This window comes from Pelomonas aquatica (assembly GCF_026712205.1).
GTDB lineage: Bacteria > Pseudomonadota > Gammaproteobacteria > Burkholderiales > Burkholderiaceae_C > Pelomonas > Pelomonas aquatica.
Window position 1 is genome coordinate 1 of sequence record NZ_JAPPUW010000006.1, and the last position, 227,702, is coordinate 227,702.

Genomic DNA, 227,702 nt, shown 5'->3' on the forward strand with positions numbered 1-227,702 from the left:
GACTACCGGGCCAAGCTCAAGGCAAGGGGCATCCAGGTGTCGATGAGCCGCAAGGGCGACTGCTGGGACAACGCCCCCATGGAGTCCGTCAACGGCACGCTGAAGGTCGAATGCGTGAACGACGCGCACTTCCAGACCCGCGAGCAGGCGCGGCTCGCGATCGTCGAATTCATCGGCTACTACAACACCGAAAGGCGTCACTCCTCGCTGGGCAACATGGCCCCGGCGGAGTTCGAGCGGCGTTGGCGCGACAAGCGCATAGTTGGCGAGGCGCGTCCCTCGCGTTCGAAGCCCCGCGTTACCCTCCGGCGACCGCTGCCCGGTTCGTCGCAAGCGACCGAGCCGGCTGCCCATGGATAACGCTTCTCGTGGCTTCGTGGCGTCCACCAAACGGGGACCGGTTCAACTATGTGATCGTGGGAATCCGAGCCTTTCAGCGTTGCCTAAGCTCGGGAATCACGAAAGCACCGCACCTCTGACTTCACTCCTTCCAGAGCCAGCACAGGCTCTCCGCCAGCATTGCTCCGCCATGCGCTAGCGAATGGCCGCCGGGGCCGACCACCAGCTTGTGCGCGTAACCGCGATACGCAAGTGCTGACGCCAGTTCGCGATTGGCGAGCGGCCAGTTGCCGAAGACGATGTCGAGGTCTCGCTCTCCCGTCTGCAGCCACACGCGCAGATCCTTGTTCTCGTCGCTCATGCGCACCGCCGAAGCGAGCAGATGGCCGCCCCGCAGGTTGACGAAGCTGCCGCAGTGGCTGAGCACCTTGCTGAAGAAATCAGGACGCTCCCAGGCCGCATTGAAGGCGCAATGACCACCCGAGCTTAGGCCGACAATGGCGCGCTGCTGTCGGTCCTGCTTGAGCTTCAAGCCCTCGCACGCAACGGGGATCAGCTCCTCGATCAGGAAGCGCGCATAGGTCGGCCCGATGCTGTCGTACTCGACGCTGCGATTGCCCGGCCCGCCGTAGATTGGCAGGCCGGGACCTTCTTCGCCAGGCTCGACGAACAGGGCGACCGTGGGTGGGAGCGCGCCCAGATTGATAAGGTTGTCAAGCACGGTCGCGGCCTGCGCCTCCGGACCGAGGTAGCGTGCACCGTCCTGGAAGACGATCAGCGCATAAGGCCCGCTCTTGTCTGCAGGTTCGTAGACGCGCAGCGTGCGGCTCACACCAGGATAGGTGGCTGAGCTCGTCTGGCGCAGCTCGCGCAGGCTGCCGCGCGGAACGCCGTCCTGCGCCTGTGCTTCGGTCGGCAGTTCGAAGGTCGGGCCCGCCAGGGCCGCACAGGCGAAGCGCAGTGATTCGGCGTCCGACAAGCCCGGCAGCACCGCGCGCAGCTGCGAGGCCAGGGCGTCCACGCTCATGATGCCGCCACCTCGCTGGCGAACTTGTCGAGCTCGGCCGCGAAGCCTTCACTCTTCCACAGGCTCACGCCATGCTCGCAATCGAAGTGCAGTGCCCGGCCCTGCTTCGCCGCAGCGACGAAGGCCGCCTCCTGCCGCATCGGACCTTCGTCCAGCGTGCCATTGACGAAGACCAGTGGCTGCTCAATGGCGCGTACCAGCGGAAATACGTCGGCCGTAGCCACAGCAGCCACGGCCTCGGGGAAAGCGCGCAGGCGCAGCCGAGCGGCAATCATGGCCTCGATGTCCTCCCGGCTCTGGCCGGCCTGAGTCATCAGCTTTTCAGCGCTCTTGCGCGCCAGCCACTGCTCGCCGAACAGCGGGATCAGGACCTTCATCAGCGCCGCCCGCAGGTAGAGGCTGCGGCGGTGCTTGCCGGCGAAGTTCTGACTGCAGCCGCCCAGGAAGTACCCCGCTACCTGGGCGGGATCCAGCAGCCTTGATGCCGCCAGCGCCGAATAGCCGCCGAGCGAATCGCCGACAAGCAGCGCCCGCGCCGGCGCCAGGCCGCGAACAGTTTCGGCCACGAGCTTCGCGGCAGCGTCCAGCGTGTAGGGGCCGGCATCGCCACGTGCGCCATGCCCCGGCAGGTCGATCGCCACGCTGCGCCATCGGCCGTTCAGCGGACGCCTCACCGGGTCCCACATCGCCTGGTTGAGGCCGGCGCCATGGAGAAAGAGAAGCACCAGGTCATTGCGCATGCAAGTCTCCAACGTATCTGACAGGATTGCCTTGTTCGACGCCATTGAACGGCGATTTTTCCGCATCGCGCTCTGGTGTTTGCCCGAATCCGTGCGCAAAACCTATACAACCTGTTTGACATGTTTGGTTTCGAGGACTAATGTTCGAGCCATACAACAAGGAGACAAACGCATGAGCAATGTGACGGCGTTGTCCGCCGTGCACGGCCCGCAACTCTCGGCCCAGGTGGCGCGCAACCTGCTGGCCCTGGTGAGCCGCGAGCACCTGCGCCCCGGCGACGCGGTGCCCAGCGAACTCCAGATCGGCAAGGAACTGGGCATCAGCCGCGGCAGCGTGCGCGAAGCGTATCGCTCGCTCGCAGCACTGGGCATCCTGGAGATTGGCAGCGGCCGGCGCCCGCGCTTGAAGGCCATCGACGCCCAGGTGCTGATCCAGTTCTTTGACTACGCGCTCAACACCGCGCAAGTGACCCTGGCACATGTCTTGGAGACGCGCCGCGCGCTCGAGATCCAGGCGGCCCAGCTGGCCGCCCGCTATGCCACTGAGGCCCAGCGCCTGACGCTGCGCCAGTTGGCCGCGCAGATGCGCTCCGCCGGTGCCGACCATGCGCGCCGCGTCGCCAGCGACATGGCCATCCATGCCGTCATTGCCGAGGCCAGCGGCAACCCGCTGAACTGCCTGCTGCTCGGCGCGCTTCAGTCGCCGCTGGAAGAGTCCTCGCGCATGCACCTGCACGACAGCCGCTCAGCCATGGAGATCACCCGCGTGGTCGACGCGCACGACGCCGTGGTGGAGCGCATCTGCGCGGCGGACCCCATGGGCGCGGCCTCGGCCATGTCCTATCACTTCGACCTCGCGCTCGTGCATGTGGAGCGCCAGGATCAGGCCGTGGCGGCTGGCGCCACTCCGACTCACAGCAGCGCGCAAATGCGCGGCATCGGCACCTAGCCACCCAGACCCCAAAACCCTCGATCTCTGCGCAGGCTCTCTGGCATGCGCAGCGGACAAACTCACTCGCAAAAATTCATGAGTCCACCGAATTTTGCCAACGCCCTGCCCGAGCTGCAGGCCCTGCTCGGCGAGCGGCTGAGCCTGGCCCAAGCTGTGCGCGACCAACATGCTGCCGGCGAAGGACTGTCACCCGACCTGCCACCGGACGCCGTGGCCTGGCCGACGGACAAGGCCGAGGTCTGCGCCCTCCTGAAGATCTGCCACGCGCACGGCGTGCCGGCCATCGCCTATGGCGCGGGCTCCTCGCTCGAAGGCCATATCAGCGCGCCGCGCGGCGGCGTCACGCTGGACCTCTCGCGCATGGACGCGGTGCTCGACGTCCACGCCGACGATGCCGACTGCGTGGTCCAGCCCGGCGTGACGCGCGAGGCGCTCAATGCCTTCCTCCAGGACACGGGCCTGTTCTTCCCCGTCGACCCGGGTGCCAACGCCACATTGGGCGGCATGGCTTCCACCCGCGCCTCGGGTACGACGACTATGCGATATGGCTCCATGTGGCACAACGTGCTGGCGATGGAGGTGGCCCTGGCCGATGGCCGCCTCGTGCGCTTCGGCTCGCGGGCCCGCAAGAGCTCGGCCGGCCTCGATCTCGTGCGCCTGATGATCGGTGCCGAAGGGACACTCGGCGTCATCACCGAGCTGACCTTGCGCCTGCATCCGCAGCCGACCGAGGTGGCTGCCGCTTCCTGCGCCTTCCCCACTTTGGCCGACGCGGTGAACGCGGTGACCGAAATCGTCATGAGCGGCGTGCCCTGCGCCCGCGTGGAGTTCCTCGACGAGCACCAGGTCAAGGCCTGCAACGCGCATTCCAACCTCGCCTTGCCTGAGTTGCCCACACTCTTCCTCGAATTCCATGGCACTGCGGCCGGCGTGAATGAACAGGCCGAGATGGCGCAGGGCATCGCTGCCGAACACGGCAGCGTGGCCTTCGAGTGGGCGCGCCGGCCCGAAGACCGAAGCCGCCTCTGGCGCGCCCGCCACATGGCCTATTTCGCGGCGCTCGCACTGCGTCCGGGCTGCGCGCACATAGTGGCCGACGTCTGCGTGCCGATCTCAGCCCTGGCCGACGCGGTGGCTCAGGCACGCGCGGACATCGATGCCGAAGGGCTAGTCGCCACCGTGCTCGGCCATGTCGGTGACGGCAACTTCCACGTGATCTTCATGCCCATGCCAGGTGATGTGGCCGAGCAGGCGGCGGTCGATCGCGTCTATGCCGCCATGGTCGCGCGCGCTCACACCGCGGGAGGGACCTGCACCGGTGAGCACGGCATTGGGATGGGCAAGAAGGCCAAGCTGCTCGACGAGCTCGGCCCCGACACCGTTCAGCTGATGCGGCTCATCAAGAACGCCTGGGATCCGCGCGGGATCCTCAACCCAGAAAAGATTTTCTGAACACCCAAGACAACGGAGACAAGCCATCGTGAAGAAGACCCTGATCGCCACCGCCTGCCTGCTGCTCGCCGCGGGATCCCATGCTCAGCAGTCCGAGGAGAAGAACAATTCCGAGCAGCCCCAGACCCTGGACAAGGTCATCGTTACCGCCCAAAAGCGCGAGCAGGCGCTGATCGACGTGCCGTCCTCCGTCACGGCCGTGCGCGCTGAGAGTCTCGCGAGCGCTGGCCTCGTCCGGCTCGAGGACTACGCGGCCGAAGTGCCGGGCATGTCGATCACGGCGCTGTCGCGTGGCTTCACCTCGGTCGTGCTGCGCGGCATCAGCACCGGCATTTCGCAGGCCACACCGGCAACGGCCTTCTATGTGGACGAGGCGCCGGTCGGCTCGATCACGGCCTATGCCACGGGCAGCACGGTCACACCCGACCTCGACCCGTACGACCTGCGCCGCGTCGAGGTGCTCAAAGGCCCGCAGGGCACGATGTACGGTGCCGGCGCGGTAGGCGGCCTGGTCCGCTACGTCACGGCAGCGCCCGACCCCGAGCGCTTCGGTGGCCAGATCTCGCTCGGGGCCAACAAGGTGACGGATGGCGGCGACGGCTACGAGGGCCGCGTCTCGCTGAACGTTCCGCTCGTCTCCAAGACGCTGGCGATGCGCGTGAGCCTCATGGAGCGCAACGACGCCGGCTATATCGACAACCCGGCCAAAAACCAGACCGATGTCAACAAGGCCAAGACACGCGCCGGCCGCCTGGCCTTGGGCTGGGCAATCGACAAGGACTGGATGCTGCAGACCTCGGTCATGACGCAGCGCTTCAAGGCCGACGGCATCGGAATGGAGGATGTGGTCGGCACTGACATGCACCCGCTCACGGGCAAGCTCCAGCATGCGAGCTACATCCCCGAGACCCAGTCGGTCGACTTCACCGTGGGCAATGCCACGCTCAAGGGCCGCATCGGCGAGTTTTCAGTCGTCTCTTCGACCACCTATCAAAAGATCAGCTCCGAGGTCAATGTCGACCAGACGGCCAGCTTCGGCCCGGTGTTCAACCTGCTACTTGGCATTCCCGGCCTCGGTGCGCAGACGCGTCAGCAGGTCCAGACCAAGCGCTGGGCTCAAGAGCTGCGCGCCGGCTCGACCGCACTCTCGGACAAGCTCGACTACGAAGGAGGCCTCTTCTTCACCCAGGAGGAAAGCAGCAACGCCTTGCCGCCGCTAAGCCCCTTCATCGCCGCAACAGGGACGCCCTTCACCGTGCTGCCGGCGCTGTTCGACGCGCGGATTGACTCCAAATACAAGGAAGTCTCGCTGTTCGGCAATGCGACCTATGCCGTCACACCGCAGTTCGACCTCCTCGGCGGCCTGCGCGTCTCGCAGACGAAGCAGAACTACCACCAAGACTACAAGGCCTCGCTGCTCAACCCGCTGGCAGTGCTGCTCGACCAGGACGTATCGAGCAACAAAACCAACTTCCTGGTCGGCGCGCGCTACAAGCCTGATGCCAACACGGCCGTGTACGTGCGCGTGGCCACCGGCAACCGCCCGGGCGGTGCGAGCGCCCTGCCGCCCGGCGTTGTGACGGGTGGCAAGCAGAGCTTCGATGCCGACACCGTGACGAGCTACGAGCTCGGCTTCAAGTCCAACCTGGCCGGCGGCAAGGCTTCAATCGAAGCCGCCGTTTTCACCACCGACTGGAAGGACGTGCAGGCCCAGACCTCGGCCACCAAGTCCGGCGCCACTTATCAGTACTTCGTCAATGGCGGCACGGCCCGATCCAGAGGCGCCGAAACGACGCTGCTCGTGTTCCCGGTCAAGGACCTGACGCTGCGCCTCACGGCGGCCTACACCGACGCCAGGCTGACCGAGGACGCACCGGCCCTACAGGGCATGAACGGCGACCGCATGCCCTTTGTCCCTCGCGTGACGGCCTCGTTCGGCACCGACTACCGCTTCGAAATCGGCTCGTATCCAGCCTGGATCGGCGGCTCGGCCAACTACATCGGCAGCCGCGTCTCCACCTTCGGCGGCAAGGGTCCGCTGAACGTGCCGGCCTACACCACGGTCAACCTGAACACGGGCGCGGACATCGGCGCCTGGCGCGTCACGCTGTACGGCAAGAACCTGAACAACGCGCACGGCATCAACTTCGCCAACAACACGGCCGTGGCTGCCGTGCCCTTCAACGCCGGCATCATCCAGCCGCGCACGATCGGCGGCGACGTCTCGTACCGCTTCTGAGCATGGCGATGCCCTTGGAGCAGTTCGTCGAGCACGACGTCGCCTTGCAGCGCGGCGGCCGCCTGGCCGAATGCGTGACGGCCTACGCCACGCTGGGCAGGCTCAACGCCGCACGCGACAACGCGGTGCTCGTACTGCATGGCTACACGACCGGGCCCGACATGCTGAGCCCCGACTCCACGGCGGCCGAAGGTTCCTGGGCCGGTCTCGTCGGACCCGGGCTTGCTGTCGATACCGACCGCTGCTTCGTCCTTTGCCCCAACCTGCTCGGCTCCTCCTACGGCTCGACCGGGCCGCGCAGCATCGACCCGGCGACCGGGCGCGTCTATGGGCCTGATTTCCCGGCGCTGGCAGTTGCCGACAGCGTGGACGCCCAGGCCCGCCTGTGCAGCCATCTCGGCATCGAGAAGCTGCACGCCGCGATCGGCCCCTCGCTCGGCGCAATGCAGGCCTTCAGCTGGGGCGTGCGGCATCCCGCCCGCGTGGCTCGCGTGGTCGCCGCGGTTGGCTCGCCCTACCGACCGGCTGGCGTGGTGCCTGCCGACAAACTACGGCCGATGTTCGATGCGCGCCCCTACGACGCCGAGGCATTGCGCCCCTGGCTACTGCAGCAGCGCATCCAGACCCTACGCGCTTACGGTATGGCAGGCACGGATGGCGAGGTCGAGGCCCGTGCCGCGCTCTGGGCGCGTGAATTCGACGCCGCAGCCCTGCTTGTGCTGGCCGAGGCCGTGTCCGATTTTGACGTTCGCGCCGAACTCCACCGCATGACGGCGCCGCTGCTCTTCGTGCTCTCGCGCAGCGACACGCTGTTCCCGCCGAGCTTGCGCCACGAGCTCGCACCGCTGTTCAATGCCGCACTGCAATCCTGGCGCTTTGTCGAGATCGACAGCGATCAGGGCCATCTCGCCTCTGGTGCCGATGCCGCCCTGTGGGCCGCTGAGTTGGCGGCGTTCATCGAGATGAAGGAACCGGCGCCATGAAGCGCTGGCTGCTTCGCATCGTCCTCGGCCTGATCAGCCTGGCCGTGCTCGCCTACGCCTTCGCCGCCGCGCAGATCGAATGGCAGGTCCGCGCCGCCGCCCGTGAGGGCGCTTCGCAGCTGGCCAGCGAGCTGGCCCTGCCTCGCGCTGAACTGGCCGCGCCGGCTGCCGATGCCAAGCCCGTGCTGATCCTATTGCACGGCGCGGGGCTCAACGGCCAGATGTGGAACCCAGTGCGCCGTCACCTCGACCCGCGCCTGCGCGTGATTGCGCTCGACCTGCCGGGTCACGGCGCCCACAGCAACGGCACTTACTCGGTCGACGGCGCCGTCGCCACCGTCCTCGCGGCAGCGCGTTCGTTGGCACCGGCCCGCGTCGTGCTCGTCGGCGATTCGCTGGGCGGCTACACGGCCATGGCGGCGGCTGTAGCCCTGCCGCGCGGCCAGCTTGCCGGCATCGTGATGGCCGGCTCCAGCGGCGACATCAACCTGAAGGGTATGGCGAGTGGCATCGCGCAGTCGCTGTTCGTTCGCAGCCTGCTGCTGTTTGGCAGCGAAGACGCTCTCGCCACGCGCGCCCTCGGCCTGTTTGGCATCGCTCAGGCAGACACGCCGCCCATCGTTGCAGCCGGTGTCCACCTGAACGCGGTCGTGCCCGCCGCGCGCGCGCTGATGGGCATCGATTTCCGTAGGAAGCTGGCTGCGCTGGACGTGCCCCTGCTGATCGCCAACGGCTCGCTCGATCATGGCGCCGTCGAGCACGAGGACAGCTACGTTGCCGCCGCGAGGCGCGTTACGCGACTGCACTTCGAGAACTGCGAGCACGGCGTCAGCATGCGCCGCCCGGCCGAGTTCGCGGCCGCCGTCAACGCCTTCGTGACCTGCCTTGGCAACCAAGAGTCTCCATGCAAGCTGAAATGAGTCTACCCACCAACGAGGCACCCGTCGCCGCACTGCGCGGCAGCAAGGCCTACCGCACGTACGTGCTTTTCGCTCTCTCGGTCGTGGGCTTTCTGTGCGCGGTCGACAAGATCGTGATCACGATGTTCATGGAGCCGATGAAGAAGGAGTTCGGCCTCACCGACACCCAGTTGGGCCTGCTCACCGGCGTGGCCTTCTCGGTGCTCGGCGGTCTTGCGGCCATCCCGCTGGCACGCTGGGCTGATCGCGGCAGCCGCAAATGGATCATCAACGCCAGCCTGCTGGCCTGGACCGTGATGACCGCCGCCTCCGGCATGGCGGTGAACTTCACCCAGCTCCTGATCGCGCGCATCGGCGTGGGCATCGGCGAGGCCGGCTGCATCCCGGCCACGCACTCGATGCTCGGCGACTACTACCCGCGGGGCGAACGCGCCCGTGCCCTCGGTATCCAGAGCGGTGTGTTCTTTCTCGGCTCGCTGGGCGGACTCGTCGGCGGCGGCGTGCTGGTGCAGACGGTCGGCTGGCGCTACGGCTTCATGATCCTCGGCGTGATCGGGCTCGTCGTCAGCCTGATCTTCCAGCTGACCGTGCGCGAGCCCACGCGCGTGGACGAGCAGGCCGTGCCGGCCGCGGCCGGCGAGAGCGTCTGGTCGCAGCTGGGTGACCGCCGCGCCTTCTGCTATCTCGTAGGGGCCTTCGCCACCACGTCGCTGGCCGGCTCCTCCGTCGGCACCTGGCTGCCCAGCTACTACGAGCGCGCCTTCGCGCTCACGCCCATGCAAATCGGCCTCGGCCTGGGCCTGTGCCTCGGCCTGGCGACGACGATCGGTGCCGTCGTCGGCGGCCAGCTGGCGGCGCGCTTCGGTGCGGGATCCAAGTCCTGGGGCGCGGGCTTCTCGGCGGTCGATACCGTGTTGGTCATGCCCTTCTACCTGGCCAGCTTCCACGCCCCGAATCCGGTGCTGTCCTTCGCCCTGCTGTTCTGCGCCTTCCTGCTGGCCGGTGGCATTCTCGGGCCGGTGTTCTCGACGCTTCAGGACCTCGTCAAGCCCAGCGTGCGCGCCACGGCCGTGGCCATCGTCAGCGTGGCCGGTGTGATTCTTGGCCAAGGCTGCGGGCCGCTGGTTGTCGGCGCCATTAGCGACGTGATCGGTACGAGCGGCAATGGCGCCGAAGGTCTGCGCTGGGCCATGACGGCGCTCGCGCTAGTCAACTGGCTGACCGTTGTCTGGTTCTGGCTGCTTCGACAGCGCATCAAGGCAATTGAATCCGCGTCATGCCCGTGATCGTCCACCTCGGCCTGGGCGCCTTCCACCGTGCCCACCAGGCTGCCTACCTGCAGGACCTGATCGACCTTGGCGATCACAGCTGGCGGCTCGTGGCCGGCAATATCGTGCCCGGCCCGGCGCCAGCGAGCGGCCCCTACACGCTGGAACTCGTCGCCCCCGATGGCCACCGCGAGTTGCGGCGCATCGAGGCCATCGACGCGGTGCTGGCTCTGCCTGGGCTGATCGCCATCGCCGCCGATCCAGCCACCGCCATTGTCTCCTTCACCGTCACCGAGGCCGGCTATGCGCCCGACGGAGCCCTCTACCGCGTGCTGGCCGAGATCCTCGCGCTGCGCCGGAGCAACTCGGCAGGCCCGCTAACCCTGCTGTGCTGCGACAACCTGCGCCACAACGGCAACAGCACGCGCCGCGGCCTGCTGCGCCACCTCGAGCGGCGCGGCGACAGCGGGCTGCTTGCCTGGACGCGGGCGAACGTCAGCCTTCCCAACGCTATGGTCGATCGCATCACGCCACGGCCGGCTCCCGGGCAGGTCCACCTGACGGCCGAGGCCTACCGACAATGGGTGATCGAGGACCGCTTCCTTGCCGGCCGACCCGACTGGACGCGCGTCGGCGTGCAAATGGTCGAGTCGGTGCAAGGCTTCGAGGAAGCCAAGATCCGCATGCTCAATGCTGGCCACAGCTGCATCGCCTGGGCCGGCGCGCTGCGCGGCCTGCGCTTCATCCATGAGGCCGTGCGCGACGAACAGATCCTGGGTCTGGCCCATGACTTTCTCAGCAATGAAGTGATGCCCGTGCTGGCCGTGCGCGCGGCCGCCATCGGTCTGAACCTGCCCGCATACCGCGACACCGTGCTTGCCCGTTTTTCCAACACGGCCCTGGCCGACACCGTGGAGCGTGTCGCGAGCGACAGCTTCGCCAAACTGCCGGGCTTCATCGTGCCGACGCTCGCCGAGCGCCTGGCGCAGGGGGCAAACATCGCCAGTGCGGCCGTGCCGCCGGCGCTCTTCCTCGCCATGCTGCGGCGTTGGCATGCCGGCGACCTGCCCTTTGAATACCGGGATGCGGCGATGGAGCCGGCACAGGCCCGCTCCATTTGCGATGCCGCCGATCCAGTAGCCGCCTTCTGCGCCGATGGACAGCTGTGGGGATCACTGGCGGGCGATGCGCGCCTGCTGGAGGCGGTGCGCCTTGCCGCACGGCGCATCGACGAATCCCAGTTGGCCCGATCATGAAGAAACTGCTTAAGCTCCTCGGCGGATTGGTCGCGCTGCTGGTGCTGGTGGCAGTTGCCCTCCTCGCCTGGCTCTATGCCCAGGGGCGCCAGCCACTGAAAACGGGCGCGGAGTACGTGGCCATGGGCAGCTCCTTTGCGGCCGGTCCCGGGCTCGGCGACAACGAGCCCGGCAGCCCGGCTTTCTGCAGCCGTTCAACGCGGAACTATGCGCACCGCGTGGCGGCCAGCCTTGGCCTGAGCCTCAGCGATGTCAGCTGCGGCGGCGCCACCACGTCCCACATCCTGCGCGGTGGCCAACTCTTCCAGGGCTCGCAGATCGATGCCGTCGGGCCGGCCACCAAGCTGGTGACCGTCACCATCGGCGGCAATGACATCAACTACATCGGCGGCCTCGGCTCGTGGGCCTGCCAGACTGGGCCGGACCATGTCTTCCCTCTGTGGCGTCCCTTGGCCTGCATGAAGTTCAAGGTCGGTTCGCCGGAAGACCTGCAGAAGACCCGTGCGGCGCTCATCGAGATTGCCGCCCTCGTCCACCAACGTGCGCCGCAAGCCCAGCTCATTTTCGTGGACTATGCAACAGTGCTGCCTCCAGCAGGCAGCTGCCCCGAGCGCTTACCGCTCTCCGAAGCACAGATGGCCGAGGGCCGATCCGTGGCGATGGCTTTGAACCGGATCACGGCCGAAGCCGCTGATTCTGGAGGGGCCCTGCTGGTCAAGGCTTCCGAGCTGACGGCCGCCCACGACATCTGCGCGGCCGACAGCTGGATCGTGCCCTTCCGCATTTCCGTCAATCCCTTCGCCACCCCCGCGCTGCATCCGACTGAGGCCTCGATGCGGGCGGTGGCCGAAGAAATTATCGCGCGTGTGCGAAGAGGCGTTGCTCAGTAGCGACCTCGAATTCGTCTGCTTCGTTGACCGTCTTCACGACATGGGCGACTCGGTCGGCGGGGAACGGTGCTGCTGGTGGAGCCCATCGCCACCGATGCGCAGGACGAAGATCTCGGTCCGGTCGGCCGCATGTCCTCGCTGACTCGGAGCAGGCGGGCGCAGCCTAATTTTTGGAAGGCCACCTCTGGTCTCCCGAGGGGACTTTCGGGATTTCATGCGCCCACGGAAGGTTGGATGCAGCGCAACCCCCCTCAGAAGGAATAATTCGATATTAAGCCATCTGACAAATTGGCCGATTTCTACGCCTTGACGCCTGTATCGTGGTACGTAATACTTGCATTACGTAATACATACGAAATTGGTGGCGACATGGCACGAGCAGGCGTGACGAAGGGCGAGGTCCAACGGGCCAGGCTGGCGCTGATCAAGGCGGGCAAGCACCCGTCGATCGACGCCATCCGCATCGAACTCGGCAACACCGGGTCGAAGGCGACGATTTTTCGCCATCTGAAGGACATCGAAGCCGACGAGGGTGGCGCCGGCGTGCCGCAGGGATCGGTCAGCGAGGAGCTGCTGGCCTTCGTCACCAACCTGGCGGGACGCTTGGAATTCGAGGCGCAGGAGCGCTTCGCCGCGCTCAAGGCTGGGCACGCCGAGGAAGTGCGCGGCCTGAAGGAACAGCTGGAGAAGGCCCGTGGCGAAGCGCGCTCTGGCCGGACCGAAGCGGAGCGCAGCCAAGTCGAGCTTTCAACCGAGCGCGCCGCGCGCCAGCGGGTGGAGGCCGAACTGACTGCGCTGCGCCTGGAGCATGGCCAACTGACCTCGCAGCTCACTGCCCAGCTCGAAGGCGCCCAGGAGCAGATCCACGCCGCCCATGCCCAGGTGGCTTCGCTGGAAGAGAAGCACACCCACGCACGCGAGGCCCTTGAACACTTCCGCAACGCGTCCCGCGAGCAGCGTGACCGGGAAGCCCGGCAGCACGAACAGCAACTGCATTACCTGCAGCGCGAAGTGGCCACCGCCTCCGAAGCGCTGACCGCCAAGCAGACCGAACTGCGCGCGGCGCTGCAGGAAAAGGCGGACGCCTTGGCGTTGCTCACTGTCGCCCGAGCTGAGCGGCGGCAGGTGGATGAGCAACTGCGCGAACTCAAGCCCGCGGCCGAGCGACTGGCGGTACAGAATCAACTGGTGGAAGATCTGCGTGAGCAAGCGAAACAGGCAGCTCAACAGTACGAAACCCTTCGGGTACGCACTGGCGAACTGGAACTGCGCAACGGGGACCTGGAGCGCCAGCTGGCGGCCGCCCACGCCTCTGCGGAGTCACAGGAACATTTGGTGCGGGAAGTCCTGGACCGCATTAGCCAGGCCGGCAATGGTGCGGAATCGGGCAAGAAGCGCACGAAAGCCGCCGCGGCGGGCTAGCCCTATGGAAGCAGAACTGGGCGACATCGCGGCGACGACGGCGGCCAATCAAGAGGCTCCGCCCGCACTGGTCACCGTCGCCAAGGGGATGGGTGACCTTGACGACTTGGTGCGCCTGCTCGCAAAGGGCCTTTCGCGAGCGAAGCCTTGGCAGTTGCACCTTGCGGCACATCTGGCCGAAGCCGACCGACTGATGCAGGTCTTGCGGCTCACGGTCGCCTTGGATCGGTCGCATACCGAGATCGTCGAGGCTGCAGTGGATCTACATCTGGCTTGCCGGCGGGCGAGGCAGTCTCTGGCCGGCACGCGGGCGGACCGAACCACCGTGGCCGCCATGCAGCTGTCCGCCGATTTGGCGGCGTCAATCGTCCACGCCTTGCAGCGATTCACGTCGACGCGTTGACGGGGTCGTCATGGGGGTGGTCGGGGTCGGCATCGCAAGCAGGCGCCTCCGTCGCGGGTGTGCGGATGGGCGAAATTTCTGGGGCGTCCGACGTATATCAAGACAGCAAGAAGATCCAAAATACCATACCTGCATATTCCAGAAAACCTCAAAAGCCCGCGACGACTGGCTGATGCCTCCTCGACTCAGGCGGGAGCTGATGCCTTCAGGTCGCCGGAAATTTTCAATTTCCGCCACACCGACAACGACTTAAGCTCGTTTTGGCGTGAAATCACATGAATCCCGGCTGACCCTCAGGATAGGGTATGCTGCAATCTGACATCTCAACGCTTAAATGCGAGTAACAGAACGCCACCAGCCACCATCGCGATACCAGACCACTCCCGGAGCGACGGACGTTCGCCCAAAAATGTGAACGCGAACACCGCCACCAGTACGAGACTGAGTTTGTCTACCGGCGCGACCTTGGATGCATCGCCGATCTTGAGCGCACGGAAGTAGCACACCCACGACGCGCCTGTAGCCAAGCCGGACAGTCCGAGGAAAGCCCATGTCTTGGGTGACAACTCCAAGGGGTTGGCCCATTTTCCCGTGTAGGCGACAAACGCCGACAGGACGACGATGATGATTGCCGTTCGGATTAATGTGGCCAGATCGGAATCGACTCCCTGAATGCCAACCTTGGCAAAAATGGCCGTGAGCGCCGCAAAGACAGCGGACAGCAGCGCCCAATAAAACCACCCCATTGAAGTCACCATTTTTCTCTCTCCTGTTACCTCATGGGAGCGACAACAGTAGCGATTAAGCCGGTTTGCTGAGCTTTGTCTCTGAAGTCGAGGCGAATTTCGGCACCGATGCGATGAGTAATCGTTTGAACAATGGAAAGCCCCAAGCCAGAGCCAATCTGCTCACTGCCCAGCGTGCGGTAGAAGGGATCAAAAACTCTGTCCCGCTCGGCCAATGGAATACCTGGCCCGTTGTCCTGGATGCGCAGCTTGGCTTTCCCGTCCGACACATCCACCGAAAGATCAACCTGCCCGCCCTCCGGCGTGTAGCGGATGGCGTTATCGACCAGGTTCTTGACCACGGTGATCATGTCCAACTCGCTCGCCCACACTTCGGCGTCCTGCGTGCCTTCGACACCGATGTCGATGTGCTTGGCGTCGGCCAGCGGCATGAGGTCTTCCAGCACCCGGCGGTAGATGCTCTGGACGGATACCGGCGACTTCGGCAGGTCGGTGGCCGACTGCGCCTTGGCCAATGTCAAAAGTTGATCCAGCAGGCTCCGGCCACGTTCGATCCCTTGGCGCAGTACTGTCAGCCGTTCGCGTGCCAGCTCGGACATTTCCGCGTCTGCCAGCCGCTCCGCTTGCAGCGATAGGGCGGTCAGCGGCGAACGCAGCTCGTGCGCAGCATCAGCCACAAAGCGGCGCTGAGATTCCATCGACTGCCCGACACGGGCGAGCAGGCGATTGATCGCCACGGCGAACGGGCGAACCTCGACCGGAAGGTGGCGGTCCTCAACAGGATGCAGTTCCTGCTCGGCGCGCTGGTCGATCTCTTTGGAGAGTGCGGCAATGGGCCGGAACATCTTGCGCACCAAGTCAGCGACAATCAGCAGCAGCACCGGCACGAGAATCAGAAAAGGCATCACCGTGCGCAGCGCCCCGTCGCGGGCAATTTCATTGCGGAAACCGGATTCCTGAGCCACAGCGATGCGTTCGCCGGCAGCCGTTGTCTTGACCAACACGCGGAAGGCCTCGCCGCCGACATCCAGCGTGTGCAACCCATCGGCCAAGGTTATTGGGAGTGGGAGTGTTCCACCCGCATCCACGCCTGCCGCAGAGGGATTGGCCTCGCCCAAGTGCTGGACAATCACGCGCGATTCTTCGTCGACATCCTTGAGTCGGGTATCGGTGGTCGGCGTGGCTGGCGACAAGCGCTGTCGATCCACGAGCTGCGCCACCTGGCGCAGTACATCATCCTGTAGTTCGTGTGCCTCATCAAAGGCGGACAGGAACGAAAAGACGCCCGCGACAATGGCCACAACAAGTATGGCCAAGGACAGAGTGAAGGACAGCTTGAGTTGAACCGACTCGTTCAAGCGCCTTTTGAGACCATCCATCCGACCCCCCTGACGTTCTTGATGACCTCGCTGCCGAGCTTGCGCCGCAGGGCATGGATCAGATATTCGACGGCATTGCTTTCGACCTCTTCCCCCCAGCCGTAGATGCGATCCTCCAGCTCGCTGCGCGAGAGGATGGCCCCAGGTCGCACCAGCAGGGCTTGCAGCAGCGAGAACTCGCGGTTGGACAGTTGCAAAGGGAAACCACCGTTGACGCAGGCCTCCTTGGTGGCCGGATCGAGCGATAGCACCCCATTGCTGAGCACAGGTGTTGCTGTGCCACCCTTGCGCCTTAGAACGGCGCGCATCCGGGCCAGCAGCTCCGCCATCTGAAAGGGCTTCGGCACGTAGTCGTCGGCCCCTCCATCCAGGCCGCGCAGACGGTCGTCTAGGCCATCGCGTGCTGTAATGATGAGCAGAGGGATCGGGTTGTCTTTGGCGCGGATGCTGGCCAGCACCTCCAGTCCGTCCTTGCCGGGCAGGCCCAGATCGAGCAGCACCAAGTCATAGTGCTGACAGCCCAGCGTCGTGAGCGCCGTCTGCCCGTCCTTCACCCAATCGGTAGCGTAGGACGCATCCTTCAATGCGCCCTGGATCGCGTCACCGATCATGGGATCGTCTTCGACCAGCAATACGCGCATTCCCCCTCCGTTCAATTGTTATTCAATGCGCCGTTCTGGCCGCCCGCTGCCTGAACAGCAGGATCGCGGTCAGCATGAAGGCCAGCAACGCGGCCGATGCCGAATAGCGACTCAGTGCCAGACCGCCCGCGCTCAGCGGCTTGTCCAGAAAGTCCCCGACCACGGCACCCAGCGGGCGCGTCAAAATGAACGCCGCCCAGAACAGCAGCGTGCGTGACACACTCGTCCAGTAGTAGGCCGCCACGACCAGAGCGAGTAGCCCTCCGAACACGACGGCCGCGCCGGTGTAACCCAGGCCCGCCGTGTCGGCCGTCCAGTCACCCAGCGCCGTGCCCAGCGTTTGGGAAAACATGATCGTCAGCCAGTAGAAGGCTTCCGCCTTTGGCGAGCTAACCGTGCTCACCGACACGGAGCCGAGGGTGCGGTGCCAGACGAAGAGCGAGCCGAGCAGCAAGGCCAGCAGCAAACTCGAACCGCCAGCGTACCCGATTCCGAGCGAACGATCCGCAAAGTCGGCCAGCGTCGTACCGACCGTGGTGGTGGCGATGATGGTGGTCCAGTACAGGAGTGGATGGAAGCCTTTGGCCTTGACCTGTGCGACAACAGCGGCCAGGAAGATCGCCGCAAAGATGCCCGTGCCGACCAGGTAGCCCAGGTTCATAGACATCGAGACGGCATCGCCGCCGGTTTCGCCGAGCGTTGTGGCGGCAATCTTGATGAGCCAGAAGCCCAGTGTGACTTCGGGCACCTTGGCCAAGGCGTGTTCAGTGGCTTTTTTCATGGAGCACGCTCACTTTCCTTCGAGCGTGTCGAAGGTTTTCAGCAGGCCGGCCATCGCCGCCTTGCAGTCGGCCTGGCTTGGCGTGTCGGCGCGCAGCGCCGACAGCGACGTGTCGATGGCCTTGTCGAGCACATGCCAGTCATCGGCGGCGCGCGGTTTCAGTCCTGCTTCGGCTGAGTCCCACGCGACCTCCAAATCCTTGATGCGGGCTTTGGCAGCGGGCAAGTCGCCTTTGTCCACGATGGTGGCGACATCGGTGGCGATGCTGTGGAACGCCGACAGATCGCCCAGCTTGGAAGCGGCTTTGCCCTGCATTGGCATGGCAGTCTGCGCCGTTGGAGCAGATGCTGCGCTTGCACTGTTCTGATCGGCGGGCTTCGAGCAACCAGCCGCCAAGGCCAAAAGCACGACTACCGACACGGTAGCCACAGGACGAACGATTGAGTGCTGTATGGGCATGATTTTCCTTGAGAGTAAAAAGAAGGTTATTCGGCGGCTTGGGCAGAGCGGCTTCCGTTCATGCCGATTTGCGCAACGGCCACCAACATGACGATCACCGAGAGAAACAGGGCGCTTGTCCACATGGCACCCATGCCAAGGCCGCCATAGGTCTTGGCCTGTGTCAGCAAGTCGCCGAGCGCAGCGCCGAAGGGTCGGGTCAGGATGTAGCCGATCCAGAAGGTCAGCACGGCGTTGCCACCCATGCGCCAGGCTGCATAGGTGATACCGATCAGCGCACCGAAGGCGAGCGCACCCCAAGTGAAGCCCAGACCCAATGCCTCAGTCGCCAGGTCGCCAGCGGCGGTGCCCAGGGCGAACGTGCACAGGATGGCCGCCCAATAGAACAGCTCTCGGCTGCGCGTCACGATGTCGTGGATGGACAGCGTGCGTTCGACCCGATACCAGACGAAGAAAATCGCAGCGAGCGCCACGGCGAATACCGAGGTGCTGATGTACAGGCTGACGCCCAGGCCATCGGTCAGCAGGTCGGTGATCTGGGTGCCGACCACGCTGACCAGTACCACCGTCAGCCAGTAAATCCAAGGGGTGTATCGGCGGGTGCGCAACTGTACAAACAGGGCTGCCGCCAGCAAGACGGCCATGACCGTGCGGGTCACGCCTTGGCCCAAGCCCGCGTTGACCGCCAGATAATCGGCCCCCGTTTCACCCACCGTGGTGGACATGATCTTGATGATCCAGAACGACAGCGCGACTTCCGGGACTTTGTTGAGCCAGCCTCTGGAGCTGACCGTAGGCAATTTGTTCATGGTGTTTTCCTGCCGAGGTGAAATGGTTGGCACCAGTCTGGCTGGGCAAACTTAGCCCGCCCATAGGCTCACTCGCGCACCCATCCCAGCGCGATCAGCCTTCCAAAGATTCGGTGATGGATGCCTGAGGCAAGCCGGTAACTCGGCTCCAGATACCACCGCACTTCGCGCAACGTCAGCCACGAAGAGATTGCTGCGACGGCAGCGGCCCCGAACATATCGAGCGGGAAGTGAACCCCCAGGTAGACGCGTGCCCAGGCAATGGGAATACCCAACAAGGCCAAGCCGATGCCTGCGATTCGTGGGCCTCGTTGCAGCATGAGACTGAACGCAACCGCCCACCACAGCGTCAGGTGATCGCTTGGAAATGAGGAATCGGCGACATGGGGAATGAGGGTGTGGCCTAGGCCGATCATGAAAGGCCGGGGATGCGACCAAGCCAGGCCGATGACTTGGTTGATGAGTAGGCCCAGCAATCCCGACGCGGTTGCGACGAGCATCGTCTTGCGGGTGTTCTCGCTGCCGCGCAGCCAGCCAATGCCGATCAGGAGTGGCACCGTCCAAATGAACCACTCGGCAAGGGAAATGGCCACCATCAATGTCAGCGCGCCGGGATGCTCGGGCGCATTGAGCCAGAGAAAAAGAGTTTGGTTGAGCGATTCCATGAGGTCTCCGGGCCGGATCGCCTCGCAGTGGGACGATCCGGCCATGCTGGCGGGGTGTCAGTCCTGCTTGTCGTGGTCGTCATCGTGATCCGCCTTGTCCTCGGCAGACGAGATGACCGTGCCTTTGTCGGCATCGACCCGAACGTCGAAGACCTTGGCCCCACTGACGACTTCCACGTCATAGACCCAGCCTTGCTTCGAGTTCTCGTACTCGGCACGCGACGCTTTGCCGTTGGCGTGCTGCTCGGCGACGGTGACGGCCTGAGTGAGCGGAATCTTGGCCTTGCTGATCGCCAAGGCGTCGTTTTCCATGCCGCCTTTGGCGGCGTAGGCCACGGCCCCCGTCGCAGCAATGGCGATGGCCAGGAGGGAAAGTTTGGTGTAGCGGTACATGATGTTTCTCCAGAAGAGTGCAGGATTTGCACAGTGGAGAACGTACGCAGGCAGACTTAGCTGCCACTGAGCTACCCCGTAGCCCCTGTGAATGTCATGCAAGGGCTTAACGTGCTTTATTTTCCGTTTTCTGAGACGACCCCGGTTTCCTACAATCTGGCTGACCGCGCTGACAGCTGGCAGTTTCTGCTGGCGGCGCCTAGATTGGGCAGGCTTGGGCTTTGGATCAACCCTTGGACGCAACTCGCGCGGATCTTTCCCCGCACATGGCGGACTTCATCCTGGAACTGGGGCAGCTCGGGCCAGAACTCGATGGCTACCCGGTCAGGCAGTTGCTTGGCTTCCTGGGCAATCCCTCAGGTGACGCGCAAGCTGGCCACTGCCTCGTCGATCAGTGCCTTTCCAGCTGGATCACGGCTTTGGAATCGGCCCTGGACGCGATGCCATCCGAACTCGACGATTCGCTCACCCGACTCGCTCATCGCCAGCGTGGTGCCTGAAACGCCTTGATGCGCCTGAAGTCAACGCTACCGGCACTGGAGTTTGTTCGCCCGAATGGTGGGCAACTCTGTTGATAACCGCTCGCGGGCCACGTTAACCCGTTGTCAGCCGCCGACTTGGCCCTCCCTGCCTGCAAATGAGGCATTTTCTTCGGCGGCAGGCAGGCTCGGGACCTTCAGGACGTCAGGGCAAGCTGACGTGGTCGCCATTCTTGAGGGAGCGGGGTAGGCACCGAGCGTCACAGTGGAGCCGCCAGGCCGGTACCGCAAGCAGGGGGCATTCGTCGCGAGCGTGCGGATGGGCGAAATTTCTGGGGCGCCCGATGTACTTAAAGACGGCCAAAATCCCAAAATCCCGGCAGACTTTTTCATGCGCCACAATCACTTACGACAATTTTCGCGTTTTCGGGGGTTGGGCAAAAATAGCCGACGAAGATCCGCTCGATCAGCGCGCGGCGGATGTCGGTGCGGACGTTGTTCTCGCCGACGCTACGGGTCAGCTTCTGCCGGTCCTTGGCCTCGCGCTTACGGCCCTCAATGTGATCGCGCAGGTCCTCCATCAGCTTCTTGATGCTTTCCGTCGAGATGACCTCTGCCTTGATCGTGAAACGGGCTTTGGGGTTGCGCGCCATCACGGCATTCATGGTCACCAGGTTGCCCTTGCAGCTCTCGACCAGCCGCGTCAGCGTATCGATGCTCGCCGACTCGATCACTTGGGTCGACTGCTGCAGCTGCTCGAGGTCCGCCTTCTCTGCCTTCAGCTGATCTTGCAGGCGTTCACTGATCTTGGCCAGGTCCGAGAGCTCCGCGGTCGTGTTGGCGGTCTGGATGGCCTCGATCTCGCCTTCTGAGAAGCCACCGCTGGTTGACGCGCGCGCCTTGGTGCAAAACTCGCCGCGGACCCGCTCGAAGTCTGACCTGGCGCGCGTGGCGTGCTTGCGGGCGTCGCCGACCTCCTTGCCGGTCCGAGCGATATCCATGGACTCGACCTCGCCACGAACCACGCTGATGGAGGCGCGGTCGAACCGACCGTGCGCGGGGCGCCAGTCCCGCAACTGCCACCGCAGCGCTTCTGTCGCCTGGTAGGCCTCATGGGCTTCCGCGGGTGAGCTGCCGATTTCGCGGCTGCTCAGATCCTCTTCGAACGGCGCCGCGGCATTCCTGCGGTTGCGCAGGAAGAAGGCGAGCTCGTGCAGCGCGTCCGAGGCCAACTGCGTTTCTGCGATGTCGCCCTCCAAGGCTTCTACCTCGCCGCCCAGACGGATCGCTTTGTTGACCGCCTCCGTGCGGCGCGCCTTCGCCTCACCGATCAGGCGCTGCAGAGCCGCCTCGTCCTGCCCCTGGTGCTGCTTGAAGTCGTGCGCGCGCTGATAGTTGAGCTTCTTCAGCGGATCGAGCGCATCGCGGAGTTCCTCGAGTCCGACCAGGACGCGGGCCTGGGTTTCCATGAAGGCCCCATGACCGTCCGCTTCGAACTTCTGTGCCCGCACCAGCCGATCCAGCGTGGTCTGGAACGTCGACATGAAGGCGAGCTCACGAGCGCTGGCCACGCTGAAATCAGACTGGCACTTCGCCAACCTGGTCGCGCGCGCCGGCATCTCGGCGTCAATCGCCCCGACCTGCTGTTCAAGCAACAACCGCTTGTCGCTCAGCGCCTGGAACGTCTCGTGCCCGCCCGCCAGCACGAACCTGCGCGCGCCATCGTGCGCGACGATCGCCTCCCTCGTGATCAAGGGAGTGATCTCCGCCACCCGCTCCTCCAACTTGACGAGCTGCCCGGCGAGTTCTTCGATGTCCAGGGTCACCGCGGCCAGCGCTTCATCGCCGCCGGCCTGCACGAACTTCCGGGCGTCCTGGAGAAGTGCCAGGGCTTCGGTGGACACGAGGCGCTTGGATGCTTCGAGCGCCGTCTCCAAAGCCCCGAGCTCGGCCTTGGCTGCACCGGCCTTGGCGACCGAGCCACGCTTCTGGGCGTCCTGGGCGCGCACGGCTTGGCGGTAGGCGTCGGTGTGCGGGGTGAGCGACTCGGCTGCCGCCATGGCGGCTTGTCGGTGCCCCTCCTGCTCCTGCCGCTTCTGGGCAAGCGCCTCGCGCTCTTCGGCCAACGCCTGCGGATCGACGATGGCGCGCATGCGCCGGGACTTGGCGCCCGCAAAGAATCCCAGGGATGCGGATGTCGCTGTGTGATGACCCGGCCCTTGCTTGAGCCGCTCGACCAGCGGATCGAGCAGCAGCACCGGCACGTCGTGATCGCCGCGTTGCAGGACCGAGAGCGCCGCTTCAGCCTGGTCCATGTCGACAGCCACCGGCGCATCCAGCAACGGCCCCAGCGCGGCCAGGAGCGGCAACGCATCATCCTTCGGCAGGCTGAGACCGAGGATCACATCCAGGACGCGGCCGACGCCAACGCTCGCCGCCTCAAGGGCGCCGTGGGCTGAGGCGTAGTCCGCGTTGCCGACCTGGTCGAGGTTGTCGAGCGCCGCCAGTTCGAGGTCCAGCTCTGCGACCAATGCCCGAGCCTGCCGCGCCCGCTCCAGCGCGGCGGCGTGAGCGGCGTCCGTGTCCCGCAGCCAAGCGCTGGGATCCTGTCCCGTTCGCTCCAGGTGCTCCTCCAGGCTCTCCGCCAACGGCTGGTGCTGGCCGTACTCCGCCTGAGCAGCGCTCTGCGCTTCCAACAGGGTTTCATGGCGTCGCTGTGGCGATGCAGTCAGCGGGTCGACATCGCCGAAGAGCCGCTTGAAGTCGCGCGTGGCGCCTGCCAGGCGCTGCAGCGACTCCTGTGTCTGCATCTTCGTGCGGCGCTGCCCTTCCCACTGCTGGCGCTTCTGGCCCAGCTGCCGGTGTTCATCCACTGGCGGAGCAACCTTTTGCGGGTCCACGTTGCCGAAGATGCCGACAAACGCTTCAAACGCCGCGCGGTGTTCCGACAGCGTACTGAGCTGCGCCACTGCGCTGGCGATGTCGCGACGCAGGTCGGCAGCAGCCTTTGCGCCGTCGTCGCACGCGGCCTGCGCGGTCCGCAAATCAGCCGATCGGGCCGCCTTGGTGCTTTCGACGGCGGTGTGCTCGGCTTGCAACTCCTCGATGCGGTCTTCGATGCCGATCAGGCCCAGGTCATTGCGGACTTCGTTGCGCTCTACCCAGCCGCCGGACAGTTCGCCGACCCGCCTGATGTGCTGGTTGACTGCATCGGTGCGCACCTTCGTCTGCGTTTCCAGCCAGGCCGGGACAAGAGCCGGAGCATCGTGGAAGTCCTGGGGCAGCAAGTGAAGTCGTTCGCAGAACTCCTGGTACGCCCCCTGGTTCTCGCGCCACTCGGTGACCTGCCGCTCCAGGCCTTCCTTCTCGGCATCCGCGGCCCGTCCGGCGCGCTCTGCTTCGGCGATGCCCTCCTTCAGCGTGGCCTTGCTGCGCGTCAGGCGCCGCACTTCATGGCGGAAGACATTCGTGTCCAGCATGGTCCGGGCGAACTCGAACGCCTCGTCCAGCACGCCGAGCAGGTCGGAGGCGGCTTCCGGACGGCGCGACACGAGCTCGCGCGCCGACGCCGAGTCGTAGTACCGAAGCGCCTTGCGCTGGCCTCCGCGCCCCTCGGAATCTTTGATATCACAATACAAATCAATAACTTGCGAGCTGACCGAGTGGCTCGCAACGGCGCCCTTGGTGGCTGTGACGCGACCGGCGAGCTGGTTCAGGTGACCGGTCGTTTGTTCCAAAAGGTCGGCAAGGCCGGAGCTTTCGATCAGCACGCTGCCATCCTTGTCCAACACCATGGCCTTCAGGCATTGCCTCACCTTGGCACCCAGGGAAAACTCTCCCAGGGCGTTGGGTACGCCTGGCACCCTGGAATCCTTCTTGTCGACGAAGCGTGTCAGGAAGGCCGCATCGACGGCCAGCGTCTGCAGCTGCGTCTGGTACGCATTCCAGGCGTCCTCGATCTTGCCGGCGGCGTCCAGAACCGGCCGAAGCTCGGCCTCCAGCGCCTCACGGCCCTCGAGGTAGGCCTCCTTGCTTTCCACCTGCAGCTTGGCGTCGATGAAGCTGCTCATCGACCTCATGATGGTGTCTTCGACGTTGCGTTCGTCCTCCTCGGCCGACTCTCCCATGACATTCATCAAAAGCTGCGGCGCGACCACCTGTCGGAAATAGGCTTCGTCGAACCGCTCTCCCGGACCGGACGTGACCTTGGAGAAGGCGGCCGACGCGTCGCCGGCGCCTTCACGGTGGAACATGACGTTCTGCCGGACCACGTCCGGGCTCATGAACATCCCCACCACCTTGCTCCACTCGGCGGCGGTGTTCCAGATATTCCACTGGCCTCGGATGTTCTTGACCGCGGCCTGAAGTGCGGACGCGGTGGTGAACTCGATGGCGGTGCCATCCATGCGGCAGGCCGGGACGTCCTCCAACGCGCCGGAGTAGCGATAGAAGCGCGGACTGTCGTCATCTCGGTTGGCACAGACGCCGATCACGAAGGTTTCTGCCGGCGAGTTTTCCGGGTCCGGCGTCATCAGGTCGCGCTGGGTCAGGCCTTGATCGTGGAGGATCGCGAACTCGATGCGGATGTGGGTGGCCACCATGCCGGCCGGAGAGCACCTCTCAAGAAAGCGCGGCTTGAGCACGCGATCCTGGCTCAGCAGGTAGAGAACCGCGTTGGTCAGCGACGTTTTCCCTCCGCCATTGGGGACCTGCACTGCCGTGGACGCGCCACAAAGGTTGATGACGTTGGCTGGCCAGAGCGGACGCCAATTCGCAACACCCATGCTGGGCACCCAGCCCTCGCAGAGGTAGTTGACGATCTCGATGCGGTTGATGAGCGCCATGGCGTTCTTAGCCTTCGGAAGAATCGGAGGGGCGGACAAGCAACTCACGTCCCGCTTCAAGCGGGCCAGTGGCCTGGATCCAAGGTTCGAGTCCCTGGAGATGGTTGTTCTTCATCTCCAGCGCGCCAAGCAGCGACTGGCGGTAGCGGTCTGCCCCGAGGTCGTCCACTTGCGCGCCGTCCACCATCAGCTCGATGAACCGTCCCGCGTACTTGTCCACCTGGGCGCCGCTTTCCGAGATCAGGCAGTTGTAGACCACGTCACCTTTCAGCGCGTCCTGGCCGAGCTTGCGAACCATGTCGTTGATGTACTCATGCATGGCCTGCACGAGGTCGGCGCGCGTGAAGGTCGTCTCGACATAACGCGTCACTTCCGTCGCGACGCGGTTGCGATGGGTGTAGAAAAGTGCGAGCAGCACGAACCAGAGCTGGGTGAACCAGATGCGCCGCGTCGTGATGGTCTCGTTCTTGAGCTGCATGCGTTCGTCGATCCAGCGCTCGCTGAACAACGCGCTCACCTGATCCAGGCGACGCGGCAACAGGAAGACCTTGCCTCCGTGAGCAAGACCCTGAGTCTGGAAGTCGTCCAGCGCCACCAGGTCGAAACCAAACCCCTGCAGGAGGCCTTCGAGCTCGGTGCGCGCCTCCAGGTCGGCGTCGTTCAGCAGCCGGGCGAGCTCCCGCTCGTCGACGCGCCCCTTCCCTCGCGGGATGGTCTCCATGCGGCGATGCTGAAGCAGGAAGGCCTGGACGCGGCCCATCTCGATTCGGTTCATGCTGATGCGCCCCTCTCGACCCTGGCCAACTCCAGGTCGGAATAAATCAACTCGCCAACCACGCCATCGGATCGGGTCGCCACCTCGCGCGGGATCCGAAGTTCAATGGGTTCGCCCTCGGTCAGCGCCCAGGGCGCGACATAGACGCCCAGCAGTTCCGCCAGTTCGAGCGTGCCGTCCAGGACGCACCACCCACGTTCGAGCGCTTCGGAAAGCGGCAGCGGCCCAGACGCCAGGCGAGCCCGGATGACGTCGCCGTATTCGCCAAGAAACCTCAAGCGGGTGTCGGCCACCTCGACTGCGCCCACAGCGGTCTCAAAGCGCGGCGCCATCTCCGCCTTGGTCAGCGAGACACGCACCCTGCCCCGGACGTCTGCCGGCGAGGGAAAGATGCCATCGAGACGAAGCGGACCGAACCGGCGAAACAGCGACTCAAGCTGGCGGTCGGAGGGCGGGCGCTTGACCAGGTTCAGCGCCACCTCCAGGAAATCAGTGGCGCTGACCGCCGACGTGCGGCGCTTGGCGGCGATCTTCGTCAACTCCGCCAGGTCGCGCCCGAACGATTCCAGCGCCTGGTAAACGCGCAGGACCTGGTGCTCAAGGTCGTACACATCGACGGCCAGCGTGTCGTCGAGTTCGTCGCTGTCCGTCGCGCGCCAGGACTTCAGCCGAGCCTCGGCCTGGCGCAGGAGTTCGGACGTTTTCTCGATGACATCGCGGAATCGCGGCATCTTGACCTTGAACACCTCCGAGTCCTTGTCCACCTGGCCGCGCTCGATCTCCTGGCGCAGTTCCACGCTGGCGAACCTGATCGTGTCCAGCAGACCGTCGGAGAAGGAAGGCACCACGTCGAAATCACCGGACTCGATAGCGCGCAGCAACTTGAGGGCATCACCTTCCGCATAGGCGAAATCACTGATGTTGGAAGAGACGCTGATCGCATCCCGGCCGATAGACGTCAGCCGGTAGTCATCGGCGTAGTGCGTGCGCTCCACCAGGTGCGTCTGCTTGTCGCTGACCAGATCGGCCCTCCCGTCGGAGCGGTCGATCGCCCACAGTTCCGTCGGCCGCGCGAGCACGTTGAGGACGTACCGAAGATCCTCTGAATCGACTTGCGGCTCCACCTCACGGACAGAGATCAGCAATGCGTCAAACCCGATGAACTCATTGCCGGACTCGTGCGCCAGCCCCCTCAGCACGTCGAGCACGATGCAAGCCAGGTCCAGATAGCGACCATCCCCGCGTCCAGCGCGCTCCTCCTGCGTGTACACAGGCGAATTGCCTGGCTCCCGCTGCGCGTCATGCAGGTCCAGCAGACGCGCGCTGAGTCGGAGCAACGGGAGGCACTTCATTGAAGGATTAGCGTCTTCTCAATAACAGTTAGCCTTAAAGATAACATATCTCGCCTGATAACTGTAACCTGCTTGACTCTAGGCCATACCCGCGCTGTATACTTTCACAGTTATCACTTGTGAATAATCACCCGCGTGCCACCTTCGAACGTCATAAGCCCCGGAAGCGGTCAGGAAGATGGGTCCGGGCGCATCAGAGACATGGACGTCCTGGTGCGCTGGGAAGGCGAGCTTTCGAACGCGCGCATCCGTGAGGTGTTCGGCGTCCAGGCAGTCCAATCTAGCCGGCTGCTGGCCGCTTACATGGCGGAGCGTGGCGAGGCGCTGTCCCGCGCGACCCCACGCGCACCGGTCAAGCCATCTCCAAGGTTCGACGACGTGGTCCCTCCGACCTCCGCCGACGACTACGTGCGGCTGCTGTCCGGGGCATCGACCAGTCTGCCCGGCTCCGACCTCCTCGTCGATGCGCGCCCTTCCCTGTTGAGCGAGAACCCGCGGCTGTTTGCGGATCTGTTGACCGCGTGCCGCGCCGGTACCGGCCTCTGGATTGCCTACGGATCGATGCAGAACCCTGGCGGGATTGAGCGATCCATCTTTCCTCACAGCCTGGTTCGCGCGCCGCGGCGTTGGCACATGCGTGCGTGGTGCGACCTGCGCAAGGAGTTCCGCGATTTCGCCCTTGGACGGGTGCTCTCGTACACGATGCTGGATCAGGCCGCGCCAAAACTACGCCGTCAAGATGTCGACTGGAACAAGTTCGTCAACTTAAAGGTCGTGGCGCATCCTGAATTCGGCGAGGAGCATCAACGCTTGTTGCGCAGAGAGTACTTCGCCGGAAAGGCGTCCTTGAACCTGAGAGTGCGCAAGGCCCTTGCTAGCTACGTCGTGCAGGATCTCCGCCTTGCGACCGATCTGAAGCGAGATCGGCCACCGCAGTTCCAGCTCTATCTCGAGAATTCCGAGAGTCTGGGAGACCTGTTCAGCGTCGGTAGCGTTCCCTCGTGAGGTCACCACCAAGCTGCAATCCGAGTTTGAAAGCTGCGTCTACTTTGATCGCCAGACCAACTCAGTAGTCAGGGCCCTGGCGCCTTGCGTTGCCACAGGTGCGAGGAGGACTGTTTTCTCGCAAGAGGCCCACTGCGCCGCACCGGAATAGCCTCCCCGTCAGCGTTCAAGAGCTGGTGTTGGTCTTGTGCCGGCCGACATGGGCGACCACCGCCTTGCCGGTCGATTCGTCCCAGGCCCAGTGGATCGACAGACAGGAGTCAGCCTGCTTGGCGCCGATGGTGATGTGCGGGGAAATGTCGTAGGTCCGGCCGCCGTCTTTGGCCTCGTACTCGTCGCCATAGCGGTTGCCAGAGGTCTGCGAGACGTCGTCGGCATAGGTGAAGCCCAGCTTCTTGAAGTGGTCCTTCAGAGATCCGACCGACTTCTTGGACTTGAGGCTGTTCTGCCAGACGCCCGCCACTTCATTGATCGCCTGCAGCGCCTGCAACGCACGCTCCGGATGGCGGAAGGGCGAGTCTTCGGCCGAACTGAACGCGCTTTGCAGGAACGTCAGGTGGTCGTTTTCTTCCGCGGCGCGGCGGACCGCGGCTGCGACTGTGACGACCGGCTCGCCCTCTTCAACTGCTTCTGGCCCTGGAGCCGGCTCATCCACCGCCGGCGCTGCATCCCACATGCCAGGCGACGTGAGTGCCGCGATGTTCTCCTCGTGCCGCTTCACCTGCTCGCGCAACGCGTCGTTGTCCGCCTGCGCTGTCTTGAGCCGCTCCTCCATGTCATAGAGGTCGTGAAGCAGCTTGTCGACGTCGGCCGCATCGGCGGCGGGCTGACGCGCCGATTGGCGTTCTTCGCGGTCAGCGAGGCGCCTGAAATCCGTGATTTCCTGCGGTTCTGAGAAGCGAAATGACGCCGCGTTGAAGACTGCGGTGCACAGCTGCCGCTGGGACCGCGCGGCCATCTCGTCCGTCGAAAGCGACTTGGCAAGCCAAAGCGGATGCGCGTAGGGCTTCGCGGTCAGCGTGAACCCTGGCCAGTAGATCCGAATCGCCCCGTCAAAGCAGGCCAGTTCGCGGCCCACGAGCTCGTCCAGCTTGTAGGCCGCCCACTTGTCGGCCAGTTCATAGACCTTGGCGACGCCGGCGAGGCTCTCTGCCAACGCGCTGCTGTCGATCAGCGGAGCGTCCTGGCGCGTCCTCCGTGAGACCACAACCACTGGGTGCGCCCGCTGCGGGAGCATGAGCTCGGTGACCAAATCGTCAACTTCCGGCGCCTGGATCACTTCGGGCGTCTTGTTGTACGCGCGGCCGGCGAGGTAGACAGACCGCAGCCGGCTGATGTCTCTCACCAACCGCGGCGAACCCAGCTTGATGTTGGCTGGTGCAACCTTGAAGCTCAGGCCTGTCACGCACACCTCCAACGCCAAGTCCAGCCGGTCCGCTGTTCGGTACAGCGTCAGGTTGGTGTGCCAGCCCAAGCTCTTGTCGTACTGGTCCGGATAGCTCCAGCGCAGGTCGATGACGCGTTCGTTCGGCCGCTCGGTCGTTTGCAGGCTGCGAATGACGAGCCGGTGACCGGTCATAGGCGTTGCGTCGATGTCACCTTCGCCGATCGCTGCGACGACGTCATCGACATTGACGCGAAACCGCGCGTACCAGTCGGTGATCCACCGGCCCACCAAATCCAGCGCCGCGTGGACGTCGTTGGCGTCGTGCATAGACAGCACCGTCGCGTAAACCGTTCTCATGGGCCCCTCCCCTCGCCTGCAGATCGACCTAATTTCGCCGTGTGGTGAGTATCTGGGCCGAGACCGTGAAAGCGCATTGGGTGGCTACCCTCCCCTGGCACCTGTGACGGCGCGCCGTGCAGGGGATACCGCCTAGTTTGGCCGGCAGAGACCCCTTCAACAATCGAATGCAGGGAGGGCAAATAGGCCGTTTAAGGACCTGGATGACGGGCTCTACCTGATCAAGCAACGTCCGAGGCCAAGGAACTTGGCGTGCTCGAATTCCATGTCCGGCTCTATCAGAGGTCCAGAGCTTCAGGGTCGTCGTTGGGCAAGTCCATCCATGGATCACCAATGGCTGCCACGCTGAGCTCGTGCCTGCGGCTTGACCACGCGTAAAACACCCCTGCCAGAACGACAGCCAGCCGACCGCTTTTCCGTTCGTGCACGAAGCGTAGGCACGGTGAGCCGCTCATCCCAGCCAGTGCCGGCGGGTTTGTCACCGCCGGGTTCCATTTTTCGGGCGTCGCCTTGCCTCTGTACTCGAAGGTGCGGACACCCGTTTGCGCGTCAAGGACTGACCCGTGCAGTGCCAACGCCAAGATAGCCCGGTCGGGTCGCTGGCCTTCTCTGAAATCCAAGGAGGCGTTTTTGGATCCTGGATAGCCGAGCAGCATGAAAGAGTCGGTTGGCTCGAATGCATCGCGCGCCATCTCACGCGGGAAGATCGGCAGACCCGGAACGTGCGTGATGCCTTGCTCGATCAGGGCGTTTGAAGGGATGTCCCAGCGCGCCAAGTCCAACGTCGGATGCAAACTGCGCAGTCCGATGTCACCCAGTTTCACGCCGGTGGTGTCGACCGTGATGCGACCGTGGGTGTGATCGAATTCTTCAAGCACGTGCCTGGCTGTGTAGAGCCTTGCCAGGGTGGCGTCGGGTGTAGCCACGAAGAAGCCAGTGCCGAGAAGTCGCTCTCTTCCTTCATGATGTTCTTTGGGAAGCAGAAAAGACGCCAGGCAGTCCTTGTGAAGCTCCGACAAGCTGCGAGCCAAGTTTTGGTCCAGAGCAGTTGGATGAAGATCTAACAGCGTTTTCATGCGTGCTTGCGGAGGCGTGCGTCATTGGATGGCCGCCACGAATGTATTGGCGGCCGAATCGCCCACTCATGGTGAAAACTCACCAAGTACCCAGCCCCAACCGGGTCTGTGAACTATGCCGCGCGCCGTACTGCGCCTTGCGCATCGGCCTGTCGCGCCAGTCCTTGCACGACGGCTAACGGTGGGTGCACGAGCCATTGAGACTCACGGTGGTCATTGATGCAGGGCGGCGGCTCGCTGACCCCGCAATCGGAAATCCTTCGCTACGCGAGTGCCTGGATCGGGACCCTCACCGGTAGGTCATGGCGTACCCAATTGGTTGCCGCTAGGACCCGCATGCCCTGAGCGTGGATTTCCGTATCGCCGTCAAGTGATCGCAGCGTGCAGAGGATGTAAACGGTCAAGCCCTCTGCCATTGCGGGCTCGAACTCCCGCAAGAACATCCGTGCCTGCAACGCCCACGTATCGCCGGATACGCCATTGGGGAACGACTTCCGGTGCACCTTCACAGGTGCCCACTTGCCGCCATGCTCGACCTGCGCAGCTTCGTAGCCATCGGTGCCATCCTCGCCCTTGAGCGGCACCTTGCTGTGGATGCTGTCGCCGTCCAAGGTGCCAAAGCTCAGCTCCACGTTGGCGCGGACATATTCGGCGCCCGTGTTGCCGTCCAGGGGAGGCGCGTACACCGCCGTGATGATGACCTCGCCCCGGAACTTTCCGTCGCGCAGCAGGCCAGATGGGATGGGATACGGTGCCTTGCGCCAGCGTATTGACGGAACCACGCGCGACTCGAAGATCAGCGTGAAGCTGTCCGCCCGGTCGTACAGGGCGGAGGTCACGTCCCGCGGAAGGCCCGTGCCGTAGTAGCGCCGCTCCCAGGGCGTGTACGCAGGTGACGACAGCTGCGCAGCGTGGATCATGAGAGCTTTGACCAGCGCCGGACTTGCGGTCAAGCCCGTGCCGCCGTCGATGGCTTGCCAGGCATGTGCAGCCATGCTCGCTGCGATCGGCGCTGCAAAGCTGGTTCCGAAGTTACGGGTCTGCGTGTTGCCTGCGGTCAGCACAGCGACGCTTGAAGCCCCCGTTGCCCAGGGAGCATGCACCCCGCCACCGACGTGAACGATGTCGGGCTTGGGCGTGAAAACCGGCCCTGGCCCTCGCCGGCTGTAGGCCGCCGGTTCACCGGGCTCATTCAACGCGTCGATGGCTCCCGCGTGACAGACCGATCCCACCGTGAGCGCGCGCACCGACTCCCCGGGACAAGACACCTGGTCTTGGAGCGTCGCCAGGCTGGGCCACGTGCGGCGCGGCTCTACGACATAGTTTCCGGCGGCCACGACGAAGAGCACGTTGAACTGGTCGCTCAGCTGATCAAGCGCCTGTGCGAACTCGCTGAAGGTCTGTTCGTCGCACCCATGCGGCGAACCTAGAGACAGATTCCATACCCGCACGTCTGGCTTGCCTCGCACCGCCTCTTCGAGGCGTGTGATCAGGTCGCTAACGAAGCTGCCGTTCGGGCCGGACTCCAGGCCGCACGCGTCGTACACCAAGGCGCCGACGGGTGGCAGGTCCAGGTGACCGCCGTTCATGCGATGAGCACCGGCGACCAGCGATGCCACGTGGGTGCCGTGCTCGTGATCAGTGTCCGGCGGGAGGACGAAGGTCGTCCTGCCCACGAGCCAAGGCGCCAGGTCAACTGCAGCAGGCCCGGTCCCCGTGTCGAACACGCCGACAGTCGGTAGCCCCGCGAGCGGTGGATCCAAGTGAGGCCCCGCCGCGACTGCAATTGCGCTGCCGCCGGTAGCTGCCGGCTGCAACTGCGGTTCCGGCATCAGGCGCCGTAGGCCAGGGAAACTCAGCAGCGCATCGAACTTGTCCTCGCTGAGATTGCTGACGTCCATGAGGCTGGCGTAAAACCAGCCATGACGTGACTGCCTGAAGAAGCGGTACTTCAATCCGAGATGACTCAGCAGGTGGCGAATCGCCTGGAACAACTGAGCGTTGGCGGCGTCGTTGCCGTAGCGGAAGAAGCGCAGCAGTGCGCGGCCGCGTTGCTGAACGGCCAACGTCCCCTCAGGATTGCGCTGGGCCCGCCCCCAGGATTCGATGCGCTGGATAGCACTCAGGTTGGCGCGAATCTCCTTGATGTCGCGATCAAGAATCACGCTACGCAGCGCGGTGATGCTGCCGCTGTGCGCGCCGACCAGCATCTCTTCGACACGCTCATGCCCAGCGGGCATCAGCCCTGCTTCTTCAACCACCTTGAGCGGGCGGTGGGACTTCGCAATGGCTTCATGCCGCAAGCGAAAGATCAACGGGGCGAGCGAATGCGGGTGTGCCTGCATTTGTGTCGCCAAGCCCTCCGTCGCGCCGTCCAGCGTCGCGGCGAGCGCTTGACGATAGGCGGTGTCAACCGGCACGAACTCTTTCTTGGGCCCACCGCCGGGCTGCATTCCTTGCAAATCCTGTCGATCAAACATGATCTGCTGGAATGGATTGTCCGGGCTCGGTTGCGGCACCGGTCGTTGCGGTTCAGCCGGACTGTTTGTCGTCCTCCTCGTGGCCATCTGTACCTCCCTCCTGAGTGATGTTGGTGACGTGACGCGTCGACACACCGTAGAGCTTGGCCAGCACGCGCAACGAGAAGATCTTGCGATCCCAGCGCCGCAGCCAAGCCATCTCGGCATCCTGCGTGCTCAGCGGCACGCGTTCTATCAGCGCCAGCGTCAGCCCTAGGCGCCGAAACACTTCGTCTTCATCGACCTGGGCCTGACCAGCCAGCACGGCGCTGCGCTTGGAATCCAGACAGACCTGTTCGATGACCGCGCCCGTCAGCCCCTCGGAGCGCGCGACCAAGGTCTTGAAATTGATGTTCGCTGGCGCGTAGGTGTCCAGGAACCGCTGCCAAAGCGTCTCCCGCACCAGTTCGTCGGGAAGGGGCATCGGCAGCCTGAAGCTGAACCGGCGCCAAACCGCGAGATCCAGGAGTTGGTCATGATTGGTCGCTGCCAGCAGGATGGTGCTGTCCGGCAAAGCGTCCATGTTCTGCAGCAGCGCGATGACCACTCGCTGCAACTCGCCCACGTCGCGCTCGTTGCCACGCGCGCCAGCCAGCGCATCGAACTCGTCGAGAAACAGGACACAAGGCCGCTGCTCCGCATACTCGAAAACACGCCTCAGATTCCGGCTGGTCTGCCCGAGCAGACTGCTGACCAGCGTGTCGCAGCGTACGGTCAGCAGTTGCAGGCCCAGCTGCGCGGCGACCCAGCGTGCCAGCTGGGTCTTGCCGGTCCCTGGCGGACCATGCATCAGCAGTCGATTCGGCAATGCCGCATTGGCGCGCACCAACGCGTCATGGTGGCGCACGCTGGACAGAAACTCCTGGACTCGCGACTCGATGGCACTAGGCAGGACCAACCCCACGTCCCGCACTTCGGGCTGACTCACGTCGACCGTGTGCAGCCGGCTTTCGCCGTCGACCGGGAGGTTGTTCAACGTGATGCCGTTTTCGGCACTCTGAGCTGTTGCGAGGGCGGTTGGCGCCCGCGACAGACGCTCGCGAATCTGACGCGCCTGCTGCCGATTGCCAGTCTCTTCAAGCTTGTCCGCTAAGAGGCCGGCGTAGTTCGCAGCCATACTCGCGTTGGCACGCAATGCGCCGTCGAGTATCTTGAGAACTTCAGACAGGTGGTCCACTGCGATCCGGTTTTCTGGGCTGGCGTCACAGTTTAGGCGCCCATCGATCCGTTTTTCACAGTGTTTGTGCCGATTTTTTAGGGAGGCGTATCGGTCGGCGCGCCGATGCCGGCCTTCTAGAACCATCTGCGAGGCACCAGCCACCGTGGAAGCGGGGAGCAGCTCTCACCCCTCGGCATAGATGCTGATCGTGCTCAATTAATGATTGCGCGATTTCCGACATCCGCACTGCTCAATGACTGCATTTCCAGCCATTGAAGGCAGTTTTTGCTATCTACGACTGCGTTTCTAGTCGTTGTCGCCGTGCGAGAAACACCACCGCTCACCTCCCGGCAGAAACGTTTGCGCGGGCCGTCGTGGGCCCGTGGCTTTACGCCGCCCTACCCGGCTCATTGCCGATGCGCGCCAGCACGGGTGAGCTCACCCAGTTGAGGTTGACACGGCGCGAGCTAGACCGCACACGCCGCCGCCTGAGTGCCGCCGGCAGAAAGCCGTAACCGATGCGTCACCCAACGGTTGAAAATGGGCACTCGATCAAGTCTGGCTTGTCACGTATCGGGTGGAATAAAACGCACCCATGCGCTCGATAGGCGCGCTGTTGACCGTCAAGCGGTTCGCTGCAACGTTGAGGCCGGCCGTGCCGCGACTGCCGTCCTCTAAGGCAATCCGCTTCGAATCGAAGATCGAATCAGCGTCTCGGAACATCTCGCGGAAATAGAGCTTCTCCGAGAGCTGGTCGGCAACCTTCGAAAAATCGTAGGTCTCCATGCGGCGCGTCAGGTAGTTGTAGTCGACGTGCGCCGGGGTTTGCTCCGTCGTTTCCAGCGCTGCGACGGCTGTGGTGATGAAGGACTTTGCGGCATCGACGAGCTTGTCGTTCGCGTTCAGCTTGCCCTCCAACCACTTGGCATCGTCTTCATCAAGGCCAGAGACCTTGAACTTGCCGGCGACGAGCTTGAAGTCCCATTGAGAGCCGGCAATGTCGGGGCGGCGCTTGGCGATCATGGCGCTGATCTTGCCCAGCTCTTTCTCCATGATGTTCATGCTTCGCCCGGCATCTTTGTTGTAGCCGATCTGCCTTTCCACGAACGCGCGCTGCGTAATCAGCGGCTCGGGGATTTCGGTGATCGTGACGCTGCCAAGCGCCGGGTCTTCGTAGGTGCCGCCGTTCGCGACGGCTTTCGCGACACGTGCCGCTATCACCTCCGGTGAATCAATGGTCGGGCCTTGCTGGCTTGCAGTTCGCGCCATTGGCGCTTGGGAAATCGAGCTGATCACATCACCTCCGCCTGATGGTGCGTTTAGGTGGTCAGCCGAACGCAGCTAAGTTTCCCGGTCTCTTCGGCAAACAGTGTTGAACCTTGAGACCAGGGTTTGCTCGCCCCAACCTCCGCGGCTTCTTGGCTGCGCCATCGATGGCCTTGCCAATAATCGGCTCGACGATGCAATAGACGTGGTCAGCCGGCCGCGGCAGCCTTGCCTTTGGCTTTGCCAGCCGGCGCAGGCTGACTGATTCGCGCCAGGAGCTCCTTGACCATGTCGCCCTGCAACTGCGCGGTGGCGGTGGCGCCCGCCAATAACCGCTCAAGTTCCCCGTTGCGTTGCTCGAGGTCGCTGGCCCGGACGCGCAGGATTTCGTACTGCTGGGCCGCCTGCTGGGCCTGATCACGCAGGTTCGCGACGAGCTGGTTCTGGACGGCCAGGCGCTCAGCGGCCGACTTGAGCTCACGCAACTGATCGTCAACCTGACGCCGTTCAGCCCGGGCCGCGAAAAGATGCGCCAAGGCATCCGCCTTCTCTTGCAGCGCTGAGCGCAGTTCGGTCTGCTTGGCGGTCAGGGCTTCGGCCGCGTTGGCAACCTCGCGCTGCAGGTACTGCAGTTGCTGTTCGTGCTGGCGGGCTTCGCGGTCGCGCTGCTCGCGGGATGCATTGCGGAAGTGCTCCAGGGCCTCCCGGGCATGGATGTGCTTCTCCTCCAACGACGCCACCTGGGCTTGGGTGGCCTTGAGCTGCTCTTGGACGCCTTCCAACTGCGCGGTGAGCTGGGTGGTCACCTGGCCATGTTCCAGGCGTAGCGCGGCCAGTTCAGCCTCCACGCGTTGCCGAGCGGTTCGCTCGGTCGACAGCTCGATCTGGCTGCGCTCAGCCTCGGATCGGCCCGAGCGAGCTTCGCCCCGGGCCTTTTCCAGCTGTTCCTTGAGGCCGCGGACCTCTTCGGCGTGGCCGGCCTTCAGCGCGTCGAAGCGCTCCTGCGCCTCGAATTCCAGGCGTCCGGCCAGGTTGGTGACGAAGGCCATCAGCTCTTCGCTGACCGATCCCTGGGGCACGCCGGCGCCACCTTCGTCGGCCTCGATTTCCTTCAGATGGCGAAAGATCGTCGCCTTCGACCCGGTGTTTCCCAGTTCGATGCGGATGGCGTCGATCGACGGGTGCCTGCCCGCCTTGATCAGCGCAAGCCTGGCCCGTTGGACCTCGCCCTTCGTCACGCCTGCTCGTGCCATGTCAGCCGCCAATTTCGTATGTATTACGTATTGTCAGTATTACGTACCGCGATAGATGCGTCAAGGCTGCAAGAGCAGCCAATTCCTGAGAAGTCTTAATAGGCTGTTATTGCATGTGATCGCAAATTTTGGCTGGGTCGACGGCGTCGAACCCAAGAAGTGGGTCTGATTCCCAGCTTTTGCGAGCGTGGCCGCCAGGGCCGAGACCGCGCCAAATTCCCGCCCGGGCGGTGCCGCACGTCCCAAAAAAGATGGGCAACGCCCTTGCGATTTCCTTCGACGCTTGCAGGACGCTGACCTTCATCTAAAGCCTGGCGCGCAGGACTACCCCCTCGTCGTCCGCAACAGTTGCTCCGTCGGGTCCCGCCGGGTGTGGTCAAACCCTGCGTCGAGGTCCGGCCTCGGACGCACGCAAGGTCCTATTCGCTGATCAACACCGAAACACCCGTCAACGAGCCACGGTGGCTTTCAACACGCGGGGAAGCGTCGTCGTGACCGTACAGGTGATTTTCTGACCCTCTTGCAGTGTGGCCAGGTCAACGCCCTCCGTTCGTCTCGACAGGGCGTACTCATGGCCAAGGGCATCTCTGACTCGTACTTGTCGGAACTCAGGTACGAGCGCAACCACGACCGTCTCGACGGTGCGCGACTCACCAACATCATCGGCGTCGTGCATAGAACACGGCGCGTCAGCGGTCTTGCGGCGCGGGAAGCCTGGGGCAGTCGAGGAGATCTTCCCAACAGCCGTCGCCACAGGGGTTTTCGGTCGGGTGAGGGCCAGCGGCTTGGCTGAACCAACCATCAGGCCCGTTGCGCATCGCGGCTCACTGGCCTTGAGGTCGCGCACCTGGTTGCGCGTGAGCCCTGTCGCAAACACGCGCACCGCCTTTTCCGCCAGCTCGGTGGAGATTGTGACGAACTTGCCTGGGGCGACTCGGACTCGCTTCATGTGCGGACTTTCATTAACTGCAACTTAAGCCACATGGTGTGCTCGATGTTGCCGGTGGACTCGCTGCTCAGGATCTCCCCGAACGAATGATTAATGGCGTCCGTCACCTGCACGCGTTGGGATCGGTCGGGTAGCCGAGACGCAACCGCGCTCCGACCCACCTCGCAATGCATGAACAGGCCTCGGGGACCATATATCTCCAGCGATGCGTATTCCAGTGGTCGTCAGCATCCAGGCCAGCGCGATGAGCATGCAATCCAGTCACCATGAGCACCGGCTGAGTTTTGGCGTTGTTGGACGATTCGAGGAGTGCATGAAAGGTCTGCCTGGCCGCCCAAATTTCCGGGCTCAGCAAGGCTGCAACACCTCTGCTGATGATCGCCAGGAGGTGACGCTATCGCCTCAGCGCCTCCCATAGGAAAGTCTGCCTCGGCGGGCTTCGGTCTGTACTGGTAATTGCTGGTAATTCTCGATAATTGGGCGCGAAGAGCCGGTTGGGCTCCTCGGGGCCAGCGCCAAATTACAGCGCTATCAGATTAGGCCCTGCCTGGGCACCGCATTTGCTGCGCTCTTCGCTGGACCGGGTGGTGGCCAAGTTGCCAGACACGCTCCTCTGAACGACACCTCCGGACAAGGTGCTCATCAGTCGCCGGATTGGGTGCACACAAGACGCTGGACTGGGTGCTGGGCTCGCGTCGGAATATGCAAGCGAGGCCCGGGGATCAAGTGGTCGCAGTCTTGGCGGCTACCCGGCCCATCATGGATCCTGCCGCGCGGGGGGGGGCACCATTAGTCCTTCTGTACTTGTCGAAAGATGCGGAAGGGGTCCAAGAACATAGGCGCCCATTTTTCGGAGCCCGCGCGCCCGTCGGGAAGCCATATCGCCTCAGGAAAATGTCGCTCCGCGAAATCTGCCCACCTCCGCAGTGAGTCGTCGACAGGGAGCGTGCGTTGCAGCACCTCTAGCACCAGCCTCCCGGCGGCAAATGCGACGCCCCACGAACCGGTCGGAGTATGAGTTGTGCCTTCCAGCCAACCAGCGATGTCCACGTCGTGTGGAAAACCATTGAGCGCAGCCTGCGCACCGCGCCTCAGATCCATGGACAGACGCTGCTCTTGCGCCACGACCATAAGTAGCTCGCGCGCTTCCCGCAGCGAGCGCAGACGTTCTTCTTGCGTGGACATGCCCCATTCTTCGCGAGCCAAATGGTCCCCTGCTTCCGAACACGGCGTTTCCCGATCTCGCCGCCGAAGTTTGAATTCCGATTTGGCATGCCAGCAGAACCGTGCTGCCTCGTAGCGACCCACACGCAGCGTGGAGCTTTACCCGACAAGCTAGCGCAGATCAGGCGGTATTCCGAATCTGAATTCTTGCCTGATCGCACTACGGTGGCACTGCACACCAGTCCTTGGTGTTTCAAGGGTGGTGTCAGAACATTTGGGCATCGCTACCAACCTCGCAGCGCCTACCCACCGCCTCGGCGCACGAGCTTCCATGTTCACGACCTATCCGCCCTATGAGTTCCCCATCCCACCAGGCCTGGCCCATCCCGACGCGCGCTATTGGCGCGTCGTGGAGCTGTCTCTGCACGCCCCGTGGTTCCTACTATCGGTTGAGGTCCCTGATGGCGAAGCCGGGATGAGCTTCGTGCGCACCATGATCTTCGGCTGGGAGAGCGACCTCATTAGCTTCATACCCACCGTGGACGCTGGGGAGATCAAAGGGTTGGTGTGCATGGTTCCCGGCTGGAAGGCGCCATGTGGCCAATGGACGTCTCGAGAAGTTCACGAGGTCTGGCTCGCCAGCGATGCGGGTGGACAGCAGTTCCTGCAACTGATCGACGCGGATGGTCAAGCGCTAGATGTGGGCCTGCCGACTGAACCGGATGCCGCAGTCTCTGATCGTGAGCTGCTGCTGAAGTTCAAGCCACGCCGCCGGCGGCAGGCCGCTGCCCGCCGGCTCAGGAACTCCGGGCGAGCAGGCCCCAAGCATGCATCGGCAACTGGTCTCTGACAGCATGATCTTCTTCGCGAATGAGCGTGATGCACCGCCTGTCGAAGAACAGGCGACAGTTGAGGCTCTGTCGTGGCGCCTCTTTCTGGCATCCACAGGAGCTCTTCACTTGATGACATACCGCGACGGGCAAACCGTTCGGGTCACGTCGCCCGTCAGCGCCGTGGACCGAAAGCGCCGTACTGTGACCACCTCGTCGGGCCGCGTTTACAACCTCCGTGCTGCGCCCGAAGAGGATCGCATGGCCGTCGCGCTGCTGCGCGCCAACGCCATCCGAGTAGGACTCCTGGGGGCCATTGACGTGAGCGACGACGCCTGGACAGAGCTTCTAGGCCATGCCGTCGGTCGTTCGCTGTTCCGCAGCAGGCCGTGACTTCAGTAGCTACTTTCTCGTGTAGTAGCTACTTCACCGCCGCGCAGGCCGCTTGGCAAGGCCCGCCCTCCTGAGGGCCACACCGCCCAGTAACGGTTCTTGCCTGAACGGCTGATGCGAACTCCAGGCTAGGTTCACCGCCTGACTGATCGAGCCAGCACTCCGATTCGACGAGGAACGGACACCCGCCATGGCCGCTGAGTCTGCGGCCTCTCACCGCAGGCACGAACGTACACTCAATCGCACTCACACCAATTCATACATTGTAGCTGATGGATGGACCCATGCCACAGGCGGCCAAAACGCCTCCCAACCAGCGGCGCAGATCGCCGAGCACGGCGTCGGGAGATGAATTCCCTTTCCGAATATTGCTGACCGTCGCGTAGCGTGTCGCCTGAAAGGTTCTCATGGGTAAGACTCTCCACAGCCGACACAACACCATCTTCCTGGACATGCTCAGGGGCCTGCGCGAGCGGAAGCGGTTGCGGCAGACCGACCTTGCCGTCCTGCTCGGCAAGAGTCAGGCAACGGTTAGCAAGGTCGAGCGAGGCGAGCGGCGCCTGGACGTCATTCAGTTGAGGGATTGGATCGCTGCGCTGGACATCAGCTTCTTGAGATTTGTTCGTACGCTGGACGCAGAGCTTCGCACCCACGGCATCACGGATCCGCGCATACGCCAAAGAACTCGTCGACGCCAACTTCGAGCCGGCGCAACTCGACGGCGGCCACGGTGCGATGAGTAGCCAATCCGTCGATGACACTGAGCTGACTCGGCTGGGCGCCTCCGTCTTCACGGTAGAAAGTGACCCGTGCGCTGCTGGCTGCATTCAGAGCGCCGGGATCCACTTCACCACTGGAGGCGACCGCAGCACAATGCCATATGAGCTTTGCGTTCCACCGGATGAGGGCGCGGGCAGTGGCCTGTGGAGCCTTCCTCGTGCTCTCGATGACCGCAACGGCGCAGGATTCCTTGGAGATCGCCACGCTCGACAATTCGGCGATGGGCCCCTTAGCGATTTCGGTATTGCGCCAGGCCTACGGCAAGCTGGGCGTCGACCTCAAGACCAGAGTTTTGCCGTTGCGCCGCGGCGTCCAGATGGCAGACCGAGGCGAAATCGACGGCGACCTCCTCCACAGCCTGCCTTCGTTGAAGGAGTGGGACAACCTGATTGTCGTCAGGGTGCCGCTCGCGCGCGCCGTGTTCGTCGCTTATATGGTCGGCGACACCTGTCCTCTCGCCATCGCTCGTTCCGAACTCGCGACGGCGCGCGTCGCCTATATGCGCGGTACTCGAGCTGTTGAAGATGTTGTCCCGACTCAAGCCCTGCTTGCCACCACCAACAATCTTGACGCACTGCGGCATGTCCAGCGAGGAATCGCGCAGTACGCCGTGATTGGACAGTTGGAAGGTGACGCGCTGGTGGCCAAGCATCAGTGGCGACATCTCTGCAAGGTCTCCGAGCCAGTTGCGTCGGCTGATTTGTTCCACTCGCTGAACAAGCGCCATGGGCAACTTGCTGAACGCCTCGAACTGGTACTCCAAGAGATGTCCGACTCCGGCGAGATACGCCGCATCTGGTCACGTGAGATTCAACGCGTGCGAGCCGGCTTGCAGCAAGCGGGGGAGTGAAGATCAGATGTCCTCAGTGAGCAGGCATCGGGCGCCACTCGATTGAGGCAGAAGCCCATGTACTGTAATTTAGTACAGTACATGCGGTGTGCGGTTCGGCCTAGCCGCGATGAGAGGCCCGAACCTTGCAAACCGCTACGGGCCGGGCGACTCAGGCCTTTGGTTCTGGAACTGCATCAGACGCCCTGCGTACGCAGGAGCACCATCAGACAGAATTCCGATCTATGCCCGCGAAGGTCGAAGACTATGTGCTCGCCGCTGACCGTGAGAACACGGTTCGCAGCTATGCCAGCGCCCTCAAAAACTTCGAGGAGGTCTGGAAGGGCCTGCTGCCCAGCACGAGCGACACCGTAGCCCGCTACCTGGCCGAGCACGCGACCACCTACCGACTCAGCACGTTACGGCTACACATCGCCGCACTGTCCCGCTGGCATGCGGACAACGGCTTTCCCGACCCAACCCGCGCGCCGCTCGTCCACAAGGTGCTCCGCGGCATCCGTGCAAAGCATGCAACTGCTCAGCGTCGGGCGCGCCCGCTGCAGCTGGATGTCCTTGAAGATGTCTCCACCCGGTTGCTGGCTGCCCAGGAAGCAACGCGTGAGCAAGGGAACCGCACCAAGGAGCTGCGCTTGAGCCGGGACCGCGCGCTGGTGCTGCTCGGCTTCTGGCGAGCCTTTCGGTCCGACGAGCTTGCCAGCATGCGGATCTCGGAAGTGCACGCCGTGCGGGGTCAAGGACTGACTTGCCGGCCAGGTCGTACCAAGACGACCGACGAGGACGAAGACCGGAGCTTTTACTGCCCTGCCCTTTCGAGGCTGTGCCCGGTCGACGCCTACATCGATTGGATCGAGCTCAGTGGCCGCACGTCCGGGCCGGTGTTCCCCGGCATCGACCGCTGGGGCAACATCTCCGACGCTCACATGGCCAGCCCGGCGATCCTCCCGTTACTTCGTCGCATCCTCGCTGAGGCCGGGACTGCCGAGGCCGCCACCTATTCGAGCCATTCCCTGCGGCGAGGTTTTGCGGGCTGGGCCAGCGCCAATGGATGGGAGTTGAAGGAGCTGATGGAGCACGTAGGGTGGCGCGACGCCAGTTCGGCGCTGCGCTACATCGACGTGCCTCGTGACGCCGTGAAGGCGAAGTTCGAGCGCGGCCTTGCCAACAGCAGCCCAGGGCCTGCCGGCACGCAGGACTAACAGCTCCCAGAAAACCATCGCACCCACAGAGCTTTCTGCAGCAGATGCCGCAACTGACCCTCCCTCGAAAGCTCTGGCATGAGTCCACTGATGGGGCGGTGACCGTTGAGCAAGCCGCTTTGCCTTCCCGAACAGACTCGTTCGTCGTTCTTGGCGAGGCAGGCATGGGCAAGACCGAGCTGCTCAGCTGGCTGGGACAGCAGCCGGGCCACGTCTACTGCACCGCACGAAAGCTGAACAACACCCGGCTGGATTCGGCTCGATTGCTTGGCGACGCCACGACGGTGGTCATCGATGCCCTCGACGAGCTCAGCGTCCAGGGAGACGGTGACGCCGTCGACCTCGTCCTTCAGCGGCTCGGTGACTTGGGATACCCACGGTTCGTGCTGTCGTGCCGCGTGGCGGACTGGCGCAACGCAACCGCCGTTGCCGCGATCCATGAGGTCTACGCAGAGCCCGAACTGTCGGTGATGCACCTGTGCGCCTTCGACGATGACGAGGTCCTTGCCATCTTGACCGGCAAGCTCGGCACCGAAGCCGCCGCGGTCGCTGTCGTCGAGCACTTCGAAGGCGTCGGACTGGGCGGGCTCCTGGCCAACCCTCAAACGCTGGAGATGATTGCCAGCGTCGCCAAGGCGGGGCCTCTTCCGAACACCAAGGAGGCCCTCTTCCGGCGCGCCGCGGATGTGCTGCGCCTTGAACACCGCAAAGAAAAGATCGAACGCCAGCCGAGCCTGGAGGCAGCGTTGGATGCCGCCGGCGCTGCATTCGCGGCCTTGATCCTGACCGGCGGCGACGCTGTGACGGTGGCCACGGCCAACTCGGAGGATGGAGAAATCGCGTTTGCGGAAGCGGCGGCGCTCCCCATGGCCTCGGAGCTGCGGGCGGTCTTGGGCACCCGGCTTTTTGCCACGGTCGGCGCGGCGAGTCGTTTCAGCTACTGCCACCGGCGCATCGGGGAATATCTCGGCGCACGGTGGCTGGCGAAGCAATGCTCCACGGTGCTGAAGCGCAAGCGCTTGCTGGCCCTTTTCCACTCGCATGACGTCGTACCGTCGTCGCTTCGAGGCCTTCACGCCTGGCTGGCCACCCATCACGGTGACCTCGCCGCTGATGTCATCGGCAAAGATCCCATGGGCGTCATCGAGTACGGCGACGCTGATTCCCTGGATCGAGCCCAGGCCGGTCTGCTGCTGGATGCGTTGGAAAAGGCAGCCCTGGAAGACCCCAACTTCCTCAAAGGGCCTTGGCAACGTTTCACGATGTCCGGCGTGGCGCAGCCGTTCCATCTCGATCGGGTGCTTGGCCTGGTCAGCCAGAGGAGCGCGCCGCTGCGGTTGCGCATGCTGCTGCTCGGCGCCGTCCGGGGCTCTGCTATTGCCGATCCGCTGTTCGATGCCTGCATGCACATGGCACTCGACCCGCAGGAGGCGTTCTCCGTCCGATCTCGCGCCTGCGACGTGCTGATCGACTCCTCGCGCACGAACCTCCCTGATCTTGTTCAAGCGCTGCGAAGTGCCGGAGATGACGGCGTGCGGCTGGCTCTGGACGTCGTCGAGGAAAAGGGCTTCGGGCCGTTCAGTGATGCAGACATCGCGCAATTGGTCGTCAGCCACGCACAGCGCAACGACAGGACCATCGGCTTGTTTTCGAAGATGGTCCGGATCGCGCCCGACGCACGCGTCGGCGGCATCCTAGATGAACTTGCCAAGCTGCTGGCACCTCCGAGCAGCCGGTTTGAGCGAGCTGGGAATCACGAGCTGACCGATCTTGCGTACGGCCTCATCGCCAGGCGGCTTTCGTGGCAGCCGGTTGAGGCGCTTGATTTGTGGAAGTGGCTCAAGCCCTTCCACACCGACACGTACTACGGCGGTTCAACACGGGCAAAGGTGCATGAATTCATCAAGAACCGCCCTGACCTGCGCCGCCCCATCCAGCGCCTTGTGCTGCTCGAAGAGCCAGGTCCGAAGACGATCTACCAGCGAGGGTGGCGCCTCGAAAGCCGCTCCAGCGGCTACGGCTACAGCGACGAAGACATCGTGGCTCTTTTGGAGACCTTGGACCCGACAAACCGGTCCGACAAGCGCTGGCGCGATCTGCTGACGCTGGTGCGCCACTCCGACACCGCGGGCAAGGGCCCGCGTGACGCGGCCAAACGCTTCGTGCAGAACCGGCCTGACATGCAGGCTTGGATCGACCGGTTGGCTGAACCCCGGACGCCTGAATGGGAGATCAAGCAAGAGCAAGAGAAGCGCAGGCGCGCCGCAAAACAGGCCGTTCAATGGCAGCAGCACCGAGCAACTTTCGGCAAAAAGCTGACCGCCATCGCAAGCGGTCAACTCCAACCCATGATCGACCTTTCGAGCGCCTACCTCGACAAGTTCCATGATCTGAATCATGACGCGACGCCAGTCGAGCGCCTCACCCAGTGGCTGGGCCCCCAAATCACCGCGGCCGCTTTGCAGGGATTTGAGGCGTTCCTTCACAACGGTGCCGCCCTCAGTCCGGCCACCATGGCCGCCAGCCACGTCGAGTCGAAGCGCTGGCAAACGGGCGCCATCATCGTCGCGGCCATCGCCGAGCGGCTGCGCACCGGACGCGGGTTCGATGGGATCAGCGATGAGAGGATTGCCGCTTGCTTCCTGGAATTGCGGGACACGCGAATCGACGACCACGCCAAGCTGCCGACGCTGCAAGACGCCGTCGAAGCCGAGGCGAAGTCACGAGGTCTCGTCGCGCCGACGTTGGCGATATGGATCCGCCCGCAGCTGGAGGCACGGCGCAGCTACGTGTCTGAACTCCACGCCATGGTCTGGGACGACCTGTCCGACCAGCAGGCGGCTGATCAGTCCCTTCAGTGGCTGCAAGAGATACCTGACATGGCCGGGGAGCCCGAGGCCACGCTCATCGACCGTCTCATCGCATCCCGAAGGTTCACAGCGCTGATCTCGCTAGCCGAAGCGCGGCTGAAACAGCAGTTGAGCGATGAGCGTCGACGGAACTGGCAGGCCGTGCAGTTCGTCGCCAACTTTGATCCGTACCAGTCCCAGCTGTCAGGCTGGGCCAAAGCGGACGCCGAACTGATCATGGCCATTCGCAGCCGATCTGCCAGCAGCCGAAACCGCCGGTTCAGCGTTGCGCTTTCGCCCGCTCAGCTCACGTGGCTGCTCGCCACCTTCCGGGGTGTCTTCCCCTATGGGCGTAAGGTGTCCGGGAGCGACAGCAGCGACGACACCCGCGCGCCGGCGTCCGAATTCCTGTCCGACGTGGCGGACCGGTTGGCAGAGATGACATCTGACGACGCGATAGCCGGATTGACCGCCCTTCGCAACGCGCCCGAGGACAGCCACACGGAATACCTCAAGGTCCTGGCGGCAGAGCAGCGGAGGAAGGCCACTGAAGAGCGGTACCGCCCACCCACGCTCGCCAGCGTGGGCGCCATCATGCACGCCCAGCCGCCGTCGACGGTGGCAGACCTTCAATCGACGGTGCTCTGTCTTCTGGATGAAGTGCAAGCGCGGGTCCGTTCGGACCCGGCCGATTCATGGCGGGGTTTCTACGGTCCGACGGGTCCGCACGACGAAGAAGTCTGTCGCGACTACTTGTTGGTCATGCTGGGACCCCGGCCCGAGTCTATTCAAATGCTGCCGGAGGGGCACCTGGCGAACGACAAGCGTGCCGACATCATCGGGATCCTTGCCGGAATGCGGCTTCCGGTCGAGATCAAGGGCCAGTGGCATGCCGACGTCTGGACCGCCGCCGACTCCCAGCTCGACAGGCTCTACACCGCTGACTACGCGGCGGAGCGCCGCGGCATATACCTGGTCCTCTGGTTCGGCCGTCAGGTCCCGAAATCCAAGTTGCCGAGATCATCGGGACGCGGCAAGAGAGCCCCCACCAGCCCCGAAGAGCTCCGTACGAAGCTCATCGCGTCCAGTCGAGCTGCACAGGAAGGACGCGTGGCCGTCGTCGTGCTGGACCTCGAGCGCAAGTAGACGATCCCCCGCTTGCTGCCAATTGGCCAGGCCGCAAGGACGCAGCCCTGATCCCAGGTCTCGACCCTCAGCAGTTTGAAGGTTGTAGACCCCACTTATGCGTAGCAAGCTTTGTCGCTAACCTATCTACGACAAGACCATCCAGGGGAGCCATCATGCCTTCACGCTTCGACGTGTTCATCGCCGGGGGATTCCCCACGCATACCTACGTCCATCGTCGGTTCACCGACCCGGTGTCAAAGCGCATGCGGGACCCCGAGAACGAGATCACCGAGGCCTTCAACAGGCCCGGCATGATCGTCCAGGTGTCGGGCCCCTCCAAGTCGGGCAAGACCGTTGCCTTGCACCGCATGATCCCCGAGGCCCAGTTCGTGAAGGTGCCCGGGTCCTCGCTATACAGCGAGGAGTCGTTGTGGCGGATCGTTTCCGCAAAGCTGGAAGTTCGGGTAGACCGAAAGGCCACCACCCAGACGACGATGGAAAAAGGCACCGAGGTCGAAGGAGAAGTCGGTCTTGAACTCGGTGTCGTGAGCCTGGGCGGCAAGATCGGCGGCTCCGGAAAGACCTCCCAAGAGCGATCGTTTGAGCACGCCATCGAAGACGACCTGTTCGGTGCGGCGACCGACGAGTTGCTGCGCAAGGGGCGGTTCTTGTTCATCGACGACTTCCACACCATCCCTTCGACCATGAAGCGGTATGTGGCGGCTCAGCTCAAGGCCGCGGCGGAAAAGAACGTCAAGATCGTGCTGGCCGAGGTGCCGCACATGGCCGACGACCCCATCGCCAACCTGCCTGACCTGTCCGGCCGCATCGAGCGCATCGAGTTCAGCTACTGGTCCGCCGAGGACCTGGTATCGATTGCCATGAAGGGGTTCGAGAAGCTAAACGTGATCATCAACGAGTCCGCGTTGCTGGCGATTGCAGACGAGTCAGCCGGCAGTCCCCAGCTCATGCAGCGTCTTTGCCTGGATTTGTGCAAGGAGCTGGAGATCAGCGAGGCTCGACCCGCGCCTGAGCGCTTCCAGGTTCGGTTGGACCAGCTCAATGCGGTGTTCGGCACGACGATACGGTCCGTGGATTACAGCGCCAGCATTTACCTGCTGGAGAACACGCCCAAGCCGGCAGCACCCAGGGTCTTCCGCGCCAAGGGCGAGGGAACCCTGACGATGAACGAGCTGGCCGTTGCCACCCTGTCGTTGAGCCCGCCCAAGATCAACATCCCCTTCGTGGCTCAACGCGACTCCCTTGAGGAGCGCGCCGCGCGGCTCGTTGCGGACGACAAAGGACCAGACCGTGAGCTGCTGGCAGAGACATTCAGCCAGATGACTGAGGTCGCCCAGAACAAGTCCTTCAAGATTCCCACGCTGGACTTCAAGCCCCATCGCGGCGTGACCATCCTGGACCCGTATTTCTTGTACTCGTTGCGGTGGAGCGGCCGGTACTACGACTTGCGGATGATCGTCGACCAGAGCCGGTGAAACGATAGTTAGGTCACACCTGCGCCAGCTGCGAACGCACTTATGTAACAGCGGCTTCACCTTCCCCACGGGTCCGCCTATGCTGGGTCTGACCCGGGAGGCTTCATGACACCCAGTCCGTTGCTGCAAGCGAACCGTCGCGTCTTGTCTGCACAGCGCATCTACAGCGCGGCCCTGGCACGAGTCCGCCCTGGTGACGCCGCCTCGATGTCACGCCTCAGCAAGGCCTCCTTTGTCCTGGGCTTGGCACATGAGCGCTATGTGCAACTCGCCAAACGAAGATCGCTGCCGGCCTGAGACGCACGCTACCACTCCCCTACCCTTTCGTCTGGGCGGCATCAAACCGCATCTGACGACGGAGCCGCGCCGAGCACGAACTTCCATGCATCAGACCGCTGCAGCGCTTGGTTGAAAACGTCGATCTGGGCCGGAATGTGGAGGCCGGTCTCGGCCACCTTGAGCGCGCACTCCATCTCGATCATCAGGATCACGATCTGACGCATGAAGGTGTCGATCTCGGCACGGGCGTCGACCCGCATCCACAGCTCGCCACAACCGTCGTCACTGGTGATCAGGTCGATCCGGTTTCCCCCAGGTCCTCCGTAAACCCGAAAGTCCTTGAACATTTCCGACGGTTGGCCGTAATGCTCGGCCAGCAGTTTCTCCGCCCGACGGCGGAGCGGTGGCGGCAGCGAGGTGCTGCCGTCAAAGACTGCCAAAACATCGAACTGCCAGGCGGCCATGGGCATGCTCCCAATGCCAGAGCGTGCATTGTGGTCTTGCCTGACGGCCCAGCGCCTGCTTTGTTAGGGATAAGCCTCCGTCAACGCGACGGTCGCTCCGGTCGCCTTGATCCCATTGACGATGTCGTTGATCGTCCGCGGAATGAACTGGCTCGAGTCACCAGTGACAGTCCGCGCCAGCGTGGCGCCCAGGGTCGCCGCGCTGAACGCTCCTGACGCCTTGGTGAAGGTCGAATAGATGTTGACCGAGTACCCGCCCTCGTAGGGCATCACGCAGGCAAAAAACGTCGTTCCCTCGCCGTACTTGGACATGGACGTGTCGCGGCCGTTGGCCGTCATGATCGCGCCTTCACAGGTGGGCACCTGCAGGGACTGGCCGGAAGCTGCGGCAAGCGCGGCGAGACCGGTGCCCTTGAGCGGCGACGCCAGCTGAAACCTTGGTGCCCGTTGAGGCAGCGGCGATGGCGGGATGCCGTTGTTGATCTGCACCGCGCTCATATTCTTTTGCAGGCCCACTTTGACCGCTTCCACAAGGCGTGCAGGCGCCACGTCCGGGGCCTTCACGTCATAGATTGCATAGGCTTGGCTCGTCTCCCGCGTGGGCGTGGTGCTTGCGCATCCCGCTAGGCCTGAGCCCACCAGAAAAAGCCCTGCAGCGCTGGCGAGCGCTTGCAAAACTCGAGCAGACACCGATGACGTAGAAGCGTGATGTGGAACGGTCATGGATCCTCCTTGATGTATGACCTGACGAAAACATCCGAACGGGAACATCGGCCAAAACAGCGCGCGCCGAAATGTACGAATTAGTGTGTGTATGAATGAGTGTACTTTCTGGAAAGTGCGCGCGTGTCCACACGTGCAATTGCTCCCCAGAAGGCTTTCGGCTCCCGCATCAAGGAGCTGCGTCTGCTTGCCGGCATGACCCAGGAAGACCTGGCCGAGCGCTGTGGGCTGTTCCGGACCTACATGAGCCGCATCGAGACGGGCCAGGCCAACCCGACGCTGACGATGATTCACGCGCTGGCAACCAGCCTTGCCGTGACACCGGGCTCCCTTTTTGATCCAGCGGGCGATCCGCCGGAGGAAGCGGTGCCGGCGCCGCGCAAGCCCCGCCCCTCCCGTGGCCGCGTTCGCTAAGCGTCAGTCATCAACCCGAGCGGATCGGGTACCGAACGAAGACCGCGTCCGCTACCTCTTTGCCGTCCTGAGGGTGGTGGCGGACATCCAGCCGCATGAAATCGGTGCCGGCCTCGAACAACATGCAATTGATCGCGGACCTGGGTGGAAGCGGCAGTTCAAGGCGCGCCTCGACGAATACGAGCAGCTGCACAGGCTGAACCTGGACCAGAAGAGCCATCTCATGCGACGCATGCGCATGTGCGAGGAGTCTCCCAACCTGATGCGAGCTGGCTTGCTGCTGGCGGCTTGGTCCTTGGTGCTGGCGACTCTATGCAACCTGAGCTGGCTTCTCGCCCCGCAGCCAGTGCTCTATCTCGTGACCCTGGGACTGACTGGCTTGCTCGGCTACGCGACCGCGGCGACCTTGAGCATCTTTGATCACGAGGTCTCGACGGCCGCCCGCTGGCAGCGGCGGGTGCTCTGCTCAACAGCAGGCGCTTTTGCCGTCGCTGTTTCCATGCTGGTGCCCGATTCGGCCATGCTGATCACCCAGTCCGCTTCCAAGCGCTCGTTCCAGCTCGAGCGCGAAGCCTATGCCGCTGATCCACGAGGTTTCGAAGCGATCCGGAAGCTTGCAAGCGACACCTTTGGCGTCAACGTGGTCCTCGGTGGCGTCGATCAGAGCTGGTCTCTGACCAGTGTGCGCGTGCCAGAGGCTTCGGTTGCGTCGATGGGGCTGGGGTCAGGCTTTTGTACCCTCAACTTTTCACCGAACCGAATTCACGCCGGTTTCGGGGGCGGCTCCGGTGTGGATCCAGCTTTGTGGGTCCGGGGCGTTGCTATCCATGAGCTTGGCCATTGCGTCGACACGTGGCGCGACCTGGCTCTCGCGGCCAGCCGCAAAGTCGCCACGCATTCCATTGCGCCGGTCCAAGCGACCAAGGTGTCCGACATCAACGGCTACTTGGCCGCCACTGAAGAGCCGGCAACACAGCAATGGCGCGAGGTGTTCTCCGACATTTTTCTCGTTGGCTACTGGCGACTGAGCGCGCCTGACCAGGCGCCCGCGTTGATCGATGCGCTGGTGGCTCATCGAGATGCCAATGCGCAAAACGATCGCGTCCACTACACCACCTGCTGGGTCAATCTTGCAAGGCGGTCGCCCCTACCCGACGACCTTAAAGGCCTGCTGGCCTGGACCGACAGCCTGCGTGACGATGCTTCCTGCCAGCTGACTGCTAAACCGGCCCACCGGGCCGGCATCAAGGCTCGCCTGAGAGATCTCCTCGGTCTGGATTGACGCGACGGCCGTCAAACCTCGCCCACCACCAAGGTGAAGGTCTGCAGGAAGTGGAAGTCCGGGCGCCGCAGCGCAAACTCCGGATGCTGAGGATCGCAAAGTCGGGATAGTTCTTCGTAGTCGGCTGGCGCGAGATAGGGCTTCAACCGTGCTCCCCACGTCTTCTGGAAGATGGCCTCGAGCAGGTAGTCCTCGTCCTCGGGACGCAACGGCAACACGCGCTCGATCACAAAGGTGCGCGCCGTGACGCGGGAAAGGCCGGCCGATCGAAGAAGGCCCACGATGGCCCGAATGTCCGCCAGGTCGCGTTCTTCGAGGCTATAGCGATCCCGGTAGTAGCGCCGCACTGCTTCGTTCGTCAGCCGCTCCAGCCGCGAATCCCAGGCGAAGACCATGTCCGGCAGGAAGGCGCTCTGCGCGAATGCGATGCGCCCACCTGGTCGAAGTAGGCCCGACACCGCCTTCACGGCCTCCAGGCGGTCTCGGAAGTGGTTGAAGGTGTTGGATGACCAGATGACGTCGAAGCTCGCGGCGGCCAGTGGTGCACGCTGCAGGTCACCCTGGATGACTAGGGAGCCTTCGGGCGCCTTCGTGCGTGCCGCGGTCACGTGTGCTGTCGACAGGTCGATGCCGACGACCGTGCCTCCAGGTTGCACCGCTGCAGACAGCCAGCCGAGCGCCTCGCCCGTGCCACACCCCGCATCGAGGACGCGCATGCCGGGCTCAAGAGCCAGACTCGCGATCGCCAGGCGGATCTCCGGCGCGGCGAACGCGTTGAAGAGCGTCAACTTGCGCGCGTAGTCGCGCGCCGAGGTGTCGCCTAGAAGCCCTGGAGCAGCGGTCGCGGCGTTCATTCCAGGGCGTGGTCCAACGCCCGCCTCGCGATACGCGAAGCATGTTCGTTCTCGATGACGGTCTCACACACCTGCACTCTTCCTTTGAACGGGTGGCAACAAGGTTAGCGGCAACTCGGCGACTTGCCGATGTCGAGCGGTGGCGCACGCGGGCAGCTTTTAAGCTGAGCAGATTGAGGATCGGCGTATCCCGGACGGTTCGTGTTCGGGGCCAATCTCCTGGAGTTTCTGCAAGGAGGGGTCTCGGACGCGACCGGGCCGCAGCGAATTGTCGATCGCGCGCTCTGCAATGGGGCTTGACCTTCCCACTATGGGAAGGTCTACAGTGGAAGAACTGGCGCTTCAGGCTTGGCCTGGCAGGCTGAAAACGTAAGGAAAAGCCGGTAGCCACGACCTAATCTATGACTATGAGACCGTCCCGCAATCACCGCATCCTGACCGCGCTCATCGCGCTGTTCAGCATGCTGTTCATGCAGGCGGCCGTGGCGTCATATTCCTGTCCGGACCTTCAAAGCGAGGGCGCTCCCGACAGTTGGGTTGCTAACCAGGCATCGGCTTCGAAGATGCCTGGCTGCGATCAGCCGGACGCTGCCAGCCCCAGTCTTTGCCACGCGCATTGCCTTGACGGCAAGTCGTCGCTGGACAAGCCAGAAGTGCCGACTGTCACACCGGCTGTCGCCATCGTCTCGACCATCCTTCTCCCGCTGCAACCCCTTCTCGCCTTGCCACTACCGGCGTCCGAGCAGGCGTCGTTCCTGCAGCGCACCACGGCGCCGCCCATCGCGATTCGGCACTGCTGCTTCCGACTTTGATCCCTTGCCGCAGCGCGCGCTGAGCTGACTCCGTTGGCCAGCCGCGCAGATACGCGCGCTGGGTCACGTCATCCCCACTACGCCAACACACGGCGAGCGTCTGCGCACGTTCGTACTGAGGCGAGCTGGGCCGCGCGAACTCACCGTTTCATCAGTTCTACGCCGGTCGCTGAGCGACACCGGTTCATCAATGCGCGTGCTGGCAGTCCACCCGCCAGCCCATGAAGGAGTTCATCATGAAGAAGTTACTCATCATCCTCATCGGCTCATTCACCCTCTCAGCCGCTGCACCAGCGCTGGCAGGCCCTGATTGGCAGATCATCGAGAAGGCTCGGAAGGACAAGCAGGCCGCTGTCCAACCTGCCCAACATGCCAGTTCCTTGCCCCCATCAGGTGCACAAGGCGAATGTCGTGTGGACCCGCTGGTGCTGCAACTCGACCACGGACCACGGGCGGATACGAGCCCCTACATCAATCAATTGCGCAGAGAGCGCCACGAAGCACAGTTGAAGGCCTGCGCGTCAAAGACCAAGTGAGCAGGCGGTGGCCTCAGGCATAGCCACCGCTCCTAGGCGACGGCGGCTGCGGCCTTGCGGCCAAAAGTCACGCCAAGGCGGCGGGGAACTCCCTAGCTAGACAGGCAAGCGACGGCTTGGTGCAATGCAACACATTCACCTGCCGCCGCATGAAGCTGCTCGCCTTTTGGCTCCTCGTCTTGTTCGCCGTTTTGATACCGGCAACAGCGGTCATTGCTTCGGCAACGACCGCGCCGACGGCTGCTGAACTGCGCCGGGATGCGACGCAGGGCGCGAGCATCTCCAAGCACGCGGCAGTGTCGGGTACTCATGCCAAACAGGCCAAAGCCAAGGCGAAGCGGACCTCGAAGACTGTTTCTGCAGATCAGCAAGCCGACCACTGCTGCGATCTGACGCCCTGCAGTCAATGCTCTGGCTGCGGCACCTGCCCGGCCATGGCCATGAACGCGAATGTCGGGACCGATGCGCTCCCGCTTCCGCTCACCCTCCTCCCCGAGTCCCTCGGACCGAGAGCGGAATTCCTGCTGTCAGGGCAGGAGCGCCCACCCAGAGCCAGCTGACTCAGCACCGCCGCCGGCAGGCTGCGAGCGCGATGGCGCACGCACTTACTGCTGGCACAAGGTTTGGCTGAGTCGCATGCGTCGATAGACGGCCGGCTCTCTCATCGCGCCCCGTTTCGAGCCCAATTCCTTCCGGCTCGTCCTTCGCCATGTGCTCGCCAACGAACAACTGTTCGCAGGTGCCATGAACCGCGTCCGGCCACTGAATCGGCGACGCCAGGCACCCAACTGGATGTACATGATGCCCATCAGACTTACCCAAACGGCGGTCGCTGCTGCCGTCCTCTTTCTCGTCAACAGCGCCATGGCCCAAGCTCCTGCTGCTGACGCTGGCGCTGCACCTACTTCACTGGACAAGGTGCAAATCACTGGCAGCCGCATCAACCTGAAGCAGGCCCAGATCTCCGGCGTCGGCCCGGTCACCATGATCGACGCCGAGACCATCCAGCGCACCGGCGCCATCTCCGCCGAAACCCTCTTGCAACGCCTTCCGGCCTCTGCAGGCACCGCCGGCAACCAGACCAGCGCCTACTGGACTGGCAACGGCTACGGCACGACCCAGGTCAATCTGCGCGGTCTGGGCATCAACCGCACCCTGGTGCTGCTCAACGGCCGCCGCGTCGTCAACGGCGGTACCGGCGCCAACAGCTCCGTCGACCTGAACATGATCCCGGTCGCCATGATCGAGCGCATCGAGGTGCTCAAGGACGGCGCGTCGGCCATCTACGGCGCGGACGCGGTCGCCGGCGTGGTCAACATCATCACCAAGACCGGTCTGAAGGGCGTGGAGGCCTCTGCGCGCTACGGCGAGACCACGCGAGGCGACGGCGACGAGAAGGCCATCGATCTGTCATGGGGGCTGCAGGCGGCCGGCGGCTCGCTCGTCACCGGCATCAACTACTCGGAGAGCGGCGCCATCAACATGGCCACCCGCGCGCCATGCGGCCTCGGCGAAGTCAACGGCAAGCTCGAATGTGTCGGCAGTTCCGCCACCATCGGCGGGCGGGCCCGCCTGGCCGACGGCACCCGTGTCAACTTCAACCAGACGCCGGGGGGCAATCCGAGTGCGTATGAGCCCTACTCTGCCGCCAAGCACAACTACAACAGCAACCCGGCGCTGAACGCGGTCAACCCGATCAAGCGCCTGGGTCTGAGCGCCTTCGGCACCGTGAAGCTGACCGAAGACACCCAGCTGTTCACCGAGATGCTGTTTTCGCATCGCGAGTCCAACCAGTTGGCCACGCCTGGATCGCTGGGTGTCTACCGACCCATCAACATCGCGGCCAACCATCCCACCAACCCCACCGGCCAGAGCCTCGTTCTCGAACGTCGACGCTTGGAGGAAGCCGGCACCCGCACCTTCTCCCAGGAGTCGAACATCTTCCGCGTCGTGGCCGGCGTGAAGGGCAGCATCGGCGACAACTGGGACTGGTCCGCGGCAGTCAACTGGGGACGCAACACCGGTGTGGATGGCACGACCAACGTAGCCAACCTGGACCGGGTCGACCAGACGCTGGACCGCACCAAGTGCAGCACGGCACCTGGCGCTGCAATTCCCTGCGGCAACTACCTCGGCTACGGCAACCTGACACCCGAGGTGCTGCGCTACATCCTCGCGACGACGCGCGACACCGGCGGCAATGACCAGAAGAGCATCAGCGCCAACATCAGCGGCGAGCTGTTCACGCTGCCTGCCGGACCGGTGGGATTTGCAGCAGGTGCAGAAGTTCGCAAGGAAAGCGGCTGGCGCAACCCCGACAACCTGACTGTCATCGGCGTGGCCAACACCAACCGGCAAGATCCGATCTCTGGCACGTACACGGCGCGCGAGGTCTATGCGGAACTGGCCGTGCCGCTGCTCAAGCGCCTGCCCTTCGTCGAGTCGCTGCAGTTCAACACCGCGGCGCGCTTCTCTGACTACAGCTTGTTCGGCTCCAAGAGCACCTACAAGGCCGGTCTGGACTGGCAGGTGGTCCCGAGCCTGAAGTTCCGGAGCAACGTGTCCTCGGCGTTCCGTGTCCCGAACATCCCCGAGCTCTACGGCGGCGTGTCGGAAGGCAACCTGACGACGACCGACCCCTGCAGCAACTGGAGCACCCTACCCGCCTCGTCCGTCGTGTCGCAGAACTGCAAGGCGGCTGGCGTTCCCGCAGGCTTCAAGCAGCTGGGCAACACCATCCTCACGACGGTGGGCGGCAATCCCAAGCTCGAGCCTGAAGACGCCAAGACCATGACCGCAGGTGTGGTCTGGGCTCCGATGAAGACCCTCACCCTGACGCTGGACTACTACAACATCAAGGTGACCAACGCGATCCAGAGCGTGGCCGGATCGACGAAGCTGGCGACTTGCTACAACACGCCGGGCCTCACGCACATCTTCTGCAGCTCTTCCAGCTTCACGCGCAACAAGACCACTGGAGAGATCGACTTCCTGTCCTCGCAACCGGTCAACGCCGCTGACGAGAAGATATCCGGCTTCGACGTGGGCGGCCTGTACGAGTTCAGCCTCGGCGGTTTCACGAGCACGATCAATGCAGAGGTGTCGCACCTGAAGAACTACCAGGTCCGTCCGTTCCCAGGCGCCGCTGCCATCGACTACACCAACAAGACAACCGGCGGCCGAGGCAGCTACACGCAGTGGCGTTCGCTGACCTCGTTGACGGTGGCCAAGGGGGCATGGTCGGGGGCCTACACCCTGCAGTACATCGGCTCGGCCGACGACATCAATGCCGCACCGACGGACATCGGGGCCAAGGCACCGGCGATCACCTACCACTCGGCGCAGCTGAAGTACGCCTACAGCAAGCAGCTGGACTTCGCTGTCGGTGTCGACAATCTGCTCGACAAGAAGGCGCCGTTCGTCAAGTCCTATACCGATGCGAACACCGACACGATGACCTATGACCTCCAAGGTCGTCGCTGGCACGTTCGCGCCGGCTATCGCTGGTAAGTCCAGCGGGGCGCCGCGGTTTGCCCCGCGGTGCCCCGTGACGTATCAAATGCAGTGAGACATCTCCTATGAACCTACCCTTCTGGGTGCGCCGAGCCCACAAATGGATTGGCCTTGTCATTGGCGTCCAGGCCTTGCTCTGGATGGTCAGTGGCCTGTACATGACCGCAATCTCGCTCGAGGTGATCCATGGCGACCACCTCGCCCATGTCTTCGATGGCCCTCTCGACCAGGTCAGCGAGCGGCTGGACATCGAGCAACTCGCCAAGATCCGCCCCGGCTTCGAGTCGATGAAGCTCAAGAAGTTCTTGGGCAAGGAGGTCTACGAGCTGCGGGCCGGCGGCAAGGCAACGCTTGTTGACGCGCGAACAGGCAATGTGCTGAGCCCGTTGGCAAGGGAGCAAATCGTTGCGCGCGCCAAGGACATCTACCAGGGTGAGGCTGAAATCCGCGAGGTGACCTGGATCACGCAGGCACCCCAGGAGGTGGCGAAGCGGCCGGTGCCGATGTGGGCCGTCCGCTTCGATGACCGATCCAACACGACGCTGTACTTCTCGCCGGACACGGGCGACCTGCTGGCCCGCCGTCACGATCTCTGGCGCTGGTTCGACTTTCTGTGGATGTTCCACATCATGGACTACGACACCCGCGACGACGTCAACAACAACCTGCTGCGCGTCGCGGCCGGCACCGGGCTGGTGTTTGCTCTGAGCGGCGCCTGGCTCGTGTTCTACAGCTTCCGTCGGAGGGCACAGCCATGACCCCCTGGATGCGCAAGATCCACAAGTGGATCGGTTTGCTGATCGGCCTGCAGCTCGTGCTGTGGATGTGCAGCGGGCTGGTGATGAGTCTTCTCGACGCCGAGAAGGTACGCGGGCGGGAGTTCCGAGCGCCGGCGGCCGCCAAGAAGGCCTGGCCTCAGGACGTTCAACCGGTGAGTAGCCTTCTGACGCAGGAACGCACCCTGACCCAGGTGGCCTCCACAGGCTGGTTGATGGACCGCCCCGTCTATCGGCTGGTCAGCGAGAAGTCGACCCAGTTGATCGACGCTCACAGCGGCCAGCGGGTCGAGCTCGATGCCGCCCTGGCTCAGCGCCTCGCGCAGGCCTCGTACCGCGGCCCGGGCGCGGTGAAGTCAGCGGAGCTCGTCGACAAGTCCCTGGAGACTCGTGCTCACGACGGCAAGGTATGGCGCGTCGCCTTCGCGGACGCAGAAGACACCACCGTCTACCTGACCTTGCAGGGCGACGTGCTGGAGCACCGCAACAAGACCTGGCGGCTGTTCGACTTCTTCTGGATGCTCCACATCATGGACTACAGCGGACGCCAGGACTTCAACAATCCGCTCGTGGTCAGTGCGGCCGTCGGTGGATTCTGGCTGGCGCTGAGCGGTATCTGGTTGCTGTTCACGAGCTTCAGCCTGGCCGACTTCATCCCGAAGCGGTGGCGCGGCACCCGGGCGCTGATGATCCATGCGCCGGATGGCAGTCGCCTGCGCAGCGTGCGTGCCCACGCCGGCGACACCGTGTTCTCCGCGCTGGCCCAGCAAGGGCTGCAGCTGCCGTCCAACTGCGGTGGTGGCCAGACCTGCGGTCTGTGCGAGGTGCGCGTGCGCGGAGCAGCTCCCGACGCAACCAGCGCTGACCGCGCGCTCCTTTCGCCGTCGAGGATAGAAGCCGGCGGCCGTCTGGCCTGCAATCTCAAGATCGACCGCAACCTGGACATCGAAGTCCGCGGTGGTGCCGAACTCGGGGCCGTGCACGATGCCGAAGTCGAAAGTGTCCGTGCGCTGTCGCCTTTCTTGCGGGAGGTCGTGCTGCTGCCCAAGGACAAGCTCGGCCCTGACTACCGGCCCGGTTCGTTCATCCAGATCCATGTGCCGGCCTACAAGATGGGCAAGCACCAGATCGAATCGCCGGACGAGCACCGCCCAGCGTGGGCCGGCCTGCATCTGCCGACGCAATGGACCAGCGGCAGCTTGTTGCGCAGGTCCTACTCGTTGTCGGCACCCGTCCACCAGACGAACGGGCGGCTGTTTTTGCTCGTGCGCTTCTGCCACGGCAAGCAGGGTGGCAAGAACCATCCGCCAGGCAAAGGATCGTCCTATGTCTTTGGCCTCAAGGCGGGTGACAAGCTGAAGTACAGCGGGCCCTTCGGGGACTTCGCCATTCGCCACGGCGAGAGGGAGAAGATCTTCATCGGCGGCGGCGCAGGGATGGCGCCATTGCGCGCCATGGTGAGGGATCTGCTGGAGTCCGGTGCCGAAGAGCCCATCCATTTCTGGTACGGCGCTCGCGCGGTTGCCGATGCTCCCTACGTCGACGAGATGCAAGCCCTGGCGGCGCGCTATCCCAATTTCAGTTGGCAGTTGGTCCTGTCGGACGAGCGAGGCACGGAGCATCCCTCCGGCATGGTTCACGAGGTGGTGAAGGAACGACTGCTGCAGTCACACCCTGACCTGCAGGCCTGCGATTTCTACTTGTGTGGTCCGCCAGCGATGCTGGCCGCGATGCTTGCGCTGCTGAAGAAACTCGGTGTGAAGGACGACCGGGTGGCCTTCGACGACTTCAAGATCTGATCGTTCCTCGGCTATCGCGCCGCGAACTTGCCCCCAGAAATGTAGAAAGCCCCGCAAGCGTCCAGCGAGCCCGTCTTGAGAAGCGCTTTGGGAGTGCTATCGATCTTGTCCAGCCGGCAATTGGCTGGACAAGATGGAAGCTAAGAACGGCGTCGAAGATCAGACGCGACCGATCGCGCTGGGCCGTTGGAACTGGCTGTTCGCAGGCTCACTGCATACGGGCAAGCGCGCTGCCGCGGTGATGAGCCGCTGCAGCTGCTGCCGCACCGTTGGCGCCCATCAGGCGCCGCAACTCGAGCAGCCCCGCTGCGTTTGCACCGGCGGGCACTTGACCGAGCCGTACGAACAGAACACGCAGCAGTCACCGGCCTTCGGCCGCAACACGGTCTTGCAGTGCTCGCACTCGTAGAAGAACTGGCAGGCGTCAGTCGGCATGACCTCGCGCTTGGCGTGGCTGCACTCCGGGCATGTCAGCATCGACTCCAATTGAGGTGCGGTCGTTATCACTTGTGAGCCGTCGAGGGGTAGCCCGCGTTGGTCGTGGCCTTGGTCAATGCCGTCGCATTGGTCTTGTCAGCGTCGAACGTCACGGTGGCCGTCTTTTTCGCGAAGTCGATCCGCACCTGAGTCACGCCGGCCACTTGCTCCAGCGACTTTTTCACCGTCACCGGGCACAGCCCGCAGGTCATGTTCTGGACGTCGAGAACGGCGGTCTGCGCCGTGGCGGCGAGCGCGGCCAACGGCATCACTGCGACAAGCACCGCGGCAAACAAGCTACGCATGGGTAATCCCTTCAGAGGAAAAGCGGTGCCAACCAAGGCACAGACAACAACGAGAGGAGTGCCAGTGCAACAACCCAGAAGATCAGCCGCTGGCGCTTGAGGACGATTGGCTCAACGCACATAGCACCTGGTTCGCAGGCCTGCGGCCGCAGGTACAGGTGCCGGAACGCCAGGCCCAGGAAAAGCAACGTCGTGGCCAGGAACCAGGGCCTCAGCGGCTCCAGCGCAGTCACGTTGGAGACCCATGCGCCACCTATGCCCAGCGTCAGCAGTACCAGCGGCCCGACGCAACATACCGACGCGCCGACCGCCGCCAGCACGCTAGCAATCAGCGAACCCTTGATCCTCAACATTGCCATCACCGGGGTTAACTTGTTCGATGGCGCACAGTCTAGAGTCCGTACCATGGTACGGAGTCAAGGGGATTCAGATGACAACCGAGCTGACGATAGGGCGACTGGCCAACGAGGCCGGCGTGAACGTCGAGACGATCCGCTACTACCAGCGCCGCGGCTTGATGGCTGAACCCGACAAGCCGACGAGCGGGCATCGCCGCTACGCCTCGGATGCAATCAAGCGTGTGCGCTTCATCAAGCGAGCACAGGTGCTGGGCTTCACCTTGGACGAAGTGGGCAGCTTGCTCGACCTCGACGAGGCCTGCGCCTGCGTCGAAACACGCGAACTGGCAGCCCACAAGCTACAGGTCATCGAGGAGAAGTTAGCCGACCTGAAAGCGATGCGCAAAGCGCTGACGGCGCTGCTGCATCAATGCGACACGGGGGTAACCAAGGCCGGCTGCCCGATCATCCACGCACTTGCCGCCGACTGATCCTGAGCCAAGAAGGGATCGCTGGAAGCTTGCGAAGTCTTCCATCGAAGGGCTCTTTTTCTCGCGAGGCTGGCAAGCCGGATCATCCTGCAAGCGCTTTTTGCGCTCACTTCACTTGTTGGCGGCCAGCCACTTGTCGAACTGCGCGATCTCTTTCTTCTGCGCGGTGATGATCATCTGCGCCATGTCGCGCATCTCTTGCGACTTGCCATTGCGCAGTTCGATCTCGGCCATGTCCAGCGCTTGTTGGTGGTGCATCTTCATCATCATCGCGAAGTCCTTGTCGACGTTGCCAGTGGGCTTCATCGCCTGCATGCTTTCCATGCCGCTTCTCATCTTTTGATGCAGCTGCTGTGAGCCTTGATCAGCTTGCCCCTTCATACCCATCGAGTCAGTCTGAGCGAAGCTCACTGCCGGCACAGCGATGATGAAGGAAACCACGATAGGTAGGGCGAAACGGGTGCGCATGTGTGCTCCTGAAAGTTGAGCCTCACGTCGGCAATCTGCGTGCCCGTCTCAGCTGGGGCGACCTGAACTTGACGTCAGCCGCCGTGACCCTCGCGCAACAGGGAATCCAGGCGTGCAACTTCGTTGCCAACGGCCTTGATCTCTCGGCCGTCCTTGGCCTTCAGCGTCTCGCCGGCCTTGAGGAAGACGGCGCGGCCGAAGGAGTCTTCCTTGGCCATCCTGCCGTCCTTGAAGACATACAGCGTCGAGCCGTCCTGCAGCTCGATCGTCGTCTTGACGGCGTTTTCGAGCGCGTCACGCGCCTGCGCCGGCGCGGCGATGCCTGCGAGTGTGGCGACCAGCGTGGTGGTGATGATGAGCGTCTTCATGTGCGTTCCTTTCGTTGGTTGAGTGCCCGATGCACGCTTGAACTCTAGGAACTGGGCACCGACGCCAGCCCAACGCGCGGATTACGATTTCGTCATGGGTCTCCATGCGGCTCGATGCCGCCATCGCCAGGCAATAGGCTGGTTTCCCGGCTGCGAAGCGTAAAGCCGACCTTTGTGATGCCGTCTGCGCTCGTGGCAAAGGCGTCCCCGCCATGCATGCGCGCGATCGCGCGGACGATGGCCAGACCCAGCCCGTGGTGTTCGGCAGACCCTTGGCGCGAGGTGTCAGCACGGAAGAACCTCTCAAACAGCCGTGGCAGTACCGCCGGGTCGATGCCTTCACCAGGATTGACCACGGTGATGGCAACTCGTTCGTCGGTCGATGCCGGTGACACCGTGCTCAGCTGGATAGAGATGGCCCTGCCGGCCGGCGTGTACCGGCTCGCATTGCTCAGCAGGTTGGCCAGCGCGCGACGTACGAGAGCAGCATTCACAGGCGCTTGGGCCTCGCCGACGATATCGACCCGTTGAAGCCGCTCGTCGAGCACCGCGTCGAAGTACTCGACGACCTGCCCTGCGACCAATCGCAAATCCGTGACTGCCAAGGTCTGCGCCGTGCCACCCTGGTCAGCGCGCGCAAGGAACAGCATGTCGTTGACCATCGTCGTCAACTGGTGCAGAGACTCGAGGTTTCCAGACAGCGTGTCGCGCAGTTCGGCGACCGTGCGCTCTCGGGCAAGCTCGACCTCTGTGGCGCTGATCATCGTGGTCAGCGGCGTTCTCAGCTCATGCGCGACGTCGGCACTGAACGCTTCCAGGTGCTCGTAGGCGGACTGCACCCGGTCTAGCGCACGGTTGAAGCTGTCGACCAGGTCCTCGAGTTCGGCGCTCACCCCCTGAGACGACAGTCGCAACGATAGCGCTCGAGGCGAAATCGCGGCTGCTTCCATGGACAGTTCGCGGACGGGGCGCAGTTCACGCCGCGCTACCCACGCGCCCAGTGCCGACAGCGCAGCCACACCCAGCCCGCAGACGAACACAAGAGCGCCCAAGTAGGCGCTGAGCAAGCGCTGGTCCCCACGCGTGTCCACGCCGATAAGCGCCACGCCATCGGGTACGGGACCGTGGGCTTTGACGCGGAACGACCGACCTGTCAGCGCCACGCCGTCCTCTCGCCAGATCGTCAGTTTTCCCACCGCGGCGGTGGTATCTGCAGGCTGAGTTGTAGGTCGAATCTTGCCGCCGTAGACCACGGCGCCCGAGTCCGCGATCAACCAGATGCGCAGCTGTCCATCTCCGATCAGCACGTCGTCCAGGTGATGCCGCAGTTCGGAAAGGTCGTCCCCCGCCTCGACCTCGTCCAAAAAATGTGCGACGACGTCCGCCCGGCCATCGAGATCGCGCTCGCGCATGCGCTCCAGCTCACGCCGCAGAGCCCACTGGAGCAGCGATCCCACCACGACGAAGACCGCCAAGCCTACGATGGCAACTGCCAACGTCAAGCGACCCGAGATGGAACGCATGGACAGCGACATGCGCTCGCGCAAGGAGAGGGACGGCTCCGGCGAAGAGTCGCAGCACCCACCCATCAGCGCTCTTCCAGGACGTAGCCCATGCCACGGACGGTGTGCAACAGCGGCTGATCGAACGGATCATCCAGCTTTGATCGCAGACGCCGCACAGCCACGTCCACGACATTCGTTTCGCTGTCGAAATTCATGTCCCAGACCTGCTCGGCGAGGACCGTCCTGGACAGCACCTCTCCCTGCCGCCGCAGCATCAGCGTGAGCAGGTTGAATTCCTTGGGCGTGAGATCCAAGCGCAGGCCCCCCCGTGTGGCCTTGCGCCGCGCCAAATCCAGCTCAAGGTCGCCCAGTCGCATCGACGTCAGCGGCTGGGTCGTCACGGCGCCGCCTCGTCGCAGCAGCGCCTCCACGCGCGCCAGGAGTTCGCTGAACGCGAATGGCTTGACGAGATAGTCGTCCGCGCCGCCCTTGAGTCCCTGGACGCGATCCTCGACCTTGTCCCGGGCAGTCAGCATCAGCACCGGCGTGTTGCGCGTTTCGCGCAGCTTCCTGAGGACCCCGAAGCCGTCGATGCCGGGCAACATGACGTCCAGCACGATGAGGTCGTAGTCGCCCTCCGTTGCCAGGTGGCTGCCGTCGACGCCGTTGTTCGCCACGTCCACGACGTAGCCGGCTTCGGTCAGGCCCTTCTTGAGGTAGTCCGCGAGCCGAGGCTCGTCTTCGGTGACGAGGATGCGCATCGTCGAAGTGTCGCTGTGGCTCGCCTGGCTTTCATTACGAATTCGTAATGTTGCAGTCACCCTCAAGTGCCAGCCAAGTCCCTAAAGTGGCGACCAGAGGAACAAGCACCCGCGGGTTCCTAGCAACAGCCAAGCTTTCCAGGAGTTATCCATGTCCATCCGAATGATCTTCTCCGTCCTGACGATTGCCTCCCTCGGTGCGATCGCCCCGTGGGCGCTGGCCGCAGGCGACGCCGCATCGGCACCGATGCAGGCGACCGCGCCGGCAGCCAAGGGCGCCAGCTTCGCTGAGGGCGAGATCAAGAAAATCGATGTCGAGCAGAGCAAGGTCACCATCAAGCATGGTCCGATCGACAACCTCGGCATGCCCGGCATGACCATGGTGTTCCGCGCCGACGCTGCCACGCTTTCCGGTTTCAAGGTGGGTGACGCCGTGAAGTTCAAGGCCGACCGCGTCGACGGCGCCATCAAGGTGACGGAGCTGGTGGCACGCTGAACCAGCCTGGGCTTATGACCGTGGGCTGCGTGGTGCAAGTCAGGCAGCCCGGACAGATGCCTCTTCCGAGACGCTCTACTAGACTTTGCGAATGCGGTCCTGGCTCAGATCAGCGCTGATGTGGCTCCTTGCCCTCGCACTTCCCATGCAGGGATGGGCGTCTGCATCGATGCTGTGCTGCGGCCCAGACCATCACCACGTGTCGATCGGCGCTGCCTCAGTCGTGCAGTCGACCGCGGCACCCTCTGGCTCGCTACCCGACAGCCTGTCCCCTGCGGGCGGCGAAGGCCACGAAGCGCGTGGCCACCACCATGCCGGCCACGACCATCCCGCCGACGATCACGCCGCTAACGGCGGTTCAAGCAGCCAGCCGAACGATGAGCACGGTGGCGGGCATCATGACCTGAGCAAGCCAGGAAAGACAAAGTGCAGCGTCTGCGCAAGCTGCTGCACGATCGCCGCCCTGCCATCGCGCACCCTGATCATCGATGAGGCGGTGCCCATCCAGGGCGTGATGGCTTGGACTTCGCAGGCGCCCATTGCCTTCTTGACGAGCGGGCCCGAGCGGCCGCCACGAACGTCGCGCTCCTGAAGCGCCGGTTGGGCCGGCGCGGCGCCGCCATGCCTGCACAGGCCGTGCACGAGCTGGATGAGCCCCGACCGACCCAGTCGTAGCGCCGCCAGATCCGGCGCGCCAAAGCGATCTCCCATTCCCTGGCAAGCGTGTGTCCATCCTCGGCGCGCCTTGCTCGCACAAGCAGGAATTTCATGTCACCTCACCACACTGTGCTGATCGCTGCAGCATTGGCCAGTTCGGCACTGGCCGGCCCTGCCAGCGCGCAGAGCACCACCCCGCCGGCGGTCAAGCAAAGCTCAACCGCCGCCCAGACCAACAGCACCGCGCCTTCCAAGGCTGCGTCTGGCGCCTTGGCCACCTATCGGTCGGCCTTCGAGGGCTACCGCGCCTTCACCGAGCAGCCGGTCACCAACTGGCGACAGTCCAACGATCTGGTTCGCCAGATCGGCGGCTGGCAGGCGTATGCGCAGGAAGCCCAGGGGGGTGATCCTGCGCCGGCATCAGCGAACGACGCGATGCCCGCGAACCATGGTGGGATGAAGATGCCGGCAGAAGGTGGCCCCTCCGCTGCTGGGCAAGTCGTACCCCTTGCCCCGGCTGCGAGCACGCCGAGCAGCGCGTCGACGCCAGGCAAGGCATCACCGCATCAAGGCCATGTGATGCCCATGCAAGGTCAACCGGCTTCGCCCATGCCCAAACCCCCGCCTGGCGGGGCTGCGAAATCCCCTGCCATGCCCGCGGCTCAAGCCGCGTCCGTCCCCGCATCGGGCTCCCACTCCGGCCACCACTGAGCATGACCACATCAACCACGTCATATTCGGGCGCTGAACAGCGCACGTCACGACTGCGTCGTAGCCCCAAGCTTGCAGTCGCAGCCCTGGCCGCCATCCTGGTCCTCAGTGGCTGCGCGAGCACCTCGATCAATCAGAATTTCGAGGCGGCCCGCGACTTGGGACGCCAGCAATCTGGTGCCGTGGCCCGCTGGCTCACGACGGACGAAGCACGTCAGCAGGCTCAGTCCGACCTCGATGCTCGCCTGGCCCGGCCGCTGGGCGCAGACGACGCCGTGCAGATCGCGCTGGCCTACAGCCCATCGCTGCAAGCGATGCTGTACGAAGCGGCTGCCGACTCAGCCGCGGCCACGCAAAGCGCCCGGCTGCCGAATCCGGTGTTCGCGTTCGAGCGGCTGGTGCGCAATGAGGGCGGCACGCGGGACCTCGAAATCAATCGTGTTCTGAGCTTCTCGGTGCTCGACCTGCTCCTGCTGCCAGCCCACCTGCGCATGGCGAGCTACCAGCAGGAGATGACCCGCCTGTCGCTGGCCGGCAGCGTCGTGCAGGCCGCCAATGAGGCGCGGGGCGCCTGGGTCAACGCCGTCGCAGCCCAGCAATCCCTCCTGTATGCACAGCAGATCAAGGCGACTGCGGACGCCAGCGCCGAACTGGCCCGCCGCATGCAGGCTGTGGGCAACTACAGCAAGCTGCAGCGCGCCCGCGAGCAGGCTTTTGCGGCGGATGCCGTGGCGCAGCTGGCCCGCGCCCAGCACGCCGAGCGCAGTGCCCGCGAAACCCTCATCCGCGTGCTCGGCCTGAACGACGCGCAGGCGGCGCAGCTGAAGCTGCCTGATCGGCTGCCAGAACTGCCGAAGACGCCGCGCGACGAGGCCAGTGTGGCCCGTACCGCCCTGGACCAACGGCTGGATGTGCAGCTCGCACGTTCGCGCCTGAACTTCCTCGCCCGGGAGCAAGGTCTCACCCGGGTCACCAGCGTCGTCAACGCGCTGGAGATCGGGGTGTCGCGGAACAGCGCGACCGGAGCCGCGCCGCAGAAGGGCTATGACGTCAGCCTGCCGCTGCCGATCTTCGACTTCGGTGATGTCCGCCGAGCCGGCGCACAGGCCGCCTACATGGCTGCCGTGAACCGGACGGCCCAGATCGCTGTGCAGGCGAACTCCCGCGTGCGCGAGCAGTACAGCGCCTACCGGACCGCGTACGACCTGGCGCGCCACTACCGCGACGAAATCGTGCCGCTGCGCAAGACCATCGCCGAGGAGAACGTCCTTCGCTACAACGGCATGCTCATCGGCGTGTTCGAGCTTCTGGCCGATGCGCGCGAGCAGATCACCAGCGTGTCGCAAGCCATCGATGCCCAGCGCGACTTCTGGCTGGCCGACGCAGGTCTGCAGGCCGAACTCCTCGGAACGCCCGGCGCCGACATGAGCCGCATGACCGAGGCTGCACCCAGCCGCTCAGGCGCCGCTGCGCACTGATCAGTCACTGAACCCAACACCCCACCATGACATCCAATCGACGCAACTTCCTGATCGGTAGCGCCAGTGCCGGCGTGGCCGTGACCGCGGCCAGCGTGAGCCGCGTGGCCATGGCCGCACTTCCTGAGCCGGTCCTGCAAGACAAACCCGACACCATGCCGCCGCTGGTGCCCAATACCGGCCGTCCCTACAACCCGGTGGTCACGCTCAACGGCTGGACCCTCCCCTGGCGCATGAACAACGGCGTCAAGGAGTTCCACCTGGTGGCAGAGCCCGTGGTGCGCGAGATGGCGCCGGGCTTCAAGGCACACCTGTGGGGCTACAACGGCCAATCGCCCGGCCCGACCATCGAGGTTGTCGAAGGCGATCGCGTCCGCGTCTTTGTGACCAACAAGCTTCCCGAGCGCACCTCCATCCACTGGCATGGCCAGCGCCTTCCTAACGGCATGGACGGTGTGGTGGGCCTCACGCAGATGCCCATCGAGCCCGGGAAGACCTTTGTCTACGAGTTCGTGGCCAGGCGGCCGGGCACTTTCATGTACCACCCGCACGCCGACGAGATGACGCAGATGGCGATGGGAATGATGGGCTTCTGGGTGACGCACCCCAAGGCCAAGAACCCGCTGATCGAAGAAGTCGACCGCGACTTCGTCTTCCTGCTCAACGCCTACGACATCGAGCCGGGTGCCTACACGCCCAAGATCATGACGATGCTCGACTTCAACCTGTGGTCGTGGAACAGCCGCATCTTCCCGGGCATCGATTCGCTGAACGTGCGTAAGGGCGACAAGGTGCGCATCCGCATGGGCAACCTGACGATGACCAACCACCCGATCCACCTGCACGGCCACGAATTCCTGGTGACAGGCACCGACGGCGGCCCGACGCCCAGGTCCACGCGGTGGTACGAGGTCACCACGGACGTTGCGGTAGGCCAGATGCGCCAGATCGAGTTCCTGGCCGACGAGGAAGGTGACTGGGCCTTCCACTGCCACAAGAGCCACCACACGATGAACGCGATGGGCCACGACGTGCCCACCATGATCGGCGTGGAGCACCGCGGCGTGGTCAAGGAGATCAACAAGCTGATCCCCGACTACATGGTGATGGGTGAGCGCGGCATGGGAGACATGTCCGAGATGGAGATGCCCATCCCCGACAACACGGCCCGGATGATGGGCGGCGAAGGCCCCTTCGGCTCCGTCGAGATGGGCGGCATGTTCAGCGTGGTGAAGGTGCGCGCCGACCAAAAGGCCGGTGACTACAAAGACCCGGGCTGGTTCAAGCACCCCAAGGGCACCAACGCCTTCGAATGGACCGGCGCCATGCCGGAGCCCGCCCGCTTTGCGAGCGAGGGCGGCCAGTCCATGCCGCCGTCCAAGCGCAACAAGCCGGGTGAGATCGAGGTCCAGATCCGCAAGCCCACAGGCGGCTCCGGTCACAACCACTGAAAACAGCTTGCGTCGTAGAGGCCCGGCCGCACCACTTCCCCTTCCACTCATCAGTTCAGAAGAGAGTTCCCATGAAAAAGTCGTTCATCGCCATCGCAGCCGCGCTTGTCGCGCTCGCCCCCCTCGCCAGCCAGGCCCATGACGGCGTAGACCATGCCGCTTCCGCGCCCGCCGCCAAAGCTGCCGACGGCCACGCTCACAGCCACGGCGACAGCGACGCCATCGGCGTGGCCGGCAAAGCCGCCAAGGTCACGCGCACGGTCAACGTTGACATGACCGACAACATGCGCTTCACGCCGTCCAGCCTGGACGTCAAGCAGGGCGAAACGGTCCGCTTCGTGGTCAAGAACTCCGGTGGGGTCAAGCACGAGTTCGTGCTGGGCACTCAAGCCGAGCTGAAGGAGCACTACGAGCTCATGAAGAAGTTCCCGGAGATGGAGCACTCGGACCCCAACCAGGTCACCGTCGCACCGGGCAAGACCGGTGAGGTCATCTGGCAATTCACCAAGGCCGGCAAGGTCGACTTCGCCTGCCTGCAGCCCGGGCACTACGACGCCGGGATGAAGGGTGCCGTCACCGTCGCCGCTGCAAAGGGTTCGACCAAGCCCACCGCCGCCAAGTCGGATGGCCACGCCGACCACAAGCACTGAGGCCGGCATGTCCTCGCAGATGCATCAGGGTACAGAGGCATCGCGCCGCGCGTTCCTGCAACTGAGCATGCAGGCGGCGCTGGGCGTGGCGATCTTTGGCGGCGTGTCGTCTCGATCCTTTGCGGTCACTCCCCAACCCAGCATCGAGGTGTGGCGCACCCGCGATTGCTCCTGCTGCGGCAAGTGGATCAAGCATCTGCAGGATCACGGCTTCGCTGTGCAGGCGCGCGTCGTGGCGGACGTCGCGCCCTTCCGGAAGACCTTCGGCATGCCGGAATCGCTGAGCTCCTGCCACACCGCAAGGATCGACGGCTACGTCGTCGAAGGGCATGTGCCTGCCGCGGACATCCTGCGCCTCACTCGCGAGCGCCCCGCCGCGCTGGGTCTGAGCGTCCCTGAGATGCCTCTGGGTTCACCCGGCATGGAAAGCGGTGGAGTCAAGGCGGCCTACGACGTGCTGCTCGTGGCGAAGGACGGCGGCACCCGTGTCTTCAACTCCTATCGATGACCTTTTGAGCCAGAAAGGACCCTCGATGAAATCCAGCATCAACGCCCCAGGCAGCGATACAGCGATAGGCAAGGGAGATCGTGTACGGGCTCCCGCCATCGACCCTGGTCAATAGCAAACCATCAGTCGCAGCCGTGCATCCGGTAGACGACATGACCTACGAACTGGAAGCCGTCGTGCTGCTTCTGGCTCTTGTCGGCGCGGTGGCCGTGTGCTCTTTCGCCGGCTGGCTCGAATGGCGGCACCGCCACGGCCACCACATGCATGACGAAGCGCCCCCAACCACGCCGCCCTCACCTCCAACCACTCCCAGGCCACCTCCATGAACTCCAAGCGCCGTCCGTTCTACTTCCTCGCCACCGCAGCGTTGATCGTTGCCGCACCGAGGGCGAAAGCCGAACTCATCCAGGTCACCTGGGACTCGAACGGGCGCTACGAGCACCAGTTGACCGTAGCGCCTGCCAAGTTCGCTGAGGTGTGCGACCGGCTCAAACCGGGCGCGCAGGTGCAATGGACCTTTGAGGGCAGCGCACCGATGAACTTCAACATCCACTACCACGAGGACAAGGCCGTGCGCTTCCCCGCCAAGGAGGATGGAAGCACCTCGTCCAAAGGCACCTTGAACGTGACGAGCGAGCAGGTTTACTGCTGGACCTGGAGCAACAAGGGCCAAGCCGACGTGCGGTTGAAGCTCGAGCTGCTCAAGCAGCCCTGAGACGAGCACACAGCTGGCCGTCGTGACGATGTCCCGGCGCTGTGAACTCAGAGGAGAACTTCCAAGAACCGGGAAAACTCGCCGCATCAGATCCAGCACGCCATACGTGTCTCGGTCCTGACCGATGGCAGGAGGAGACGCGCCGCTGAATCGGCGCGTTTTCGGGCTGCACAAACCACGGGACGGAGCCTCGAGCAGGCGTGCGAATTGCAGCTGCAGCGCATCAGGTCTGGACGCAGGCCTGAACCTCAAGCCCAGGAGCCAGCATGGATCTCACTTCGGAACAAGTTCACTGGATCGGAGGTGCTGCCTTCGTAGTGGTCTCGCTGCTGATGCTTGTCCGAGCGAGCGGCCTTTGGCGCTGGCAGTGGATCCCGTGGCTGCTACCAGCACTGTTCGTCGGCTACGGCCTGGAATCCGTGGCCGATGTTTGGATCCATGGCGATGCCGTACCCGTGAACTACGCAGCAGAGACGCGGCAACACCTTCTGCAGGGCGGCAGCCTGTTCGTCGCCGGCGTAGTGGAGGCGTTGGTGCTGAGTGGCCGGCTGTCGACCCCCATCTGGCGGCTCGCAGTTCCGATGGCCCTCGCGGTGACGGCAACTGTCTTTGCTGCCCATGCGCAACACGGTGGATCAGCTGATGCTGCCGCGATGGCGCTAATGCAAGTCCAACACCGCGGTTTTGCTATCGCCCTGTTCACGGCCGCGGCGGCACGCGGTGCGGAGGTCCTCATGACGAGATCCGCCGCGTCTCGCCACGCCCCCGGCGCAACAGCTTCTCAGGACTCTCCGGCCAGGCTGAGGGACGCCTGGCTGCTACCGTTGTTGATCTTCGGCTTGCTGATGCTGACCTACACGGAGCCGGCAATGCGCCACTCTTGACCTGCGCCAGCGCGGACGCGATCCAGCGCCACACACGGCGCGACGACGCTCCGCATTCCTCCTTTCACCTCTCGACGCTGACCCGCATGGTTCTTCCCCGCCACATTGGCTTCATCCCCGACGGCAACCGCCGCTGGGCCGTTGGAAACGAACTGCCGAAGGAGGCTGGCTACGCGCATGGCATCGAGCCCGGTCTATCGCTTTTCGAGCAATGCCAACGCCTCGGCATCGAAGAGGTGTCGGTCTACGGATTTACCCAGGACAACACCCGCCGGCCCACCGCACAGACGGAACACTTTCGGTCGGCCTGCGTGGCCTTTGCGCAAGAGATCGTCCGCCGTGGTGCTGCCCTTCTCGTTGTCGGCGATGAGCGGTCATCCCAGTTCCCCGCCGAACTGGCCGGCTACCGGCAGCGGTGCGCAGGCGGCATCAAGGTCAATTTCCTCGTTAACTACGGCTGGGAGTGGGACCTGGATGGCCTGCGCACCGGTCAGCTGCATTCCGAGCAGGTGTCGCGCATGGAGCTGATCGTGCGTTGGGGCGGCGGTCGTCGCCTCAGCGGTTTTTTGCCCGTGCAATCGGTCTATGCCGACATCTATGTCGTGGACGAACTCTGGCCAGACTTTGACCCATCGCATCTCGACAGCGCTCTCGCCTGGTTCCAGAAGCAGGACCGCACCCTGGGCGGCTGAACGCTGTGGAGTCTTACCGCCGTGAATCGCGGTCTTCAGTCGATCAGCAGCTCCGTCCTGTCAAGCTGCAGGTGATGCATGGAAATCTTGACCTTCAGCTCGCCGCCGGATCGCGGCACCGGTGAGGTGACGGCGCATTCCAGCGTCACTTCGCCATCCTCAAAGCGCGACTCTGTCTTGCTCCCCTCCTTGCAGGTGACAGGGGCGCCACTGAGCGTGACCACACGAAGCGACACCACGCTGTCGTCGTGGCTGCCAAGGAAACGCGCCTGAAAGCGGACTGCCCTGTCGGTCTGAAACGTCGGCAGCGCGCATACCGCCTCCGCTTCCTCGTCGTTCAAAACGGTGCTCCGACACTCAGACGCGGCACGAGACTCCGCCGCGCCGGCAACCGGAGCCATCAGAGCGGTGAGCAGCACCGGTGCCGCACATGCGAAAAAGCGCGAGGCGAGGTTGTCAAGCATGGCCGGATGGTGACGCCGGACGGTGACACCGCCGTGGCACCACCCACAGAGACCTACCTGCCCATGCGCAGCCTGACGCTGCACGCGCGCCCTGCCCTACTTCCCAGATGCGTCCGCTGAGCCCAAGGCGTTGTGGATCGACGCGGCGGCGATGGCGGCATGGCCCACGGCAACGCTGATCTGGTCCAGCGCGCTCACCACGTCTCCCGCGGCATACACATTGGGCACGTTCGTTCGGCAATGGTGGTCGACGACGATGCATTGCCGATCATCGAGCTTGACGCCCAGCGACAAGGCCAGTGACGCGCGGGGATCTACTCCAAGCGCCGAGTACAGGACGTCGACGCTTTGCTGATGGCTTCGCCCCACCTGGACGATCACGCTGCCTGACGGATCCACAGACAGTTCAGTGGCAAGGCCGGCAAGACATTCCAGCCCCAACTCGGCTGCCTGGGCCCCGATGGATTCCACACAACCCTCCACTGGGATGACCTTCACCGAATCACTGAAGTTCTTCAGGAACTTGGCCTCGGCCAGGCTGTGGGCAGAGTTGGCCAGCACGCCGATGCGCTTGCCCGTGTGCTCATAGCCGTCACAAACGGGGCAGTAGCGCATCAGGTCGGCATGCTCAACCAAGTCAGCGCCCGGTATGGAAGCCGGCCGGTCGACGACGCCGGTGCAGAGAAGCACAAAGCGACATCGCAGAGTCGACTCTTCCAGCCCCACTTCGAACAAACCCTCTTCGACCCGAATCACGGATTGCACCTCGCCTCGGGTGACGACGCCGCCCATGCGTTCGAGGTGAACCGCCATCCGGAGCAGCAGTTCGTGGCCCGCGATCCCATCGGGAAACCCTGGAACGTTGTGAGACCGGGAAATCTTCCCGGCGCGCGGCTCGCCCGCATCGATCACCCGAACGTCCCGGTGAAATCGTCGGAGGTAGATGGCGGCGGTGAGTCCCGCCGGCCCAGCCCCGATGACGACGCAGTCGACGATATCGGTGACGCGAGGTCTGGCTTGAGCGTTGGGCAAAGCCTGGGTGGGGATGTCCTGCACCTGCTGTCTCCGATCAGTCTCGGACATTCAACACCATCATCAGCCCGCCGCCTCCGTGGTGCTCGACGTTGTTGTTGGTCGTGTGATGGGGGATGTGGCAATGCACCAGCCACGCCCCGGGGCGGCGCGCCGTCCAGAGCACGTCGTAGCGCTGGCCAGGGCCCACATTGACAGTGTCCGCCTCGAATCGCGCGCTTGGTTTGAGGTCGTAGCCATCGCGGGCGACGACGGTGAACGGCCCGCCGTGCACGTGCATGGGGTGAACGAAATTGTTGTTGGTGCCGATGAAGCGCAACTTGATCGTCTGCCCTACCTTCATCGTGACGGTATCCGTCGACGGGAAGGCCTTGCCGTTGATGGTGAAGTAGTTCGGCAACCCGCCCTCCATCAGCATGGCCGGGTACGTCAGGCCTTCCCGCTGCAGCCACTCCTGCAGCTGGATGACGTATTCCTTGTCGGCGCGCAGCTCGGTTGCAGCCGGTGATCCCGGCTTGGGATCGATGATCAGCGCGCCATAGAGTCCCAGCGCCTGTTGACGGTCTGCGTGATCGTGCGTGTGATAGAAAAATGTGCCCGCCTGCTCCGTCGTGAACTCGTAGGTGAAGCTGCCACCTGGGGGGATCGGTTGCTGAGTGATGTTGGCGGGTCCATCCATGCCGTTGGGCAAGATGAGCCCATGCCAGTGCACCGTTGTCGACTCGGGCAGCCGGTTGGTCACCTTGATGCGCACCCGGTCGCCCTCGGTGACGCGGATGCGTGGGCCGGGGATTTGCTGGTTGAAGGCGTAGCCCTCGACCTTGACGTCGGGCAGCACGTTCCAGCGCACGACCCCGGTCTCGAGCTCAAACACTTTGACGCCGTCTTCATTGCGTTCGAACAGGGGGCGGTCTCCACGCGCGTCGGCAGGCGGCTCGTGCTGGACCAGACGCGGATGGACTGCCGCCATGTCGCGCATGGCCTCGCCTGGCGTGTCCCAGAAGGACTTCATCCCCGGCGGCATGATCGACGCCTGGACGTCACGCGCTGAGAGTCGCATGTTCACGAAGATCGCCGGGAAGGTCATGCCGCCGGCCAGCATCAACGTAGTGAACAGACTGACCGTCACCAGTTGCGGCCGCGTCACCTGAGGCTGCATGGCATGAGCGCCATGTTGTCCGCCATGCGAGGCGCCTTGTGATGCACCGCTTTGACCGGTTTCGGAACCCTCCGACTTCGCGTGTTCTCCATGGTTAGAAGAACGACTGGCCGGGGCCATGGCCTTCTCGTGTCCAGCGCTTTCGGCCACATGCTTCCCGTGGCCCGCGTGGTCCTGGTGTGCCATCGAGGCCGGCGTGTTCTCGGCGCTTTGCTTCGTGGGCGCGTTCGGCGCCTTTTCGTCATGAGCCTTGTCGCGCTGCGTCATCAGGCCGTGCTTCATCTGCCGGGACACCATCCAGACGTTGACGGGGTAGGCGATCGCAAAGCCGGCGATGACGCCCACCGACATCACACCCCAAAAGAGCATCTCGGTCGGCTCCATGGCGCGCATGTCCCGACCCATCATCAGCAAGGTCATCACCGGCGCCATCCCAGCCATCATGGCGTTCATGCTGATGAACTCGGGCATGAACGACTTGCGCACGTTCTCCCAGTAGCTGCCGCCCATCATGTTTTTCATGAACAGCGACTGGAAGATGAACAGGCCGAAAGCGAAGCCCGCCACGTACTCCACGATCAAGTCGACCCACATCGGCAGCCCGAGCGATGCCGTCACGACCGCGGCCAGGATGATCCCGGTCGCGTCGCCTGCGACACAGTGGATCGTCGAGCCCACGCCCTGCTTCCAAAGCGGCTTGATGAAGACCTCGTGCTCGCCCGGCGCAGGCTCCTTGTCCGCCATCACGTACAGCAGCAGCCCGATCGGCCCCATGTAGAGGGTCACCAGCACGAACCCCCACTTCATCACCACGGGCTCGGGGTTGTGGCGAAACTGGTCCCATGCCACGTAGGCCGCACTCAGGCCGGCGAGCGCGAACCAGACGATCAGGAAATAGTCGATGGGCTGGACGATCATGGGTTCTCCGAGAGCTGAGACATAGGCGGTGCGGGCGCAGCGGAACACGGCGACAGGGGGCTGGCCGCCGGCACGCTGAAGGTCGCGCGGTGGCAATACGCGTTCCTCTGCATGTCCACTGGGCATGGCCACCGCCACAATCCACCTTGATCTGGGAGGATTGAATGCACGACAGCCTTGCCTTGCTGATTGACCACTGGAAGGCCGATCCGCACAGCACCTACAACAGCTGGTTCCTGTGGGAAGAGCGGCTGAAGAATTTCCGGTCGATCCGCCGAGGCATCGGCGAGGTGGTGAAGGACATCGAGGCCGGAACCTTCGGCAACGCGTACCGTGGTTCGACGTTGGAGACGGTGGTGGGCTCGGTTGCCGAGCAGCGGCAGATCTTCAAGGGTGCGGACCACGCCTTCTTGTGGAAGCCCAAGCTCCGCATCCCCGACATCTACGAAAACGCCGACAACCAACGGGCGTTTGCGCGGCTGCTGCACGCGTGTGACTGCTGCGATACCGCGGAGGCGGTCATCGACGCGATCCAGCGCATCGACGCGCAGCAGATCAAGGGGCTGGGCCCAGCGGTCGCAAACCTGCTGTACTTCATCCACCCCACGCTGGTCCTGCCGTTCAACACCGCCATCGTCAAGGGCTACAACGCGGTGACGGGCAGCAATGTGAAGCTTGGTCGCTGGGACCACTACCTGTCCATGCGCGAGGGGGCGATCCGGCTGAATACTCAACACCGCACGCGCCTGTCCAACGACCTTGGCGCGCTGGCTGGTTTGCTGTTCGAAATCGGCTCGGGTCGCTACCAGGCGCCTCCGTTGGCCACTGACAGTGCACGCCTTCAGGCCTGGGAAGCCGACCTGGCGCAGGTGCGCGCCGAGTCTGCGGCCCTGCAGAAGCAGTGGGCGGCTGAACGGGAGAGCGACACCACGCACACGCAGATTCAAGGCTGGCTGAGGGACCTCGGCAAGGCGCTGGGGTTCGAGGTGTGGATCGCCACCAATGATCGAGGCCGGGCCTATGGCGACGGCCAACTCGGAGACGGTTGCACCGCTGAGCTCACCCGCGCCAGCACGGCCGGCGCAGAGTCGGTCCGGCTCATCGACGTGGTCTGGCTCGAGGCAGGAAGCGGCAAGGTGTGCGCCGCGTTCGAGGTCGAGCACTCGACATCGATCTATTCGGGCATCGTGCGCATGCTGGACCTGGCGCTGGGGACCACAGTCGGCGCGGGCAGCACGCTGTTCCTTGTGGCGCCCGACAGCCGGCGCGACGATGTTCAACTGCAGCTGAGGCGACCGGCGTTCTCCCGCGTGTCGGAGCTCGGCATCCGCTACCTTCCGTACAGCCAGCTGCAACAGCATCGGGAGGCGGCGGCGCGCTTCGGATCTGGCCTCAAACCGATGCTCGAAATGTCCCAGCTCTTGCGGTGAGGTCATGAGGTATGTCGCTCGTCGGCGCCCTGCGCAGGACGCGAGCCGCAGATCATGAAGGTTGCCCCGATGGGAAGGTCAAGCACGAACGCTCGCTACCCCCGCGTTTGAAGTGAAGCCGGCTGCGCCGTCATCCGCTGTCACGGCGGCCTGCCGGCGGCATTAAATCCGCTCGCCCATCGAGGGCGCCGAACATTACGGAAATGTCATCTCCGTGTGCGTTTGGCGTTCGGTAGGAGCTTCTAAGGTGGCCTATGCGCGCTGCAAGAGCCACCGCCCGTCGTGGCTTTCATCGCAAGCGTGTACCCAGCCTCTTTGCCTCCGACCCCAGCCAGATGTAGTTTTGACCTGAACGACTGCAACATCTTCCTGAAGCATCGACCGACGTCTCGCGGACAGCGCAGGCAGGGGTCGGTGCGCTTGTGTTTGGGTCTTTGGCTGGGGTAGCAGTGGGCGCGCGTCTTGCCTTTTGAGGGAGCCGAATTTCCGGTTTCATCGAAGGAGCAAGAACATGGCCCACCAACAACACGCCTCGTGCATCGAGGCCTGCGATCAATGCGCCGCCGCGTGCAATCACTGCTCGACGGCATGCCTGCAAGAGCAGGACGTGAAGATGATGGCGCGCTGCATCGCGCTGGACATGGATTGCGCAGCCATCTGCCAACTTGCCTCGGCCGCCATGGCTCGGGGCAGCGAGAACGCACCGGCGATTTGCACGCTTTGCTCTGACATCTGCGAGGCATGTGCCGAGGAGTGCGCCAAGCACCAGATGGACCACTGCCAAGCGTGCGCCGAGGCGTGCCGTCGTTGCGCCGACGAGTGCCGTCGCATGGCTCAGGCATCGACTTCCACAACAGGTCAGTCCGGCACCGATCACTCGCATTGATCAGCGCCGTTCCAAGCGCTGCCGCAATCCGCCCCTGAGGCGCGAGCGATGCAGCCGACGCTCTGGCTGTGGAGCCTCTGCGAGGCCATCAAACGGCGCGGCGTCCCCCTCCCCTTGCCGAGACATGACATGACTACACGACTTCTTACCCGCTGGGCTGCCATTGCGGTGACCTGCACATCCCTCGTGGTGCCCTTCACGGCCAAGGCCGACGCCCCGGGCGTTGGACTGACTGCCGCATTCGAGATCGAGTTCCTGCAGATGAGCATCGATCACCACTACGCAGCGCTGCGGATCACCGAGCTGGCTGCCGGAACGGACGTACAGCGCAACGGTGAGATTTCACCGTCCGAGGGCACCTCACCGACGCCCGGCTTCGCCGTGACGCCAGCCAAGGCCACGCTGGACGACCTGAAGTCGATGGCACGGCGCAACAACCGCATGCAGCGCGAAGAGATTCTTACGCTCAAAGGCTTCCTGCGCGACTGGTACGGCATCGACTACCAGCCCAAGCTTCGCGACGAAAGCCGCCGCATGATCGCCGTGCTGGACCAGGCACGGCCAGGTGCCGACTTCAATCACCTGTTCTATGAAGTCTTCAGCCGCCACCACTACACCCTGATGGAACCCGTCAACGCGTGCGTCACCGGCAGCGACCTGAGCCACGAAGAATTGCGCAGGGAATGCCGGACCATGTGGATGAGCCAAACGGCTGACATCGAGATGATGCGAAACGAGCTCAAGCGGCACTTTGGCGTCGCTGACTACCAGCCCTTCAAGGGGCGTGAGCCGCTTGCAGGCAGCCGTGGAGGGCCGAAGGGCCAGCACAGCGGTGGCAATCACGGTGATTGAACGGTCCGCGGCACATAAAAACAATTTGCGCAAAACCGCTTGACCTTGCCACGGTGGGAAGCTTCAAAGTGCATGCACCGAGTAACCAACCTGGAGTTGTAGATGATCACTTTTGAAGTCAACGACATGACCTGCGGCCACTGCGTGAGCATGATCACCAAGGCGGTGAAACAAGCGGACAAGGACGCCGACGTCTCCGTCGACCTTGCCACCAAGCGCGTCCAGATCGAATCCAAATCAGGCGATGAGGCCGACTTCAAGGAAGCGATCCAAGAAGCCGGCTACACACCGATCCCGGCCTCGGCAGCAGCAACGCCGTCCTCCCAGGCCGGTGCAAGCTGTTGCGGTGGGTGCCACTGAGGCGGGCGCTTGATCGAGGTCAAGGGGTGGGGCCGCCAGTTCACCGAGCATGGGCTCATGAACACGCCCACCTCCTCCTCGAATCGCCCGGCTCGCCGCTTCGTTGCCGTCGTCGCCTGGGTGCTTGGTGCCATTGGCGCCTACTTCCTGTTGACACGCCATTTCGACCACGTCCTGCAGGCGGTGCCCTTCCTGCTTCTGCTGGCATGCCCACTGATGCATCTCTTCGGACACCGCCACGGTCACGGCGCACATCAGAAAGAGCACATTGAGCGTCCAAAAGACGACGATTGAGTTCTGGCGGCCGGCCCGGCGACCGCTGCAGGTTCAATGTGGAGAACAAGTTGGATCACCATTCCCATGACGACCACGGCCAGCACCCGTCCGCGCCAGACGTGACGCCACAGTACAGCTGCCCGATGCACCCTGAGGTCCAGCAGCCGGCACCCGGGCGTTGTCCGAAATGCGGCATGAACCTCGTCCTGCAAGGCGCCTCGGCCAAAGCCAAGGGCAGCGACCACCATGGACATCATGCCGTCCACGGCATGTCGGCCGCACACAAACACCATGACCACGGGGCGGTGCCCGACGAGCCGCCGGCGTCGGCGGGCCCCGCCGCCGCGTTGCGGCCTGCCGCGGCCGCGATCTCCAACGTGGGAGAAGCGGCTGCGGCGAGCGCGACGATCTACACCTGTCCCATGCACCCGGAGATTCGACAGGATCGGCCGGGCAACTGCCCCAAGTGCGGGATGACGCTGGAGCCGCTGATCCCGGAGGCGACGGCAGACGACGACAACCCGGAGCTGCGCGACTTCTCCCGCCGCTTCTGGTGGACGTTGCCGCTGACGGTCGTGGTCACGGTCCTGGCAATGGGCGGACACCGCCTGGGCCTGATGGCGCCCGCTGCGCAAAGCTGGCTCGAACTGGTGCTTTCGCTGCCCATCGTTTTCTGGGCGGGCTGGCCCTTCTTCGAGCGCTGCTGGCAGTCTCTGCTGCACCGCAGTCCCAACATGTGGACGTTGATTGGCATCGGCACCGGCGCCGCGTTCCTCTACAGCGTCGTGGCGACCGCGGCGCCGCAACTCTTCCCGCAGAGCTTCGCGGCTCATGGCCGCATCGGTGTCTACTTTGAAGCTGCGGCCGTCATCATCTCGCTCACACTGTTGGGTCAGATGCTGGAACTGCGGGCTCGTTCGCAGACCTCTGCGGCCATCAAGTCGTTGCTCGGGCTGGCGCCCAAGACCGCCCGCCGCATCGAGCCGGACGGCTCCGAGGCCGACGTGCCGCTCACCCATGTGCACGTCGGCGATCGGCTGCGCGTGCGGCCTGGTGAAAAAGTCCCAGTCGACGGCGTGGTCCTCGAAGGTTCCAGCGCGATCGACGAGGCCATGCTGACGGGCGAGCCGGTTCCCGTGATGAAACGTCCCGGCGACAAGGTCATCGGCGCGACGATCAACACCACCGGGTCGCTGGTGATGCAGTCCGAGCGGGTGGGCTCCCAGACCATGCTGTCCCAGATCGTGCAGATGGTCGCGCAGGCTCAGCGTTCGAAGGCGCCGATGCAACGCATGGCCGACCAGGTCGCCGGCTGGTTCGTGCTCGTCGTGATCGGCATCGCGCTGACCGCCTTCTTCGCGTGGGGTCTGCTCGGTGGTCCCCAGGGCTGGCAATACGGGCTTATCAACGCCGTCTCGGTGCTGATCATCGCCTGCCCTTGCGCTCTTGGCTTGGCGACCCCGATGTCCATCATGGTTGCGACGGGCAAGGCGGCAACGCAGGGCATCTTGTTCCGTGACGCCTCGGCGATCGAGAACTTCCGCCGCGTCGACACCATGATCGTGGACAAGACCGGCACGCTGACGGAGGGCAAACCGACGTTCGAGCGAGCCATCGCCGTCCCAGGACGGTCTGACGACGAAATCCTCCTTCTGGCGGCCAGCCTGGACCAAGGCAGTGAGCATCCGCTGGCCCATGCCATCGTGGACGCCGGCCGCGCCCGTAAGCTGCCGCTGGAACAGGCCGTTGATTTCGAGTCGTCCACCGGTATCGGCGTCCGCGGCCAGGTTTCCGGTCGCCGGTTGGCGCTGGGCAACACCGCGTTGATGGGACAGGACGGGGTCGATGTGTCACCGCTTCGCGCCCCGGCAGAGGAACTGCGGCAAAAGGGCAGCAGCGTCATGTTCCTCGCGGAGGACGGCTGGCTGCTCGGGATCCTGGCCGTATCGGACCCGATCAAGCAGAGCACACCAGAGGCGGTGCAGAGTCTTCGGAGCGCTGGGATGCGGGTGGTCATGGCCACCGGCGACGGCTTGACCACCGCCGAATCCGTCGCCCGCCAACTGGGCATCGACGAGTTCCACGGCGAAGTGAAGCCAGCCGACAAGCTGGCCCTCGTCGACCGCCTGCAAAAGGAGGGTCGCGTGGTCGGCATGGCCGGAGACGGCATCAACGACGCCCCTGCACTGGCCAAGGCCGATGTGGGCGTCGCCATGGGCACCGGCACCGACGTGGCGATGAACAGCGCCCAGGTCACCTTGGTCAAGGGTGACTTGCGCGGCATCGCCCGGGCCCGGGCCATCTCCGAGGCGACGGTCGCCAACATGCGGCAGAACCTGATGTTCGCCTTTATCTACAACTCGCTGGGTGTGCCGCTGGCCGCCGGCGTGCTCTACCCGTTCACGGGCTGGGTCTTGTCGCCCATGATCGCCGCCCTGGCCATGAGCCTGTCGTCGGTCAGCGTCGTCTTCAACTCGCTTCGCCTTCGCGCGGGAAAATAGCCGCCATCAAGTCAACGACATGGGAAGCGCATGTACAACCTGCTGGTATCTGGCAGAGACGGGACCTGGGACGGCAGCCCCTGGACCATCGAGGCGTCGCGCTGCGTGTGCGAGTACACCGACAAGGAAATCAGCCGCAAGTTCGAAGCGTTGGACGCTGGGGCGATCAACGAGCTGAAGAAGCTCCCCTGCATCTTCGCGTATGAGACCCCGAGCAGCACGCCGCCCCAGTTTGGCGTGCTGACCGACATCACCAAGCGCCAGGGCCAGGTGCGCCTGGAATACGAGCTGCAGGCTGTGCAGCCCTTCCTGTCGGCCAAGGACCTCGTCACGTACTCCTTCGAGCTGGACATCGGCAAGTGGGAATTGAACCGCACCCATTGGGCGGTCAAGGAGGTCAACCTGGCCAAGGAGCTGCGGGCCACCGGCATCGCGCTGCCGCCCTGGGTCCGCGACATCTCGCGAGCAGTCGACATCACCACCCATGTGTTCGACGTCGGCCTGTCTTTCCCCGGGGAAGCCCGAGCGACGGTGGAAGCGGTGGCCGCCGAGCTGGAACGGCGCCTCGGGCCCAACTCCTACTTCTACGACAACAACTACGTGTCGCAGCTGGCCCGTCCTTCGCTGGACAACCTGCTGCAGGACCTCTACCGCAATCGCTCCAAGCTGATCGTCGTCTTCATCGGCGGCGACTACCAGCGCAAGGAATGGTGCGGCATCGAGTTCCGGGCGATCAAGGAGATCCTCATGGAGCGCGATCACGGCCGGATCATGTTCGTCCGCACCGACGACGGGCCCGTGGAAGGGGTCTTCAAGACCGACGGCTACGTCGACGCCCGGCGCTTCACGCCGGCCCAGATTGCCGGCTTCATCGAGGAGCGGGTCCGGCTGCTGGGCTGAGACACGCCGGTCGCGGCGGGTCGCCGAAAGTTCTACGCAAAAACCGCTTGACCTTCCCATCATGGCAAGCTTGAGACTTCCGTTCATGGCCGACACACGACGCGCCGGAAAAGGAAAACCATGAACACGACGGCCTCCATCACACCCAGCGCCGCCACCCGGCAGTGGCAGCTTCCCGTGGCGGGCATGACCTGCGCATCTTGCGTGAGCCGTGTCGAGAAGGCGCTGTCCAAGCTGCCTGGCGTGCGTGAGGCCACCGTCAACCTCGCCACCGAGGCCGCCACGGTCGACGCCGGGCCCGAGGTCAGCCTCGACAGCCTGCGCGCCGCGGTCCAGAAAGCCGGCTACGACGTTCCCGAGCAGGCCGTGACGCTCCAGGTCGAGGGCATGACCTGCGCATCCTGCGTCGCGCGCGTCGAGAAGGCCTTGAAAAAGGTGCCCGGGGTGACCGCGGCAGAGGTCAACCTCGCCACCGAGCAAGCCCACGTCAAGGTCACAACACGGGAAGCCGACCTCGCCGCGTTACTGTCGGCCGTCGACAAGGCCGGCTACGCCTCGCGCGTCGTACCCGCCCCTGGTTCAGCTGCAGCCAGTGCCAATGATTTAAGCGGCCGGGATGCTCCGTCGGCAAAACCGGCTTTGCCCGAATGGTGGCCCATCGCGGTGGCCATGGCGCTCTCCGCCCCGCTCGTGCTTCCGATGTTCGCCACGCTGTTCGGTGCCCACTGGATGCTCCCGGGCTGGCTGCAACTCGCGTTGGCCACGCCGGTCCAGTTCTGGCTTGGCGCGCGCTTCTACCGGGCTGGATGGAAAGCGTTGCGCGCCGGCGCCGGGAATATGGACTTGCTCGTCGCCCTGGGCACAAGTGCGGGCTACGGCTTGAGCGCCTATCAGCTGTGGGTCCATGGCGACCGGGGCATGAACCACTTGTACTTCGAAGCCTCGGCGGTCGTTATCACGCTGGTCCTGCTCGGCAAGTGGCTGGAGACGCGTGCCAAGCGGCAGACCACGGAGGCGATTCGCGCGCTCAACGCCCTCCGCCCCGAACGAGCCCGGGTTCGCCGCAACGGTGCCGATCTGGATGTGGCGATCGCCGAGGTTCGTGTTGACGACCAGGTTGTCGTGCGCCCGGGCGAGCGGATTCCTGTCGACGGCGAGGTGGTTGAGGGTGCCAGCGAGATCGACGAATCGCTGATCACCGGTGAAAGCCTGCCCGTGGCCAAGCATGTCGGTGACCGCGTGACCGGCGGCTCCGTCAACGCTGAGGGTCTGCTGCTCATCCGGACCACGGCGGTCGGTGCCGAATCCACCCTCGCACGCATCGTTCGGCTTGTCGAGTCGGCGCAGGCGAAAAAGGCGCCTATCCAGCGACTTGTCGACCAGGTGAGCGCCGTGTTCGTCCCGGTGGTCATCGGCATCGCTGCCCTGACACTGCTGGGCTGGGGGCTGGGCACGGGCAACTGGGAGGCTGCGATCCTCAATGCCGTTGCAGTGCTGGTCATTGCCTGCCCGTGCGCCCTTGGCCTGGCCACGCCCACCGCCATCATGGCCGGCACCGGCGTTGCCGCACGTCACGGGATTCTGATCAAGGACGCCGAAGCACTCGAGGTCGCGCACAGCGTCAAGGTCGTCGCCTTCGACAAGACCGGGACGCTGACCGAGGGCAAGCCGGAACTCGTGGCGTTTGAGGCGGTCGATGGCAACACCAGCAGCATGCTCGGAGCGGCTGCAGCCATCCAGAACAACAGCGAGCATCCGCTGGCGCGTGCTGTCATCGAGGCTGCCAAGCGGGAGCGGGTCGGTGTGCCGCCGGCCAGCGAGGTCCGAGCAATTGCCGGACGTGGGATGGCGGCCGTCGTGCGCGGCCGAAACCTCAGGCTGGGCAGCACGCGGTTCATGCAGGAACTCAACGTCGACCTGTCGGCGATGGCCAAGATCGCCGCCGCGCTGGAAGCTCAGGGACGCACGGTGTCCTGGCTCGCCGAAGCTGGTGAGCGCCCTCACCTGCTTGGACTGCTGGCGTTCGGTGACGCGGCCAAGGCGTCTGCGGTGGACGCCATTCGGCGCCTGCATGAGATGGACGTCAGCACGGTGATGCTCACCGGCGACAACCGCGGCAGCGCCACCGCCATCAGCCGCCAGCTCGGGATCGACGAATTCCGGGCCGAGCTCCTCCCCCAGGACAAGGCCGATATCGTTGCCGAGCTCAAGAGCGGAAACAGGCGCGTGGCGATGGTCGGCGACGGCATCAACGACGCCCCTGCCCTGGCGGCTGCCGACGTGGGCATCGCGATGTCGACAGGTACTGACGTGGCCATGCACGCCGCTGGGATCACTCTGATGCGGGGCAACCCGGCGCTGGTCGCTGACGCCATCGACATCTCGCGGCGCACCTACGCCAAGATCCGCCAGAACTTGTTCTGGGCTTTTGCCTACAACGTCGTCGGCATACCGCTGGCCACCTTCGGGCTGCTCAGCCCGGTGGTCGCAGGAGCGGCCATGGCCTTCAGCAGCGTGAGCGTCGTCACCAACGCGCTGATGCTGCGCCGCTGGAAAGGAAGTATTCAATGAGCAGCATGAGCATGACCGGCCCCTTCAACATCGGTGAGGCGGCCAGCCAGTCGGGGGTGTCCGCCAAGATGGTCCGGCACTACGAATCGCTGGGGCTGCTGCCCAAGATCGGGCGGACCGACTCCGGCTATCGCCAGTACACCGACAAGGAAGTGCACACCCTGCGTTTCATCCGGCGAGCTCGGGACCTGGGCTTCAGCATGGCGGAGATCGCCGAACTCCTGAAGCTTTGGCAGGACCGGCGCCGGGCCAGCGCCAACGTCAAGCGCATCGCGCTGGCGCACGTCGCCGACCTGGAAGTCCGGATGAAGGAGATGGACGCCATGAAGCGAACCCTGGAGCGCCTGGCCGAGTGCTGCCACGGGGACCATCGGCCGGACTGCCCGATCCTGGACGAGCTGGCCGACTGACGCTCCGCGCTCTCGCTCCTTCTGCAGAAAGCTGGCTGACAGCTGCACGTTGACACCATGCGCACACAATGAGAATAATAACGATTCTCATTTGCATTGGATAAGCATGCTCCTGTCTTCTCAGCGCGTGGCGACCGCCACGGTCATTGGCCTGGCCCTTCTTTCTCGCTCCGCCGTCGCTGGCGAATCCCCTATGGGCTGGATCTACACCGCTGAAGTCGCGCCTCCAGGGACTAGGGAATTCGAGCAATGGGTCGACGTTCAGACCAAGCAGACACGGGGCGACTACACCAACGTCCGCTTGCGCTCCGAGCTGGAGTTCGGCATCACGTCTAAATATCAAACGGCCATCTACCTGAACTCCCGCTTCATCCGCGCCTATCGCAACCAGATGGACGGCACGACCGCTGGCCCCAACACCGACATCCCCGACACCTTCGATCCCACATCCCGCTACAAGATGAGTCGCGTGGAGTCGGTGTCATGGGAAAACATCTATCAGCTATCCAACCCATTGGTGGACCCTGTCGGGCTGGCCGTCTATGTCGAGCCCTCCTGGGGGCGTCGCAACAAGGAGCTGGAATTCAAGCTCATCCTGCAGAAGAACTTCTTGGACGACCGCGTCATCTGGGCCACCAATCTGAGCACCGCCCTGGAGAACAACAAGCGGGGCAGCGACGTCGAAAAGGCGACGGAGCTCGATCTGCTGACAGGGGTCTCCTACCGCTTCATGAACAACTGGTCTGCAGGTATCGAAGTCCGCAACCATCGCGAGTTCACGGGCTACGGGTACGGGGTGGCCAACCACTCGGCGTGGTTCCTTGGGCCGAACGTCCACTACGCCACCAAGGGCTGGTGGCTGACGGCGGCCTGGCGCAGCCAGATGCCCTGGGCGAGTGGCTTCCAGGATGATCAGAAGGAGGTGATCAGCGGCGGCCGTATCTACGGCGACGAGCACACACGCAACCAGTTCGTGCTGAAGCTGGGAGTGCCGTTCTGATGCGCTGGGAACCCTTCTTCGCCGTTCCCCTGGCTGTCGCCTCGACCGCCGCTTCGGCCAGCGTCTTCTTCTCGACCGAACAGGCTCAGCAGGTCATGTTCCCCGCGGGGAAGTTCACCAAGGTCGCGCTGGCCATGACGCCAGAGCAGCGTGATGGACTGTTCGCCCGATCGGGCGTCCACGAGCCGTTTCGGGAAGACGGCGTCTGGTCGGTGGAAGGCCAAGGGTTCTTCATCGTCGATCAAGTCGTCGGCAAGCACGAGCTGATCACCTATGCCGTGGGGCTCAACCTCGATGGCAGCGTGAAGCAGATTGAGATCCTCGAATACCGCGAGACCTACGGCTCAGAGGTGCGAGGGGCCGCGTGGCGGCAGCAGTTTGTCGGCAAGACTGCCGCGTCGCCAGTCAGGCTCAACAAGGACATCGCCAACATCACGGGCGCCACGCTGTCCTCCAAGCACATCACAGACGGGGTGCGGCGGGTTCTGGCTGTCTATGACTTGGCGTTGAAGGGGCTTCACAGTGGCAAGCGTTGAACGCATGCAGCCATTGCTGGGCACGTTTGTCACCATACGGGCACAAGGCCAGGAAGGCGTGCCTGAATCCGAGGTGACGGGCGCGGTCAGCGCTGCGTTCTCGGCCATAGCCCGGGTGCAGCGGCTGATGAGCTTTCATCGCCATGACAGCGACGTGGGCCGGCTCAACCGGGCTCGCCCTGGCTGTCACTTGCGCGTGCATCGCTGGACGAGCGCTGTGCTCAGCGAGGCGTTGCAGCTGCACATGGCGAGCGCCGGTGCTTTCGATTGCAACGTCGGTCGGGTTCTCGTGCGAGGCGGCTTGCTACCTCGCTCACGCCCCGCCGTTGTCGGCCGATCCAAAACGTCCATGTCCCGTGCCATCAGGTTGGCAGAGGGTGGCCGCGTCAACGTCGCCCAACGGGTTTCGCTTGATCTCGGAGGCATCGCAAAAGGATTTGCTGTCGACCAGGCGGTGCGTGTCCTGCGCAGTCGGGGCATGCAAAGTGGGCTTGTCAACGCCGGGGGCGACCTCTACGCCTTCGGCTCGGCGCCACAAGAAATCTGGGTTCGATGCCCGAAGTCGCCGACTGACATGAAGTTGATCGGACGGCTGCAAAACGGTGCCGTCGCGACGTCCGCCAGCTATTTCGCCTCCAACCTGGGCAACGACGGCAAGGCGGCAAGTGCCATCGTGAATCCGAGGCACCAGAGGCGTGTTGGCCTGCCAGGGAGCGTTTCTGTGGTCGCGAAAAGCTGCCTGCAGGCCGATGCGCTCACGAAAATAGTTGCGTTGCGAGGCTCCCTTCCCGCCAGCATCCAGAGGCGAGCGCGAGCAACGGTCATCCGACTATGACGACGACAAGACCTCAACCGTTCAGCATTCGCCTGCCAGCTTTTCAGCGGTGGGCGACCTATGGCACGTTGGCAGTGGTCGCAGCAAGCGGAACTGCCTGGCTCGTCGTTCATGACTGGCTGCGGTTGAACTGGTTTGCCGCTGAGCACAGGCTGCTCGTGACACACGGCGTTGCCGCCGCCCTTGCACTTACCGTTGTCGGAGGTTTGCTGCCGCTGCATATCCGGCTGGCCTGGCGCATCCGCCGCAACCTTTGGTCCGGTGCGTTCACCCTCATCATCATGGGACTGCTCGGCTTGAGCGGTTGGTTCCTCTACTACGGTGACGAGGAGTGGCGGGAAATTACCCGTTGGCTGCATATTGCAGTTGGCCTGCTCAGTTGCGCCGTGGTCCCGTTCCATGTCTGGATGGGCAGACGTCGCTCGGCAAAGCAGCAAGCCCCTCAAGCGCTGCCTACGCAGGTAGGCAAGGAATCGTTGGCCACGAACTGTGCCCCTTAGCGGACCCAGTTCCGGCGTTTTCCCATCTATGACGAGCGCATCCTGTTGCAGCCGCGAGGCTGGCGGTATCACAGCTGTCGATTCCGATCACCGAACCGTGGGAGGTGCATTGTGCAAATGAGATTGACGCCGATGGACTCGATCCAGTCGATCGCTCGCTCGGCCGAGGCACTGACCAAGCCGGCTTCGGTACAAGGGCGAGGGTTTCAGGATGCCTTGGCAAGTGCGCTTCAAACCACCAGCGACCTGCAAAAGGAGTCGGGCAGGTTGAGCAAGGAGTTCTCGCTGGACAACCCCACGGTCAGTCTCGAGGAAACGATGATCGCCGGACAAAAGTCGAACATCGCTTTTCAGGCGACTTTGCAGGTGCGCAACCGGCTGGTTCAGGCCTACAGCGAAGTCATGAACATGCAGATCTGAGGCGATAACCAGGTCGATCAAGGGCCCCTCCGTGTCAAACCTGCCGTGGTGTAAGGCGACGGAACCCGTCGCCGACGCATACCGCTTACGCGTTGGCTCTGGACGGAAACGCGCAGACTTTGATCTGGATCTAACGCCCCCGGCCACACGCGGATAGACTTTGCCCATGATGTTGAACAAGACCTACCGGCGCTGGATCGCGAGCTTGCTCGCGGCGGTGCTGGTGTGTCTGCAGCTCTCTACGGCAGCCTACGCCTGCCCCGTCCCGACCGGCTCGGAGTCGATGCCGATGGTCAGCATGGCCGGCATGGCCGACTGCGACCAGATGTCCGGGATGGACACCGAACAGCCGCAGCTGTGCAAGGCGCATTGCGACCGCGACAAGCAGACGGTCAACAACGCGCCGGCGCCTGACCTTGCGCCCGCGGTTCTCCTCGATCAGCTCTTCACCCGCCTGGCCCTCTGGCTCCCGCCCGAGACCGCAGAGGCACTCCCTGCGGTCATTACCGCCCACACCGGCCCGCCAGACGGCACGCTGCCGGTGTATCTCACCCTCCAGGTCCTCCGCAATTAAGCCCTGACGTCCGCGCTGCCGCACGCGCGGCGGCGTGCCCACGTCTCGCGTCGCTTGCCGACTGCTTCCAGGCTTTTTGTGGAGCGCCATCATGGCCATCTTCTTTTGGGCGGGATCTTGGTCCCGCTCCGGCGGCACAGGAGCTACCTGCCGCCGCATCCGCAAGGCTGTCATCGCGGCAGGCTTACTTGCAGGCGCCGCCGTGCATGCGGCCCCCGTCACCTTCGAACAGGCCTTGTTGCTCGCTGAACAGCGCTCCGCCGCACTGACGGCGCGCCAGGCCGCGGCAGAAGGCGCGCAACAGGCGCGCACGGCCGCAGGGCGCCTGCCCGACCCCAAGCTGGCTGTCGGCATCGAGAACTTCCCGATCTCAGGTCGCGAGCGTTTCAGCTGGAACCGCGAGTCCATGACCATGCGACGTGTCGGCGTCATGCAGGACGTGCCCAACGCTGCCAAGCGGGCCGCCCAGCGCGACGCTGCCGACGCCAAGGCCGAGCGCGAGCACGCGATGCTGGAAGCCGAACGCCTGGCGGTACGCCGCGAGGCGGCGCTGGCCTGGCTCGCCCTGCACTTCGCCGAGCAAAAGCTGAACGTCTTCGCAACGCTCGAGCAAGAGAACCGCCTCTTGCAGGACACGTTGTCTGCCCGCGTCGCATCCGGAGCCGCCACGCCCGGCGATGCGCTGATGGTGCGCCAGGAGGCCTTGGAGCTGGCCGACCGAAGGGACGAACTGCAGGCCGGCGTCGAGCAGGCACGGGTCCAACTGCGGCGCTGGACCGGCGACCAGCCGGAACTGTCCGCTGAGGCTGAACCGCCCCCGCTGCGGCCGGACCTGGCGCGATTGCTGGGCGGGCTTGATCGGCATGCCGAACTGCTGGCCTTCAACCCGATGCTCGCAATGGCTCGCGCCGACCTCAGCGAGGCAGAAGCGATGCGCCAGGGTGATTGGGGCTGGGAGGTCGCCTACGGCAACCGCGCACGGTCCTTCGGTGACATGGTCTCGTTCCAGCTCACCTTCGAGCTGCCCGTCTCACGGGCCACGCGCCAGGAACCCGTTGTCGCTTCCCGCCGTAAGGACGTCGAGCGGCTTGAGGCCGAGCGGGAGGATGCGCTGCGCCGCATCCGCGCCGAGGTGGATACCCAGGTTGCGGAGTTGCAGCGACTGGAGCGTGTGCTGCAGCGCCAGCTAACCGCCACGCAACCGCTTGCCCGGGAGCGCGCCCAGGTGACCCTGGCCAGCTACCAGTCCGGCCGCGCCGACCTCGGTGCCGTGCTCACCGCCCGCAAGAGCGCTGCCGAAGCGCAGTTGCGCGGTCTCGATCTTCAAGCCCAGGTGCTGGCCCAGCAGGCCCGCCTGGCCTATCTCATTGCGGAGTGACCCCATGACCTCCAACAAGAAACTGTCCGCCGTCGCCATGCTGCTCGTCGCTGCGGGCGCAGGCCTGGGCTACGGCGTCGCCCATTGGCGTACGGCCTCGATGTCGGACCCATCCGCCACGGTGTCCGGAACCAAAGAGACGACCAAGAGTCCGGCCGGTGAGCGCAAGGCCCTGTATTGGTACGACCCCATGGTGCCGCAGCAGAAGTTCGACAAGCCAGGTAAGTCGCCGTTCATGGACATGCAGCTGGTGCCCAAGTACGCCGATGAGGCGCCCTCAGGTGGCGTTGCCGTCGACCCGCGCGTCGCCCAGACCCTGGGGGTACGCACCGCAACCGTGGAGAAGCAGCGGCTCGGCGCCTCGTTCCAGGTGCCGGCCGTCGTGCAGCTCAACGAACGCGACGTGGCCATCCTGCAGGCGCGCACCGCTGGCTTCGTCCAACGGGTGGCCCGCCTGGCACCGGGCGATGTCGTCGCTAACGGTGCCTTCATCGCCGAACTGCTGGTTCCCGAGTGGGCAGGCGCCCAGCAGGAATTCCTGGCGGTGCGCCAAACGGGCGATGCGGCCCTGACCGCCGCGGCCCGCCAGCGCTTGGTGCTGCTCGGCATGCCGACGTCCCTGATCCAGCAGGTGGAACACAGCGGACAGGTACAGGCGCTCTCCAACGTGCACGCCCCCACCGGCGGGCTGGTACAGGAGTTGATGGTGCGACCCGGCATGACAGTGTCCCAAGGCATGAGCCTCGCCCGCATCACCGGTTTGTCGACCGTCTGGCTAGAAGCCGCCCTCCCCGAAACCCAGGCCAGCGTCGCCCGCGTCGGACAGCCCGTCGAGGTGTTGTTGGCGGCGTTTCCCGGCGAGACACTGCGCGGCAAGATCACAGCGATCCTGCCTGAGGCGAATGCTGAGACACGCACCCTGCGCGTCCGGGCCGAGCTCCCAAATCCGCAAGGCCGGCTGCGGGCGGGGATGTTTGCTCAGATGCGCCTGGGCGGGACGGCCGAAGAGGTGCTCGTCGTGCCTGCCGAGGCCGTGATCCGCACAGGCCAGCGTGCTGTCGTCTATGTGGCTGAGCAGCTTGGGCGCTTTACGCCGGTCCAGGTGCGTCTGGGTCGCGAGCTGGGTGACAAGCTGGAGGTGCTGGAGGGATTGCAGCCCGGCCAACAGGTTGTGGCGTCCGGCCAATTCCTGATCGACTCGGAAGCGAGCATGCAGGGTGTGCTGCAGCGCCAGGCCACTCCGGCAGCGCCTGCTGCCAGCGCGGCTGCCGTGCCGGCGGCCTCATCGACAGCTTCTGCCGTTTCGGCACTTCAGGCGGTCGGCAGGATCGTGGAGCTTTCGGGGCAGAGCGTCACGCTGGATCACAGCGCCGTGCCGGCCCTCAAATGGCCAGCCATGCAGATGGGCTTCCGGCTCGCGCGGCCGGAGCTGGCCAAGGGCGTGAAGGTGGGCGACACCGTCCGCTTCACCTTCCGGGAAAGCCAGGACGGCTATGAAGTCGTCGCCATGCAGCGCGAGACACCGGGAGGCGCACGATGATCGGCGCGCTGATCCGCTGGTCGGTCGGCAATCGCTTCCTGGTGCTGCTGTCCACGCTCTTCCTCGCCGTCGCCGGCGTGCTGTCGCTGCGCTCGACACCGATCGACGCCCTGCCCGACCTGTCCGACGTACAGGTCATCATCCGCACCAGCTACCCCGGCCAGGCGCCACAGATCGTCGAGAACCAGGTCACCTATCCACTGGCGACCACCATGCTGTCGGTGCCCGGCGCCAAGGCCGTGCGGGCGTTCTCCTTCTTCGGCGACTCCTTCGTCTATGTGCTGTTCGATGACGGCACGGACCTGTACTGGGCTCGTTCCCGCGTGCTGGAGTACCTCAGCCAGGTGCAGGGCCGGCTGCCAGCGACGGCCAAGCCCTCGCTCGGCCCCGACGCGACCGGCGTGGGCTGGGTCTTCCAGTACGCCCTCGTGGACCGCACAGGTCGCCATGACCTGTCACAGCTGCGGGCGCTGCAGGATTGGTTCCTCAAGTTCGAGCTGAAGGCCGTCGCCAACGTGGCCGAGGTGGCCACGGTGGGCGGCATGGTCAAGCAGTACCAGGTGGTGGTCGACCCGGCCAAGCTCATCGCCTACGGGATCACGCATAACCAGGTACGCGAGGCGCTGATGAACGGCAACCAGGAGGCTGGCGGCGCCGTGCTGGAGCTGGCCGAGGCCGAGTACATGGTGCGCGCCAGCGGCTTCCTGAAGTCGCTGGATGAATTCCGCAGCATCGTGCTGGCCAGCCGCAACGGCGTGCCGGTGTTGCTGAGCCAGGTCGCGACCGTGCAGGTCGGACCGGAGATGCGCCGTGGCATCACCGAACTGGACGGCGAAGGCGAGGCGGTCGGCGGCGTGGTGATCCTGCGCAACGGCAAGAACGCCCAGGCGACGATTGCCGCGATCAAGGACAAGCTCAAGCAGCTGCAGTCCAGCCTGCCTCAGGGTGTCGAGATCGTCACGACCTATGACCGCAGCTCCTTGATTCAGCGCGCCATCGACAACCTGTCGATGAAGCTGCTCGAAGAGTTTGCGGTGGTCGCCCTGGTCTGCGTGGTTTTCCTGTGGCACCTGCGCTCGGCGTTGGTGGCAATCATCTCGCTGCCGCTGGGCGTGATGGCGGCCTTCCTGGTGATGCAGCAGCAGGGGTTGAACGCCAACATCATGTCGCTCGGGGGTATCGCCATCGCCATCGGCGCCATGGTCGATGCCGCAGTCGTCATGATCGAGAACGCGCATAAGAAGCTGGAGGCTTGGCAGCACGCCCACCCCGGCGAGGAACTGAAGGGCGAAGCGCGCTGGGCAGTCATCACCGACGCCGCAGTCGAGGTCGGCCCGGCGCTGTTCTTCTCGCTGCTGATCATCACGCTGTCCTTCGTGCCGGTCTTTACGTTGCAGGCGCAGGAAGGACGGCTGTTCGGGCCACTGGCCTATACCAAAACCTATGCCATGGCAGCGGCCGCCGGCCTGTCCATCACCCTCATTCCCGTGCTGATGGGTTACTGGATCCGCGGGCGCATTCCCGACGAACAGCGCAACCCCATCACGCGCGCACTGATCGCGCTATACCGCCCCGCGCTGGACGCGGTCCTGCGCTGGCCCAAGGCCACGCTCGTCGTGGCCGTCGCGGTCTTCGCCACCACCGCCTGGCCCGTGATGCGCCTGGGTGGCGAGTTCCTGCCGCCGCTGGATGAGGGTGACCTGCTGTACATGCCTTCCGCACTGCCAGGTTTGTCCGCCCAGAAGGCCGCCGAGCTGCTGCAGATCACCGATCGCATGATCAAGACGGTGCCAGAGGTGCAACGGGTGTTTGGCAAGGCCGGCCGGGCGGAGACCGCTACCGACCCCGCGCCGCTGGAGATGTTCGAAACCACCGTGCAGCTCAAGCCACGCGATCAGTGGCGCCCTGGCATGACCCCGGAAAAACTCGTCGAGGAGCTTGATCGCACGGTGAAAGTGCCGGGCCTGACCAACATCTGGATCCCGCCGATCCGCAATCGCATCGACATGCTGGCCACCGGCATCAAGAGCCCCATCGGCGTGAAGGTGTCCGGCACCGATCTCTCCGCGATTGACCGGATCGCCGCCCAGGTCGAGGCGGCCGCCAAGAACGTGCCGGGCGTCAGCTCGGCGCTGGCCGAGCGGCTGACCGGCGGACGCTATGTCGACGTGCAGATCGACCGCGTGGCCGCCGCGCGCTACGGCATGAACGTGAGCGACATTCAGTCCGTGATCTCAGGGGCGATAGGCGGCGAGAACGTCGGCGAGACGGTAGAAGGCCTGGCGCGCTTCCCCATCAACCTGCGCTATCCGCGCGAGCTGCGCGATACGCCGGAGAAGCTGCGCAATCTGCCGGTGCTCACGCCCGCTGGCCAGCAGGTGACGCTCGGCACTCTGGCAGCCGTGACCCTCGTTGACGGACCACCCATGCTCAAGAGCGAGAACGCCCGCCCATCGGGCTGGGTCTACATCGACGTGCGAGGACGGGACATCGCCTCGGTGGTTGGCGATTTGCGGCGGGAGGTCGCCCAACAGGTGCGGCTCGAGCCAGGCATGAGCCTGGCCTACTCTGGCCAGTTCGAATACATGGAGCGGGCCAACGAACGGCTCAAGGTGGTGGTGCCTGCCACGCTCTTGATCATCTTCGTGCTGCTGTACCTGACGTTCCGGCGCGCCGAGGAGGCTGCCCTCATCATGGCCACGTTGCCGCTGGCGCTGACCGGAGGAATCTGGTTCCTCTACCTGTTGGGCTACAACCTGTCCGTGGCCACCGGCGTTGGCTTCATCGCGCTGGCGGGCGTATCGGCCGAGTTCGGCGTCGTCATGCTGCTGTATCTCAAGCACGCCCTGGAAGACCGGATGCGCGCCGGTATGCCCATCACACGCGAGGTCGTGCTCGACGCCATCCGTGAGGGTGCAGTGCTGCGCGTGCGTCCGAAGGCGATGACGGTGGCCGTGATCCTCGCCGGCCTGCTGCCCATCGTCTGGGGATCTGGCACGGGCTCCGAGGTCATGAGCCGCATTGCTGCGCCGATGCTGGGCGGGATGGTGACGGCACCGCTGCTGTCGCTTTTCGTGGTCCCAGCCGCGTTTGCCTTGATGCGCGTGCGACGCGTCAATAACTATCCCCATCATCACGAGCCGACAGGCCAAGTCACTTGAGCTGCGCTTATCGGTATGACTTGGCCGCAGCAGGCTTGACGATGAAACTTTCGCTGCCATGGCATCCGTCAAGTTTCCATTTGCGGTTGGAATCCCGGCGGCGGGCGTCCAGGCGAGGCAGAAAAAACGCGGCCCCGGCAAGAGCCGGGGCCATAAAGCTTCGACGCTGTCATCACGCCGACGCTCCTGCTCAGGGAGGTAAAGCAGGGAGACCAGCACCGCCAGTCTCGAGAGCAACTTTAGCAGCCAACGCCCCTTTGTTTGCGCGGCGGGTATACCGACTCTCAGTGCTTGTGCACCGAGCGCAGATGGCTTGCACTCTGATCCGCCGGCGTTTTCTCTTGCGAAGCTTCGGCGAGACCGGAAAGGATGCCGCACTGGTCCGTGCGCCTGGCGTCCCCACAACGCTGGCGAAGTTCCTTGAGCTGCTGTTCCAGCGCTCGCAGCTCCTTGATGCGCTTGGACACGTGTCCGATGTGCTCGTCGAGCAGCGAGTTGACGTCCCCGCAGTCCTCACCAGGTGCGTCCCTGAAGCGCAGCAGAACACGAACCTCGTCCAGCGACATGTCGAGGCCTCGGCAGTAGCGAATGAACTGAAGCCGCTCCAGGTGCGGCGCCTCGTACACACGAAAGTTGCCCTGCGTACGGCCAGGCGCAGGCAGCAACCCCTCCCGCTCGTAGAAGCGGATGGTCTCGATGGGCGTTGTTGACGCAGCGGACAAGTCACCAATCTTCATGGGTCCCCCGGGGCTTACAGGACAGAAGTGTAGGGACTTGACTCTGTAGCAGCTACAGGTTGTCAAATACCCTCAATAGCTGAAGAACGATCAAGCATGAGCACCCACAAGCACGACCACAGTGACCACGCGGAGCACCATCATGAGGACGGCCATGCTCATGGGTCCGGGCACGGGCACGGGCATGGCGATGCACATGAGCACGGGCATGGCGATGCACATGAGCACGGGCGTGAGCCGTCGTGCTGTGGCACTGCATCCGTCGCAGCGGCGAAGGCCCAGACATCCACTGCGTCTGGCGGCCTGCTGCTGCGCATTCCCTCCATGGACTGCCCGACCGAGGAAGGACAGATACGCCGCGCGTTGGAGGGTTTCCCCGAAGTACGAGGATTGCGGTTCGATCTGCCGGCACGCGCGCTGGACATCGACGCCCCGCCGGCAGCCTGGGAGCCCGTCATTGCCGCCATCAATGGCATCGGCTTCAAGACGGAGACGCTGTCGGCGCCGCCTCCTGCGGAGGACACTGCAAAGGCTCAGCGCACCGAGTTGACGCGCCTGGTTGCGGCGCTGCTGGTTGCCATTGCTGCGGAGCTGGTTGACTTCTTCGCGCCGGACATGCTGGCCTGGAAGGTCGTCGGTATGGCTGTTGCAGCCGGGGCAATTTGGCTTTCTGGTCTTGCCGTGTTCCGCAAAGGCCTTTCTGCCATCGTGCGGCGTGACCTCAACATCAACGCCCTGATGTCGGTGGCGGTCGCAGGCGCGTTCGTCATTGGGCAATGGCCTGAAGCGGCGATGGTGATGGCGCTGTATTCCCTGGCGGAGCTCATCGAGGCACGCTCGGTTGAGCGTGCGCGCAACGCCATCACTGGCCTTCTCGCGCTGTCACCGCCACAGGTGGAGGTGCGCCAAGCCGACGGCACATGGACCAGCGCGGACGCCAAGACGGTGGCAGTTGGGGCGACGGCGCGCGTGAAGCCTGGCGAACGCTTCGCCCTTGATGGTCGCGTGACCGCGGGCCAGGGCGCTGTGGATCAGTCCCCCGTTACCGGCGAGAGCATTCCCATCGACAAGGCACCGGGCGATGACGTCTTCGCAGGGACCATCAACCAGAGCGGTGCCCTCGAGTTCGAAGTGACCAAGCCCGCCAGCGACACAGTGCTGGCCCGCATCATCCATGCCGTCGAAGCTGCCCAGGGGCAGCGGGCGCCTACCCAGCGCTTCGTCGACAAGTTCGCTGCCATCTACACCCCGGCCGTCTTCGTGCTGGCGCTGGCGGTCGCCGTCGGAACGCCCTTCATCATGGGCTGGCCGTGGCTGACGGCGGTCTACAAGGCGCTGGTGCTGCTCGTCATCGCCTGCCCTTGCGCACTCGTCATCTCGACGCCGGTTACCGTCGTCAGCGGCTTGGCTGCCGCGGCGCGACGCGGCATCCTCATCAAGGGTGGCGTTTACCTCGAAGAGGCTCGCAAGCTCAAGGTAGTCGCGCTCGACAAGACCGGTACGCTGACCGAGGGAAAGCCGCGCCTCGTCGCACAGGCGGCGCTGTCGCAGAGCCTTCCTGAAGCCGAGGTGTTGCGCATTGCCAAGAGCCTGGCCTCGCGCTCTGACCACCCGGTGTCCAAGGCTGTGTCCAACGGCTTGGACGGGGAAGAGCTGGCCGTCGAAGACTTCGGCGCCGACATGGGCCGAGGCGTTCACGGCACCATCCACGGACGTAAGTACATCCTCGGCAATCACCGCTGGGTGCACGAGCGAGGCCTGTGCTCCGCAGAGCTGGAGGCGCGGCTGGAAGAGCACGAGGCGCAAGGGCACACGCTGTCATTGCTGGCAGACAGCGAGCGAGTCCTGGGACTGTTCGCGGTCGCCGACACCGTCAAGGAGACCAGCAGGCAAGCCGTCGCCGATCTGAAGACTCTGGGCATCCGGTCAATCATGCTGACCGGCGACAACCCGTCGACCGCCAAGGCAATCGCCGGCCAGGTCGGCATCGACGACGTTCAGGCCAACCTGCTCCCCGAGGACAAGCTCAAGGTGATTTCCGAGCTGGGTCAAACCCAGCAGACGGGCATGGTCGGCGATGGCGTCAACGATTCGCCGAGCCTGGCTGCGGCGTCGGTGGGCTTCTCCATGGGCGGTGCTGGCACCGATACCGCGAAGGAAGCGGCCGACGTGCTCATCATGAACGACGACCTGCGCAAAGTGCCCGAGACCATCCGGCTTTCGAAACGGACGCACGCCATCCTCTGGCAAAACATCGTCCTCGCGCTTGGCATCAAGGCCGTGTTCTTCGTCCTCGCAGTCTTCGGCAGCGCCACCATGTGGATGGCCGTCTTCGCCGACATGGGCGCGAGCCTGCTGGTTGTCTTCAACGGTCTGCGCCTGTTGAAAAGCACTCGCTAAATCCATCGGCCACATCGGCTCGCATCGTGCGGGCCATCTTTTTGCTCGAGAACCGAAATGAGTCTCACTAAGACAGTCCATCGCAGCGCCAGGGGGCTGGCCATCCTGGTCACGTTCCTCTTCTCAAGCGTGTCGCAGGCGTCGGAAGCCGACGTGAAGCGCGTTTGGCAAATCCTCGACTACTTGGCTGTCGACTACGCCGGCGCCGTCAAGGATGGCAAGGTCGTCTCTCAGTCCGAGTACGACGAGATGAAGGAGTTCGCACTGACGGCGCGAACCAAAATCGCGACGCTCGAAACCAAGAGCGAGCAGCCCGCGTTGATTGCACAGGCTACGGAGCTTGAAGCAGCCATCGGCGCTCGAGCTGACGCAAGCAAGGTTGGCGCGCTGTCCAAGGCGTTGGCCAAGTACCTTGTCGCCGTCTATCCCGTCCCGCTGGCGCCCTCGAGAATTCCGGACGTTGGGCTCGGGGCGAAGATCTACGCCCAGAACTGCGCCAGCTGCCACGGCGCGACTGGCAACGGCGACGGCCCCGTGGGGAAGTCACTGAACCCTAAGCCCATCGCGTTCACTGACAAAGAGCGTGCAAGTCAACGCAGCCTCTTTGCGCTCTACCAAGCTGTGTCGCAAGGTCTCGCCGGCACGGCGATGCCCGCGTTCGGTCAGCTGTCTGAAGAAGACCGATGGGCTGTGGCGACTTACCTGGGCACCTTTGCGCACGACAGCAGCGAAATCGAGCAAGGCAAGAAGGTGTGGAGCGAAGGAGAAAGGGCGAAGGCCGCTGTCCCCAATGTCGACCGCTTCGTCGGCCTCACGCAGAACGACTTGGCTGAGACGCTGAGCGGAAAGGAAGCGAGCGTGGTCATGGCGTACCTGCATGCAAATCCGGATGCGCTCAACCAGGCTCCTGCTGGTGACCTGACGCTCGCGCGAAAGCAGCTGCAGCTCAGCTTGGCGGCCTACAAGGCCGGTGACATCAAGAAGGCTCAAGACCTTGCTCTATCTTCCTACTTGGACGGTGTTGAGCCCTATGAGCATGCATTGGCTGCAAAGGATGGCTCGCTGAAAAGCCAGATTGAAGTGGCGATGAGCCGCTACCGGTCACAGCTTTCAGACAAGGCTCCGATTGACCGAGTAGCCGCATCTGCTTCTGATGTGGAGCGTCTCTTCACCCAGGGGGACCAGGTGCTCTCTGACTCGAAGGCAGACTCGACGGCTGCCTTCTTGGGGAGCCTCACCATCCTGCTACGAGAAGGTCTTGAAGCTCTGCTGGTCGTGGTGGGCATGATTGCGTTCCTGCGAAAGGCGGAACGCCCGGACGTGCTCGGCTACGTTCACGCCGGCTGGCTGACGGCCCTCGCCGCAGGTGCGGCAACGTGGGGGGCCGCGACGTACCTCGTCACCATCAGCGGCGCCAACCGTGAGGTGACAGAAGGGCTGTCGAGTCTGTTCGCCGCCGCGGTGTTGGTCAGTGTGGGCATCTGGATGCACCAGAAGAGCGTTGCTGGTCAGTGGCAGGTCTATCTGCGCGAACGCATGTCTGCAGCCTTGAACCGGAAGTCAGCGTTTTTCATGTTCGGTCTGGCCTTCGTTGCGGTGTATCGCGAGGTCTTCGAGACCATCCTGTTCTACGCGGCGCTCTGGGGCCAGGGCAATGACCGCGCGATCTTGGTTGGCCTGGCGGCCGGCGTCCTGTGCCTGGCAGCAATCACCGTCTTGCTGCTGCGCTTCAGCGCAAAGCTACCCATCGGCAAGTTCTTCTCCGCCAGCTCCTGGCTCGTCGCCGTGCTCGCCGTTGTCCTGACCGGCAAGGGTGTAGCCGCACTGCAGGAAGCCGGTTGGATTGCCCCTAGCGCCCTGCCATCGCCGCGCGTTGAGCTGCTAGGCGTATACCCTTCCACCATCGGGCTCGCCGCCCAAGCGGTCGTTCTGGCGTTCGTGTCGGGGTTCTTCCTGTGGAATGGACGTGCGCAATCCAAGCCGGAGCAGCACGCATGACGCCTGGAGGACCGCCTCGCCTTGGCGCAGTCCGGATCGCAGTCTGCCTAGCGACGGCACGGCCGGAGCGCTAAAGGCTCGCGGTAGCATCACCAGTTATCCGGCGGTCGGATTGGGGGGCAATGGCATCGAGAAGCAGCATCCCGCCAGCAACGCGACGTTGCGCCTGAGACCGTATTTTGACGCCGGCATCACTCCGGAGCAGGCGGCTTCCACCACGCTCCCGGCACACACGCCCAGTGCCGGGCTGCGCAACGCATACGCTGGGGTGGGATTCATCACCGCTCTCACGCCGCGTTGGATCCTCTTCGGCAACGCGGGGACATCGAGATTGATCGGTGATGCGGCCGCCAGTCCGCTGACCCTGAACCGCAGTTCCTACTCGGCTGGCCTGGGCCTGGCGTATCGCTGCTGCCGTTGGTAGGCGCCGCAAATCCTGATGGAGGGTGTGACTGGTCGGCGGTCCGCGCGCGGGGCACGTCGTAGCACGCCACACTGACGCCATGCATCTGATCCACAAAGTACGCGCATGGGCACGAAGCATCAAGCGCGACGCGTTGACTCTCTGGTTCGCACGTCGCCATCCCGATGCGCCATTGATCTCAAAACTGCTCGCCGCGTTCGTCGTGGCCTACGCGCTGAGTCCGATCGACCTCATCCCGGACTTCATCCCGGTGCTCGGCTACGTCGACGATGTGCTGCTGCTGCCTGGCTTGATATGGCTGGCTATCCGTCTGCTGCCCGCGTCTGTGTTGGACGCGGCACGCCTTGAAGCCGAGACCTGGATCACCGGCCGGCGCGACAAGCCGCGCAGCGTGGTCGGAGCGGCCGTGATCATCTCGATATGGTTGATCGTTGCTGTTGCGATTTCACTGTGGGCAGCTCGACATTTCCAGTTCGGCGTTTGAGTCGAGTGGTAGATTCGAGATCGAAGCTTGGCTGCGGCCAGTTTCCCTGCTTTTCCTCCCTGAGCAGGCGCGTTAACGTTATGACAGCGAAGATGCGTTGAGCCCCGGCCAGCCCGGGGCTTTTGTTTTTCTGCTGCAGCCGCAACGCTTTTCTCGAGCTTGGCGCTGTTGACCCTGGATTCACGCCCCCAACAACTTGAGCGCGTGCAAGCCTTCATAGCCGACATAGAGCCCGACGAGCAATATCAAGGCGCTTGAGAAGTACGGCGCCTTGCGTGCGAACGCTCCGAAGCCGCTCCAGCGCTTGGATACGTGCTTGACGCTCAACGCGGCGAGCGCGCCCGACGTCACCATCGTCAACGCCAGGCCGATGCTGAAGCACAAGACCAACGCTGCGCCCAGCGTGAACTTCTTCAGCTGCAGGCACAGCAGCAACACGGTGATGGATGCGGGACAAGGGATCAGCCCACCGGTCAGGCCGAAGATGATGATCTGGCCTGTGGTGACATTGCGGTTGGCAAAGCGGCGCTTGATATCGTTCGCATGAGCGCGCTCGTGTGCGTCTTGAAACTCCAAGTCGCCTGCTTCAAGCTCGTCATGGGTGTGCTGGTGTTCTTCAAACGTCAGTGAATAGTCGTGGTGCTCTCCACCGAGGCCCAGACTGACTTGGGCTTTGAACGCGTGCGGCTCGGGAATCTCGTCAAGGGACTCTAGGAATCCGTCCTTGCGAACGAACTTGAAGAGCTGCCGGCCGCCATCCTCACGAATCGTCGTGACCTCCGCTTCCGCAGCGTCCCAGCCCTGTCCGCTCTCCGCGATCAGGCGAAAGCGCGGCGGCGCGTTGGTCTCGAAGATCTCGACACGCAGCACGCCGTGACCGGTGACGATGCGTTGCGGCTCGTCGTGCCCGTGGTCATGGTGATGATCGTGCTCGTGCTGGTCGCGCCAGGTACGCCACAGCATCCAGACCGCGACAGCGATGATGAGGACCGCAGAAGCGACCTGGAAGTAGGGCTCGGTCGCTTCCGCCTGCCAGTTCCGCCCAAAGTACAGGCCAGCCAAAGCTACGAGCCAGACGACCGCCGTATGTGACAGCGTGGCAGACAGCCCAAGCAGGATGGCCTGCGTCATCGTGCCGCGGATCGCGACGATGAAGGCGGCCATCATGGTCTTGGAATGCCCGGGCTCCAGCCCGTGAAGCGCGCCCAACAGGATGGCGCTGGGAACGAACAGCCAAGCGTTGCCTTGCTGCAGCAGGGTTGCAAAGTCGGTCATGATGCGGGCGCACCGGATGCCATTTGGCGCGCACGGAATTTGAATGAAGGTACTCTACCCCAGTACCCTACCTAGGCGAACAGAATGACGCACACCGTCAAAGGACAAAAGAGCTTGCTGGCGCGGGTGCGCCGCATCAAGGGCCAAGCCGATGGGCTCGAGCGCCTCATCGAGACTGGTGAGGACATGGACTGCGGCAAGGTCCTTCAGCAGATTGCAGCTATCCGCGGTGCCGTCGCAGGCCTGATGGCCGAAGTTCTGGAAGGACATCTTCGCGATCACGTCGCGGCAGTCGACATCACGCCGGCCCAGCGTCAGGTCGAGGTCGATGAAGTCGTTGTGAAGCCACCTCGATTTCCTGCGCCAGTCAGAAGTAGAGGTTGGGGAATAGTTTCGCTCGGTACTCGGCGGGCGGGATGCGGCCCAGGGCTTCGTGGGGTCGATGGTGGTTGTAGCGATGCAGCCAGTCGGCCGTCATCGCGCGCACCTCGGCCAGGGACTCGAAGACATAGCAGTCCAGTACCTCGGTGCGGTAGGTCTTGTTGAAGCGTTCGACATAGGCGTTCTGCGTGGGCTTGCCCGGTTGGATGTGACGCAGCTCGATGCCGTGCGTCTTGGCCCATTCGGCCAGTGCGTTGGCGATGAACTCCGGCCCGTTGTCCATGCGGATCGACAGCGGCGCACCGCGTACCTCGACCAACTCACTGAGCGCGCGGATGACGCGTGCGGCCGGCAGGCTGGTATCGACTTCGATGCGCAGCGCCTCGCGGTTGAACTCGTCGATGACATTGAACGTGCGGAAGCGCCTGCCGCTCCACAGCGCATCGGCCATGAAGTCGCAGCTCCAGTGCTGGTTGGGTTCATAGGCTTGATCCAGAGGTCGCTTGATGCGCGCCGGCAGCCGCTTCTTGCCACGCCGCGGCAGGTTGAGCTTGAGCTGGCAATACACGCGCCACAGCACCGTCTTGCCCCAGGGCTTGGCCTGGTGCCGGGCGCTGTCGTAGAGCAAGCCGAAGCCATGCCGTGGGTTCACCGCGATGTGCTGCTGAACGAATTCGGTCACCCCGGCGTCGTCGCGAGGAGCGGCTCGGTAGCGCAGCGTGGAGCGGGCAATGCCGCTGGCCTTGCAGGCCTGACGCTGACTGAATCCATGGTCATCGACCAGGGACTGCACGAGCTGCGCGCGAAGCGCCGGGGTCAGAGCTTTCGCTCGACGACGTCCTTCAAGGCGGTGTGCATCAGGGCGAGCTCGGCGTACATGCGCTTGAGCCGGGCGTTCTCCTCCTGCAACTCGCGCAGCTGCGCCAGGCTGGAGACGTTCATGCCCGCGAACTGGCTCTTCCACTTGTAGTAGGTCGGCTCGCTGATGCCGTGCTTGCGGCAGGTCTCGCCGACCTTGGCGCCGAGCTCAACCTCCTTGAGCACGGCCACGATCTGGCTGTCGGTGAATCGAGATTTCTTCATGTAGAGACTCCGTTGCTGGAAATTCTCTACTTCCACCTGGATCAGGATTTCGAGGTGGCTTCAGTTGCGATCTTGCGAACCTACTTGAAGTAGCTGCGTCTCCAGCGGTCATCCTTCACAATCTTAAAGGTACCCCCACCCAGTACCTTGCCAGCGGACGGTCGATGCCGCATACTGCCGTTCGCATGAAATCGTCGGTGGAGCCCCACCGCTTCACTGAACTCGCCAAATCAAACCTCCCATGAGTCAGACCCCTACCATCGCTCGGCAGCCCGTCGTCAAGACGGCTTTGCTCATGCGCTGGTTTGTCGTTCTGCTCGTGGCGTTCGATCTCCTGAGCGCCCCGTTGCATGCCCACGCCCATGACATGGGCCCCGACATGCTGCTGCCTCACACGCACCAGGAGGCACACCGTGAAGTTCATGCCGATCATGTAGATCCGGATGTGAACAGCGAGTGGTCTCACGCCGAAGAAGCTGTCCACGACACGCTAGGGCACTCGAACGCCGCGCTGCGCGCCTCGGACGGTAGGGTTGACGTAAGTCCCTCCCTGGACCTCATCGTCTCCCGCGTGTGGGAAATCGTGGTTCGCCCCTGCGACGATCCCTTGGCGGTGCTGCCGGGAACGCCGGCGGCCGACCACATCCCGATACCCAGTCGTTGTACGTTGCGCCCCGAGGGGCGCGCACCTCCCCTGCTCCACAGCTGATCGCACGTCGCGCCGCACTGCGGCGCCGGATCTCGGCCGCCCCTGTCATGGCGGTCACTGTGGAGTTCTCCCATGTTTCAAATGCCCCGGGCGCGCGCTCTCGCGTCCGCAATTCCTGGCGCGCTCCTCTGCGCCGGCCTGCCTCTGTCCGCCATTGCAGCTGAGCCCGCCGCCGAGTTCGCCGTTTCGCCAGCCCAGATGCAGTCTCTGGGCGTCACGGTGCGCAAGTTGGACCAGCCCGCGGCGATCGCCGGCCTGGCCTCGCCAGCGCGGGTCGTTCTGCCGCCGAACCAAGACATCATGGTCAGCGCGCCGGTCGATGGCGTCATCGACCGGCTGCTCATCAATCCTCAGGATGTAGTCAAGACAGGCCAGCCGCTACTGCGGATCGCCAGCCCGGCCTACGGTGATCTTCAGCTCAAGCTCATGGAAGCCGACAGCCGCGCGAAGCTGGCAAGGCAGACCATGGAGCGCGAAAAGCAACTCCTCGCTGAGGGCATCATCCCCGGGCGGCGAGTGCAGGAAGCGCAGGCCGCGCAAGCCGGCGCGGATGCCGCGGTGAGGCAGGCCGAAGCCGCCCTGCGCCTTGCCGGCGCTGACGCTGCATCGGCGCGCAAGGCAGCGGCAAACGGCAGCCTGGATGACGCAATCACCGTCCGTGCACGCAGTGATGGCCTGGTGGCGTCGCTGGACGCCAAGCTTGGCCAGCGTGTGAAAGAAGCAGATCCCCTGCTGCGAATCGCCAACCTCCGCGAGTTGTGGCTGGAGGTGCAGGTGGCCGCCGGTACGGCGGTCCCACGAAATGCCGAGATCACAGTTCCTGGTCGCGACGTCAGCGCCTCTGCCATGTCAGTCGGCTCGCTGGTGGGAGAAGGCCAAACCCAGACCCTCAGGGCCCGGGTCACGAAAGGCGTAGACAAGCTGCGCCCGGGAGAGGTCGTGCAGGCACGCGTGCCGTTTGCTGCTGCCGGCGGCGGCTGGGGCCTTCCGCTGGCATCAGTCACGTACCAAGACGACAAGGCCTATGTCTTCGTGCGCAGCACAAAGGGCTTTGTCGCCGTGCCGGTGACCGTCGTCAGCAGCGCCGGCCAAGCCCTGCAAGTGCATGGCAACCTGAAAAGCGGCCAGGAAGTGGCAGTGACCTCTGTCATCGCGCTCAAGTCAGCTTGGTTGGGCATGGGCGGAGGCGAGTGATGCTGACCCGCCTCGTTCAATTTGCGCTCTCACAGCGCATCTTCATCCTGCTGGGGGCTGCCTTGCTGGCGGGCTTCGGCTGGTACGCCTTCCGCAACCTCCCCATCGACGCCTTCCCCGACGTCTCCAGCACCCAGGTCAAGGTGATCCTGAAGGCGCCCGGCATGACGCCTGAAGAGGTTGAGAGCCGCATCGTCGCGCCCATCGAAGTGGAGATGCTTGGCATCCCGCGCCAGAAGATGCTGCGCTCGGTGTCGAAGTACGGCATCTTCGACGTCACCATCGATTTCGAAGACGGAACCGATCTTTACTGGGCGCGCCAGCAAGTGGCTGAGCGCCTGGCGAACATCCAGGGCGACCTGCCCCAGGGCCTCTCCGGTGGCATGGCGCCAATCACGACGCCGTTGGGCGAGATGTACCAGTTCACCGTCGAGGCGCCCGAGATGACGCTCGAACAGCGTCGCGAGGTGTTGGACTGGGTCATACGCCCTGCCCTGCGCACGGTCCCAGGCGTGGCGGACGTGAACTCGCTGGGTGGCAAGGTTCGCAGCTTTGAGGTGGTCCCCGACATGGCCCGCCTGGGCATGATGGGCCTCTCCACCGAGGCGCTCAAGACTGCGATTGAGAAGAACAACCGGAACGATGGCGCTGGCCGACTGGGCCAGGGGGACGAAGTCCTGCTGGTTCGCGCCGAAGGCAGCCTGAAGAACGCAGACGACATCAAGGCGATCGTTGTCACCGTCAAAGGCAATGTACCCGTCCGGCTCGGCGACGTGGCTGATGTTCGCCTTGGCAGCGTGACACGCTATGGCGTTGTCACCAAGGACGGCCAGGCCGAAGCCGTCGAAGGGCTTGTGCTGGGGCTTGCAGGCGCCAACGCTCAAAAGGTAGTCGAAGGCGTCAAGCGCAAGCTCGCCGAGCTTGAGCCAACCCTGCCCAAGGGTGTCCACGTCAAGGCGTTCTACGACCGGGCCCAGCTCGTGGAGAAGGCCGTCGGCACGGTGTCGAAGGCCTTGTTGGAAGCCACCGTGCTGGTGCTGATCCTTCTCGGGGCGTTTCTGGGCAACCTGCGCGCGGCAGTCACCGTCGCCCTGGTGCTGCCACTCGCGGCACTGGCCACCTTCATCGCCATGCGCCTGAGCGGCATGTCCGCCAACCTCATGAGCCTCGGCGGCCTGGCGATCGCGTTGGGCATGCTCGTGGACGCAGCCGTCGTGGTCGTCGAGAACGTTGTGCAGCACCTCGGACACGACAAGACCGCGGGCAAGTTGCCACGGTTGCACGTGGTCCTGCGCGCCGTCAGGGAAGTCGCGACACCCGTGGTGGCCGGCGTCCTCATCATCGTGGTCGTGTTCTTGCCGCTGCTGACCTTGCAGGATCTGGAAGGCAAGTTCTTTGTGCCTGTCGCGATGACCATCGTCTTCGCGCTCTTCGGCTCGCTGGTGCTGTCGCTCACGGTCATTCCAGTGGTCGCGTCATTTCTGATCAAGCAGGTTTCGCATGAGGACCCCTGGGTGGTGCGAAAGCTGCTCAAGGGCTATGTACCGCTGCTCAACGGCGCTCTGCGGCGCGAGAAGGTCGTGTACGTCGTGGCCGTTGCAATGTTGGTCGTGGCGGGCCTCGTCTATACACAGGTCGGCAAGACCTTTTTGCCGACGATGGACGAGGGAGATCTCATCGTTGGCATCGAGAAGCTGCCCTCGGTCAGCCTGGAGGAGACCGCAGCGCTGGATCTGAAGATCCAACAGGCGCTGATGATAAACATCCCTGAAATCACCGGGGTGGTGGCACGGGCCGGTTCAGACGAGATCGGACTGGACCCCATGGGTCTGAACCAGACGGACACCTTCCTCGTACTCAAGCCGCGCGAGGAATGGCAACTGGCGAACAAGGACGCGCTGATTGCGAAGGTGCGAACGGTGCTCGACCAGATGCCTGGCATCAAGTACAGCTTTACCCAGCCCATCGACATGCGCGTGTCCGAAATGATCATCGGCGTGCGCGGAGATCTGGCGATCAAGGTATTCGGACCCGACCTGCCGACGCTGAACCAGATCGCCGCCAAGATCGAAGGCGTCATGAAGACGGTGCCTGGCAACCAGGACGTCTACACGGTGCAAAACGACGGCGTGCAGTACCTGCGCGTGGTGATTGACCGCCTGGCCGCCGGCAACTACGGCTTGTCTGTCGAGGATGTTCAAGACGCGCTGCGGGCGCAGATCGAAGGACAGCGAGCTGGAACCGTCATCGAAGGCGCGCGACGCGTTCCCATCGTGTTGCGCGGCCCAGAACGCATGCGGATGTCACCAGCGGAGTTCGCTGCGCTGCGCATCTCGACATCAGACGGCCGCTCCGTCCCTCTGGAAACCATCGCCACCCTGCAGCGTGACACCGGGCCCGTGCAGATCAATCGTGAGCTGGGCAGCCGCTACAGCGTGGTCATCGCCAAGGTGTCCGGTCGCGACCTGGTCGGATTCGTGGAGGAGGCCAAGCAGAAGGTCGGCTCCGCGGTCCAGCTCCCCACGGGCTACCGCATCAGCTGGGGCGGCCAATTCGAGAACCAGCAGCGAGCCGCGGCGCGTCTTGGACTCGTCGTGCCGCTGGCGCTCGGCATCATCTTCATGATCCTGTTCTCCACCTTTGGCTCCGTGCGCCAGGCGCTGCTGGTCCTCAGCAACGTGCCATTCGCGCTGGTCGGCGGCATCGTCGGGTTGTGGGTGACCGGCGAATACCTGTCCGTGCCGGCGTCGGTCGGCTTCATCGCACTGCTGGGCATCGCAGTGCTCAACGGCGTCGTGCTGGTCAGCTACTTCAACCAGCTGCACGCCGAAGGCATGACGCTGCTCGACAGCGTGACGCTGGGGGCCAGACGGCGATTGCGACCGGTGCTCATGACCGCGTCCATCACGGCCTTCGGCCTGATCCCCCTGCTGTTCGCGACCGGGCCAGGCTCGGAGATCCAGCGTCCTCTGGCCATCGTCGTCATCGGCGGGCTCATCACCGCCACGGCGCTGACCTTGGTGCTGCTGCCGCTGCTTTACCTGCGCTTCGGCCAGCCGCGGGCGGCTGCACTTGCAACGCCGGAGGTGGCCCATGGCTGATTTCCCATCAAACCTGGTCTGTCTGCACCTGCTGTGCCCGGCGCTGACCGAAGAGCGGGTGCTCGACGCTCTGCTGGCCGTCGGCGAGGCAGGCGTTTTCACCAGCTCGCCAGCCTCGGGCCACGGCTACGGGCATGGCGCTCTGAGCACCCAGGATCAGGTCAGTGGCCGCAGCGATGCAGCCGTGGTTCAGGTGCTGGTCGCGCACGACCAACTGGACGCCCTGTTGACCCGGTTGCAACCCGAGCTGGTCCGTACCGGCGCGCGCTATTGGGCCACGCCCGTCGTTCGACAAGGAGAATTCAAATGAAGCGGCTGGCAGCGAGATTCATCGCATGCGCCTGGCTCTGCGTGACGCTGTCCGCGCGTGCTGAAGACGTGCCGACCCCCGGCTTCCTGCCCTCCACCGCACAGGCGAGTGCCTGGATCGAGGCCGATCCGGCCGTAGCGAGCGCCCGTCTCGCCGCGGAGGCCGCCAACCACGGTGGTGCGGCCATTGCGGCTGGCCCGCATGAGTGGACTGCCCGCGTTCAGGGCCAGCGGCGCAGCTACCAGGACAGCGGCGCACGCTCCAACGAATGGACGGCGGCGCTCGAGCGCGCCATCCGCGTCAACGGCAAAGCCGGATTGGACCGCCAGCTAAGGGACCTGGAGGTGGAGTTGGGCCGAGCCCGCCTCGGCGAGGCGCGCCACGAGGCGGCCCGGACGCTGGCCGATGCCTGGACGGGCGTCATCGTTGCCAAACGCCAGCACGCACTGCTGCGCGACCAGCTTGCCATCGCCATGAGCAATCTCGACGTGGTGACCAAGCGCCAGCGGGCCGGTGATGCGTCGGCGCTGGACTCCAATGTCGCGCAGGGCGACATCGGCAGCATTGCGCGTGATGTCAGCCAGGCCGCCACCGAAGTCGTCAAGGCTGAAGCCACGCTGCGCGTGCGCTTTGCGGCCGTGGTGCCGGACGGCATCGTGCTGCCACCTCCCCAGACGCCGGTCTGGCCCGAGGCCCAGTGGCGCGAGCGCGTGCTGGAGGAAGCCGACCCCATCAAGACTGCGGAGACGGAGTGGCGGCGCGCCGGCGTGACGGCCGCGCGGGCGCGGGCCGACCGCATCGCTGACCCCACGGTGGGCGTCTTCGCGGCCAACGAGGCGATGCGCAACGAACGGGTCGTGGGCCTGTCGATCAGCATCCCTTTCGGTGGCAGCTACCGCAGCGCGCGGGCGTTGCAGGCCGGCAAAGAGACCGACGCACTGCAGGCGGCGCTGGACCAAACGCGCCGCGAGATCGAGCTCGAAGCGGCACAGACCTACGCCGAGGCCACCGGCAGCCTGGAGCGCTGGCGCATCGCAAGCGAGACAGCCCGTCTCAGCGCTGAGAGCGCACGCTTGATGCAGCGCGCCTACGGCCTGGGCGCGGCGGACCTGCAGGCCTTGCTGCTGGCACGCCGCCAAGCTACCGATGCGGCACGCGCTGCCGTGCAGGCCCAGGGCGAGGCGGTGCGCTGGGAGATGCGTCTGCTGATTGACGCCCACCTGATCTGGGACCTGGCCCAAGACTGATCCACGTAATCAAGAAGGTCACTCATGCTCCGACTCTTTGCCCGGCCGCTGCTTGCGGTGGGCTTGTTCCTCACCTCGCTGGCCGCCTGGGCCCATGGCATCTCGGAAGCCGACAAGCAGCGCATGCTGGATGGCGGATACCTGCAGTACGTCAGCCTGGGAGCCAGCCACATGCTGACCGGCTATGACCACCTGCTCTTCCTGTTCGGCGTGGTGTTCTTCCTCACGCGGTTTGTGGATGTCGCCAAGTTCGTCACCGCCTTCACGCTCGGCCACTGCATCACGCTGATCTTGGCGACCTTCCTGAAGATCACGTGGAACTTTTGGCTGGTCGATGCGCTGATCGCCATCAGCGTGATCTACAAGGGTTTCGACAACAACGGCGGTTTCCAGAAGCACTTCGGCCGCGCCTCGCCCAACCTGCTGGCCGTCGTCTTCGGCTTCGGCCTGCTGCACGGCTTCGGCTTGTCGACGCGGCTGCAGCAACTGCCGCTGGGAGACGACCAGGTAGGCATGCTGATGCGCATCCTCAGCTTCAACGTCGGCGTAGAGCTGGGCCAGATCGCGGCCCTCGTCGTCATGGTCGGCCTGCTGTCGGTCTGGCGTCGGCGCGAGTCGTTTGCACGCTTCAGCGTGCTGGCTAACAACGCGCTGATGGCGGTGGGTAGCCTGCTGCTGCTGATGCAGCTGCACGGCTACCACCACGACATTGATGCAGAGAACCTGCGTTTCCCCCTCAAGGCGCATCGGCACGCCCACGAGGACCTGGAAGTCGAGAACAGCACCAAGACCGGGCGCGACAGCCTCTAAACAATATTCCCCTCCCCCCACCAAGGACTCACCATGAAGCAATTCGTCAGCACCTTTGCGGCCCTGGCCGCCCTGTCCCTCTCGGCGCCAGCCTTTGCCGGCGGCGAGGGCGACTGCCATTTCCACGGTTCCACCCCGGCCAAGGCCGAGACCGTGTCTGGCTGCGCCGTCAAACGCCAGCAGCAGCTCATCGCCAGCGGCAAGCTCGACAAGTCTTGGCAGGCCGTGAAACCCGCCGCACCCGAGCAAGTCGACGGCCAGAAGGGCAAGGAATGGAAGGTCACTTTCAAGGACGCTGCTGCGACGGACAAATCCAAGGAGACCCTCTACATGTTCTTCACCCCGCAGGGCAATTTCATCGCTGCCAACTTCACCGGTAACTGATGCGCCCACCTCGGTGGGCACATCGCCTGCCGAGGTCATTCAATATCAGCGGAGAAGCACCATGCTCGACGTCCTCGCCAACCGCACCTATCGGCATCTCTTCTTCGCTCAGGTCATCGCTCTGGTCGGCACAGGCCTGGCCACGGTCGCCCTGGGCCTGCTGGCCTACGACCTGGCAGGGGCAGACGCCGGGGCGGTCCTTGGCACGGCGCTGGCCATCAAGATGCTGGCCTACATCGGCGTTGCGCCGGTGGCCTCCGCCTTCGCCGAACAACTGCCCCGCCGCACTCTGCTCGTCACTCTGGACTTGGTGCGCGCAGCGGTCGCCCTGCTGCTGCCTTTCGTCACTGAGATCTGGCAGGTCTATGTGCTGATCTTCGTGCTGCAGTCCGCCTCGGCCGCATTCACGCCCACCTTCCAGGCCACCATCCCCGACGTGCTTCCCAAGGAGGCGGACTACACCAAAGCATTGTCGCTGTCCCGCTTGGCCTACGACCTGGAGAGCCTGGGCAGTCCGGCGCTTGCCGCAGTGCTGCTGACGGTCGTCAGATTCCACAGCCTCTTCCTCGGCACCGTCGTGGGTTTCATCGCGTCGGCGTTGTTCGTCGTGTCGGCCGTGCTGCCCAAGGCCAAAAAGCCGTCGCGCCGCAGCGTCTACGAGCGTACGACGCGCGGCAGCCGCATCTATCTGGCCACGCCGCGGCTGCGCGGGCTGCTGGCGTTGAACCTGGCCATCGCGTCGGCGAGCGCCATGGTCATCGTCAACACCGTCGTGCTCGTGCAAAGCCAGCTGCAGCTCAGCCAGCGCTTCACGGCCGGCGCGCTGGCAGCTTTTGGCGCAGGGTCCATGCTGGTGGCCCTGGGGCTGCCCAAGCTGCTGGAGCGGCTGCCGGATCGAAGGGTCATGCTGTTCGGTGCCGGGTTGCTGGCAACCGGTCTCTTCCTCGGGCCACTGGCGGTCGGGCGATTCGAGATGCTGGTGGCGCTGTGGCTGTTGCTCGGCATCGGCTATTCGCTGGCACAGACACCGTCGGGCCGGCTGCTGCGGCGCTCCGCCAACGAAGAAGACCGACCTGCCCTCTTCGCCGCGCAGTTCGCCTTGTCGCATGCCTGCTGGCTCATCACTTACCCAATGGCCGGCTGGATGGGCGCGCGGGTAGGGCTCAATGCCAGCTTCCTCGCCCTCGGCACGCTGGCCGCGCTGACGACGATCATGGGCATGTGGCTGTGGCCCAGCGACGACCCGGCCGAAGTGCCACACACCCACCCTGACATGCCGGCAGAACATGCCCATCTCCACGCCCCGGCGGTCGATGACCAGGGGCGGCATAGCCACGCCTACGTCATCGATGACGAGCACCAGCGCTGGCCGAGAGACTGACCATGAGTGTCAAGACACGCTGCTAAGACTCCGTACGTCGTGGCAACCGCGTGGCGGTTCGCGTCGACGGTCGGCGCGGCTTGGACGCAATTCCTGATTCGGTTGTCTGAATCTGGTTGCGACCCGGATCGCACGGGCTGCCGTTGGACTGGCAGGGCCGTAGTGACGCAGGACGCTGCTCTTGGGGCCGGCGAACAGCGGTTTCTGGAGATCAACGGCTCGCCAATGATCCGCGCCACGTGCTACTGCTGGCCGGCCGGCGAAGTTGGCGGCGCGAAGCGACGCGCGATCCAGTCGAAGCTGAGTGCCGACATACCTGTCCGCCTCCTGAGGCGATATCGCGAGGCTTTGCTTGGCCTGAACAGCTTGGTCTGAAAGCCGGTCACCGTCTCCTCGACTGTTACCGTTTGCTTGCCACGGTTCTGCCAGTACCAGCCGTGGCTGCCATCGAAGGGCGCCGTGAACGACCCTGTTTCTTAGCGCTGGGCACCGTCCACGCAGTAGCTCGTGTCCTCCTCGTCGGCGTCGGGCCACTCGCCGTTCATGTCAACGAGTACTTCCGCACTGGCCGTCCACCGGAAGACTGTGGACGGCCCTCGGTCAACGCAGCCTTCACTTCAGCGCCCTTGCCGGGTGCAAAGGTCAGCGTCTCGGTCTTGGGCCACTCGTTGCTGGCCGTGAAGGCCCGAGCGTCAAAGCTGTGGCCGGGCTGCCGGCCCGCGACGGCCTCGGCCTCGGCGGGGAGAGCGATGTCAGCTGGGTTTTCAGCTTCGGTAGCCCGAGCCAGCGTCTGAGCTACGGAGAGGCTGAGCGCGAGCACGGGTGCGTTCGTCTGCGTCCGGAAGTCTCTTGACTTCACTCAGGGGGTTGTGTGCGCATGAATGTCGACAAGGCAATCGCTGTCGGCACCTCTGCCGTCCTCCCTCTTGATATGTCCCTCGCCGTGCGCTGCTTCGTACGGCGACATAGCCACGCAGTCGACGACGTACCGGAGTTCACAACTGCCATTCTTTTCTCCCTGGAGCTCGACGCTCTGTCTCGCCGTGCCCGCCGACTGCAACTTGGCGGGGGGGGCTGAAGTACGCCGAGACCGGCCGATTCAGCCCCCCCGAACGCAAATCCAACCCAAAAAACTCGTTTGGTGCTTTCGGGAGGGGGAGGTTTCGCCATCCGAATGAAGTTCGCCCCCTGAAACTTGCTGTCAGGCCAGGTTGAGGGGGCTGTTTAGGCTGAAACCAACCAAGGCCCACATGCCAGGTCCATCGACGATCCTTGCCTCAACTTCGGCCATCCGGCGAACCGTATTCACAACTCAAGTCAAAGAGGAGATCCCATGCTTGCTCAGTTCACCAAGATCATCAATGCATTCAGAGGGTTGCTCGAGAGCGCTGACCAGCACCGGGTAGGAGCATGCTTCATGCTCGCTACCGGCCTACTGATCGTTGCCGCGATCTACCTTATCCGTCATTGAGGGAGCTCGCCTACATGGGAAAGCGGCCCAGCGGCAAGTGCGCGGCGAGTTCCGCTGCTACCTTGGACATCCACTCGTCCCAATGGAGACCGCGATGACCAACTCCTCTGCCGGCCCAGCGCCCGCGCCTGGTGACCATCAGAAATCCCCCGTCCAGTTGCCGACCGAGCCGGACAAGCCAGTCGACGCGCCCATCACGCCGCAGCCGGAAGACAGCCCTGGACACGCCAATGCCAAGGCTCAGCCCGATCGGGTCGCGCAAAGCATTGAGGACGCCCATGCCGACGGGAGCGATCGGTCGAGCGAGACCGAATCGCCCCGAGGCTCAGGACCTTGAGTACACCGATCTCAGGCTTTCATCCGCCGCGGAGCACCATGTAGACGGTCGTGCCGCTGATCGCGGCGCCCAGAAGCGCGCCCACAACGGCTCCGATGATCACAGGTAGCCACCAGTTTTGCTTGAGGCGGTCCGCCTCGAGATTGACAGCAGACACAGCTGAGTTGGTTTCAGTCGTCAAGTTGGTCAGTGCCGTCTTGGCCTTGCCTTCCGCCTTGGTCAACTGCTGCCCGATGCGATCAGCTGCATCATCAACAGTGGTGTTGAACTTGCCTGCCACGACTTTTTCGATGTCGGCAGCCATCTGCTGTTGATTGGCGACCAACGTCTTCACGGTGCCAGCGACGAGCGCTGCGGCCGTGTTAACGCGCTGCACGGCGTCGCCTGCTGCTCCTTGCAGCGTCTGAGCGTGTTCGATGACGTCGGCAACGATGGGGACCAGCTCTTCGAGCGTCTCTGGTCGCTTCTTATCGGGATTGGATGACATGTGAGGTAGGTGATGAGGGCCTGCGGATGCTTGCAAATCTCCGCCCTGCGGTTGAAATGAGGTCAGAGGGATGGACCATGATCAAGCGTTTGCTGCTTCGGCTCGACTCCGTGTGCCAGCTCGCCAGACACCTCTCGGCGCTGCAGTTCCTGTCGCACAGCAGATGAAAACGCGCCGCGCGCGGCCTGACTTCGCGTGAACTCTTCCTCCCTGGCGCGCAGCCGGGCACGAAGCACACGAGAAGTCGCCTTCAGGTCTGTGATGTTCTCAAGCGGCAGGTATGACAAACCGCCATTGCTGCCGACGCCCACGAGTAGCCCAGAAGTTTCGTAACCGTCGAGGCAGCCGAAAAGCTTGATCAAGCGGAGGTACAGGTCCAGCTCTGCCTTATTCGGTGGGTCTTTGTGCGCATCCTCGGCAACCTGCTCGGCAAAGGCCTCAAGTGAGATCCCTCCGTGCTCCTCGAGCTCCAGGTAGGGCCGCACGTTCATTTGAAACGTCGAGTTGTCAAACTCGTCAATGATGTGCTGCCCGGTCTCGACAAACCAGTGAGCTCGCAAAGACGCTTTGCGAAGATCAACGTCTCGGCGCGTGGCGCCTCGGTACGTCGCCAGCTTGACGCGCTCCTTCTTCAGGTTGGCGCCAACGCGCTTGAACTCGATCAGCCGCCAAGCTCCAGGGAACTGCAGCATGACGTCACCCAGGACCTTGTCCAGTGGCGTCTGCTGCAGCAGATTCACGCATGAATCGATCTGCCTCGGGTTCTTGCCCATCACGAGCCCAAGCCCGTAGATGAAGTTCCCGATGATGACGTTCTCGTAAGGCGAAAGCATTCGTTCCTCCCCTGCCCTCTGGCTACGGGCCTCCTTGTTGATCCGGGGCTACCGCGGTCACGGCCGTACCGTGCCATCGCCGCACGACGCGCTGGAAGAACAGGCTGTTGGGCAGTTGCAGCGTTGTGCCGTTCTGCTGATCGCCGCTTTCGAGAAGCGTGGTGTAGACCGGATTGATTTCGACCACGCGTCCCTTCATCCCCGGCTTGTCACCCGCTTCTAGCAGTTCGACCGTGTCGCCAATCCGAAAGGACTTGGTGATGTAGATGAGCAGCGTGCAGAACAAGTTCGACAGCACGCTCCATGCTGCGAAGAACGCGACCGCGCCGACGGTTGCAAACCCCGTGAACGCCGTCCAGAGCACTGCGCCCGAGACACCCATGCGCTCCAACGCCCAGAGCAGCGCGCCGAGGTAGACCAGGGCGCCGACCACGCGAAGAAACAACGATGCCATGTTGACCGGCAGGCCGTACTTGGTCGTGACTCGGTCGATCAGCTTGTGGGCCAGCCGCATCAGCAGCCAGGCGCCCAAGACGATCATCACAACCTCCACCGCAGGAATGAGGATGTCGAGCCAGTCCGCTGCCCAGACGGGCAACTGGTCGTGTAGCGCTTGGATGAGCTTTCTCATGGAGGGAATGTCGTCGTCAGAAGTTTGAACGGATGTTCGCAGGCAGGAGTTTTACCTGCGCCGCCGCTTCGCGCCGGCAGTGTCGAGCTTGCGCTCAACAAGCTGTCTGCGAACCCTCCGCCGCCCCGCCCGGAAGCGCCATCGCCTCGTCCAGTTCGGCCTTCGCCATGCGCGCCCAGCGTCCCCCTCCACGAAGGACATCCAGTTCGTTAGAGCACGCCCTGGCAAAGAACATCGATTCGGCCAGACCATGAGCCTGTAGGACCTGCTTCAACCTCACCATGCGATGACGAAGATCGAAGTCCTGGAACTCTGCACCCCGTACGCCGCCGCCAGCGACTTGCGCCACGACGCGTCGCAGGTTGTGCTGGACTGACTCCGAGATGGCCGGCACCGCGCGCGGCGCGGAAAGCTTGGCATGGCGGATGAACGGATTGCGCCCCACGACGAGCCCCCACGGGCGCTGGCTGCCCACGAGGTCCACGGTCATCGCCTCGAGCTTGGTCAGCCCGAAATCCCTGGCCACCTGAAGCCGAAGTGCGAGCCCAGGACTGGACTGCTCAATCTCCTCCAGCGCGCGGGCTGCATCGACGTCACGGCTGTCCACGGGAAGAACGAAGGTGCACAGCAACCGGTGGGCGGCCTCATCGCCCGCTTGTGCCGCTTGGTACAGCCAGTGCATGCCTTGCTCGACATCGCGCAGCGAGCCTGATGCCCGCAGGATGGTTGCACCCAGCCGCCGCTGGGCAATCACTGCGCCGCTGGCCGCCGCCTTCTCCAGGCAGAACCGCGCCATAGGCGGGTTGGCAACCGATCCGTTGTGGTTCGAGTGAATCTCGTACAGCCGGCTCCATGCCTCGCCGTGGCCACCGTCAGCGGCGCGCATCAGGAGCGCTGAGGCCTTTCGGAAGTTTTGGCTCGTCACCAGCGATTCCCACGCCAGGGCACCGACATCCTGGCCGCTCAAGGCCAGTCCCAACATCAACGCCGCGCCGGTGTTGCCTCGTGCAACGCAGTCGTCGAGAAGGGCCTCAATCGCCCGACGATCAACAGCGGTATCCACGGGCTGCACCTTGCTGGCATAGCTGAGGGCTTCGAACACCTTGTCCGCCAAGCCAGCCTCAGGTGATCCATCCAACTCCAAGCTCACCGCCAGCGCCCGGAACAGGATCTGCGGCTCTTGACGCATCAACGCCCTGTCCATCGCAAACGTCAGCAAAGCGGCCCAGCCGATGCCCGGCACAGCCTTGAGGGAGCGAAGCCGCGCCACGACGCGTTCTTCGGACAAATCGTCCGGGGTATAGGCGGTCAGCACCTTCCTGGCAGCTGTCTCACCACCCGCCGCAGCGCTTCGGAACCAGCGCATCGCCTCTTCGGGATCGACGGCCGTCAATGAAAGCCAGATTGCCAGCTTCATCTGCGCGGCCGCTCTGCCGGCCTGCGCTGCTCGCTGCAGCGTGGCGACTCGCCCATGCGCAGCGATCTCGTAGAGGTCCAGCGACTCGACGATGAGCTGCAGCGTGTCGTCGGCTCGGGCGCGCTCAGCCTGCTGCAAGTACTCGAGCCCGAGCGTCACGTGGCGCGGGAATCCGCTCGTGCCTTGCAGGTATTTGCGGCCGGCCTCCAGGCAGGCCGCGATGTCTCCTCGTCGCGCCCTCGATATCAGTTGAGCATCGGGTCTTCTCATCCGCGCCTTCTTTGCAGTGGCCCTTGCCAAGCCGCCTGCGTCCGTAACGGCGTCGTGGACGCCAGTGCCAACGGGCAAGCGTAAGAAGGCGGCCATGACCGCTGCCCGTCCGGCGGATTACGGTTTTGTCAGGTTGGCGCGCCGATTCACGGGTTTGTCCAGCTATGACAAGGGTGTGAATCGAAATCGCTCATTTCGCGCAAGTGCCCCCTGTCGATTCGAAGGCACAGCAACCCTGCCTTTGCGGCACCGCGCACCAGCACGCGCCCACCCAAACGGTCGAGATCATGGATTTCCCTAGGCAGCTTCCCTAGCCTGCGTAGCGCTGGGGGCGATCCAGATCCCCCGGTACCTACTGAATAGGAGAAGTACATGAAGAAGCCAGTCCTCTTGGCCTTGGCATGCAGCGCGATGGCGAGCACCGCTTTCGCGCAAACCTCGTCGGTCACGCTGTTCGGTGTCGCCGATGCGGCCGTCCGCCAGGTGAAGAACGGCAGCGCAGGCACGGTCAAGGGCGTCACTTCGGGCGCCAACACGACCAGCCGCCTGGGCGTTCGTGGCGTTGAACAACTTGGCGGCGGCCTGTCTGCCGGCTTCCATCTGGAATCGGGTGTCGAGCTCGACACCGGCGCGGCCAACGCCAGCAAGTTCTGGAACCGCCGCTCCACCGTCAGCCTGATGGGCGAGTTTGGTGAGATCCGCCTCGGCCGCGATACCACCCCGACGTACAACAACGCGCTCAACGACGAGTTCGGCATCGTCGGCGTGGGTTCGCGCGGTGTTTTCGTCTACGGCTCCAGCGCAGTGCTGGGCAGCGGTGCGACCACCGCCCAACGAACCGACAACGGCGTCAGCTACTTCCTGCCCAAGAACCTGGGCGGCTGGTTTGGTCAGGTGCATGTCGCCGCCGGCGAAGGCGTCGTGGGCAACAAGTACACAGGCGGCCGTCTCGGCTTCGAGAACAACACGTTCCTGGTCGGCGGTGCCATTGGCCAGACCGACGTTGGCAGCACCCAGCCGAAGTTCAAGAACTACAACCTGCTCTTCAACTACAAGTCGCCCTGGGGCACGTTGCACACCCTCGTCGACGTGAAGAAGTGGGGCCCGCGCAAGGCTCAGGAACTGTCGATTGGCGCCACCGTCCCGGTGACCCAAGCAGGTTCGTTCCGGGTCGGCTACACCACCGTCAATCGCTCCGGTGGCCCGGTCGGCTCTGGCTATGCCGACGCCGACGACAGCACCCGCGTGGCGCTGGGCTACGTGCACGAGATGTCCAAGCGGACGGCGCTCTACGGCACCTACGCCAACATCAGCAACAAGGGTGCGGCGCGCAGCTCGGTTCTGTACACGACGCCGACCGGCATGCGCGGTGGCGAGAGCTCGTCCGGCTTGGAAGTCGGCATGCGCCACAGCTTCTGATCACCAAGGCAACTGCGAGGGGATGCGCTTCGGCGCTCCCCTTTTTCTCCGGTGGAGGTGTCCATGTCTAACGCACTCCGTCCCACGCCCAGCACAGGCACGCCTTCGGCGGCGCCGGATGACGACTGGAAGGCCACGGCTCTGGTCTTCAGGGGTCAGCGTCAGGCGCTGATCGCCAGCAACATCGCCAACGCGGATACGCCGCACTACCAGGCACGCGACATCAGCTTCTCGGCGGCGCTTGAAGAAGCCAGTCGACCCAAACCTGCGGCGCCGATGGCAACCTCATCGCCCGGCCACATCGCGCCCGACCTGGTGGCGCCCCGCAGCACCCTGCAGTTCGCGGAGCACGCCCTGCCGTCCCAGACCAACCTCGACGGCAACACGGTGGACATGGACAGGGAACGAGCGTCCTTCCTGCAGAACTCCATCCTCCACCAACTCGCCGTGGCCTCGCTGGATGACGAGCTGAAGGAGTTCAAGATGGCGGTCTCCGATCCGCGCCGCTGACCCCGGCGTCCGGGCTAGCCCCCAGGCGCGAGCGCGCCGGCGTCCACGAGAATCGTCTGCCAGCGATGCTCTCCATCCATGCCGCAGAACTCAGGCAAAACCCGTACACCGCGAACGAACCAACTGGTCGCCAAGGGCGGCGTTATCCAGCCGTCGGCACAAGTCATCCTGCTGAATCCCGATCAGTGGGAAGAGTTCATCCTGGCCGCCACGCGCCAGCGGCTGCTGCCCAGTGGTTCACCCTACGCGAACGTCAAGCGCCTCGGCGGCGCAGGCGACGGGGGCCGCGACATCGAAGCCCGGTATGGCCAGGCCCTCGTGCGCGACGGTTGGGATCTGTACCAGGGCAAGCACTACGCCTCCGGACTGAAGCCCAGCGAGGCCTTCCCCGAGATGGCCAAGTTCTTCAAGCAACTGGCCTTGAAGACCTACCCCCGCCCGAAGCACTACTACTTCTGCTGCCCGCACGCGGTCGGCAACCTGCTGCACAACATGATGGCCGCCGGTGCGGCTACCTTCAAGGCCAACTTCCTGGCCGCCTGGAAGGGCGAAAACACGGGCATGCAAGGCATGGCCGCCGAGCTGACCCAAGACGTCCAGGCCGCGATCGACGACTTCGATTTCGACGATTTCATCGAATGTCCGGTGCATGACCTGCTGGCCTGGCACGCGCTCGACCGGACGGCCCACCACGAGATGTTCGGCATCGTGCCGAAGCGCGGCGATGATGCGCCGATGCCCGCCCAACCGGCCAAGCACGAGACCGTCTACGTCGACCAGCTGCTTCGCGTGTATTCCGAAGACAAGACGTCTCCTGTCACCCTCGCCGATCTGGCCGGCAGCGAGTACGAAGAGCACTTCGATTCGCATCGCCAGCTCTTCTACTGTGCTGAGGGCCTGCAGCGGTTCAGCCGCGACATCTACCCCACTGAGCATGAGTTCGAGCGGCTGCTCGACATGGTTCATGCAGGCGTCCGGCCGACGGTGGCCCAGATCCGGCACAAAACGGGCATGGCGCGCGTCGACGCGGCCGTGGAGAAGGCATCCACCCTGCAGGTTTCGGAAAGCTGCCTGTCACCCCAGCTCCGGCCGGGTGACCTGCCCGGCACCTGCCATCACCTCGCCAATGGCGGTAGGCTCAAGTGGGTCAAATGACGAAACCCAAGCCCATCGCCGCCTTCAATTCGCCGTTCGAGCTGGGCGTGCGGATGGTGTATCTGCTGAATTCCCTGCAGCCGGCCGGTGCCGACCTCCAGAAGCTCGTCCTGCTCGACTACGCCGTCGTCTACTCGGACGATCTGGGGGGGCCTCCCAGCCTTCACACGCCGGTGCCGTACCGTGGCAGCGAATACCTCAGCCGCCGCGATCTCATTGCCCAAGGCCTGTACCTCATGAGCACCCGCGGCCTGGTCGCCGTTTCCATGGACGAATGCGGTATCACCTACTTCGCTGGCGACAGCGCACGGAGCATGGTTGGCGCGCTGACGTCGCCCTACCTGCGTGAGCTGGAAAACCGGTGCCGGTGGGCAGCCGCCACCTTCGCAGCGCTCAGCTCGCGCGACTTGACCGATAGATTCGCTCAGGAAGGGCGGCTGTGGGGCGCCGAGTTCGAAGGCGCCAACGCGCGGGGGCATCAATGGCAATAACGCTGAAGCGCCTGTCCGTCCACGGCCCTGGCTTGCTGCCGGCCGTGGTCGCGTTCGACGACCGTCGCACCCTCATCCGCGGCCCCAGCGACACCGGCAAGTCGCACATCTGGGACTGCATGTGGTTCCTGCTCGGCGGCACGGCGCAACCTGAGCAATTCCCAAAGTCGGCGGGCTATGACTCCCTCGAGCTCGCCTTTCTCCATGGCGAGCACGAGTACCTGGTGCGCAAAGCCGTGTCGGGCGGAGGCGCACGCGTCTTCGTGCGAATGGATGACCTGTGGGTCGAGGACGGCGCGCCGAACCCGCTCGAAGAGGTTGCACAGGAACTCGGCGATCTGCTCGTCAAGCTGTCCGGTGCTGAGGGGAAAAAAGTGCTCCATGCACGCAGCAAGAAGGGCGCCGTCACCGGCGACGACCTGCGGCATTGGGCGTTGCTGGCGCAGCCCAGCATGATTGCCAAGGATCCGACCAAAGGCAAGGGCCATGGGTCGGACAAGCGCGTCTCTTCCTATGCGCTGTTCCTGAGCGGCCTCGACGACTCCGCGGTCGAGCTGTACAAAAGTAGCGCGGTGAAGGACCAGGCCAAAGGCAAGCTGGCGGTAGCCCAAGCTGAGCTGGCGCGCGTGCAGAAGCTGATTCCGGCCGATACGGACCGTGCAGCTGCCGTCAAGGCTCTCGCCCGAGTCGACGAGCGACTGGACATGTTCTCCTCGCAACTTCAGGCGCGATCCTCCGTGCTCAAAGATGTCCGCCAGCAGATCGCTGCGGAAGGAGCGGCTCTTGCCGAGGCGTCAACTGAACTCGCCGGCGCCACATCGATGCGCGAGCGATTCGCGTTGCTCGACCTGAAATATTCCAGCGATCTTGCCCGGCTGGGAGCGACGGACGAGGGCATTGCCTTCTTCCAGGCCTTGCCCGAGACGCCCTGCCCGCTCTGCGGCACGCCGGTGGAACAGCACGCCGATCCCGACAGCCTGAAGCCCCGTGCGCCTTCGAAATATCGCCGCGCCATTGCCGCCGAGGCGGAGAAGATTCGCGACCTGCGCCGTGGATTGCAGCCGTCCCTTGCCCACCAGCAGGCACGCCTGGCGACGGCTGCCGCGGATGTGAGCCGTCTGACGGTGTCGTTGAAGACTCTTGAGGAGCAGGAAGCTCTCCTCCTGCGAACCGCCGGCGAGGAGTTCGATACCGACCCTCGCGAACTGGCTGCGTCCCATACCCGCTTTTCGTCCCTGATCGATGCCTTCGACGAGGCTAGCCGATTGCAGGGTGACATCGCGCGCCTCGAGCAGGAAACGAAGCAGAAGAGGACCGCGCTCGTGCGCAACATCGGGCAACACGGCGCCGAGGTCGGTGAGGTTGCTCGCCAGATGCTCAACGATTGGGGCTTCACCGGCATCAAGTCGGTCTACGTTGACGCTGCGGCGTGCGATCTGATGATCGATGGGCGCCGTCGCCTGAGCTATGGCGCCGGCAAGCGGGGCATCTTCCTGTCTGCGATGTTCATCGCGCTGATGCAGCACGCATTGAAGGAAGGTCACCCCCACTTGGGCACCGTAGTGCTGGATTCGCCGCTGAAGGCTTATGCACAGAAGCAGTCGACGGACACTGACCGCGACGTCGCGATTGCGACGGTGAACGACCGCTTCTATAGCTGGTTGTCGCGTTTCGAGGGCCCTGGCCAAGTGATCGTCCTGGAAAACGAGGAAGTGGATGCCGCCATGGCCGCCGCCTTGAATGCCATCGAGTTCACCGACGATTACGCGCAAGGGCGCCAGGGGTTCTACCCTCCCCGGCCCACGATCGCGGCAGCCCCGCCCCCTCCTGCGCCGCTCGACGATCTCGCTTAGCTTCTGGCAGCCCGCCGTGCATGCGGAAGTGGCTACCTCGAACTGCCCCGACGCTCCTTCATTCGGCGCAGGCTACGGTCGTCAGATCAGACCATCATCTCGATCATCAGGAGCGCCAGGAACCCGACGAAGAACATGGACGTCAGAACGGGTGTTTCGTCGACCTCATGAGCCTCCGTCAACAACTCCTCCGTGACTAGATAGAGCAGCGCAGCCACACCAAAAGACAGCACGCCGTCCAGCACGATAGGACTGGCGCTGGCCAGGAAGTAAGCCCCAATGCCTGCGCCGGCCATGAGCAGCACAGCAAAGGTGATGGTCGTGGCCAACACCAACCGACGCGCGTTTAGCCCTCGAACTGCAGCTGCGGTTGCCACGCCGAGGAATAGCACCTCGAGCGTCATCGCGATCGTGATCAGCAAGCCCTGCCGCTCCCCGGCAGCAAAGCTCACGCCAATCAACAGCCCATCCAGGGCGATATCGAGCGCTGAGGCCAGCAACAGGCTCGTGGGTAGCGCGGAAGGCGCGGTCTTCTCCTCGCGCTCCTCGAGCCGGCGCGCCAGCGCCTTGAGGAGGAGCATGGCAATCACACCCAGCGCGAAGCCACCCAGAGTCACCCACGGCAACCGACGGTGAACGACGTCGGGAAGAAGCTCAGTTGCCAACGCTGCGAAAAGCACGCCGGCGGCAACGTGCTGAACGGCGCTCTGCACCTTCGGGCCTGGCGTGCGCACTGCCGCCACGACACCGCCCACGATCACTGCCGCCGCAGGCACTGCGGCAAACATCATCACGCCGGCAAGCGATATCGGCTGGGCGCTCATGCGGACTGCTTTCGGTTCCAGGTCAGCGGCACCAGCAACCACATCAGGCCGATGAGCGTTCCGATGACGGCCGCTGCGACGTTGCCAACGGTGTGCCCCAGCACCTCAGACAGCACGAACTGCGTCGCCAGGACCAACGCGATCGCTAAAAGTGCTGCGCCGACCAGCATCTGCCTGCTCGCCCTCGCCTTGAAATCCGCCCGCCTTCGCAAGGGCCGCATCAGCCGGTGCTGGACAGCCGGCGCCGTGAACAGCACCAGGGCCGCCACCGAGAGCATGAACGTGGCCAGGAAGACGTTCTTCTCAGCCTGGACGATGCTCTTGAATCCCGGTGCGAACGGAACGGCGATCAGGAAGGCGGACAGCAGCTGGGCGGTAGGTAGCAGTACCCGCAGCTCTCCCAACATGTCTGTCAGGTCGCCGTCGTCATCGTCCATGGCCTGAACCGTCGGTGTCGGACGATTCTGTTGATCCTCGGGTCTCATGGCAGCCTCAGCCCTTCGCCTCGGCGGGCTTCCCAGCGTCAGCCGCCTTCGCGCTCTTGTCGAAGGGCTTGTAGGCCAGCAACCGCAATGCGTTGAACACCACGAGCAGCGTCGACCCCTCGTGGAAGATCACGGCGGTTCCGATGCTCAGGCCGAGGATGGTCGAAGGAATCAGCACCGCAACGACGCCCAGGCTCACCCACAGGTTCTGCTTGATCACGCGACTCGTGCTGCGAGACAGGCCTACCGCGAATGGAAGCTGCGCCAGGTCGTCTGCCATCAGCGCAACGTCGGCCGTTTCCAGCGCAACGTCGGAGCCGGCTGCACCCATGGCGATGCCCACGGTCGCGTTGGCCATGGCCGGTGCATCGTTGACGCCGTCTCCCACCATCGCGACCTTCCCGTGCTCGGTCCGGAGCTTCTTGATCTCCTCAACCTTCTGCTCTGGCATCAGGTCGCCCCGAGCCTCGGTCAGACCGACCGTCTGGGCTACTGCTTCGGCCACCTTCTGGTTGTCACCAGAGATCATGATCAAGCGCTCGATGCCCAGCTTGCGCAGCTCGGCCATGACCTCTCCCGCCACGGGCCGCGGCGTGTCCATCACTCCGATCACGCCCAGGAACTGGCTGCCCTTGCGAACGATCATGGTGGTCCGCCCGTCGGCCACGAGCTTCTTGTTCGCCTCGTCGACATCCGTGGGTACGTTGGAGTCGGGCAGCTCGGTGAACAACACCGGCTTACCGATGTGCACGGTCTCGCCGCTGAGCTGCGCCTGCACACCCCGTCCCGTGATGCTCTTGACCTCAGACGCCTGCAGCAAGTTGGCCTTGTCTCCCAGACGCTCCTTGGCACCCGTCACGATGGCGGCCGCGAGCGGGTGGTCGCTGTGCTCTTCCACCGCAAGCGCCACTGCCAGCAATTCCTCCTCAGGCACCCCCTGCGCAGGCACGACGTCGGTCAGCTTCGGCTTGCCCTCGGTCAGGGTGCCGGTCTTGTCGAAGGCGATGGACGTCAGCGTGCCCAGGTTCTCCAGCGGGCCGCCACCCTTGACCAGCACACCGCCGCGTGCCGCGCGCGCCACGCCGCTCAAAACGGCGCTGGGCACGGAGATCGCCAAAGCGCAGGGGCTTGCAGCCACCAGCACGGCCATTGCCCGATAGAACGTCTGCGAGAACGGCTCGTCGATGACGAAGCCTGCGCAGAGCAACAGGCCAACCAGCAACAGCACTGATGGCACAAAGATCCGCTCGAACTTCTCGGTGAACTGCTGAGTCGGTGACCGCTGTGCCTCCGCCTCTGTCACCATCTTGATGACGCGCGCCATCGTCGATTGGTCGGACTTGCGCGCCACCATCACGTCCATTGCGCCAGCGCCATTGATCGTGCCGGCGAAGACTCGGTTCTCCGCGGCGACTCGCTCGAAGTTGCCGATGGCCGTCTTGCCGTCTTCCACAGGTCGCTTGTCGACCGGCACGCTTTCACCGGTGACCGGCGCCTGGTTGACGCTCGAAGTTCCCACCACGACCACGCCGTCCGCGGGGAGGCGCTCGTTAGGCTTCACGACGACGACATCACCCACCTGCAGCTTGTCCAGAGCTACCACTTCGGTTCCGGAGTCGCGTCGGACTGTGGCCGTTTCCGGCGCGAGCTTGGCCAACGCCTCGATCGCGCGCCGCGCCCGTCCCATGGCGTAATGCTCCAACGAGTGACCCATGCTGAACAGGAACAGCAGCAGAGCGCCTTCAGCCCACGAACCCAGGGCGGCGGCGCCGGCCGCGGCGACAAGCATGAGGGTGTCGATCTCGAATCGCTTGGCGCGCAGGTTCTCGATCGCTTCCTTGACCGTGTAATACCCGCCGAAGAAATACGCGAGTACGTAGCACGCCGTCGGTAGCCAATCGGGTCCCGTGCCTGCGCGGCCGATCAGCCAGCCGGCCAAGAGGGCCATGCCCGACAAACTGGCAAAGATCAGCTCTGTCTTTTCACCGAACAGCCCGCCGTGTTCATGGCTGTGCTCGCCGCCCTCCCCCTCCTTGTCGTGGGAATGGCCGGCATGCCCTTTCTCATCGTGCTTGTGCGCAACCTTGCCCTTTTCCTCGCCGGCATGGTCATGGCTGGCCTTCGGGTCGTGGTCATGGTCGCTGTGGTCGTGTCCCGCGTGCTCATCGTTGGCAGCCTTGTCCGCAGATTCGCCCGGTTCTGGCGCGGCAGCGACGGGTTGGCTGGTCGTTTTGCGAACCGGGGCTTTCGATGCGCCTTTGTCGCCGTCGATCGTGATGTCAAGCGAAGTCAGACGCTGGTTCAGTTTGGCCTCGTCGATGCGCGTCCGATCAAACTCAATGCGCACCACGCCGCCGGGCGAAACGTCCGCCTCGATGACACCCTCCAAAGCCCGGAGCTGTTCAGCGAGCCGCTGGGCAAATCGCGCGTGCATGGGCAGGTTGACCCGTCCCAGAATATGCGCGAACCGATCCGTGAGTTCGAGCCCTTCAGACTCGACCAGCTCGCGAACGCGGCCTAGCGAGATCACGTTGGGGTCGTAGTGCACGCATAACTGGGGCTTGCCCTCGGCAACGCCAGTGACGTGGGCGGCATCGATGCCAGGTCGACCGGCCAGCTTGTCCTGCAGGCGCTTCACGCAGGGATCGTCGGTGCCGTGGATGTCCGGCAGCACCAACGGGAGATCCAGCCGCAGCTTCTGGTTCTTGCTCATGAACGGCGTCGCTTTCTTGGAAGGCGGCGGCCAGCAGTTGGGGTGAGGTTGTGCTGGCTGCCTGCTGATCGGACTCGCTTTGGCCAGCGGCCATGGAGTCCATCGGTATCGCCGGCTGAACGTTTCCGGCGGCCTACCCGTCGCTTGCGCGCCGGGCTCAGATCAAGTCAGCGATGCCCATTTGGGCCGGTCAATGGTGGGTACCAGCAACCTGGAGTGCGCTCCCCGAACGGTCGTGACCGGCTGAGCGATCTGGTCGACCCTGGGAAGAGTCTGAGCGTCCGACATCACAGTGCCGCCACTCATGTGGCAAGCAATGCAGTCGGCGTCATCGGCGCCGCCCTGCTGGCTCTTGTCGGCCGAGGCGTCGGAGGTCTTGGCAAACTTGCCTGCGTGCTTGTGCGCGTGGTGTCCAAAATGGCTCACCTCCGTGCCCTGCTCGTGCTGACAGTATCCAGCGGCCGCCCCCCAGACGAACTGGAAAGGCAGCACTGCGAGCAAGAAGGTCAGGAGAGCTTTGCGCACCGAATGATCCTAGCAGTGGCCTGTGTAGGAGGTCACCGCTTTTGGCGTGCCCGACGGCGCTTGTCACGACGCTCCTCGCGCCGCTGTTCCTTCTTGGCGCGGTCCTGGCGAAGGAAGTAGATCAGCAGCAGCAAGGAAATGACGATGACCGCAACGGAGGTGCCGAAGATGTAGGTCGCCAACCCCGGATGCCGCTCACGCAAGTGCTCAAACAAGTTCAACATGGCGGCCTCCTTTCCAAGGTGTGTTTAAGGTCATGACGGCCTCCCCGACGCGGCAGGGGCCGCCACCGCCTTCGCGTCAGACGCACCAGGGTCCTCCAGCGTGAAGCGGATGTACGTACCTTGATCCGTTGACTCCGCGATGGCGGTCCCACCGTGCATGCGTGCAATGGCTGCGACGATGGACAGTCCCAAACCGTGGTTTCGGTCGGCATTTGTTCGTGACGGATCGACGCGGTAGAACCGGTCGAACAGACGCGGCAGATGCTCGGCCGGGATGACCGGCCCCTGGTTGTGCACCCCGATCGAAACGTGCCGAGGATCGACTCGCGCAATGCGCACCTCGATCAGGGAGCCACGGGTGGCATAGCGCGACGCATTGCTCAGCAGGTTGGACATCGCCCGCCGAACCAGGCCGGCGTCTACCGCTGCGCGTGCATCTCCACGCACCTCCACGCGCAGTTCGGCCTCTTCCAGGACGAACTCGTGAAAGTCCGCGACTTCCGCTGCGAGGTCGGCAATGCTCATTGGAAAGGATCGGCGCGCAGGTGTTCCGCGTTCAGCGCTCGATAGAAAGAGCATGTCCGCCACGATGGTCGCGATCCGTCGCAGCTCCTCAAGGTTGGAGGAGAGCGTGTCATGCAGTTCAGCCGCAGATCGAGGCCGCCTGAGGGCCACTTCGCAGCTGCCGATCAGGATTGAAAGCGGATTGTTCAGTTCGTGCGCGACGTCGGCATTGAATGCCCCCATCTGCCGGTACGCGACTTGTAGTCGGTCCAACAGCGCATTGAACTGCAGGAGCAGCGACTGGACTTCCTCAGGCTGGCCCGCCGCATCCAGCCGCTGATCAAGGCGGCTCGCATCGAGCTCGGAGGTCCGACGCGCCAACGCATTCAGTGGCGCCAGCCCTCTCTTCACCAGTACGAAGCCTGTCGCCGAGACCGCAAAAGTCCCCAGGATGGAGGCGGTCAGCAGCGTCCACCACAGGCGGCTCAGCAGTGATTCATCCTTACTGACGTCGTAGATGAGTTCCGCCTGCCCTGCCCCGCCCAGCTCCGTCGGTAGCTGAACCGGGAAGCTCAGCCGCTTGCTCATCGAATCAGGGCGCTTGGGATCGTCCTTCTCGAAGACAGCGGCACGGTTCTCCTGCCGAACCACCAGTGACAGATCGTCATGACCGGCCAGGAAATCACTCATCAGGTGCTTGATGCCCGGGATGTCATGGACTTCCTGCCCCTCCTTGAGAAGTCGCTGGACCGCGATCCGCTTCTTGACCAGGGTGTCGTCCTGGCGAGCGGACAGCGTGAGCGAGATCACCAGGTAGACCGCGCCGCAGACCAGGCTCAGGCCGACCATGGTTTGCAGGGCAAACTGGCGCGACAACCGCGCTCGAAGGCTCGGTGCTTGGATGCTCGACACATTCATGGCCGTTCCTCCAGCACGTACCCCACGCCGCGCACGGTGTGGAGCAGCGGTTTCTCGAAGGGCTGGTCCAACTTCGCCCGCAAGCGACGGATTGCCACCTCGACGACGTTGGTCTCGCTGTCGAAGTTCATGTCCCAGACCTGGGCCGCAATTTCCGTACGCGAGAGCACATGGGTCTTGCGCCGCAGCAGCAAGATCAGCAGGCTGAACTCCTTGGGTGTGAGCTCCAGGCGCTGACCTGCCCGGGTCGCCTTGCGGCGCACCGTGTCGACCTCGAGATCGGCCACCTTCATGACCAGCGTTTCCGTGTCATTCCGGTGCACGCTTCCCCGACGCAGGAGCACCTGGACGCGCGCGACCAGCTCCGAGAAGGCAAATGGCTTGATCAGGTAGTCGTCCGCCCCACTCTGCAGGCCGCGCACCCGATCCTCGATCTGGCCGCGCGCGGTCAGCATGAGGACCGGAACCGACCGCGTATGACGCAAAGCCGAGAGGACCGCCAGCCCATCGATGCCCGGAAGCATCCAATCCAGGATGACAAGGTCGTACTCGTTCACGGACGCCATGTGGAGTCCGTCGACGCCGGTGTGAGCTACCTCGACTTGGTAGCCCTCCTCGGTCAGTCCTTTGCGCAGGTAAGCGGCCGCCTTGACTTCGTCTTCGACGACCAGGATTTTCATGAGGCCCTGCGGCCTTGCGGCCGCCCTCCATGCCAGAGGCTCAGGTCCGCGAAACACCGGCCTTGCGGCCGGTGCGCCGCGCAATGCGGCAGTGCGTTCATGCAAGCACCTCCTGATCCGGCTTGGCGCGCGGCGCAGGCGCGTCTTCCTCGTCATCCTTGCGGTGGGCGATGCGATACAGCACCGGCAGCACCAACAAGGTCAGTGCCGTCGAAGACAAGATGCCGCCGATCACGACCGTGGCCAACGGACGCTGCACCTCGGCGCCCGTGCCGGTAGCGATCGCCATGGGCACGAAGCCCAGCGATGCGACCAGCGCGGTCATCAAGACCGGTCGCAACCGGGTGATGGCGCCTTCGAAGATGGCCTCGTCCAGGCTACGACCCGACTCCCGCAGGTTGCGGATGAAGGAGATCATCACCAGGCCGTTCAGCACCGCCACGCCGGATAGCGCGATGAAGCCGACTGCCGCGGAGATGGACATCGGAATGTCCCGCAACCACAGAGCCACGATGCCGCCCGTCAGCGCGAACGGGATGCCGGTGAACACCAGCAAGCCGTCCTTGGCATTGCCGAACATCACGAACAGCAGCGTGAAGACCAGCAGCAGGGACACCGGCACGACGATCTTCAGGCGATTCGTCGCCGACTGCAGGTTCTCGAACTGGCCGCCCCAGGTCATCCAGTAGCCCGTGGGCAGCTTGACCTGTTGCTGGATGGCCTGCTCGGCCTCAGCGACGAAGGTGCCGATGTCGCGGCCGCGCACGTTGGCGCTGACCACCACGCGGCGCTTGCCGTTCTCGCGGCTCACCTGGTTGGGACCAGGTGACAGCGACAGATCGGCCACCTCGCTCAGCGGGATGAACTTCCGGGCGCTGCTGGTGCCGCTCGCAGGCAGAGGCACCGGCAGGCGCTTGATGGCCTCCAGGTCCGAGCGCACGTTCTCGGGCACGCGAACGATGATGTCGAAGCGACGGTCACCCTCGAACATCGTGCCGCCTTCCTTGCCGCCGACGGCGGTGGCCAGCGTGTCCTGCACGTCCTGGACGTTCAGGCCATAGCGCGCCGTCTTCTCCCGGTCGATCTGCACGCTCAGCATCGGCAGGCCAGTGGTCTGCTCGATGTTGACCTCGGTCGCGCCGGAAATGCCCTTCAGCACCGCAGCGATACGGCCAGCGGCGTTGTTCATGACGTCCATGTCGTCACCGAACACCTTGACGGCCACGTCGGAGCGCACGCCGGAGATCAGCTCGTTGAACCGCAGCTGGATGGGCTGCGAGAACTCGTAGTTCTGGCCCGGCATCTTCTCTACCTCGGCCTTGACCAGAGCGGCCAGTTCGTCACGCGTCTTGCGCGGCTCCGGCCATTCGGACACGGGCTTCAGCATCACGTAGGCATCCGAGATGTTGGGCGGCATGGGGTCGGACGCGATTTCCGCGGTACCGGTACGGGCGAACACACGCTCGATTTCCGGGAACTTGGTCTTCAGCGTCGATTCCAGTTGCTGCTGCATCGCAACCGACTGCGACAGGCTGGTGCCCGGGATCCGCAAAGTCTGAATGGAGAAGTCGCCTTCATTCAAGCTCGGCACGAACTCGCTGCCCATGCGGGTTGCAAGCAGGCCGGACAGGAACACCGTGACCAGCGCGAAGGTGATGACCAGCGGCTTGGCGTTCATGACACGCTTCAGCGCCGGCTCATAGGCGCGGCGCGCCCAGCCCATCAGGAAGTTTTCCTTCTCGGCGACCTTCTCGCCGATGAACAGCGCGACGGCTGCCGGCACGAAGGTCATCGACAGGATCATGGCGCCCACCAGCGCGATCACGACCGTGAACGCCATCGGGTGGAACATCTTCCCTTCGACGCCAGCCAGCGCAAAGATCGGCAGGTAGACGATCATGATGATCAGCTGCCCGAACAGCAGCGGACGCCGGGCCTCCTGCGACGCCAGGAACACCTCGTGGAAGCGTTCTGAGCGCGTCAGCGACCTCCCCTTGTGCTCCTGTGCATGCGCCAGGCGGCGTACGCAGTTCTCGACGATCACGACCGCGCCGTCGATGATGATCCCGAAGTCCAAGGCTCCGAGGCTCATCAGGTTCGCACTGACCTTTTGGTTCACCATGCCCGTGAACGTGAAGAGCATGGACAGCGGGATCACCATCGCGGTCAGCAGCGCCGCACGGATGTTGCCGAGGAACAGGAAGAGGATGACGATCACCAGGATCGCGCCCTCCATCAGGTTCTTCTTGACCGTGCCGATGGCTTTGTCGACCAGGGTCGTGCGGTCGTAGACCGTGACGGCGTGGATGCCGGCCGGGAGGTTCTTGTTGATCTCAGCCATCTTCTTGTCGACGGCCTGGGAAACGGTGCGGCTGTTCTCGCCGATCAGCATGAAGACGGTGCCCAGCACCACTTCTTTGCCGTTGTCGGTCGCCGCACCCGTGCGCAGTTCGCGGCCGAGCTCGACGCTGGCCACATCCTTGATGCGGACCGGCACGCTGCCCTCGTTGCGCAGGACCACGTTGCCGATGTCGGCGATGGAGCGGACCTGGCCCGGGGCGCGGATCAGGTACTGCTCGCCGCGGCGCTCGATGTAGCCGGCGCCCACGTTGGCGTTGTTGCGTTCCAGCGCGTTGACGACGTCCGCCAGCGTGATGCCATAGGAAGCCAGACGGCTCGGATCGGGAGCAACGTGGTACTCCTTGGCATAGCCACCGATGGTGTTGATCTCGGTGACACCGGTCACGTTGCGCAACTGGGGCTTGATGACCCAGTCCTGGATCTCGCGCAGGTCGGTGGCCGTGTAAGGCTCGCCGTTGGGCTTCTTTGCCCCCGGCTGCGACTCGACCGTCCACAGGTAGATCTCACCGAGGCCGGTGGAGATGGGACCGATGTTCGGCTCCACACCGGCCGGCATCTGACCGCGAGCGCTTTGGATGCGCTCATTGACCAGCTGGCGGGCGAAGTAGATGTCGGTGCCTTCCTTGAAGATCACCGTGACCTGGGACAGGCCGTAGCGCGACAGCGAGCGGGTCTGTTCAAGGCCGGGCAAGCCCGCCATGACCGTTTCGATCGGGTAGGTCACGCGCTGCTCGGTTTCGAGCGGCGAGTAGCCGGGCGCCTTGGTATTGATCTGGACCTGGACGTTGGTGATGTCGGGGACCGCGTCGATGGGCAGCTTCTGGTAGCTGAAGACGCCCAGCGCGGCCATGCCGAGCACAGCCAACATGACGAGCCATCGATGCTCGATGGCAAAACGAATGATGCGTTCAAACATGTGGACGCCTCTTTCAGTGCTCGTGGCTGGCCGAGGCCTTGCCGGCTTCAGACTTGATGACGAAGCTACCCGACGTCGCGTACTGCGCGCCTGCCTTCAGGCCGGACGTCACCTCGGTGCGCTTGCCGTCGCTTCGACCCAGCTCGACCGGTACCGGCGCAAAGCCGCTCGGCGTACGGACGAACACGATGGACTTGCCCTCCATGGTCTGGATGGCGTCAGCAGTCACCGAGACCGGGACGCTGGATTCGCCAGCCGAGACCTCGACGTTCACGAACAGGCCGGGACGCCATGCGGTGTTGGGGTTGTCGACAACGACGCGCGCCTGGGCCGTGCGGGTTTGCTCGCCAATCAAGGCGCCGACATAGGCCACCTTGCCGACGGCCTTCTGCTCGAAGGCGGTGGACTTGATGACCACGTTCTCGCCGATGCGCACCTGCGGCAGGTCGCGCGCGGGCACATTGATCTGAGCCCAGACGGACTTCAGATCAGAGATGGTGAAGACGTTGGTGTCCTCACGCACCTGTTCACCCAGCGCGATGTGCTTCTCAACGATGATCCCGTTGAAGGGCGCGCGCAGCTCGAACCGGTTCAGGGCCGACGAGTCCGCCGACGCGCCAATTGCCTGCAACTTCTGGCGTGCGTTGGCGACGGCGATCTCGGCTTCGCGCATGGCCTGCTCAGCCTGCTGAACGTCCTGCTGGGGCGAGATTCGCTGTTCGAAGAGCTGCTTCTCACGTTCGTAGGTCGTGCGAGCCAGTTGGAGGCGCTTCTGGGAGTTCTGAAACTCGGCTCGCTGGTCGGAGACGCTGGAGCTGCTGATGACAGCCAGGACCTGGCCCTTCACGACCTGTTGACCCAGGGACACGGCGACCGATTCCACAACGCCACCAACACGCGGCACGACGTGAGCGGTCCGGTCTTCGTTGAAGGCGATCTCGCCGGGCAATTGGAGCGCCGAACGGATGGTTGAAGGCGCGGAGGTATCCAGCGAGATGCCCGCTGCCTTGATCTGGTCTGCGGTCATGGTGACGGCACCCTCATCCTTGACAAAGGGGAACTGGGCGACGCCACCGCCGGTCTGAACCTCAACGGTGCCCTTGAACAGGTGCGGCTCGCTGATGATCTGGGCGCTGACCAGGGCACCGCCTTCGAGTGCGAACGCGATCTTTTCGGGGTTCTGCCCGGGACGCTCCAGCGTCACAGCCACTTGCTGCTGGCTGAGCTGCAGCGGCTTGCCGCCCTTGGTCAGCCACAGCTTGATGCGAGGAGATCCGCCCTGGTCGGCCAGGAGAAGCTCAACGCTGACTTCCTTCTGCGTGCCGATGACGTCACCACCGTTGGCGCCCTTCTTGGCTTCTTCGTGGTGCTCGCCGTCACCGTGACCTTCGGCGTCCTTGTGACCCTTTTCGCCCTTGGCCTCGCCATGGTGCTCACCGTCGGCGTGCCCCTTTGCTTCATCGTGGCCGTGACCATGCTCTTCCTCGGCGGCAGGTGCACTGCCGCCCATGCGAAGGATGGACACCGTACCGACGGCGCCCAGCGCCAGCACGGCGGCAATGGCGATCAGTTGCTTCTTGCCCAGGCTGCCACGCAGGCGGTCGAGCGTGCTTTGCTTGTCGTTCATCGTGAATTTCATGTTGGGTGTGCCTCAGGGGCGATCAGTCGTGGTGCCGAGCTGGCGGTCGATCTCTGCAGCAGTGCGGTGAACTTGGGCCACCGCGGTGTAGTACTGGCTGCGGACCTGAAGCCAGGTGCGCTGGGCATCGAGGGCGTCCAGGAAGCTGAACTTGCCGAGCTCGAAGCCGGTCTTGGCCGCCTCGTAAGCACTCTGCGCACCAGGCAGCACCTCGCGGCGCAGCGCTTCGACCTCGTCCTTGCGCGCCTGCAGGAGGTCTGCCATCTGCAGCACTTCAGAGCGCAGGCGCAGCTCCTCGGCCTGGGCGTTGGCTTGCGCGGCGTCCCGGCGACGCAGAGCCTCCAACTGGGCGCCTTGGTTCCGGTCAAAGAACGGAAGCGGCACCGACACGCTGAACACAGCCTGCGTCCGACCCAGTTCCTGGGCGCGGCGGGCACCAACGCCCACAGTCACGTCCGGCACGCCTTTGGCACGAGCAAGGGTGTAGCCCGCATCGGCGCGCTGGACCTCAAGCAAAGCGCGGCGCACGGCCGGCGCATCGGGCAGCCGCGCCATGATGTCGGGCGCTGACGGGGCTACCGGCAACACGTCGACGCTGCCGTCCAGGCGCTGGATGGTGCCCTCAGGCACGCCCATAACGGCGGTCAGCGCACGCAGCGCGGCCGAACTCTCGGCTTGCGCTTGGCGCAGATCGATTCGAGCGGTTGAAGCAGCGACTCGAGCGCGCGTCTCCTCCGTGGGCGACACCTTCCCGGCGGTCACCCGACGTGCGGCGGCATCAACGCCACTGCCGGCGATCCGCAGCGATTCTTCAGCGACCTTGACGCGCTCTTGGGCCGTCAGTGCGTCAAAGAAGGCCTGGACGGCCGTGGCACGGATGTCAGCGCGGCGAGCGATCAGATCCAGCGCTGCAATGTCCTTGCCGCGCTGTGCCAGCTCAACCCGCGCCGCTCGCTTGCCGCCGGTCTCCAGCGTCTGGCTGAGTTGCATCGTCGTGACGCGGGTGCCGGACTTGAGGTCCTCTTGGTCCACGCCAAGCACCGGATTCGGGATGAGGCCGGCCTGGCGGACAGTGCCGTCATTGGCATCGAGCTCGGCTGCGGCGGCACGAAGCTGGGGGTTCTGTGCCAGCGCCGTGTCGACCGCCGTCCTCAAGGACAACGGCGTGGTTTGCGGGGCGACCGTCGGGGTGGCTGGTACTGTCGCCTGAGCGATCTGAACGTCAGCGGAAGCGGGAGGGATCCCAGACGACTGCGCCTGGGCAAGGGAGGAAATGAGTGCCGCGCATGCAAGCGGCACGAAGGTTCTGCGCATCGAAAACTCCAGGGTTGTAGGGACAACGCGAGGGTTTCGGCGAGTGCAGTGCTGCGGCTAGGGCCGCATCAAACGAGAGGGGTTGGAACGAAACTGCGCTCGCCGAATCAGGCGACGCGCCAGTTGGGGCGTTCGAGGAGGTCAGGCCCGCGCGAACGGAAGGCCTGGTTGGACGCAGGGTCCAGAGTGAATGCGACGTTGTTGTCGAATTGCAGCGCGACGGGCACCAGCGGCTTCGCGAAGCTCAATTGGCAATAGCCACAGTCGTTGTCCCCGAGCAGCTTGCCGCCCTTGGAAGGCGACTTGTCGTCGAGATGCTTGCCGGACACCTTGGATCCGGCATCACCGGGTACCCCATGCTCATGGGCATGGTGACCGATGTGCGCCTTGGCAGGGATCTGCTCGTGCTGGCAATAGGCTGCCGCTGCCGACCAGGCGAACTGGACGGGCAGGATGAACAGCAAAAGGATGGTCAGCCAGCGACGCATGGACCGGATTGTGTCTTGAAACGGTTAAACGAGGGTGAATTGGCCTTGGCTGTTCCAGTGAAATCGTTCGCAAAGCAGCGGTGCTTCGCCTTACTGGAAGCTGTTCGCCCAGACCCGCGGTTCGTTTCCGACCGCGGATCGCAGGGCTCGGAGGGTCATGCGCCTTCGCTATCGGCGCGGGACACGTAGACCATCAACTTCTTGTCGGTGAAGCCTTGGGGCGCGATGTCGCGGACGTCGAGTGCGCGATGGCTGGCGGAACTGAATTTCCACGTGAAGCTCTTGCCCGCGCTCTGGAACGTCACCACGTCGCCGCAGTTCACGTTGATGGCCTTGCCAGCATCGACCTTGACCACACGCGCGCCTTGGGTGGCGGTGACGGCCTCGCCGTGGACCGACTTGCCGTTGAACATGCGGTCGTTCCCAGCGGCAGTACCTGCCTGGGCAGCGCCCACGGCGAACACAAGGCTGGCGATCAGGGCGGAGGCGGAAATGGTGCGGTTCATGAGAGTTCCTACTTCGGCGGACGGGTGACTCGGGAGAGCCACCTGAGGCGTTCACCATGGAAGGAACTTTAGAAATCCGTCCCCAACGGGAAGCGTGGCCTTCGCATTACAAATCCGTCATGTTGGCGCCAGCGTGACCCGCGGCTACTGTCCTTTGCATTTGCCGCTGGCCACCGTGTGCAGGTAGATCGCGAGCTGGACCAGGTCTGCCTTCAGGTCCTTGCGCGGCCCCAGGCAATCGCGCTTCTCGGTCCGAGTGATTGCAAGCGCGATGCGTTCGTCCTTCGACAGCCCGCCGAGCTGGAGTGCGACGCCAGCGCTATCGGCCATCCTGCGGAACTCCGGGCGCGCGCCGGCCATGGCCACGCCAAGATCAAGACGGATCGGCGGTGGCACGGTGCCGGGTTCAAGCTGTTCTGGCTCACCTGGCTGCTTGTCGGCATTTACATCCTGACCAGCCATTGGAGCCGTGCCCGACGGCTGCGCGTTGCTCGCGGCGCCCCTATTCCATCCCGTCCGTGAGCTTGCCGCTTGAGGCCTTCTAGCAGGGACGGCCGCGACGACCTCAGGTGCCGCGCGGCGCAGGGGTACAAGTCTGACGCTGATCGATGGGCCAGGGGCAGCTCCAACTTGAGGAATCCAACGCAAGTGGCTGGCGCTGAGCACGTGGATAAACAGACCACAGATCAACACTGATGCGGCGGCCGCGGTGGCTCGAACACGCCAGCCGGGTCTCGCCACCGCGTTCCAGTTCTCGGTAGGCCTACCGGAACCAGTCGTCATCCAGCACGTCCTTGCCCAACGCAATTTCCCGCTCAGCCTCGAGCATCACCCGGGAGATCTCTGAGTCAGGCAGCGTGACACGCACAAGGTGGGAACTTGAGACCGTCACAACGGCGTCCGGATGCGCCTCATGAACGCGGGGTTCGGCCAGGATCCGGGTTGTCTCCTTGTCCAAAGGGCTGTACGGCTTCATTTCCTCCACAGCCTCCCGGAATTTCATGAGCTGGTATTCGAGTTGGCGGCGAAGGTCGAGATCGATGTCGGCCTGGCGCTCAGCAAGCATCTCCGCGAAGGCGCTCGACTCGCGACCGACCTGATCGGCCAGCTTCTTCTCCGCCGCTTCGGCGTCTCGCAGCGCCCTCACTGCCGTCGAGATGCCTACATACAGGGATGCATACATCTGCGTGACTGGCATGTTGTAGTCAGGGGTCCCAATGCCCTGACGAGGCTTCACTTGTGAGCTCGACACCTGGTGATAGAACGTACCTGCGCCATAGGCATCCCTTGCCCATTCAAACCGCTGTCGGACGGCATCCAGTATCTGTGGATAGACCGTGCTCCAGACCCCACTGACGGCAGGCCCGCGGTCTTCCGTGAAAAGCCTGTTGACGGGGAGAACCGTGCACCGCCCCTGATCCGCCATCGCCTTGATCTCCCGCTGGTACCGCTGCGCCACCTCCGCGCCCCGGGCGTCGACGATCAGAATGAAGTGGCACTTGTCGAGTCCAACCTCTTCGAAGGCCCTGAAGATTTCGCAGATAGCACGCCCTGATACGACCGTGTCCACGAAGATGAAGTTCTCGGTTGGGAGTTTGCTGGGCAGCGCTGCCAGCCAGTTCCTCTTGGCCAGGTTTTCGACCAGTACCTTGTAGAACGTGAGGTAGGGATCAGTCCCGTCACGTCGCACGATCCCAGCAAGAACGCGGCTCCAGTAGCGCCTGATCGCCGCCGTAGTCTGCGTTGCGTCCTGCGGGTCGGCGGAGAACGGCAGGATGAGCTTCTGATGGAACGGGGAGTAGGTCAGCTCACTCATTTCCTTCAAGCGCTCGTCATAGGTCGGCAGCGATCGGATATCGAGACGCCAGGCAGCCGCGGCAGCGCTGATGAACGGTACTGCGCCTCGGCTAGGCACGACCAAGTGCCGGTAGCCCTCCTTGACCAGCACGCGGATGTACTCCGACAAATCCTTCGACGCGCGTGCGTAGTCGATCAGGTTGTCGGCGTTGAACTCGTTCTGCCAAAGCGCCGTCAAAGGCAGCGCTGATTCATTCGTCACTTGGCACGTCCTCCTTGTCGGCACGTCCTTCGGGTCGATCAATCCCTTCTGCCAGCACGACGCGAACCTCGTCCGTTTCCGGCTTCCCGAGCTGAACCAGCCACGCAGAAATCGGATTGGCCGCCCCACGCGGCTCGTCATCCTTAGGATCGAACTCCAGACCAACCTTGGCATGCGTCCATAGCACGCTGGTCAGGTACAGAACGTCCTTGTAAAGCTGTTTCCTCGACGAGGTCACCAGTTGCTGGTGTTGTTCCAGAGAGACCTCGCCGAAGGGGTTGGGCACGTGAAGGTGCTCGCCGGCGCGCTCATAAATCTCGACGAAGCGCTCAAGGGTCTGCTTTTCCTTCCCCTCATTGAAGTGCCACAGGCCGTCGCCCATCACCTGGACGCTGCCAATAGGGATCGGCAGGAAGTGCGGCGTGATCTTCGAGAGTCGCTTCAGGATGTCTCCGACCTTCCAGTCACGGGTGTAGTCCGGGTTGTCCTTGGCCTCCATGCGCAATGCGGCATAGCGCGCCTCGTCCGATGAAATTCCCGCGAAGGCCACCAGTTCAATGACCTTGCGCACCTGGAGCCAGGAGAACTCGTTGTCCGTGTCCAGAGTGAGCGTGCGGGACTTCTTGGCGCCCAGGATGCGGTTGACGGCGCGCAGGCGGCGTTTCACTTCCACCATAGCAACGTGGTAACGCTCGTGGGCTTTTGCTCGGCCGTCGGTCATCGCAGTTCTCCTCCAACGCGATCGGTTCAGCTTCAGGGTGCAAGCAAGCAGCTCAGCAGGGAGGCGTTCCGGTACGCGACCATCAAGGCATTGCGAGTAATTCCGTCAGCGCGTCCGCCCACGACCTGCACGTTGGCAGTCTCGATCACCTGCTTGAGCTTGCGCGCTGAGTCATGAATTTCGGTCAGGTCATGCTCGAGAGAAATCGCCAGGCGCAGGATCTCAACGTGACGATCCGCGTCCTGGAGATGCATTCTCAGCTGGCGCTGCCAGGGCTTGGTCGGTGGCGTCCGCTCGAGGAGCCCTCGCACGATCACGTCAATGTCGCCGATGGCTTTGCCGATTGCCTCGAAGTGCGCCGCCGCTGATTCAGGAGGAAGGTCGGGAGCCATTTCCTCTTTCTCAATGTCCTGTCGCCTCTTGTCCATCATTCACTTCCAGCCACCTTCACGTCGGCCACCAGGCGACTCTTGATCGCCCTATCCCGGATAGAGGCATCAGCCATTTCCAGGCGGTACCACTCGTTCCAGAACCAAAGGCTGCCGATCAGCTCCACGAAGAGCACTTGGCCGGCGTCTCCACGAAGTTCAAGGTCGCCCTTGCCCTTCTTCCACTCATAGCCCAGCCGATGAGAACCCGGCGTCAGGATCAACCTGACGAATGACGCCGGCGTGGTTGCCACCAGAGCCCCGCCATCGACCCCGACGTTAACCACGTTCACCACATCACCCCACCGCCGGCGCACGAGGTAGACGACGAGGCTGCCTGGAACGGGCTCGAACTTCTTCGCCTGTGCGTCTGCCGCCAGATCTGGCACTGCTGCAGGCGTGCACGTCGGCTTCGATCCTGTCTTGGTCTTCACCCGGAAACAGTATCTGTCGTCGGGTGGTTTCAGAGGCCGCTCCGCGCAGCCAGACAAAAGCGGTCCCGCGATAGTCGCAAGGCACGCAATCACAGTACGTCGATTCATAGCTACTACGGCGCCGGCCTGCCACACTGGTTGCAGAACCGTGCGCCCGGGGCGAACGGCGTCCCACAGCCCTGGCAGGCGGCAGCCACCAGTTGGCCGCCGCAGCCGCTGCAAAACCGTGCACCGGACGCTCCTGGAGTGCCGCACTTGGCACAGATCAAGCCGCTGGACGCGGCCGTAGCTGGTTGGGGCGGTACGTTCTGCGCAGGCGGGTAGTAGCCGTCCCCGTGACCGCCATGGCTGCCGTGACCTCCATGTCCGCCCTCGCGCGAGCGTCCCCCTCCGTGGTACCCGCCGCCCCCGTGACCGCCCAGTCCGCTCTTCAGCAGTCGATCCAAAAATCCCATGTGTTGCTCCTTCGTAGGGCGCGGAGTTCCCGCGCCGGTTCAATGAATTTCGTGCGCGGCGTCGATCGTCGTGACGTAGACCCAGCCAGCCGTGCGCTGGCCCGTGCGCGCCGATCGTCGGATCGCCTTGACGATCTCATCGACGCAGTCGTCGTCGCAATGCAGCTCGAGCCGCACTTCGTTGACCACCGCGAGGCCGAGGTTGACGGAGAAGTGCTGTTCGGCGTCGTCGATCGGCGGAAGGGTTCCCTGCGAAGGCGTGGCGCTCAGGTGGTAGTGATGCGGGTCGCCGTCCAGGATCTCCCAGGCCTTCGTGGACTTGATGGCCTCGATGACGTCTGCTGCGCGATGGCTATGGATGTAGGCCTTGATCTGCTTCATGTCGACTCCTCGGGTGGTTCTGGGTGGTGCACGCCAATCTCGTTGGCGGCGTGCGACGCGGCCGGCTCCCTAGCGGCCTGACGTGCTGCCGCGCGGGACTCGGACCATTCGTAGATGAGCGGCAGCAGCAGCAGGGTGAGCGCCGTCGACGTGAAAAGGCCGCCGACCACCACCGTGGCAAGGGGCCTCTGCGTTTCCGCTCCGACTCCAGTCGAGATCAGCATCGGGATGAGACCCAGGATGGCCACCGAAGCCGTCATCAGCACCGGTCGCAGGCGCAGCGCTGCCCCGTGGCGCACCGCCTCGCGAATCGGCAAGCCTTGGCGCCTCAGGTCGTTCAGGAACGAGACCATCACGATGCCGTTCAGCATGGCCACGCCGAATACCGCGATGAAGCCGATGGCTGACGGCACGGACAGGTACTGGCCACTGATGAAGAGCCCGACGATGCCGCCGATGATGGCGAAGGGCACGTTGGCGATGATGAGCGTCGCGTGCCGGACCGAGTTGAATGCCGTGTACAGCAGGATGAAGATCAAGCCGATGGTCAGCGGCACGATCACCGCCAGGCGCGCCATGGCGCGCTGTTGGTTCTCGAACGCCCCGCCCCACTCGACCCAGTAGCCGGGCGGCAACTTCACGTTAGCTGTCAGGCGAGTGCCGGCCTCCTTGACGAAACTGTCCACGTCCCGGCCTTTGACGTCCATCTGCAGGACGGAGTAGCGCTGCAACGATTCCCGGCGCACAAACGAGTAGCCCTCGGCCATCTCGATCTTGGCCACCTGCGAGAACGGCACGAGCGCACCCTCCCCTGTGCGGATCGGAATGGCCGCGATCGAAGCTGGGTCGGCGCGGAACTCGTCAGCGAGGCGTACCGCGATATCGAAACGTTTGGTTCCGTCGATCAGCGTGCTGACCGTGGCCCCGCCGATACCGGCCTGAACCACCTCCAGGATCTCGTCGGCATTGATCCCATACCGTGCTGCGGACTCCCGATCGACCTTGATGACCAATTGCGGCTTGCCCTTGTTGGCTTCGGCAGATAGGTCGGCCACGCCCGGCACCTTGTTCAGCACGTTTTTGATCTCACCAGTGAGTCGGTCCAGCGTGTTCAGATCCTCGCCATACAACTTCAGAGCCAACGTGGCGCGCACGCCAGAGATCAGTTCCTCCACCCGCATCTGAATCGGCTGCGTCGCGCCGAAGACAGCCGTCGGCACCTGCTTCTCCAGCGACTCTTGCATCTGGGACGCCAGGCCACCGTAGGAGATCTTGTCCGGCCACTCGGACTGCGGCTTGAGCTCCAGCAGCACCTCCATGTAGTTCACGTCCGCCGTCTCGCCCCGTTCGGCGCGCCCGATGGTTGCCAGCACGGTCTTCACCTGCGGAAAGTTCTTTCGCAGGTTGGCGTCCACCTCGTTCGAAACCCGAATCGATTCATCCAGCGATGTGGACGGGATCCCGGTGATCCGGAACATGATGGAACCTTCCTGCAGTTGGGGCATGAACTCCTTGCCCAGGAAGGGGAACAGGGCCAAAGAGCCGATCAGCAGCACGACCGCGATGCCTACGACCAGGCGCTTTCTGTCCAGCGCCCAGTCCAGCAGCGGCAGGTACACGCGCTTGGCGCGCGCCACGATGAAGGTGTCCTTCTCCTCTTTAGGCTTGAGAATCAAAGCGGCAAGCACCGGTACCAAGGTCAGCGATAGGAGCAGTGAGCCGGCCATCGCGAAGGTGATGGTCAGGGCCATCGGCTTGAACAGCTTCCCCTCCAAACCGCTGAGCGAAAACAGCGGCATGAAGACCACGATGATGATGAGGATGGCAAACGCGATCGGGTTGGCCACCTCGCGCGCAGCCTCGAGGATCAAGTGCGTCTTGTCGATCGGCCCGCCCGACTCCTTCGCGTGGGCCAGAAGCCGGAAGGCGTTCTCAACCATGACGACAGCCCCGTCGACCATCATTCCGGTCCCGATCGCCAACCCGGCCAGTGACATCAGGTTGGCGGAAAGACCAAACTGGTTCATCAGCAGGAAGGCGATGAGCATGGCCAGCGGGAGGGTCACGATGACCACCACGGCCGAGCGCACCTCGCCCAGGAACAGGAACAGGACGATCGCGACCAGCACCGAGCCTTCGACCAGGGCGCTCTCGGCCGTCTTCAACGCCTTGGCGACGATCTCCGTGCGGTCGTAGATCGCCTTGAGTTCTACACCCTTAGGCAACGCCGCCTGGGCGGTCGAGATCTTGGCCTTCACCGCGTCGACGACGCTTTTGGCGTTCTCGTTGACGCGCGCCAGGGCCATGCCCAGCACGGTCTCCTTGCCGTTGCGGGTCACGGCACCGAAGCGCAACGCCGGCGCTTCTTTCACCTCGGCTATGTCGCGAACGTAGATGGGCGCTCCATTGCGCTCCTCGACGACGATGGTTCCGATGTCAGCTGTGCCTGTGACGAGCCCAAGGCCTCGCACGAGGTACTGCTCCGCGCCGAGGTTGATGTACTGGCCGCCGACCTGCTTGTTGTTGGCTGCCAGGCGCTCCATCACCTGTTTAAAGCTCAGGCCGTACTTAATGAGCTTGCGCGGATCGATCTGGACCTGGAACTGTTTCTCGTGACCGCCCCAAGAGATGACATCGTCCACACCCGGTGCCGTGCGCAGGATGAGCCGAACTGTCCAGTCATGCAGCGTGCGCAGATCCATCGCGGTCAGCTTGCTGTCCGCCGACTCGATCGTGTACCAGAACACCTGCCCAAGGCCGGAGCTGTTCGGTCCGAGCACTGGCTCCCCGTAGCCTTGCGGCAGGCGCTCCTTGGCCTCCTGCAGCTTCTCGCCAACCAGGCGGCGCGCGAAGTAGATGTCGACGTTGTCCTTGAAGTAGACGCCAACATAGGACAGGCCAAAGAGGGAGACCGAACGCACCTCCTCCACGCCCGGCAGGCCAGCCATGGCGCCTTCGATGGGTGTGGTCAGCAGCTTCTCCACATCCTCCGCAGCGAGGCCAGGGGATTCGGTATAGATGTTCACCTGTATGGGCGTCACGTCCGGAAACGCGTCTACAGGCACTTCCCGGAAAGCCTGTACCCCCAGCCCCACCAGCACGGTGAAGGCGACGATGACAAGGACCTTGTAGCGCAGGGAGGCGTCGACGATGGCATTGAGCATGGTTGACTCCTGCTCAGTGTTCGTCGCCGATTTGCGACTTCAGCACGCGCGCCTTGAGCGCATAGGTGCCTGCGATCACGACCTGCTCGCCGACCACCAACCCCGACTTGACAACAGTACGTCCGGAGAGCTTGTCGCCGAGCTCAACGGCGCGCTGCTCGTACCCGCCCTTGGCGAACAAGAAGACGGTCGGCTGCCCCTGCATGAGGACGATGGCAGCATCTGGCACGCTGATGGCCGTAGACGTCGGTGCGTCGCCGCCCGTATCGATGATCGCTTTGGCGAACATCTCAGGCTTGAGTCTGCCGTCCCTGTTGGCCACCTCGATTCGTGCGGGAATGGTGCGGGTCTCCTTGTCCAGCAAACTCGCCACGTAGGTGACCTTCCCCTGAAAGGTCTGGTCTGGATAGGCCGCCACCACCACACCCGCCGCGACGCCGGGCCTCACCTTGCCCAGCTGGTTTTCGGTGAGATTGGCTTCCACCCAGACGGTCGACAAGTCAGCAACGGTGAAAAGCGGGTCACTGGGCGTTCCCAATTCGCCAACGGTGGCCTTCTTCTGCACCACGGTGCCAGTCAGCGGCGCCGTCAACGGGAACGTGGATTCGACGCGGCTCAGCCGCTTGGGATCCACGCCCAGCAACTTCAGCCGGTCCTCGGCGGCACGCAGGGCGACAGCGGCGCGCTCGCGCTCGGCCTTGAGCCTGAGGAAGTCCTTCTGCGCAATGATCTCCTCAGCGTTCAGCGCGGATGCGCGCTTGAAGTCCGCCTCAGCCGCACGATCGGTGGACTGCGCCTGAAGCAAGGCCACCGAAGCTTCACCGATGGCAAGGCTGTCCAGTGTGGCCAATGGTTGCCCCGCCTTCACCTGGTCTCCCAGATTGGCCGACACCCCGACGATGCGTCCTTCGACCCGCGGCGCGACGCGCGCGATACGGTCCTGGTTCACGCGGATGGTGGCCGTGACGCTGATGACGTCCGGTACCGGCTTGTTTTGCACGGTCTCGTACTGGATGCCGGCACGCTGTGCCTCGTCGGGCGCTAACTTGAGTCCTTCAGGACCACTGGCCTTTCCCGAGGGAGCCTCGGCAGACTTGGCGGGATCAGGCTTGTCGGACTTGCCGCATCCACTGAAAGCCAAGACAACGGCCATCGCTGCGACCGATGCCAAGATGGCGACTGGGCGGTTCTTCATGGTTGGGTTCCTTGATCCTCGGCGGGAACCCGCCCTGCGGCGTGTTCCAAGGCAATGCGGGTGGTCTGGAAATCGACCAGTGCGTCGATGAGGTCACGTCGCGCGTCCAGCGTCTGCCGGTTCACGACGATGAGTTCCAGGAGACCAATCTCTCCCGCGCGCTGCGACTTCAAAGACAACTGCTCGTTGTCCGCCAGCGTGGGCAGCACGGAGCCTTTAAGGCGCTGCACCCTCTGCTTGAGGCTCTGTAGGCGATACCAGAGCACCCGGACCTGGCTGTCGAGATCCCGCCGGGCCGCCTCGCGTTCGATCTGTGCCTGCGTCAGGTCCGTGGACGCTTGGCCGATGGCCGCGTCGTTGCGACGGAAGACCGGCAGGGGCAGGGACACCGACAGCGTGGTGAGGCGCTCACGCGCGTCCATGCTGCCTTCCCGACCGACGTTGACGCCAACTGTGACGTCCGGGTACCGCCCTGCCCGCTCGAGTCCAAGCTTGGAACGCGCGCTGTCGACGCGCGCCGTCAGCGACCGCAGTCGCGGCTGCGAGGACGCTGTCGCGAGCAGGTCGTCCACGTTCGGCAGACCTGCATCCAGACCTCGCTCCAGGTCCCCGGTAACCTTAGGCAGGATGCGGCTGGCAGCCTGCATCGCGACACCTAGCTCAGCCGCGGCGTCATCGCGCTGCTCTTGCAGCATGGCAAGTTGGTTATGCGCTCGCTCCGACTCGACGGCGGCTAAGTTGGCGTCGAGCTTGGTGTCCTCGCCGGCAGCCCTGCGCTTTTGAACGGCGTTGGCAGTCCCTTCAAACAGGCGCACCGCCTGTTCTTCGACGGTGATTCGCTGCTGCAGCCCGAGCACGCGGAAGAACTTCTGCGCCACCTCGGCGCGAACATCCCGCCGGGTGGCCTCGATGTCTTCTTGTACGGCCGTGAGTGACGCGCCGGCGATGTCACGGCGCAGGCCCTGCTGTCCGGCGATTTCCAAAGCCTGCGTGATGCCCGCACCCCACTCCCACCGGCGGTCAGTGGGCAAGCCTGCCTGCGGCACATCCCGCCGCGTGCGGTCGATCGACACCTGCGGGTTGTTGTAGAGCGGCGAACGAGCCTCCCGGCGCGCGCCGTGAGCGGCGTCAAGCTGAGCCTGCGTGGCCCGCAAGGTGGCGTTGTTGGACTCCGCGATCTGCAGAGCCAAAGCCAGGGTCAGGTCCGGCTCTTTACCGGCCGGCGCAGACGCCGGCTGTGCTGAAACCTCCACCCAACACATGGCGGCGGACATGAGCACAGCGCTGGCAAGTACCAGCGAACGTTTTCGCATCGAATTCTCCTAGTGGCATGAACCAACGGGGAATCCGACGAGACGTCGTCGAGGTCAGAGAGGGGATAGCGCGCGTCTCGCCGGATCAGGCGATGCGCAATCTGTCAGGTCGTTCTGGCAGCCCAGGGATATGGGACGCGTGCTCTAGCGGCTCCGCAAAGACATCCTGGTTGGGGGGTGAGTCGGCGGTGATCAGCACATCCACGCTCGGAACGCTGAAGCCGAAATGGCACATCTCGCAATCAGCATGCGACAGGCTGGCCGCCTTGGTTTCCTTGGTCTGCGCCTGGCCGGAATGCTTGTGCTCGTGATGGCCGAAGTGCTTCGCGGCAATGCCGCTTTCGTGGCCGCAAAACCCGGATGCCGCTGCCCAGGTGAACTGCACCGGCAGGACGATCATCAACAGGATGACGAAAAGGCGTCTCACGCGGTGCAGTGTATCCACGGCCAAGAGAATTGCCAGCGTCGACGTGAAGGACTGACGAGCACGCCCCCAAATTCGTCATCCGAGAGCGCTTCGAGAAGCGCTTCAATCTATCTGTCTAGACGACCAAGTACGTCCCGCTGCAGCTTTGACTCGAGCGCCAGGCACAGCTGAGGCGCCTGACTATCGTGGCGTCGGCACGATGACCCGCATGCCTTCCTGTTCATACGCAAGCTTTCGCTCGTCGACAAAGGCCCATTCCCGGTTCCAGTCGCGCGACGCGCAGATCCGGCGAATCGTCCGGAGCTCGCCATCGTCGAGGGCCTTGCGGGCGCCCTCGCTTGCTTCTTGGGTCTCTCTATTCAGCTCCCCACCCATGCCGTACAGCCTGAGTGCCCGCCCCTCATCTTGGCAGGCGGCGGCGAGCCGGTTCGCAATTCGGAACCCGCCGGCGTCGATGTCACACCAGTGCCTGACTTCAGCTGCATCAGGTAGCGCCTTCAGCATCAGACGGTAGATCCGCAGCCATGAGGGGCTGGGCATGCCCGCTGTGTAGATCAACGCGCAACCCCGGTCCGCCAAAGGAAGGCGTGCCAACTCATGGAAGGTGGATAGGTTCTCGACGGTCAGCAATGTGTCGACCTCGCCCATCGGCTCAACCCCGTCGATATGCGTGGGCGACAGGCCTAGATACGGCCGACAGACATCCAGGGCGTGCCCGTTATACATCACTCGGACGCTCACACTCAATGGTGAAGCTGTTCTCGGGATCCCTCCAGCCGCTCCAAGCCCGCCACGCCTCAAATCGCCGCCAGCCATAGACCCGGATCACATCCGTCGCACCTCTATGCCACTGCCAGTCTGACGACTTCGACAAACGGACCTTCGAAGCACCGTTCTCCTATCCGCCACGCGCTTACGGCAGCAACAACCAGCAGCGTATTCCCAGGAATATGCGCTCCCTCCTTTGGAGTGACGCGGCCGGTCCAGGTCATGTTGACGCGCTCGCACACCGGTACCTCCTCGGCCACCAGTGAGTCATCGATGCAGATGTTGAAACGGTCCTCCATGTACGCCCCGCCGATCGACGCAAGGACGTCAGGGTCTGCAAGCATCTGTTGTCCGACCATGCGCTTCAACGCCTCTTCGAAGATCTTGAAGTCGGTGTGCACTTCAGCCCATTTGCTTCGAGTAGAGAAAGCCACCGAAAGCAGTTCCTGCAGAGAGCCGGCCAGCGCGCTGTGCCCAAGTGCCAGCGCTCGGCACCGCGCCAAATCCAGATCGATGACCACGTGCCGCGCCTTATGGAAGTTCCTGAGCTCAGACCCCACTGCTTGGGCTGTCTGCAAAGCAGACAGCGAGGTGTAGCCCAGGCAAGCCGCGACCAGTTCCAGAGCATGGCCGAGCTTGATTGAAATGTCGTCTGCAGCGGCTTGCTTGCTCACGGCCCTCGCAATTGCAGAGATATCAATGGTCATAATTAGTTACTTTGGTTTTGGCGTGGTCGGCTGCCGGCGGCCGTCAACGCCAGATGCCACCCCTGGACGAAGATGGGCGACGCAGGGGCAACCTCTAGACACGGCGCTGGGATCTACAGGCCGGAATCCGGCCCAGGCCACGGTTGCTTATGGCTGTGACACCGCACCGAGCGGCGGGTCGCCAGGCAAAGACAGGGATGGCTTTCCCGCGGTCGTCGAGGTCACCAGACCCAGCGTCGAGGCGTCCTCTGGTGCTTCGATCAGCCAGTGCCTCCGGTAGCGCGAAGCCAGGCGATCCACCGTGTTCAAGTCCACATGGGTCCGAACTTCGAACTCGAGTCCGCCCGGCTCGGCTGTCGGGCGCAAGCGCCAGGGCAGCAGGAAAAGCGCCTGATCGGGCAACTCGGACCACGCCACCTGAACGCCGTACCGCAGCTTGCTCATCCGGATGAGGCTGCGAACGAACAATGCTTGCACCTGACGGGCAACCAGGAGACGCATCGCGCCCGTGTGCGATGGCAGCCAAGACCAAAAGGGTTGAGCCTTAGCTGCGGGTGGCGGCAATTCACCCAGAACGAAACGCTGCACTTCGAAGGCTGCTGCCGTTTGCCAAAACGCTGCAGCCACCGTCGACACACGCAAGTCCACGCGTGCCGCGCTATGCATCGCGTTCTCCACGCCTGGCGGCATCTCTTTCAATCTCACGTGCTTGGCGAGCCGCGTGGCCAACTCCTCAAAGGCCCCGATCACGGCACCACGGACCAACGCGAAGAACTTGGGGCGGTTCAGAGGGCCATCTTCTGCAGCGAGCATGAATGACTCCGTCCGGATTTTGAGGAGCCCGAGACCCATCGACGGATCTCCCCACAGGGCGTGTGCGTGGTGCAGTCGCACCAGCACTGGACTCGCGGCAACCTCCGCCAGCCTGTCGCACCGAAGCTCGCTGCGCGATTCGCCCGGCGCCGGCGGATCGGTCACCAACCGCCGTAGGGCGGCGAAACGCTCAACGGATGGATGGCCAACCGCGCAACCGACCGATGCCCGGCGACGCTCGCTTGCCATGTTGTGATCGCAGGCGCCGCAGTAGAAATGGTTGCGCGCCAGCGCCAGCGCGTTGGTCGGTATGGCGCGGCCGCAATGCGGGCAGCCCATCCGAAGCGGCTCCAGGTGGATCGGGCACAGAACCAGTTGAGGCAACTGGAACAGCGGGGAATGGTTGCCCACCTGCAAGCACGACCGGCAGTAACGCAAGTCACCGAGCAAGACGCGCCTGGGCGGGCGCCCCGCCAGCAAGTCCGCTCCGCGCGCCTGGGCCCACATCGCCGGATCGATCGCCATCGCCTCTGCCAGGTCCAGGGCGACTTCCTCTCCCAGATGAAAGATGGACGGCTTCATCTGCCACTTCTGCTTGGACAGCGTGGCGGCCTCACTGACGTCCAGCACCATGTCCGACGAAAATTCGACGAAGGCGATGAAGGCCGACTTCTCCAGTTTGAGGTCAAGGTACTGCTTGCCGTGACGGTTCCAGATGCGTGAGCTGTCTGTCATTGCGTCGCCTCCTGATGGTCGACCGCTGGCGCCTTGCCCTTGCAATAGGACAGCATGACCTTCTTGAAGCCGTTTCGGTCGAACGCATCGAGCACCGTGTGGTGAGTGACCTCCTTCTGATCGTTGTCCGGGTCGATCAGGAAGAAGAACAGATAGTTCAAGGTCTGCCTGAGGTAGGCCATCGGGAAGAACAGCTCCATGTTCATCTTGTCGACGTCGTGAACGGACCGGATTGCTTGCTCAATCGCTGGCACCAACCTGACGATCGACCAACCGCCCTGAGCGCGCTTTGGAAAATGCTTCCAAGTGAAGTGGTGATCCGCGCCATCCAGCGCCTGCAGGAACTCGGCGATCTGGTCGAACGACAAGCCACGAAACTCGCGCAGTTCCTGGAACTGCCGGCCCATGATGTGCAGGTTCTTGTCGACGTTGGCAATCGTGGACTGAAGTTCAGGCTGGCCAATGCATATGAGGCAAGGGATGTACTTCTTTTCTGAGATCGCCGCCTCCATCAAAGCGAATTCACCGTACAGGTCCGGTGCAACGTTCTGCAGTTCGTCGCCGATCACAACGACACGCCGCGTCTGTGGTGTGCATTTCAACCAGATTTCGTCCATCAACCGAATGCGCAACGATTCACGCTCGCGGGCTGTTGAGCGAACTCCCAAGTTGGTCAGGGCCCGCTTGAGCAGTTGCTCGGGCTTCTTGAACTGTTCTCCGCCGAACTGCAACCGGACGACGACGACCGTGCCACCGAACATCTCCAGGGCCACTTTCTCGAAGTACTTGGCAAACTCGGATTTCCCAACCCGTGGCAGTCCCCAGAAAGCGGCGCCGCATTGGTCGCAGTTGATCCACAGCGCCGCGGCCTGTGCGGCATCTTCGATCTGTGGCGTCCAGCTGATGCCTTCGAAGAAATAGAGCGATTCGACATTGCTCGGCAGAGGTCCTGCATCTTCCGGCGGTTCATTGACGCTATCGCTCATCGCATCCCCCTCGGCACATTGAAGCGGCGACCAGGCAGTCGGGGCGCCACGCTCGAGCGCGCCGGCGCGGGCATCGCTGGCCCTGTCGATGGGTCACGAGTGGCGGGCGCCCTCATCGGGGTCGGCGGCACGTAGCCATCGTTGTAGACCAGGGGCGCCTCTTCGCTGCCGTATTCGATCTGTGCTGCAGCCAACTCCTCCGGCGTCACCATGCGCTTCAGGTAGCTCATGAAATAGCAGAAATCCTGCCCGATGGACCAGTCGGTCTTGGCATCGTCGGCCAGGAACTGCAGCATCTGATAGACCGATATCTCCTTGGCTTGGGTCTTGAAGCGAGCAGCCTGCTTTCGTCTGCTGATGATCTGCTGGATGCGATGGTCGAAGGGCACGCGGCCCCAGTCCCCTTCGCACCTCAAGGTATCGACGTAGGCCATGTCGTCGTTGCAGATGATGGCTGTGCGCAAGTCGTCGTAATCCTGCAAGATCCAGTACTCTCGGACGCCATCGGGCGGATTGGCCTTCAGCCATTTGCTCGAATAGCGGCGATCCACGGGGCTGATCAGAATGAACGGAAGCCGCCCGCTGGTGGTGATCTCGCACTTCACCGGAAGCCGCTTGGGCGCACAGAAGTGGTAGCCCTCTCGCTGGTGCTCGGGCAAGTAGTTGGGCTCGAAAGTTCCGCGGGCCAACAGTTCCTTCATCCGCGTGAAGGAGTCAAGGTAGCCTGCTGACGCCGAGTCCGATACGTTCTCGTTGGCCAGCTGACAGTAGAGACCCTGCTCATAGTGGTTGAAGTGCACGAGCTTCTCGGTCGGACAATCGGCGATCTGGCGAAGCGGATCCTTCGGACCGCTGCCTAGTGCCCCGGGCAGTTGAAGGTCAAAGCACTTTCGGGTGCGATGGATGTTGGACTCGACTTCGGGTCGGCCTAAGGGCGTGCCTGGAGGGCCCAACACCACGCGCCCCCCGAACAGCCGCATGACCACCTCTTGCAGGTCGTTGAACAAGTGGGCTAGGGCGTTGTCCAGATAGATCACCACCGGCACAACGAACTTGAGCTTCTCGAAGATGTCCTGCGGGAAGCCTGCCCCTTCAACCGGCTTCATATTCGGATCCACCATCGGTGGAACCGGCTGGCCGAGCACTGCATTCTTGAGGAGCTTGATGACGTCCGCGCCCTTGGCCTGGCGCGTGAAGCAGACTTGGAAGGCGATGTTCATCGCGTAGTCGCCGAGGCTACGCAGGCGAAGGACAGGAAACCGGCGCACGCGGACGATGTCCCCACCCCAGCGCACGCTTGGGATGATCACCTTCGCTTCCAGGTTGGAATCGCACTCGTCGATCACCCAAGCCAGGTAGTCACAGAACGGCGTCCTGGCTTCGCCATCACCCGACAACGACGCGGCCGTCACGGCTGCGGCCTTGCCGCTGTTCTTCTTGATGTGTGCAAGCAGGTATTGAGGGATGTATTTCGTCTTGAACCAACGCAGCAGCGGTCTGAACCCCTTGGTCGCGCACCGAAGGGGATAGTCTTCGTCAGTCAGCCCCTCTTCCTTGCAGATCGCTTGAAACTTGGTGTGCAGCGTCTTGTCGCCGATCTTGTTCGGCCTTTGTTTACCGTTCAGGAACTCGACGAGCTTGGTTTCTATGGCGGGGCGGTCGGTAAAGAGCTTGCCAAACAGGCCACTGAAACCGGCGGTTGGAGCGTCCTGCGGATCCGACGGCTGGAGATCGGCAGTGCGCACCCGGTTGCTCTGCACTTTGAAGCGGACAAAGGCTCGCGTCCCCGTGATGCCGTTGCCTTCCTTCCAAGGCTCGATTGCCGTCTCGATGTAGTCCAAGACCCTGAAGGGCCGCATGCCGGCGGCCTTGGCAAGGTCGGCAACAGACTGCTTCTTGGTGAACAGGTCCGCCGCCTTGCACAGGCCGTCGTAGCGATCCAGCTCATCTACCGGTATCGTCGACCTTGCCTCCCGCGGCCACGACGCGAACTCCTGAAAGTCCTTTGGCAACTTGAGCAGCAGCGCCTTTCGACGCATCTCCGATTTCCGGGCGCTCATCGGGGCCACCTCTTGGGTTGAAGCCGAACCGAAGGTTGCGACAACCCTTCAACCCACCGCGAGAGCGCCTGACGGCCAAGGCTCCTGGTGTTGAGCGGATAGTCGTCGTCTCCCAGGCCTTCGCGCTTGCACGCCTGAACGAGCACTTGGCGCAGCTCGCGCAGCGTTAGCGAAACCGGCCGCGGCTTTTTGTTCAGATAGGCTGTGAGGGCCTGTGAGATACGCGGGTGCTGGGAAAGCAGTCGCCGAAAGGCTCCCCGGGGCACGCGATCCGCGCGCGAGCCGTCACCGGCCGGAACGCTCCGCCGGCCGTTTTTTGAAGAGGTGTCCATTCAATGGCCCTCCTCATCGGCGCTGAAATTGCTCAGGTTCTGATTCGACTCGTTGGAGCAACGCGCGAACGGCATGCTCAGCGGCCGGGCTACGACGCTCCCGACCTCCGAGGAGGAGGACGTCGCGCGCGGCAAATCACATAGCTGCGCTAGCACCCGACGGGTGTGGCCTGACTTCGCAATCGCCGTCAGATGGAGAAGCGATACGCCCTGACGAGATGGTGCAAGGATTGAAGTCATTGCATGCCTCCTGCAACCGCGGAAGTGTGCAACTCGCCGTCTTGACGATGGACAACTAGGTGACCGGCCACATGAAGCCGGGCCAGGCGTGCCCTGATCAGGTCACGTGGCGCGTCGATCTGCGAGCAGAGTGAATCGCACCGGCATTCGTGGAGGCCAGTTGGTGTGAGTCAGACCGCAGCGGCCTGACGTTGGGCGAGTTGCCGGTAGTAGTTTGCCTCGGCCTCGGAGGGCGGGATGTAGCCGATGGGCTCCAGCAGCCGGTGGTGGTTGAACCACGCGACCCATTCGAGCGTGGCCAGCTCGACCGCTTCCTTGGTCTTCCACGGTGCGCGGCGGTGGATCAATTCGGTCTTGAACAGGCCGTTGATCGTCTCGGCCAGCGCGTTGTCGTAGCTGTCGCCCTTGGAGCCGACCGAGCCCTGGATGCCCGCCTCGGCCAGCCGCTCGCTGTAGCGGATGCTGAGGTACTGCGAGCCCCGGTCCGAGTGATGGATCAGCGCCCCGTCGCGCTCGGGCTTGCGCGCGTACAGCGCCTGCTCCAGCGCATCGAGCACGAAGTCGGCCCGCATGGAACTGCTGACCCGCCAACCGACGATGAAGCGCGCGAACACATCGACCACGAAGGCCACGTAGACCATGCCCTGCCAGGTCGAGACGTAGGTGAAGTCGCTCACCCACAACTGGTTCGGCCGCTCGGCCTTGAACTGTCGGTTGACGCGGTCCAGCGGGCACGCCGCCTTGGCGTCAGGCAGCGTGGTGCGCACCCGCTTGCCTCGCCTGGCCCCTTGCAGGCCCTGCAGCCGCATCAGCCGCTGCACGGTGCAGCGCGCCACAGCCACGCCCTCGCGGCGCAGCTGGCGCCAGACCTTGCGATGGCCGTACACCTGCAGATGGCTCGTCCACACACGCTGGACCTGCGGGGCCAGTTGAGCATCACGCCGCGCCCTGGCGGGTAGCAGCGCCGGCTTGCGCTGACGCGCGGCGTGGCGCCAGTAGCCCGACGGGGCGACCTGCAGCGCCTTGCAGATCAGCTCGACCCCGTAGTGCTCGCGCTGCGCGTCGATGAAGCGCCTCACTTCTTGATGTGGCGGTCGAGCTCCGCCTTGGCGAAAAACGCGCTGGCCAGCTTCAGAATCTCGTTGGTCTGGCGCAGCTCGCGCACCTCGCGCTCCAACTCGCGGATGCGCTGCTGCTCGGCGGTGGTGGGCCCGGCGCGCAGGCCCTCGTCACGCTCGGCTTGGCGAACCCAGCGCCGCAGCGTCTCGGCCGTGCAGCCGATCTTGGCCGAGATGGACTCGATGGCCGCCCACTGCGACTCGTACTGGCCTTGCGACTCCAGCACCATGCGCACCGCGCGCTCGACAACTTCCGGGGAAAACTTCGGGGACTTCCTCATCATGGCTCCATGTTCTCAAACGAAGGAGCCTCCTCGGATGCCGGGGCGATTCAAACAGGGCGTCCATACGGAGCATGCGTGGTGGAGAGGCCCCCACTCTCGCGGCTGCCGCGTTAGCGCCGCATAAGGACGGCGCGGATCAACGCTCGCTGCCCAGCGGCGGGTGCGGGCTGCGGGCGCGCTCCAGCGCCAGGCGCGCGCTGGCCGCGGCGCCCAGCTGCTCCTGCAGGTATTGCGCGAGCCGCGGCTGCTGGCTGAAGGCGGCGTTGAAGCGGATGTGCGGGTCGCTGGCGCCGTCGGCCGCGAAGGTGGCGCCGCGCACCAGCAGGATGCCGCGGCGGAAGGCCTCCTTCACGACGCCGTCCACGTCCGCGCCGGCCGGCAGCGCGCCCCACAGGAAGAGGCCGCCCTCGCCCGGGTGCTCCAGCTGCACGCCGGCCTGGCGCAGCTGGCGCGTGGCGGCCACGCGCGCCGTGGCCAGGCGCTGCTGCAGGCGGTCCAGGTGCTTGCGCCAGCGCCCGGCCGACAGCACCTCCAGCAGCACGAACTCGTTGAGCGCCGCCGTCGTCAGCACCGAAACGATCTTCTCGCGCAGCAGCGCCTTCAGCAGTCCGGGCTCGGCGGCCATATAGCCCAGGCGCAGCGACGGGCTCATGGCCTTGCAGAAGCTGGAGTAGTAGATGACGCCGTCCAGCGCCGACAGCTGGGCCAGCCGCGTCGGCGTGCCTGGGTGGAAATGCCCCTGCACGTCGTCCTCCGCGATCAGCACGCCGTGGCGCTGCGCGAGCATCAGCACGCGATGCAGATTGGCCGCCGTGCTGCCCCAGCCGGTGGGGTTGTGCAGCACGCTCTGGATGAAGAGCAGGCGCGGCCGGTGCCGGGTGCAGGCTTCGTCGAGCGCGGCCAGGTCGATGCCGTCGTGGCGGCGCGGCACCGGCACGATGTTCACGCCGGCCTGGCGCAGGCGGTCGAACAGCAGGAAGTAGCCCGGCGTCTCCACGGCCACCGAGTCGCCGGGGCGCAGCAAGGCGCGGCAGATCAGGTCGATGGCCTGGGTGCCGCCATAGGTCGTCAGCACGCGGCCCGCGTCCACGGCGATGCCCTGGCTGCGCAGCAGCGTCGCGATGCATTCGCGCAGCTCCGGCAGGCCCTGCGGCGGGCAGCGCGTGGCCATGCCCGCGTGGGCGCGCGCCAGGCCGCGCTGCACGGCCGCGGCAGGCACGGCCTCCTCCAGCCAGGTGGCCGGCAAAGCGCCGCTGCTGGCCAGCAGCACGCCGGAACGCTGGTCGTTGGCCTGCTGGGCCAGCCAGACGGCCTCCTGCTCCTCGCCGGCCTCCACGCGCACCGCGTCGGGCATCGCGTCGGCCGGCCCCTCGGCGACGAAGAAGCCGGCCGTGCCGCGCGAATCGATCAGGCCGGCGGCGACGAGGCGGTCGTAGGCGATGACGACGGTGTTGGGGCTGACGCCCAGCTGCGCGGCGAGCTGGCGGATGGAGTTCAGCCGCGCACCGGGCGGCAGCTGGGCGCAGCCGATCAGCGCGCGCAGGCGCTGCTCGATCTGGTCGGCCAGCGGGGTGGGCGAATCGCGATCCAGCGAGAACATCGGTCAGTACAGCAGCATCAGGGCCAGCAGGGCCAGGGAGGCGGCCATGATGGCATTGAACGCGCGGCGCCGGCCGGGGCTGGACAGCAGGCGGCCGATCCCGCTGCCGAACAGGGCCCAGCCCGAGATGCAGGGAAAGCCGACCACGGCCCCGGCCAGGCTGACGGTGAGCGCACCGGCCGGCAGGCTGAACTGGGCGGGCATGAAGACCGACGCGACCGTCACCGCACGCAGCCAGCTCTTGGGGTTCACCGCCTGGAAGAGCGCGGCCTGCACGAAACCCAGCGCCTGCGGCGGCCGGTCCAGCGCGACCGGCTGGCCGACGAGCCGCCAGGCCAGCACCAGCATGTAGAGCGTGCCGGCGAGCCTGAGGGCGGCGTGCAGCGCCGGCCAGGCGATGAACAGCGCGCCCAGCCCCAGGCACATGACGAAGGTCAGCAGCGCGACGCCGCTCACCATGCCGAGAATGGCCGGCAGCGTGCGCCTGTAGCCGTGGTGGGCGCCGCTGGCGACCAGCATCATGTTGTTCGGGCCGGGCGTGCCCGACATCAGCGCGCAATAGGTCAGGAAGGGCAGCAGCTCGTTCATGCAAGGCATCGGCAGGGAAGCGATGCCGGCATTGCAGCGTGCGGGCGGCCGGGCGTGAAGCCACAGCGCTGGCCGGTGCGCACTGCGCTGTATCAGCGCGGCCACCCGTACAGCGGGAGCCCTCCCTAGGCCGAGCGCTGCCGCACGCGGTGGAAGCGGCAGTATTCGCGCTCCCAGTTGCCGTTGTCGCGCGCCTGGGCCAGCGTCAGCCACTGCAGGTTGTCCGGCGAGTTGTCGCCCTCGGCGCAGGGCGGCACGACGTAGTCCACGACATAGCCGGGGCAGGCGCCGGCGGGCCGGCCGGTGGCGGGGCAAGGCGAGTGCTGGCGGAACTCGGCCACCGCCGCCAGCGAGCGGTGCGGGCGCGCGTCCGAAGGCGAGGCCAGCACGAGGAAGGCGGCGGCCAGGGTCAGCATGGCCGCCGTGGCGACGCCCGACGGGGCCTTCACAGCAGCACCCGGCGGACGTCGATCTCGGTGTCCTCCCAGGCCGCCACGTCGGGCTTGGGCGGCTCGACCGGCTCGGCGGGCCTGCCGGGCTCCAGGCCCTGCGGGGCCGCCTCGTGCAGCCCTTTCACGCGCCGCATCGTGTCGCGGATCTGGTGAAGCGAATCCTGCGCGAGTGCGCGAAGTTGAGGCTGCATGGCGGGCTCCGGTGTCGATACAGCCAGTCTCGGCGCCGGGGCGCGCGAGCAACATCGCCCTTAGGGGGCGGTCGATGGGGGATGGGCGAAGGGCATCCCCCGCCGTCCCCCCCCAAAGAGGGATGGCGCCGCGCCAAAAACAACCTCGGCGCGAGGCCGGGGCTGCAAACGCCGCGCGCGGCAACAGGATGGGTTTTCAAGTGATGACCCCTCGTGCGCACGGGAAGCGGGTTTTCATATCTCCACCAGCAGGCTGGAGACTCTGCTTGCCTGACCACCCACGAAGACGCTGCGGATCGCCGCGCCTTCGGCGGCCAGATCGACCTGGATCAGGCTGGGGCTGGCCGGCCGCATGAATCGACCCTGTTCGATGTGGAGCCGCGGCGCGCGGATACCGAGGCGGTGATGCAGATAGCAGGCCAGCGGGCCGGCGGCCATGCCGGTCGCGGCCTCCTCCGCGATGCCATAACGCGGCGCAAACATCCGCGCCGCGGCGGCGCTTGCGGCCCCCCGAGTCTGGCGACAGAAGGCGTAATAGCCCACGAGATCCAGGGGCGTGCTGATCCGGGCGATCAGCGCCGGGTTGGGCACCAGGGACGCCAGCGCCGCCTCGTCCTTCAGGGGCAGCAGCATGAAGGCATTGCCGGTGCTGACGACCTCGGGGCGCAGGCCGGCCGCCAGGTCATCCGGCCCGATGCCGAGCGATGCGAAGACCTCGCGTTCCAGCACGCCATCGGCCGGCAGGGGCATGAAGCGCGGCGGCGTCTGCTCCATGAAGGCCTGCTCGCCACGAACCAGGATCTCGCGCGGCCCGTCCACCGTTTCCTTCGAGCTGCTGCCATCGCCGATCCGGCCCAATTGGCGCAAATGGCAGAAGGTGGCGATGGTCGCGTGGCCGCAGTGCGCGATCCGGCGCGCCGGCGTGAAGAAGTCGAGCTTGAAGCTGGCGACTTCGGACGCCGAGACGAAGGCCGTCTCCGACAGGCCGACCTGCCGCGCCACGGCCAGTTTCTGCCCATCGCTGAGTCCGTCCGCGTCCAGCACCACGCCGGCCGGATTGCCGCCCGTGCCGGCGTCGACGAAGGCATTCACGATCTCCACACGGACGTTCATGCCGCGGCCTCCTCGAACCCGCTCGCTTGCGGGGCGGTCGTCGCGCAGGCATCGGCCGCGTAGAAGCGCAGCAGGCGCTGTGCCACCTCCTGCGGCGCCTCGGCGGGCAGCCAATGTCCGCTGTCGGGGAAGTGCTCCACCCTGGCCGCGCCGAAGCGGCCCGCATAGCGAGCCGGTATGTAGGGGTCATGGCCGGCCCACAGCACCAGCGACGGCCGGCAGGCCAGCACGCGGGACAGCTCGTCCTCCCATCCGGCGAAATTGCGCGGGTCCGCGGCACGGTACCAGCGCAGCATCGCCCGCTTCACCGAAGGCGTGATGAGGTCGTAGCTGCGATGGATCTGTTCGAGCGTCAGCTTGCGCGAGGCACGCAGCAGCTCCCGCGTGAAGCCGCGCCGGCTGGTCAGCGCCTGCACCAGTTCGCCGATGACAGGCGTGCGCCACAGGCGGCCGAACAGATGCCAGCGGTAGTCGGACGCGAAGACGGTGTTCGTGATCACCACGCTGCGCACCTTGCCCGGGTGCCGTACCGCCCAGGCCAGGCCGAACGGGCCGCCGACGTCGTGCACGACCAGGTGCAGCGGCTCGTCGATGCCGAGCGCCGCGACCAGGGCATCGACCCAGGCGGCCATGCCCGCCAACGAATAGTCGAAGTCGTCCGGCGCGCTGGATCGCCCGAAGCCCGGCAGGTCGGGCGCAATGCAGCGGTGGCGGGGGCTCAGGCTGGGAATGATCCCGCCCCACAGGTCCGAGGAGTCGGGGTTGCCGTGCAGGAACAGGATGGGCTCGCCCCGCCCTTCATCGACGAGGTGGATTTGGGTTCGGCCGACGTTCAGCGTCATGTGCAATCTCCTTCTCAGAGGTTCGACACGGTCATTGTGCGAAGCCGCCGATTTCCAGAAAATGGCACAAACAGACTGTTTACTATCAATACATGCCAAGCTCCGCCAAAGGATCGACGCACCCGTTCCGGCTGGGTCTGCTGCTGTTCCCCGGCTGCATGCCGGCAGGGCTGTTCGCGGCCAGCGACATGGTGCGCGCCTGCAATCTGCGCACGGGCCGCGTCCAGATGACCGTGACCTGGGCCGGGGCCGGGCTTGACGACGTTCCGACGCATCAAGGCCCGATCCTTGGCGTGCAATCAACCCTGGCCTCGGGCGCCTGCGATGCCTGGCTGCTGCCGGGGCTGTGGCTCACGTCGACAGACCACCTCGACGGCGCGATTCGGGAACAGAGCCATCTGGTCGAAGCGCTGCGCGCCCTGCCGGCGCGCGCAGAGGTCTGGAGCTACTGCGCCGGAGTCGCGCTGGCAGCGGCGGCCGGCCGGCTGGACGGGCATGCGGCCACCGCCACCTGGTGGCTCCAGCCGGCGCTTGCAGCGCATTTCCGGCGCGTGCATTGGCGCAGTTCCCTCGACCTCGTGATCGACCGCCACGCCGCCACGGCCGCCGGCCCCAGCGGCTACCTGCCCCTGATGCTCGACCGGCTGGCGCAACACTTTGCCGACGATGTCCTGCAGGATGTGCAGGAACTGCTGATGCTGCCCAGCCCACGCCGGCGCCATCCATCGTTTGCGCCGGTCGAATTGATGCGGCTCGCCGATCCATCGATGCGGTCGTTGCTGGCCTGGGCCCAGCGAACGCCCGCCCAGGACGCGACGCTGGCGCAAGCGGCCAGGCAGCAGAGCGTGTCGATGCGCACGCTGGCCCGGTTGATCGACCGGACCTGTGGCGTGGGCGCCGGGGAATGGCTGCGCCTGGTCAAGCTCAGCCAGGCCGCACAGGCCTTGGGCGGCACGCGCTCGCCCGTGAAGGCGATCAGCGAGGAACTGGGTTTTGGCAGCGAGGCCAGCCTGTACCGGGCGTTCCGGTCCGCGACGGGGCTGACGCCCTCCGCCTATCGGCAGGCCTTTGGCTCGACGGCGCGACAAGAGATGTCCGGCCGGTCGAGCCGACGCCGAGCAGCGTCTCGAAGAGGCCCCGTCGAAGAAGCTTGACGAGGCTCCATCACTTGCTCAGCGTTGATCCCGCGGTCGCGAATCAACCTCCGCCACTTCGCCCTCTCGGCCGCCGTGTGGGCAGTCAGGAACTGCGGGTCGCCGGGATTCGCATCCCGGCTGGCGGCCTGCAAATTCCTGCGCAGCCAGATGGATGGGGCGATTCGCCGGAGTCCCGAACGTCCACGAACAATCCAGGACTTGGACTTGGCCTGCCCGGAGGGACTCGAACGCTTATATTAGGGAAAACGGCTCAGACACAGGTGTGTGTGTGACTGCCGCACGATGGAAGTAAGCTTGATTGCAAATGTGCACTTAGTTGCACATTACATGCCACTCACCGCATCAGCCGAAAGCGCGATCCGACGCTGACCCAGGCTTCAGGCAGCGAGTTGTCGCCAGTCCAGCGACGCCGCCTGAGGTCCAAAGATTTGACGCGCGTGCATCTCGAAATAGCGCTTGCCCAACGCCAGATCCCGGTTCCGAACGGTGAAGTACTGCCCGCTGGCGTTGGGATGCACAGTCTTGATGTTGAACAGGCCGGAAGTTTGCTCGTGCCACACCTTCGCGAACGGACCGGCTTGTCCGTGGCCTTGTTCCACCCAAACGCCGTCCTGGGGTGCCCCCGCCAGGTCGAAGCTGCGGGTCGGCATTCCATGGCTGCGCTGGAAGTCTTCAGTGGCGGCTGCATAAAGGCGATCGACGTCCAAGGGCGTTGCGTCATCCGCGAAATGCATCAAATCCGTCGAGGTGTGGCGCTCTGGGTAGAGCAACTCCACGTACATCCCTTCTCGAACCACAGCCTCCAGCAGCGGAGCGAAGTCCTGGTCGCCGGACAGGAACGTGAGCCGGTGCATATTCCTACGGTACGTATGCGTCAACATGTCGACGGCGATCAGGATGTCGACCTCCTTTTGCTCCTGACCAACCCGCTTGCGGTGTTTGGCAAGTCCCTGGCTCACGTGCCAACCGGCGATTGCCCGAAGCTCGTTGAACAAGGCTTCCTTGGCATCGCGCTTTTGCTTGTATGCCTCATCCGTGTCGGCCTGCGTCCTTGCGGGGAGGCAGTCATAGAAGAAGACCTTCTGGCAGGTGCCTTGGAGCTTGCGGTAGTCGATGTCGATGGGCTTCTTGAACCAATCGTTGCCGACCTCCTCGACCGTGCGGCGCAATTGCTCACCGTCGATGAACAGGTATTGCACTTCCTTCGGACCAGCGTAGCCACCGTACATGCCGCTCATCACCCCTCCCTAGCGAATCTCCGACCGCTTAGTGGGCGGATGGTAGAACGACCGACTCGCCCACCAACGCCATCGCTCGCGAGGCGGCTGACGTTTACCGCCGCAACCTTGCCTCCTGGCCACGCCGCACGCGGGCGCTGTACCTGCGCTCGCCGCGGCGGCCCTGCGGCTTCGGGGTGATTTCAACTCGACCGTAAACGGCCTGGATCCAAACGCGCTGTCCCAGCCGCCACGGAGAAATTGCATTGGGCACGACGAGCACCTGAGCGCCATGTTGGCGCAGCTCGAACGCCGTCACGATAGAGGGCGGTGGCCGGCGCGTCGTTCTATGGAACACCGGGGGCCTGTCCAAGCGGCAATTCTTCAATGCTGCCGTCCCCCAGCCAGATGCGGATGGCGTTGCTGATGGTCTCGGACATGCGCTCTTGCCCATCGATCACCCAGTAGATGTCACACCCGTTGAACATCAGGCGGCCCTGGCCTGGCTCAATGAGCTCATCGTATTGCTCACGGCCGTTGAAGAACCCCAGCATGATCACTTTTCGGATCTCGAAGTAGCGCTTGGTCCCCATGGCGTCGAGGCTCATGGCTGGGTCTTCGCCGGGCGTCACGTACGGCCGGAACCTGCCCGGCGTGGGCGAAGAACCCTCGGTTGGCTCGCCGGTAGCCGCAAGAGCAGCTCACAGCCGGCACCGCCCACAGGCGCCTTGCCGCGAACGCCGGCGTCGAACTTTTCGCCAGCGACATCGGTCAGCGTGATGAAGGTGCCGGCGTCGTTGACGTCCTGCCAGACCTCCGTGATCTGCCGAGAGGACCACTGGCCCGTCGGTGAAGCCCAGGCCGGCATCATGGCGACGAGGCCCCGCACGCGGCTCGCGTCGATCGATCGGATGGCGTCAGCCAGGTCGGTGTCCCAGGCGATGCACAAGGTGTAGCTCATCCGTACCGGGTCAGCTTCGGCCTCGACATGATCCAGCGTGAGCAGGAACCAGGGCATGTGCAGCGTCATCACAACTGCGCGCCAGTGCTTGCTGCCCGGTCCAGCCAGCCCTTCAGGCACCTGAAATTCGTATTGGGGAAGCGAATGGAACATCGGACTGTTGCCGTGAACAGCGGGGCGTTCTGCGGCCGGATTGTTGACCTGGGAGCAATTCTTGGAGACCCGGTTCCGTATGCAGATTCTTGATATGAAGCCGCGTCAGATAGGGTATGAGGCTGCGAGAAATCCATGGCCAAGACCCTTCACAGCCGTCACAACAAGATCTTTCTGGACAAGCTGCGGAAGCTGCGGGAGTCGCGCAACCTCCGCCAGGCCGACTTGGCACTGCTCCTCGGACGTACGCAAAGCGCCGTCAGCCATGTCGAAAGTGGTCAGACACGCCTGGACATCATCGGCCTGCGCGATTGGCTGGAAGCGCTGGACTACGGCTTCCTGCGGTTCCTCAAGGAACTTGACGCGGAGCTGCGCCGCCTGGACGCGCTGCGCCTGCGACCGAAGGCGGGGAAGGCTCGCAAGCGCGCGTCGCGTCCAGCGCTTTCACGGGTCAGCCTGCTGTTTCAAGCTGGCCCGCTGACCGACAAATGATGGCCTGCCTCGAGCGGTTGGGCGCTCTATGACTACGCCGGAAGAGCGAAGACGCAATCTGATATGGGGTCGGTAGATGCTGGAGGAGCTCTCCAGCGACGCCAGCGTCTCCAATTCGTGGCGCCGGGAGGCGGCGCGGTTGCTGGCTATCTACCCGTCACTGGCATCCCTGCAGCAATTCGATGCTGGTGATCTTGCTGAGCTTGAACCCTACGCCGTCGTGCTGTCGGCCTTGCCGCGAGTCCAGCCTGTTCCGAGCAGCGCAGGTACAGCCTCAAGGTGGTTCTGAGGCACTTCTACTGACGAGGGTCTACAGCAGGCTAGGCAGCTGGTGGCGCTGGATGCGATCGTCGAGCTTCTTGACGAAGGACTCGAGGGTGGTTCCGCAGGCATGGGTCCATAGCGCCAGCTCAAAGACATCGACACGGCGACGGCCAGACTCGCAGCGGCTGACGATGTCCTGGCCGATCTGCATACGTTCAGCCAGCTCCATCTGGCTGATGCCTGCGATTTCCCTGAGGGCGTTCAGCTCCTCGAGGAACAACTTGTACTTCTCACTGTGGAGCGGGTGTCTCATCCTGCGGCGGCTGCGAGCGCAACCAAGCAGGATCAGAGGGAAGTCGAATTATGGGAAAACGCCATAATTTGAAGCCGTCGGTGGCGAAGTCATCCGATCCGCGATGGCCATCAGTTCATCGCTACGGCGGGCGCACGTGATGCCGACGCGGCGGTGGTACGCCGACAAGATCAACGCCGCCGTGACGGTGTTCGTCAGCATCCGAACGAAGAGCCACTCGGACAACTGGTTCCAGAACTTCCGCGGGACCGTCGAGGCGATCCCAGAGATCGTCGAGTTCTATAGGATGAGCGGCGACGTTGACTACCTGCTGCGGGTGGTCGTGCCGGACATCAAGAGCTACGACGCCGTGTACAAGAAGCTGATCCGCGCGGCCGACTTCATGGACGTCAGCTCCAGCTTCGCCATGGAAGAGCTGAAGTTCACGACGACGATGCCCCTGACCGTTGGGGAGTCGAACCGTGAGAACGTGAACCTGCAGGTTGGATCCACTCCCAGGTCGCTGTGGGTCCTGCTCCGCGTCAGGAATCGCATCCAGCTCCTTGGAGAGGCTCAAGAGGCGATGTGCCGAAGCGGACCACATGGCGATCATGAGGTAGGTCTGCGCGATCCATGCTCGTACACCTGACTTCCGCCATCAATGCATTCAAGGGCTTGCTCGAAAGCGCCGACAAACATCGCGCCGGCGCCGTTTTCATGCTGGCTGCAGGACTGCTGGCGCTGGCCGCCATTTGGCTCCTCCGCCATTGATGCCGCATGTTCCCCGCCTACATGGGAACGCGGAGCCGATGCGATGGACGCAAGCTGCGCCGCTGGTACCTTGACCTTCTACTTATTTCGTCGAGAAAGCCATGAACAGTCACACCGCCAGCCCAGCTCCAGCACCTGGTGACCACCAGAAATCCCCGGTTCAGCTTCCGACCGAGCCCGACAGGCCCGTCGACGTACCGCTCACGCCCCAGCCCGAGGACAGTCCAGGTCATGCCAATGCCAAAGCGAAGCCAGACCGGCGCGCGCAGAGCATCGAGGATCCCGAGGCCGACGGCAGCGACCGGTCGAGCAAGACCGAGTCGCCGCGCGGATCGGGGCCGTGAAGGCTTCAGCGAGCGCTCATCAGTGAACGCGGGACATCACCATGTACACAGTCGTGCCGCTGATCGCCGCGCCAAGGAGCGCACCGAGTGCTCCGCTGATGAGGGTCGGGATCCACCAGTTCTCCGTGAGAGCGTCTGCCTCCGCTTTGATGGCCTGCACAGCGGCATGAGTCTCTGTCGTCAGCTCCACGAGCGCAGCCTTTGATTGCTGCTCTGCCAGAGCCAACTGTTGCCCAATGCGTGCGCTCGCGCCGTTCAACGCAGTATTGAACTTCTCCCCTACACCCTTCTCAATGTCGGCACCCAGATTCGCCTGACCGGCGATGAGCGTCTTCGCGGTACTCGCGACCAACGCTGCAGCGGCATTCACGCGGCCAACCGCGCCTTCGGCCGTTTCCTGGATGGACTGCGCGTGCTCGATTACGTCGGCGACGATCGGGACTAAATCATCCAGGGTCTTCGGAGATTTCTTATCAGGTTCTGATGACATGTGATCTTAGGGGTCGTTTATTTCAGGCTGGTCTGCAGGGGGGAGACCAATCTTTTTCCGTTGCGTTGGTGTCAGGGCCCGAGGTCGATTTCCTGGTCGCGGGACCTCTGGAGCCCCTGGGTGACTTCGCGAACGGGTCTTGGCGCCGATTCAGCTCCGCCTTGACGGCTTGTGAAAACGGCCCACGCCTCGCCTGCTCGGTCGCGAACTCCCTTTCACGCGCGCGCAGCCTGGCACGTAGCAGCCTGCAAGTGGACTTGAGGTCCGTGATGTTCTCCAGCGGCAGGTAGACCAAACCACCGCCACTCTTGATGCCCACCAGCAGCCCGGAGGTCTGGTAGCCATCAAGGCAACCGAACAGCGTGATCAAGCGGAGGTACAGATCCATTTCGCGCTGATGCGGCGCGCCCCCATGCGCGTCAGCAGCGACTTGAGCAGCGAAATCCTCGAGCGAGATGCCGCCGCCCTCCTCCAAGTCCAGGTAGGGCCGGACCTTGATCTGGAACTCCTGGTTGTCGAGTTGGTTGACCAAGAACTCTCCGCTCTCGACGAACCAGTGAGCTCTCATGGAAGCCGCGCGAAGTTCGCGGTCCCGGCTAGTTGCACCTCGGTACGTGGCCAGCTTGACCTTCTCCTTTTTCAAGTTGGCACCGCGCCGTTTGAACTCAATGAGTCGCCAGGAACCGGGAAACTGCAACATGACGTCGCCGAGCACCTTGTCGAGCGGGGTCTGCTGCAGCAGGTTGACGCAGGCATCGACCTGTCTTGGCTTGTTGCCCATGACGAGCCCGAGGCCGAAGAGGAAGTTGCCGATGATGATGTTCTCGAATGGCGACAGCATGTCGTTCCTCCCTGCCCTTCGGCTACGGGCCTCCTTGTTGATCCACGGCCACTTGCGCCACGGCTGTCCCGTGCCAGCGACGCACCGCCCGTTGGAAGAACAGGCTGTTGGGAAGCTGCAGCGTGGTGCCATTCTGCAGGTCACCGCTCTCGAGGAGCGTGGTGTAGACCGGGTTGATGTCAACGACGCGGCCCTTCATGCCAGGCTTGTCGCCGGCATCAAGCAGTTCGACGGTGTCGCCGATGCGGAATGACCGGGTGGTGTAAATAAGCAGCGTGCAAAAGAGATTCGACAACACGCTCCAGGCGGCGAAGAAAGCAACCGCACCTACGGTCGCGAAGCCCGTGAACGCCGTCCACAGCACCGCGCCAGAGACTCCCATCCGCTCAAGGGCCCACAGAAGCGCACCGACGTACACCAGCGCGCCAACCACGCGCAGGAACAGCGAGGCCATATTCACTGGAAGCCCGTATTTGCCGGTGATGCGGTCGATCAGCTTGTGTGCCAGGCGCATCAGCAGCCAGGCACCGAGGCCGATCATCACGACCTCAGCCGCGGGAACCAGGATGTCGAGCCAGTCAGCTGCCCAGTTGGGCAGCCAATCGTGCAGGGCTTGAATGAGTTTTCTCATGAAGGTCGTCGTCGAGCTTGGTCGAGTGATCGCAGGCGAAGTTTTACCTACGACACCATCCCACCCGGGCAGCGCTTGAGCGCGATCAGTTTGCCCCTTGCGACGCTTCTGTCCCGCCATCTGGCAACGCCAACGCCTCGTCGAGCTCCACCTTCGCCAGTCGGGCCCAGCGGCCGCCTCCTCGCAGTGCGTCCAGATCACTGGAGCGCGCCCTGGCAAAGAACATGGACTCCGCAAGCCCATAGGCCTGCAACACCTGCTTCACCCGCACCATCCGGTGCCGAAGGTCGAAGTCCTGGAATTCGGCCCCACGCACGCCTCCCCCAGCCACCTGAGCAACAACCCGTCGCAGGCTTTCCTGGACCACATCCGAGATTGCAGGCACCGCTCTAGGTGCGGAAAGCTTGGCGTGACGGATGAAGGGGTTTCGACCGACCAGAAGTCCCCAAGGACGATGAGCACCCACCAGGTCCACTGTCATCGCCTCAAGCTTCGTGAGGCCGAAATGCCTGGCCACCTCCAACCGAAGCGCGAGCCCCGGATTCGCTTGCGCGATAGCCTCCAACGCCTGGCCGGCATCAACGTCGCGCCCATCGACCGGCAGCACGAACGTGCACAGCAACCGATGGGCCAGATCGTCGCCGGCCTGTGCCGCCTCGAAGAGCCAGTGCATCCCCTGCTCGACGTCACGCAGCGATCCCGATGCGCGCAGGATGGTCGCTCCCAGTCGACGCTGGGCAACGACCGCGCCATGGGCAGCTGCCTTTTCAAGGCAGAACCGCGCCATCGGCGGGTTGGCCACCGAACCATTGTGATTTGAATGGATTTCGTAAAGGCGCGTCCAAGCCTCCAAGTGTCCGCCGTCAGCGGCACGCATCAGCAGCGCGGAGGCTTTGCGGAAGTTCAGGCCACCGACCAGCGACTCCCATCGCAAGGAGCCAACATCGTGACCGCTCAGCGCGTGCCCCAGCATCAGTGCAGCGCTGCCGCTACCGCGTGCGACGCAGTCATCCAGTAGAACTTCGATGGCCCGGCGATCAACGGAGATGGGAATCGGCGCAAGCGTGCTGGTGTAGTTCAGCGCTTCAAGGACCTTGTCGGCCAGAACGGGCTCCGGCGCTGCGTCCGACTCCAAGCCGAGCGCCAATGCACGGAACAGGACGTGCGGCTCGCCACGCATCAACGCACGATCCATCGCGAACGTCAGCAGGTCGGTCCAGCCAATGCCAGGCAGCGCCTTGAGCACACGAAGACGCGATATGACCCGCCCTTCTGACAAGTCTTCGGGCGAATAGCTCGTCAGCACCTTTCTGGCTGTGGCGTCGCCGCCAGCGGCTGCGCTGCGAAACCATGGCATGCCCTCGTCGGCGTCGACAGCCGTGAGGGAAAGCCAGATCGCCAGTTTCAGCTGCGCTGTTGATCTGCCCGCGCGCGCCGCTGCTTGTAGCGTCGCCAGACGACCGTGTGCGGCGATCTCATACAGGTCCAGAGATTCGACGACCAGCTGCTGGGTGTCATCGGCACGAACCGCTTCAGCTTGCTGAAGGTACTCGAGGCCAAGGGGTACGTGGCGCGGAAAGCCATTCGCGCCTTGCAGGTACTTCCGGGCCGCCTCCAAGCACGCCGCGATGTCACCACGCCGCGCCCTCGAAATCAGCTGAGCATCTGGTCTTCTCATCCGCGCCCTCTTCGCAGTGGCTCATCGCCAAAGCCATCTCTCGATCAACAGCGGCGCTGTACGCCCTGTACCAACATGCAAGCGTAGAAACTTGGCCATGACCGATATCAGTCCAACGGATTACGGTTTTGTCAGGTTGGTACGCCGTTCGCGGGCGCGACTCGGCCATGACAGTTGTGTGAATCGAAAGCGCCGATTTCACGCAAGCACCCCCTGTCAACTTGAAGGCACAGCAACGATGTCTTTGCGGTACCGCGCGCCAGCACGGGCCTATGCAAAGTGGCGAAGTCATGGAATTCCCTAGGCGCCTTCCCTAGCCTGCAGAGCGCTGGGGGCGATCCAGCTCCCCCGGTATCTACTGAATAGGAGAAGTACATGAAGAAGCCAGTCCTCTTGGCCTTGGCATGCAGCGCGATGGCGGGTACCGCCTTCGCACAATCCTCGTCGGTCACGCTGTTCGGCGTCGCCGATGCGGCAGTCCGTCAGGTGAAGAACGGCAGCGCAGGCACGGTCAAGGGCGTCACTTCCGGCGCCAACACGACCAGCCGCCTGGGCGTCCGTGGCGTTGAACAACTCGGTGGCGGTATGTCCGCCGGCTTCCATCTGGAATCGGGTGTCGAGCTCGACACCGGCAGTGCCAACGCCAGCAAGTTCTGGAACCGCCGCTCCACTGTCAGCCTGATGGGTGAATTCGGTGAAGTCCGCCTCGGCCGCGACACCACGCCGACCTACAACAACGCGCTCAACGACGAGTTCGGCATCGTGGGCGTCGGCTCTCGCGGCGTGTTCGTCTACGGCTCCAGCGCAGTGCTGGGCAGCGGCGCAACCACCGCGCAACGTACTGACAACGGCGTCAGCTACTTCCTGCCCAAGAACCTGGGTGGCTGGTTCGGCCAGGTGCACGTCGCCGCTGGCGAAGGCGTGGTCGGCAACAAGTACACCGGCGGTCGCGTCGGCTTCGAGAACAGCACGTTCCTGGTCGGCGGTGCCATCGGCCAGACCGACGTGGGCAGCACCCAGCCGAAGTTCAAGAACTACAACCTGCTGTTCAACTACAAGTCGCCCTGGGGCACGCTGCATACCCTGTTCGACGTGAAGAAGTGGGGCCCACGCAAGGCGCAGGAGCTGTCCATCGGCGCGACCGTGCCGGTCACCCAGGCTGGCTCGATCCGCCTGGGCTACACGAGCGTGAACCGCTCGGGTGGCGCAGCTGGCTCCGGCTACGCCGACGCCGATGACAGCACCCGCGTGGCGCTGGGCTATGTGCATGAGATGTCCAAGCGGACCGCTCTCTACGGCACCTACGCCACGATCAGCAACAAGGGCGCAGCGCGCAGCTCCGTGCTGTACACGACGCCGACCGGCATGCGCGGTGGAGAGAACTCTTCCGGCATGGAAGTCGGCGTGCGCCACAGCTTCTGATCCACACGGCAACTTCAAGGGTGAGCGCTGCGGCGCTCGCCCTTTTTCGCGCAGGAGGTGTACATGTCCAACGCGCTCCGTCCGACGCCAAGCACCGGTGCCCCCACCACCGCGACCGATGACGACTGGAAGGCCACTGCGCTGATCTTCAGAGGTCAGCGCCAGGCGCTGATCGCGAGCAACATCGCCAACGCTGACACGCCCAAATACCAGGCCCGTGACATCAGCTTCTCGGCGGCGCTCGAAGAAGCGAGCCGGGTCCGACCGGCCGCACAGCCCGCACCAATCGCCACCACGGCGCCCGGCCACCTCGCGCCAACACTGGTCGCGCCGCGCAACACGCTGCAGTTTGCCGAGTACGCGCTTCCGTCCCAGACAAGCCTCGATGGCAACACAGTCGACATAGACCGCGAGCGAGCGTCTTTCGCACAGAATTCCATCCTTCACCAGCTCGCCGTGGCGTCCCTGGATGACGAGCTGAAGGAGTTCAAGATGGCCATCGCCGACCCTCGTCGGGCATGACGCTGTGCGGGCTAGCCCGCAGCCGACGCGCACATGGCGTCGCGCACAATCCCGCGCGAGGGACGGTTCCGAATCCATGCCACCAAAACCAGGAACGCCGCGTTCGCCACGCAAAAACCAGTTGGTCGCCAAAGGCGGTGTCATCCTGCCATCGGCGCAAGTTCTCCTGCTGAACCCTGATCAGTGGGAAGACTTCATCCTGGCCGCAGCGCGGCAGCGCATCCATGCCGGTGGCGTCCGGTACCAGGAAGTCAAACGCCTCGGCGGCGCTGGCGACGGCGGCCGCGACATCGAGGCTCGGTATGGCCACACGTTGGTACGTGACGGCTGGGACCTGTACCAGGCCAAACACTACGCGTCCGGCCTGAAGCCCAGCGAGGCCTTCCCGGAGATGGCCAAGTTTTTCAAGCAGATTGCGAAGGGGACTTACTCCCGCCCCAAGCACTACTACTTCTGCTGCCCGCGCGCCGTCGGCAACGAGCTCCACAACACGATGGCTGCGGGCGCCGCCGCATTCAAGGCCAAGTTCCTTGCCGCGTGGAAGGGCGAGAACACGGGCATGCAAGGCATGGCCCTCGATCTGACGCCGGCCGTCCAGGCGGCCGTCGATGATTTCGACTTCGACAATTTCATCGAGCTGCCGGTTCATGACCTGCTTGCCTGGCATGAACTCGACCGTGCCGCACACCATGAGATGTTCGGCATCGTGCCCCAGCGCGGCGACGATGATCCTGTTCCGGCCAAACCGGATGGGCGCGAAACCGTGTACGTCGGCGAACTCCTGCGTGTCTACAGCGAGCACAAGACTGGGCCTATCACCCTGGCCGACCTGCCTGGCAGCGACTACGAGGAACACTTCGAATCGCAGCGGCAGACCTTCTACTGCGCCGAGGGCCTCCAGCGATTCAGCCGGGATATCTACCCCACTGAGCAGGAGTTCGAGCGGCTCTTGGACATGGTCCACGCCGGCATCAGGCCCACTGTCGCGCAACTGAAGCTCAAGAACGGCATGGACCGGGTCGACGCGGCCGTCGAGAAGGCATCGACGCTCCAGGTCCAGGAGAGCCGCCTGTCGCCCCAGCTTCGCGGGGGTGACCTGCCCGGCACCTGCCACCACCTCGCAAATGGCGGTAGGCTCAAGTGGGTCAAATGAAGAAGCCTAAGCCCCTCGCAGCCTTCAATTCGCCGTTCGAACTGGGCGTTCGGATGGTGTACCTGCTGAACTCGCTGCAGCCGGCCGGCGCCGACTTGCAGAAGCTCGTGCTGCTCGACTACGCGGTCGTGTATTCGGACGACCTCGGCGGCCCTCCGAGCCTGCACACGCCCGTTCCGTACCGCGGCAGCGAATACCTGAGCCGCCGCGACCTCATCGCGCAAAGCCTGTACCTGATGAGCACCCGCGGTCTGGTCGCTGTGGCCATGGATGAGACCGGCATCACGTACTTCGCTGGCGATACCGCCAGAACCATGGTTGGGGCGCTGACGGCACCCTATCTGCGTGAATTGGAAGGCCGGTGCCGCTGGGCGGCGGCGACCTTCGCCACGCTCAGCTCGCGAGACATGACCGATAAATTTGCGCAGCAAGGTCACCTGTGGGGTGCCGAGTTTGAAGATGCCGGTGCGCGAGGTTTGGCATGGCAATAACGCTGGCACGGCTCGCCGCACACGGTCCCGGTCTGGTGCCCGCCATCGTTGCGTTCGACGACCACCGCACGCTCATCCGTGGACCCAGCGATACGGGCAAGTCGCACATCTGGGACTGCCTCTGGTTCCTGCTGGGTGGCACAGCCGCGCCCGAGCAGTTCCCAGAGTCTGAAGGCTACGACTCGCTGGAGCTTGTCTTCCTGCACGGCGAGCACGAGTACGTGGTGCGCAAGGGGTTCGCTGGCGGCCCGGCCCGTGTGTTCGTACGGTTGGAGGATCGGTGGGTAGAGGACGGTGCGGCCAATCCGCTGGAAGATCTCACCCAGGATGTTGGTGAACTGCTGGTCAAGCTGTCGGGCGCCGAGGGCAAGAAGGTGCTGCACAAACGCAGCAAGAAGGGCGCGGTCACCGGTGACGACCTGAGGCACTGGTCGCTGGTGTCCCAGCCCAGCATGATCACCAAGGACCCGACCAAGGGCAAAGGCCATGGCACGGACAAGCGCGTGGCATCCTTCTCGCTCTTCCTGAGCGGCCTCGATGACACCGCGATCGAGCTTTACAAGAGCAGCGCGCTGAAGGATCAGGCCAAGGGCAAGCTGGCGATCGCCGAGGCAGAACTGGCTCGAGTCAAGGGTCTGATCCCAGCTGACACTGACCGCGCAGCAGCCGTCGCGGCGCTTGCGCGCGTCGACGAGCGCCTCGAGATGTTCGGCACGCAGCTGCAAGCTCGCTCTTCGGTCCTGAAGGAACTGCGACAGCGGATCTCCGCCGAGGGTGAAGCGCTTGCAAACGCCTCGACGCAACTGGCCAGCGCGACATCGATGCGCGAGCGTTTCGCGTTGCTGGACTTGAAGTACTCCAGCGACCTCGCCAGGCTCGGCGCTACTGACGAAGGCATCGCCTTCTTCCAGGCTTTGCCTGAAACGCCCTGCCCGCTTTGCGGCACGCCGGTCGAGCAACACGTCGGTCCGGACAGCCTGAAGCCGCGTGCGCCGGCGAAGTATCGCGACGCCATCGCCGCGGAGGCGCAGAAGATCCGCGACCTGCGTCGCGGGCTTCAGCCTTCCCTGGATCATGAGAAAGCCCGGATCGCGACCGCCACTGCTGAGGTGCAACGACTGTCAGCATCGCTGAAATCGTTGGAAGAGCAGGAAACGCTTGTTCTGCGTACCGCGGGGCAGGAATTTGATGCTGACCCGCGCGAGCTTGCCGAGTCCCACACCAGGCTGTCCGCCCTGATCGACGCATTCGACGACGCCAAACGGCTGGAAGGCGACATCGCCCTACTCCAGGAGGAGACGAAGCAGAAGCGGACCGCACTTGTTCGCAACGTCGGCACTCACGGCGATGCCGTCGGCGCGCTGGCCTGCCAGATGCTCAACGACTGGGGCTTCACGTCGATCAAGACAGTCCACGTGGATGCTGTCGCGTGCGACCTGGTCATCGATGGCCGCCGGCGGCTCAGCTATGGCGCAGGCAAGCGCGGCATCTTCCACTCGGCGCTGAGCATCGCGCTAATGCAGCATGCGCTCAAGGAAGGCCACCCTCACCTCGGCGTGGTCGTGCTGGATTCGCCGTTGAAGGCATATGCGCAGAAGGAGTCGGCTGATACCGACCGGGATATTCCGATGGCAACGGTCAATGCCAGCTTCTACGCCTGGCTGTCGCGCTTCAACGGCCCGGGGCAGGTCATCGTGCTGGAGAACGAGGCTGTGGATGCCGCCACGGCTCGCGCGCTGAATGCAATTGAGTTCACCGACGACCACACCCGCGGACGTCAAGGGCTCTATCCGCCCAGGCAGGTCACCGGTCAAGCAGCGCCCAAGCCGGCGGACGACAGCATCTAGTCGTTGGTGGCGCCGACCATCCAGGTCGACTCTTCGACCTTCGGCGCGGCGTCACACCATCATTTCGATCATCAACAGCGCCAGGAAGCCTACGAAGAACATCGACGTCAGCAACGGCGTCTCATCGACTTCATGCGCCTCGGTCAGCAGTTCCTCCGTGACCAGATCCAGCAGCGCCGCGACGCCGAACGACAGCACGCCATCCAGCAGATTGGCACTGGCGCTGGCCAGGAAGTAGGCTCCGATCCCCGCGCCTGCCATCAACAGCACCGCAAATGTGATCGTGGTCGCCAACACCAGGCGCCGCGCGTTCGGTCCGCGCATTGCTGCTGCGGTCGCCACGCCGAGGAACAGCACCTCCAGGGTCATCGCAATCGTGATCAGAAGTCCCTGTCGCTCGCCCGCTGCAAAGCTCACGCCGATCAGGAGCCCGTCCAGCGCAATGTCCAGCGCCGAGGCCAGCAACAAACTCGTCGGGAGTGCCAGCGGCGTTGCCTTCTCTTCACGTTCCTCCAGCCGACGCGCGAACGCCTTGAGCAGGAGCATCGCGATCACGCCGAGTGCGAAGCCGCCCAGCGTCACCCATGGAAGCCTGCGGTGCACCACATCCGGCAACAGCTCGGTCGCCAGCGCCGCGAACAACACGCCGGCGGCGATGTGCTGGACGGCGCTCTGCACCTTGGGGCCCGGCGTGCGGATCGCATCGGCCAGCCCGCCAACCACCACCGCAACTGCCGGCACCGCAGCAAACGTCATGACGCCGGCCAGGGAAATGGGCTGTGCAGTCATGCAGCCTGCCTCCGGTTCCAGGTCAGCGGCACCAGCAACCACATTGCGCCGATCAGCGCGCCGATGGCGGCAGCTGCCACGTTGCCGACCATATGGCCGAGCACCTCAGAAAGCACAAACTGTGTTGCCAGCACCAGCGCGATCGCCAGGAAGGCTGCACCGACCAGCATCTGTCGGCTCGCCCTGGCCTTGAAGTTCGCCCGCTGACGCAGAGGTCGCATCAAGCGGTGCTGAACGGCCGGCGCCGTGAAGAGCACCAGCGCCGCAACAGACAGCAGGAATGTGGCCAGGAAGACGTTCTTCTCGGCCTGCACGATGTTGCGGAAGCCAGGCGCGAACGGCACCGCGATCAGGAATGCGGACAGCAGCTGAGCCGTAGGAAGCAGCACCCGCAGCTCACCCAACATGTCTGTCAGGTCGCCGTCATCGTCATCCAGGGATTCGTCCGTCGGCGAGCGCTGGCGTTGCGGATCAGGCATCGTCATGGCCGCCTCACGCCTTCAGCTCAGCAGGCTTCGCCGCCTCAGCCACCTTCGTGCTCTTGTCAAACGGCTTGTATGCCAGCAGTCTCAGCGCGTTGAAGACCACCAGCAGTGTCGATCCTTCATGGAAGATGACTGCGGTACCGATGCTCAGGCCCATGATCGTCGACGGGATCAGCACCGCCACCACGCCCAGGCTCACCCACAGGTTCTGCTTGATCACGCGGCTCGTGCTTCGCGAGAGACCCACCGCGAAGGGCAACTGCGCCAGATCGTCAGCCATGAGCGCGACGTCTGCGGTTTCCAACGCTACGTCGGAGCCAGCAGCACCCATCGCGATGCCGACCGTCGCGTTGGCCATGGCCGGCGCGTCATTGACGCCATCGCCCACCATCGCCACCTTCCCGTGTTCGGTGCGCAGCTTCTTGATCTCCTCGACCTTCTGCTCGGGCATGAGGTCGCCACGCGCCTCGGTCAGACCCACCGTCTGTGCGACCGCCTCCGCCACCTTCTGGTTGTCGCCGGAGATCATGATCAAGCGCTCGATGCCGAGCTTGCGCAGCTCCGCCATGACTTCGCCGGCGACCGGACGCGGGGTGTCCATCACCCCGATGACACCGAGGAACTGGCTGCCCTTGCGCACGATCATCGTCGTGCGGCCGTCAGCCACGAGCTTTTTGTTCGCCTCGTCGACGGCCGCAGGGACCTTCGAGTCGGGCAATTCGGTGAACAACACCGGCTTGCCAATATGCACGGTGTCCCCCCCGAGCTGCGCCTGCACGCCGCGGCCGGTGATGCTCTTCACGTCGGAGGCCTGCACGAGATTTGCTTTGTCACCCAGACGCTCCTTGGCTCCGGTGACGATGGCCGCTGCCAACGGGTGATCGCTGTGCTCTTCGACGGCCAGCGCGACCGCGAGCAGCTCCTCTTCCGGGACACCTTGAGCTGGCACCACATCGATCAACTTCGGCTTGCCCTCTGTCAGCGTGCCCGTCTTGTCGAAAGCGATCGACGTGAGCGTGCCCAGGTTCTCCAGCGGCCCGCCACCCTTGACCAGCACGCCGCCGCGCGCCGCACGTGCCACGCCACTCAGCACCGCGCTAGGAACTGAAATCGCCAGCGCGCATGGACTCGCCGCCACCAGCACAGCCATCGCGCGGTAGAACGTCTGTGAGAACGGCTCGTCGATGACGAAGCCTGCACAGAGCAGCAACCCGACGAGTGCGAGCACGGACGGCACGAAGATGCGCTCGAACTTCTCGGTGAACTGCTGGGTTGGCGACCTCTGGGCTTCGGCCTCCGTCACCATCTTGATGACGCGCGCCATCGTCGACTGGTCCGACTTGCGCGCGACCATCACGTCCATCGCGCCAGCGCCATTGATGGTGCCGGCGAAGACACGGTTCTCAGCCGCGACGCGCTCGAAGTTGCCAATCGCCGCCTTGCCATCCTCAACCGGTCGCTTGTCTACGGGGACGCTCTCTCCCGTGACCGGCGCCTGGTTGACGCTAGAGGTTCCAACGACGACCACGCCGTCTGCGGGCAGCCGCTCGTTGGGCTTCACGACGACGACATCGCCTACCTGGAGTTGCTCGAGCGGCACCACTTCAGTCTTGGAGTCGCGACGCACGGTTGCCGTGTCCGGCGCCAGTTTGGCGAGCGCCTCGATCGCGCGCCGAGCACGGCCCATCGCGTAGTGCTCCAGCGAGTGGCCCAGGCTGAACAGGAACAGCAGCAGCGCGCCTTCACCCCACGAACCAAGGGCTGCGGCACCAGCTGCGGCCACCAGCATCAAGGTGTCGATCTCAAATCGCTTCGCGCGGAGGTTCTCGATGGCCTCCCTCACTGTATAGAAACCACCAAAGAAGTAAGAGACGACGTAACACGCTGTGGGCAGCCACTCGGGACTGGTGCCGGCGCGGCCAAACAGCCAGCCGGCCAGCAAGAACGCTCCTGACAGGAAAGCAAAGATCAGCTCGGTCTTCTCCCCGAACAGACCGCCGTGCTCATGGCTGTGTTCTCCGCCCTTCTCGCCGTTGTCGTGGGAATGACCGGCATGGCCCTTCTCATCGTGCTTGTGCGGCCGGCCCTTGCCTTCGTCCCTGTGATCGTGACTGGCCTTTGGGTCGTGATCATGGTCGCTGTGGTCGTGCCCGGCGTGCTCGTCGTTGGCCGCGTTTGGATCCTTCGCGGTCGCTTGGGAAGACCCAACCGTCGCGGCAGCCACGGGCTGAAAGTTTTGCCCTGGTGCGAACACCTTTGACGCACCAATTCCTTTGTCGGTCGTGATGTCCAGTGACGTCAGACGCTGGTGGAGTTTCGCCTCATCGATCCGTGTGCGGTCGAGCTCGATTCGCACCACGCCACCAGGCGAAACGTCCGCCTCGATGACACCGTCCAAAGTTCTGAGCTGCTCCGCCACGCGTTGCGCAAACCGCGCATGCATGGGTAGATTGACCCGCCCCAGAATGTGCGAGAAGCGGTCGGTGAGGCTTAGTCCTTCGGAAGTGATCAGCTCTCGGAGCCGGCCCAATGAGATCACGTTCGGGTCGTAGTGCACGCATAACTGGGGCCTGCCTTCAGGGACGCCCGTGACGTGCGCCTCGTCGATACCCGGTCGGCCAACCAGTTTGTCCTGCAGCCGTTTCACGCAGGGATCGTCGGTGCCGTGGATACCGGGAAGCACCAAAGGGAGGTCAAGCCGTAGCTTCTGGGATTCGCTCATGGGCGGCTTCGCTTTCTTGCAGTGCGGCGGCCAGCCCTTTAGAGAGGTGGTCTGGCTGCCTGTTGGTCAGACCTGCCTCGGCCAACGGCCGCGAGGTCCATCTGCTGCGCCGGGTAGAAACCTCCGGCGGCCTGCCCGTCGCCTTGGCGTCGGACTTAGATCAAGTCAGCTCAGCCCATTTAGGGCGCTCGATGGAAGGCACCAACAGTCTGGAATGGTCCCGCCGTACGGTCGGCACCTCGTGTGCGACCTGGTCTGCGCTCAGCAGGAACTGCGTTTCTGAGACGAAGGTCACGCAGCTCATGTGGCAGGCGATGCAGTCGGCGTCATCGCCACCGACCTGCTCGGTCTTCTCGACCGATGCATCGGCTGCCTTGCCGGCTTTGCCGGCGTGCTTGTGCGCGTGGTGTCCGAAGTGGCTCACGTCGACACCTTGCTCGTGCTGACAGTAGCCCGCGGCTGCGCCCCAGACAAACTGGAAAGGCAGCACCGCGAGCAAGAAGATCAGTAGAGCTTTTCGCACCAAATAATCCTAGCAGTGGCAGCTGTAGGAGGTCACCGCTTTTGACGCGCCCGCCGACGCTGCTCTCTGCGCTGTTCCCTACGCTGCTCCTTCTTCACCCTGTCTTGGCGCAGAAAGTAGATGAGCATCACCAGGGAAATGATGATCACGGCGATGGAGCCACCAAAGATATAGGTCGCCATGGCCGGATGGCGCTCTCGCAGGTGTTCGAAGAAGGTCAGCATGGCTGGCTCCTATCGACGGATGCGGCCCGACTCATGACACCCTCCGGGAAGTCCTTGACGTCGCAGCATCCTTGCCGTCCGACGCACCTGGGTCTTCCAGCGTGAAGCAGATGTACGTCCCGTTTTCCGATGAAGTTGCAGTGGCGGTGCCCCCGTGCATACGAGCGATCGCTGCGACGATAGACAAGCCCAACCCATGGTTTCGATCTGCATTGGTACGAGAGGGATCGACGCGGTAGAACCGATCAAACAGCCGCGGAAGGTGCTCTGCCAGGATGGCCGGCCCGTCGTTGTGGACCCCAATCGAAACATGGCGCACATCGGAGCGGGCGATACGCACCTCGATCAGTGAACCTGGCGTTGCGTAGCGGCAAGCATTGCTCAGTAGATTCGAGACTGCCCGGCGCACAAGCCCTGTGTCCACGGCAGCGCGCGCATCTCCCAGGATTTCGACCCGAAGATCCGCTTCCTCAAGCACGACGTCGTAGTAGTCCGCGACTTCCGCGGCAAGGTCCGCCAAGCTCATTGGCAACGAGCGACGCGCCGGCGTACCACGCTCGGCATGCGAAAGGAACAGCATGTCCGCCACGATGGTTGCGATCCGGCGCAGCTCTTCCAGGTTGGACGCCAGGGTGTCGTGAAGCTCGGCCGCAGTGCGTGGGCGCCGTAGGGCGACCTCGCAGCTCCCGATCAAGATGGACAGCGGATTGTTCAGCTCGTGCGCAACGTCCGCATTGAAGGCTTCCATCTGCTGGTAAGCCATCTGCAGCCTGTCGAGTAGCGCGTTGAACTGCAGCAGCAGCGACTGCACCTCCTCCGGTTGCCCAGTGGCGTCCAGCCGCTGATCCAGCCGGCTTGCGTCCAGCTCGGAGGTACGCCGTGCCAGCGCGTTGAGTGGCGCTAGGCCTCGCTTGACCAGCACGAAGCCGGTGGCGGACACCGCGAACGTGCCAACGAGCGCAGCGGTCAGAAGCGTCCACCACAGCCGGCTCAGCAGTGACTCGTCCTTGCTGACGTCGTAGATCAGCTCTGCCTGCCCTGCCCCACCCAGTTCCTGAGGAAGCTGGACGGGGAAGCTCAGCCGCTTGCTCATTGATTCCAGGCGTTTGGGATTGTCCTTCTCGAATACCGCAGCATGGTTCTGCTGTCGGACCACCAACGACAGATCGTCGTGGCCGGCCAGGAAATCACTCATCAGGTGTTTGATGCCCGGGATGTCATGGACCTCTTGACCTTCCTTGAGCAGCCGCTCGACAGCGGTGCGCTTCTTCAGGAGCATGTCGTCCTGGCGGCCCGCTAACGTCAGCGCGATGACGAGATAAACCGCGCCGCAGACCAGGCTCAGGCCGAGCAGGGTCTGAAGCGCAAACTGCCGTGAGAGTCGAGCCCGAAGGCTCGTGGCGGCATTGGCTGGCGCGCTCATGGCCGGTCCTCCATCACGTAGCCCATGCCCCTCACGGTGTGCAGCAACGGCTTGTCGAACGGCTGGTCTAGCTTCGACCGCAGACGGCGAACGGCCACCTCGACCACGTTCGTCTCGCTGTCAAAGTTCATGTCCCAGACCTGTGCGGCGATCTCCGTGCGCGACAGGACGTGTCCCTTGCGTCGGAGCAACAGAATGACCAAGCTGAACTCCTTGGGCGTCAACTCCAGGCGATGTCCAGCTCGCATTGCCTTGCGGCGCACCGTGTCGACCTCGAGATCGCCTAGGCGCAGCACCAGCGATTCAGCGTCGGCTCGCATACCGCTTCCCCGGCGCAGCAGCACCTGGACACGGGCAACCAACTCAGAAAACGCAAACGGCTTGATCAGATAGTCGTCCGCCCCTGCTTGCAGACCGCGCACCCGGTCCTCGATCTGGCCCCGAGCCGTCAGCATCAGAACCGGAACCGACCGCGTATGGCGCAGCGCCGAGAGGACCGCCATCCCGTCGATGCCCGGAAGCATCCAATCGAGGATGACGAGGTCGTACTCGTTCACGGACGCCATGTGGAGTCCGTCGACACCGGTGTGGGCCACCTCGACTTGGTAACCCTCCTCGGTGAGTCCTTTGCGCAGGTAAGCGGCCGCCTTGACTTCGTCTTCGACGACCAGGATCTTCATGAGACCCCGCAGCCTTGCGGCCACCCTCCGATCAGGAGGCCCTGGGCCGCGGTGAAACGGCCTTTCAGCCGCCGCACCGCGAAGTGCGACTGTGCGTTCATGCAATCACCTCCTGGGCAGGCTTGGTGGGAGGAGACTCCTCCGCATCCTCGTCCTTGCGGTGGGCGATTCGGTAGAGCACCGGCAGCACCAGCAGCGTGAGCGCCGTCGACGACAGGATGCCGCCGATAACGACCGTGGCCAGCGGACGCTGAACCTCGGCACCCGTACCCGTGGCGATGGCCATGGGCACGAAACCCAGCGACGCGACCAGCGCAGTCATCAACACGGGCCGCAATCGGGTGATTGCGCCTTCGAAGATGGCATCGTCAAGGCTCTTCCCTGACTCGCGCAGGTTGCGGATGAACGAGATCATCACCAGTCCGTTGAGCACTGCCACGCCGGATAGCGCGATGAAGCCCACAGCCGCTGATATGGACATCGGAATGTCCCGCAGCCACAGCGCCACGATGCCGCCCGTCAGCGCGAACGGGATGCCTGTGAACACCAGAAGGCCGTCCTTGGCATTGCCGAACATGACGAACAGCAGCGTGAAGACCAGCATCAGCGACACGGGCACCACGACCTTCAGTCGGTTGGTGGCAGATTGCAGGTTTTCGAACTGGCCGCCCCAGACCATCCAGTAGCCGGTCGGCAACTTCACCTGTTGCTGGATCGCCTGTTCAGCCTCGGCAACGAACGAGCCGATATCGCGGCCGCGGACGTTGGAGCTGACCACCACGCGGCGTTTGCCGTTCTCACGGCTCACCTGGTTGGGTCCAGGCGACAACGACAGCTCAGCAACTTCGCTCAACGGTATGAACTTACGGGCTGCGCTGTTGGCGCCGGCCGGCAGTGGCACCGGCAGCCGCTTGATGGCCTCCAGATCGGAGCGCACGTTCTCGGGCACGCGCACGATGATGTCGAATCGACGGTCGCCCTCAAACATCGTGCCGCCTTCCTTGCCGCCGACCGCGGTCGCCAGCGTGTCCTGCACGTCTTGCACGTTCAGGCCATAGCGTGCCGTCTTCTCGCGGTCGATCTGGACACTCAACATCGGCAGACCGGTGGTTTGCTCGATGTTCACTTCGGTCGAGCCAGAGATGCCCTTGAGAACCGCCGCAATCTTGCCAGCAGCCTCGTTCATCACGTCCATGTCGTCACCGAAGACCTTGACGGCCACGTCCGAACGCACGCCCGAGATCAGCTCGTTGAACCGCAGCTGGATCGGCTGCGAGAACTCGTAGTTCTGACCCGGGAGCTTTTCGACGTCTGCCTTCACCAGCGCTGCCAGCTCGTCGCGAGTCTTGCGCGGCTCGGGCCACTCGGACTGCGGCTTGAGCATGACGTACGCATCCGAGATGTTCGGCGGCATCGGGTCGGACGCGATCTCAGCGGTGCCAGTGCGGGCGAAGACGCGCTCGATCTCCGGGTACTTGTTCTTCAGCGTGGTCTCGAGCTGCTGCTGCATCGCCACGGACTGCGACAGGCTGGTGCCCGGGATACGCAGCGTTTGGATGGAGAAGTCTCCTTCGTTCAGGCTGGGCACGAATTCGCTACCCATGCGCGTCGCCAGCAGACCGGACAGCAGTACTGTGACGACCGCGATCGTGATGACCAAGGGCTTGGCATTCATCACACGAACCAGTGCCGGCTCGTAGGCGCGGCGCGCCCAACCCATCAGGAAGTTTTCCTTCTCGGAAACCTTCTTGCCGATGAACAGCGCGACGGCTGCAGGCACGAACGTCATCGACAGGATCATGGCGCCAACGAGCGCGATCACGACCGTGAACGCCATCGGGTGGAACATCTTGCCTTCGACACCCGCCAGCGCAAAGATCGGCAGGTACACGATCATGATGATCAGCTGTCCGAAGAGCAGCGGACGGCGTGCTTCCTGTGATGCCAGGAACACCTCGTGGAAGCGTTCCGACTGTGTCAGCGGCCTCCCCTTGTGCTCCTGCGCGTGCGCCAGCCGCCTGACGCAGTTCTCGACGATCACGACGGCGCCGTCGATGATGATGCCGAAGTCGAGCGCACCCAGACTCATCAAGTTCGCGCTGACTTTCTGGTTCACCATGCCCGTGAAGGTGAAGAGCATGGACAGCGGGATCACCATCGCGGTCAGGATGGCCGCGCGGATGTTGCCCAGGAACAGGAAGAGGATGACGATCACGAGGATCGCGCCTTCCAGCAGGTTCTTCTTGACGGTGCCTATCGCCTTGTCGACGAGGGTCGTGCGGTCGTAGACCGTCACTGCATGCACACCAGCCGGCAGGTTCTTGTTGATCTCCTCCATCTTCTTGTCGACGGCCTGGGACACGGTGCGGCTGTTCTCGCCGATCAGCATGAACACCGTGCCGAGCACGACTTCCTTGCCGTTGTCGGTCGCAGCGCCCGTGCGCAGTTCGCGGCCTAGCTCGACCGTGGCCACATCCTTGATGCGGACCGGAACGCTGCCTTCGTTGCGCAGCACCACGTTGCCGATGTCAGCGATCGAGCGGACCTGCCCCGGCGCGCGGATCAGGTACTGCTCGCCGCGTCGCTCGATGTAGCCCGCGCCGACGTTCGCGTTGTTGCGTTCGAGGGCGTTGACGACATCGGCCAGCGTGATGCCGTATGAGGCCAGCCGGCTTGGATCCGGCGCGACGTGGTATTCCTTGGCGAAACCACCGATGGTGTTGATCTCGGTGACGCCAGTGACGTTGCGCAATTGCGGCTTGATGACCCAGTCCTGGATCTCGCGCAGATCGGTGGGGGTGTACGGCTCACCGTTGGGCTTCTTCGCGCCGGGCTTGGTCTCCACCGTCCACAGGTAGATCTCACCAAGACCGGTAGAGATCGGACCAATGTTGGGCTCGACACCTGCCGGCATCTGGCCTCGCGCGCTCTGGATCCGCTCGTTGACGAGCTGGCGCGCGAAGTAGATATCGGTGCCGTCCTTGAAGATGACGGTGACCTGGGACAGGCCGTAGCGAGACAGCGAGCGGGTCTGCTCCAGCCCCGGCAGGCCAGCCATGACCGTCTCGATTGGGTACGTCACGCGCTGCTCGGTTTCGAGTGGCGAGTAGCCGGGAGCCTTGGTGTTGATCTGGACCTGGACGTTGGTGATGTCCGGCACGGCGTCGATGGGCAGCTTCTGGTAGCTGAAGACACCCAGCGCGGCCATGCCGAATACCGCCAGCATGACAAGCCATCGATGCTCGATGGCAAAACGGATGATGCGTTCAAACATTTGGACGCCTCTTTCAGTGCGCGTGCGTAGCCGACGCCTTGCCGGCCTCGGACTTGATGACGAAAGCGCCGGAGGTTGCGTATTGCGCCCCCGCCTTCAGGCCGGACTTGACCTCGGTGCGCTTGCCGTCGCTGCGACCCAGCTCGATCGGGACCGGCGCGAAGCCACTGGCGGTGCGCACGAACACGATCGACTTGCCTTCCATCGTCTGGACAGCATCGGCGGTCACCGTGACCGGAGCGTCCGTCTCGCCAGCGGCCACCTCGACATTCACGAACAGGCCAGGACGCCAGGCGGTCTGGGGGTTGTCGACGACCACGCGGGCCTGCGCGGTGCGCGTCTGCTCGCCGATCAGCGCGCCGACATAGGCGACCTTGCCCACCGCCGTCTGCTCGAACGCCGTCGTCTTGATGGTCACGTTCTCGCCGATGCGAACCTGGGGCAGGCTGCTGGCCGGCACGTTGATCTGTGCCCAGACCGAGCGCAGGTCAGAGATGGTGAAGACGTTGACGTCCTCACGCACTTGTTCGCCCAGGGCGATATGCTTCTCGACGATCACGCCGTTGAATGGGGCACGCAGCTCGAAGCGGTTGAGCGCGGACGAATCAGCCGAAGCGCCAATGGCGTTCAGTTTCTGGCGTGCGTTGGCCACCGCAATCTCGGATTCGCGCATGGCCTGCTCAGCCTGCTGCACGTCCTGCTGCGGCGAGATGCGCTGTTCAAACAGCTGTTTCTCACGCTCGTAGGTCGCACGTGTCAGTTGCAAGCGCTTTTGCGCGGCCTGCAGCTCAGAACGCTGGTCGGACACGCTGGAGCTGTTGATCACTGCGAGCACCTGGCCCTTCGTGACCTGCTGGCCCAAGGAGACTGCAACCGACTCCACCACGCCACCGACGCGAGGAACGACGTGGGCAGTCTTGTCTTCGTTGAAGGCGATCTCGCCTGGCAACTGCAGAGCCGTCCGAATCTTCGCCGGCCCGGATTTGTCGATGGAAACGCCAGCCGCCTGGATCTGCTCAGCGGTCATCGCGACCGCCCCTTCATCCTTTGCGAAATTGAAACTCAAAGGGCCTCCGCCCGTTTGAACGCTGACCGTGCCCTTGAACAGGTGCGGCTCCTCGATGTTCTGGGCACTGACAAGCGCGCCACCCTGCAGGGCGAACGAAATCTTCTCCGGATCCTGACCCGGACGCTCGAGCTGGGCGGCCACTTGCTCCGCAGTGACCTTCACGGGCTTTCCTGCGTTGGTCACCCACAGCTTGATGCGTGGGGCGCCGCCGTCCTCGGAGAGCAACATCTCGACGGTGAGACCCTTCTGCTCGCCAAGGATGTCGCCGCCGTTGGCGCCCTTCTGTGCGTCTTCGTGATGCTCGCCGTCCCCATGGCTGTCTGCATCCTTGTGGCCTTTGTCCCCCTTCGCTTCGCCATGGTGCTCATCGTCTCCATGGCCTTTGGCTTCGCCATGGCCCTCGCTCTTCTCCGATGCGGGCGCACTGCCGCCCATGCGAAGGATGGAGAACGTGCCCACAGCGCCCAGCGCCAGGACCACCGCAATGGCGATCATCTGCTTCTTGCCGAGCGAGGCGCGTGCGCCCTCGGACGTGTTTTGGTTGAATTTCATCGTTGATCTCGAAGTTGGATTGCCGCTCAGGGCCGGTCTGACGTGGAGCCGAGCTTGCGGTCGATCTCTGCAGCCGTGCGGTGAACCTGCGCCACCGCGGTGAAGTACTGGCTGCGGACCTGGAGCCAGGTGCGTTGGGCGTCCAGAGCGTCGAGGAAGCTGAACTTGCCAAGCTCGAACCCGGTCTTGGCGGCTTCATAGGCGCTTTGCGCACCTGGCAGCACTTCCTTGCGCAACGCCTCGACCTCGTCCTTGCGTGCCTGCAGCAGGTCTGCCATCTGGAGGACTTCAGAGCGCAGCCGAAGCTCCTCTGCCTGTGCGGTGGCCTGGGCGGCATCGCGGCGACGCAGCGCCTCCAACTGCGTGCCTTGGTTGCGGTCAAAGAACGGCAACGGCACCGACACGCTGAAGACAGGCTGGTTACGGCCAATGTCCTGAGCCCGGCGGGCGCCAAGACCAACCGTCACGTTCGGCACGCCGTTCGCTCGCGCGAGGCCGTAGGTCGCCTCCGCACGCTGCACTTCGAGCTGTGCGCGGCGCACCGCCGGCGCTTCGGGAAGACGGGCCATGATGTCGGGAGCCGAAGGGGCAACAGGCAAGGCGTCCACATTTCCGTCCAAACGCTGGATAGACCCCTCAGGCGCTCCCATGACCGCGGACAGTGCGCGCAAGGCCGCAGAGGCCTCCGCTTGCGCTTGGCGCAGGTCAATGCGCGCCGTCGAGGCCGCAACCCGGGCTCGCGTCTCCTCGGTCGGCGACACCTTGCCGGCTGTCACGCGGCGAGTCGCCGCATCAACACCGCTGGTGGCAATTCGCAAGGATTCCTCGACCACCTTGACCCGCTCCTGCGCAGTCAAGGCATCGAAAAACGCCTGGATGGCCACGGCACGCACATCAGCACGCGTCGCCACCAGATCGAGGGCCGCAATGTCCTTGCCGCGCCGAGCCAGTTCGACCCGGGCCGCACGCTTGCCGCCCAGTTCGAGCGTTTGGCTGAGCTGCACTGTGGTGACACGCGTGCCGTTTTTTACGTCCTCTTGATCGACGCCAAGTACGGGGTTCGGGATCAGGCCGGCCTGCCGGACCGTACCGTCGTTGGCGTCGAGTTCGGCCGTAGCGGCGCGAAGCTGTGGGTTCTGCGCCAACGCAGTGTCCACGGCGGTGCGCAGGGTCAGCGGCGCAACCTGTGCGACGGGCGCGGAGGCCGGTGCCGCTGCCGGCGCGATTCGCAGCTCAGCAACAGCAGGTGTGGGGTTCCCAGACGATTGCGCCTGGGCAAGGGATGAGAGGAGTGCCGCACAAGCCAGCGGCACAAGGGTTCTGCGCATCGAAAACTCCGGGGTTGTTGGAACAACGCGAGGGTTTCGGCGAGTGCAGTGCTGCGGTCAGGGCCGCATCAGACGAGAAAGGGGTTGGAACGGAACTGCGCTCGCCGAATCAGGCGACGCGCCAGTTGGGGCGTTCGAGGAGGTCAGGCCCGCGCGAACGGAAGGCCTGGTTGGACGCGAAGTCCACGGCGTAGGCAGCGCTGGCATCGAACTTCAGCTCTTCTGCCACCAGCGGCTTCGCCAAGCTCAGGTGGCAGTAGCCGCAGTCGTTGTCGCCGACCAGCTTGATGCTCTTGGAACCCGACTTGTCTCCCAGATGCTTGCCGGATGCCTTGGATCCGGACTCGCCGCTGGCCTCATGCTCATGGACGTGGTGTCCGATGTGAGTCTTCGTCGGGACTTGCTCGTGCTGGCAATAGGCTGCCGCTGCCGACCAGGCGAACTGGACGGGCAGGACAAACAGCAGAAGGATGGTCAGCCAGCGACGCATGGACCGGATTGTGTCGTGAATCTGTTAATCGTGAGTGAATTGGTGGCGACCAATCCCGTGAAATCGTTCGCAGTGCAAGCTTGCCCTGCCTTGCAGAAGCCTGATTGGCTCCATCCGCGGCCCGGTCCGGACCGCGGATCAGAGCCCGCAGGCATCAAGCGCCTTCGCTCTCGTTGCGCGAGACGTAGACCATCAGCTTCTTGTCGGTGAAGCCCTGGGGAGCGATGGTGCGAACGTCCAGCGGACGGTGTCCGGCCGAGTTGAACTTCCAGGTGAAGTTCTTGCCAGCGCTCTGGAACGTCACCACGTCACCGCAGTTCACGTTGATGGCCTTGCCGGCGTCGACATTGACGATTCGCGCGTCCGGAGTCGCGGCGACTACTTCCCCGTGGACCGACTTGCCGTTGAGCATCCGGTCGTTGGCGGGAGCCGACTGGGGGCCGGCTTGGACGGCGCTGACGGCAAAGACGAGGCTGGCAATGAGGGCGGAGGCAGAAAAGGCGCGGTTCATAAAGGTTCCTACTTCGGCGGACGGGTTGCTCGGGAGAGCCACCTGAGGCGTTCACCATGGAATGAACTTTAGAAATGCGACCCCGACGGGAAGCCTGCCCTTCTCATTACAAATCTGTCATGTGGAAGCGGGCCTGGCGGCGCCGGGTAGCTGCCCTAACGAAACCAGTCATCGTCAAGAACATCCTTTCCCAGGGCAATCTCGCGTTCTGCATCGATCATCACGCGGGCGACCTCCGACTCCGGCAACTTGACCCGGACCAGGTGGGAACTCGAGACTTCAACGACGGCGTTGGGATGCGCCTCCAACACCCGGGGTTCGGCAAGGGTCCGGGTCGTCTCTTTGTCCATGGGGCTGTACGGCCTCATCTCGTCGACCGACTCCCGGAAGCTCATGAGCTGGTACTTCAGTTGCCGGCGAAGGTTGATCTCGATCTCAGCCTTGCGTTCGCTGAGCATGTCCTCGAACCCCGTTGCGTGTCGACCGACCTGATCGACCAGCTTCTGCTCCACCCCTTCCAGATCCTGCAACGCTCTCACGGCTGTGAAGATGCCCACCGAAATCGAGGCGTACATCTGCGTGACGGGCATGTTGTAGTCGGTTGTGCCGATTCCCTCTCGCTGCTTGACCTGCGAACTCGAAACCTGCCAATAGAACGTTCCTGCTCCGTACGCGTCCCGGGCCCACTCAAAGCGCTGCCGGACGGCATCGAGCACTTGCGGATACACCGTACTCCAGACCCCACTGACCGCAGGCCCGCGATCCTCCGTGAAGAGCCTATTCACGGGAATCACGGTGCACCGCCCCTGATCGGCCATCGCCGTGATCTCTCGCTGGTACCGCGACGCCACCTCGGCGCCCCGCGCATCGACGATCAGAACAAAGTGACACTCGTTGAGCCCGAGTTCTTCGAACGCCTTGAAAATCTCACAGATGGCCCGCCCAGAGACTACCGTGTCGACGAAGATGAACTTCTCAGTGGGCAGCTTGCTGGGCAAGGCCGCCAGCCACGATCGCTTGGCCAGGCTCTCGACCAGCACCTTGTAGAGGGTCAGGTGCGGGTCGGTCCCGTTGCGCCGGACCAGTGCCGCAAGGACTCGGCTCCAATACCGACGGATCGACATCGTCGTCTGTGTTGCATCCTGCGGATCTGCGGAGAAGGGGAGAACGAGCTTCTGGTGGAAGGGCGAATATGTGAGTTCGGTCATCTCCCTCAGACGGTCGTCGAAGTTCGGCAGTGCGCGAACGTCTAGTCGCCAGGCCGCCGCGGCAGCGTTGATGAACGGCACCGCGCCTCGGCTGGGAACAACCAGATGCCGGTAGCCCTCCTTGACCAGCACTCGGATGTAATCGGACAGGTCCTTTGACGCACGGGCATAGTCGATCAAGTTGTCGACATTGAACTCGTTCTGCCAGAGCGCTGATATCGGCTGTGGATCTTCATTCGTCATGCGGCAGTTCCCCTTTCACCCGTCTCGTCCGTTGGTCGGGTGACCCCTTCCGCGAGCACGATCTGAACGTCATCGTTGTCCGGCCATCCAAGCCGCACCAGCCAGGCCGAAATCGGGCTCGCGGCCTCCCGTGGCTCTCCCTGATCAGGATCGAACTCGAGACCGACCTTGGCATGCGTCCACAGGACGCCGACGAGATACTTCACGTCGTCGCAGAGCTGTTCCCTCGAGGTGGACAACAGATGTTGGTGCCGCTCCATCGTCGCGTCAGCGAATGGGTTGGGAACGTGAAGATGCTCTCCAGCGCGTTCGTAGATTTCGATGAAGCGTTCGAGTGTCTGCTTCTCCTCGCCCTCATCGAAATGCCAGACCCCCTCGGCAACCACCTGCACGCTCCTGATCGGAATCGGCAGGAAGTGCGGTGTGATCTTCGATAACCGCCTCAGGATGTCACCGACCTTCCAATCACGCGTGTAGTCGGGGTTGTCCTTGGCCTCTGCACGAAGCGCGGCATACCGGGTCTCGTCGGAAGAGATGCTTGCGAAGGCCACCAACTCCACGACTTTGCGGATCTGTAGCCACATGAACTCGTTGTCGGTGTCCAGGGTCAAGGTGCGAGGCTTCTTCGCTCCCTGGATGCGAGTGATGGCGCGCAAACGGCGCTTCACCTCGACCATGGCTGCGTGATATCGCTCGTGTGCCGAAGCTTTTGGGTCGGTCATTGAGTTCTTCCTTTGGTTGGAAGGGATTCCCTGCGGTTCACGGCGCGAGCAGCGCGCTCAACAGTGAGGCGTTCCGGTAGGCCACCATCAACGCATTCCTGGTCCCGCCGTCGGCACGGCCGCCCGCGGTCTGAACGTTGGCGACCTCCAGAACTTGCTTGAGCTTGCGCGCTGCATCGTGGATCTCCGTGATGTCGTGCTCTAGCGAAATCGCCAACCGCAGGATTTCGACATGTCGATCGGCGTCGCGCAGGTGGACCCGGAGCTGTCGCTGCCACGGCTTGGAGGGCGGAATCCTCTCCAGCAACCCGGTGACGATCACGTCGATGTCGTTGATAGCCTTCCCGATCGCCTCGAAATGCGCGGCAGCCGATTCGGGTGGCAGGTCCGGCATCTTGTCGCCCGGCTCGGCCTCGTCTCGTCTCTTATCCATCATTCGCGTCCACCCACCTTCACGTCGGCCACCAACCGACTCTTCATCGCTCTGTCGCGGATAGAGGAGTCGCCCATCTCCAACCGGTACCACTCGTTCCAGAACCACAGACTCCCGATCAGCTCGACAAAGACCACTTGGCCAGCGTCGCCGCGCACATCAAGCACACCCCTGCCCTTCTTCCACTCAAAGCTCAGTTTGTGGAGGCCCGGTGGGACCACCAACCTGACGAAGGATGCCGGCGTGGTGCCCACGAGCTCTCCGCCATCCATAGTCACGTTGACCACGTAGGCGGCATCGCCCCAGCGCCTGCGCACAACGTAGACGACCAGGCTGCCTGGCACCGGCTCGAACCTCTTCGCCTTTTCGTCGGCGGCGAGGTCTGGCACCGGCCCTGGCGTGCACGTCGGCTTTGAACCAGAGCGTGTTTTGGCGCGGAAGCAGTAGCGGTCGTCAGGCGGCCTGAGCGGACGCTCGGCGCAGCCCGCCAGTTGCAAACTGCCAAGGGACAACACACTCACAATGGCCACGCGCCTGCGTATGGTGATCATGGCGCGGGCTTTCCGCACTGGTTGCAAAAGCGGGCACCCGGCGTCAGAGCCGTTTCGCAGCTCTGACAGGAGGTAGCCATCAGTTGCCCACCACATCCGCTGCAAAAGCGCGCACCCGGCAACCCCTGCGTACCGCATTTGGCGCAGACCAGGCCACCAACGCCAGCCGGCGCGCCGCCTTGCGGCGGTGCGGCCGGTGCAGGTGGGTAGTAGCCACTGCCGTGCCCGCCATGCCCGCCGCCGTGCGAGCGCGAGCCACCGTGGTGGCCGCCGCCGTGGCCGCCCATGCCGCCCTTGAGTAGTCGTTCAAAGAATCCCATGTGTTACTCCGTCGACCGGCGCGGGTATGCCTCGCCGGCTCAATGATTTCGGTAGATGTCGGTGACATACGCCAGCCGTCGCGCGTACCCGCGCCGCTCTCAGTGTTGGTTGCCTGCGCCCTGGTCGCCTCGATGCAGCCATCAAGGCGGCAGTTCGCCCACGGACCGTGCGGCGCAACGCGTGCCACGGCAATGTGCCCCCCCGCAAGTTGGAGGGTTGGAGGACTTGCTAGAGCAGGCTCAGCTTCGGCTACGACGCACACCGGTCGTGCTGTGGCGGTTGACCACCACAGTGCGGCAGCCAAGACCACCATGCTGGCGAGCGCCAGCGAACGCTTTCGCATCGAATTCTCCTAGTGGCAGAAACCAACGAGGGAATCCGACGAGACGTCGTCGAGATCAGAAAAGAGGGAAACGCGCGTCTCGCCGGATCAGGCGGCGCGCGATCTGTCAGGTCGTTCGGGTAACGCTGGAATGTGTGACGGGTGTTCGACGGGATCCCCGAACACATCCTGACCGGGCGGCACGTGAGCCGCCATTTGCACCTCAACGCTCGGGACGCTGAAGCCGAAATGGCACATCTCACAGTCCGCGTGGGACAGGCTCGCTGCCTTGGTTTCCTTGACCTGTGATTGGCCAGCATGTTGGTGCTCGTGGTGGCCAATGTGCCTCGCTGCAGAGCCGCTTTCATGGCCGCAATACCCGGACGCAGCTGCAAAGGCGAACTGCACCGGTAGCACGATCATCAGCAGGATGACGAATAGGCGTCTCACGCGGGCAAGTGTACCGAGCGACAGGACTTTTGCCAGCGGCAACGGTCACAAAGACCACTGTGGCACAGGTCCTACTGCGACCGCCTTGCCTCTTCTTACTGCAATTTCAGCTGGCGAGCGTCGCGATCGGAGCCCTTTGACTTGCTAGCGCCCGATCCGGGCAGGCCTAGGAATGATCCCACTCGGTGGGGAGCTTTCTTGCATTGGAAGCTGCAAGTTGGTCGTTCTCTGCCGTCAACACGACTTGACTACCGGCGGCGCTTGCGTGGCATGCGCCTCATCGCCCCTGGACAGGTCTGCAGTTGTTCTCCTCCAGCGCACGATGAAGGCGCTCATATCGAGAAAGCGACACACCGTTGGCGCACCAGCGGCGCTGACTGAACCGCCACCTGGAACGCATCTCGGTCACCCACGAACACGACCTGCTCAACACCGCGAGTCAGTGCCGTGTAGATCAGCGCATGGTCGAGAATCCTGCTCTTGCCGACGACCACCGCGACGCGCTTGAACTGCGATCCCTGGGACTTGTGCACACTGATGGCATACGCCAGTTCCACTTGCTCCCTGGCTTCGGCCGGGCTGAAGGTATGTAGGTCGCCCTCGAAGCCCAAGCACAGCTCACCATCGGTGGCGACCGTCACTACCAGACCGAGACTGCCGTTCATGAGGCCACGTTCGTAGTCGTTGACGAGGTGGATGACCGGTTCACCGGGTAAGTACGGCGTTGGGTTTACCTCACCATCACAAGCGTCTGCATGGAACGATTGGTTGATGTGGTGGACACCGGCTTTGCCGGAATTCACCGCTGACAGTACTTGGAAGTCTTCTGCTCCCCATGCGCCAGCGATCTTCCGAAGTTCAGCCATCACCTCGTCCGCGCCGCATTGCACAAAGCTGACGCCGCTGTGGCGGCCGACATACGGCACGAATGCCGGCAGACGATGCTCCCGAACGGCAGCAGCTGCCGCAGGGATGCCGCTTGAGGCTGCCTGCCGATGGACCACCGTCAGATGTACCTTGGGGACGCGAGCGCTTTCCACCAACCTGTGGAAGACCAGACCGAAGGCGATTGGCGGAAGCTGTGCAGGGTCGCCTACCAAAAGCAATCGAACACCATCGGGAAGGTACTTCAGGACTCGGTAGAACGAAGGAAGGTCGAGCATGGACGCCTCGTCGATCACGACCAGGCTGTTGGCAGGCACCTCGATTTTGCCGCTTCGCGCAGCAGCGATGAACTTCGCGATCGTCGACGCCATTGCATTAGTCGCTTCCGCCATCCGCTGCGCCGCGCGACCGGCAAGAGCCATTTGAAAGACTGTCAGTGCCTGGCGGTTGGCAAGTTCGATGATCACGCGAAGCACCGTGGTCTTGCCAACGCCTGCACCGCCGGTCAAGACGCCGACAGCGCTCTTGAAAGGCAGGAGCACTGCATCGCGTTGCTCGGCATTCAGCGCGAATCCCTGCTCGGCCTCAATCTCGGTGATGACGCCTGTGGCCCACCTTGGCACCGAGTCGACCGCGATGACCGACTGCTGAGCAGGCACTTCTCCGGCAAGCATGGCGTTCAGGCGCCGTTCGACGCCATGCTCAAGGGCAGCCGCACCAATCGCTTGGTAGCCGTGCGCCTTGTCACCAACAATCGCGCGCCCAGCCAGCGCCAGGGCTATCGCCTCTTCAGCGCTCTGCCGGCCGAGGAGCCTCTTCACTCGCCCGAGCAATGTCTGGTGGTCAGTCAGCGTATGAGACTGCAGTAGTCTGGCATGTAAGGCGGCCTCAACGGCCCCAACAAGTCGCCTCTCATCACCTTCCGAAACCCCAAGCTTCTGAGCTGCGGCATCGACGATCGGCCAGCTCGTGAATGCGAGGAGATGATAGGGATTGGAGTCGAGCATGGCGCGAGCAGCATCGCCCCAAACGCGGAGCAGTCGCGTTGTCAGGCGCCACTCGATACCGTGCGCGTCAAGATGCTCGATCAGTTCAGTTTCATGCAGGCGTTCGGACCAGACTTGAATGAGCCGAGACGCGATAGGTGCCGTCAGCACCTCTTCCAAGCGCGCCGAGTCGCCGGCCGCGATGACCGAGGCCAAGCGGTCGCCGAAGTGCCGCCATAGCTCTTCAGCCTTTCCTTTCCCGATCCCGGCAAAATGCGGGTGATGGCAGAGGTAGCGCGCAACGAGCCGTCCTCGCGGAACTTCCGGCCTACAGCTTGTGGCATGCAGTTGCACCCCATACTGCTCGTGCTCTCGCAGTTCTCCTTCTACGTACCAGGCTTCACCTATGACCGGCAGCCTTGCCAATACATGCGCTCCAGCGAGCACGCGCAAGGGCCTTTCGTCCTCGGTGAAGCCTCCGAAAACAGCGCCACCGTTTGGCGCGACGCTGACGATGCGCGCGACCGACAGGCGAAGGTTCGTCGTGTTCTGCGCAACTACGGTCATGAGCGCTCAGCCGGAGCTGGAATGCGACGTCCGCTGTCGATCAGCATGTCTTCACGGCCCAGTTGAAGCTGAAGGTGCTTGACCTGGCGACGCAGCTCGGAGTTTTCGGCGACAAGTACAGCGTTCTGTTGCTCAAGACGATGCAGCTTTCTCTCAAGTTGCGCCGTCGCTCTCGCTGCCAAAGGCTTCTCAGCGCTACTGCCTTCTGGACTGTCGCCTTCCACGCGTCGACGCTCACCAGCCCTGGCCAGACCTTGCTGATGTCGTGCTTCTTCTAGCCGCGCCTCGATCTTCGGGTTTTGATAGAAGCTGCTCTTGGGAATGCCGGTAACCCGAACCAGTTCAGACAGATTCAAGCTCCCCTCGCGCGCCACGGGAAGTTGACCGCCGTGGAGGAGGTATTCCTCGAACGTCGCAAGGTGCTCCTGCCCAATCTGCTTACCGTTCTTCGAACCCATGCCTACCTTCCAATGTCTCGATTGAGGTGGAGCCATTCGAAAAATGGAGTGGCCAGCTTGGAATCGACAACAACCTTTGGCGGGCGCGTGGTTGCGTCCAGAATGCGGTTTGCGTCGCGGTCGGCGGTCAATAGCCCATCGAAGTGGTGCAGGACTGCCAGAAGCGCCTGGCTCGTTTGCACGAGCTTCAGTCGCAGTTCGTCTACAACTGCCTGACTGGTGTCTTCGGGGGAGCTTTCTGCAATAGACTTCGACTTTGCCGATTCAAGTTCGGCAATGTAGGCCTTCAGCCGACCCACCTCGCGACGCAAGTTCTCGACCCCAAGCTCGGCAGCGAGAAGCAGCGCTCCGGCCTTAGGGTCTTCAATCCCTTTGGGATTGATGGCGCTTGTCCCCCCACCGAGGCTGGTGGCCATGTACGTCAAAAGCAGCGCCTTATATCGCTTATTGCGCAACAGGGTGGCCCGATTGCAGTTGGCGCCCTCGCGCTCTGCGATGTGCTTCGCAACCATGTCCGCCAGATCGGTGATGTACTCGCACTTCATGCGCTTCTTGCCCATGTAGGCCAGAAACTCACGAATCAAGGCTTCCCTGCGCTTTAGCTTCTCTTGCTGCCATCCGGCAAACGGGTTCTTCCCTGGCATTTCAAATGCCTTCCAAGAGCAACTGCGAGGAAGATTGCCCCAGATTCTGCAGATGACTCTCTTTTGTTAGGAGTGACAATACTCGGCTGTAATCGAGTCCGTTGGCTTCAACGAAAGTTCTCAGCAGCCCGGCGCATTGGGCTGTAAGGTCGGGTGGCATCGGCGACGTGAGTGCCGCGCGAACGTTTCCCACATTCGCGAGTAACTGGCGCCGCAGGAGATCAAAACGGCCCTTAATTTCGGGACTATCGAAGGTTGGGTAAGCGACACTCTCTGCGAGCCGCGCTAGAACGTATGCGGTTTCTCCCGTTGGCACCGGAATTCTCCGGAGTGCCTGTTCGATGATCTCCGGCTTAGCAACGACCCATCTGCGTGAGTCCTGCCCCGATTCAATAAGACGCCGCTGCACTTCGAGAACCTCGCTGGACAACTTCCAGCCGGCAAGCTCGTCCCCTAGGCGCTGTCGCTCTGCCTCACGCTCCTGCCGCTCGGTATCTGTATGTACCTCGTCGAAGTCAGACCTATCCAGAGCTTGCTCGACTGATTCAAGTTGCTCGGTAACCTGCTTAATCTTCGCGACGACTGCAGGAAGATGATCAATGCTCCTCACAGCGTAAGGACACAACGCACACCGACCGATCCCACGGAGGTCCTTCAAAACGTCCGGCGGGCAGTGATTACCGAACGGGCACACTTCGGTTTTGTTGAATGCAGCGTCTGCACCGCGTGTCTCTCTCAAGACATCGATGCCGCTCTTTCCTCCCTCTCTAAGCGAGAGTGTCACGCAGCCATAGGATGCAAGCGTAGCCTCAAAATCGCGCCTTAGGGACTTTGCAAAAGCTGAATTAACGTGATCAGCCTTGAGAAAAATTGGATTCGGCCGTTGCCCGTTGGCTAACAGTTCGTCGAACTGCTTGCCGTAGGCGCCGACAGCAAGCGCGACTGCTTGTTCCGCCTGAGAAGCACGAATGTCGTCTTCATCGATTCGAACGTAGTGGTAAACGACGCTTGTATGCTGGCCGGTGACGTACTTACCAATAAACTCAGCCGGAAGAACGGTAATGAGATGCGAGACTACTCCGACTCGTGCACTGTGAGGGGTAATGTCGCTCTTGGGATGAAGGGCGATCTTGGGTTCTAACGAACCACGGTAAGCGTTCAGGCGGTCGCGACGGTCAGACGCTTTGTAGGGTACATCCTCCGGCAGAAGCTCGAAAAGGGGGGGAATGCGTCCGCAATCGATCTCGGACGCCATCCCTTGGACGCCCATGAGAATCTTGTCCCAAACGGTCGCGTAGCGACTGTCAGGATGTGGGTAACCTTCTGCTGTGACTGCGAAAAGAGGCTGAATCGCCGGCCACTTTGTTTTCTCGTTACCCTCATAATAGACGGTTTTGTCAAACCCAGCGCAGTCAATCAGATTTCGCCAGCGAAGTTGTTCGCGCAGAATTTGAATCACTCTTACGTTGACGTGTGGCTCCCAGCACTTCGTCATTACCTTGTCCGTATTGACTAGTAACTTCGTGATGCTAACGTCATCGGGATGAACCTTGGAATCGAATGTTCTGGCGTCCAACCATTGAATATGTTGGTTTCGAATTCCTGTGTAGATCGCAACAAGGACATGATGTAACCCGTGCGGTTGCGGAATTCGCAGCGTCCGGCCATCCTTCAACCGGAACGTCTCTAGGTCCATGCAATTCGGGAGAAACTGAATCCGATGGCCTCTGCCTCGAAAGAAGACCATCGGCACATAACCGACTTTATCGGCTGCTCGAACTGTATCTATGACGGTTCTCTTTGCAATGAAAATAAGATCGTCATCACCAGATAGTTTCCCTGAAAGGATTCGATCCAGCACGACATGGGTATAGGTGACGAGTGTCTCAACGTAGGCCAGGTAGAAGGAAAAGAGCCTTCTGGGAACGGGGCGCTTGTTCGTGCCAATCAATCTGCCGACGGCTGGGAAGTCATGCTTAGAGAGGGGCTGCACGAACCCCTGGCAACCGGGCAGTTCGTGGGAGTTGCTCCCCAGGAACTCAAAGAATTGTCGCAACGGCTGCAGCGCGTGGTGACGAGTTACTGGTGCCCAGCCCTGCCTCTCGCCATACTTTTCGACAAACTCCAGATAGGTCAATGGAGTTGAAAACTCCAAGTGAACTAGGCGAGAGATGAAGACGCTGGTAAGCAGTTCGGAAGGCGTGGTTGGGTATCTAATACGAGTGTCACTATTCTCGTTGAACCAATACGGAAGGTAAAAGAACAGGTAGAGATTGAGATATCCGAGCGCCCGCTGATGTTCTTTGGGGCTTTCCCGCCTAAGCTTTCGCAGGTAGGTCGCTTGCAGTTCAAGCCAAGTCTGGCGCATCGCAGCAAAATCAACTGCCAACCCAGGCAACTTAGAAAGTCGCAACAGCCGCTCTGGGAACGCATCTGACGGCCGCATTTCGAGCGCCTGATCGAGGTTGATCGACAGTGTCTTCTCGCCAAACAGTCGGCTTGTTTTATCTACAAGGCGCTCAGCTGATATCAACGCTGCGTCCCATGCCCGGACGGACACTGCACACCTGTTGCCATACTTGCGTTCAAGCACATCAACCAATGCGCGATACGCCATCGCTGCGCCTCGACCGCTGAAATCTGTGGCATCGTTTGCCTCCTTCACCTTAAGGAGGTCATCTAGGTTCGCGTCTTCTGGCCGATTCCAACCAAGAGCAAGCAGCAACTTGGTGCCGTTAGACAAAAACCAAGACTTCCGCCCATGATGGGTCGTTACCGACTGCAGTGCAGCAGCGTTTAGTGAATCTGAATCGTATACCGATCGCACTAACTGCAGGAGTTCCGATGCGATGAATGGCGCGATTTCGATTCTTGTTCCATTGTTAGATTTAACAAACGGCCAATTGAAGGAATACGGTAGCGTTATCGCTCCTCCGCTATGAAGGGCTATGAGGAAGAAGCCGAGACCAGACTGGACTGGACCCAGATAACTTGGCCTAAACCGGAAATTACCCTCTCGCTCCGCGAGCGTCAATCTATAGAATCCGTCCTCATCGAGAGGCTCGAACCTTGTGCCATTGGCCTTGAATGCGTCTAAAACGTAGGACTCGTCGAAAGTGAAGTCGTTTCGAACCAGAGTGCATAAGCGAACATATTTGACATAGATCAGGCGAAGGTTGGCCTTGGCAGTGACTGTTTCCAGATCGACGTCGGTGGCGGAATACAATGTTGTAAGTGTGGTGGCAGCGGAATCAAGCGCTAATCTGATTGATTGATCCAGCTGGCGGCCGGACACGTTGAAGACAACGTCGGCTTTGGTGACGTTGATCACTGCGAAACCCTTGTAGACATTTCTATTGCGGTAGCTTCTTGTGCAATCGCTCGCTCCACAATGGCAAGCTTTGCTTGCAAAACTTCGCGCCGCATTTGATTAAGAGTCTTCGTTGCGCCGCTTCCGAATAGCATGAAATTGGCGTATGCCAGCTCTGCTTGAAATAGTTCCACATCATGCCGCGCGTAGCGCTCCGTAGACTTTATGTTCGCATGTCCCATTAGCTGCTTGACCAAACCGATGGGTAAGCCGTAGGAGCCGTCAGACCGAGGAAAATAGTTCAAAAGGTACGTGCCATACATGTGGCGCAGAGAATGTGCGCCAAAGTCTTCGTTCAACTGCGTAATGGGCCTTACAGTCGCAACAGCAGAACCGAATATTCCGTTTCTGGAACTGGCTGCGCTCAGGAAGTAAGGGCGGCCTTCCATCCCGCTTCGTCGATGCTGGAATACGAACTGATGCAGGCCGTGCGGGAAGTACTCATTCTTCAGGTAGTTTTCCAACGCCTCGAAGAACATTGATGCGAACGGTTCGATAAGCAGGGTTGCTTGACTGGTTCGTCCCTTCCAAACCAGTTTGTCGCGTTCTTTCGGGGTAAGGTAGAGATAGCTTGCGTCGTTTGCTCGATGAGCAGGGTCTACTAGCTTCACTGTCGCCTGCTGCATGCTGATGTCTGGCCATAGCAGCTGCAGAGCCTCACTTATTCGGCACCCTGATGCCGCGCAGAAGCTGTATAGCGCCTTGTCCCGCCATGACGGCATGGCATTGATCAGTGCGGCTACAGCGTCGAATGGAAAGGCGCGTTTACTATCGTACGGGGCGGCGCCTCCGACGCTAGGTAACGAGGCCTCATCAATCAGTTTCGGCCCACCCGAGACGATGCCGGCAAACATGGAAGCGGCAACCATTGCGGCTGCCTGATGTGCTTGGAGCTGACGCGCAGTCGAGCTTGGTAGGAGCGGAAATGGGTCGACGGTCGCCTCTACCAGCCTATGTCGAACAAGTTCCTCAAGCTGCTTGCGCAGGGTTTCTGACAGCTTTAGGAATCGTCGTATCGGGGCATGCATCGAGTCGCAACTTGCCTTGGACACCATCGGCGACGGCAAAGTACTATTCACTTTGCGGGCGAGTTCGTTACCCGACATGCCACCGAAAACTAAGTACTCGCGATACGCTTCTAGTACCTCTACGAGTTCTTCTCGTGTCAACGTTGCTCGAGCATCTGCTAGCTTCGCCGCCGCTTCAAAGAGGTAGTCAAAGAACTTCGCGAGGTTGCGGCAGTAGGCTGAGCGAGTGTTGATAGGCCGGCCGCTTTGCGACTTGGCAAAGGCATCGAATGCGGCAATGCGGCGTCCGTCCGGGCCCAGCAGACCGAAAGACTTCTTGCCGTCTACCTCAACGTCGATGAGTGTTACGTTCTTCAACTGCACCTCAATGTGCAACTGAAGATCAGTCTACATCCGACCCCAATAGCATGCAACGATGTTGCGTATTGGGCATCGCCACACGTCCTCCGATGGAGGACTCTGAGTGCATGCAGATGCTTGGTGCGGCGGACAGGAATCGAACCCGTAACCCCCAGCTTAGAAGGCTGGTGCTCTATCCGGTTGAGCTACCGCCGCACGGTGAAAAGCGAGTCATCCTAATGTGCAACTGGGAAGACCGTCAATAAGAACCCCCGACCTGCTGCTTAGAAGGCAGCTGCTCTATCCAGTTGAGCTACGGGCAGACAGAACGCGTGATTATCAGATCAGCACGTTGATGATCGCGTTGCCGATGCCCATCAGCGCGGCGCCGGAGATCAGGCCGGCGCAGATCGGCTCCAGACCCTCGACCCAGACACGGTGGCCGAAGCTGCCCTTGCGCTTGCCATGCTTGCGGCCCATGGCCCAGAAGATCAGCGCACCGACGAACATGCCCAGCACGGCCTCGGGGGGCAGGACCACGCCCAGGCCGGTCGCGACGGCCGACAGCTGGAAGCGGCCCTTGCTCTTGATGCGCGCCACCTCCATCGCGACGGCCGTGACGGCGGCGACGGCCATCGACACGAGCACCGAGGCCGGCAGGCTCTTCAGGCCCTTGGCGATGATGTCGGCGACGCCCTTCCACTGCAGCGCGGCCGGGAAGCCGAACTGGTCGGACACGATGCCGGCCGTGCTGCGCACGCCCGACGCGTCGGGGTGCAGGAAGAGCAGGAAGAACAGCGGCACGCAGACCAGCACGCCGGCGATGTTGCCGATGACGTGGCCGATGGCCTGATGGCGCGGCTTGCCGCCCAGCATGTAGCCGGGCTTGATGTCGGACAGCAGGTTGGCGGCGTTGGAGGCGATCTCGGCCGTCATGCCGGCCGGCAGCAGGTTGGCCGCCGGGTTGCTGCGGTCCAGCGCGCCCATCGTGAACTGGGTGATCTTGGACAGCGCGCCGGTGGGCGTCCATGAGGTCAGCGCCATCGAGTTCGTGCAGATGACGCTGAGCACGCAGATCAGCGGCAGCGCGATGACGGCCATCCACATCGGCACGCCGAAGAACAGATGGGTCACGTAGGCGCCGAGCAGGCCCATGACGGGCACGCCGACGTAGGAGACCCACAGCGGCACCTCGATGTCCTTCAGCAGGTCGGCGCCGGAGTCGGCGGCCTGGCTGCTGCGCTTGAAGGCGCTCTTGAAGATCTCCGGCTTGGCCAGCAGCGACACCAGCGCGCCGACGACCATCATCGTCACGCCCCACCACAGCGACCACTGGTTGACGATCTCGACGCGGCTCAGCGGCACCGGCAATCCGTTCACGCCGATGCGCGGCGTGATGTCGCCCATCTGGATCATCAGCGGCGCCAGGATGACGAAGTTGATGAAGGCGCCCAGGAAGCAGCTCGCCGCGATGGCCATGCCCATCAGGCCGCCCACGCCGATGACGGCCACGTCCAGCGTCAGGCGCAGGCCCAGCGTGCGGAAGTCGGCGCCGAGGATGTTCGGGATGAAGCCCTGCACCTTGGTGGCCCAGGCGTAGTAGTAGTCGTCCAGCCGCTCGTGCAGATGCCAGGGCTCGCCGAGACCGGCCCACTTGTCCAGCATCAGCAGCTTGAACTGCACCAGCTTCATCCAGCCGTCGCTGACGATGGCCTGGTAGAGGGCCGCGCCGCCGCTGACCCAGCCGAGCAGCTTGGCCTTGAAGATGCCTTCGTCGCCATGGCCGTCGTAGAGCGAATCCAGCACGACGCCGCAGGCCCGGCCTTCGGGGAAGGGCGCCTGGTCCTCGTTGATGAAGCGGCGCTTCATCGGGAAGGCGATCAGCACGCCGGTCACGGAGATGACCAGCATCCAGATCATCATCTGCCACCACGGCGGGATGACGCCCGAGACCAGCATATAGGCCGGCAGGCTGGAGATCAGCGCCGTCGTCACATAGCCCGAGGCGGTTGCGATCGACTGGGTGCAGTTGTTCTCGAGGATGGTGTAGTCGCTGGCCCAGCCCGCGGCATGCAGCGCGCGGAACAGCGCGAAGGCCAGCAGCACCGAGGTCAGGCCGACGCCGAGGGACAGGCCGGTCTTGGCACCGATGTACAGGCCCGTGGCCGACAGCACGCCGCCGAGCAGGAAGCCGGTCAGGCCCGAGCGCAGCGTCAGCTGGGCCATGTCGCCGCGGAAGACGTTCTTGAACCACCACTCGTCCTTTTGGGCGCGGGTCCAGGTGGCGATCTGCTCGTCGGTCAGGTGTTGGAGTGCCATGGGTCTCGGGCGCGGCTTGTGGCCGTGCCGGGGGTTTGCAGCAAAGGCCGGGATTGTCCTGGCCGACCGCTCGGTCGGACTTAGGGATGCCCCAGGGTCTCGGCCCCTGGATGCGGGGCCTCACAAAAGCAAACCCGCCGTGACGCAAGGCCAGCGGCGGGTTCCGAAGAGGTTTGGTCGGGGCGGCGGGATTCGAACTCGCGACCCTCTGCTCCCAAATTAGAACAGAACCGGATTCTACGGGATTTTGCGGGATTTCCCGGGATTCGCAATTTCATTTATAAATCAATGACTTATGAGAACCAGCGTCCCACGCCATCCAACTTCGACCCGCTACAGCCCGACCTCCGGTTGTCCCCACGGTTGTCCCCAAATTCGCTAGGATTCGAACTTCCTACCTGGAGGTCTGAGGTAGCAAAAAATGGCGACGCGTCATCCGAAAGGGTCTCGTTGGAGCGTAACGGAGCTGCGAAATCTGCCGCCCACGTGGGCCGGCGACCACGTCAGCGACGGCGATGGGCTGACCGGCGAGATCCGTGTCGGAGCGCGTGGCACCCTGGTCATCCGCTGGCGCTACGCGTACAAGTCGGCGGGCAAGGTGAAGCGCATCGACTGCGGGTTCTGGCCCGAGACCGATCTGGCTGAGATCCGACGCACGCGGGACGAGGCCAGGCTCCTGCTGCGCGAAGGCATCGATCCGGCCGACCAGCGCCGCGCCAAGCGCATCGCCGCCCAGCAAGAAGTGAAGGTTGCGCTCGCGGCCGAGGCCCTGCGGCAGGCCGACGCGAAGACCAACAACGATTTGATCGACGCCTGGCTCCTGGACGGCGTGAAGCGCAGCGACGGCAACCATGGCCTGCGCCTGCAGCTGGACAAGAACGTGCGGCCGTACATCGGACGGAAGCTGGTCAGCGAGACCACGGAGCACGACATCCGCGCGCTGCTGAGGGTCATCGTGGCGCGTGGCGCGAATCGGTTGGCCGTGGCGGTTCGGAACGATCTGGCGCAGATGTACCACTGGGCCGAAAAGCGCCAGCCCTGGCGCCGGCTCCTGGCCGAAGGCAACCCGATCGACGTCGTGGACATCAAGACCGTCGTCGATGCAGGCTATGACATCGACTATGCGCGGGAGCGGGTGCTGTCGCCTGCCGAGCTGATCGAGCTGCGGGACATCTTCGCCGCGATGGACAGCGAAGCATCGGCCATGAGCCGCAAGGACCTCTACGATCTGGTCTGGAGCGAGCCAATCATGCGACTCGCCCAGAAGCTCGGCATCAGCGACAGCGGCCTGTCAAAGGCCTGCGGCCGGCGGAACATTCCGACGCCGCCGCGCGGCTTCTGGCAACGTCACGCCGAGGGCATGCCCGTCGAGCGAGCGCCGCTGCCTGATCCCGACTGGAATCCGTGGGTGGATCTCGTGCGCGCCCAGCGCGGGCTCGCGAAGAAGTACCAGTGCGCCGTTTGGCTCTGCCTGCTGACCACCTGCCGTATCGGCGAGCTCCTCCTGGCCGAGAAGAAGCACATCGACCTGGAAACTGGCGAGTGGTTCATTCCGAAGGAGAACAGCAAGGCCACGCGCGGCAAGCGGCGCGACTTCATGGTGTTTCTGAGCCCGCAGGCGATCGGGCACTTCGAGAGCCTGTTCGAGATGGCAGGTGAGTCGCGATGGGTCTTCCCCTCCCCCGACAAGGACGACGCCCCGATCTACGACCAGTCCGTCACTATGCAGGTCGGCGACCGGCAGCTCATGTTCAAAAAGCTGACTGCCAAGTCCAAGAACCGCGTGCAGGACAACAGCCTCGTGCTCGCCGGCGGTGACAACGGCGAGTGGACACCTCACGACATGCGACGCACCAGCGCGACCACGATGCAGCGTCTCGGCATTCCCAACGACTTGATCGACAGATGCCAGAACCACGTTCTCGGCGGACCAGCGGTCAGACGCCACTACCTGCTTTACGACTTCGCGGACGAGAAGCGCGCCGCGTGGAAGAAGCTTGGCGAGCACGTCCAGTCGATGCTTCAGTCTGGTGGCAAAGTTCGCCCTCGCCGACCTGCAGCCGCCTTAACCCAAATGACGGTCAGCCAAGAGCCAACGACGCGCCAAGCTACGCCGTCCGCTGCAGGGGAAATCAGGCCGCAGCCTTGACGTGAAGGTGAGGGGGCGAAGCAGACGCGCTGCGCTCACGCGAAAACGTCCAGTTCGGGACCTGCCCCACCGCCGAAGCAACGTCTGCCTCATCGCCTTCGACCAACACGGTGCCGGGCATGCGCTCAAGCACCCTGACCCGCTTCAGCGCGGACACGAGCGTGCGCTCCTCCTGGCTCGAAGGATCGCGAGTGCCTTGATAGAGAACGACGAACCGGTTCATGTTGCAAAGATACTACAGCAAAACCCCGGCGCCTTCAAACGTCGCACCGAAGCCCAACTTCGTGGCCTGCTGCAGCGCGAGCTTGACGATGGCGTCCGACCGCGCCTGATCGCGCGGCATCTTGGAGAGGATCTTGGCATCCCTGCCCAGCTGTCGAGCCAGCGCACCCGTCATCGCCGGGGCCGCCATGGATGTTCCGTCCATGACCGCATAGCCCTTGGGATAGGTCGAGACTACACCCACACCTGGCCCCGTCAGCTTGACCTCGCTGCCGACGTTGCTGAAGGCAGCAATGAAGTTCTTCATGTCAGTCCCGTAGGGCTTGGCGATCTCCAGGTCCTGCGCAGCCTTGCTCGGCCAGGTTCCCTTGCGACCGTACGCGCTGACAGCCAGCACCGGACTGTATCGAGCCGGATAGCTCACCCCACTGCGGTACTCGTTGCCGGCGGCGGCGATGCACACCACGCCCATCGCTCGCGCCCGGTTGATCTCCCGGAGCACCTCGGGCATGTCGTCAGTACCGCCCAGCGAGAGGTTGATGAGATCGCAGCCATCGTCAACGGCTTGGCGGATGCCCTTGGCAATGTTGAACGACAGGGCGAGCTGTTGATCCTTTCCGAACACGCGGTAGACGTGCAGGTCGACGCCAGGCGCAATGCCACGAACGCCCTGCCCCGGCTTGCCTCGTCCCGCGATGATCCCGGCGACATGCGTGCCGTGCCCGATCTGGTCCGCGAACGATCTTTCGCCCTTGACCACGTTGACGCCGCGCGCGACCAGCAGATCCTTGTGGCGAGTGACCCCGGTGTCCACGACCGCGACCTTCACGCCCGCACCGTCGTCATCCTGTCCTTCCTGGCCCAGGACGCCTCTCAAGTCCTGCTTCGACAGGTCGATGGGCGCGCATGCGAGCGTGACCTTGCCTGCGGAAAGATCGAACTTCGTCAGGTAGGCCGGCCAATAACCCGACGGCACGAAAGCCTCGATCGACTCCAACTCGCGCGTTGCCAAGGGGAACACCAACTTCGCCACGCCCTTGGCGCCAGTCTGGCCGGTAGCGCCGATCCGGTTGGCCCGGTCGCTCAGACCGACGACATCGACGCCTGCCAGAGGCTTGCCGCTCAACGCATCCACCACGACAACCTCCAACGTCAGCTTGGCGCCCGACACCGAAAGGCCAGCCATCATTGCAAGCCGGAAGCGCTGCAGCCATAACGGCTCAAGTTCGACCACGGGCGCGAGACGCAGGCCAGGCTCGGCAGCCTGAAGCTTCACGCGCTCGTCGTCGGCCATCACGACCAGCGCTGTCTCGGCCGGAGCCACCTCGTCGAGGAGCCTGACGTTGAGCCCAGGATGCACCTTCGCGAGCGACACCGCGCCCGGCTGCTCATTGAAATGCCGGCTGGCAGCCCTCATGAACCGCTGGCTCGTGCCAGGCTTGTCCACGTTCCAGAGGTTCTCGTTGGGAAGGATCACAAAAAGTGATCCGCTATCGATCTTCTTCGTTTGGCTCCTAGACATACCCGTCTCCCGCGACGACTTCAGCTCAAATCCTCAATCGAGCCCGAACGCATCGCAACCATCCGCGCAGCGACAACTCCCTGGACAGCACCGTAATCCATACACCACCAGATGCCGGCCGAATCGCCAGTTAGCAACGCCACAGATTCTCGAGCCTACGCCCCTCCGGCTTCCTTGGCATGCATCGCTATCGCTATGGCTTCACGGACGATCTGTTCCATGGGGATGGCAAGAATCGCCTGATCCGCCTTGCGCGCGCCGCTGGCGGCCATCTGTTCGCTGAGTGTCGCCTTCGCCCGGCCGAAGTGGCGGGCGACTGACGATGCGGAACACAGGCCCAACTTCAGAGCGAGCCCACCAACCAAGGCCCTACCGCGCGCGCCCTCCGGACCACCGTTGGACAACACCCCGTGGCCGCCCTGCAGCCCGAGCTTGACCTCCACCCAGCGCACCAAGATTCTGAGCGCGCCGTCGATGCTTTTTTCCTTGCTGGCAGCGACCAGAGCCGCTGCAGGTCCTTGCACATACCTGGTCATCATGCCGTCAGGCCCGAGCGTGCCCCTCGCGGGCACCAGATCCTTGGCCAACTCCCACTGCAGCACATCAAGCGCCGTCGGCGGCTCCGCCATCACGCGTCGGATCAGGGCCCGGTCTTGCGGGACCTTGCTTCCGAGCATTTCAAAGAGTGGCCCGCTCCGAAATCCACCCGGCAGGTTCAATCCGAGAAGAATCCTCAACGCGCTGAACGCATAGTTCGTCGGCCCGTCGCGGAGCCCGGTCGACACAGGCCTCCACGCCAGCATACGAAAGTCCCGGCAAAGGGATTCGAGGTCGCCAATCGCTTCCGAGCGGAAAGGCGCGACGAACACCGGCCCCAGCAGACCGTCTGCCTGACGAACCCACTTGCCGATCACGTTGGCCACGCCGGCAGCGAGCGATGACGGCGGATCACCGGGACGCATCCTGGAGATCACATGGATCTCTCTTGGCAGAACCAGGTAGAACAGCAGCGCGCGGCCCTCCCCGCTGTTCGCCGAGATGAGGCGACCCACGATTCGATCGGCCAGCGAAGGCCATCGCAGCAGGTCCCGGCCCAACGTCAGCTGCCAACTGACATGCCAGACCCGACCCCGCTCGCCGTTGAAGATGGACTGATCCATGACTCAATGACGGGTGGGGTCTGGAAATTTCCCCCCCTAGTTTTGCGTCGCTGTGATTTCGCTCGGCCAGCCAAAAGAGCTAATTGCCATTCCGAACAGACAGCACCTGCTTCCGAACGTGAAGCGCGCGCGCTGCTCAACCGGATCGTCAGCACTGGCGCGGCGCTCGCTCGATGGCAGCCCACCGAACGCAAGACAGGCGCCCCAAAAAGTGCTTTGAGCAGGAAATCGACGTCTCTATCTTTGGCTCGCCCGAGGTGCAAACCAACGGCATTCGTGTTCTCAACTCAACTGAAGGAGATCGTCATGAACGAAGAACTGCAACTGGAGATCGTCGACCTGGGCGACGCGAAGGAAGAGACCAAGGGCGACATCAAGGGCCCCCGCCTGGAAGACGAGGGGTCGGCCTTCTACCGCCAGACTGTCTGACCCCAGACGCATGAGCGGAGCGTGCGCCTAGCCGGCGGCACGCCGAGAGGATCACCATGGCCCGGACAGCAGCGCCCCAACCGCCATATCGCCTTGCCGATCACGTACGCGCGTGCCATGTCGACGGCCAGGTGATCCTCCTTGATCTTCATCACGACCGGTACATCGGCGTCGCAGGACCGCAGGCCTCGGCCGCGGCACATTGGGTCGCCGACTGGCCGACAGCCGGCCTGCAACCCTGCGAAGCCCCAGCCAGCTCAGCCGTTGAGTCATGGGTGAGCAAGCTGCACGAGGCTGGCCTGCTGGTGAAGACGCCCCCCACGCTGCGGCAACCCGATCCGCTGGAAGACGCACTGGAGACCCTTGCCACGTCGGACCTCCAGCAATCGCGAGGCGTTCAATGGCGGCGGATGGCGGCCATCTGCTGCGCCACCTTCGTCGCTTCGCGCTGGTTGAAGCGACGCAGCCTGGCCGGAATCGCTGAAGCACTGCGCGGCTTGCGGCATGGCCGCGAGTCGATGGGCGACGAGCCAACGGAGGCCCTCAGGTGCGCGAGCAGCTGGTACCTGAGGATGCGCCCATTTGCGATCAGCTCCCAGGACCAATGCCTGCATGATTCGCTGACGCTGCTGCATTTCCTCGCGACGGAACGCATCTATCCACGCTGGGTGATTGGCGTTCGCACCCGCCCCTTTGCTGCGCACTCTTGGGTGCAGGCCCAGCACCTGGTGCTCAACGATCTCCACGAGAACGTACGGGCGTACACCCCAATCCTCGTGGTCTGAATCACCATGTTCAGCTACATCTGTCTCAGCTGGCACTCGGGCAACGACGCGCAGGTCGCGGCAGCTCGCCGGTTTCAGGACCGTCTGAACGCACAGCCGGCGTGGAGCTCGGTGTTCGCGACATCCGGTCAACGGGTCTACGCGGCCGGCATGCGACCCGGGACCCATGGCATCTGCGCCCTGCCCTCCGGCCAGGGTGTCGTACTCGGGCGCCTCTTTCGCAGATCCGCCGGCTCGGACGCGGACACTTGCGATGTCAAGCTCACCGATGGGGAGGGTCAGGCGATCACGGAATCGGATGGCGTGGCGCTCATCCAGCGGTTCTGGGGACGCTGGGTTGCAGTGCTGCCGTCCTGGACCGGGATGTGCCGTGTGCTCCGGGATCCTACGGGCGCCCTCCCCTGCTATCGAATGGAGGCCGAGGGGGTATCGATCGCCTTTGCCTGGCTGGAGGACGTGCTTGAGCTGCTCCGGCTGCCGTCGCCCGCGGTGAGCTGGGATGGCGTCGCCGCGATGCTGGCGATGCGACAGCTCACCGCGCATGAAACAGCACTGCAGGGCGTCAGTCAGGTCCTGCCGGGTGAACTGACGACGCTCACCCCTGGAACGAGGCAATCGCAAGCGCTGTGGAGTGCGGCAGATGTCGCGCGCCGCCCTGCCGATCTAGAGCCCGATGAAGCGGCCGCGCGACTGCGCGACACCACGCTGAATTGCGTGCGCGCGTGGGCGTCTTGCTACGACAAGATCGTGCTGAGACTGTCAGGGGGCTTCGACTCGGCCGTCGTACTCGGAGCGCTTCATAGGCCAAGGCCGGCCACGGGCGTTGTCTGCCTGAACTATTTCTCGGACGGCGCGGACGGCGATGAACGCAGCTACGCCCGCCTGGCAGCATCGCGCGCCGACTGCCTTCTCATCGAGCGCCAGCGCAACGGCAACTTTTGCCTGGAGGAGGTTCTGCATCCCGCGCGCACCCCGATCCCGAGCAGCTATCTCGGTCGAATGGGATCGGATCCCATGGATCTGCAGGAGGCCCAGGCCCATGGCGCATCCGCTCTGTTCACCGGCGCCGGTGGCGACCAACTCTTTCAGGAAGTGCGCAACACCTGGTCTGCAGCGGACTACCTGCAGCTACGTGGCCTGGACCGCGGATTCCCGGCGGCGACCCTCGACGCAGCCCGGCTGGGGCGAGTGTCCTTCTGGCGAGCCCTGCACCTGGCGTTCCGGGATCGGTTCGCACGGCACGATCCGATCGACGGCACAGGCCAGTTCGCCGCGCTGGTGACGCGGGACACGTGCGATGCCGCAATGCGCATGGCCAGTCGCTTCGTGAATCCCGACTTGATTGGCGCAGGTGACCTGCCCATCGGCAAGCTCAACCACCTGCGGGCGTTGATCTGTCCCTTCGACCATCAGAATCCGTACACCCCGCGAAGGCCCCTCGACAGCGTCACGCCGTTGATGTCGCAGCCGCTGCTGGAGTTCTGCCTGTCGCTGCCGACCTACCTGCTCACACGCGGCGGGCAAGGCCGCGCGCTGGCCCGCAAAGCCTTTGCGGATCAGGTGCCGGCGGAAATCGCCATGCGACGCTCCAAGGGCAGCACGGACGATCACGCGACGACGGTCCTGCTGCGAAACCTGCCCTTGGTGAAAGAGATTCTGCTCGATGGGCAGTTGGTACGTCGCGGCCTGGTGGACAAGCAGCGCATGGAGTCGGCGCTGGCGGGCCGCACATCGACGCACGACGCCTACATCGGCGAGATCCACGCCTGCGTGGCCATGGAAGCCTGGCTCGGTAGCGTCCAGCGCAGCTCTCAAAGCACGGATCGCTGAGTGGGCAGTTCGACCATGCCTCGACTGCACGGCATCGCGGCCATCCTGCGCCTCATCCAGGAGCTGACGGACAGCAGGCTGCGGCTGTACATGCTTGCCGCCACAGCGATGGTCATCATCGGCGGCGTCCTCTCGGCGATCACGCCTCTCGCACTGAAGCATTTGGTCGATGCCGTCGCAGCGTCGGCTCAAAAGAGCACCTCGGCGAGCACCAGCGTGCTCGCTGAAGGGGCGCTCTATATGGCTGCGCTGTGCGGGACGCGCCTGGTTGCTGACTGCCGGCCGCTGCTGGTCAACACGGTCGACCAGCGACTGATCGCAGCACTGCGCCGCCGATTCTTCGGCCACCTGTTGCACCTGCCACTCGCCACCCTGCTGCAACGCCGTAGCGGTGAGGTGCTGCACAGCCTGGATCTGGCGTCTGCCGGAACACAGTTGATCGTTGGCCACGTATGCAACAGCGTCGTCCCCGTACTCGCCGAACTTGGTGTGATGGTGTGGGTGCTTGGCCAGCTTCAACAACCCGCTTTGGTGGCCTTGTTCGCAATCACGGCCGTGGCGTACCTGGCACTGTTCACGCTCGGGGCGGTTCGGCTGAACCGGCACGCTGAGACAGTCACCGCAGCGAGCCTGTCCGTTCATGGCCAACTGGCAGATGGCCTGAACAGCGTCGAGACGCTGCGCTGCTTCAACGCAGTTGCGCAAGCACAGCGGACGATGGAGACCGTTTCCTCGGCCCTGCTCCGCCGCTGGCACGGCTATTTCCTGACGACAACGCGCACATCCATTGCTGCGACAGCGGTGTTTGCCGCTTCGCTGGCGGGTTGTTTTGCGATCACGTCAGATGGCGTGGCTCGCGGCACGCTGAGCGTGGGGGGCTTCGTGCTGAGCAGCGTCTACCTGCTGCAGATGGTGAGGCCACTGGAAGCCCTGGGCGCAGCGGCCAGGGACCTGTCCCGTTCACTCGGGTTCATGCAACCGTTGCTGGACCTGCTTCGCGAGCCTGTCGACGAGCAGCTCCCGCCCCCGGCTCACGTCAAGGAGGCAAGAGCCTGCACGGCTCGGGCACCCTCGATCCGATTTGAGCGCCTGACCTTCGGCTACGACCGGTCACAGCCGGTGATCCACGCCTTGGATCTGGACATCGCGGCCGGCACGACCACCGCAATCGTCGGCCCCAGTGGCTCGGGGAAGTCATCCCTGATCCGGTTGTTGTTGAGGCTGTACTCGCCGCAGCACGGACGCATCCTGATAGACGGCCGCCCGATCGCCACCCAGTCCATCGACGAACTTCGGTCCCGGATCGGCCTGGTGCCGCAGGACACGACCTTGCTCCATGCGTCGATCGCGACCAACATCGCGCTCGGGCTGCCGGATGCCACGACCGCCCAAATCGAGCAGGCAGCTCGCGGCGCCCAACTCCACGACCTCATCGCGTCCATGCCCGACCGGTACGAGACGCTGATCGGCGAACGCGGCCTGAAGCTGTCCGGTGGCGAACGTCAGCGCCTGGCAATCGCCAGGGCACTGATCAGACAACCAAAGATTCTGCTATTGGACGAGCCCACGTCGATGCTGGACAGCAGCACGGAAGCCGAGGTCTTGGACACATTGCGCGAGGCCAGCCCGGAATGCACAACGATCCTCGTCGCGCACCGGCTGGCGAGCGTGGCGCACGCCGACGAGATCATCGTGCTGGACCAGGGGCGCATCCGAGAGCGCGGCCGTCATCGCGAGCTGCTGGCCCGCGACGGCATGTACTGCCGACTGTGGCGACAGCAGAACCACGGCGCATCCTGAAGCGCCGCTCAGCCCAGGGTCTTCAGCGTGCAACGTGGGCGGGAGTCGTCAGCGCGCTTCAACTCCGCCATCTGCTGCCACGCGTCGTACTGCGCCTTGAGAGAAGCTGGCGTTTCCGAGCTCAGCAACAGCGCTGAGCGGCGCTCATCCTTCAACCAGAACTTGAACCAGTCGACATTGCCCTGCAAGGACACCATGCGTTCGCTCGGCGTCGCGAGGACATGCGTCCCACCGGGAAATACCACCATCTCCACCGGCTTGTACTGTCGCCGCAGCAGCGCGTAGATGTCCCAGTTGTTCTTGACCAGCCTGCCGTAGGTCTCGATGCGCAATGCGGTCTTGACGCACGTCGTGTTCAGCGACGGATCGGCACCGACCCAGTTCGCCTGATTGGCGCTATTCAGCAGTCCGTGATTCAGGTTTTCCTTGTGGGCCCACGTCGAGTCAGAGCGTCCGTAGGTCAGGGTGTACGAGAACAAGGTGTTGGCATCGCCATCCGCTATGGTGGCGGCACGAACCGGGAGATCGGAGAAGGTAACGAGGTTCAGCACCTTCTCACCCGTGGTGCTCCAGCCCATGATGCCGACCCGTGCGGGATCGACCTTGCCCGCCTTGACCAGCGTATCGACCGCGCCTCGCACACCTTCGTTGAACAATCGCAGCTGATCGGCAGCATCCCTGCCCACATGGCCCACAGGGCTCATAGACATCACGAGCGTCAACACGCCCTCGCGGATGAAGGCACGTCCGGGGAACGCGCTCTTGCCGCCACGGACCGAGGAGTTCGGGCCGTCGAGAAAGAAGTTCTCCGGGTAGTAGCCGTAGCTCTGGATGACGAGAGGGAGCCGCTTGCCCGGGACAGCATCGTTCGGAGCCAATAGCCCGCCACGCCAGGACCGACCTTTGGCGTCCTGCCAGGTGTAGTTGGTCACCGTGCCCCAAGACTTGGGATCGAACTGCGGGTTGAGCGTCGTCAGGCGGACGGCCTGGTTCTGCGGCCCGACAGCGAAGACGTCGGGAGGCTCGTTCAAACCTTCCTTGACGTCCATACGCCAGGGGGACTTCGACGCCAGTTCGACCGGCGCCACTTCGACCCAGGCGTCGGTCTCGGTGCGCCTGAATTGGCGCCGCTTGCCCCCATCGTCAATCTCCACCAGCCCTTCGACGCCCACCGCACTTTGAAGGCGGCCATTGAGCCGAGCGATGAGCTTCCAGGCACCCGTTGCTGGCCAGTACTCGATGACATGGGCCGCCGCCGAGCTCTTGTATTCGTCGGCCGGCAGATACGTGCCGGCCAGCACCAATGACTTGCCCGAGCGTTGCCAGACGCGATCAAGCCGGAACTGCCCTCCCGCCATCTCGGAGTCGTCGGGCGCATCGACGATGGTCTGTTCATGCCCGTCATCCAGGCGCCAGACGGTCATCCGCCGGGCGGTGAATGACGTCGTGCCACTGAAGTAGCCGAGCGGGTCCCGATACACCGCCGGTCCGCTCGCTTTAACCCGCTCCGCCAGGCCCGGATACTGGCGGCTCCAAGCCAGCGTCCGCTCGCGCTCGTACTTCGGAAGTGCGGCCCACTGACCGTCCGGTGAGATGCTGACGACAGGAATGGCCGAGTTGCCCTCGAAGAAGGCCTCACCCAGCGGTCGCGGGCGCTGGCCAGCCCCCACGTCCTGCACATAGAAGCGGTACTTGCGGGACTGCGATCCCAGGTACTGCTGTCCGAACATGACGCTCCAGAAGGACTGGTTGCCGACGACGATGCTGTGCGCACCTTCCTTCATCGGCGGATTGGCCACCTGTGCGGCGTAGACCAGCCGCTTCGAATCGCGCGACACGGCAAACGACACCACCGGCGTCGCTGAGCTGGTCAGCTGCACGACGGCGCGCGTCGGCAGATCCAGCTGGTAGACCTGGAAGATGTCGTCCTTGATCTTGGCGCGGAATACCAAGGTGCGGTCGTCTGACCACTCGACTTGTGCCAGGGCGGGATCGGCGGCATTGTTGTCCATCCCGGCGTCGAAGGCGTACACGACTTCCGGCTTTGCCGGTCGGCGCTCGGCCAGGCGCTGGGCCGTCAGGTCGAGCACCACGATCTCGTAGTGGTTGACGTCCGCAGCCACATTGGCCCTGCGAGTGACGATGAAGGCACGCGTGCCGTCGGGTGATGTCTGCCGCCGCATGCCCTCGGCGTCGTGTGCATGCGGCAGGACGACGTTCGTGAACTCGACGATGTCGCGCACGGATGGCCCGTCGGCTGCATGGATCGCGGGAGAGAGCAACGCCATGGCCAGGGCCGACAGGGTTGCGATGACGAAGAAACGCATATGGATGCTTCAAGAAAAAAGCGCGGCCCGCCGCCCCGCTGTGAGGCAGGGGCCGCCAAGGGAGGGATCTCGTATCAGGGAAGCGCGGCGATGCCGCGCCGACGTCGGCGGACTACCAGTCCAGCGAAAGCCTCACGCTCGCATACCGGCCATGCCAGTCCGCCTGCGTGTTGTCGTAGTACGGCGCGCCCTCAGCGAACTGCGGCTCGCGATTGGCGACGTTCGCAATGCTGGCGCCCAACGCTGCCGTCTTGAACCCGGGCAGCAGACCCGGCCACAACTTCTTCAGATTCAACGTACCGTTCAAGTCATGCAGCCAGAAATTGCCCAGGCTGCGATCACTCGTGCCGATGTCCTTGTAGGCGCCAAGGTAGCGGCTCGTCACGCCCACGTTCCATGCACCCTGATCGAGGCCAACGGCCAGCCGTCCTTTCCAGCGAGGCGACCAGTAGTCGCTGAAGCGCCGGCCCAGCCGATCAACGACAGCCCCGCCAGGCGCCAGCTGCACGGCGTACTTGCTGGTGTGCGTGGCACCACCGGACACCGTGACCTTGCCAGCCTGGGTGCTCCAGACATACGCCATGTCCAGGTCCATGCCGGAGGTGTCCAGGCGACCAAAGTTGACCTCGGTGTTCTTGATGCTTGTCACCACCCCGGGCCGACCGTTCACGGATGGCCCCCGCGCGATCAGGCCGGGAAACAGCGCTTCGTTGTCCAGCGCAGCCTGGATGCCCTGCAGTGCGATCATGTCGCGGATACGCAGCTGCCAGTACGTGAGGCCGATGCGCGTGCCCAAACCACCTTCCGGCTCCCAGACCGCGCCGATGCCACGAGACTTCCCGTGCTCGGGTTGCAGGTCCGGATTGGTCGTCCTGAGAATCGTGCCGGACGTGATGGCTTCCCCGCCGCGTGCAGGGTCGACCAGGCCGTAAAGCGAGGCGTCGTAGGACATCTCGCTCACATGGGTCTGCAGCATCGTCGGGGGTTTGAAGGACGTGGCAGCGGACGCACGAATCAACAAGCTCCGCAGCGGGCGCAGCTCAAGTCCGCCCTGGAAGGTGTTGGCTGAGCCGAAGTCGCTGTAATGGTCACGCCGCGCTGCGAGGGTCAGCGCTGCCAGATCCCATCGGCCTGCCCCTTCGCTGCTGGAGCGCAGCAAGGGCGCCCGGGCTTCGCCGTACACCGCTGAGCTGCTGCGTCTGGTGTGGATTTCAGAGCTGGTCGAGACGTCATAGCTGTCACGCGAGCCTTCCGCGCCGAAGATCGCGTCGACGGGCCCTGCCGGGAGGTCGAGCACCGAGCCACGGACCAGGCCGGTGACTTGGTCCTTGCGGCCGGCGCTGCGGCGGACCGAGTCCGTCCAGATCCCGCGCAGCACAGCGTCTGTCGCCACTCGCCCCGTCGTGAACGGGTTCAGCGCCGTTGCGGGGTTTGTCGACGTGAGGGCCGAGGCCAGCGCGGTGGCGTTGGACCTGATGTTCCAGCTCTGCGAGCCGCCCCGGTCGGCGGACATCGAGGCCGTCACCTCAGCATCCCAGCCGCCACCGAGCTCGCCCTTGGCGCCGACCAAGGCCCGAGTGAAGCTGGTCTGCCGGGACAGGCCCTCCGTGCCGTTGTCGGGGCTGAGCGCCGCCGTGACCTTCACGTCGACGCCGAAGGGGTTGTAGATGTTTGCTGCGGGGACGGTCACGTTGCCCAGGCGCAAGCCGAAGTCTCCGGCGCTCATGCGGTCCCGCAGGTACGTGAGCTCCGTGAACGCGGACCAGCTGCCGAGGAGCTTGCGTTCGCCCAGGGCATGCAGTGAGGCCGTCTCGTAGCCGTAGAACAGCGCGACACCGGCACCAGTCGTGTAGACATTGCACAGGTTCTGCGTGCCAGCCGTCGACTGGAAGTCTGCGATCGTCGGCTTCCCCGTCGTGCCCTGTGGAACAGCCGCCATGTTGGAGTTCAGGCCGGGCAGATTGCCCGAGATGCTGCGGACGGTGCCGGGGGTGCAGTAGTTCAGGCGCGCGTCGTCGCTGCCGAACCGGGTGTAGTCACCGTTCAGGAAGAACTCGCGCTGCTTCATGGACAGCGGCGTGGAGCGGCTGTAGGCGGCCATCAGCAGGTACTGGCTGTCAGCGTCCTGCCCACCTGTAGCCAACGACACGCTGCCGTCGCTGTAGCCACGCCCCGCGCCGCCACGCACCTCGACCGACTTGCCGTTGATGGACTTCTTCAAGATCACGTTGACCACGCCGGCAAGCGCATCGCCACCGTACACGGCTGACGAGCCCTGTGGGACCACTTCAACGCGCTCGATGGCGGCCGCGGGGATCAGGTTGAGGTTGAATACATTGCCCGAGGACGAGCCCACACTTTGCACTTTGCGGCCGTTGATGAGCACGAGCGTCGAACCGAGCGGCAAGCCGCGAAGCTGAACAGTGCCCTGCCCCAGCGTGTTGCTGAAGCCGCCCTCGCCCGAGGACGCCGACACCTCGGTGAGTGAGGCCAGGAACCGCTGCAGAGAGGGTTGACCGCTCTTGGCGATGTCGTCCCGCGTGTAAACATTGACCGGCGCCGGTCCTTCAGCGTCGACGCGCCGCAGTCGAGAGCCGGTGACTTCGACGCGCGTGAACGACTCGATCCTGGGCTCGCCCGCGCCGGATTCGCTCGCCGGCGTCGACGCGGGCTTGCCTGCCACTTCTTCCTCGGCCGACGCCTGCACACCGGCGGACTGCGACGGAACATCGCTGGCGCGAAGCAGAGCTGAACTGCCGCCTGCCGAAGGCGCAACAGCAGGTTGCACCGCCCGCCTCACGACCACGACGCCTTCTGGCGACACCGCGGATTCGAGCCCAGTGCCCTTCACCGCTGCCGCGATGGCCTCCGCGCCAGAGAGCCGCCCCGAAACTGCCTTCGCGGTATGGCCCGCGACGATCCGCGAATCAAAGGTGACCGGCACGCCCGTGACTCGCGATATCGCCCGCAGTGCGTCGCCCATGTCCTGGGAAGGCTGCTCGATCTGGTAGCGCGCTGCGAGCGTGGGTTCGGCCGCGTCGGCGAGCGGGAAACCCACGAGCAGTGAGATGGCGAGGGGAATGGGGAGCCAGCGTGCTTGTCGGCGGCTCCGGCCTGGCAGCTTTGTGAGCATCTCGTGCCCTTTCTATGTTGTCGTCGGATTGACAACTAGATGACGGGTCTGTCGAGAGAAAAATGGGCAGTGCTTCCCCTAGCCGCTTTTTTGCAGCTCCAGCCGTCCATCCACTTCACGGACCTTCAACCCATGCAACATCGCGACGGCATTGGCAAAAGCGACGCTGTCTCCCGTCTTGAAGACGCCGCTGACGTCGAGTTGCTCCAGGCCCATGTCCTTTGACAACGTGATCTGCGTTCGGCTGTAGCGATTGATCTCATCGACGGCCGTCGCCAGAGGCGTCGCCTGGAACGAGATCTCGTTGCGCCTCCAGGCCATCGCCCGCTCAAGGTTCGGACGATCCACCCTTGATTCGACGGCATGGGTGGTGGTGCTCGGCCGGTAGTCAAGCGTCAACCGATCGCCAGGCTTGAGCATGACGGCTTCCTTCGGCGCCAGGGTGCCCCCCCCCCCGACCGTCGGCCGGACGTTCACCTGCCCCTCCACCAGCGTCACCACGAGGGCGTCGTCCCGCTTGGGTGCATCGAGGAAGCGCACGGAGAACGCCGTGCCGACCGCGATGACCTCACTCCCAGCGACACGCACGACGAACGGCCGCGCTGGATCCTTGGCCACCTCGAAGAACGCCTCCCCGCCGCGGACTTCGACCGTGCGCCGCTTGGCATCGAAGTCGACCCGCAGATGGGTGTCGGTGTTCATCAGCATTCGCGAGCCGTCATCAAGCAAGATGGAGCGGCTTTCCCCAACCGCCGTGGCGTAGACGCCCTGCTCTCGCAACTGGACCAACATCGCTCCGCTGGCGGCAAGCACCAACAGGCACACGGGCGCGACCCATCGCCAACTGAAGCTGCGCCCGCGCGGCCGGTCGGCCTCGCGAAGCTCCTTCTCCAGCATGAACTTCCGCGCGCCCTCGCTGCGCGGGATCGCTTCCCACACATCCGTCGTCTTCTCGAACGCCTCCCGATGCGCCGGAGAGCGCTGCTGCCATTCGCGAAACGAATCTTCCATGGCCCGATTCCGGTCGGGCCCATGCAGCACTGTGATCCACACCGCCGCTTCCGCGGCGATCTCAGGCGTCACCCTCGTCTGATCGCCAGGGTCTTGAGGCGCGCGAGGACCCGTACCCGGCATGCTCATGGGTACCAACCTTGCATCCAGGCGGTCACCTTGAACATGGCCCTGGAGACGATGTGCTGAACCGTGCTGACGTGCAGCTTGTGTCGGGCCGCGATCTGTTCATAGCTCAGACCTTCCATCCGGTGTTCGTACACCATCTGCCTGGTGCGATCGCTCAGGCGCGCCATGCAAGCTTCGAAGCGGCGCGCCTGTTCGCGACTGAGCACGGCGTCCTCTACGCTCGGCCTGGGATCGATGAGCACGACGTTCTCAAGCTGTTCCGCATCGCCCCGGCTCTCGCGCTCGCGATGGTGGTCGATCGAGATGTTGAGCGCCGTTTTCATGAAGAGGCCCTGCAGATTGTCTACGTGGTTCTCTTTCGCGTAGTCGGTCACACGGACAAAGGCATCCTGCAAAAAGTCCTCGGCATCTGCCTCCGTCCGGCCCCGCCTGAGCAGCGCAGCCTTCGCGTCCGAGAATAGCTTCAACCAGTCGATCTTCATGGCAATACCCGCTAGGCCAACGCGGGTGCGCCTAGGGCACGACCCGATATCGGCCCCATGCGGCCGGACGGCAACGGACAGGCATCGCGCGCAAGTCGCCTGGCCTGACGCTCACGCTCAAGCTGTCGGTCAGCGCGCTGCAGCGCCGCAGCGACAAACGCGAATGCTTTACTGGCGTCGGCGAATGGGCCATGTCGATGGATCGCTCGCATCAAGCGCTCCTGCACGTCCATGGCAGTTCGGTCGACCGAACGGACCAGCCGCCGATACGGTTCGGGGAGCGCAAACAACGGCTGGAATACTGCTACCGCCTCGCCCCACCGCTCAAGGATATTTGGGTACCTTTCACGCCAGTCAGCGCTTGAAATTCCCGGCGCTGCGACCGTCTCAGGGGCATCCGGATCAGCTACCGCCGCTCTAAGCAGATGCGCCATGGCTGGACGATGCACCGACCTCACCGAAGCCAGCGAAGCCGCGAGAATCCGTTCGATGGACGGCAGTTCAACAGCGCGTGGATACGCCTCAACGAACGCGGGCTGCAACGCCGCCAAATCACCAACGGCGTACGTGACGTACTCGACTCCGCGGTCATAGAGGCGACCGAACACTTCGGCGGGGATCACGCCCTCGTCGTTCGAGCTCCACGCGCCCAGGATCTCGCAATCCCCATTGATCAACGTCCCGAGCGCCCAACAAATCTTTCGGTTCGGCGCGACCGCGACCGTGCCCGGAAGACGTGAAGCGGTGCTGAAGACGACCACCGCGTAGCGCTTGCATAGCGGACGACATAGCCACCTATCGCTATCTACCACTGCGTCCAAGTTGTTCATCTAGCACTCCTCAACCGGTTTCAGGCAGCCGCTGGCGCACTGTTTTCTGTCGCACCAGCATCGAATTTCGATGCTGCCACACCGTATGAGTTAAATCTAACGTGGTTTTCATGGTTTGCAAATTTGACGCTTCTGCTCATGGAGAAGCGTTCAATTCAGCGAGGCAGACCGGCAGGCACGAAGACCTTTGATGCGGTGCCGGCAAAGGCCTTCGGTGCAGCGGTCGCTGCCCTCAGAACCGAAGATGGGATCGCGCAGGAAACGTTGGCTCTTATGACTGGCATTGAGCGGTCACACATGGGGAAGATTGAACGCGGACTGCACGCTCCAACTCTGGTGCTCATCCTTCGCATCGCAAAGGCTATGGGGCGTAGCGCAGGTGAACTCATGCTTGAAACCGAAGCACGCCTGCCCTCTTCATGGGAAGACGCTGGGAGCGCGTCCGCCGCGCCTGCAAAGTCGAAGAACTCGGCTGAGTGAAGAATCGGACAGCGACGGTCTGGCTCTGCGCTTAGCCGCCTTCATTGCCAGCAGCCTGAGCCCCTCGCTCAGTGCTTGCCGCTCTTCTAGTCGTCGAACCACGGATCGACGTTCTCGGACGCCCCATACTGCACCACCGAGCCATGAACCCGGCCCCGCCTGCAAAGGCTTGAAGCGACGCGGGAGATCATGGCCGGGGAAGAGCAACGCAGGCAGGTTGCGGCCCCGTAGTCTCATAGGACCGCCAGACGCCGCCACACACGCTTGAATGGGGCCGATTCCGACCGCGAGGCCACATCAAGAATCCAGATAATGGTGGTTCTTCTCGAAGGAATCCATGGACCAGTCCGAATTGCTGCTCGACCAACCCGGCCTGCCTGGCATGTGCCAGGTGACGGACGCCGTGCGGGAGCTCGCCCACGGGGCCGGGGCCGATGAGCGCGGGGCCATCTTTACCCGCCCCGAAGTGGTCGAGTTCATCTTGGATCTCGTCGGTTACATCCCCTCGGCCGCCCTCTACAAGAAATCCCTCCTCGAGCCCTCATTCGGCAGCGGCGAATTCCTGTTGGCCGCCATCTCCCGGCTGCTTTCCTCCACGGCCGCCGCTCGCAAGCGCGGCGTCGAGGCTCCGGCCCTCGACGGCTGCATCCGGGCTGTCGAGCTTCATGCCAGCTCGTTCACGCAGACGCGCGGGCAAGTCTTGCGGCTGCTGGACTCGCATGGATTCGAGGCTGCCGAGGCGGAGCGCCTCGCAGGCCATTGGCTCGCGCATGGCGACTTCCTCTTGGCACCGCTGCCCGAGTCGTTCGACTTCGTCGTCGGCAACCCGCCCTACGTCCGGCAGGAGTTGATTCCGGCCGCGCTGCTGCGTGAATACCGCCGCCGCTACGCCACCCTCTACGACCGCGCTGACCTTTACATCCCCTTCATCGAGCGCGGCCTGCGGCTGCTGAAACCCGGCGGGAAACTCTCGTTCATCTGCGCCGACCGCTGGATGAAGAACCGATACGGCGGTCCGCTGCGCGCGCTAGTCGCCAGCGACTTCCATCTGCAAGCCTATGTCGACATGTTCGACACGCCCGCCTTCCACTCTGAAGTCGTGGCCTACCCCGCGATCACCATGATCGAGCGGTCCAGCCCCGGCCCCACGCTGGTCGCGGCACGCCCAAAGATCGAGGGCCCCTACCTGCGCGAGCTGGCGAAGGCCCTGCGCGGCCAAGCCAAGGCGCTACCGGAGTCGGTGCATCGCCTCGACGGTGTCGCCAACGGCGACGAGCCCTGGGTCTTGCAGTTCTCGGACGCGACGAGCCTCGTTCGCCGCATCGAGCAGGCGTTCCCAGCCCTCGAAGAGGCCGGCTGCAAGGTTGGCATCGGAGTGGCCACCGGCGCCGACAAGGCCTATGTCGCCAAGTTCGAAGAGCTTGACATCGAGCCCAGCCGCAAGCTGCCGCTTGCCATGACCCGCGACATCATCAGCGGCCATGTCGAATGGCGCGGCTATGGGGTGGTCAACCCCTTCACGGACGAAGGCCCCCTCGTGGACCTGCGCGAATATCCGAAGCTCGCCGCCCACCTCGAGGCACACCGCTCGGCCATCGCGAGCCGGCACGTCGCCAAGAAGGACGAAAAGCGCTGGTATCGGACCATCGACCGCATCACCCCTTCTCTCGCGCGTCGCCCCAAGCTGCTCATCCCTGATATCAAAGGCGACGCCCAGGTTGTCTACGAGGAAGGGCTGCTCTACCCCCACCACAACCTCTACTACGTTGTGTCAGACGATTGGGACTTGCGCGCGCTGCAGGCGGTGCTGCTGTCGAGCCTCACGCGCCTGTTCATCGCCACCTATTCCACCAAGATGCGCGGGGGCTTCCTGCGCTTCCAAGCCCAGTATCTGCGGCGCATCCGGCTGCCGCTGTGGGCGGATGTACCTCGCGACCTGCGCACGCGGCTCGCGAAGGCCGCTAGGGCGCTCGACCTTGCCGCCTGCGACGCGACGACGTTTGAGCTCTATGGCCTGACGGAAGAAGAACAACTCATAGCAAAAGGGATGACTACGAATGGCTCTTGACCTGGCGAACTACAAAGAGCAAGCGCGCGACGCAATCAAGGCATTTTGGGGCAACCGGGAGGCGGCGGCGCGCAAGCAGGCCGAGACGGGCAACATCGACGCTGGCACGCGCGGCGCCGTGACCGCAGGCAACAACCTCAACGGCTTTTTGGCCCTGATGCAAAGCCTGGTGCGAGCCAACGGTCTCCACGACGCGGAAATTCACGTAGACAAGGGCCTCGTGGTCCTGCCCGGCTACTTCCGGCCCAACAAACAATGGGACGTGGTCGTCATGCGCGGCCACCGCCTCGTGGCGGCCCTCGAGTTCAAGTCGCAAGTCGGCAGCTACGGGAACAACTACAACAACCGCACCGAAGAGGCCATCGGCACGGCCCACTGCCTGTGGACGGCGTTCCGCGAAGGTGCGCTCGGCGACGAGCCCCGGCCG

209 protein-coding genes, 1 tRNA gene, 4 pseudogenes and 1 other annotated feature (1 of these 215 running past the window's edge) are annotated in these 227,702 nt (G+C 63.9%); of the genes and pseudogenes, 94 read left to right on the forward strand and 120 right to left on the reverse strand.

All coding sequences use genetic code 11. The annotated features are described in order from the left end of the window. A partial coding sequence (locus tag NYP07_RS07555) for an integrase core domain-containing protein (RefSeq protein WP_268149044.1) occupies positions 1-360 on the forward strand: 360 nt, incomplete at its 5' end. Between the two features lie 121 nt (positions 361-481). Here NYP07_RS07555 and NYP07_RS07560 read toward each other — a convergent pair. Together NYP07_RS07560 and NYP07_RS07565 are read right to left on the reverse strand one after the other, a co-directional pair. Then, positions 482-1,366: an alpha/beta hydrolase gene (locus NYP07_RS07560; RefSeq protein WP_268149046.1), complete on the reverse strand. Its 885-nt coding sequence runs from the start codon at positions 1,364-1,366 to the stop codon at positions 482-484. Then, positions 1,363-2,106 carry an alpha/beta fold hydrolase gene (locus NYP07_RS07565; protein ID WP_268149048.1) on the reverse strand — a complete coding sequence of 248 codons (744 nt, stop codon included), beginning with the start codon at positions 2,104-2,106 and terminating at the stop codon, positions 1,363-1,365. The genes NYP07_RS07560 and NYP07_RS07565 overlap by 4 nt, the downstream gene beginning before the upstream one ends. A 172-nt stretch (positions 2,107-2,278) precedes the next feature. Between NYP07_RS07565 and NYP07_RS07570 the strand changes: the two genes are divergently transcribed. The 10 genes from NYP07_RS07570 (at position 2,279) to NYP07_RS07615 (ending at position 13,891) form a co-directional block, all read left to right on the forward strand. Beyond that, positions 2,279-3,055, forward strand: a complete 777-nt coding sequence (locus tag NYP07_RS07570; protein ID WP_268149050.1) for a FadR/GntR family transcriptional regulator — start codon at positions 2,279-2,281, stop codon at positions 3,053-3,055. A 45-nt stretch (positions 3,056-3,100) separates the two neighbouring features. Further along, positions 3,101-4,510, forward strand: a complete 1,410-nt coding sequence (locus tag NYP07_RS07575) for an FAD-binding oxidoreductase (protein WP_268149051.1) — start codon at positions 3,101-3,103, stop codon at positions 4,508-4,510. Positions 4,511-4,538: 28 nt separating this feature from the next. Then, positions 4,539-6,749 carry a TonB-dependent receptor gene (locus NYP07_RS07580; RefSeq protein WP_268149053.1) on the forward strand — a complete coding sequence of 737 codons (2,211 nt, stop codon included), beginning with the start codon at positions 4,539-4,541 and terminating at the stop codon, positions 6,747-6,749. Positions 6,750-6,751: 2 nt separating this feature from the next. Further along, entirely contained in the window at positions 6,752-7,732 is a 981-nt protein-coding gene (locus tag NYP07_RS07585) for an alpha/beta fold hydrolase (protein WP_268149055.1), read from the forward strand. Then, positions 7,729-8,652 carry an alpha/beta fold hydrolase gene (locus tag NYP07_RS07590; protein WP_268149057.1) on the forward strand — a complete coding sequence of 308 codons (924 nt, stop codon included), beginning with the start codon at positions 7,729-7,731 and terminating at the stop codon, positions 8,650-8,652. Before NYP07_RS07585 ends, NYP07_RS07590 begins: the two co-directional genes overlap by 4 nt. Beyond that, positions 8,649-9,938, forward strand: a complete 1,290-nt coding sequence (locus NYP07_RS07595) for a spinster family MFS transporter (protein ID WP_268149059.1) — start codon at positions 8,649-8,651, stop codon at positions 9,936-9,938. The genes NYP07_RS07590 and NYP07_RS07595 overlap by 4 nt, the downstream gene beginning before the upstream one ends. Further along, complete coding sequence (locus NYP07_RS07600; protein ID WP_268149061.1) at positions 9,929-11,176, forward strand: mannitol dehydrogenase family protein; 1,248 nt, start codon at positions 9,929-9,931, stop codon at positions 11,174-11,176. Before NYP07_RS07595 ends, NYP07_RS07600 begins: the two co-directional genes overlap by 10 nt. Beyond that, positions 11,173-12,066, forward strand: coding sequence for an SGNH/GDSL hydrolase family protein (locus tag NYP07_RS07605; protein ID WP_268149063.1), 894 nt, complete (start codon positions 11,173-11,175; stop codon positions 12,064-12,066). Before NYP07_RS07600 ends, NYP07_RS07605 begins: the two co-directional genes overlap by 4 nt. Positions 12,067-12,450: 384 nt before the next feature. Further along, positions 12,451-13,488: a DNA-binding protein gene (locus NYP07_RS07610; protein WP_268149065.1), complete on the forward strand. Its 1,038-nt coding sequence runs from the start codon at positions 12,451-12,453 to the stop codon at positions 13,486-13,488. A gap of 4 nt (positions 13,489-13,492) precedes the next feature. Further along, the gene (locus NYP07_RS07615; protein WP_268149067.1) at positions 13,493-13,891 is read left to right on the forward strand and encodes a hypothetical protein; all 399 of its coding nucleotides are present in this window, start codon (positions 13,493-13,495) and stop codon (positions 13,889-13,891) included. Positions 13,892-14,214: 323 nt separating this feature from the next. Here the strand turns inward: NYP07_RS07615 and NYP07_RS07620 are convergent, their stop codons facing one another. From NYP07_RS07620 to NYP07_RS07655, 8 genes are all read right to left on the reverse strand, one after another. After that, positions 14,215-14,649, reverse strand: coding sequence for an EamA family transporter (locus NYP07_RS07620; RefSeq protein ID WP_276597066.1), 435 nt, complete (start codon positions 14,647-14,649; stop codon positions 14,215-14,217). 14 nt (positions 14,650-14,663) lie between these two features. Beyond that, positions 14,664-16,016 carry an ATP-binding protein gene (locus NYP07_RS07625; RefSeq protein ID WP_268149069.1) on the reverse strand — a complete coding sequence of 451 codons (1,353 nt, stop codon included), beginning with the start codon at positions 16,014-16,016 and terminating at the stop codon, positions 14,664-14,666. After that, entirely contained in the window at positions 15,992-16,657 is a 666-nt protein-coding gene (locus tag NYP07_RS07630; RefSeq protein WP_268149071.1) for a response regulator transcription factor, read from the reverse strand. Before NYP07_RS07630 ends, NYP07_RS07625 begins: the two co-directional genes overlap by 25 nt. A gap of 22 nt (positions 16,658-16,679) precedes the next feature. Then, entirely contained in the window at positions 16,680-17,438 is a 759-nt protein-coding gene (locus tag NYP07_RS07635) for a COG4705 family protein (protein ID WP_268149073.1), read from the reverse strand. Positions 17,439-17,447: 9 nt separating this feature from the next. After that, on the reverse strand, positions 17,448-17,897 hold the full coding sequence (locus tag NYP07_RS07640; RefSeq protein ID WP_268149075.1) for a hypothetical protein: 450 nt from the start codon (positions 17,895-17,897) through the stop codon (positions 17,448-17,450). Between the two features lie 26 nt (positions 17,898-17,923). Next, complete coding sequence (locus tag NYP07_RS07645) at positions 17,924-18,706, reverse strand: COG4705 family protein (RefSeq protein ID WP_268149078.1); 783 nt, start codon at positions 18,704-18,706, stop codon at positions 17,924-17,926. 68 nt (positions 18,707-18,774) lie between these two features. After that, the gene (locus NYP07_RS07650; RefSeq protein WP_268149080.1) at positions 18,775-19,371 is read right to left on the reverse strand and encodes an undecaprenyl-diphosphatase; all 597 of its coding nucleotides are present in this window, start codon (positions 19,369-19,371) and stop codon (positions 18,775-18,777) included. Between the two features lie 57 nt (positions 19,372-19,428). Continuing rightward, positions 19,429-19,764: a PepSY domain-containing protein gene (locus NYP07_RS07655; protein WP_268149082.1), complete on the reverse strand. Its 336-nt coding sequence runs from the start codon at positions 19,762-19,764 to the stop codon at positions 19,429-19,431. Positions 19,765-20,030: 266 nt separating this feature from the next. Here NYP07_RS07655 and NYP07_RS07660 point away from each other — a divergent pair, with 266 nt between their 5' ends. After that, positions 20,031-20,264 carry a hypothetical protein gene (locus NYP07_RS07660; RefSeq protein WP_268149084.1) on the forward strand — a complete coding sequence of 78 codons (234 nt, stop codon included), beginning with the start codon at positions 20,031-20,033 and terminating at the stop codon, positions 20,262-20,264. Between the two features lie 368 nt (positions 20,265-20,632). On the opposite strand, the gene NYP07_RS07665 is transcribed toward NYP07_RS07660, so the two are convergent. The 3 genes from NYP07_RS07665 to NYP07_RS07675 are packed head-to-tail and all read right to left on the reverse strand — an operon-like array spanning position 20,633 to position 27,199. Further along, entirely contained in the window at positions 20,633-25,087 is a 4,455-nt protein-coding gene (locus tag NYP07_RS07665; RefSeq protein ID WP_268149086.1) for a hypothetical protein, read from the reverse strand. Positions 25,088-25,094: 7 nt separating this feature from the next. Then, positions 25,095-25,862, reverse strand: coding sequence for a hypothetical protein (locus tag NYP07_RS07670; protein ID WP_268149088.1), 768 nt, complete (start codon positions 25,860-25,862; stop codon positions 25,095-25,097). Then, positions 25,859-27,199, reverse strand: a complete 1,341-nt coding sequence (locus NYP07_RS07675) for a hypothetical protein (protein WP_268149090.1) — start codon at positions 27,197-27,199, stop codon at positions 25,859-25,861. The genes NYP07_RS07670 and NYP07_RS07675 overlap by 4 nt, the downstream gene beginning before the upstream one ends. A 216-nt stretch (positions 27,200-27,415) precedes the next feature. On the opposite strand from NYP07_RS07675, the gene NYP07_RS07680 reads away from it, so the two are divergent. Continuing rightward, on the forward strand, positions 27,416-28,219 hold the full coding sequence (locus tag NYP07_RS07680; RefSeq protein ID WP_268149091.1) for a WYL domain-containing protein: 804 nt from the start codon (positions 27,416-27,418) through the stop codon (positions 28,217-28,219). Between the two features lie 166 nt (positions 28,220-28,385). Here NYP07_RS07680 and NYP07_RS07685 read toward each other — a convergent pair whose 3' ends face one another. Further along, positions 28,386-29,963: a hypothetical protein gene (locus NYP07_RS07685; RefSeq protein WP_268149093.1), complete on the reverse strand. Its 1,578-nt coding sequence runs from the start codon at positions 29,961-29,963 to the stop codon at positions 28,386-28,388. A gap of 278 nt (positions 29,964-30,241) precedes the next feature. Further along, positions 30,242-31,039, reverse strand: coding sequence for a serine protease family protein (locus tag NYP07_RS07690; protein ID WP_268149095.1), 798 nt, complete (start codon positions 31,037-31,039; stop codon positions 30,242-30,244). A gap of 137 nt (positions 31,040-31,176) precedes the next feature. On the opposite strand from NYP07_RS07690, the pseudogene NYP07_RS24035 reads away from it, so the two are divergent. After that, a pseudogene (locus tag NYP07_RS24035) lies at positions 31,177-31,267 on the forward strand (putative inorganic carbon transporter subunit DabA); the annotation flags it as partial. 35 nt (positions 31,268-31,302) lie between these two features. Here NYP07_RS24035 and iteS read toward each other — a convergent pair. The 6 genes from iteS to NYP07_RS07720 form a co-directional block, all read right to left on the reverse strand. Continuing rightward, positions 31,303-33,519, reverse strand: a complete 2,217-nt coding sequence (iteS, locus tag NYP07_RS07695) for a S8 family anti-phage peptidase IteS (RefSeq protein WP_268149097.1) — start codon at positions 33,517-33,519, stop codon at positions 31,303-31,305. Positions 33,520-33,571: 52 nt separating this feature from the next. Continuing rightward, positions 33,572-34,735, reverse strand: a complete 1,164-nt coding sequence (gene iteA, locus NYP07_RS07700; RefSeq protein WP_268149099.1) for an anti-phage ATPase IteA — start codon at positions 34,733-34,735, stop codon at positions 33,572-33,574. A gap of 534 nt (positions 34,736-35,269) precedes the next feature. After that, the gene (locus NYP07_RS07705) at positions 35,270-35,986 is read right to left on the reverse strand and encodes a hypothetical protein (RefSeq protein WP_268149101.1); all 717 of its coding nucleotides are present in this window, start codon (positions 35,984-35,986) and stop codon (positions 35,270-35,272) included. Between the two features lie 206 nt (positions 35,987-36,192). Beyond that, the gene (locus NYP07_RS07710; RefSeq protein ID WP_268149103.1) at positions 36,193-37,221 is read right to left on the reverse strand and encodes a DNA-binding protein; all 1,029 of its coding nucleotides are present in this window, start codon (positions 37,219-37,221) and stop codon (positions 36,193-36,195) included. Positions 37,222-37,684: 463 nt separating this feature from the next. Then, the gene (locus tag NYP07_RS07715; protein WP_268149105.1) at positions 37,685-38,185 is read right to left on the reverse strand and encodes a hypothetical protein; all 501 of its coding nucleotides are present in this window, start codon (positions 38,183-38,185) and stop codon (positions 37,685-37,687) included. Positions 38,186-38,974: 789 nt separating this feature from the next. Then, a complete protein-coding gene (locus NYP07_RS07720; protein ID WP_268149107.1) occupies positions 38,975-39,370 on the reverse strand; it encodes a BPSL0761 family protein in 396 nt (131 codons plus the stop codon). Between the two features lie 310 nt (positions 39,371-39,680). Between NYP07_RS07720 and NYP07_RS07725 the strand changes: the two genes are divergently transcribed. Together NYP07_RS07725 and NYP07_RS07730 are read left to right on the forward strand one after the other, a co-directional pair. Then, positions 39,681-40,199, forward strand: a complete 519-nt coding sequence (locus NYP07_RS07725) for a hypothetical protein (RefSeq protein ID WP_268149109.1) — start codon at positions 39,681-39,683, stop codon at positions 40,197-40,199. 4 nt (positions 40,200-40,203) lie between these two features. Continuing rightward, the gene (locus NYP07_RS07730; protein WP_268149111.1) at positions 40,204-40,572 is read left to right on the forward strand and encodes a hypothetical protein; all 369 of its coding nucleotides are present in this window, start codon (positions 40,204-40,206) and stop codon (positions 40,570-40,572) included. A 256-nt stretch (positions 40,573-40,828) separates the two neighbouring features. Here NYP07_RS07730 and NYP07_RS07735 read toward each other — a convergent pair whose 3' ends face one another. After that, positions 40,829-40,981: a hypothetical protein gene (locus NYP07_RS07735; protein ID WP_268149113.1), complete on the reverse strand. Its 153-nt coding sequence runs from the start codon at positions 40,979-40,981 to the stop codon at positions 40,829-40,831. A gap of 43 nt (positions 40,982-41,024) precedes the next feature. Between NYP07_RS07735 and NYP07_RS07740 the strand changes: the two genes are divergently transcribed. Continuing rightward, complete coding sequence (locus tag NYP07_RS07740; protein WP_268149452.1) at positions 41,025-41,315, forward strand: helix-turn-helix domain-containing protein; 291 nt, start codon at positions 41,025-41,027, stop codon at positions 41,313-41,315. Here NYP07_RS07740 and NYP07_RS07745 read toward each other — a convergent pair. Further along, positions 41,230-41,556, reverse strand: a complete 327-nt coding sequence (locus NYP07_RS07745; protein WP_268149460.1) for a hypothetical protein — start codon at positions 41,554-41,556, stop codon at positions 41,230-41,232. The two genes, NYP07_RS07740 and NYP07_RS07745, sit on opposite strands and share 86 nt — an antisense overlap. Between NYP07_RS07745 and NYP07_RS07750 the strand changes: the two genes are divergently transcribed. The 4 genes from NYP07_RS07750 to NYP07_RS07765 all read left to right on the forward strand — a co-directional run bounded on the left by NYP07_RS07750 (position 41,453) and on the right by NYP07_RS07765 (position 48,871). Continuing rightward, a complete protein-coding gene (locus tag NYP07_RS07750; RefSeq protein WP_378990636.1) occupies positions 41,453-42,202 on the forward strand; it encodes a hypothetical protein in 750 nt (249 codons plus the stop codon). The two genes, NYP07_RS07745 and NYP07_RS07750, sit on opposite strands and share 104 nt — an antisense overlap. 224 nt (positions 42,203-42,426) lie before the next feature. Further along, positions 42,427-43,398 (forward strand): tyrosine-type recombinase/integrase, encoded by a 972-nt coding sequence (locus NYP07_RS07755; RefSeq protein ID WP_268149114.1) that lies wholly within the window; start codon positions 42,427-42,429, stop codon positions 43,396-43,398. 44 nt (positions 43,399-43,442) lie between these two features. Next, on the forward strand, positions 43,443-47,393 hold the full coding sequence (locus NYP07_RS07760) for an NACHT domain-containing protein (RefSeq protein ID WP_268149118.1): 3,951 nt from the start codon (positions 43,443-43,445) through the stop codon (positions 47,391-47,393). Between the two features lie 155 nt (positions 47,394-47,548). After that, positions 47,549-48,871 (forward strand): hypothetical protein, encoded by a 1,323-nt coding sequence (locus NYP07_RS07765; RefSeq protein WP_268149120.1) that lies wholly within the window; start codon positions 47,549-47,551, stop codon positions 48,869-48,871. A gap of 338 nt (positions 48,872-49,209) precedes the next feature. On the opposite strand, the gene NYP07_RS07770 is transcribed toward NYP07_RS07765, so the two are convergent. Both NYP07_RS07770 and NYP07_RS07775 read right to left on the reverse strand, forming a co-directional pair. Next, on the reverse strand, positions 49,210-49,614 hold the full coding sequence (locus tag NYP07_RS07770; protein WP_268149122.1) for a hypothetical protein: 405 nt from the start codon (positions 49,612-49,614) through the stop codon (positions 49,210-49,212). 63 nt (positions 49,615-49,677) lie between these two features. Further along, on the reverse strand, positions 49,678-50,337 hold the full coding sequence (locus NYP07_RS07775) for a hypothetical protein (protein ID WP_268149124.1): 660 nt from the start codon (positions 50,335-50,337) through the stop codon (positions 49,678-49,680). A 123-nt stretch (positions 50,338-50,460) separates the two neighbouring features. Here NYP07_RS07775 and NYP07_RS07780 point away from each other — a divergent pair, with 123 nt between their 5' ends. Next, the gene (locus NYP07_RS07780) at positions 50,461-50,751 is read left to right on the forward strand and encodes a helix-turn-helix domain-containing protein (RefSeq protein WP_268149126.1); all 291 of its coding nucleotides are present in this window, start codon (positions 50,461-50,463) and stop codon (positions 50,749-50,751) included. Next, on the forward strand, positions 50,735-52,033 hold the full coding sequence (locus NYP07_RS07785; RefSeq protein WP_268149128.1) for a hypothetical protein: 1,299 nt from the start codon (positions 50,735-50,737) through the stop codon (positions 52,031-52,033). The genes NYP07_RS07780 and NYP07_RS07785 overlap by 17 nt, the downstream gene beginning before the upstream one ends. An 11-nt stretch (positions 52,034-52,044) precedes the next feature. On the opposite strand, the gene NYP07_RS07790 is transcribed toward NYP07_RS07785, so the two are convergent. Beyond that, positions 52,045-52,887: a class I SAM-dependent methyltransferase gene (locus NYP07_RS07790; RefSeq protein ID WP_268149131.1), complete on the reverse strand. Its 843-nt coding sequence runs from the start codon at positions 52,885-52,887 to the stop codon at positions 52,045-52,047. A gap of 407 nt (positions 52,888-53,294) precedes the next feature. Between NYP07_RS07790 and NYP07_RS07795 the strand changes: the two genes are divergently transcribed. From NYP07_RS07795 to NYP07_RS07820, 6 genes are all read left to right on the forward strand, one after another. Continuing rightward, positions 53,295-53,699, forward strand: a complete 405-nt coding sequence (locus NYP07_RS07795) for a hypothetical protein (RefSeq protein WP_268149133.1) — start codon at positions 53,295-53,297, stop codon at positions 53,697-53,699. Positions 53,700-53,935: 236 nt separating this feature from the next. Next, positions 53,936-54,235, forward strand: coding sequence for a hypothetical protein (locus tag NYP07_RS07800; RefSeq protein ID WP_268149135.1), 300 nt, complete (start codon positions 53,936-53,938; stop codon positions 54,233-54,235). Between the two features lie 149 nt (positions 54,236-54,384). Next, complete coding sequence (locus NYP07_RS07805; RefSeq protein WP_268149136.1) at positions 54,385-54,795, forward strand: hypothetical protein; 411 nt, start codon at positions 54,385-54,387, stop codon at positions 54,793-54,795. 358 nt (positions 54,796-55,153) lie between these two features. Then, positions 55,154-57,745 (forward strand): TonB-dependent receptor, encoded by a 2,592-nt coding sequence (locus NYP07_RS07810; protein WP_268149137.1) that lies wholly within the window; start codon positions 55,154-55,156, stop codon positions 57,743-57,745. Between the two features lie 68 nt (positions 57,746-57,813). Continuing rightward, complete coding sequence (locus NYP07_RS07815) at positions 57,814-58,506, forward strand: PepSY domain-containing protein (protein ID WP_268149139.1); 693 nt, start codon at positions 57,814-57,816, stop codon at positions 58,504-58,506. A gap of 8 nt (positions 58,507-58,514) precedes the next feature. Further along, complete coding sequence (locus NYP07_RS07820; RefSeq protein WP_268149141.1) at positions 58,515-60,323, forward strand: 2Fe-2S iron-sulfur cluster-binding protein; 1,809 nt, start codon at positions 58,515-58,517, stop codon at positions 60,321-60,323. A gap of 279 nt (positions 60,324-60,602) precedes the next feature. Here NYP07_RS07820 and NYP07_RS07825 read toward each other — a convergent pair whose 3' ends face one another. From NYP07_RS07825 to NYP07_RS07835, 3 genes are read right to left on the reverse strand one after another with little or no spacing between them, the layout of a single operon-like run. Further along, on the reverse strand, positions 60,603-60,800 hold the full coding sequence (locus tag NYP07_RS07825) for a GDCCVxC domain-containing (seleno)protein (protein ID WP_268149454.1): 198 nt from the start codon (positions 60,798-60,800) through the stop codon (positions 60,603-60,605). A 26-nt stretch (positions 60,801-60,826) separates the two neighbouring features. Further along, complete coding sequence (gene merP, locus NYP07_RS07830) at positions 60,827-61,105, reverse strand: mercury resistance system periplasmic binding protein MerP (protein WP_268149143.1); 279 nt, start codon at positions 61,103-61,105, stop codon at positions 60,827-60,829. A gap of 11 nt (positions 61,106-61,116) precedes the next feature. Continuing rightward, positions 61,117-61,464, reverse strand: a complete 348-nt coding sequence (locus NYP07_RS07835) for a mercuric transporter MerT family protein (RefSeq protein WP_268149455.1) — start codon at positions 61,462-61,464, stop codon at positions 61,117-61,119. A 71-nt stretch (positions 61,465-61,535) separates the two neighbouring features. Here NYP07_RS07835 and merR point away from each other — a divergent pair, with 71 nt between their 5' ends. Continuing rightward, positions 61,536-61,934 (forward strand): Hg(II)-responsive transcriptional regulator, encoded by a 399-nt coding sequence (gene merR / locus NYP07_RS07840; protein WP_268149145.1) that lies wholly within the window; start codon positions 61,536-61,538, stop codon positions 61,932-61,934. 111 nt (positions 61,935-62,045) lie between these two features. On the opposite strand, the gene NYP07_RS07845 is transcribed toward merR, so the two are convergent. The 4 genes from NYP07_RS07845 to NYP07_RS07860 all read right to left on the reverse strand — a co-directional run bounded on the left by NYP07_RS07845 (position 62,046) and on the right by NYP07_RS07860 (position 65,036). Then, positions 62,046-62,402, reverse strand: coding sequence for a DUF305 domain-containing protein (locus NYP07_RS07845; RefSeq protein WP_268149147.1), 357 nt, complete (start codon positions 62,400-62,402; stop codon positions 62,046-62,048). A gap of 74 nt (positions 62,403-62,476) precedes the next feature. Next, a complete protein-coding gene (locus NYP07_RS07850; RefSeq protein WP_268149149.1) occupies positions 62,477-62,770 on the reverse strand; it encodes a CopK family periplasmic copper-binding protein in 294 nt (97 codons plus the stop codon). A gap of 92 nt (positions 62,771-62,862) precedes the next feature. After that, complete coding sequence (locus NYP07_RS07855; protein ID WP_268149151.1) at positions 62,863-64,305, reverse strand: heavy metal sensor histidine kinase; 1,443 nt, start codon at positions 64,303-64,305, stop codon at positions 62,863-62,865. A 53-nt stretch (positions 64,306-64,358) separates the two neighbouring features. After that, positions 64,359-65,036 carry a heavy metal response regulator transcription factor gene (locus NYP07_RS07860; RefSeq protein WP_268149153.1) on the reverse strand — a complete coding sequence of 226 codons (678 nt, stop codon included), beginning with the start codon at positions 65,034-65,036 and terminating at the stop codon, positions 64,359-64,361. 151 nt (positions 65,037-65,187) lie between these two features. On the opposite strand from NYP07_RS07860, the gene NYP07_RS07865 reads away from it, so the two are divergent. After that, positions 65,188-65,532: a copper-binding protein gene (locus NYP07_RS07865; RefSeq protein WP_268149155.1), complete on the forward strand. Its 345-nt coding sequence runs from the start codon at positions 65,188-65,190 to the stop codon at positions 65,530-65,532. 396 nt (positions 65,533-65,928) lie between these two features. Here the strand turns inward: NYP07_RS07865 and NYP07_RS07870 are convergent, their stop codons facing one another. Next, positions 65,929-66,243: a hypothetical protein gene (locus NYP07_RS07870; protein WP_268149158.1), complete on the reverse strand. Its 315-nt coding sequence runs from the start codon at positions 66,241-66,243 to the stop codon at positions 65,929-65,931. Between the two features lie 57 nt (positions 66,244-66,300). On the opposite strand from NYP07_RS07870, the gene NYP07_RS07875 reads away from it, so the two are divergent. The 8 genes from NYP07_RS07875 (at position 66,301) to NYP07_RS07910 (ending at position 73,278) form a co-directional block, all read left to right on the forward strand. Further along, positions 66,301-66,900 carry a hypothetical protein gene (locus NYP07_RS07875; RefSeq protein WP_268149160.1) on the forward strand — a complete coding sequence of 200 codons (600 nt, stop codon included), beginning with the start codon at positions 66,301-66,303 and terminating at the stop codon, positions 66,898-66,900. Positions 66,901-66,902: 2 nt separating this feature from the next. Continuing rightward, positions 66,903-68,378 (forward strand): TolC family protein, encoded by a 1,476-nt coding sequence (locus NYP07_RS07880; protein ID WP_268149162.1) that lies wholly within the window; start codon positions 66,903-66,905, stop codon positions 68,376-68,378. Positions 68,379-68,404: 26 nt separating this feature from the next. Continuing rightward, positions 68,405-69,829: a multicopper oxidase family protein gene (locus NYP07_RS07885; protein ID WP_268149164.1), complete on the forward strand. Its 1,425-nt coding sequence runs from the start codon at positions 68,405-68,407 to the stop codon at positions 69,827-69,829. 71 nt (positions 69,830-69,900) lie between these two features. After that, positions 69,901-70,479 (forward strand): cupredoxin domain-containing protein, encoded by a 579-nt coding sequence (locus tag NYP07_RS07890; RefSeq protein ID WP_268149167.1) that lies wholly within the window; start codon positions 69,901-69,903, stop codon positions 70,477-70,479. Positions 70,480-70,546: 67 nt separating this feature from the next. Continuing rightward, complete coding sequence (locus NYP07_RS07895) at positions 70,547-70,987, forward strand: DUF411 domain-containing protein (RefSeq protein WP_378990673.1); 441 nt, start codon at positions 70,547-70,549, stop codon at positions 70,985-70,987. 322 nt (positions 70,988-71,309) lie between these two features. Continuing rightward, positions 71,310-71,702, forward strand: a complete 393-nt coding sequence (locus NYP07_RS07900; RefSeq protein ID WP_268149171.1) for a hypothetical protein — start codon at positions 71,310-71,312, stop codon at positions 71,700-71,702. Between the two features lie 266 nt (positions 71,703-71,968). Then, on the forward strand, positions 71,969-72,586 hold the full coding sequence (locus tag NYP07_RS07905) for a hypothetical protein (protein ID WP_268149173.1): 618 nt from the start codon (positions 71,969-71,971) through the stop codon (positions 72,584-72,586). Further along, complete coding sequence (locus tag NYP07_RS07910; RefSeq protein WP_268149175.1) at positions 72,583-73,278, forward strand: undecaprenyl diphosphate synthase family protein; 696 nt, start codon at positions 72,583-72,585, stop codon at positions 73,276-73,278. Before NYP07_RS07905 ends, NYP07_RS07910 begins: the two co-directional genes overlap by 4 nt. A 35-nt stretch (positions 73,279-73,313) precedes the next feature. Here NYP07_RS07910 and NYP07_RS07915 read toward each other — a convergent pair whose 3' ends face one another. The 3 genes from NYP07_RS07915 to NYP07_RS07925 all read right to left on the reverse strand — a co-directional run bounded on the left by NYP07_RS07915 (position 73,314) and on the right by NYP07_RS07925 (position 76,851). Beyond that, a complete protein-coding gene (locus NYP07_RS07915) occupies positions 73,314-73,742 on the reverse strand; it encodes a hypothetical protein (RefSeq protein WP_268149177.1) in 429 nt (142 codons plus the stop codon). Between the two features lie 96 nt (positions 73,743-73,838). Next, complete coding sequence (locus NYP07_RS07920; RefSeq protein ID WP_268149179.1) at positions 73,839-74,825, reverse strand: NAD(P)/FAD-dependent oxidoreductase; 987 nt, start codon at positions 74,823-74,825, stop codon at positions 73,839-73,841. Further along, positions 74,812-76,851 (reverse strand): multicopper oxidase domain-containing protein, encoded by a 2,040-nt coding sequence (locus tag NYP07_RS07925; protein ID WP_268149181.1) that lies wholly within the window; start codon positions 76,849-76,851, stop codon positions 74,812-74,814. Before NYP07_RS07925 ends, NYP07_RS07920 begins: the two co-directional genes overlap by 14 nt. A gap of 164 nt (positions 76,852-77,015) precedes the next feature. Here NYP07_RS07925 and NYP07_RS07930 point away from each other — a divergent pair, with 164 nt between their 5' ends. From NYP07_RS07930 to NYP07_RS08015, 18 genes are all read left to right on the forward strand, one after another. Then, complete coding sequence (locus NYP07_RS07930; RefSeq protein WP_268149183.1) at positions 77,016-78,281, forward strand: type II restriction endonuclease; 1,266 nt, start codon at positions 77,016-77,018, stop codon at positions 78,279-78,281. Between the two features lie 511 nt (positions 78,282-78,792). Further along, positions 78,793-79,167 (forward strand): four-helix bundle copper-binding protein, encoded by a 375-nt coding sequence (locus tag NYP07_RS07935; RefSeq protein ID WP_268149185.1) that lies wholly within the window; start codon positions 78,793-78,795, stop codon positions 79,165-79,167. Positions 79,168-79,296: 129 nt separating this feature from the next. Next, the gene (locus tag NYP07_RS07940; RefSeq protein ID WP_268149187.1) at positions 79,297-80,019 is read left to right on the forward strand and encodes a DUF305 domain-containing protein; all 723 of its coding nucleotides are present in this window, start codon (positions 79,297-79,299) and stop codon (positions 80,017-80,019) included. 102 nt (positions 80,020-80,121) lie between these two features. Then, positions 80,122-80,379 carry a heavy-metal-associated domain-containing protein gene (locus NYP07_RS07945; RefSeq protein ID WP_268149189.1) on the forward strand — a complete coding sequence of 86 codons (258 nt, stop codon included), beginning with the start codon at positions 80,122-80,124 and terminating at the stop codon, positions 80,377-80,379. A gap of 57 nt (positions 80,380-80,436) precedes the next feature. Next, positions 80,437-80,673 (forward strand): DUF2933 domain-containing protein, encoded by a 237-nt coding sequence (locus tag NYP07_RS07950; protein WP_268149191.1) that lies wholly within the window; start codon positions 80,437-80,439, stop codon positions 80,671-80,673. Between the two features lie 50 nt (positions 80,674-80,723). Continuing rightward, positions 80,724-83,156 carry a copper-transporting P-type ATPase gene (locus NYP07_RS07955; RefSeq protein WP_276597079.1) on the forward strand — a complete coding sequence of 811 codons (2,433 nt, stop codon included), beginning with the start codon at positions 80,724-80,726 and terminating at the stop codon, positions 83,154-83,156. Between the two features lie 30 nt (positions 83,157-83,186). Then, positions 83,187-84,056 (forward strand): TIR domain-containing protein, encoded by an 870-nt coding sequence (locus tag NYP07_RS07960; RefSeq protein WP_268149193.1) that lies wholly within the window; start codon positions 83,187-83,189, stop codon positions 84,054-84,056. A 120-nt stretch (positions 84,057-84,176) separates the two neighbouring features. Beyond that, on the forward strand, positions 84,177-86,627 hold the full coding sequence (locus NYP07_RS07965) for a heavy metal translocating P-type ATPase (RefSeq protein WP_268149195.1): 2,451 nt from the start codon (positions 84,177-84,179) through the stop codon (positions 86,625-86,627). A 5-nt stretch (positions 86,628-86,632) separates the two neighbouring features. After that, positions 86,633-87,037: a Cu(I)-responsive transcriptional regulator gene (gene cueR / locus NYP07_RS07970; protein WP_268149197.1), complete on the forward strand. Its 405-nt coding sequence runs from the start codon at positions 86,633-86,635 to the stop codon at positions 87,035-87,037. Positions 87,038-87,143: 106 nt separating this feature from the next. Next, positions 87,144-88,037: a DUF6662 family protein gene (locus tag NYP07_RS07975; protein ID WP_268149199.1), complete on the forward strand. Its 894-nt coding sequence runs from the start codon at positions 87,144-87,146 to the stop codon at positions 88,035-88,037. Next, positions 88,037-88,573, forward strand: coding sequence for an FMN-binding protein (locus NYP07_RS07980; protein WP_088481155.1), 537 nt, complete (start codon positions 88,037-88,039; stop codon positions 88,571-88,573). Before NYP07_RS07975 ends, NYP07_RS07980 begins: the two co-directional genes overlap by 1 nt. A gap of 4 nt (positions 88,574-88,577) precedes the next feature. Beyond that, positions 88,578-89,408 carry an FAD:protein FMN transferase gene (locus tag NYP07_RS07985; RefSeq protein WP_088481156.1) on the forward strand — a complete coding sequence of 277 codons (831 nt, stop codon included), beginning with the start codon at positions 88,578-88,580 and terminating at the stop codon, positions 89,406-89,408. Next, on the forward strand, positions 89,405-89,908 hold the full coding sequence (locus NYP07_RS07990; RefSeq protein WP_144397091.1) for a DUF2231 domain-containing protein: 504 nt from the start codon (positions 89,405-89,407) through the stop codon (positions 89,906-89,908). Before NYP07_RS07985 ends, NYP07_RS07990 begins: the two co-directional genes overlap by 4 nt. 132 nt (positions 89,909-90,040) lie before the next feature. Further along, the gene (fliE, locus tag NYP07_RS07995; RefSeq protein WP_088482370.1) at positions 90,041-90,328 is read left to right on the forward strand and encodes a flagellar hook-basal body complex protein FliE; all 288 of its coding nucleotides are present in this window, start codon (positions 90,041-90,043) and stop codon (positions 90,326-90,328) included. A gap of 166 nt (positions 90,329-90,494) precedes the next feature. Next, a complete protein-coding gene (locus NYP07_RS08000) occupies positions 90,495-90,902 on the forward strand; it encodes a hypothetical protein (RefSeq protein WP_088481158.1) in 408 nt (135 codons plus the stop codon). Positions 90,903-90,993: 91 nt separating this feature from the next. Continuing rightward, positions 90,994-92,280 carry a TolC family protein gene (locus NYP07_RS08005; protein ID WP_088481159.1) on the forward strand — a complete coding sequence of 429 codons (1,287 nt, stop codon included), beginning with the start codon at positions 90,994-90,996 and terminating at the stop codon, positions 92,278-92,280. Between the two features lie 4 nt (positions 92,281-92,284). Then, entirely contained in the window at positions 92,285-93,820 is a 1,536-nt protein-coding gene (locus NYP07_RS08010; RefSeq protein ID WP_088481160.1) for an efflux RND transporter periplasmic adaptor subunit, read from the forward strand. Then, positions 93,817-96,981, forward strand: a complete 3,165-nt coding sequence (locus tag NYP07_RS08015) for an efflux RND transporter permease subunit (RefSeq protein WP_268149209.1) — start codon at positions 93,817-93,819, stop codon at positions 96,979-96,981. Before NYP07_RS08010 ends, NYP07_RS08015 begins: the two co-directional genes overlap by 4 nt. A gap of 284 nt (positions 96,982-97,265) precedes the next feature. On the opposite strand, the gene cadR is transcribed toward NYP07_RS08015, so the two are convergent. Then, on the reverse strand, positions 97,266-97,718 hold the full coding sequence (cadR, locus tag NYP07_RS08020; RefSeq protein WP_088481162.1) for a Cd(II)/Pb(II)-responsive transcriptional regulator: 453 nt from the start codon (positions 97,716-97,718) through the stop codon (positions 97,266-97,268). 96 nt (positions 97,719-97,814) lie between these two features. On the opposite strand from cadR, the gene NYP07_RS08025 reads away from it, so the two are divergent. From NYP07_RS08025 to NYP07_RS08035, 4 genes are all read left to right on the forward strand, one after another. After that, positions 97,815-100,118, forward strand: a complete 2,304-nt coding sequence (locus NYP07_RS08025) for a heavy metal translocating P-type ATPase (protein ID WP_378990653.1) — start codon at positions 97,815-97,817, stop codon at positions 100,116-100,118. A 57-nt stretch (positions 100,119-100,175) separates the two neighbouring features. Next, positions 100,176-102,116, forward strand: coding sequence for a cytochrome c/FTR1 family iron permease (locus NYP07_RS08030; RefSeq protein WP_088481164.1), 1,941 nt, complete (start codon positions 100,176-100,178; stop codon positions 102,114-102,116). Beyond that, positions 102,079-102,540 carry a MipA/OmpV family protein gene (locus tag NYP07_RS24110; protein ID WP_088481165.1) on the forward strand — a complete coding sequence of 154 codons (462 nt, stop codon included), beginning with the start codon at positions 102,079-102,081 and terminating at the stop codon, positions 102,538-102,540. Before NYP07_RS08030 ends, NYP07_RS24110 begins: the two co-directional genes overlap by 38 nt. Positions 102,541-102,619: 79 nt before the next feature. After that, positions 102,620-103,024, forward strand: coding sequence for a YkvA family protein (locus NYP07_RS08035; RefSeq protein WP_088481166.1), 405 nt, complete (start codon positions 102,620-102,622; stop codon positions 103,022-103,024). A gap of 180 nt (positions 103,025-103,204) precedes the next feature. Here the strand turns inward: NYP07_RS08035 and NYP07_RS08040 are convergent, their stop codons facing one another. Continuing rightward, positions 103,205-104,299 carry a nickel/cobalt efflux protein RcnA gene (locus NYP07_RS08040; RefSeq protein WP_268149214.1) on the reverse strand — a complete coding sequence of 365 codons (1,095 nt, stop codon included), beginning with the start codon at positions 104,297-104,299 and terminating at the stop codon, positions 103,205-103,207. 84 nt (positions 104,300-104,383) lie between these two features. Between NYP07_RS08040 and NYP07_RS08045 the strand changes: the two are divergent. After that, positions 104,384-104,638: pseudogene (locus tag NYP07_RS08045) on the forward strand (metal/formaldehyde-sensitive transcriptional repressor); the annotation flags it as partial. Between the two features lie 49 nt (positions 104,639-104,687). Here NYP07_RS08045 and NYP07_RS08050 read toward each other — a convergent pair. After that, positions 104,688-105,763, reverse strand: a pseudogene (locus NYP07_RS08050) (IS3 family transposase); the annotation flags it as partial. A gap of 241 nt (positions 105,764-106,004) precedes the next feature. Between NYP07_RS08050 and NYP07_RS08055 the strand changes: the two are divergent. The 8 genes from NYP07_RS08055 (at position 106,005) to NYP07_RS08090 (ending at position 114,899) form a co-directional block, all read left to right on the forward strand. After that, complete coding sequence (locus NYP07_RS08055) at positions 106,005-106,472, forward strand: hypothetical protein (protein ID WP_268149217.1); 468 nt, start codon at positions 106,005-106,007, stop codon at positions 106,470-106,472. A gap of 72 nt (positions 106,473-106,544) precedes the next feature. Next, entirely contained in the window at positions 106,545-107,666 is a 1,122-nt protein-coding gene (locus tag NYP07_RS08060; RefSeq protein ID WP_268149219.1) for an efflux RND transporter periplasmic adaptor subunit, read from the forward strand. Further along, positions 107,666-110,767, forward strand: coding sequence for an efflux RND transporter permease subunit (locus NYP07_RS08065; RefSeq protein WP_268149220.1), 3,102 nt, complete (start codon positions 107,666-107,668; stop codon positions 110,765-110,767). The genes NYP07_RS08060 and NYP07_RS08065 overlap by 1 nt, the downstream gene beginning before the upstream one ends. Then, complete coding sequence (locus NYP07_RS08070; RefSeq protein WP_088481168.1) at positions 110,760-111,077, forward strand: DUF3240 family protein; 318 nt, start codon at positions 110,760-110,762, stop codon at positions 111,075-111,077. Before NYP07_RS08065 ends, NYP07_RS08070 begins: the two co-directional genes overlap by 8 nt. Further along, a complete protein-coding gene (locus tag NYP07_RS08075; protein WP_268149221.1) occupies positions 111,074-112,324 on the forward strand; it encodes a TolC family protein in 1,251 nt (416 codons plus the stop codon). Before NYP07_RS08070 ends, NYP07_RS08075 begins: the two co-directional genes overlap by 4 nt. A 24-nt stretch (positions 112,325-112,348) precedes the next feature. After that, on the forward strand, positions 112,349-113,134 hold the full coding sequence (locus NYP07_RS08080; protein ID WP_268149223.1) for a HupE/UreJ family protein: 786 nt from the start codon (positions 112,349-112,351) through the stop codon (positions 113,132-113,134). A 33-nt stretch (positions 113,135-113,167) separates the two neighbouring features. Continuing rightward, entirely contained in the window at positions 113,168-113,518 is a 351-nt protein-coding gene (locus NYP07_RS08085; protein ID WP_268149226.1) for a DUF6488 family protein, read from the forward strand. A gap of 61 nt (positions 113,519-113,579) precedes the next feature. Then, positions 113,580-114,899 (forward strand): MFS transporter, encoded by a 1,320-nt coding sequence (locus tag NYP07_RS08090; protein WP_268149458.1) that lies wholly within the window; start codon positions 113,580-113,582, stop codon positions 114,897-114,899. A 541-nt stretch (positions 114,900-115,440) separates the two neighbouring features. On the opposite strand, the gene NYP07_RS08095 is transcribed toward NYP07_RS08090, so the two are convergent. Further along, complete coding sequence (locus tag NYP07_RS08095; protein ID WP_268149227.1) at positions 115,441-115,719, reverse strand: hypothetical protein; 279 nt, start codon at positions 115,717-115,719, stop codon at positions 115,441-115,443. Between the two features lie 513 nt (positions 115,720-116,232). On the opposite strand from NYP07_RS08095, the gene NYP07_RS08100 reads away from it, so the two are divergent. Then, on the forward strand, positions 116,233-116,370 hold the full coding sequence (locus NYP07_RS08100; RefSeq protein ID WP_163334438.1) for a hypothetical protein: 138 nt from the start codon (positions 116,233-116,235) through the stop codon (positions 116,368-116,370). Between the two features lie 356 nt (positions 116,371-116,726). Here NYP07_RS08100 and NYP07_RS08105 read toward each other — a convergent pair whose 3' ends face one another. From NYP07_RS08105 to NYP07_RS08120, 4 genes are all read right to left on the reverse strand, one after another. Continuing rightward, positions 116,727-117,194, reverse strand: a complete 468-nt coding sequence (locus tag NYP07_RS08105) for a hypothetical protein (RefSeq protein ID WP_088481175.1) — start codon at positions 117,192-117,194, stop codon at positions 116,727-116,729. 62 nt (positions 117,195-117,256) lie between these two features. After that, on the reverse strand, positions 117,257-118,027 hold the full coding sequence (locus NYP07_RS08110) for a hypothetical protein (protein WP_088481176.1): 771 nt from the start codon (positions 118,025-118,027) through the stop codon (positions 117,257-117,259). Between the two features lie 22 nt (positions 118,028-118,049). Continuing rightward, positions 118,050-118,658, reverse strand: a complete 609-nt coding sequence (locus NYP07_RS08115) for a mechanosensitive ion channel family protein (protein ID WP_193466476.1) — start codon at positions 118,656-118,658, stop codon at positions 118,050-118,052. A gap of 94 nt (positions 118,659-118,752) precedes the next feature. Next, a complete protein-coding gene (locus NYP07_RS08120; RefSeq protein ID WP_158218118.1) occupies positions 118,753-120,345 on the reverse strand; it encodes a tetratricopeptide repeat protein in 1,593 nt (530 codons plus the stop codon). 372 nt (positions 120,346-120,717) lie between these two features. On the opposite strand from NYP07_RS08120, the gene NYP07_RS08125 reads away from it, so the two are divergent. The 5 genes from NYP07_RS08125 to NYP07_RS08145 all read left to right on the forward strand — a co-directional run bounded on the left by NYP07_RS08125 (position 120,718) and on the right by NYP07_RS08145 (position 125,773). Further along, a complete protein-coding gene (locus NYP07_RS08125) occupies positions 120,718-121,764 on the forward strand; it encodes a porin (RefSeq protein WP_088481178.1) in 1,047 nt (348 codons plus the stop codon). A gap of 63 nt (positions 121,765-121,827) precedes the next feature. Continuing rightward, positions 121,828-122,274, forward strand: a complete 447-nt coding sequence (flgB, locus tag NYP07_RS08130; protein ID WP_088481179.1) for a flagellar basal body rod protein FlgB — start codon at positions 121,828-121,830, stop codon at positions 122,272-122,274. Positions 122,275-122,352: 78 nt separating this feature from the next. Beyond that, entirely contained in the window at positions 122,353-123,429 is a 1,077-nt protein-coding gene (locus tag NYP07_RS08135) for an ABC-three component system protein (RefSeq protein WP_088481180.1), read from the forward strand. Beyond that, complete coding sequence (locus tag NYP07_RS08140) at positions 123,426-123,920, forward strand: ABC-three component system middle component 2 (protein ID WP_088481181.1); 495 nt, start codon at positions 123,426-123,428, stop codon at positions 123,918-123,920. Before NYP07_RS08135 ends, NYP07_RS08140 begins: the two co-directional genes overlap by 4 nt. Next, a complete protein-coding gene (locus NYP07_RS08145) occupies positions 123,911-125,773 on the forward strand; it encodes a hypothetical protein (protein WP_158218119.1) in 1,863 nt (620 codons plus the stop codon). The genes NYP07_RS08140 and NYP07_RS08145 overlap by 10 nt, the downstream gene beginning before the upstream one ends. Before the next feature lie 86 nt (positions 125,774-125,859). Here the strand turns inward: NYP07_RS08145 and NYP07_RS08150 are convergent, their stop codons facing one another. From NYP07_RS08150 to NYP07_RS08315, 35 genes are all read right to left on the reverse strand, one after another. Then, on the reverse strand, positions 125,860-126,597 hold the full coding sequence (locus tag NYP07_RS08150; RefSeq protein WP_088481183.1) for a ZIP family metal transporter: 738 nt from the start codon (positions 126,595-126,597) through the stop codon (positions 125,860-125,862). After that, positions 126,594-127,034, reverse strand: coding sequence for a DUF6328 family protein (locus NYP07_RS08155; RefSeq protein WP_241516792.1), 441 nt, complete (start codon positions 127,032-127,034; stop codon positions 126,594-126,596). Before NYP07_RS08155 ends, NYP07_RS08150 begins: the two co-directional genes overlap by 4 nt. Positions 127,035-127,089: 55 nt before the next feature. Beyond that, positions 127,090-129,795, reverse strand: coding sequence for a heavy metal translocating P-type ATPase (locus NYP07_RS08160; RefSeq protein WP_268149236.1), 2,706 nt, complete (start codon positions 129,793-129,795; stop codon positions 127,090-127,092). A 162-nt stretch (positions 129,796-129,957) separates the two neighbouring features. Beyond that, positions 129,958-130,320, reverse strand: coding sequence for a cation efflux protein, CzcI family (czcI, locus tag NYP07_RS08165; protein ID WP_088481186.1), 363 nt, complete (start codon positions 130,318-130,320; stop codon positions 129,958-129,960). A 32-nt stretch (positions 130,321-130,352) separates the two neighbouring features. Further along, positions 130,353-130,544 (reverse strand): hypothetical protein, encoded by a 192-nt coding sequence (locus NYP07_RS08170; protein ID WP_088481187.1) that lies wholly within the window; start codon positions 130,542-130,544, stop codon positions 130,353-130,355. Between the two features lie 30 nt (positions 130,545-130,574). Beyond that, positions 130,575-131,966, reverse strand: a complete 1,392-nt coding sequence (locus tag NYP07_RS08175) for a heavy metal sensor histidine kinase (RefSeq protein ID WP_268149238.1) — start codon at positions 131,964-131,966, stop codon at positions 130,575-130,577. After that, positions 131,963-132,646 carry a heavy metal response regulator transcription factor gene (locus NYP07_RS08180; protein WP_088481189.1) on the reverse strand — a complete coding sequence of 228 codons (684 nt, stop codon included), beginning with the start codon at positions 132,644-132,646 and terminating at the stop codon, positions 131,963-131,965. Before NYP07_RS08180 ends, NYP07_RS08175 begins: the two co-directional genes overlap by 4 nt. A 97-nt stretch (positions 132,647-132,743) precedes the next feature. Then, the gene (locus NYP07_RS08185) at positions 132,744-135,923 is read right to left on the reverse strand and encodes a CusA/CzcA family heavy metal efflux RND transporter (RefSeq protein WP_088481190.1); all 3,180 of its coding nucleotides are present in this window, start codon (positions 135,921-135,923) and stop codon (positions 132,744-132,746) included. A gap of 13 nt (positions 135,924-135,936) precedes the next feature. Then, positions 135,937-137,562 (reverse strand): efflux RND transporter periplasmic adaptor subunit, encoded by a 1,626-nt coding sequence (locus NYP07_RS08190; RefSeq protein ID WP_268149242.1) that lies wholly within the window; start codon positions 137,560-137,562, stop codon positions 135,937-135,939. Between the two features lie 12 nt (positions 137,563-137,574). Next, entirely contained in the window at positions 137,575-138,876 is a 1,302-nt protein-coding gene (locus NYP07_RS08195; RefSeq protein WP_088481192.1) for a TolC family protein, read from the reverse strand. 107 nt (positions 138,877-138,983) lie between these two features. After that, a complete protein-coding gene (locus tag NYP07_RS08200) occupies positions 138,984-139,364 on the reverse strand; it encodes a DUF2946 family protein (protein ID WP_088481193.1) in 381 nt (126 codons plus the stop codon). A gap of 155 nt (positions 139,365-139,519) precedes the next feature. Further along, positions 139,520-139,870, reverse strand: coding sequence for a CzcE family metal-binding protein (locus NYP07_RS08205; RefSeq protein WP_144397095.1), 351 nt, complete (start codon positions 139,868-139,870; stop codon positions 139,520-139,522). A 144-nt stretch (positions 139,871-140,014) separates the two neighbouring features. Beyond that, positions 140,015-140,332 carry a hypothetical protein gene (locus NYP07_RS08210; RefSeq protein ID WP_144397096.1) on the reverse strand — a complete coding sequence of 106 codons (318 nt, stop codon included), beginning with the start codon at positions 140,330-140,332 and terminating at the stop codon, positions 140,015-140,017. A 301-nt stretch (positions 140,333-140,633) separates the two neighbouring features. Further along, a complete protein-coding gene (locus tag NYP07_RS08215) occupies positions 140,634-141,929 on the reverse strand; it encodes a hypothetical protein (protein ID WP_158218120.1) in 1,296 nt (431 codons plus the stop codon). Further along, complete coding sequence (locus tag NYP07_RS08220; protein WP_268149247.1) at positions 141,919-142,650, reverse strand: hypothetical protein; 732 nt, start codon at positions 142,648-142,650, stop codon at positions 141,919-141,921. The genes NYP07_RS08215 and NYP07_RS08220 overlap by 11 nt, the downstream gene beginning before the upstream one ends. A 32-nt stretch (positions 142,651-142,682) precedes the next feature. Next, complete coding sequence (locus tag NYP07_RS08225) at positions 142,683-143,078, reverse strand: hypothetical protein (protein WP_268149249.1); 396 nt, start codon at positions 143,076-143,078, stop codon at positions 142,683-142,685. Further along, positions 143,078-143,512 carry a hypothetical protein gene (locus NYP07_RS08230; RefSeq protein WP_268149251.1) on the reverse strand — a complete coding sequence of 145 codons (435 nt, stop codon included), beginning with the start codon at positions 143,510-143,512 and terminating at the stop codon, positions 143,078-143,080. The genes NYP07_RS08225 and NYP07_RS08230 overlap by 1 nt, the downstream gene beginning before the upstream one ends. A 113-nt stretch (positions 143,513-143,625) precedes the next feature. Continuing rightward, entirely contained in the window at positions 143,626-143,967 is a 342-nt protein-coding gene (locus NYP07_RS24115) for a zinc ribbon domain-containing protein (RefSeq protein WP_378990667.1), read from the reverse strand. Positions 143,968-144,006: 39 nt separating this feature from the next. Then, a complete protein-coding gene (locus NYP07_RS08235) occupies positions 144,007-144,348 on the reverse strand; it encodes a P-II family nitrogen regulator (protein WP_268149253.1) in 342 nt (113 codons plus the stop codon). Next, positions 144,345-147,512, reverse strand: coding sequence for an efflux RND transporter permease subunit (locus NYP07_RS08240; RefSeq protein ID WP_088481196.1), 3,168 nt, complete (start codon positions 147,510-147,512; stop codon positions 144,345-144,347). Before NYP07_RS08240 ends, NYP07_RS08235 begins: the two co-directional genes overlap by 4 nt. Before the next feature lie 13 nt (positions 147,513-147,525). Next, positions 147,526-148,707: an efflux RND transporter periplasmic adaptor subunit gene (locus tag NYP07_RS08245; protein WP_088481197.1), complete on the reverse strand. Its 1,182-nt coding sequence runs from the start codon at positions 148,705-148,707 to the stop codon at positions 147,526-147,528. Next, positions 148,704-150,020: a TolC family protein gene (locus NYP07_RS08250; protein WP_088481198.1), complete on the reverse strand. Its 1,317-nt coding sequence runs from the start codon at positions 150,018-150,020 to the stop codon at positions 148,704-148,706. Before NYP07_RS08250 ends, NYP07_RS08245 begins: the two co-directional genes overlap by 4 nt. Positions 150,021-150,105: 85 nt before the next feature. Then, positions 150,106-150,465 carry a hypothetical protein gene (locus tag NYP07_RS08255; protein ID WP_268149257.1) on the reverse strand — a complete coding sequence of 120 codons (360 nt, stop codon included), beginning with the start codon at positions 150,463-150,465 and terminating at the stop codon, positions 150,106-150,108. Between the two features lie 162 nt (positions 150,466-150,627). Then, on the reverse strand, positions 150,628-151,095 hold the full coding sequence (locus NYP07_RS08260; protein ID WP_158218121.1) for a Wadjet anti-phage system protein JetD domain-containing protein: 468 nt from the start codon (positions 151,093-151,095) through the stop codon (positions 150,628-150,630). Positions 151,096-151,289: 194 nt separating this feature from the next. After that, positions 151,290-151,889, reverse strand: coding sequence for a hypothetical protein (locus NYP07_RS08265; RefSeq protein WP_144397099.1), 600 nt, complete (start codon positions 151,887-151,889; stop codon positions 151,290-151,292). Positions 151,890-152,069: 180 nt separating this feature from the next. Further along, positions 152,070-153,470, reverse strand: coding sequence for a hypothetical protein (locus tag NYP07_RS08270; protein ID WP_268149261.1), 1,401 nt, complete (start codon positions 153,468-153,470; stop codon positions 152,070-152,072). Next, entirely contained in the window at positions 153,467-154,456 is a 990-nt protein-coding gene (locus tag NYP07_RS08275; RefSeq protein WP_268149263.1) for an AAA family ATPase, read from the reverse strand. Before NYP07_RS08275 ends, NYP07_RS08270 begins: the two co-directional genes overlap by 4 nt. Beyond that, positions 154,453-156,516 carry a hypothetical protein gene (locus NYP07_RS08280; protein ID WP_268149265.1) on the reverse strand — a complete coding sequence of 688 codons (2,064 nt, stop codon included), beginning with the start codon at positions 156,514-156,516 and terminating at the stop codon, positions 154,453-154,455. Before NYP07_RS08280 ends, NYP07_RS08275 begins: the two co-directional genes overlap by 4 nt. Positions 156,517-157,258: 742 nt before the next feature. Further along, positions 157,259-158,487 (reverse strand): IS3 family transposase gene (locus tag NYP07_RS08285; RefSeq protein WP_268149267.1). Its coding sequence is split into 2 segments (ribosomal slippage): positions 157,259-158,196 and positions 158,196-158,487, totalling 1,230 coding nucleotides; the frame shifts between segments, so codons are not numbered across the junction. Then, positions 158,093-158,209, reverse strand: a sequence feature (AL1L pseudoknot). Its footprint overlaps the gene before it by 117 nt. A 139-nt stretch (positions 158,488-158,626) precedes the next feature. Further along, positions 158,627-160,090 (reverse strand): aminotransferase-like domain-containing protein, encoded by a 1,464-nt coding sequence (locus NYP07_RS08290; protein WP_268149269.1) that lies wholly within the window; start codon positions 160,088-160,090, stop codon positions 158,627-158,629. A 3-nt stretch (positions 160,091-160,093) separates the two neighbouring features. Beyond that, positions 160,094-160,678 (reverse strand): LysE family translocator, encoded by a 585-nt coding sequence (locus NYP07_RS08295; RefSeq protein ID WP_268149271.1) that lies wholly within the window; start codon positions 160,676-160,678, stop codon positions 160,094-160,096. 125 nt (positions 160,679-160,803) lie between these two features. After that, the gene (locus tag NYP07_RS08300; RefSeq protein WP_268149273.1) at positions 160,804-161,127 is read right to left on the reverse strand and encodes an HNH endonuclease; all 324 of its coding nucleotides are present in this window, start codon (positions 161,125-161,127) and stop codon (positions 160,804-160,806) included. After that, positions 161,124-161,321 carry a hypothetical protein gene (locus tag NYP07_RS08305; RefSeq protein ID WP_268149275.1) on the reverse strand — a complete coding sequence of 66 codons (198 nt, stop codon included), beginning with the start codon at positions 161,319-161,321 and terminating at the stop codon, positions 161,124-161,126. Before NYP07_RS08305 ends, NYP07_RS08300 begins: the two co-directional genes overlap by 4 nt. 234 nt (positions 161,322-161,555) lie before the next feature. Next, the gene (locus NYP07_RS08310; protein ID WP_268149277.1) at positions 161,556-162,413 is read right to left on the reverse strand and encodes a PhzF family phenazine biosynthesis protein; all 858 of its coding nucleotides are present in this window, start codon (positions 162,411-162,413) and stop codon (positions 161,556-161,558) included. 17 nt (positions 162,414-162,430) lie between these two features. Then, positions 162,431-163,276 (reverse strand): alpha/beta fold hydrolase, encoded by an 846-nt coding sequence (locus tag NYP07_RS08315; protein WP_268149280.1) that lies wholly within the window; start codon positions 163,274-163,276, stop codon positions 162,431-162,433. 92 nt (positions 163,277-163,368) lie between these two features. Between NYP07_RS08315 and NYP07_RS08320 the strand changes: the two genes are divergently transcribed. After that, positions 163,369-164,430: a helix-turn-helix domain-containing protein gene (locus NYP07_RS08320; protein WP_268149283.1), complete on the forward strand. Its 1,062-nt coding sequence runs from the start codon at positions 163,369-163,371 to the stop codon at positions 164,428-164,430. A gap of 380 nt (positions 164,431-164,810) precedes the next feature. On the opposite strand, the gene NYP07_RS08325 is transcribed toward NYP07_RS08320, so the two are convergent. The 3 genes from NYP07_RS08325 to NYP07_RS08335 form a co-directional block, all read right to left on the reverse strand. Beyond that, positions 164,811-165,671, reverse strand: coding sequence for an NYN domain-containing protein (locus NYP07_RS08325; protein ID WP_268149285.1), 861 nt, complete (start codon positions 165,669-165,671; stop codon positions 164,811-164,813). A gap of 326 nt (positions 165,672-165,997) precedes the next feature. Next, positions 165,998-166,258 carry a hypothetical protein gene (locus NYP07_RS08330; RefSeq protein WP_268149286.1) on the reverse strand — a complete coding sequence of 87 codons (261 nt, stop codon included), beginning with the start codon at positions 166,256-166,258 and terminating at the stop codon, positions 165,998-166,000. 20 nt (positions 166,259-166,278) lie between these two features. Next, positions 166,279-166,764 carry a hypothetical protein gene (locus NYP07_RS08335; RefSeq protein WP_268149288.1) on the reverse strand — a complete coding sequence of 162 codons (486 nt, stop codon included), beginning with the start codon at positions 166,762-166,764 and terminating at the stop codon, positions 166,279-166,281. A gap of 135 nt (positions 166,765-166,899) precedes the next feature. Between NYP07_RS08335 and NYP07_RS08340 the strand changes: the two genes are divergently transcribed. Next, positions 166,900-167,256 (forward strand): helix-turn-helix domain-containing protein, encoded by a 357-nt coding sequence (locus NYP07_RS08340; RefSeq protein WP_268149290.1) that lies wholly within the window; start codon positions 166,900-166,902, stop codon positions 167,254-167,256. A gap of 310 nt (positions 167,257-167,566) precedes the next feature. On the opposite strand, the gene NYP07_RS08345 is transcribed toward NYP07_RS08340, so the two are convergent. Beyond that, positions 167,567-167,800, reverse strand: coding sequence for a helix-turn-helix domain-containing protein (locus NYP07_RS08345; protein ID WP_268149292.1), 234 nt, complete (start codon positions 167,798-167,800; stop codon positions 167,567-167,569). A 199-nt stretch (positions 167,801-167,999) separates the two neighbouring features. Here NYP07_RS08345 and NYP07_RS08350 point away from each other — a divergent pair. The 3 genes and pseudogenes from NYP07_RS08350 to NYP07_RS08360 form a co-directional block, all read left to right on the forward strand. Beyond that, a pseudogene (locus NYP07_RS08350) lies at positions 168,000-168,275 on the forward strand (Lrp/AsnC ligand binding domain-containing protein); the annotation flags it as partial. 170 nt (positions 168,276-168,445) lie between these two features. Then, positions 168,446-168,583, forward strand: coding sequence for a hypothetical protein (locus NYP07_RS08355; RefSeq protein ID WP_268149294.1), 138 nt, complete (start codon positions 168,446-168,448; stop codon positions 168,581-168,583). A gap of 101 nt (positions 168,584-168,684) precedes the next feature. Continuing rightward, positions 168,685-168,927: a hypothetical protein gene (locus tag NYP07_RS08360; RefSeq protein ID WP_268149296.1), complete on the forward strand. Its 243-nt coding sequence runs from the start codon at positions 168,685-168,687 to the stop codon at positions 168,925-168,927. A 19-nt stretch (positions 168,928-168,946) separates the two neighbouring features. Here NYP07_RS08360 and NYP07_RS08365 read toward each other — a convergent pair whose 3' ends face one another. From NYP07_RS08365 to NYP07_RS08380, 4 genes are all read right to left on the reverse strand, one after another. Further along, positions 168,947-169,417, reverse strand: a complete 471-nt coding sequence (locus NYP07_RS08365) for a hypothetical protein (RefSeq protein WP_268149298.1) — start codon at positions 169,415-169,417, stop codon at positions 168,947-168,949. A 22-nt stretch (positions 169,418-169,439) separates the two neighbouring features. Further along, entirely contained in the window at positions 169,440-170,258 is an 819-nt protein-coding gene (locus tag NYP07_RS08370) for a hypothetical protein (RefSeq protein WP_268149300.1), read from the reverse strand. 22 nt (positions 170,259-170,280) lie between these two features. Then, entirely contained in the window at positions 170,281-170,889 is a 609-nt protein-coding gene (locus NYP07_RS08375; RefSeq protein ID WP_268149302.1) for a mechanosensitive ion channel family protein, read from the reverse strand. 85 nt (positions 170,890-170,974) lie between these two features. Further along, positions 170,975-172,567, reverse strand: a complete 1,593-nt coding sequence (locus NYP07_RS08380; protein WP_268149304.1) for a tetratricopeptide repeat protein — start codon at positions 172,565-172,567, stop codon at positions 170,975-170,977. Between the two features lie 375 nt (positions 172,568-172,942). Here NYP07_RS08380 and NYP07_RS08385 point away from each other — a divergent pair, with 375 nt between their 5' ends. From NYP07_RS08385 to NYP07_RS08405, 5 genes are all read left to right on the forward strand, one after another. Further along, the gene (locus tag NYP07_RS08385; RefSeq protein ID WP_268149306.1) at positions 172,943-173,989 is read left to right on the forward strand and encodes a porin; all 1,047 of its coding nucleotides are present in this window, start codon (positions 172,943-172,945) and stop codon (positions 173,987-173,989) included. A gap of 63 nt (positions 173,990-174,052) precedes the next feature. After that, positions 174,053-174,511 carry a flagellar basal body rod protein FlgB gene (gene flgB / locus NYP07_RS08390; RefSeq protein WP_268149308.1) on the forward strand — a complete coding sequence of 153 codons (459 nt, stop codon included), beginning with the start codon at positions 174,053-174,055 and terminating at the stop codon, positions 174,509-174,511. 121 nt (positions 174,512-174,632) lie between these two features. After that, the gene (locus NYP07_RS08395; RefSeq protein WP_268149310.1) at positions 174,633-175,664 is read left to right on the forward strand and encodes an ABC-three component system protein; all 1,032 of its coding nucleotides are present in this window, start codon (positions 174,633-174,635) and stop codon (positions 175,662-175,664) included. Beyond that, a complete protein-coding gene (locus NYP07_RS08400; protein WP_268149312.1) occupies positions 175,661-176,155 on the forward strand; it encodes an ABC-three component system middle component 2 in 495 nt (164 codons plus the stop codon). The genes NYP07_RS08395 and NYP07_RS08400 overlap by 4 nt, the downstream gene beginning before the upstream one ends. Further along, positions 176,146-178,002, forward strand: a complete 1,857-nt coding sequence (locus NYP07_RS08405) for a hypothetical protein (protein WP_268149314.1) — start codon at positions 176,146-176,148, stop codon at positions 178,000-178,002. Before NYP07_RS08400 ends, NYP07_RS08405 begins: the two co-directional genes overlap by 10 nt. A gap of 51 nt (positions 178,003-178,053) precedes the next feature. On the opposite strand, the gene NYP07_RS08410 is transcribed toward NYP07_RS08405, so the two are convergent. From NYP07_RS08410 to NYP07_RS08525, 24 genes are all read right to left on the reverse strand, one after another. After that, entirely contained in the window at positions 178,054-178,791 is a 738-nt protein-coding gene (locus tag NYP07_RS08410; protein WP_268149316.1) for a ZIP family metal transporter, read from the reverse strand. After that, the gene (locus NYP07_RS08415; RefSeq protein WP_268149318.1) at positions 178,788-179,276 is read right to left on the reverse strand and encodes a DUF6328 family protein; all 489 of its coding nucleotides are present in this window, start codon (positions 179,274-179,276) and stop codon (positions 178,788-178,790) included. The genes NYP07_RS08410 and NYP07_RS08415 overlap by 4 nt, the downstream gene beginning before the upstream one ends. 7 nt (positions 179,277-179,283) lie before the next feature. Then, positions 179,284-181,998 carry a heavy metal translocating P-type ATPase gene (locus NYP07_RS08420; RefSeq protein ID WP_268149320.1) on the reverse strand — a complete coding sequence of 905 codons (2,715 nt, stop codon included), beginning with the start codon at positions 181,996-181,998 and terminating at the stop codon, positions 179,284-179,286. 160 nt (positions 181,999-182,158) lie between these two features. Further along, positions 182,159-182,521, reverse strand: coding sequence for a cation efflux protein, CzcI family (czcI, locus tag NYP07_RS08425; protein WP_268149322.1), 363 nt, complete (start codon positions 182,519-182,521; stop codon positions 182,159-182,161). 32 nt (positions 182,522-182,553) lie between these two features. After that, positions 182,554-182,745 (reverse strand): hypothetical protein, encoded by a 192-nt coding sequence (locus NYP07_RS08430; RefSeq protein WP_268149324.1) that lies wholly within the window; start codon positions 182,743-182,745, stop codon positions 182,554-182,556. Positions 182,746-182,776: 31 nt separating this feature from the next. After that, the gene (locus NYP07_RS08435; protein ID WP_268149326.1) at positions 182,777-184,168 is read right to left on the reverse strand and encodes a heavy metal sensor histidine kinase; all 1,392 of its coding nucleotides are present in this window, start codon (positions 184,166-184,168) and stop codon (positions 182,777-182,779) included. Next, positions 184,165-184,848 carry a heavy metal response regulator transcription factor gene (locus NYP07_RS08440; protein WP_268149328.1) on the reverse strand — a complete coding sequence of 228 codons (684 nt, stop codon included), beginning with the start codon at positions 184,846-184,848 and terminating at the stop codon, positions 184,165-184,167. The genes NYP07_RS08435 and NYP07_RS08440 overlap by 4 nt, the downstream gene beginning before the upstream one ends. 97 nt (positions 184,849-184,945) lie before the next feature. Then, positions 184,946-188,122 (reverse strand): efflux RND transporter permease subunit, encoded by a 3,177-nt coding sequence (locus tag NYP07_RS08445; RefSeq protein WP_268149330.1) that lies wholly within the window; start codon positions 188,120-188,122, stop codon positions 184,946-184,948. A 13-nt stretch (positions 188,123-188,135) separates the two neighbouring features. Then, complete coding sequence (locus tag NYP07_RS08450) at positions 188,136-189,743, reverse strand: efflux RND transporter periplasmic adaptor subunit (RefSeq protein ID WP_268149332.1); 1,608 nt, start codon at positions 189,741-189,743, stop codon at positions 188,136-188,138. Positions 189,744-189,769: 26 nt separating this feature from the next. Then, positions 189,770-191,071, reverse strand: a complete 1,302-nt coding sequence (locus NYP07_RS08455; RefSeq protein ID WP_268149334.1) for a TolC family protein — start codon at positions 191,069-191,071, stop codon at positions 189,770-189,772. A 109-nt stretch (positions 191,072-191,180) separates the two neighbouring features. Beyond that, positions 191,181-191,561: a cation efflux protein, CzcI family gene (gene czcI, locus NYP07_RS08460; RefSeq protein ID WP_268149336.1), complete on the reverse strand. Its 381-nt coding sequence runs from the start codon at positions 191,559-191,561 to the stop codon at positions 191,181-191,183. A 154-nt stretch (positions 191,562-191,715) separates the two neighbouring features. Then, positions 191,716-192,072, reverse strand: a complete 357-nt coding sequence (locus NYP07_RS08465) for a CzcE family metal-binding protein (RefSeq protein WP_268149338.1) — start codon at positions 192,070-192,072, stop codon at positions 191,716-191,718. A 155-nt stretch (positions 192,073-192,227) separates the two neighbouring features. Beyond that, a complete protein-coding gene (locus NYP07_RS08470; protein ID WP_268149340.1) occupies positions 192,228-193,523 on the reverse strand; it encodes a hypothetical protein in 1,296 nt (431 codons plus the stop codon). Beyond that, on the reverse strand, positions 193,520-194,245 hold the full coding sequence (locus NYP07_RS08475) for a hypothetical protein (protein ID WP_268149342.1): 726 nt from the start codon (positions 194,243-194,245) through the stop codon (positions 193,520-193,522). The genes NYP07_RS08470 and NYP07_RS08475 overlap by 4 nt, the downstream gene beginning before the upstream one ends. Positions 194,246-194,282: 37 nt before the next feature. Then, positions 194,283-194,678, reverse strand: a complete 396-nt coding sequence (locus NYP07_RS08480) for a hypothetical protein (RefSeq protein ID WP_268149344.1) — start codon at positions 194,676-194,678, stop codon at positions 194,283-194,285. Then, positions 194,678-195,229: a hypothetical protein gene (locus tag NYP07_RS08485; protein ID WP_268149346.1), complete on the reverse strand. Its 552-nt coding sequence runs from the start codon at positions 195,227-195,229 to the stop codon at positions 194,678-194,680. The genes NYP07_RS08480 and NYP07_RS08485 overlap by 1 nt, the downstream gene beginning before the upstream one ends. After that, the gene (locus NYP07_RS08490; RefSeq protein WP_338091305.1) at positions 195,226-195,549 is read right to left on the reverse strand and encodes a zinc ribbon domain-containing protein; all 324 of its coding nucleotides are present in this window, start codon (positions 195,547-195,549) and stop codon (positions 195,226-195,228) included. The genes NYP07_RS08485 and NYP07_RS08490 overlap by 4 nt, the downstream gene beginning before the upstream one ends. Before the next feature lie 1,105 nt (positions 195,550-196,654). Beyond that, positions 196,655-198,760, reverse strand: a complete 2,106-nt coding sequence (locus NYP07_RS08495) for an AAA family ATPase (RefSeq protein WP_268149348.1) — start codon at positions 198,758-198,760, stop codon at positions 196,655-196,657. Continuing rightward, on the reverse strand, positions 198,757-199,218 hold the full coding sequence (locus tag NYP07_RS08500; RefSeq protein WP_268149350.1) for a DUF6262 family protein: 462 nt from the start codon (positions 199,216-199,218) through the stop codon (positions 198,757-198,759). The genes NYP07_RS08495 and NYP07_RS08500 overlap by 4 nt, the downstream gene beginning before the upstream one ends. Positions 199,219-199,220: 2 nt before the next feature. Continuing rightward, the gene (locus NYP07_RS08505; protein WP_268149352.1) at positions 199,221-199,862 is read right to left on the reverse strand and encodes a hypothetical protein; all 642 of its coding nucleotides are present in this window, start codon (positions 199,860-199,862) and stop codon (positions 199,221-199,223) included. 1 nt (position 199,863) lies between these two features. Continuing rightward, positions 199,864-203,193 (reverse strand): hypothetical protein, encoded by a 3,330-nt coding sequence (locus NYP07_RS08510; protein ID WP_268149354.1) that lies wholly within the window; start codon positions 203,191-203,193, stop codon positions 199,864-199,866. Beyond that, the gene (locus NYP07_RS08515; RefSeq protein WP_268149356.1) at positions 203,190-204,623 is read right to left on the reverse strand and encodes a tyrosine-type recombinase/integrase; all 1,434 of its coding nucleotides are present in this window, start codon (positions 204,621-204,623) and stop codon (positions 203,190-203,192) included. The genes NYP07_RS08510 and NYP07_RS08515 overlap by 4 nt, the downstream gene beginning before the upstream one ends. A 115-nt stretch (positions 204,624-204,738) precedes the next feature. Further along, positions 204,739-204,815: transfer RNA gene (locus NYP07_RS08520), tRNA-Arg, on the reverse strand. 123 nt (positions 204,816-204,938) lie between these two features. After that, positions 204,939-206,918, reverse strand: coding sequence for an OPT family oligopeptide transporter (locus NYP07_RS08525; protein ID WP_268149358.1), 1,980 nt, complete (start codon positions 206,916-206,918; stop codon positions 204,939-204,941). A gap of 421 nt (positions 206,919-207,339) precedes the next feature. On the opposite strand from NYP07_RS08525, the gene NYP07_RS08530 reads away from it, so the two are divergent. Continuing rightward, positions 207,340-209,067 (forward strand): tyrosine-type recombinase/integrase, encoded by a 1,728-nt coding sequence (locus NYP07_RS08530; protein WP_268149360.1) that lies wholly within the window; start codon positions 207,340-207,342, stop codon positions 209,065-209,067. Here NYP07_RS08530 and NYP07_RS08535 read toward each other — a convergent pair. The 3 genes from NYP07_RS08535 to NYP07_RS08545 all read right to left on the reverse strand — a co-directional run bounded on the left by NYP07_RS08535 (position 209,051) and on the right by NYP07_RS08545 (position 211,971). Beyond that, complete coding sequence (locus tag NYP07_RS08535) at positions 209,051-209,290, reverse strand: hypothetical protein (RefSeq protein WP_268149362.1); 240 nt, start codon at positions 209,288-209,290, stop codon at positions 209,051-209,053. The two genes, NYP07_RS08530 and NYP07_RS08535, sit on opposite strands and share 17 nt — an antisense overlap. Positions 209,291-209,302: 12 nt before the next feature. Then, complete coding sequence (locus tag NYP07_RS08540; RefSeq protein ID WP_268149364.1) at positions 209,303-210,811, reverse strand: S8 family peptidase; 1,509 nt, start codon at positions 210,809-210,811, stop codon at positions 209,303-209,305. 155 nt (positions 210,812-210,966) lie between these two features. Beyond that, positions 210,967-211,971 carry a hypothetical protein gene (locus NYP07_RS08545; RefSeq protein WP_268149366.1) on the reverse strand — a complete coding sequence of 335 codons (1,005 nt, stop codon included), beginning with the start codon at positions 211,969-211,971 and terminating at the stop codon, positions 210,967-210,969. Between the two features lie 306 nt (positions 211,972-212,277). Here NYP07_RS08545 and NYP07_RS08550 point away from each other — a divergent pair, with 306 nt between their 5' ends. Genes NYP07_RS08550 through NYP07_RS08565 form a run of 4 tightly spaced genes read left to right on the forward strand, consistent with a single transcriptional unit; the run spans position 212,278 to position 216,815 of the window. Then, positions 212,278-212,400, forward strand: coding sequence for a benenodin family lasso peptide (locus NYP07_RS08550; RefSeq protein ID WP_268149368.1), 123 nt, complete (start codon positions 212,278-212,280; stop codon positions 212,398-212,400). 56 nt (positions 212,401-212,456) lie between these two features. Next, a complete protein-coding gene (locus tag NYP07_RS08555) occupies positions 212,457-213,185 on the forward strand; it encodes a lasso peptide biosynthesis B2 protein (RefSeq protein WP_268149370.1) in 729 nt (242 codons plus the stop codon). Positions 213,186-213,191: 6 nt separating this feature from the next. Continuing rightward, positions 213,192-215,015, forward strand: a complete 1,824-nt coding sequence (locus NYP07_RS08560; protein WP_268149372.1) for an asparagine synthase-related protein — start codon at positions 213,192-213,194, stop codon at positions 215,013-215,015. Between the two features lie 15 nt (positions 215,016-215,030). Further along, positions 215,031-216,815 (forward strand): ABC transporter ATP-binding protein, encoded by a 1,785-nt coding sequence (locus NYP07_RS08565; protein WP_268149374.1) that lies wholly within the window; start codon positions 215,031-215,033, stop codon positions 216,813-216,815. An 8-nt stretch (positions 216,816-216,823) separates the two neighbouring features. Here NYP07_RS08565 and NYP07_RS08570 read toward each other — a convergent pair whose 3' ends face one another. The 5 genes from NYP07_RS08570 to NYP07_RS08590 all read right to left on the reverse strand — a co-directional run bounded on the left by NYP07_RS08570 (position 216,824) and on the right by NYP07_RS08590 (position 224,727). After that, entirely contained in the window at positions 216,824-219,142 is a 2,319-nt protein-coding gene (locus NYP07_RS08570) for a prolyl oligopeptidase family serine peptidase (RefSeq protein WP_268149376.1), read from the reverse strand. A gap of 112 nt (positions 219,143-219,254) precedes the next feature. Next, positions 219,255-222,200, reverse strand: a complete 2,946-nt coding sequence (locus NYP07_RS08575) for a TonB-dependent receptor plug domain-containing protein (RefSeq protein WP_268149378.1) — start codon at positions 222,198-222,200, stop codon at positions 219,255-219,257. Positions 222,201-222,353: 153 nt separating this feature from the next. After that, positions 222,354-223,358 (reverse strand): FecR family protein, encoded by a 1,005-nt coding sequence (locus tag NYP07_RS08580; RefSeq protein WP_268149380.1) that lies wholly within the window; start codon positions 223,356-223,358, stop codon positions 222,354-222,356. Between the two features lie 53 nt (positions 223,359-223,411). Then, on the reverse strand, positions 223,412-223,897 hold the full coding sequence (locus NYP07_RS08585; RefSeq protein ID WP_268149382.1) for an RNA polymerase sigma factor: 486 nt from the start codon (positions 223,895-223,897) through the stop codon (positions 223,412-223,414). An 11-nt stretch (positions 223,898-223,908) separates the two neighbouring features. Next, on the reverse strand, positions 223,909-224,727 hold the full coding sequence (locus NYP07_RS08590; RefSeq protein WP_268149384.1) for a transposase: 819 nt from the start codon (positions 224,725-224,727) through the stop codon (positions 223,909-223,911). A 138-nt stretch (positions 224,728-224,865) separates the two neighbouring features. Here NYP07_RS08590 and NYP07_RS08595 point away from each other — a divergent pair, with 138 nt between their 5' ends. The 3 genes from NYP07_RS08595 to NYP07_RS08605 all read left to right on the forward strand — a co-directional run. Further along, positions 224,866-225,207, forward strand: coding sequence for a helix-turn-helix transcriptional regulator (locus NYP07_RS08595; protein ID WP_268149386.1), 342 nt, complete (start codon positions 224,866-224,868; stop codon positions 225,205-225,207). Between the two features lie 337 nt (positions 225,208-225,544). After that, complete coding sequence (locus NYP07_RS08600) at positions 225,545-227,275, forward strand: Eco57I restriction-modification methylase domain-containing protein (RefSeq protein WP_268149388.1); 1,731 nt, start codon at positions 225,545-225,547, stop codon at positions 227,273-227,275. Beyond that, positions 227,265-227,702, forward strand: the 5' portion of a protein-coding gene (locus NYP07_RS08605) for a PaeR7I family type II restriction endonuclease (protein WP_268149390.1). The gene runs 321 nt beyond the window's last position; only the first 438 of its 759 coding nucleotides appear in the window; it begins with the start codon at positions 227,265-227,267; the stop codon falls past the right edge of the window. Before NYP07_RS08600 ends, NYP07_RS08605 begins: the two co-directional genes overlap by 11 nt.

Excerpts from the sequence above, each read along its gene's own strand:
- NYP07_RS07685 (WP_268149093.1), bottom strand. The coding sequence starts at position 29,963 with ATGAGAACGGTTTACGCGACGGTGCTGTCTATGCACGACGCCAACGAC.
- NYP07_RS07560 (WP_268149046.1), bottom strand. The coding sequence starts at position 1,366 with ATGAGCGTGGACGCCCTGGCCTCGCAGCTGCGCGCGGTGCTGCCGGGC.
- NYP07_RS08190 (WP_268149242.1), bottom strand. The coding sequence starts at position 137,562 with ATGAAATTCACGATGAACGACAAGCAAAGCACGCTCGACCGCCTGCGT.
- NYP07_RS08555 (WP_268149370.1), top strand. The coding sequence starts at position 212,457 with ATGGCCCGGACAGCAGCGCCCCAACCGCCATATCGCCTTGCCGATCAC.
- NYP07_RS08195 (WP_088481192.1), bottom strand. The coding sequence starts at position 138,876 with ATGCGCAGAACCTTCGTGCCGCTTGCATGCGCGGCACTCATTTCCTCC.
- NYP07_RS07915 (WP_268149177.1), bottom strand. The coding sequence starts at position 73,742 with ATGCTTGACAACCTCGCCTCGCGCTTTTTCGCATGTGCGGCACCGGTG.
- NYP07_RS08010 (WP_088481160.1), top strand. The coding sequence starts at position 92,285 with ATGACCTCCAACAAGAAACTGTCCGCCGTCGCCATGCTGCTCGTCGCT.
- czcI (WP_268149336.1), bottom strand. The coding sequence starts at position 191,561 with ATGCGTCGCTGGCTGACCATCCTTCTGCTGTTTGTCCTGCCCGTCCAG.
- NYP07_RS07730 (WP_268149111.1), top strand. The coding sequence starts at position 40,204 with ATGATCTTCTTCGCGAATGAGCGTGATGCACCGCCTGTCGAAGAACAG.
- NYP07_RS08030 (WP_088481164.1), top strand. The coding sequence starts at position 100,176 with ATGAGTCTCACTAAGACAGTCCATCGCAGCGCCAGGGGGCTGGCCATC.
- NYP07_RS08080 (WP_268149223.1), top strand. The coding sequence starts at position 112,349 with ATGCTCCGACTCTTTGCCCGGCCGCTGCTTGCGGTGGGCTTGTTCCTC.
- NYP07_RS07870 (WP_268149158.1), bottom strand. The coding sequence starts at position 66,243 with ATGGGAGATCGCTTTGGCGCGCCGGATCTGGCGGCGCTACGACTGGGT.
- NYP07_RS07655 (WP_268149082.1), bottom strand. The coding sequence starts at position 19,764 with ATGTACCGCTACACCAAACTTTCCCTCCTGGCCATCGCCATTGCTGCG.
- NYP07_RS07630 (WP_268149071.1), bottom strand. The coding sequence starts at position 16,657 with ATGCGCGTATTGCTGGTCGAAGACGATCCCATGATCGGTGACGCGATC.
- NYP07_RS07740 (WP_268149452.1), top strand. The coding sequence starts at position 41,025 with ATGCTCAGGGGCCTGCGCGAGCGGAAGCGGTTGCGGCAGACCGACCTT.
- NYP07_RS07930 (WP_268149183.1), top strand. The coding sequence starts at position 77,016 with ATGCACGACAGCCTTGCCTTGCTGATTGACCACTGGAAGGCCGATCCG.
- NYP07_RS07725 (WP_268149109.1), top strand. The coding sequence starts at position 39,681 with ATGTTCACGACCTATCCGCCCTATGAGTTCCCCATCCCACCAGGCCTG.
- NYP07_RS08145 (WP_158218119.1), top strand. The coding sequence starts at position 123,911 with ATGGCAATAACGCTGAAGCGCCTGTCCGTCCACGGCCCTGGCTTGCTG.
- NYP07_RS08075 (WP_268149221.1), top strand. The coding sequence starts at position 111,074 with ATGAAGCGGCTGGCAGCGAGATTCATCGCATGCGCCTGGCTCTGCGTG.
- NYP07_RS08410 (WP_268149316.1), bottom strand. The coding sequence starts at position 178,791 with ATGACTGCACAGCCCATTTCCCTGGCCGGCGTCATGACGTTTGCTGCG.
- NYP07_RS07570 (WP_268149050.1), top strand. The coding sequence starts at position 2,279 with ATGAGCAATGTGACGGCGTTGTCCGCCGTGCACGGCCCGCAACTCTCG.
- NYP07_RS08270 (WP_268149261.1), bottom strand. The coding sequence starts at position 153,470 with ATGACAGACAGCTCACGCATCTGGAACCGTCACGGCAAGCAGTACCTT.
- NYP07_RS07815 (WP_268149139.1), top strand. The coding sequence starts at position 57,814 with ATGAACCTACCCTTCTGGGTGCGCCGAGCCCACAAATGGATTGGCCTT.
- NYP07_RS07625 (WP_268149069.1), bottom strand. The coding sequence starts at position 16,016 with ATGGATGGTCTCAAAAGGCGCTTGAACGAGTCGGTTCAACTCAAGCTG.
- NYP07_RS07600 (WP_268149061.1), top strand. The coding sequence starts at position 9,929 with ATGCCCGTGATCGTCCACCTCGGCCTGGGCGCCTTCCACCGTGCCCAC.
- NYP07_RS08025 (WP_378990653.1), top strand. The coding sequence starts at position 97,815 with ATGAGCACCCACAAGCACGACCACAGTGACCACGCGGAGCACCATCAT.
- NYP07_RS08550 (WP_268149368.1), top strand. The coding sequence starts at position 212,278 with ATGAACGAAGAACTGCAACTGGAGATCGTCGACCTGGGCGACGCGAAG.
- NYP07_RS08365 (WP_268149298.1), bottom strand. The coding sequence starts at position 169,417 with ATGTCATCAGAACCTGATAAGAAATCTCCGAAGACCCTGGATGATTTA.
- NYP07_RS08430 (WP_268149324.1), bottom strand. The coding sequence starts at position 182,745 with ATGCTGACCTTCTTCGAACACCTGCGAGAGCGCCATCCGGCCATGGCG.
- NYP07_RS08295 (WP_268149271.1), bottom strand. The coding sequence starts at position 160,678 with ATGAACGAGCTGCTGCCCTTCCTGACCTATTGCGCGCTGATGTCGGGC.
- NYP07_RS07605 (WP_268149063.1), top strand. The coding sequence starts at position 11,173 with ATGAAGAAACTGCTTAAGCTCCTCGGCGGATTGGTCGCGCTGCTGGTG.
- NYP07_RS08185 (WP_088481190.1), bottom strand. The coding sequence starts at position 135,923 with ATGTTTGAACGCATCATTCGTTTTGCCATCGAGCATCGATGGCTCGTC.
- NYP07_RS08085 (WP_268149226.1), top strand. The coding sequence starts at position 113,168 with ATGAAGCAATTCGTCAGCACCTTTGCGGCCCTGGCCGCCCTGTCCCTC.
- NYP07_RS08435 (WP_268149326.1), bottom strand. The coding sequence starts at position 184,168 with ATGAGCGCGCCAGCCAATGCCGCCACGAGCCTTCGGGCTCGACTCTCA.
- NYP07_RS07565 (WP_268149048.1), bottom strand. The coding sequence starts at position 2,106 with ATGCGCAATGACCTGGTGCTTCTCTTTCTCCATGGCGCCGGCCTCAAC.
- cadR (WP_088481162.1), bottom strand. The coding sequence starts at position 97,718 with ATGAAGATTGGTGACTTGTCCGCTGCGTCAACAACGCCCATCGAGACC.
- NYP07_RS08320 (WP_268149283.1), top strand. The coding sequence starts at position 163,369 with ATGCCAAGCTCCGCCAAAGGATCGACGCACCCGTTCCGGCTGGGTCTG.
- NYP07_RS08155 (WP_241516792.1), bottom strand. The coding sequence starts at position 127,034 with ATGGACGATGACGACGGCGACCTGACAGACATGTTGGGAGAGCTGCGG.
- NYP07_RS07845 (WP_268149147.1), bottom strand. The coding sequence starts at position 62,402 with ATGCGCACCCGTTTCGCCCTACCTATCGTGGTTTCCTTCATCATCGCT.
- NYP07_RS08315 (WP_268149280.1), bottom strand. The coding sequence starts at position 163,276 with ATGACGCTGAACGTCGGCCGAACCCAAATCCACCTCGTCGATGAAGGG.
- NYP07_RS08400 (WP_268149312.1), top strand. The coding sequence starts at position 175,661 with ATGAAGAAGCCTAAGCCCCTCGCAGCCTTCAATTCGCCGTTCGAACTG.
- NYP07_RS07645 (WP_268149078.1), bottom strand. The coding sequence starts at position 18,706 with ATGAACAAATTGCCTACGGTCAGCTCCAGAGGCTGGCTCAACAAAGTC.
- NYP07_RS07705 (WP_268149101.1), bottom strand. The coding sequence starts at position 35,986 with ATGGCGCGAACTGCAAGCCAGCAAGGCCCGACCATTGATTCACCGGAG.
- NYP07_RS07975 (WP_268149199.1), top strand. The coding sequence starts at position 87,144 with ATGCTCCTGTCTTCTCAGCGCGTGGCGACCGCCACGGTCATTGGCCTG.
- NYP07_RS08040 (WP_268149214.1), bottom strand. The coding sequence starts at position 104,299 with ATGACCGACTTTGCAACCCTGCTGCAGCAAGGCAACGCTTGGCTGTTC.
- NYP07_RS07960 (WP_268149193.1), top strand. The coding sequence starts at position 83,187 with ATGTACAACCTGCTGGTATCTGGCAGAGACGGGACCTGGGACGGCAGC.
- NYP07_RS07590 (WP_268149057.1), top strand. The coding sequence starts at position 7,729 with ATGAAGCGCTGGCTGCTTCGCATCGTCCTCGGCCTGATCAGCCTGGCC.
- NYP07_RS08140 (WP_088481181.1), top strand. The coding sequence starts at position 123,426 with ATGACGAAACCCAAGCCCATCGCCGCCTTCAATTCGCCGTTCGAGCTG.
- NYP07_RS08280 (WP_268149265.1), bottom strand. The coding sequence starts at position 156,516 with ATGAGCGCCCGGAAATCGGAGATGCGTCGAAAGGCGCTGCTGCTCAAG.
- fliE (WP_088482370.1), top strand. The coding sequence starts at position 90,041 with ATGGACTCGATCCAGTCGATCGCTCGCTCGGCCGAGGCACTGACCAAG.
- NYP07_RS08445 (WP_268149330.1), bottom strand. The coding sequence starts at position 188,122 with ATGTTTGAACGCATCATCCGTTTTGCCATCGAGCATCGATGGCTTGTC.
- NYP07_RS08455 (WP_268149334.1), bottom strand. The coding sequence starts at position 191,071 with ATGCGCAGAACCCTTGTGCCGCTGGCTTGTGCGGCACTCCTCTCATCC.
- NYP07_RS08380 (WP_268149304.1), bottom strand. The coding sequence starts at position 172,567 with ATGAGAAGACCAGATGCTCAGCTGATTTCGAGGGCGCGGCGTGGTGAC.
- NYP07_RS07850 (WP_268149149.1), bottom strand. The coding sequence starts at position 62,770 with ATGAAGACGCTCATCATCACCACCACGCTGGTCGCCACACTCGCAGGC.
- NYP07_RS07635 (WP_268149073.1), bottom strand. The coding sequence starts at position 17,438 with ATGAAAAAAGCCACTGAACACGCCTTGGCCAAGGTGCCCGAAGTCACA.
- NYP07_RS07925 (WP_268149181.1), bottom strand. The coding sequence starts at position 76,851 with ATGATCGTCCAGCCCATCGACTATTTCCTGATCGTCTGGTTCGCGCTC.
- NYP07_RS08525 (WP_268149358.1), bottom strand. The coding sequence starts at position 206,918 with ATGGCACTCCAACACCTGACCGACGAGCAGATCGCCACCTGGACCCGC.
- NYP07_RS08500 (WP_268149350.1), bottom strand. The coding sequence starts at position 199,218 with ATGGGTTCGAAGAACGGTAAGCAGATTGGGCAGGAGCACCTTGCGACG.
- NYP07_RS08340 (WP_268149290.1), top strand. The coding sequence starts at position 166,900 with ATGGCCAAGACCCTTCACAGCCGTCACAACAAGATCTTTCTGGACAAG.
- NYP07_RS08015 (WP_268149209.1), top strand. The coding sequence starts at position 93,817 with ATGATCGGCGCGCTGATCCGCTGGTCGGTCGGCAATCGCTTCCTGGTG.
- NYP07_RS07825 (WP_268149454.1), bottom strand. The coding sequence starts at position 60,800 with ATGCTGACATGCCCGGAGTGCAGCCACGCCAAGCGCGAGGTCATGCCG.
- NYP07_RS08105 (WP_088481175.1), bottom strand. The coding sequence starts at position 117,194 with ATGTCATCCAATCCCGATAAGAAGCGACCAGAGACGCTCGAAGAGCTG.
- NYP07_RS08545 (WP_268149366.1), bottom strand. The coding sequence starts at position 211,971 with ATGGATCAGTCCATCTTCAACGGCGAGCGGGGTCGGGTCTGGCATGTC.
- NYP07_RS07835 (WP_268149455.1), bottom strand. The coding sequence starts at position 61,464 with ATGGCAATGTTGAGGATCAAGGGTTCGCTGATTGCTAGCGTGCTGGCG.
- NYP07_RS08160 (WP_268149236.1), bottom strand. The coding sequence starts at position 129,795 with ATGAGCAAGAACCAGAAGCTGCGGCTGGATCTCCCGTTGGTGCTGCCG.
- NYP07_RS08035 (WP_088481166.1), top strand. The coding sequence starts at position 102,620 with ATGCATCTGATCCACAAAGTACGCGCATGGGCACGAAGCATCAAGCGC.
- NYP07_RS07935 (WP_268149185.1), top strand. The coding sequence starts at position 78,793 with ATGGCCCACCAACAACACGCCTCGTGCATCGAGGCCTGCGATCAATGC.
- NYP07_RS08180 (WP_088481189.1), bottom strand. The coding sequence starts at position 132,646 with ATGAAAATCCTGGTCGTCGAAGACGAAGTCAAGGCGGCCGCTTACCTG.
- NYP07_RS07765 (WP_268149120.1), top strand. The coding sequence starts at position 47,549 with ATGCCTTCACGCTTCGACGTGTTCATCGCCGGGGGATTCCCCACGCAT.
- NYP07_RS07665 (WP_268149086.1), bottom strand. The coding sequence starts at position 25,087 with ATGGCGCTCATCAACCGCATCGAGATCGTCAACTACCTCTGCGAGGGC.
- NYP07_RS07595 (WP_268149059.1), top strand. The coding sequence starts at position 8,649 with ATGAGTCTACCCACCAACGAGGCACCCGTCGCCGCACTGCGCGGCAGC.
- NYP07_RS08330 (WP_268149286.1), bottom strand. The coding sequence starts at position 166,258 with ATGAGCCTCGACGCCATGGGGACCAAGCGCTACTTCGAGATCCGAAAA.
- NYP07_RS24110 (WP_088481165.1), top strand. The coding sequence starts at position 102,079 with ATGGACGTGCGCAATCCAAGCCGGAGCAGCACGCATGACGCCTGGAGG.
- NYP07_RS07690 (WP_268149095.1), bottom strand. The coding sequence starts at position 31,039 with ATGAAAACGCTGTTAGATCTTCATCCAACTGCTCTGGACCAAAACTTG.
- NYP07_RS07750 (WP_378990636.1), top strand. The coding sequence starts at position 41,453 with ATGAGCTTTGCGTTCCACCGGATGAGGGCGCGGGCAGTGGCCTGTGGA.
- NYP07_RS07940 (WP_268149187.1), top strand. The coding sequence starts at position 79,297 with ATGACTACACGACTTCTTACCCGCTGGGCTGCCATTGCGGTGACCTGC.
- NYP07_RS08005 (WP_088481159.1), top strand. The coding sequence starts at position 90,994 with ATGGCCATCTTCTTTTGGGCGGGATCTTGGTCCCGCTCCGGCGGCACA.
- NYP07_RS07865 (WP_268149155.1), top strand. The coding sequence starts at position 65,188 with ATGTCCATCCGAATGATCTTCTCCGTCCTGACGATTGCCTCCCTCGGT.
- NYP07_RS07880 (WP_268149162.1), top strand. The coding sequence starts at position 66,903 with ATGACCACATCAACCACGTCATATTCGGGCGCTGAACAGCGCACGTCA.
- NYP07_RS07875 (WP_268149160.1), top strand. The coding sequence starts at position 66,301 with ATGTCACCTCACCACACTGTGCTGATCGCTGCAGCATTGGCCAGTTCG.
- NYP07_RS08240 (WP_088481196.1), bottom strand. The coding sequence starts at position 147,512 with ATGCTCAATGCCATCGTCGACGCCTCCCTGCGCTACAAGGTCCTTGTC.
- iteS (WP_268149097.1), bottom strand. The coding sequence starts at position 33,519 with ATGTTTGATCGACAGGATTTGCAAGGAATGCAGCCCGGCGGTGGGCCC.
- NYP07_RS08235 (WP_268149253.1), bottom strand. The coding sequence starts at position 144,348 with ATGAAGCAGATCAAGGCCTACATCCATAGCCATCGCGCAGCAGACGTC.
- NYP07_RS07715 (WP_268149105.1), bottom strand. The coding sequence starts at position 38,185 with ATGAAGCGAGTCCGAGTCGCCCCAGGCAAGTTCGTCACAATCTCCACC.
- NYP07_RS08225 (WP_268149249.1), bottom strand. The coding sequence starts at position 143,078 with ATGGACAAGAGGCGACAGGACATTGAGAAAGAGGAAATGGCTCCCGAC.
- NYP07_RS07950 (WP_268149191.1), top strand. The coding sequence starts at position 80,437 with ATGAACACGCCCACCTCCTCCTCGAATCGCCCGGCTCGCCGCTTCGTT.
- NYP07_RS08070 (WP_088481168.1), top strand. The coding sequence starts at position 110,760 with ATGGCTGATTTCCCATCAAACCTGGTCTGTCTGCACCTGCTGTGCCCG.
- NYP07_RS08120 (WP_158218118.1), bottom strand. The coding sequence starts at position 120,345 with ATGAGAAGACCCGATGCTCAACTGATATCGAGGGCGCGACGAGGAGAC.
- NYP07_RS08440 (WP_268149328.1), bottom strand. The coding sequence starts at position 184,848 with ATGAAGATCCTGGTCGTCGAAGACGAAGTCAAGGCGGCCGCTTACCTG.
- NYP07_RS08560 (WP_268149372.1), top strand. The coding sequence starts at position 213,192 with ATGTTCAGCTACATCTGTCTCAGCTGGCACTCGGGCAACGACGCGCAG.
- NYP07_RS08470 (WP_268149340.1), bottom strand. The coding sequence starts at position 193,523 with ATGACGAATGAAGATCCACAGCCGATATCAGCGCTCTGGCAGAACGAG.
- NYP07_RS08135 (WP_088481180.1), top strand. The coding sequence starts at position 122,353 with ATGCCGCAGAACTCAGGCAAAACCCGTACACCGCGAACGAACCAACTG.
- NYP07_RS07900 (WP_268149171.1), top strand. The coding sequence starts at position 71,310 with ATGAACTCCAAGCGCCGTCCGTTCTACTTCCTCGCCACCGCAGCGTTG.
- NYP07_RS07640 (WP_268149075.1), bottom strand. The coding sequence starts at position 17,897 with ATGCCCATACAGCACTCAATCGTTCGTCCTGTGGCTACCGTGTCGGTA.
- NYP07_RS07775 (WP_268149124.1), bottom strand. The coding sequence starts at position 50,337 with ATGACCGTTCCACATCACGCTTCTACGTCATCGGTGTCTGCTCGAGTT.
- NYP07_RS08370 (WP_268149300.1), bottom strand. The coding sequence starts at position 170,258 with ATGCTGTCGCCATTCGAGAACATCATCATCGGCAACTTCCTCTTCGGC.
- NYP07_RS08405 (WP_268149314.1), top strand. The coding sequence starts at position 176,146 with ATGGCAATAACGCTGGCACGGCTCGCCGCACACGGTCCCGGTCTGGTG.
- NYP07_RS08415 (WP_268149318.1), bottom strand. The coding sequence starts at position 179,276 with ATGACGATGCCTGATCCGCAACGCCAGCGCTCGCCGACGGACGAATCC.
- NYP07_RS08060 (WP_268149219.1), top strand. The coding sequence starts at position 106,545 with ATGTTTCAAATGCCCCGGGCGCGCGCTCTCGCGTCCGCAATTCCTGGC.
- NYP07_RS08420 (WP_268149320.1), bottom strand. The coding sequence starts at position 181,998 with ATGAGCGAATCCCAGAAGCTACGGCTTGACCTCCCTTTGGTGCTTCCC.
- NYP07_RS07770 (WP_268149122.1), bottom strand. The coding sequence starts at position 49,614 with ATGGCCGCCTGGCAGTTCGATGTTTTGGCAGTCTTTGACGGCAGCACC.
- NYP07_RS08530 (WP_268149360.1), top strand. The coding sequence starts at position 207,340 with ATGGCGACGCGTCATCCGAAAGGGTCTCGTTGGAGCGTAACGGAGCTG.
- NYP07_RS08565 (WP_268149374.1), top strand. The coding sequence starts at position 215,031 with ATGCCTCGACTGCACGGCATCGCGGCCATCCTGCGCCTCATCCAGGAG.
- NYP07_RS07885 (WP_268149164.1), top strand. The coding sequence starts at position 68,405 with ATGACATCCAATCGACGCAACTTCCTGATCGGTAGCGCCAGTGCCGGC.
- NYP07_RS08360 (WP_268149296.1), top strand. The coding sequence starts at position 168,685 with ATGAACAGTCACACCGCCAGCCCAGCTCCAGCACCTGGTGACCACCAG.
- NYP07_RS08505 (WP_268149352.1), bottom strand. The coding sequence starts at position 199,862 with ATGCCAGGGAAGAACCCGTTTGCCGGATGGCAGCAAGAGAAGCTAAAG.
- flgB (WP_088481179.1), top strand. The coding sequence starts at position 121,828 with ATGTCTAACGCACTCCGTCCCACGCCCAGCACAGGCACGCCTTCGGCG.
- NYP07_RS07980 (WP_088481155.1), top strand. The coding sequence starts at position 88,037 with ATGCGCTGGGAACCCTTCTTCGCCGTTCCCCTGGCTGTCGCCTCGACC.
- NYP07_RS08305 (WP_268149275.1), bottom strand. The coding sequence starts at position 161,321 with ATGCAGCCTCAACTTCGCGCACTCGCGCAGGATTCGCTTCACCAGATC.
- NYP07_RS08200 (WP_088481193.1), bottom strand. The coding sequence starts at position 139,364 with ATGCGTCGCTGGCTGACCATCCTTTTGCTGTTCATCCTGCCCGTCCAG.
- NYP07_RS08570 (WP_268149376.1), bottom strand. The coding sequence starts at position 219,142 with ATGCGTTTCTTCGTCATCGCAACCCTGTCGGCCCTGGCCATGGCGTTG.
- NYP07_RS08100 (WP_163334438.1), top strand. The coding sequence starts at position 116,233 with ATGCTTGCTCAGTTCACCAAGATCATCAATGCATTCAGAGGGTTGCTC.
- NYP07_RS07790 (WP_268149131.1), bottom strand. The coding sequence starts at position 52,887 with ATGAACGCCGCGACCGCTGCTCCAGGGCTTCTAGGCGACACCTCGGCG.
- NYP07_RS07805 (WP_268149136.1), top strand. The coding sequence starts at position 54,385 with ATGAAGCTGCTCGCCTTTTGGCTCCTCGTCTTGTTCGCCGTTTTGATA.
- NYP07_RS08175 (WP_268149238.1), bottom strand. The coding sequence starts at position 131,966 with ATGAATGTGTCGAGCATCCAAGCACCGAGCCTTCGAGCGCGGTTGTCG.
- NYP07_RS07760 (WP_268149118.1), top strand. The coding sequence starts at position 43,443 with ATGCCGCAACTGACCCTCCCTCGAAAGCTCTGGCATGAGTCCACTGAT.
- NYP07_RS08110 (WP_088481176.1), bottom strand. The coding sequence starts at position 118,027 with ATGCTTTCGCCTTACGAGAACGTCATCATCGGGAACTTCATCTACGGG.
- NYP07_RS07755 (WP_268149114.1), top strand. The coding sequence starts at position 42,427 with ATGCCCGCGAAGGTCGAAGACTATGTGCTCGCCGCTGACCGTGAGAAC.
- flgB (WP_268149308.1), top strand. The coding sequence starts at position 174,053 with ATGTCCAACGCGCTCCGTCCGACGCCAAGCACCGGTGCCCCCACCACC.
- NYP07_RS08090 (WP_268149458.1), top strand. The coding sequence starts at position 113,580 with ATGCTCGACGTCCTCGCCAACCGCACCTATCGGCATCTCTTCTTCGCT.
- NYP07_RS08385 (WP_268149306.1), top strand. The coding sequence starts at position 172,943 with ATGAAGAAGCCAGTCCTCTTGGCCTTGGCATGCAGCGCGATGGCGGGT.
- NYP07_RS07620 (WP_276597066.1), bottom strand. The coding sequence starts at position 14,649 with ATGGTGACTTCAATGGGGTGGTTTTATTGGGCGCTGCTGTCCGCTGTC.
- NYP07_RS07800 (WP_268149135.1), top strand. The coding sequence starts at position 53,936 with ATGAAGAAGTTACTCATCATCCTCATCGGCTCATTCACCCTCTCAGCC.
- NYP07_RS08065 (WP_268149220.1), top strand. The coding sequence starts at position 107,666 with ATGCTGACCCGCCTCGTTCAATTTGCGCTCTCACAGCGCATCTTCATC.
- NYP07_RS07905 (WP_268149173.1), top strand. The coding sequence starts at position 71,969 with ATGGATCTCACTTCGGAACAAGTTCACTGGATCGGAGGTGCTGCCTTC.
- NYP07_RS07860 (WP_268149153.1), bottom strand. The coding sequence starts at position 65,036 with ATGCGCATCCTCGTCACCGAAGACGAGCCTCGGCTCGCGGACTACCTC.
- NYP07_RS07945 (WP_268149189.1), top strand. The coding sequence starts at position 80,122 with ATGATCACTTTTGAAGTCAACGACATGACCTGCGGCCACTGCGTGAGC.
- NYP07_RS08355 (WP_268149294.1), top strand. The coding sequence starts at position 168,446 with ATGCTCGTACACCTGACTTCCGCCATCAATGCATTCAAGGGCTTGCTC.
- NYP07_RS08055 (WP_268149217.1), top strand. The coding sequence starts at position 106,005 with ATGAGTCAGACCCCTACCATCGCTCGGCAGCCCGTCGTCAAGACGGCT.
- NYP07_RS08205 (WP_144397095.1), bottom strand. The coding sequence starts at position 139,870 with ATGAACCGCACCATTTCCGCCTCCGCCCTGATCGCCAGCCTTGTGTTC.
- NYP07_RS07615 (WP_268149067.1), top strand. The coding sequence starts at position 13,493 with ATGGAAGCAGAACTGGGCGACATCGCGGCGACGACGGCGGCCAATCAA.
- NYP07_RS08595 (WP_268149386.1), top strand. The coding sequence starts at position 224,866 with ATGGAGAAGCGTTCAATTCAGCGAGGCAGACCGGCAGGCACGAAGACC.
- NYP07_RS08260 (WP_158218121.1), bottom strand. The coding sequence starts at position 151,095 with ATGGGCGAGGTCGACACATTGCTGACCGTCGAGAACCTATCCACCTTC.
- NYP07_RS07575 (WP_268149051.1), top strand. The coding sequence starts at position 3,101 with ATGCGCAGCGGACAAACTCACTCGCAAAAATTCATGAGTCCACCGAAT.
- NYP07_RS07855 (WP_268149151.1), bottom strand. The coding sequence starts at position 64,305 with ATGTCGCTGTCCATGCGTTCCATCTCGGGTCGCTTGACGTTGGCAGTT.
- NYP07_RS07990 (WP_144397091.1), top strand. The coding sequence starts at position 89,405 with ATGACGACGACAAGACCTCAACCGTTCAGCATTCGCCTGCCAGCTTTT.
- NYP07_RS08485 (WP_268149346.1), bottom strand. The coding sequence starts at position 195,229 with ATGATCACCATACGCAGGCGCGTGGCCATTGTGAGTGTGTTGTCCCTT.
- NYP07_RS08495 (WP_268149348.1), bottom strand. The coding sequence starts at position 198,760 with ATGACCGTAGTTGCGCAGAACACGACGAACCTTCGCCTGTCGGTCGCG.
- NYP07_RS08275 (WP_268149263.1), bottom strand. The coding sequence starts at position 154,456 with ATGAGCGATAGCGTCAATGAACCGCCGGAAGATGCAGGACCTCTGCCG.
- NYP07_RS08290 (WP_268149269.1), bottom strand. The coding sequence starts at position 160,090 with ATGTTCTCGCTGGATCGCGATTCGCCCACCCCGCTGGCCGACCAGATC.
- NYP07_RS08170 (WP_088481187.1), bottom strand. The coding sequence starts at position 130,544 with ATGTTGAACTTGTTTGAGCACTTGCGTGAGCGGCATCCGGGGTTGGCG.
- NYP07_RS07660 (WP_268149084.1), top strand. The coding sequence starts at position 20,031 with ATGGCGGACTTCATCCTGGAACTGGGGCAGCTCGGGCCAGAACTCGAT.
- NYP07_RS07650 (WP_268149080.1), bottom strand. The coding sequence starts at position 19,371 with ATGGAATCGCTCAACCAAACTCTTTTTCTCTGGCTCAATGCGCCCGAG.
- NYP07_RS08475 (WP_268149342.1), bottom strand. The coding sequence starts at position 194,245 with ATGACCGACCCAAAAGCTTCGGCACACGAGCGATATCACGCAGCCATG.
- NYP07_RS07895 (WP_378990673.1), top strand. The coding sequence starts at position 70,547 with ATGCAGGCGGCGCTGGGCGTGGCGATCTTTGGCGGCGTGTCGTCTCGA.
- NYP07_RS08125 (WP_088481178.1), top strand. The coding sequence starts at position 120,718 with ATGAAGAAGCCAGTCCTCTTGGCCTTGGCATGCAGCGCGATGGCGAGC.
- NYP07_RS07795 (WP_268149133.1), top strand. The coding sequence starts at position 53,295 with ATGAGACCGTCCCGCAATCACCGCATCCTGACCGCGCTCATCGCGCTG.
- NYP07_RS08465 (WP_268149338.1), bottom strand. The coding sequence starts at position 192,072 with ATGAACCGCGCCTTTTCTGCCTCCGCCCTCATTGCCAGCCTCGTCTTT.
- NYP07_RS07670 (WP_268149088.1), bottom strand. The coding sequence starts at position 25,862 with ATGAACCGAATCGAGATGGGCCGCGTCCAGGCCTTCCTGCTTCAGCAT.
- NYP07_RS08250 (WP_088481198.1), bottom strand. The coding sequence starts at position 150,020 with ATGCGAAAACGTTCGCTGGTACTTGCCAGCGCTGTGCTCATGTCCGCC.
- NYP07_RS08585 (WP_268149382.1), bottom strand. The coding sequence starts at position 223,897 with ATGAAGATCGACTGGTTGAAGCTATTCTCGGACGCGAAGGCTGCGCTG.
- NYP07_RS08540 (WP_268149364.1), bottom strand. The coding sequence starts at position 210,811 with ATGTCTAGGAGCCAAACGAAGAAGATCGATAGCGGATCACTTTTTGTG.
- NYP07_RS07735 (WP_268149113.1), bottom strand. The coding sequence starts at position 40,981 with ATGAGAACCTTTCAGGCGACACGCTACGCGACGGTCAGCAATATTCGG.
- NYP07_RS07820 (WP_268149141.1), top strand. The coding sequence starts at position 58,515 with ATGCGCAAGATCCACAAGTGGATCGGTTTGCTGATCGGCCTGCAGCTC.
- NYP07_RS07920 (WP_268149179.1), bottom strand. The coding sequence starts at position 74,825 with ATGTCCGAGACTGATCGGAGACAGCAGGTGCAGGACATCCCCACCCAG.
- NYP07_RS07585 (WP_268149055.1), top strand. The coding sequence starts at position 6,752 with ATGGCGATGCCCTTGGAGCAGTTCGTCGAGCACGACGTCGCCTTGCAG.
- NYP07_RS08150 (WP_088481183.1), bottom strand. The coding sequence starts at position 126,597 with ATGAGCGCCCAGCCGATATCGCTTGCCGGCGTGATGATGTTTGCCGCA.
- NYP07_RS08245 (WP_088481197.1), bottom strand. The coding sequence starts at position 148,707 with ATGAAGAACCGCCCAGTCGCCATCTTGGCATCGGTCGCAGCGATGGCC.
- merP (WP_268149143.1), bottom strand. The coding sequence starts at position 61,105 with ATGCGTAGCTTGTTTGCCGCGGTGCTTGTCGCAGTGATGCCGTTGGCC.
- NYP07_RS08450 (WP_268149332.1), bottom strand. The coding sequence starts at position 189,743 with ATGAAATTCAACCAAAACACGTCCGAGGGCGCACGCGCCTCGCTCGGC.
- NYP07_RS07680 (WP_268149091.1), top strand. The coding sequence starts at position 27,416 with ATGGACGTCCTGGTGCGCTGGGAAGGCGAGCTTTCGAACGCGCGCATC.
- NYP07_RS08335 (WP_268149288.1), bottom strand. The coding sequence starts at position 166,764 with ATGTTCCATTCGCTTCCCCAATACGAATTTCAGGTGCCTGAAGGGCTG.
- NYP07_RS08480 (WP_268149344.1), bottom strand. The coding sequence starts at position 194,678 with ATGGATAAGAGACGAGACGAGGCCGAGCCGGGCGACAAGATGCCGGAC.
- NYP07_RS08600 (WP_268149388.1), top strand. The coding sequence starts at position 225,545 with ATGGACCAGTCCGAATTGCTGCTCGACCAACCCGGCCTGCCTGGCATG.
- NYP07_RS08375 (WP_268149302.1), bottom strand. The coding sequence starts at position 170,889 with ATGAGAAAACTCATTCAAGCCCTGCACGATTGGCTGCCCAACTGGGCA.
- cueR (WP_268149197.1), top strand. The coding sequence starts at position 86,633 with ATGAGCATGACCGGCCCCTTCAACATCGGTGAGGCGGCCAGCCAGTCG.
- NYP07_RS08325 (WP_268149285.1), bottom strand. The coding sequence starts at position 165,671 with ATGAGCGGCATGTACGGTGGCTACGCTGGTCCGAAGGAAGTGCAATAC.
- NYP07_RS08210 (WP_144397096.1), bottom strand. The coding sequence starts at position 140,332 with ATGGCTGGTCAGGATGTAAATGCCGACAAGCAGCCAGGTGAGCCAGAA.
- NYP07_RS08490 (WP_338091305.1), bottom strand. The coding sequence starts at position 195,549 with ATGGGATTCTTTGAACGACTACTCAAGGGCGGCATGGGCGGCCACGGC.
- NYP07_RS07890 (WP_268149167.1), top strand. The coding sequence starts at position 69,901 with ATGAAAAAGTCGTTCATCGCCATCGCAGCCGCGCTTGTCGCGCTCGCC.
- NYP07_RS08220 (WP_268149247.1), bottom strand. The coding sequence starts at position 142,650 with ATGACCGACGGCCGAGCAAAAGCCCACGAGCGTTACCACGTTGCTATG.
- NYP07_RS08115 (WP_193466476.1), bottom strand. The coding sequence starts at position 118,658 with ATGAGAAAGCTCATCCAAGCGCTACACGACCAGTTGCCCGTCTGGGCA.
- NYP07_RS08535 (WP_268149362.1), bottom strand. The coding sequence starts at position 209,290 with ATGAACCGGTTCGTCGTTCTCTATCAAGGCACTCGCGATCCTTCGAGC.
- NYP07_RS08590 (WP_268149384.1), bottom strand. The coding sequence starts at position 224,727 with ATGAACAACTTGGACGCAGTGGTAGATAGCGATAGGTGGCTATGTCGT.
- merR (WP_268149145.1), top strand. The coding sequence starts at position 61,536 with ATGACAACCGAGCTGACGATAGGGCGACTGGCCAACGAGGCCGGCGTG.
- NYP07_RS07965 (WP_268149195.1), top strand. The coding sequence starts at position 84,177 with ATGAACACGACGGCCTCCATCACACCCAGCGCCGCCACCCGGCAGTGG.
- NYP07_RS24115 (WP_378990667.1), bottom strand. The coding sequence starts at position 143,967 with ATGGGATTTTTGGATCGACTGCTGAAGAGCGGACTGGGCGGTCACGGG.
- NYP07_RS07985 (WP_088481156.1), top strand. The coding sequence starts at position 88,578 with ATGCAGCCATTGCTGGGCACGTTTGTCACCATACGGGCACAAGGCCAG.
- NYP07_RS08000 (WP_088481158.1), top strand. The coding sequence starts at position 90,495 with ATGATGTTGAACAAGACCTACCGGCGCTGGATCGCGAGCTTGCTCGCG.
- NYP07_RS07720 (WP_268149107.1), bottom strand. The coding sequence starts at position 39,370 with ATGTCCACGCAAGAAGAACGTCTGCGCTCGCTGCGGGAAGCGCGCGAG.